This window comes from Paenibacillus sp. YN15, from assembly GCF_003285005.1.
GTDB lineage: Bacteria > Bacillota > Bacilli > Paenibacillales > NBRC-103111 > Paenibacillus_AR.
The window spans coordinates 57672-266138 of record NZ_QMFA01000005.1 but is presented as its reverse complement, the minus strand read 5'-3'; the positions used below and the strand labels follow the sequence as shown (position 1 = coordinate 266138).

Sequence of the window (208467 nt, the reverse complement as noted above, 5' to 3'; positions counted from 1 at the left end):
TTGTGCTCGACGAGTTTTAGGACCTTTTGGTCCTTTTCCATAGGGAACGAATTTGCAACATGTTGTAATACTATTCTTTCTCTGTGAATCGAATAGCAGACATTTGTTGTCCGCTATCATTTCAGTTGGCCGCGCTTCACGTTCTCGCTGAGCCTGCCGCACGGTTGGGTTTGCGCTGCTAGCTTGAGAGTTCCCACAACTGTGACCATGCTGCCGTTTTGGGTCTGCTCCCCCGCTGCCTGACCTGGTCGCTTTGTCCAATCCGTTAATTGTAAGCGTTTGCTCCGGTTTTCCGGAAATGAGCAGCGGTTATTGGTTTGACTTAACGAATACATCATCCGAAAGAGGGGATTGTTGGTGAAAAAGATGAAATGGAGAAAGACGGCAAGCCTGATCCTGTCGGCAGCCATATGCTTCAGCCTGTGGCAAGGCCCGGCAACGGGGAACGCCGCGCAAGCCGCCTCCACCACCGCCGGCTCAGCCGTGCAGTTGGCCTTGTATGTGGACCCGGCAGCGGGCAGCGACGCCAATCCGGGTACGGAGGCGGCGCCCTTCCGCACTCTGGAGCAGGCCCAAGCCGCCGTGCGCCAGGCCAAAGGCCAGCAAATGACGGGGGATATCCTCGTTTATCTGCGGGGCGGCGAATACTCGCTGGCCAGCCCGCTCCAGTTCACCCCTGCGGACTCGGGCAGCGGCGGCTACTCCGTAGTGTACAAGGCTTACCCCGGCGAACAGCCGGTGATCAGCGGCGGCAAGCAGATTGACGGCTGGGAGCTGCATGACGCAGCCAGGAATATTTACAAGGCTTCGGCAGGGGAGCATTTGAACACCCGGCAGCTGTATGTGAACGGCCAAAGAGCCATCCGCGCCCGCAGCGAGGAGGGGCTGCCCGATGCCGTCCACGTGGCGGAGGGGATTACCACTACCATGACGGAGCTTGCCAACTGGGGCAATCCGGGGGACCTGGAGCTGGTGTTCAAGCAAGCCTGGACCAATCCCCGGGGCGGAGTAGAGTCCATCACGGTAGACGATGGAGTGGCCACCCTGACCATGGAGCAGCCCGGCTGGTACTATTTGAACAATAAAGGCACCACCAATGTAACTGTTCCATGGTACTACGAGAACGCGTACGAATTGCTGGACCAGGAACGGGAATGGTATCTGGATCGCTCCACCGATACCTTCTATTACAAGCCGGGACCCGGCGAGGATATGCAGTCGGCGGAGTTCACCGTGCCCCTGACGGAGCAGCTGGCGGTATTTGAGGGGGAAAGTCAGGATAATCCGGTTTCCCATATCCGCTTTGAAGGAGTATCCTTCCAATACTCCACCTGGCTTGCCCCCAGCACCAGCCAGGGGCTGCCCGATGCCCAATCCAATATTCTGCGGATGAAGGACCCGGCAACCGGCATATCTGCGGAGCTGCTGACCCCTGCCGCTGTGGAAATCCGGACGGGCAGGAACATTACCTTCGAGCGCTGCTCCTTCTCCCGGCTGGGGAGTGCAGCGGTGAACATCACCGGGGCAAGCAGCGACAATCTGCTCCGTGGCAATGTGTTCACGGATATTTCCGGCAGCGGCGTTCAGGTGGGGGAGGTGAACACCTGGCAGTCCGACAACTACAATCCCGTTGATCCCGGGAAGGTCCTGCGGAACAATGATGTGGTGAACAATTATTTTAACGCAATGGGGGCGGATTACCGTTCTTCCGTGGCGGTGTTTGCCGCTTATCCCCAGGATATGGATGTATCCCATAATGAGATCGCCAACATGCCCTATTCGGGCATTACCATCGGCTGGGGATGGAGTACCATTCAAACGGCAAGCTGGAACAACCGCATCGAAAACAACTATATCCACCACGTGATGCTTGAGCTTGTTGACGGGGGAGCCATCTATACCCTGGGCGCTTCCAAAGATACGGTAATCAGCGGCAATTATATCCGGGAGCAGCTCCATAATTACGGCTCCATCTATCTGGATGAGGGCAGCACCAATATTACCGCCCGGGATAATGTGATGGCCAATGTTCAAATTCCAGTGCATGTGAACACCAATGCCAACTATCTGACAGTCAGCCGGACCTATGCGGATAATTTCAAAAAGGTGAATGCCGGCCTGGCACAGGCGGTGGTGGAGGATATTCTCTATTATCCCGACGAGGCATGGCCTGCGGAGGCTCTTGCCATCATTGAGCAAGCGGGCATTGAGGCGCCTTACCGGGATATTATCCCGCAGATTCCCGACCCGGTAATGCCGGAAGAGCCTCCGTATGTTCCCGAACCAACTCCCTTGCCGGTCAGCTTCACGGACAAAGCGGGGTTAATCCAAAAGATTTCCAAAGCGGGTACCCCCCGCAACAACTGGGGCGGCTGGGTTGGCATGCAGGTCACTGTGGGCAGCGAGCCGCTGACTGTTACCGCTTTGGGCCGGGTGCGGCTGGGTGAAAGCCAAGGGGTACACCGCATGAGAATTGTGGATGCCGCCACCAAAGCGGATATTCTTGACGATTACCCCCGGCTGGATATGCGCCAGGCGGCGGGCAACGGAGACTTCCGCTACGTGCAGCTTCCGGCGCCCGTTACCCTGGAAGCGGGGAAAGCCTATTACATTCTGAGCGAGGAGAAGAGCGGGGAGGATCTGTGGTATGACAGCAATCTGCGGGTAACTGCCTCTGCCGCCGCAACGGTGGACATCGGGATCTGGTTATCGGGCACCTTCAAAACCGGCGATGTGGCAGGCAACAGCTTTGCAGGCGTGGATTTTCTCTATGAAAAAGCGGGCTCAACCCCTGCGCCTGTGACTCTGCCGCAGCCGCAAATCCCTGAGCCCGAACCGGACCCGGAGCCGCTGCCTGTGGATCTGGACGACACGCTGCCTGCCATCACCGCTGTACAGCCGGGAACCCTGCGCCATGACTGGAGTGGTTGGGCAGGGATGAAAATGACAGCGGGGCCCAATCCCGTTTCTGTCACCGCCCTGGGCCGTCTTGCAGCGCCGGGAAACAGCGAAACCCACAAGCTCCGGCTGGTGGATGCGGCAAGCGGGGGGATTCTGGCCGAGGCCGAGGTCGATATGGCAGGGAGTATGCCGGGAGCATTCGTCTATGCTCAGCTGTATGAGCCGGTGAACCTGCTGCCGGGACGGATTTATTATCTTCTTAGCCTGGAGGAGAAGGGCGGAGACGCCTGGCATGACGGCGATACAACAGCTCAAGCGGCTCCGGCCCTGGCTATTAACGGCGGGGTCAGCTATTCCAATGACAGGGCACCGCGCGTCAGCACTTATCTGGACAACTATCTGGCCGGGAACATGTACGCCGGGGTTGACTTCCGCTACTCCTCCGGCGAAACACCCGTTGCCAATCTGCTGAACAATGGCGGCTTCGAATACAGTGCGGCCGGATGGACTCCCTTCAACTCCACGGTAAGCAGAGTGACGGCCAATACGTACAACCAAAGCGCCGGGTCGGCCAAGGTGTCGGTGACCGCCAATTACGGCTCCGCCACCCAGCTTGTCGCGTTGGAGAAAAACAAGGTCTACGACGTATCGGTTTGGGTGCGTCTGGAGTCGGGCCAGGATGTGGCCCAGATCATTCTCGACCATGGCGCAGGCACGCCCCGCTATACCTACATTGCCGCCGGTACTGCAGTGGATACCACCTGGCGGCAATTGAAGGGCTCCTTCAAATACAGCGGAACCAATGATGCCGGTAACGCCACCGTCCAGCTGCGCATCGGCGGCGGGACAGCCAAGCTGACCTACTACTTCGATGAGTTCACCATCCGGGAGAGCGCCCAGCAAATTCTAAACGGCGGCTTCGAGCAGAATACAAGCGGCTGGGCCGTCAATAATGCTGCGTTGACAAGGGTGACGGATGTTACCTATGGGCAAAGCGCAGGCGCCGCCAAGGTAGTTATGACCAATCCTTACGGCGCTGCTACCCAGGAGGTGGTTTTGAAGAAAGGAGTCTCCTATGACATCTCTGTCTGGGTAAAGCTGGCCTCCGGGACCGATGTGGCCCAGATCATTCTGGACCATGGTTCAGGCACGCCCCGCTACTCTTATCTGGCGGTGGGAACGGCGGTGACGGATGGGGAATGGCGGCAGCTGAAGACCTCCTTCACCTATACGGGCACCAATGATACGGGCAAGGGCAAGATTCAGCTCCGCATCGGCAACGGAACGGTGAAAACCACCTATTATTTTGACCAGTTCAGTATAGTGGCACCGGCGCTTGAGCAGCTGACGCTGGAGGCTGAGGAGAAATGGATAGCGGCAGGCGAAGCGCTGCCCTTTGCGCTGACAGGCGTGCTTGGAGGAGCGGCGGCGGATCTGTCGGGGCTTGAGGTTCATTTTCTGAACAGCCAGGAGGGGGTTGTGCAGGCGGTTTATGAAGGTACGGTGAACGGAGCGGTATACGGGAGATTTGTTGGCGCAGGGGACGGAAGCGCCCGGGTTTCCGCAAAAGTGGTATTTAACGGGCAGCCGGCATACTCCAACAAGGTTGTCCTGCAGGTGGACGGTACGCCTCCCGTATCCGGATTGTCTCTGGCCGGAGAGGAAACCGGCGGCATTTACGCCCCCGGAGTGACCATGGAGCTGGCGGCAGACGACGCAGGCTCCGGCGTCCGGGAGACCCTGTACAGCACAGACGGAGGGAGCAGTTGGACGGTGTACGGGCAGCCGGTGGTCTTGACGGAGGAAGGGGATTATGTCATCGGCTATTACAGCGTGGACCGGACAGGCAACCGGGAGGCGGTGCGGCAGGCCGCGTTCCACATCCGCTCCTCCGGTTCGGAGCCGGGGCCAAACCCGAATCCAGATCCAGATCCGAATCCTAATCCGAATCCGGGGCCGAATCCCAATCCGAACCCAGATCCAGATCCAGATCCGAACCCGGGGCCGAATCCCAACCCCAATCCGAATCCAGACCCAAACCCAGATCCGAACCCGAGGCCGAATCCCAACCCCAATCCGGACCCGGAGGGGAACAATCCCTCGGACGGTGACTACCCGGTTGTCTCTACGGGTGCGGGGAGCAATTTTTCCCTTCCCCAGGGAGTGGAGCGGCTGGCTGAGGGGGTGTACCGCCTTCCCGCCAGTCGCCAGTCGGCTCCCGACCCGAGCGGCGGGAGCGTGGAAGCCGTGAGGGTGGAGAAGGGGATTCTGGAGCAGCTTGCTGCCGGAGCCTCCGGCAAGGAGGCCCTGCGCCAATTGGTGATTCCGCTGGGAGTGCCTGCCGACAGACTGCAGGCTGAGGTTCCGGCAGCGGCTCTGGCAGCCCTTGACGGGAAGCTGACCCTCTCCTTCCAGGGGGAAGGCTACTCCTATGAATTGCCGCTGCAGGCGCTGTCTCTGAAGCGGGCTGCCGCAGCGGGTGGGGCTTCCGCCGGTGAAGCTGTCATCCGGCTGGAGCTGGCGCGGCTGGCGGATCTGCCGTTGTCCCCGGCTGCGGAGGAGCAGCTTCTCCGGGTGCAGGGCAAGCTGGTGAGCCCGTGGCTGGATTACCGGCTGCAGGTGGAAGCAGGAGATTACCGCCAGGAGGTGGCGGATTTCGGCGGAGTCTACACAACGAGGAGTCTGATCCTGAACGGAGCAGGCGGCGGACTGGAGCCGGAGCGGCTGGCCGCTGTGGCGCTGGACGATGACGGCGAGCTGCTTCGTTTCGTGCCGGCCCAATTCAGGCGGCAGGACGGAGCGGTGCTTGCCGAGCTGAGCCGGGCAGGCAACGGCAGGTATGCCGTGGTGGAAACCGGGCTGCCGGTATTTGCTGATTTGGCCGGCCATTGGGCGGAGCAGGACATCCGTATGCTGGCCGCCCGGCTGCTGGCCGCCCGGCTGCTGGTGGACGGGGTGTCGGCGGAGCGGTTCGAGCCGGACGGCACGCTGACCCGCGCCCAGTTTGCCGCCCTGCTGGCCCGGGGGCTGTCTCTCCTGCCTGCGGGTCAGGAGGAGGGGGCTTCCTTCCGCGATGTTCCCGCGGAAGCCTGGTTTGCCCAGCCGGTGGCGCAGGCAGTCCGCGCCGGTCTCATTGAGGGCGGCGCGGACGGGGCCTTCCGCCCGCTTGAGCCTGTCACCCGCCAGGAGATGGCGGTGATGCTGCAGCGGGCAGCCCGCTATGCGGGGCTGCCGGAAGGAGGGTCGCCGACGGGGACAGCGGCGGCGACCGATCTTGGCCAAGGGGCGGACTGGGCGCTTCCGGCGCTGCAGTATGCCCTTGGGCAGGGTTTCTTCGCCGGAGACGACGCCGGGCGAGTCCGACCCCAGGCCAATGCCGCCAGAGCGGAGGCGGCGGTGGCGCTGAAGCGCCTGCTGCAAGCGGCTAATTTCATAAGCCCGTAATGCGCTAATCCGGCTGTCCGGGCAATATCAGTAACGGGCAAGGCTGTGGAGTGAAGCATCTCCATGGCCTTGCCCGCTTACTTCCAGAGCAAATCAGGCTTTTTCACGATATTGTCTTAGATGGAGATGATGTCTGGCCGGAGAAAAAGATCCAGGATACATTGATTTCATAGTCGTGGCCAGCGTCTGCCAATGTTTATAATGCAAAAGCGCAGTTATTTATGGTCGCGAGCCTTCTTTTTTGCTCCTATAATGCAAAAGTGCACTTATTTTCGTTTAAAACCGCCAAAAAGCTAAAATTCGCGTGAAATAGATGCACTTTTTGCATGATGACCCTCCGTTCCAGCAGTTGACTCATGAATTAATTGCACTTTTGCATTATGGACACACCTATCCGCTAATCGGCTAATTTGCTGACATAATTCCTCAGAACGTTCTGAAGGAAAGCCAGGATCGTTGGCGGCATCAGCGAACCGGGGAGTGGTTGTCACCCAAAAGGATACTCGTTTTCCGCGATAGCTGAGTAGTTACTGGCCACACACGAAATGGACGTTAAACAGCTTGCCGCTCGGTTGGAACGGCGGTCGTAATAAGAAACGCACCCGTCTTGGGAATGCGTTTCTTATTATTTCAGATGGGGTGCTGCCTTAATCCGACTGTTTGCCGGTTAGCTGGCCGGCCCGCAGGCTGGAGGGGCTGACGCCGTACCGCTCCTTGAAAAACCGGGAGAAATGGCTAATGTCGCAAAAGCCCAGGGTCCGGGCAATTTCGGTAACGGGCAGGGCTGTGGAGTGAAGCATCTCCATGGCCTTGTCCGCTTTTGTATTCAGGATGTAGCGGTGGAGCGGGGTTGCCGTATGCCGGACAAACAGCCGGTTCAGGTAGTTGGGATGAAAGCTGAAGCGGGCGGCCACGGATTGGTTGGTCAGCGGCTTGTCCAGATTGGCGTGAATATAGTCCATAATCTCATCCGCCAGCTCCCGGTGTCTGGGTCCGGCTTCTCCCTGGTGGGCCAGGAGCCTGTATAGGGAAGCCAGCAGGGAGAGCAGCATCCCGTTCAGGGCAGGACCGCTGAATAGCTTCTGCAGCCTGTATTCCTCTGCCATCTGGAGGAAGGGGCGCTCCATTTGGAAGCAGGCGGGCAAATAAAAGGGCCGGTTAAACAGCGGCGCATCCGTCAGCTCCACCTTTTCGGTAATGCGGTCCGCCTGGAATTGGGGGAGAAAGGGCGCCGGGGGCATAAACCGCTTTGTCCGGTGGGACTGGGTAAAGTCAAAATGGATGTTCATCACGGTCAGCGGATTCTCCGCGTTCCTGTGGATGGCATACCGGATGTCGGGCCCCCAATAGAACAAATCCCCTTTTTGGCAGATATAGACTCTGTCCTCAATGTGAATTTCACCGGCGCCGCCGCAAATATAGGTTAAGCGGTGGTCATAGAGCTTTTTGGGTTGTCCCGAGATTGCAGGGTCCAGGGTAATATGCTGGACGTAGCGGACATGGGGCGCAATATCGCTGAAGGCTAAGGTGAGCGTTGGCGCAGCGGGCATGGCGGGTCCCCCTTTATTGGAATGATGCGGACAGGCCTTTTGATGCTGGCTATGAGAAAGTTTATTTTATACAAACTTAAGCTTACTATACCTAAATACAACCGGCGTTTCCAGTCCTATAATCGAGATTGTAAAGCATACATTCTACAAATGGGGTGGAAAAATGAACAACATTGCGCATACGGATTATTTGCGTTTGCTGGAGCCATGGGTAAAACCGTTTCGGGAATATTGCTATTCTCCTGCGGCCCGGCAAGATCTGCTTTGTTATGGGACGGGATATAACGGCTGGGGGATGCAGACCCATCAGAAGGCCTTTGCCGCCTTGGCGGTATTGGCCGCGGACTCCCGGACGGACAGCAGCCGGACGGGCATGACCCGGGAGGATATGCTGGACACGGCTTTGCGGATGCTCCGGTTTACGCTGGAAAGCCATTTGGAAGGAAGCTACCGGTGTGAGGACGGCACCTCCTGGGGGCATACCTGGATCAGCGTGCTGGGTGCGGAGCGGATGATGCACGGTGTGGAGGCCATTGAGGAGCATCTGACCGCGGCCGACCGGGAGCTGCTGCGCAAGGTGCTGGTGTCCGAAAGCAACTGGCTGATGGACCATTATGAAGTGGTGGGTCATCCCTTGAACGAATCCAGGCAGAACAAGCCGGAATCCAATCTGTGGAACGGCAGCATGCTGCACCGTACCGCGGCTCTGTATCCGGATACCCCCCGGGCGGAGGAATACAAGGAAAAGGGGACGCGTTTTCTGGTCAACTCCATTTCGGTGGCCTCCGATGCTTTGTCTTCCGCGGTGCTGGACGGCAGACCGGTGTCGGAATGGTTTGTGGGGGATAATTTTTTTGAGGAGTCATATGCTCTAAACCACCACGGGTATCTGAATGTGGGCTATATGGTGATCTGCCTGTCCAATGCGGCCATGCTGCACTTCAGCTTCAAGCGCTTGGGAGTTGCGCCGCCTGAGGCGTTGTACCACCATGTGAAGGAGCTGTGGGACACGGTGAAGCCCATGCTGTTCCCGGACGGGCGGCTGATCCGCATCGGTGGGGATACCCGGGTCAGGTATTGCTATTGCCAGGACTACCTGCTTCCCTCCCTTATGCTGGCGGCGGATTTGTTCGGGGATGAAGACTGTCCGGCGCTGGAGGCGGGCTGGCTTCGCCAGGTGGAAACTGAGATGGCCGCCAACGGAGACGGCACCTATTTGTCTGCGCGGTGCGCCGATCTGAAGCGGGCCTCTCCTCTGTATTACACCCGGCTGGAATCCGACCGGGCGGTGACGCTTTCTTACGGGGCCTACTGGCGGAGGCTGTTTGCCGGTCTGTCTGCGACCGGGCCGAAGGAGGGGTACAAACCTGCCGTCCCTTACGCCTGGGAGGATGCGTATCATGGCGCGTGTCTGGTGAAGGGGAAAAGGCGGATTGCCTCCTGGGCCTGGCGGGCCGCCGAGGGACCCCAGGGGCTGTGCCTGCCTGCGGACGGCAGCGATCTGGCGGAGTGGCGCTACAATCTGGCGGGGAGAATCCAGGGAACCGGCGCGTTCAATTCTTATCAGACGGAGTCCCATGGCCACCGCAGCTTCCACGGCGGGTTCGTAACCTGGGGAAAAGCGCTGGCCTGCTCCGAGGAGCTTCTGGCCGAGCAGCAAAGCCGGGATGTGCTGGCGGTGTCGCAGACGGCTTTTGCCGCGCTGCCGGATGACTGCACAGTGGTGGGGCTGCAATATGCCAAAACCGTTCACCGCAGCTATATTACCTCTGTCCGGGGGCTGCTGCTCCACGTGCCCAACGATGTGTTCAACGGCAGCCGCAGGACCTACCGGTACGGGGAGACGGAAGCGGTGCTGGAGGGAGCGGGCGGCGCAGAGCAGCAGATGGGCAGAAATCTGCAGGACGGTAGGGATCAGCAGATTGACACGGGATCACGCTGGCTGAATGTGGACGGGAAGCTGGGAGTGGTCCAGGCTTACGGCTCCGCTCCGCTGATCCTGCACCGTCCCGGCAGGAGACAGATCGGCATCAAGCACCGGCATCAATCCGATACCCTGGGCATGCTGTATGCCGATGAAATTTGCAGCTCGTTCCAGGATGAAATGCGGGATGTGCCGCCGGATACGGTGCTGGTGGACACAGGCTTCGCCGTGCTGGCCGGCTGCGGTCCCCAAGAGACCCGGGAGCTTGCCGAAGGCGGCGGCTGCAAGGCAGTTGCCATTACAGCGGGAGCGCCAGTAACAGCGGCAACGACATCAGTTGGGGGAGCGGCAGCCGCAACGGAGAACGCTCTCAGAGCGGTGACGGTGCAGGGGGCGGACGGGCAGCGCTATCTGCTGGCGGCCAATTTCGGCGGCGGGCAGGCGGCAGCGGCGGTGACCCTTGGGGGTGCAGCGGCGGGGCTGCGCGACTTGGCCACCCTGGAGGAGATTGGTCCTTTCGGCGGAGAATTTACTCTGCAGCTTGCCCCGGGGGAGGCGCGCCTGTATGTTGTGAAAGGACCGGGGTAAGAATCCCCCCAAGGAAATAAAAGGGGCGTTATCTGCACCTCATTGTATTGTAAATATTTTGTATTTTAGAAAAAAGATGATTATTCAAGAAAAATAAATTGTGCAGCCATCCGCTCTCTTTTGTGATATGATTTTCCTTGAAGCGCGTAGCTCTGTTGAGAAGCGTGCAGGTGTCTCATATAACTGGACGCAAAGCATGCGTCGACTGTTCTCCCTGAGGGGGAGGGTCGGCGTTTTTTTGCGTTCAAGCGCGCTGCTGCGCATGTTCAGGTTGAGGAATGACATGGTATACTATAAACAGGCAAGGGAGCGGATGGAGTGACCAGGCAGCGGGTAAGGCTGAACCCCAAGAATGACTTCTTGTTTCAGCGACTGTTCGGGGAAAAGGAGTCCAAGGAGAGCACGATCTCCTTGTTGAATGCGATTCTGGGGCTCAACGACGAGGAGTGGATTAAGGATCTGGTTTTGCTGGAGAACAAGCAGCTGACCAAAGAGCAGCTGCAGGACAAGGCCGGTCGGCTGGACGTAAGGGCAGGGCTGTGACGGGAGAAAGCCAGTATGATCTGGAGATTCAATTGCGCAATGAGTTCAACATGCCGCAGCGGACGTTGTTTTATGCGGGCAAGATGATTGTGGAGTCGGTGAAGCAGGGTGGAGACTACCTGGACATGCCGAAGATCATCACGATAAATATCGTGAACTATAACCAGTTTGAAGTGGAGAGGTTTCACACGACGTTTCATCTGTATGAGGATGGAGAGCGGGAGCTGCTGCTCACAGATGTGATGGAAATCCATTTTTTGGAGTGTCCTAAATTCCGGAAAGGCAAGAAGGATATGAGCAGCGCGCTGCATCGATGGATGCTGTTTCTGGATGACAAGATCACGGAAGATCAACTAAAGGAGCTGGTGGAGATGGACGAGGTGATTCGCCGGACGGAGGAGCGGTTGGAGTGGCTGAGCGCGGATGAAGAGACGCGGCGGCTGTACGAGGCGCGGGAGGATGCGCTGATCAATTACAACAGCGGAATGAAGGCGAGCTGGAGGCAGGGCAAAGAAGAAGGCAAAGAAGAGGGCAAGGAGGAAATTGCCCGCAATATGCTTCGCAAGGGTATGGAGCACGAGCTGATTGCCGAGGTCACAGGACTGCCGTTGCAGGAGGTGCGAAAGCTTCATAAGCTGCTGGACAAGCGGTAAGCGCTGAGCAAGGCTATTGAGCTAAGGCGGAATCGTCACACGCAGGGATGGCAGTGAGTATTCGACGCACACACGGCTCTGTGAGAGGCCCATTTATCTGCGTGAGCCTACCCGATTTGGCGGAGAAAATTGTTTATGGCGGGACGCCTGCCGGTTTTGCAATTGGCCGGAAGTCCGGGAATGACCGGCCTGCTGGCCGCGGTGGAGCCGCTTGTATGGGGCCGCAGTCTGCGGTGGCTGATAAACCGGGGGAGGCTCGACGGAGGTTGGAGGGCGGATTATTAATCTTGCCGGTGTAACAGTTTTTTTCACGGATCACCCTTGACACGTTGCGTAATGTTGCCTATAATAATCCTCAATATTAAGAAAATTGCTGCAACGGCTATGATGAGGACGAAGTGATAAGGGCTCTTATGAACCAGAGAGCAGCGGGTTAGCTGAGACCAATGCCTTAATCCCTTATTAACGAGCTCACCTCGGAGCTGTTTTCCTGAAAAGCATATGCGGACGCAACACCGGATATGGCTAGTAGGGGGAACCGGGAGGACACACGTTACTGTGTCGGAGTATCAGGACCGTTGCATGCGCGGTGCTCGTACTTGTCAAGGCAGTCATTCGTGAGGATGGCCGCAAACCATGGGTGGTACCACGGAAGCTAACCCCTTTCGTCCCTCGTACGCTTCTTTAGCGTCGGGACGGAAGGGGTTTTTTAGGTTTTCTGGTGAAGCAGCTTATATTATGCTTGCTCCATACATTGAGGGGAGGATCACTATGAGTATCGAAAATCCGGCAAAGGTGCTGAATGGGGAACTAAGAGAAAGGCTGCTGGCGCCCGATGTGATTTCCGGCTCGGAAATATTGCTTCGCTGCCTCTTGCTGGAGGGCGTGGAATGTGTCTTCGGCTATCCCGGTGGAGCGGTCCTATATATTTATGACGCCATGCACGGCAATCCCGACTTTAAGCATCTCTTAACCCGCCATGAGCAAGGCGCCATCCACGCGGCGGACGGCTACGCCCGCACCACCGGCCAGGTGGGCGTCTGCATCGCCACCTCCGGCCCGGGAGCCACCAACCTGGTGACCGGCATCGCCACCGCCTTTATGGATTCGGTGCCGCTGGTGGTGATCACCGGCAACGTGGCAACGCCCTTGATTGGCACCGACGCCTTCCAGGAGGCGGATATTACCGGCATTACCATGCCGATTACCAAGCATAACTATCTGGTGCGCAATGTAGAGGATTTGCCGCGGGTGATCCACGAGGCCTTCCATATCGCCAACACCGGACGCAAGGGTCCCGTGCTCATTGATATCCCGAAGGACATCTCGTCCCATACGACGGTATTCAAGCCTGCCATTGACGATAAAATCAGCATCCGCGGCTATAACCCTACCACGGACCCCAACAAGAAGCAGGTAGAAAAAATCCTGGCGGCCATCCAAAAGGCCGAACGCCCCGTCATTCTGGCCGGAGGCGGCGTCGTGTATGCGGGCGCCTCCCAGGAGCTGGTCGAATTTGTGGATAAAACCCGGATTCCTGTCACCACTACTCTGCTTGGCCTGGGCGGCTTCCCCAGCGCACATGAGCTGTGGATGGGCATGCCCGGCATGCACGGCACCTATACCGCCAACATGGCCATCCAGAACGCGGATCTGCTGATCTCCATCGGCGCCCGCTTCGACGACCGGGTAACCTCCAAGCTGGCGGGCTTCGCTCCCAAGGCCAAGATTGCCCACATTGATGTGGACCCGGCGGAAATCGGCAAAAACGTGCCTACGGACATCCCCTGTGTCGGCGATGTGAAATATGTGCTGGCCTACGCCAACACCAAGGCCAAACGGGCCAACTCGGAGGCCTGGATTGCGGAGATCGCCGAAAGCAAACGAAACTTCCCGCTTCGCTACAACGATTCGGACAAAGAGCTGAAGCCCCAATGGGTTATCGAAATGCTGCATGAAACCACCAACGGTGAGGCCATTGTCACCACCGACGTAGGCCAGCATCAAATGTGGGTGGCCCAATATTACAAGTTCAATCATCCCCGGGCATTGGTCACCTCCGGCGGCCTGGGCACCATGGGCTTCGGCTTCCCGTCGGCCATCGGCGCCCAGATGGGCAATCCGGACCGGCTGGTTATCTCGATCAACGGCGACGGCGGCATGCAGATGTGCTCCCAGGAGCTGGCCGTTTGCGCCCTGAATAAGATTCCGGTGAAGATTGTGGTCATCAACAACCAGGTGTTGGGCATGGTTCGGCAGTGGCAGGAGATCATCTACGAGAATCGTTACAGCCATATCGATTTGGAGGGCAGCCCCGATTTTGTGAAGCTGGCGGAAGCTTATGGGGTGAAGGGGCTGCGGGCCCGGAACAAGGAGGAAGCCCGGGCGGTCTGGCAGGAAGCGCTGGATACCGATGGTCCCGTTCTGGTGGAATTTGTGGTCCGCAAGCACGAAAATGTATATCCCATGGTTACGGTTGGAAGCACGATAGATGAGATGCTGATGGGGGATGAAGTGAATGAAGCCGACGAAGCACACTATATCAGTTCTTGTGAATGACCAGCCCGGGGTCCTGCAGCGGGTAGCCGGCCTCTTCGGCCGGCGGGGCTTTAATATTGAAAGCATCACGGTGGGGGAATCCGAGGAGAAGGGCCTCTCCCGGATGGTTATCGTAACCACTGGCGACGATAAGACTATGGAGCAGGTGGAAAAGCAGCTCTACAAGATCATTGACGTCATCAAGGTGGTGGATCTGAGCGCCAACCCCATGGTGGCCCGGGAGCTGGCCCTGATCAAGGTCCATGCCGAGCCGTCCGCGCGTCCCGAGATTGTCAGCATTGTGGAAACCTTCCGGGCCTCGGTGGTGGACATCGGCCCCAGCAGCATGATCGTTCAGGTGGTGGGCGATTCCGAAAAAATCGATGCCATGGTAGAGGTGCTGCGGCCGTACCGGATCAAGGAGCTGTCCCGGACGGGAGCCACCGCCATGGTGCGGGGCGCAGTCAAGTAAGGTGATGGTTGCCGGGGCTGATTGTACTCTACCTTTGCTGACGTCCTGCACCGGTCGATTCTAGCGGAACTCAGCGGCTCTTAATCGCCGAAATTCCGCTGGCATGGGTTGTAGCGGAACTGTGCGACTCTTACAGAGGGAATTTGGCGGGTAGGCAGCGAAAACCAGGGGATAAAGGCGCTTTAGTTCCGTAACGGTTGAAACTGAGTCGGATTTCCCGTTTAAGCGCTCCTCAGTTCCGCCCAACGTCTGATTTTAGCAGCATAAACGGTAAATTTTAATTTTCCCACTTTAATGCTTTACATGATTGGAGTTATAATAGGGGTTAATCAGCCTGGTCTCCTCCCCAAGGAGGCCGGAGGCGGGCCCCGCCAAGCAAGAACAAGCTTCCCATCCGGGAGCGGACGCCCGAGAAGACGGCAACCGGCAGACATCCGGCAACCTGCGCCGGCGAAACATCCGTCAAGCTGCAGGCGGCCCCCAGGGTCAGCCCGGAGACACCGCCTTCTGCGGCGTCCGCTTCGGAGGGACTTGAACTATTGACGCCCATCAGGCGTACATCCAAGGAGGAAATATTGCAATGGCCAAGATTTTCTATGAAAAAGACGCAGATCTGAGTGTGCTTCAAGGAAAAACAATCGCAATCATCGGCTATGGCAGCCAAGGCCACGCACAAGCCCAAAACCTGCGTGACAGCGGCCTGTCCGTGATCATCGGCCTCCGCCCCGGCAAGTCCTGGGAAACCGCCAAGAACGACGGCTTCGAAGTGCTGGAAGTAGCCGACGCAGCCGCCAGAGCGGATGTCATCCAAATCCTTCTGCCCGACGAAACCCAAGCCAAGGTGTACAAGGATGAAATCGAGCCCAACCTGAAGAAGGGCGCCACCATCATGTTCTCCCACGGCTTCAACGTTCACTTCGGCCAAATCGTGCCTTCCGCCGACAAGGACGTGCTGCTGGTTGCTCCTAAATCCCCGGGCCACATGGTTCGCCGCACGTATGTGGAAGGCTTCGGCGTTCCGGGTCTGGTTGCCGTCCATCAGGATGCTACCGGTCTGGCTACCCAAATCGGCCTGGCTTATGCCAAGGGCATCGGCTGCACCCGCGCCGGCGTGTTCGAAACCTCCTTCCGTGAAGAAACCGAAACCGACCTCTTCGGCGAACAAGCCGTACTGTGCGGCGGTACCTCCGCTCTGATCAAGGCCGGTTTTGAAACCCTGGTGGAAGCAGGCTATGCTCCGGAAATGGCCTACTTCGAGTGTCTCCACGAGTTGAAGCTCATCGTGGACCTGATCTACGAAGGCGGTCTGGCGGCTATGCGCCACTCCATCTCCAACACGGCGGAATACGGCGACTATGTTACCGGCCCCCGCATTGTAACCGACGAAACCAAGAAGGAAATGAAGCGTGTGCTGTCCGATATCCAGCAAGGCAAGTTTGCCCGGGATTTCATCCTGGAGAACCAGTCCAACCGCGCCTTCCTTACCGCTACCCGCCGCGCCGAGTCCGAGCATCTGCTGGAGGTTACCGGCCGCCAGCTGCGCGAAATGATGCACTGGATCAAGAAGTAAGCTCTTGCCGGCAGTCTGCCGGACATGCGGCCTGTGCGTGATGCGCAGGCCGTTTTTCCCCGATAGGGGGCATATTTCCTGGAGGTGATGATCATGCGGAAAATTTATATTTTTGACACCACACTCCGGGATGGCGAGCAGTCGCCGGGCGTGAACCTGAACAGGTCGGAGAAGGTGGAGATTGCCCTCCAACTGGAGCGGCTGAGGGTAGACCGGATCGAAGCGGGTTTCCCCGCCGCCTCTCCCGGCGACTCCGCGGCGGTGCGGGCGGTGGCCGGCGCTGTGAAGGGCTCCACCATCATCGGGCTGTCCCGTTCCCGGGTTCAGGATATCGATGCGGCTTGGGAGGCGCTGAAGGGTGCCCAGGACCCCTGCCTCCATCTGTTCCTGGCCTCCTCTCCCATTCACCGGAAATATAAGCTGAAGATGGAGAAGCATCAGGTGCTGGAAACCGCCGAGGCGGCCATCCGGTATGCGCGGAAATATTTCGGCAAGGTGGAGTTCTCCCCGGAGGACGCCGGACGGACGGAGCTGGACTTCCTCTGCGAGGTGACAGCCATGGCCATCCGGGCGGGAGCCACGGTGGTCAATATTCCCGATACGGTGGGCTACCTGTATCCGGCGGAGTTCGGCAACATTTTCAAAACCCTGAAGGAAAACGTGCCGGGCATTGAGAACATCCAGCTGTCCGCCCACTGCCATGACGATCTGGGGATGGCCACGGCCAATGCGCTGGCGGCCATTCTGAACGGGGCCGACCAGATTGAGGGCACCGTCAACGGCATCGGCGAGCGTGCAGGCAATACGGCGATTGAAGAAGTGGCTATGGCGCTCCACACCCGCCAGGACTTTTTCCAGGCCAAGACCGGCCTGCAGCTGGATGAAATCGCCCGCACCAGCCGCTTGGTGAGCAAGCTTACCGGCATGGTGGTTCCCGGCAACAAAGCCATTGTGGGAGCCAACGCTTTTGCCCATGAATCGGGCATCCATCAGGACGGCATGCTGAAGGAGAAAACCACCTACGAGATCATTTCACCGGAGACCATCGGCCTGAAGGAAAGCAAGCTGGTGCTGGGCAAACACTCCGGCCGCCATGCTTTCCGGGAGAAGCTCATCGATCTGGGCTATGATTTGGCGGAGGATGCGCTTAATGCCGCTTTTGCCAAGTTTAAGGATCTGGCGGACAAAAAGAAGGAAGTGGGCGACGAGGATATCCGCGCCCTTCTGGACGAGAAGCTGGTTTCCATCCCCGAGGCCTTCACTCTGGAAACCATGCAGGTTTCCTACGGCAACCAGTCGGTGCCTACGGCTACGGTGCGCATCCGCACTTTGGATGGAGAGCTGTTTGACGAGGTGGCCATCGGCAACGGCTCGGTAGATGCCATCTACAAGGCCATCGACAAGGTGACCAAGGAAGAGGTGGAACTGGGCGACTACTCCATCAAGTCCGTTTCCCACGGCAAGGACGCCCTGGGCGAGGTTCATGTGGTGCTGCGCCAGAACGGCATTGCCGTCTCCGGCCGCGGCATCAGCACCGATATTCTGGAGGCCAGCGCCAAGGCGTATGTTCATGCCGTGAACCGGCTTTTGGATAAACGCTCCAGCCAGACCGCAGCCCGGAACAATGTTACGCTGATTTAGGATTATAATGGAAGAAGCGCCTGGAGCCCTCTTTGGGAGCCCGGGCGTTTTTGGCTTTCAGGTAGGCAAGGCTAGGAAGATAGGGTAAGATAGGCATAGAGATGGAAGGGGTTCCGTCATACCCCCGGGAGGCGCCTTGCGATTGAAGAGAAAAAAATGGTTTTACCGATTGCTCTTATCGTATTTTCCGGTTTTTTTCACCCTTGTATCGGTGTTGATTGTGCTCACCTTTTTGCTGATCAGCCAGTTGTCCCACCGCGAGACTGTCAACGCTAACAGCGCGTATGTGAATCATGTGATTCAATTGATCGATCATACTATGAAGGAAATCGACAGCATGCTGGTTCAAGAGATCGAGTCCGCTACTTTATTGAAGCAATTTTTCGCCTCGACCCAGGATGAACAGCAGCCGTATACCATATATGAGATTTCCAAGAAGGTTAACCAACTGTCCAACTACAACAATTACATTGATTCCGTCTATCTCTACCGGACGGCGGATTCCACGGTGCTGAGCGGCAATATGCTGCTGCCGGTGAGCAACTTTGGCGACAGGGCCTTTATTGAGCAAATGAAGCAGGTCCCGGAGTTATACCAGCTTTCCAAGGTGCGCCGTTACCAGGAGCTGCCCGGCCAGGATACGGGAACGCCGGAGGTGGTGTCCATTACCCGGAAGTTCCCGCTGTTGACCGGGGGCGAGGGTCTGGTTGTGGTGAATATCAGCCTGCACAATCTGGAGCGGATGCTGGTGGAGCTGTCCAATTCCAGCATCAGCTATCTGGAGGTTCGGGACGGGGGCGGCTCGCTGATGCTGAGCTCCAACCCCAACGGCTCGCTTCCGGGCTCCATTCTGACGGAAATCACTTCCCCATATACCGGCTGGACTTACCGGAGCGGGGTTCACGATATTAAGATTTTTCAATTTTTCTCGGTGTTCTCCTATATCTGGGCAGCTATCGGCGTGGGCGTGGTGCTGGCCGGTTCGGCCTGGATCACCTTTATCACCAAGCGCAATTACCGCCCCATTGAATCGCTGATCAACCGGGTGGAGGAATATGCGGCCAAGAAGAACGAGGCGTCGGGCAAAAAGGGTGAGGATGAATTCCGCTTCATCGAACGGGCCATTGACAGGCTGATTGAGGAATCGGATACGTTCCGCAAAATGCATGAGGAGGACTCCCAATTCCGCCGGCGGCACTTTTTTCTGGAGCTGCTGGAGGGCTACCGGGCCATCGGGCGGGAGGAATGGGAGCAGGAGCTGCGCCGCTTCGGCATGAAGATACCTGGAGAAGGCGAATCCATGGCATTGGCCCTGTACGAAATCGATAGATACGCCGAGGTCACCGGGAAATATACCTACCGGGACTTTTCTCTGCTGAAATTTGTGCTTATCAGTGTCATCCGCGAGGTGGCAGAGAAGGAAGCGCTGCCCATGGAGGTCTGGACGGAATGGACCGACCAGCACCGCGTGGCGGCTTTATACCGGATTGAGGGTTCGCCGGAGGCCTGCGAGCTGCTGGTGGCCGGTTTAGCGGAGCAGGTCAGGGCGTGGGTGGAGCATAATCTAGAGTTTACGGTAACGGCCGGGATTGGGGCGGCTACGGGGGAGTTGGCTGGGCTGCCCCCCGGCTACCGGACGGCATCCAAGGCGCTGTCCTTCAAGCCTGCCCTGGGACTGAACCGGATTATCCGACAGCGGGACCAGTCGTCTGACGACAGCGGCGGCGGTTTGCCCTATGACAGCAAGGAGCTGCGCAGCTTTGCCCATGCTTTCCGTGCCGGAGAACCCGACTGGCGGCCGCTGTTTTCGGATATTTTTGAGGAGCAGCGTAGCAAAAGCTTTACCCGCGATGAGCATATCCGCCTCCTGGAGGCGATTATCGGGCAGCTGCGGCGGGAGCTCTCCGAATTTCCCGAGGAAATCCAGAATGACTGGCGGGAGGAGACGGAGCCGCAGCTTCACGGGATCAAGGAGCAGTTCGATCTGGCGGAAGATACGGAGGTACGCTTCCGGGGGATTCTGGAGGCATTCCAACTGCGGCTGAAGGCTTTCCGGGAGAGCCGGAGCCACCTTGCCCTGATGAAGGAAGTCAAAGCATACATTGAAATGGAATATGCCAACCCGGATCTGTCGCTGACACATCTGTGCGACCAGTTCGGGCTTAACGGCAAATATCTGAGCCGTCTCTTCAAGGAAGCCTTCGGCGAAAAACTGGTGGATTTTATGGTACGCGTCCGGATTGAGGAGAGCAAAAAGCTGCTGACGGGAACGTCGCTTTCGCTGCAGCAGATCGCCAATGCGGTAGGATACATCCACGATATTTCATACATCCGCGCTTTCAAAAAAATCGAAGGGGTCACCCCCGGCGATTTCCGCAAAAGCCATGCCGGATAGGGTGACAGGCCCTAATTTGGCTGGCTATGGCAGGGCCTATGCGCGGCAGGCCATCGTCAAGGGCCGCGTGCTCTTCCTTGAGTGGGAGGGCGGCGGTCTTTTTTTGGTTTTGCGGGAGTTAGGGGCTATGGACGCAGCAGCAAGGTGAAGGGACACGATGCTATTCCGCCAGCGTTGGGAAAGCTAACGGAAGCTGCAGCCCTTATTTCCTCCATAACCGTCCTCGAAAAATTCTAACGGCGGCCGGCGCCGCTATTTGGGGAGCAGGGGAGCGTTTGGAGTCATTAGGGCTCAAATAAGGGTACTGGCTTCCGTTAGAATCCCAAAATACCGCTTTTCGGCAAAATAGGGGCGCTCACTTCCGTTAAAATTCCCACGGCCATGCGGCCATCGCAGAAATGAAAAATGGCGGGCGCAGATGTGCTTGCTCTGGGTGTTTATGGAAGAAATCTGATGCCGATTGGCACATATCGGAAATAATGGCGGTATATCAGGCTTTTTCCCCCATTTAGCATCCGATTTTTTCTGTTTGGTTTATCGTGGCTTCCCGGTTAGCTTCGGCTTTTGGCCTATCGGCTAGCCTTTGGAAACATGTAAATTGCCCGGCGCCTTCCGGCTGTTGTATTCTGCATTCGAGGAGCTTTACGAAGCGGTGAGCCGCCCAAACGGATGACAGCATCCTGCGGGTAAGCGCTTTAGTGAAGCACACGCATCTATCCATGCGAAGGGGGATTTACAAGAATGGCAAAGCAAAATTGGATGAAGAAAGCACAAGGCGGCGCGGTAATGGTGACAGCGGCAGGATTGCTTCTGGCCGGCTGCGGCAGCAATGATTCAAACGCAACCAACAGCACAAGCCCCACTGCAGGCGCTTCTGCAACCGCCGCATCGACGGCGCCGTCCGCTGCGGTAAGAGGCAAAATTACGGCTACCGTCTACGACCGCAACAACATTCCTCCCCAAGAAGGCAATTGGGACAAAAACCGCTGGACGGAGTGGATCAACAAGAACGGCCCTGTGGATGTGCAATATGTTACGGTTCCCCGCTGGGAATCCCTGCAGAAGCTGAACACCCTGTTTGCCAGCAACAGCGCTCCCGACCTTATTCTGGAATATGATACCGGCTACCGTAATCTGTGGTACAGCCAAAAGCTGCTGGCGCCCATTGACGATATGGTGGAGAAATACAGCACCACCTATAAGGATCTGATGAAGCAGTTCCCCCAATTGAAGAAGCTCGGGACCAAGGATGACGGCAAGTTGTATGAAATCGGCAAGGTTTCGAGGCTGGTGTCCGGCCATGCTATCTTTATCCGTCAGGACTGGCTGGATAAGCTGAAGCTGTCCACTCCCAAAACTGCCGACGAGCTGTTCACTGTGGCCAAAGCCTTTACCGAGCAGGACCCGGACGGCAACGGCAAGAAGGATACCTTCGGTGTGAACCTGAGCGGCAATGCCTTCTCCATCATTGGCCACATGTTCGGGTACGGGGAAGTGGCCTGGCGGGTGGACGGAAATAACTTTATTCACGAGTGGGACCGACTGGCCGCCTCTGTAGACTTCCAAAAGAAGTTGTTTGACGCCGGTATCGTTGATAAGGACTTCCTAGCGGACAAGAATGGTGAAAAGGCCAAGCAGGATTTCCTGAGCGGCAAGCTGGGCATCTATCTGTACCAAGGCAGTCTTGACACCAGCATCGGAGAAAAGGATTATGACACCCTTAAGCAAAATGCTCCGGACATGAAGCTGGCGATTCTTCCCCTTCCGTCTACCCAATACGGACAATTCAGTCCTGTTATCTCCAGCCCAATCCAGATGGTGGGCATTGTGAATGCCAAGGCCAAGGATCAAAAAGCGGTTATGGAATATATCGATTTTATGATTAAGCCCGATGTTTCCCTTACTGTTTCCAAAGGGCTGGAGGGTGTTCACTGGAAGCGCAACAGCGATGGCGTGCCGGAAACCATCGATGCGGAGAAGAATAAAATTGAGGCCTCGTACACCGGCGACTTGGCCATGATGAGCTCCACCCTTCTGTGGGGAAATACAACATTTAAGCCGAAAAATGATACGCAAACGGCTTTGCTGAAGCTTTCTGATGACGCCAACGCCGCGTACGTGAGCAAGGACCGCCCGATTCCTACCCTGAAGCCGGAATATCTGCCTGTGCTGCCTGCCGATCTGACCATGGTGAGCAAAAATGTGGAGCAGCAAATCAAGGACAACTGGCTGAAGGCCATTGTCAGCGGCAAGTCCTTCACGGCCCAGCAGGCGCTGGACGCCTCGAAGAAAACCTGGGAGGCCGCCGGCGGCGTCAAGGTGGATGAGTTCTATGCCAAGTGGTACAGCGCCAACAAGGATACAGCCTTCATGCTGAAGGATCTTTATGAATTCGGTGCAGAGGCGGAGAAAATGCTGAAGAAATAAAAAAAGCTTGCCCGGGGCATTCCGCGGATGGGGCCAAGTCGGCAGGGGGAGGGGAGACCTTCCGCCTGCCGGCCGGTTCTTCCGGGTGCTTCAAGCGCAGGCAGAACGGCACAGGCGTAAAGAACGGAAACGGAGTGAGTATGATGAATACGCATGGGGAAAGGGCAATACTGTCGCTGGATGCAGCGCTGGAAGAGCAGTTCCGCAAGCGGGCGCGGCATCTTCTGGAGAAACTGCCCGGGCTTGCGGTGCCGGACTGGGACCGGTCCAGAAGGAATGTTTTTCTGGTTATCGGCAGACTCGGCTTGGGGATGGATGCAGACTGGGCGATGGATAGACTGGCAGAGGTTTGCAAGGATCCCGGAGGAGAATCGATGTTTGTCCGTCACGGGCTGGTGGATTGCCTGTACCGCTTCGGCGGACAAATGAGTGAGGAGCTGGCCGGCAGCATCAAGACTTATCTTATTGCCAAGGACCATTACCGGCTGGAGGGCGGCACGGAGAATCACCGGATCATGCATGCGGCGGCAGGGTATCTGGCTGCGCAGCGCTGGCCGGATTGGAGCCTCGCGGCGGAAATCAAGGATCGGTGCGTCTCGTATCTGGAGCGCTACTTCTCACGGGTTGTCCGCTACGGGCAGGGTGAATTCGATTCCACCACATATTGTGTGTTTTACCTCACGGCTGTGGCCAGCTTGTACGATTTTTCGGAAGACCCCAGGCTTGCCAAGCAGGCGGGAATGATGATGGACTGGTATTTGGCAAACACGGCGGGGGAATGGCTGAACGGGCGCTTCACCGGAGCCCATTCCCGGGATTATCATCCCACCAATGAGCATGGAGCGGCAGAGGGCGGGATTGCTTCCTCCTGGCTGTATTTTGGCGGACGGGAACCGGACTTTTCCCTGGGAGAGCCCCATTACAGCTCCATTCTGGCCTTATCGGGCTACCGTGCCCCCGATGTGCTGGTGGCGGCGGCCCGGGAACGGGAGGTATCCTTCCTCCACCGGGAAACCCATGATGCCGCTGCGGCGGAGGAAGAGCCCCATGACGGGCATTTGACCCATCAAGCGGGCAACGGCCGCTCCAAAGGCTACGGCTATATCAGCCGCCGGGGCGTGCGCAAGGTCAACTGGGCGGCGCCGGGCTACACCCTGGGAAGCATGTGGGACGGCAGCCAGGGAGATATTGTCTGGTCGGGCCAAATGAGGCGCTGGTCCCTGGTATGGGACGCGGACGCTCACCGGAGCACCTTCTTTTTCACTCATCCTTGCCCGGATTTCGGTTATGAAACCGAGGATTATGTGGGCAAATGGCTGGGCTCATCCCCTTACGAGCAGGTGCTTCAGCACAAAGGAGCGCTTGTGGCGCTGTACTGCATTCCTTCCGGCGAAAGCTATAAGTACGGTCCCCGACAGCCCTTTGCCTCGGACCGTGATCCTTATATAGACGGGTTTATTGATCCTGCAGCGGTCCAATTGCTGGAGGAAGGGGAAGGCTGGACATTTGTTCATGGAGGCACGGTTCTGTTTGCCTTCAAAACCTTGAGCCCGTGGACCTGGACAGAGGCAGCGGGGGAAGACAGAATGCGCAGCAAAGGGCTGCGGAATGCAGTGCTTGTGGTAACGGCCGAACCCGACAGGGCGGAGCGGGACAGGCAGCAAGCCGCAGAGAGCGTCCGGATTCACTTGGAGCTGGCAGGCTTCCGCAGACGGGTTCTGGAGGAAACGGATATCCAAGCGGAGCTGGAGGGCAGCCGGCCGGCAGTTTCCTTCATCGTGCCCGGAGGGGATAAGCTGTTTATCCAATATGACGGGGCAAGGCAGGTTAATGATGAGGACGTGGATTACGAAAGCTGGCCCTTGCTGGACAACCGGCATCTTCATTCGGACCTGGGCAGCGGAGTGATGTCATGCAAGCCGGGGTGCGGCGGGATACGGTGGGACTTTACTAGCTGGGAGATTTCCGCTCCTGCAGCGGTCCCGAAAGGAGCGGAATGATGAAATCAAGCGCGAATGAAATCATACAAACCAATGCCCGCGGGGCGGTAAGCAAGAAGATCGGCATTTCCGTAAAAAGACGGGGCGGCGGACGGCTGCGGCGGAATCTGCCCCTTCTCCTGATGTTTTTGCCGGTTGCTGTTTTTTTCATTACCTTCAAATATGTTCCTATGCTGGGCAATATTATAGCCTTCAAGAATTACAATCTGGTTCAGGGGGTGCTGGGCAGCCCCTGGGCCGGTCTGGACAATTTCCGCATGATCTTCAGCAACCCCCAGACCATCCTGATCATCCGGAACACCTTTATGATCAGCCTGCTTTCTATCATCATCGGCTTTCCGTTCCCGATTCTGATTGCGGTGATGCTCAATGAGGTCAGGAAAACGTGGCTGAAGAAAACGGTGCAGACGCTTTTGTACATGCCCCACTTTTTCTCCTGGGTTATTATCGGCGGCATCGTGGTTACGCTGTTCGGCACCCAGGCCGGGGCCATCAACGCCCTGATCGTCAAGCTGGGCGGCGAGCCGATCACCTTCCTGTACCAAACCGGCTCATGGCTGGCCATTTTCTTCGGCTCGGGCATCTGGAAGGAGGCCGGCTTCAGCGCCATCATCTATTTGGCGGCAGTGGGCGGCATCGATCCCCACCTGTATGAATCCGCAGCGCTGGACGGAGCCGGCAAGCTGAAGCAAATCTGGCATGTGACCTTGCCCGGCATTCTCCCCATTATTACGCTGATGTCCATTCTGTCCATGGGACGGATCATGGAGGTTGGCTTCGATCAGGTGTACAACCTTCAGAACGCTGTTGTCTCCGATGTGTCCAATGTGATCAGCACCTACATTTTCACCATCGGCATTCAAAGCGGCCTGTACAGCATAACCACCGCTATGGGACTGTTTGAGTCGGTGATCGGCTTCACTCTGGTGCTCACCGCGAACCAGCTGGCCCGCAAATTCAACCAATCCCTGTGGTGAAAGGAGCTTACCCGCTATGAAAATGACAAGAGGCGAACGAATTTTTTATATCGTCAACAATTGTCTGCTGATTTTGGCCGCCTTGAGCTGCCTGCTTCCCCTGATGAATATCGTGTCCCTTTCCTTCAGCAGCTACGGGGCCATTGCCAGCGGAAACGTGGGCATATTCCCGGTGGAGTTTACACTGGAGTCATACGAAACCCTGATCAAGGGCACACCCATTATCCGCAGCTTCCAGAACAGTGTGATCATTACTGCGGGCGGCGTCCTGTTCAGCATGGTCTTTACCATTCTGGCCGCCTATCCGCTGGCCCGGAAGTACTTCTACGCCAGACGGTTTCTGACGCTGGCCATCGTATTCACCATGCTGATGGGGGTTCCGTTGATTCCCGGGTTTCTGGTGAATCGCGCGCTTGGCATTCTGGATACGTATTGGGCCCTGTGGCTGCCGGGATTGGTCAGCGCCTACAACATGATGGTTCTGAAATCCTTCTTTGAAAATATCCCCGAGGAGCTTTATGAGGCTGCCGAGATGGACGGCTGCAGCGAATGGCGTCTTTTGGCCCGGATCGTGCTGCCCCTGTCCCTGCCGGTGCTGGCCACTCTGACTCTTTTCTACGGCGTGGGATACTGGAATGCCTTCCAGAGCCTGCTTATTAATATCAATTCGACGGCCAAATACAACCTGTCGGTGCTGGTGCAGAGCATGGTGGCCAACCAGTCCCTGCTGCAAAGCCTGAACAATATCAGCCCGGAGGAGGCCCAACAACTGATCACACCGGAATCCATCCGGTCGGCGGGGGTTGTGGTTATGCTGGTTCCTCTTCTGCTGGTGTACCCCTTCCTGCAAAAGTATTTTGTCAAAGGGGTCATGATCGGGGCGATCAAAGGATAGGCACATCCTTTCGGAACGGCACATCTATAAGGATGTGTCTTTTTTTGCCCTCATTGCCTGCATCGATCCATTCATTCATAGAGAGCATGAATTAGGGAACACTGGAAGTGATGTCCTAATTAATTGACCAATATGTGAATAATAAATAAATAGGCAGGAGATGTGATAAAAGTCACAGAATATTGACCTATGTTTAATAGAAGATAACAAAGGATGTCAGATTTGGTTTAACAGGGTAAAGCATTGAAACGTTGAATGGATGGAGAGTGCGGACAGCATGAATTTGTTTCGGAGGAAAAGTGTTGCGACTTTGCTCGGTGCAGATCACGGGGGGCATTCCGGCAGCGTGGGGCTGAGCAAGTCGTTGGGAGCCTTTGATCTGGCGATGCTGGGTGTGGGCTGCATTATCGGTACGGGTATTTTTGTAATCACCGGCGTGGCGGCGGCGGAGCATGCCGGGCCCGCTTTGGTCTTGTCCTTTATTATTGCGGGAATTGCCTGTGTGTTCGCAGCTTTGTGCTATTCGGAGTTTGCTTCCACCGTTCCTGCGGCAGGAAGCGCTTATACTTACAGCTACGCCGCTTTTGGCGAGCTTTTGGCATGGATTTTGGGCTGGGATTTGATTTTGGAATACGGGGTGGCCGCATCCGCCGTCGCCAGCGGCTGGTCGGGTTATTTCCAGAGTCTCTTAAGCGGCTTTGGGCTGCATGTTCCCCATGCCCTTTCAAACGCCTTCGATCCGGCCAACGGCACCTACTTCGATCTTCCGGCAGCGCTGATTATTCTCCTGATCGGCTTCCTGCTCACCCGGGGCGTCAAGGAAACCGCCCGGTTCAACACCTTTATGGTTGTCATCAAAATTGCTGTGGTGCTGCTGTTTATCGTCATTGGGGTTTGGTACGTGAAACCAAGCAACTGGACTCCCTTTATGCCCTTCGGCTTCCAGGGGGTCGCTTCCGGCGCCAGCGCCATCTTCTTCGCTTACATTGGTTTTGACAGTGTATCCACAGCCGCGGAGGAGGTCCGCAATCCTCAGCGGGACATGCCGATTGGGATTATTTCGTCCCTGGCCATCTGCACGCTGCTTTATGTGGTTGTATCCCTGGTTCTGACGGGAATTGTCCCTTATACGCAGCTTAATGTCAAGAACCCTGTAGCCTTTGCCCTGGAATACATCGGCCAGGATTGGGCGGCCGGCCTGTTGTCCCTTGGCGCCATTGCCGGGATTACCACCGTGCTGCTGGTGCTGCTGTTCGGCCAATCCCGGCTGTTCTATGCCATGTCCCGGGATGGTTTGCTGCCGGGCATTCTGTCCCGCATGAACCGCAAAACCCAAACGCCGGCGGTGAGCACGTGGATGATCTGTGCAGCCGTGACGGTGATTGCAGGCTTTATCCCGTTGGGCCGCCTGGCCAGTCTGACCAGCATCGGCACGCTGTTTGCCTTCTCCGTGGTATCCCTTGGCGTATGGGTTATGCGCCGTACCCAGCCGGAGCTCCGGCGCGGCTTCCGGGTTCCCTGTGTGCCGCTGATCTCCAGCCTGAGCGTGCTCTCCTGCGGTTACCTGATGCTCCAGTTGGAGCTGTTCACCTGGGTGGCCTTCTTGGTCTGGCTGGTCATCGGCCTGTGCATCTACTTCCTTTACGGGTACCGGCACAGCACATTGAACCGGTCCTAGCGTTAACAGGCGACAACGGTTACGCAGTAACGGAACAACAAAGAGAGAGGCTGCGATGCGCCTCTCTCTTTGTTGTTGAAGCTGCCGGTACTGGCGCAGGGAGAGGATTCCGGCTCATCCCTGCCCAGTCCAAGCTACCCCAGCCGGACCTCCTCCACCTGGGCGGTGTAACCCTCGGGGGCGGCTACCCGGAGGCTAATCCCGGCAGGCGCTTCCACCCGGATGCGGATGATGCGGTTCTGCCGGTCCGCCTGCCAGGACACATCCACCCGCCCGCCGGAGGGCAGGGGCACTGCGCCGCGGGCCCAGTCCAGGGAGCCGATCTGCGGCTCCACGGCAATCCGGCTCCAGCCGTCGTTTTCCCCGCGGACTCCCAAGACATATTTGCCCAGGAAATATCCGGGTCCGGCGGACCAGGCATGGCAATGGCTGCGGGTCAGCTCCAGAGGATGCGCCCGTTCCTGCAGCGGCTTGGGATAGGTTTCCCAGCAGGTGGTGGCTTCCTCATTCACCATCTCGCTGTACCGGCTGCGCAGATCGGCGAACAGCAGATCGAAGCGGTTCAGGGCGGCCAGCGCCTCGTGGTAGAAGAAGGACATAAAGGGGCTGCCGATCTGGACAAACTCCGGCGGCGGGGACTGGATCATGTCCTCCACCCGCCGCTGCTTCTCCCCATCCGGCACACCGGCCAGGAACGCCGCCACCTGGGTCTGCATGCTGAACACGGCGGAGAAAGCCCCGTCGGTGTGGATGCAATCCACATAAGCCTGCTTCTCCTCCGCCCAGAGCCGCCGGTTGATGGCGGCCTTCAGCTCGGCCGCTTGCCGGCGCAATTCCCCGCCCGCTGCCGGGTCCGTGTAATCCGCCAGGATAGCGGCGGTTTCCAGCGCCTTGACCAAAAACATATTCTGGTGAGCCACCGTTCCGTTACGGGGCTGGTCAAGCGGCGCCCAGTCCAGGAAGTTCCAGCCCTCCATATTCAGCAGTCCATGCTCATCCAGCCGCTGCCGGTAAGCATCCAGGGTAAAACGGACATGGGGGTATATTTCCGCAGCGAAATCCGCATCTCCCGTAAACTGCACATATTCCGCACAGGCGGTAATCCAGAAGAAGGTCCAGTTGGGAATTACGCTGTTCCAGCCGCTGGGCACCTGATCCACATACAGGTCGGATTGGAAGCGGGAGCCGGGCACCAGCTTGAGACAGCGCTTCACGATATCGCTTCCGCCAAATAAATAATAGTTCACCAGCGCTTCGTTGCGTGCGTCTCCCACCCAGAAGACCTGCTCATATGCCGGGCAATCCACGAAGGTGTCCTCCATACACAGGCGGGTGGTGTGGCGGCTGATTTCCCAAATGTCGTTCAGCATCGGGTCCGAGGAATGGAAACGCCCCACCTGGGCAATGGGGTAGTTGCTTTGCAGCAGGCTTACCCGGTGCAGCCGGACCGGTCCGGAAGCGTTGCGCACCGCCACCGCCAAGTAGCGGAAGCCGCGGCGGACGGGCGAGGAGTAGCGCTGCCTGCCCTCCCGGCACACATAGCGCATGGTGTTGTCTAACTGATAGGTATGATGGCGCCAGCCGTCCTTCATATATTCAAAGCCGTAAAAATCCAGAACAGCGCCTTCCGCAGCCTCCACATCAAATTCCACATAGCCCGAATATTCCCGGCCAAAGTCGATCACCAATTCCGTATCCTCACCCGGAAAAAGCGGAACCTCGGCAGAGGATGTATTGGCAATGACCGCATTCTGCAGAGCAAGAGGCACCGGCAGGCGGGTTCTTTCCGGTGTCCAGACAAACAGCCCGAACAGATCCTCTTCGTTTACATGCTCCTTACGGAAGGGGCTGATCCACCCCTTGAATGCCTCCAAATCCCCAAGTCCGGCAATGCTCCGGGCGCGGAGATATTCGGCCGGGGCCGGGTCCCAGGCTTGGCCCTCCACCGCCTCCTCGAAGCTGCTGAAGGGACCGATGCCAATAAACGGTGTGATCCCGGTTTCTCCGCCGGCCGCCTCCAGAGGGGAAAGCAGTCGGAAAGGCTTGTCGCAATCCACTCCAAAATGAAAGCCGTGTCCATGAATGGTTCCCTGGAGCTCCATCATCAGCAGGGTATCCCCGGCCGGCAGCTCCACATCCAGATAACATTCGCCCATCGTCCGGCGGTAAGCCGACTCCTCCAGCCAACGGCCGTTCAGGCTGATGGGACCGTAGGTCCGCCCGCCGTCGGGAATGCCGATGGTGGCCTTCGCAGGACCTTCCATACGGATGACAGTGGCCAGGTAACCGGTAAACTGCACATTATTGGCATGATTTTGACTATTGGGAACAAAATGATTCCGCAGATCCAGCACGGCCCCCCATGTCCGCGGCCGCACCCGGCTTATTTCCTCCACCCGCACAGGATAAACGGGCTCCTCCGTAAGCATGGGGATTTCCCTGGGAACAAGCCCTGTCCATGGCTCCATTCCCGCAGGCCCCAATTCGTCGGCCGGCTCCCAATGATCGTCATTGTACCCGCACCCGGTCCATTCCTCATCCTGAAGCCGTGCATCAAAGGCTTCCACAAACGGCAATTGGCAGGACATCCGCGAGGTCAGGGGGTTCATGCCTTGATATATAGCGGTTTTCCAGTTCCCGTCTGTGGCCAGAATAACCTGCGGATTGCCGCGGCCGGTTTCCAATTGTACCAGCAGTCCGCCTCTGCCCCGCAAATATTGGAAGGTGGGGATTCCGTAATGATTCACCAGCACGGCAATGGCATTACGGGCTCCCGGAAGGAGAAGGCCGGTGAGATCATATTCGTCATAAGCCAGCGCAGACTGCCATGAACGGACAGGGCCCCTTCCAAGTCGGACGCCGTTCACATACAGAATGTAGCGGGAATCGGCGGTTAGCTTCAGGCTTACACGGGCGTTTGCATGGTCATGGAAAAAGCTTTTGCGGAAGCACCGCCACTCGTTGCGGGGACTTGCCTCGCTGCCGCCCCAAATCCACCGGGCTTGCCAGGCGCTAAGATTATGTTGCATGGATAGAGCCACCCTCCATCAATTTTCAATTGCATTTGCACACCCATACTATAAACTAAGAGTAGGGAAAGAAATTCGCCGATCCGGACATTTTCCAGGGTTAATCCGGACATTTATAGTGCAGGAGGGAACAGCGCCATGCAAAAAGCCAAACGTTATATTTGGACAACGCCCAGGGAGCTGTTTTTGGGGGACGGAACGGATTTGTCCATGAACCGGGTGAAGGAATCCTTCCAGCTGGAGGAGCACACCCATGAATTTATCGAATTGAACTATGTCATGGAAGGCCGAGGCTACCAGCATATTGGCGATACGGTGATGGAGGTGGCGGGGGGAGATTTGTTCTACTTGCCCTTGGGTACGTCCCATGTCTTCCGCCCGGCGGGGGCGGATGCCTCCAAAAACCGCCTCATCGTCTGCAACTGCCTGTTTGGGCCGGAGCTGCTGGAGAGCCTGGCTTCCCGGGGAGAGGAATACCGGCGGCTGCTGGCGGTTTTGGACAAGCCGAAGGACACGGGGGAGCCGGAATGGAAACATTGGAAGGACCGGAACGGGGAGATCCGCAGACTGTTTGGGGCTATGCTGGGGGATTACGTCAGCCGCAGGCAGTTTGGCAAACTGATGCTGCACACCCGCTTCGTGGAGCTGCTGGTCCAGCTGCATTGGCTGGAGGAGCAGGAAAAGGAGGGGCTGCCGGCAGCAGGACGGGATGCGCTGATGGACAATGCGGTTCTGTGGGTCCGGGAGCATGCGGATAGCCGATTGACCGCCGCACAGGCTGCAGCCGCAGCGGGATTAAGCGAGCGTCAATTCCGCCGGCGCTTTGCCGCCAGGACAGGCATGGGCTTTTTGGATTACGTCCATATGCTGCGGATTGAGCGTTGCTGTGCCAGGTTGGCTGGCTCCGGCGACCGGGTTGCCGATATTGCCGCCGAGGCGGGATTTCAGGATGTGAAATTTTTTAACCGGCTGTTCAAACGAAAAACCGGCATGACCCCCCGGCAATACAGAGCCTTCGCCGCAGAGGAGTCATAGGAATTGCCTATAGGATTCATAGTTATTATATCTTGGCGTGAGGGACTGGAAGTATGGCACAATATAAGCTACAGTAGCAATGAGAACGCAAGAACAAGGGAGTGTTCATCCATGTCGGATGCAAAGAAGATCGCGGTGATTGCCGGTGACGGTATCGGCCCGGAGGTTATTGCGGAAGCGGAAAAGGTACTGAAGCGCACAGAAGAGCTGTTCGGATACAAATTCGAACTGGAATACGGATTGTTTGGCGGTATCGCCATTGACGAGCGGGGCACTCCGCTGCCGGAGGACACTCTGGCTATCTGCCAAAAGGCGGATGCGGTGCTGCTGGGAGCTGTAGGCGGCCCCAAATGGGACACCAACCCCAAGGAGCTTCGCCCGGAAACCGGACTTCTCGGCATCCGCAAGGCATTGGGCCTGTATGCCAACATCCGGCCCGCCGTTATTTTCGACTGTCTGAAGGAAGCCTCCACCCTGAAGCCGGAGGTTCTGGAAGGAACCGACCTGATTGTGGTGCGTGAGCTTACCGGCGGCATCTATTTTGGAGACAAGCTCCGCCGCGAAGGCCCCAATGGCCAGGAAGCGGTGGACACCTGCACATACAGCGTGAAGGAAGTGGAGCGGATTGCCCGCTCGGCTTTTGAAATCGCCAAAACCCGCAAGAAGAAGGTAGCTTCTGTGGATAAGGCCAACGTGCTGGAAACCTCCCGTCTGTGGCGGGAAACGGTGATCCGCGTGGCCGCCGATTATCCCGATGTGGAGCTGGAGCATGTGCTGGTGGACAACTGCGCCATGCAGCTTCTGCGCCGGCCTTCCAGCTTCGATGTGATTGTCACCGAGAACATGTTCGGCGACATCTTAAGCGATGAAGCCGCCATGCTTACCGGCTCCATCGGCATGTTGTCATCGGCATCCCTGGGCGAAGGCAGCTTTGGCCTGTATGAGCCCATTCACGGCTCCGCGCCGGATATTGCCGGCAAGGGTGTAGCCAACCCCATCGCCACCATTCTGTCGGTTGCCCTGATGTTCCGCCTGACCTTCGGCTATCATGAAGCCGCAGCGGCGGTGGAGAAGGCGGTTAAGGAAGTTCTCGACGCCGGCCACCGCACCTGGGACATCGCCACCGACAAGAGCACAGCCATCGGCACAGGCGCCATGGGCGACCTGATTGTCACCGCCATCAAGGCATAACGCAAGGAAACTTTTACTTAAACCAAGCCCCTTCCCCCGCACTGGAGCTAGCCTCCGGAGCGGGTCTTTTTTTTGTAGCGGGTCGATCTTCCGCAACGGAACTAAACGACTCTTATGGCGGCAAAAGCGGGAGTTTGGATTTTTTACGGAACTAAAAGGCCCTTATGCCACCCTATGGCGGCGAAACTGCGGATAAATGAGGCTGCGGAGGAGGATAAGAGCTTCTCAGTTCCGCTAGAACGGGGATAAGTCGTGAAAGCTACTTTAAGAGTCGCTCAGTTCCGTTACGCTCTTCCGAAGGCATCTGCCGCCTCCCTTGCCGCCGGACTCGAAGCCCTCTCATCCCGTTGCAGCCTCTGAGCATGTTCACAGAATATTTAAATTTACTACTAATAAATAATAGATACTTGAATTGACTTTCTATTTATTGAGTGTTAGGATTTTATTTGTAAAATGTTAAATACGGCATTTCCGATACGATTCATGCGGTTATCGCCCGAAGAGCCGCGCTTTTTGCAGCGGGGCTTTCACCATAATCATCCCATATTATCAGGAGGTTTTTTATAATGGCAGAACGTTTGGTAGGCAAGGCAGCACCGGATTTTACAATGGAGACCGCCAATGGCAACGGTGACGGCTTCGGCAAGGTATCCCTGTCCGACTATAAGGGCAAATGGCTGGTTCTGTTTTTCTATCCGCTGGATTTCACCTTTGTATGTCCCACGGAAATTACCGCCATCTCTGACGCGGCGTCCAAGTTTGAAGAGCTGGACACCGAAATTCTGGGCGTCAGCATCGACAGCGTACATACCCACAAAGCATGGATCAACACTCCGCAATCCGCCAATGGCCTGGGCAAGCTGAACTTCCCGCTGGCCTCCGACATCACCAAGTCGGTATCCAAGGATTACGGCGTTTATATTGAGGAGGAAGGCATTGCACTGCGCGGCCTGTTCATCATCAATCCGGAAGGCGAGCTTCAATACCAAGTGGTTCACCATAACAATGTGGGCCGCAGCGTGGAGGAAACCCTTCGTGTGCTGGAAGCTCTGCAATCCGGCGGACTTTGCCCGGTAGGCTGGAAGAAGGGCGACAAGCACCTGGTAACCAACTGATTCGGCGGTTTTTGCCAGAAAAGACACACAGCAGCTCCGTCGCGCGGGATTTCCCTTTGCGGCGGGGCTTTTTTTCGGAATAGGAGCAGGTATGGGTTTGGTGGCCAAATATTTGCCTATTCTTATATAATGGAAGAGATAGGAGGGATAACTGCAAGAAGAAGTATGCCGCTGTATGGCGGAAGTAAGCTCACAAAAAATTTGCCAGTAGGGAGGCTTTCCATGTTATTCATCGACAATAAGGGTATTACCGATCCTGCGGTCAATCTGGCCCTGGAGGAATATGCGTTAAAGCAAATCCGCACCGGAGAGGACTTCCTGCTTTTCTATATTAACGAACCCTCCATCATTATTGGCAAAAACCAAAATACGGTAGAAGAGATCAACGCGGCTTATGTAAAAGAGCATGGCATTCATGTGGTAAGGCGGCTGTCCGGCGGCGGAGCGGTGTATCATGACCTGGGGAATCTGAATTTCAGCTTCATCACCAATGATGACGGACAATCCTTCCACAATTTCCGCAAGTTTACGGAGCCGGTGGTGCAGGCGCTCCATTCCCTTGGAGTCGATGCCCAATTGACGGGCCGCAATGATATACAAGTGGGGGAACGGAAGATTTCCGGCAATGCCCAGTTTGTTACCAAGGGGCGGATGTTCAGCCACGGCACTCTGATGCTTGCCTCGGAAATCGAGAATGTGGTGGCGGCCCTGAATGTGAGTCTGGACAAGATCAAGTCCAAGGGCGTCAAGTCCATTCGCAGCCGGGTGGCCAATATCTCGGAGTTCCTGGCAGAGCCCATAACCATGGAGGAGTTCAAGCGGAAGCTGCTGGTGTCGATTTTCGGAGGAGAGGATATTCCCGAATATACACTCTCCGAAGCAGACTGGGCGGCTGTGCGGCAGCTGGCCGATGAGCGCTATAGAAGCTGGGATTGGAACTATGGCAAGTCTCCTGCCTTCAACATCCGCAAAACCGGCAGACTGGAGGGGGTTGGCACCTTCGATGTCAGGCTGGATGTAGCCGGAGGCGTCATTGCCGGCGCCGCTATTTACGGCGACTTCTTCGGAGCGGAGGATGCGGCCGAATTTGCGGACAGGCTGCGTGGCGTCCGGTATGAGGAGGGCGCAGTGGAGAAGCTGCTGGAGGATGTGGAGCTGTCCCGCTATTTCGGCCCTATTACCCGGGAGCAGTGGCTGGGATTGATGTTTTAGTTTCCTGTATAGGGGTAAAAAAGGCATCGGATTACCCTCCGGTGTCTTTTTTGTGTGCGGGGGGAAGCAGTCCGAAGCCTGAAAGTATTCCGGCCCCTGCATGAGCTTTCCCGGAAGAAAGTCAAATATATGTCAAAATGAAAGCGATATCATGCTTTTGAACGGCGAACTGGAGAGGTAAAATGAAGGAAGATGAAGCTTTGCGGCACTGCCCCGCTTGGGCGCGGGATGGAAGATCAGCAGGCTTTTGGGCCAACTATGCCGATCATGACTGAAAAAGAGCAAATTTGATCCGTAAAGGGGAAATCCCATGTTCAATGAGATTCGCATCGGCCCGTCTTCCTGGCTCTGGACCAAAAAGCTGGCAGGCGGTAAAACGGCCGTAGGTTTGACCGAGGACGCCGCAGATGAATGCGGCCTGATCGTCCATGTGGAGCTGCCGGTGGAGGGTGATCATATCCTGGAGGGGCATCCTTGCCTCTTGATTGAGACGCTGGCGGGAGAGATTGAGCTTCCCCCTCCCGTTTCCGGGAAGGTGGTGCTGGTAAATGGGCTGGTGGAGAAAAATCCCGGGCTTCTGCATTATCAGCCCGTGGACCGCTGCTGGCTGATGGAGGTAGAGGAGCAGGAGGGGGTCTGAAGGATCGTCTCTCTGGCCGCGGGAAACCACTTCCCCCGAATGGTGATAGCGGACAACAAATGTATGCTATTGGTGCAAATCGGCCACTTCGACTGGAATAAGGAACATAAAATGTATGCTAAGCCGTTCGGGAAGGCCGTTTTCAGGAGAATTGGAGCAAATAGCGTACATTTTATGTATGCTATTTTGGTTTTTTAGGGCTGCGCGGAAGAATAGCGAACAATGTTTGGCGCTTACATCAAGATGAGGAGAGGCAGATGGGGAAAAGGCGGGAAAACCCCGGAGGCAAAGGGGGGGAGTTGGGAAAAAGCAAAGCCAAGCGGAAGAAATCCTCCGCCTGGCTTTTTTGGCATGGAGCGGGCCGCATCCGGCCTTCCATATATACCCAGCCTACGCCCGCCTTACATAAAGCCGGGTACGCGGGAGGCAGCCGGGTCCTGGATGGCGCTGAGCTGCCTGTACTTCGTGGAATATTTGACGACAGTGAGAATGAAGGTGGCATGGGACCAGGTTAACGGAGCCACAGATACCGGGCTACCGTCGAAGGGGTCCAGCTGCTCCGGCAGAATGCCGCTTTCCATGGCATGGGACACCACCCATTCCAGGGTGCGCCGCGGTGTCTCCAGATCGCTTAAGCTTTTGGCCATCTCGATTTCCCATTCCGCTGTCCACAAGGTGCAGATGATCCACGGATTGCCCGGCACCAGCTCAATGTTGGAGCTGCGCTGGAAGTAGTAGTCATGGTAATACCGGGCGATGCCGCCTACGGAGGTTTTGGCGGATAACCCCTCCTTGATGGCGGTCATGGTCCGGACCACACAAGGGTCGTCTGCCGGCAGCACGCCGAATTCGAAGATACCGTAGATGCTGGATTCCAGGGTGGTATCCTTCACCCATTGCCCATCCTCCAGATACAGTCCCCGCACAAAACGGCCCAGGTCCTCATCCCACAGATGCTCCAGCATGGCGGAGCGGATATTCATGGCTGCCTGCAGGAACCGGCTGCTGCGGTCATCATCGCCGAACAGGCTGCAGAAATTGGAGGCCGCCACAAGGCCGCCGTATACGGCGGAGCAGGTGAAGGTAAAGATGCCGTACCGCTCCTCCCACAGATCATAGCTGGGTTGGGGAAGCCCCAGCTCCGGGTCGATGAAGGCGGCCAGAAACCGGGCCGCCCGGCGGATCAGCGTCCGGAACAGGGACTGGGACAGCTCGATATTGCCGTGTTTGGCGAAGTCCTGCCACAGGGCAAACAGCACCAGCGCCGTTTCATCCTCCTGGATGGGCAGGCGGGTGGCCCCTTCATAGATATACGGATGCCAGCTGGAGCCCACCGTGCCGTCCGGATTGTATTTGTGGTGCAGGAAGCCGTCCGGGGTCAGGGCGTCGGAGCAGAATTTGAAGAAGGGGGCCACCATGCCGGAATAGCCGGCCATGGACATGGCATAGGCCACCAGCGCGCCGTCCCGCGGCCACATGTAGCTGTAATGATCCCGGTTGTGCTGGAGAATATCCGTGTCATTGGCGGCGACAATGGCTCCATTGACGTCCGTTTGGGTCCGCACGATAAGCAGGCTGTGCTTGAACAGCTTGATAACATCCTGGGGCAAATCCCCGTAGTTGCGCTCCGACTTGTTGACCCAGCGCTGCCAGTAGATTTTTACCCGGTCCAACAGCTTGCCGGGTTGGCTGTCCTTGACGTATTTGTCCAGCTTTTTGACTTCCTCCAGATTCTTGCCGATGCTCATCCAGTAATAGAGGGTGGCTTCCCCCTTGGCCGGAACGGTGAGCCGGAAGCTGATGGTGCTGTCCACGGAGCCCTGGGAAATCCCGTTGCCGCTAAGCACGCCATCCTCCGCGTCCCGCCAGGTGCCTTCAGCCGAATGGAACCGTTTGACTCCGGTGGTGTATTGATAGATGCCCTCCGTTCCCGTGGAGCCGTTGAACATGAAGTAGCGGTCTTTTTTGTAATGGAACAGGGTATTGTTGGACGGGTAATAGGCGGCGGTGTCGCCAACCTCTGTTTCATTGATCATCATATCCTGCTGGAAAAAGAAGCGGACCTCCCGATCCGTCTCCAGCTCGTTCTTGATGACGATCCGTTTGATATATATGGCCTCCCGCTGGTGGACGCCGTCATTGATGGTTAGCGTTATGCCCAGACCGCTGTGTGCGGCTTGCAGGTTGGTAATCAGAGAATCCTCTTCATAGGCGTGCCGGAATGACCACCCCGCATCGGAAAGCCAGGCGAAGCTGCCGTCCACCCACATGCCGACCCGGCATTGGTAGCCCCCCACGTGATTGAGCTGGCCCACAAACGGATAGTAGATATCGCGGATAAAAGAATGGTTATCCAAATTGATCAGAAAATTACCGTTGCCAATCGAATAATGTCGAGGCATGTCATCACTTCCCTTCTATGAATCTACTATTACAATGATGGGCAAAAATTGCAAGAAAAAACCGGAAGCCGTTAGAAAATTTTTTGAGACTGGGCTGCAAGGTCCCTTTTTATCTTATGGGCAAGAGAGGTTGCAGGTTCCTGGTGGAAACAAATGGTTCAAGTGGAGACGGATAAGAGGAAATGTCGGTTTTTCAGGAAAAAGGAGGGATTTATGTTTTTTCGTCGAAAAGATCTTAAGAGCTATTATTCCAACTTTATACCCAAAGCACTTGCATTAAATAGAAAGGGAGAGAGATGTATTGCGCAGGCCTATATTAAACAATCAGACGAAAACCTCCACACACATAAAAGCGGATATCACGCCGCAGAGCACTGCCCAACTAAGCGAAGCGGCATTGGAGAAGAGGCTTAAACAGAAACGTTCGCCAGCCTACATGGATACCATGGTCAAACTGGATGCCGCAGGTGCGGTTTGTGATCCGTCTATGGTCAAAGAACTGGTTGCCGCAATGGAAAAGGAGTTTTCCGATCTGACACCCTCACAACGTTTATTGGGTTTGGTAGCCAGATGTTATTTGGGCGCACCTTATGAAGTCCACACTTTGGATATGCTGTTTGGAATTGTACAGCATTATAAGCGGGGCAACCCACTGCCCAATGGTATGGAAAAAGCCCGGATGGTGGCCATGATTCCCCAATATGCCCATATCGAGGTTTATACCAATTGTATTTGCGCTATCTCCAATGATGGTTCGGTAGCTTACACCAAGGGGGCGTACTATGTCCAATGAGCGGATTATCCACCATGCGGATTTAAGCAGAATTGAATCCAGTCTGAACGGACTGCAGGTTGAATTATTGGGGGTTTCCCACCAAGTCAGTGTGGTTGACAATAATGTGCAGGTGGTTCATCAGGAGGTAACGGGAACCCAACAGAAGCTGGATGCTTTGACGAAGGAGTTCCATGATTTTGTGCGCAAGGATATGCTGTTCAAAGAACTTCAGCTTGCCGAAACCAGAATCGTCAAAATCCGCCAGGAAATTAAATCCACTTATGGCCACTATGATGAAGTAAGGCGCAGAGTGACCGGTATTCTGCAAGCGGTGGATGTGCGGCTTGTGAAGAAGGAAACCATTGAGAATGCCACGGAAGAGTTAATGCTGGCGGCCCCGCGCTACTGGCTGGCTCCTTGCCTGATTGCTCTGGCTGCATGGCTGAATGACAATAAAGACTTGGCAGACCGGGCAATGATGGAAGCCCTGAAGCGGGATGATGAGAAAACCTCCCTGTTTTTTGCGCTTGTGACCCGGCGTGGCGCCCGTTATAAGGCCAGCCGCCAATGGCTGGACCGCTATTTCGGATTGCAGGACCCTTATGAGCTGGAACGGGAAGTGGTTATTCTTATTGACGGCTTCACCAATGGCATTTTTGGCCCGGAGTCCCGTATCCAGATTGATAAAAGAATTGACGCTTGGATTGAGGAGTTGTCCGAGCAGGCAGGCTTTGTGGAGGAGCAGAGCAAGCAGTGGCGGGTGGCCATGGAAGCCAAGATCAAGAAGCTGGATGAAGAGGCTTATCCCTATCTTCGCCAGTACAGCCAAACCTGGCCTCAATTGGAGGAATCCCTGAAGGGAGCCAAGCTGCATAATACGATTCACGATTATTTCTCGAACATCCTGAACCGGCAGATTACTCCCCATGCCAGTATTGCCATTGCCGTGGATGCTCTTCTTGACACCCTGGTAACCCAGTTTGATAGCGAAGAATTGCCGTTACGTAAGGAAGAGAGGCTGCAAACGCTTATTATTGAGGAGCAGGGAGACCGCAATACAGCGCAAATTCGTTTTAATGCCGAAAAAGCGCTGGAGGAGAAAATCAGCTTTACCCAACTGCTGACCAACTTTGCCATGAATCCGGAGGTATCTCATTCCACCTTGGCCTCGCAAAAATATGCCATTGCCCTTTCCAAGGATTGGATCAGGCAAGCTCACGATGACATGACGCTTGATAACCGGATGAAGGTGCCGCCGGATATTCATATAGAGATTGACAGCTGGTCCGGGATAACAAAAAATGGCGATAACGAGCAGGAACTGATGGAAGATCTCTCTGCCCATATGGAAAAACGCAAGAATGCGGAATTGTCCTCCATGAGGCTTTCGTTTTGGCATTGGTTAGGCCTGGCGCTAGGAATTCTCGCTATCCCGGCAGCTTTTGCTGTTCCCATATTATTCGCCGGAACAATTGCCGGAGTCGTATATTTTACTGTGAATTGGTTCCGTCTCCGCAAAGCGAAGGAACAGCTTGTGGAGGATTATGCAAAATTGCTTGCCCATTGTCAGGAAATTTTGAGAGCGGTTCTTTCCGATGCAGTGGATTGGCGCCGGGAGTATGCTTCGGAAGACGGCAAAGCAGCCAAAGTTACGGAGCTTCTGGGCGCTATTGAGCCGGATCAGTATGCTTTTGCAAATTTTGATACAGCCAGAAGAGTATTGTAGAAAAGGAGTTGCTGGCATGGATGAAAATAAGGGGAGTTCAATGTTTGTCCAAAGGAAACGGACAGCGGAATCAGGTTCGGAGCATTCCGCAGGAGCGCCGGCAGCGGAAGAAAGCGAAATGAAACGAATCAACACCAATGAGGCCTTGGCAGGCCAGTTTCCTCAATGGGATCTTGTGCCGCCTGTCCAATTGGTCCGGAGAAGGAGCGCCCGGTTCAAATGAAAATTCCCACTACATATGCCGATTGGGTTGAGTGCTTTGATCTTTTTGCCGCAGAGCAGGAGGATGAAGCTGTTCTCGCTGCAATGGAAAAAGGCAGCATCGAATGGAGCACCGGAATTGACAGGAAAATGACGGAGCATATGTACCGGCTGTTGGAGTTGCGGTTAAAAAAAGTCAGCACATTAATGAACAAGGAGTTTGAACGCCTGTCAGACCAAGCGGAAACCGTCCGGGCCATGCTGCATGCCCGTAAACGCTTTGCTGTTTTGTATCGGCTTGCAGCTCTGCAGGCATTTCCGGAAGATGTCAGAGAAGCGCTCAAGAGCACCCTCAGCTCCTATGTGGAAGACACTCAGGAATCCCTGGAGAAAAGCGCCGATGCTGACCGTTCAGGGCACTTGAAAATGATCATTCGAAATAATTCTCTCCTGCGTTATGAGGAAGAGGCTGCAGAACAAGGGCTGGCTTGCAAAGATGCTCAAGGTGCAGTTTCACAAAAAGCGGTTCCCAATGCTGGACAAAATCCTTCGGATAAAACAAACAACAAGAGGAGAAGGGTGCTATTGTAATATGAGCGATATGAGTGTGTGCAAAGAGACATTGGAGCGTTACCTAAAGGCGAGAATTCCGTTCATATCCATCCGTACCCCCGAGCGGGCCAGAGCGCTTCTTATTATGGAGCAGTTGGCCAATAAGCTGAATATTCCAGTTTTCTATCATACCATTTCCCAGGGAACAAGGGATATTGTGAACAACCGGACAGCCAATGATGATCGTTCCGTAATGGGCGGATTGGATTATGCGGGCCAAAAAATCGGACAGCAGCAGAACCTCACGTTTATATTCACGGAGGTTCAGGATATTGAAGATGACACGGCTACTGCGCGGCAATTTCAGGATATTGCCGCCATGTCCACAGATACAGGCGGCAGTGTGGTTGTCATCACCAACAAGGCAGTATGGGGACCCTTGCAGCGTCATGGCATGTCAGTTGTTCTAGATCCCCCCAACGAGGATGAAATGCTGGAAATTATTCGGGATCAAATTACCCCTTACCGGGGCGAAATGCTGATTGAATGGGGCCAGCAGGAAGAAAAGCAGGCTGCAGCCGTGCTTGCCGGCATCAGCCAGATTGAGGCGGAGAATGTAATTGCCACCCTCCTGGCCAATGGTTCCATCAAAAATGAGGACTTAAAGGAAATTACCTTTGCCAAAGACCGCATCTTTTCAGATATATCGGGAATTGAACGGGTTCAGGTACGCGAGGATTACCAGGTAGGCGGGTTGGACGGGCTGAAGAAGTGGCTGGATGCCAATGAACAGTTATTGACTGCGGATCTGAGGGAACGGGGAATTCGGCCTCCCCGCGGCATCTTGCTGGTAGGGGTTCCGGGCTGCGGCAAATCCTTGTCGGCCAAAGCGATTGCGTCCGCGTGGCAGCTTCCCTTATATCGTCTTGACTTGTCTACTATACAGGGACAATATTTAGGGCAGAGCGAGTCGAGGCTGAAGGAGGCTTTGTCTACAGCCGATCATGTAGCCCCTTGTGTGCTGTGGATTGATGAAATCGAGAAGGGGCTCGCGGGAGCGCTAGGGTCGGGAGACGGCGGAACCTCTACACGAATGGTAGGGCAGTTTCTTTTTTGGCTGCAGGAGAGCTTGGCCAGAGTTTTTGTGGTGGCGACGGCCAACGATGTCTCCAAGCTTCCTCCCGAGCTGTTGAGACGGGGGCGGTTTGATGAGCTGTTTTTTGTTGACTTGCCAACGGCAAAAGAACGGGAGGAAATCATCCGCATTTATGTGCGCAAAGGCTTGAAGAGAGAATTGGACACTTCGCTTATGGAGCGGCTGGTGCGTATTTCAGACGGCTTTGCCGGAGCTGACCTGGAAGCGGCGGTGAGGGATGTGGTGAAGCAGGCTGTGGTAAAAGGGGATGACAGCATTACGGATGAAACCTTCATCCGCTATTTTGAAAATGTTGTGCCTTTATCTCAGACAAGTCCCGAACAAATCCACCAAATCCGCACGTGGGGCAAGGAAAGAGCTGTTCCCGCGGGGAAAGCATTTGAAGAAGCAGGAATAGATTTGGACCAAGGTCAAAGAAAAAGAGGCTTCCGGAATGTTATTGTATAAACGGAGGCAGGTTTGGAAGGATTTGCGGATACGCAGATCCTTTTTTTGTTTTTGAAGCATATAAACCCCTTTCAGCAACCTTTAAGCTTGGCTTCAGTTTCTGTTCATGTTTGCGCCGTATGCTTGGTCCATGGAATACATTAGCAGGGATACATACAGGAGGCGGCGGAATATGAATTGGTTTGCCAACCGGAAGACATCGCAGAAAATGGGGGTGCTGGCGGGGCTGATGATTGTCATGCTGCTTTTGACAGGAGGAATCGGATTCCAAAAGCTGCATGTGGCGGCCCGGGATATGAATGCCATGTATGAAAATACGGTGGTGCCCATCGCCACGCTGATTCAGCTGCAAAACGCCAGCAGCGGGATGGAGAAGGGGCTGATGCAGTATTCGGGGGCATCGGCGGAGGACAGCCAGAAGCAAATTGCGGCTGCCATGGAAAATCAGCGGGAGGAGCTGACGGGACTTCTGGACACCATCAAGCAGACGGATTTGGACGCCAAATCCCGGGAGCTTCTGACAACGATTGAGGCAGCGCTTACTCAATATACCCAGGACATGGTGCCGGTTCTGCAGGAAATGGCCAGCAGGGGCGCGGGCGGCCAACCGGGAGCAGGCGGAGTGGGAGGAGCGGGCGGACAAACCCCGGCGGGGCAAGCGCAGGCAGGTGCAGCCGTCGGTGGGGCGGCCGGATTGGCAGGGCAGATGCAGGGTGGACCGGGCGGCGCTGAGGGTGAGGGGACGCCTCCTTTCCAGGCAGGGCAGGAGCAGCTGGCCAAGCTGGCTGAAGCCATTCAGGAGCTGACCGCATACAGCACGGAAATGGCCAAGGAGGCCACTCTCCAAGTGGAGGCAAGCGCCAAGAGTGCTTCCCGGAGTATTCTGCTGCTGGCCGGGGCGGCGGTAGTGCTGTCGGCGGCATTGGGCTGGGGAATCTCCCGGCAGCTGTCCATTCCCATCCGGCGGATTGCCCGGGTTGCGGAGCAGGTGGCGGCAGGGGATCTGCGGGTGGAGCCGCTGGGATTTACCCGTAAGGATGAGCTGGGCGAACTGGGCGGCTCCGTGGACCGGATGCTGGAATCTCTGAAGGGGCTGATCCACCGGCTGGCGGATTCCTCCATGGTGGTAGAGCAATCCTCCCGGGTGCTGCTGGACCAGGCGGTGCGCACGGAGTCGGCAGGTTTGGCCATTTCCCAGGCGGTGCACGAAACCGATGAGGGGGCCCGAACCCAAAGCATCCAGGTAGCCCAAATGACCGGCATCCTGCAGGAAATGGCGGCAGCCATCCGGATGACGGCCGCATCCGGCGAATCGGCTGCTTCCGCCTCCACCCGGTCGGCGGAGCAGGCGGGGCTGGGGCTTCAGGTCATCGAACGGGCCATGGCGGAGATGGAGACGGTATGCCGCGATGTGCAAGAGGCAGCGGAGCAGATGTCGCAGCTGGATAAGGAGGCGGCCCGAATTTCGGAGATTGCCGGGCTGATCAAGGAAATCTCCAGCCAGACCAATCTGCTGGCGCTGAACGCTTCCATTGAAGCGGCGCGGGCCGGAGAGCACGGAAGAGGCTTCGCAGTGGTGGCGGAGGAGGTGCGCAAGCTGGCGGAGGAGGCCAAGGAGTCCTCGGAGCGGGCGGCGGATGCCGTGAAGCTGCTGCGTCGAGGGACCCAGCAGGCGGCAGACCAGATGCGCCGCAATGCCCAGGGCGCCGAAGCGGGCATGAAGTCGGCACTGGAGGCCGGGGCCATGTTCAAGGAGATTGCCGCCGAGGTGGATTCCGTATCGGCGCTGATGACGGATCTGTCGGCGGCGGTGGAGGAGGCCTTTGCCGGTTCGGAGGAGATTGTCAGCCAGGCCGAGGGGCTGAAGGGTATCGCCGATCTCAGCTTCGACCGCTCGAAGAAGGCTGCGGAGCAAGCCGGGGAAACCGTCTCCGCCATGAAGGAAATCCGCCGTTATTCCGAACGGCTGGAAGAGGAGTCCAAGACTTTAAGCCAGGCTATGGGCGAATTTACGTTGTAGAATCGTCTCTCCCAGAAAGAAGCCCGCCGGGCGCGTCCAGGTCAAATTGCCGGAACGCGCCCAGGCGGGCTTTCGCTTGCGCATATCTGGACCAGCTGTAAGGGGGGCTTCAACCCTTTTTCAGCCGCAGGGAGTTCAGCAGCACGGACACCGAGCTTAGGCCCATGGCTGCGGCAGCTACCACCGGATTGAGATAACCCGCTGCGGCGAAGGGAATGGCGGCCAGATTGTAGATGAAGGCCCAGAACAGATTCTCCTTGATGATCAGCATGGTTTTGGCGGAGAGGCGGATGGCTTCGGGAATGGCTGCCAGATCGTCCTGCAGCAGCACAATATCTCCCGTCTCCACCGCCACATCTGTACCGGAGCCAATGGCAATGCCTATGTCAGCCGAGGCCAGGGCCGGGGCATCGTTAATGCCGTCTCCCACCATGGCCACCAGCCGCCCCTTGCTCCGCAGGCTGCGGACCACTTCCGCTTTCCGCTCCGGCAGCACCTCTGCCAGCACATTGGCAATGCCGGTTTGCCGTGCGGCTTCCTCGGCCGCCGCCCGGTTGTCGCCGGTAAGCAGATGGACCGTAATACCCATGGCGGAAAGCTGGGCTACCGTAGGGGCGGCGCTGTCCCGCAGCCGGTCGCCCAGGCTGAAGGCGGCAATGGCCCGGCCCGCTTCCGCCAGCAGGACCACCGTTCTTCCGGCCTCCGGACGGAGCTGCTGCTCCAGAGCTTCGATGGCGGACAAATCGGCATGCCATTCCTGCAAAAAGGCTTTGGACCCAATCAGAACGGGGGCTCCGGCAATCCGCGCCGACACGCCCTTACCCGGCACCGCCTGGAATTCCTCCGGATCGGGAAGGGGAGACTCCCACTTCCTCTCTGCCGCATCTACAATCGCCTTACCCAAGGGATGCTCCGAGCGCTTTTCGGCAACGGCGGCCAGCAGCAGCAGCCGGTCGGCCGTCCGTGTTTCGCCGGAAACGGGAAGAATGCCGGTCAGCTCCGGCTTGCCCGAGGTCAGGGTGCCGGTTTTGTCCATGACCACATCGGTGATTTTGCCGGCCCGCTCCAATTGCTCGCCGTTGCGGATGAGAATGCCCTTCTGGGCGCCCTTGCCCATACCCGCCATAATGGCGGTGGGGGTGGCCAGTCCCAGCGCGCAGGGACAGGAAACCACAAGGACGGCCACGGCATGGATCAGGGCGTCGCTCAGAAAAAAGACCTGCCATTCATAAATATATCCATACCATATCAAAAAGGTGGCTGCGGCTATCAGCAGCACGATGGGAACAAAATAGCCGGATACACTGTCGGCGATTTTTTGGATCGGGGCTTTGCTGTTTTGCGCCTCCTCCGTAATCCGCACAATCCGGGCCAAAAAGGAGTCCTCTCCCACCTTGGTGGCCCTGTAGGTGAAGCTGCCGTTTCCGTTAATGGATGCGCCGATTACGGTGTCCTGCGGCTCCTTGGAGACGGGGACGCTTTCTCCGGTGAGCATGGATTCGTCCACGGTGGAGCGGCCTTCCGTAATGACGCCGTCCACGGGGATTTTTTCCCCCGGCCGGACCACCACCAGATCTCCCTGGCGGACCTCCCGGACAGGAACCTCGCTCTCCTGGCCGTCGCGGATAATCCGCGCCTTCTTGGCCTCCAGATCCATTAGGCTGCGGATAGCCCGGGAGGTTCTCCCCTTGGCTACACTCTCCAGATATTTGCCCAGCAGAACAAGGGTGATAATTACCGCCGAAGCCTCAAAATAGATGTTGCGCATCCCGGCAATGATCAGCTGCTCCTCCGCCAGAGAGGTGCGGACGCTGTAAGCGTATGCCGCCGTGGTGCCTACCACCACCAGAAGATCCATGCCCGCTTTGCCGGCCCTCAGACTGTTGAAGGCCTGCTTGTAGAAGCGGAAGCCGACGAGAAATTGGACGGGTGTTGCCAGAGCCATTTGGAATTTCCAGTCATGCAAAAACTGGGTTTTGATCCGTATCTGGTTCAAAAAGGCGGAAAAGGCCGTGACCGTGTCGGCCCCGTATATGGCATCATGGCAAAAGCCCAGCCCGCCCAGCAGCATGGAGACAAACAGCGGCAGGCTCAGCAGCGCGGAGAGCAGCAGACGGTTCCTAAGCTTGCGCAGTTCCTTGCGTCCTCCCGCCTCCGGGTCGCTGCCCTCTCCCTGTACCGTTGCGCCGAACCCGGCGGCCTCAATGGTTTTCAGAATGTCGGCCACGCTGGAATGGGCCTCATCGTAGTGGACGATGGCTTTTTCCGAGGCGTAGCTCACAGAGGTGCCGCTTATGCCCTTTTGCTTCCGGAGGGCCGCCTCAATGGTAATGGAACAGAGGGAGCAGGTCATGCCGTGAATATGCACTTTGGCTACTGCCATACTGTGTTCAGCCTCCTTGTTCCACCACAGTAATGGTGCTTTTGATCATCTCCATCCAGCAGGAAAAGGTGAACTCCCCTGCTTCGGAAGGAGTAAATTCCAGAATGGTGTCCCCGGCCTCAAGCTTGGCCTCCAGCCCGAAAGCTGGCGCAGTCAGGGCATTGTTGCACTCGTTCAAATCCTCCGCCTTGGCCCGGATGATCCACTTGACCGGGATGCCCTTCTGGACCGTGACGGGGGTATAGCCGTTGGGGCTGACGGTTGTTACCACAGTCTGGACCGGGGGGCCCGGATCGCCGGAAGGCGGCAGGAAAGGGACCGCCGCAGGTGAAGCAGGCGGTGCGGCGGCGGGAGCTTCGGCTGCCGGGGCCGGTGTGACGGCGGAAGCCTTGGGGCCAGCCGGGGAAGGAGGCAGCGGCTCCGCTGCGCTTTGGCCGTTTCCGGGGGAAGCAAGCGGAAGCAGCGAAGCCTCCGGGCTTGGGCTCTGCGTGCCGGCCGGAACCGCTGCGCTTATTGCGTCCGGTGGAGCTGACGGGCTTGCTGCGGCTGCCGCCGGGGGGCGGGGAGAAACGGCAGAACCGGCCCGATAAGCGGCCAGATCGTCCACCACCTGGATGCGGCTTTTGATCATACCCATCCAGCAGGTATAAACAAACTCCCCTGCTTCGCCGGGGGTAAACCGGATTATATTGTCTCCGGGAACCAGCCTCTGCTCCACGTGAAAGGCCGGAAGCACCAGCGACTCGTTGCAGGTATCCAGGGCTTCCTTTTCCGCTGAAAAAATCCACTGCACGGGTATCCCCTTTTGCACCACGATGGGCGGGTAGCTGTCCCGGCTGTCCGGGTCCAGGACAGTCCGCACGGTTTGCACTTTGCTGTCCTGCGCAATTACGGCAATGCCTGCCGTGTTCCATGCCGCCGCAGACGGAGCCGCGGCAATGCCCGACAATGCCAAACCCCGGGCCAGCATCGCGGCCCCCAAGACGATGACAATGACTGCGCTGAAACGGGTTACGGCGTTGGTGAAGCTTTTTCCCGTTACGGCGTGGATGGAGCTGAACAGCAGCAGCATGGGAGCCGTCCCCAGGGAAAACACCAGCAGGGACGCGAAGCCATGCCACGCGCTGCCCGAGGCCAGTGCATAGAGCTGCATAATTTGCAGCGGTCCGCAGGGCATCAGTCCGCTGAGCAGGCCTACGGCCAGGGGCCCCGGCCTGGAGATGCCGGACAGCAGCCTCCGGGCGGCAAAGCCGGGCATCCGCAGGTTTAATTTGCGCAAGAACCTCCAAACGCCCAGCAGATTGATGCCCATGATAATCATGAACAATCCGCCCAACACCGGAATCGCGCCCTTGAAAACGCCGGGGAGGCGGATGACCTGGCCCAACCCGCCGGCTAAAGCGCCGATGGCGGAGTAGGACAGGATTCTTCCGGCGTGGTAGGGAAACGAAGGCTTCAGCCGGGCCAGCAGTCCCTGCCGGGTTCCGGGGGCGGCGGTTTGGGCCAGGGCAATGCCCCCGCACATGGCTGCGCAGTGAAAGGAGGTGAGCAGCCCAGCGGTGAAAATGAGGCCCAAGCCTGCTCCCGGGGGCAGTTGGGAAATATCCGGCAGTCCAACCCGTTGGGCAAAGGCCAAAAGCAGTGTATGCAGCAGCATCGGTTGATCTCTCCTTGTTCTAAAGCAACAAAACCTTATGAATTATGTCCCCCTGCGGCGTCATGGCTGTGCTCTGGTGCAGAGTGATCATGTCCTTGAGCAGGGTGCCCGTGCGCTTCCGCGGCCTGCTCATGAGTCTCCGTTGAGGAGCTGCCGGAGGCTTCCCCCACCGCTTCGAGGACTCCGCTTGCCTGGCTCAACCGGGACACATGGATCACATCACCGGCAATATGCCCCTCCACGCGGATGCCCACATGATCGGCGGCTGCAATGCTGTCCAGCAGGATTACCGCCAGCCTGTGGCCGGTTTCATCGAACTTGTAATAGATGTAGGAGCCGTCCTCCTGAAGCACGCTGACGCCAAAGCCGGAGGCGGCGCAATCCGGCATCAGAAGGCAGAGCTTCTTATGGTCCGGCGGAGAGGAGGCGGTGCTGTGATGGCCTTCCAGAAGAAAGCCCTCCAGCTTGTCCGGGCTTGCCGATGCCGCCTGAAGGCTGATGCTGTCCACGACCAGACGGTCCGGGGGCGGAACCACTCCGTTGACGCCTGTGATTTTCACTGCCAGCCCGTCTGTTCCGGCGGCGGCTTTGGTTCCCGCAAGGGATTTGCCGGAGCTCAAGGCATACACCGATTCCGTGACAGTTCCCTGGAATGCCTGCGCTGCTGTGAGCGTAAAGCCGGACCCTGTATCGCGGACAACTCCTTCCAGCGTTTGCACGGCGGCGAAGGCTGCGGGGCGCACTCCCTCCGCCGCTGTTCCTCTGGCTTTCAGCAACGCGTACAGCGCCTCCGAACGGGTCCACGGCCGGTAAGGCAGAATGTAGCCCTCCGATGAAGCGGCGATGTACCCTCCGGCTGCGGCCTGAGCCAGCCATCGTCCGCCCGCCTGATCCGGTGCCGCTTCACGGTCAACAATCGCTTCCGGCCATGCACCGTCTCCTTCACTCCAGCCCAAAAGCCGGCCCAATACCATAGCTGCGTCCAGACGGGTGACCGGAGCGCCGGGACGGAAGCGCCCCTCTTCATCGGTTGTCAGCAAACCTGCCGCTGTTATCTGCCGGACGGCTTCGGCATACCAGCTTCCGTCCGCTGCATCCTTGGGCAGCGCTGCCGCCGCCGTCCCCGAAGGCAGGACCCGAGCCAGCAGCACAGCCAGTTCAGCGCGGGTGATCGCCCGGTCAGGGCCGTACAGCCCGTTTTCGTATCCCTGGAGGAGCCCCTCCCGAATGGCCGGAACCGCAAGCTGCTCGGCCCAATGTCCGCTGTAATCCGCGGGGGTGGCATAAATCCCGTCGGCGTATGAATCACCCGCTCCCGCCGCCAGCAACGACGCAGCTACGGCTGCGGCAATAACCGCTGTTTTTCTGTTGATATGCTTCATCACAAACACCGCCTTTATCTCCATGTGTACGCGGACCAGGCCGCAGAAAGCAAAAAAACAAAGCCTCCCGCAGGATGCTTTGTTTCTGGTTGACCAGTCAACAAATGTCTCATTTATCATACCTGTTTAATGGGATATTGGTTATGGAAGACACTTTAGCATACTTGTTTGGTCTTTAACAGTCCCTCCGCTTCAGAAATAAGTGAAAATAGTGTGAATTTGTGTAAAATAGGCAGCCGGATCAGCATGGGAAACAGAAGCGGGAAGGGCGAATAAAGGTATAGATCCTATACTTTTTATAATGGAGGAAGAGGCGGGTACTCCTTATGGGAAGATATGGAGATATAGTGAACAAGGGAGATAATGGCCGCAAATCGGCGGAAGATTCATTGACAGCCCAGATGGCGGGCAGTAAAATCATACTAACTTTATGGGTATTATATGTATTTGGCTATTAAACTTATTTTGGGAGGAATGAAGCATGAGTGTATTGAAGGAAGCAGAGGCTTACATTGCAGAAACCAAAAGGGTAATTCTGGCCACGGTTACGCCGGAGGGGGGGCCGGCGCTGCGCACCCTGGGAGGCTTCGCCAGCGACGGGCTGACCGTTTACCTGTCCACCTCCAAGATCAGCGGCAAGGTGGAGCAGCTGGAGCATAATCCCCAAGCCACCCTATTGTTCCAGCATGAGGGGCAAGAGCTTCCCCGTTTCCGCAACGTAACCTTGACCGGGACTGTATCCAAAGTATGCAGCAAATGCGGAGCCGAGTATGAAAAAGCCGTCGCGCTGCTCAGCGCCAAAAGCCCCCGGTTCAAGGAAAGGGCGGAGAAGGGGGAGCTGGAGGGCAACGTCATCTTGAAGCTGGAGCCCCGCAAGGTAAAGCTTCTGGATTTGTCCAAGGGGCTGACGGGGGAGGAAGTGGTTTTGCGGCCTGCCGAAACATTCAAGTAAAAGGATGGAATGGGCACTTGTGACAGTACCGTGACACTATGGGTCAGCTTATTGACGAACCTGACAGGAAGAAAGTAAGATATAAACATAATTCCGATATAAAAAGTATGAATTGTATATCCGCTGACTGGACCTCCAGAGGCCGAACCTCCACAACCCTGACAAAGGGCGTCGAGTTCGGTCTTTTTTTGGCTATAAGGGAGGAATAGGCTCGGTGCGGAATTTGTGGAGGGAGGACATCTTATGGGAAGCTGCGGCAGCGCATTGCCGGAGGAAAGATTCGGCCATTTGGTGCGCAAGCATCCCTGCTTCAGCGGGGAAGGCCATTTCAAGTTCGGGCGGATTCATCTGCCTGTCAGCCCGGCCTGCAATATCCGGTGCAAGTTTTGCAAGCGCAGCTTCAATAAATCGGAGAACCGCCCGGGAGTTGCCTCGGAGCTGGTCAAGCCGGGTGAGGTCAACGCGCTTATTGAGAAGGCATTGCGCCTGTGCCCCGAACTGACAGTGGCGGGCATCGCCGGTCCGGGGGATACATTGGCTACACCCCATGCGCTGGAGGCGTTTGAACAGGTGCATGAGCGTTTTCCGGAGCTGATCAATTGCTTAAGCACCAACGGGCTTCTTTTGGAAAAAAATGCGGAGCGCATTGCCAATGCAGGGGTGCAAACCGTTACCGTTACCGTCAACGGCGTGGACCCGGCCATTCAGGAGCAGATTTGCTCCTCCATTGCCCTGGACGGCAAGCTTATCATGGGAAGAGCGGCAGCGGAGACATTGATCCGCGCCCAACTGGCCGGTATCCGCAAGGCCAGCGCCCTGGGCATCACCATCAAGATCAATACGGTGCTGATTCCCGGCATCAATGACGGCCATATTGGGGAAATTGCCAGGCAGACTCAGGAGGCGGGAGCGTCCTTGATCAATATTATTCCGCTGATTCCCCAGCATGAGCTTAGCCACATCAGGGCCCCGGATTGCTTTCAGCTTAGTGATGCAAGGGAAGCAGCGGAGCGGTATTTGCCCGTTTTCCGGCACTGCCAGCAATGCCGCGCAGACGCCTGCGGCATCCCCGGCTCGGGATTGGATTTGGCCTCCCAGCTGTATGACAGGCCGGTGGCGGAAACCTTTTCCCACGGATAAGCGGCCGTTATGGACAGGAGGCGGAAAGCATGGAGTTTCAGGTGGCGGTAGCCAGTCTGGATGGAGTATTGATCAACCAGCACTTTGGCAAAAACAGAGAATTCCTGATTTATCGCATACAGGATAATGGTGAGTACGAGCTGGCGGAACGCCGGGAGCTTGCGGCCCCCTGCCAGTCGGGGCAGCATCACGAGGATGCTCTGGTCCAGGCCGCAAAGCAGCTTCAGGACTGCAGCTTTGTCCTGGTGGCGCGGATCGGTCCGGGGGCAGAGAAGATTCTGGCCGCCCACGGCATTAAGGCCTTCGAGATCTATGACCGGATTGACCGGGCCATTGACAGGCTGATTCAGTATTTGAACGGTATTAAAAAGAAGCAGGAATCATCCACATCATAACCAACAGGGAGTGGCGGCAATGGCAAAAAAATTAAAGCAGATTGCAATTTACGGGAAGGGCGGAATCGGCAAATCCACTACAACCTCCAATATCAGCGCGGCTTTGTCGGTGGCAGGCTACAAAGTGATGCAATTCGGCTGCGACCCCAAGAGCGATTCCACCAATACCCTGCGGGGTGGCGATTATATCCCCACTGTGCTGGATACCCTTCGGGAGAAAACGAAAATCAGGGCTCATGACGTTATTTTCCAAGGTTTTAACGGCATCTATTGCGTGGAGGCAGGCGGTCCCGCCCCCGGTGTCGGCTGCGCGGGCAGAGGGATCATTACGGCAGTGGAGCTGTTCAAGCAGCAGAAGATTTTTGAGGAGCTGGATCTGGATTATGTGATCTATGATGTGCTGGGCGACGTAGTCTGCGGCGGCTTCGCCGTTCCCGTCCGGGAGGGGATTGCCGAGCATGTGTTCACCGTCTCCTCTGCGGACTTCATGGCGGTGTATGCCGCCAACAATCTGTTCAAGGGCATCCACAAATACTCCAAGGCGGGAGGCGCACTATTGGGCGGCGTGATCGCCAATTCCATCAACGCCCCGTACCACAAGGATATTATCGATGATTTTGTCGCCAAAACCCAAACCCAGGTGGTGGAATATGTGCCCCGCTCGGTGACGGTGACCCAAAGCGAGCTGCAGGGCAAAACCACCATCGAGGCCGCTCCGAATTCCCAACAGGCCAAGGTCTATAAGGAGCTGGCCCGAAAAATCGATGAGCATGAGGTATCCAAGGTTCCCGCTCCCCTGGAGGTTGGCGAGCTGCGGGAATGGGCCGCCAAGTGGGGCAAGCAATTGGTAGAGCTGGAAAACGGCGTTCTTCCTCCCCAAGCGGTAGGAAATTTATAAGAAACGAGAGGAGCAAATCCCATGAGCAAAATTGCCAGAAGCCTGACCGATCTGATCGGCAATACTCCTCTGCTTGAGCTGGGCCGGTTCAGCAGCGAGAAACGGCTGTCCGCCTCCATTGTCGCCAAGCTGGAGTATTTCAACCCGGCGGGCAGCGTCAAGGACCGGATCGGCTACGCCATGATCAAGGATGCGGAGGAAAAAGGCTTGATCGGCAAGGATACGGTGATCATCGAGCCTACCAGCGGCAATACGGGCATCGGCCTGGCCTTTGTGGCGGCTTCACGGGGCTACCGGCTGATCCTGACCATGCCGGAGACCATGAGCGTGGAACGGCGGAATCTGCTGAAGGCGCTGGGCGCGGAGCTGGTGCTGACTCCGGGAGCCGAGGGCATGAAGGGCGCTGTGCGGCGGGCGGAGGAGCTGGCGGCGCAAACACCCCATTCCTATGTGCCGCAGCAGTTTAACAATCCGGCCAATCCGGCGATTCACCGCAAAACTACCGCAGAGGAAATCTGGCGGGATACGGACGGCAAGGTGGATATCTTCGTCGGCGGTGTGGGAACCGGCGGCACTGTAACCGGCGTGGGGGAAGTGCTGAAATCCCGCCGCTCCGATATCCAGATCGTGGCTGTGGAGCCTTATGATTCCCCCGTATTGTCGGGAGGAGCCTCCGGCCCCCATAAGATTCAGGGCATCGGCGCAGGCTTTGTGCCGAGCATTCTGAACCGTGATGTGTTGGATGAAATCTATAAGGTGAAGAATGAGGAAGCGTTGGAAACGGCCCGGGAGCTGGCCAAATACGAGGGGCTTCTGGTAGGCATCTCCTCCGGGGCGGCTGTCTTTGCCGCCGCCCAGTTGGCGAAACGCCCGGAGAACAGAGGCAAAACCATTGTGGCTCTGCTGCCGGATACGGGAGAGCGCTATCTGTCCACTGTATTGTTCCAGGAGGAGGTCATCCAGAAATGAGCAAAGTCATTGAACGGCCCCGGTTTACCTGCGCATTGGGAGGGGCCATCGGAACGGTGCAGGCTCTTCCCCGGGCGATTCCCATTCTTCACACCTCCCCGGGCTGCGGAGGCAATCTGGCCGGCGCCTTGTCCGGGGCATCGGGCTATCACGGCGGCAGCTATTGCGGCGGCCAGACCCTGCCCAGCTCCAATGTGGCGGAGCGGGATATTGTATTCGGCGGCGAGGAGCGTCTGGCCGAGCAGATTGAGAACACCATCAAAATCATGGACGGCGATTTATATTTTGTGGTGACCGGCTGCATGGTGGAAATGATCGGCGACGATGTGAACCAGGTGGTAAAGCAGTTCCGGGGCGGCGAGCATCCGGTAATCGGCACGGAAACCACCAGCTTCAAGGGCAATTCCTACCGGGGCTATGATTATGTGCTGTCGGCCCTGTTCCGGAATTTCACGGAGCCCTCTTCTGAGAAAAAGGCGGGAACCGTAAATCTCTTCGGCATTGTACCCCTGCAGGATGTATTCTGGAAAGGCAATATTGACGCCCTGAAGGAGCTGCTGGAGAAGCTGGGGCTGACGGTGAACACCTTCTTCGGCACCGGCGAAACCATTGACAATCTTCGCAATGCCGCTTCCGCTTCGCTCAATATTGTGCTGTCCAGAGTGTACGGCCAAGAGGCTGCCCAAACCTTCCAGGAGGTGCATGATGTGCCTTGGCTGACAGTGGATTTCCCCATTGGGGATCATGCCACCTCCGCCTTCCTGCGCAAGGTAGGGGATGCCGCCGGAGTGACCGCGGAGCAGGTAGAGCAGGTGATTGCCGGGGAGCGCAAATATTATTATGAATTTTTGCAGCGGCTGTCCGATTCCTACAACGATCTGGACTTTCAGCGTTATGTCACAGTGGTGGGCGACGCCAACTACGCCCAGGCCTTGACCCGCTTCCTGGCGGATGATCTGGGCTGGCTGCCGGAGCTTGCCATCGTAACGGACCCGCTCCTGCCGGAGGAGGAGGACAGCATCAGGGACGGCTTCCGGGATTTTCATTCCGGCCTGGAGCCTACCGTGGTGTTTGATACGGATGCCTCCAACGTAGCCAAGCATATTAACCGCCAGTGGCCCCAATCCAAGGGGCAGCGGTATTACGACGGCTTCCTGCCCGGCTTTATTGCCGGGAGCGTCATGGAGCGGGACACGGCGGAGCAATTCAAGGTGCCGCTGTTGACCGTGAGCTATCCCATTACCAACCGGGTGGTGCTAAACCGGGCGTATGCGGGCTTCAAGGGCGGCCTGACCCTGGCCGAGGATGCCGTTACCCTGCTGGTCAGCCACCGGTAGAGGCTGTCCGGCAATCATAAACTGGAGGGATACACATGGATTACTTGAAGAATAAAGCGGCCCCCATCCGGGAAGACCGGCTGGCCGCCTGCGGCGCCTACGGCGGCTCCTGCTGCGATCTGTCCGGCCAGTCCAAGAAGGGCGGCTGCCTGTTCAACACCAAACGCACCTTTTCCCAAACCCAGGGCTGCCAGCTTAGCCTGAGCCTGGGCATGGTGGCTTCCATGCGGGATTCGGTGGTGGTGGTGCACAGCCCCGTAGGCTGCGGCGCCAACATGCTGCAGATGGCGGGCATCAACAAGGTGTTCCAGCAGCTGCGCAGCGCCTCCGCCCGGGGCTTGCGCTGGATCAATACCAACCTGGACCAGGTGGACGTGATTCAGGGCGGCGAGAAAAAACTGCGCCAGGCGGTGCTGAAGGCGGAGCAGGAGTTCCGTCCGGAGGCCATCATCGTGATGAATGCCTGCGTGCCCGCTTTGATCGGCGACGATATCGACAGCATCCTGGACGATCTCCAGACCCAGGTGAATGCCCGGATTGTGCCCATCCATTGCGAAGGCTTCAAAACCCGCATCCAAGCCACGGCCTATGACGCGGTGTATCACGGGATTCTGCGGAATCTGGTGGGGGAGGACAAAGCCAAGACACCGCGTCTCTTGCCTGAGGACCCGCTGGAGGAGGCCAAGCGCCAGGCGCGCATCAGCAGAACCGTCAATTTGCTGAACGTGGGCTCCATGAGCCGGATCGATGAGGTGGAGCTGATCCGCATTCTGAATGCCCTGGATCTGGAGGTGCGGGTGCTGCCCTGCTTCTCCCATCCCGACGACTTTACGTATTCCTATGAGGCGGCTCTTAATGTCAGCATTTGCGCCACCCACGACGACTATTTCGTGGAGCATTTCCAGAGCAAATACGGCATTCCTTATGTGCTGCGCACCATTCCCATCGGCATTACCAATACCAACAAGTGGATTCGCGACATTGCCGCCTTCTTCGGCATTGAGGAGCAGGCGGAGCGGTTCATTGATTCGGAGAACAGGGAGCTCAATCAGGCGCTGGAGCCGTACCGCAAGCAGCTTCGGGGCAAAAAGGTGTTTGTCACCGGCGGCGAAATCCGCATCATGACCACGGCGGAGCTTCTGTACAATCTGGGCATGGAAGTGGTGGGCCTGCGGGGGTACCATTTTGACAAGTACGGCGAGGTGCTGTTGGATGAGTTCCTGCAGGATGTGCCGGGTGTGGATGACAAGGTGTTCAACGTAGGCGCCGGGCAGCTGTTCGAGCAGGCCAATCTCCTGCGCCGCTTGCAGCCGGATTTGTATGTAGGGCACGTGGGAGGCAACGGCGCAGCCGCCAAGCAGGGTTTCTCCATCTTCCCGCTGTTCGGCCAAAGCAATGATTATTTGGGGTATCAAGGGGTGTTTGAGGTGGCCACCCGGGTAACCCGGCTGATGCGCAATTCCTCCTTCAACCGCAATCTGGGGGCTAACGCGAAGCTTCCTTACCGGGAATCCTGGTACAGCGAGGACCCCTTCAGCTACATTGATCATTCTGCCCTTGAAGAAAATGAAGCGGAGGTTGTGGCCAATGGCTGAAGCACCGGCAAAAATTGAAATCCGGAATGTGAACCGGGATTATCAGATCAAGCGCAACGCCGGCGGGGAAGAGCAGATTTTCTCCGCCCTCCAGGATGTGAATCTCTCCGTGAATAAAGGGGAGTTCCTGACGATTGTAGGGCCCAGCGGCTGCGGTAAATCCACCCTGCTGGACCTGATTGCCGGGTTGGCCCTGCCTACCTCGGGGGAGCTTTTTATCGACGGCAAAAAAATTACCAAACCAGCGCTGGACCGGGGGATTGTGATGCAGGGCTATGCCCTGTTCCCCTGGCGGACAGTGCGCCACAATGTGGAGTTTGGGCTGGAAGTGAAGGGTGTGCCCAAAAAAGACCGCCAGGAGATCAGCGACCGTTTCCTGAAGCTGGTGAATCTGTCCGGTTTTGCGGACCGGTATCCCTATGAGCTGTCCGGCGGCATGAAGCAGCGGGTGGCCATCGCCCGGGCGTTGGCTTACGACCCCGAGGTGCTGCTGATGGATGAGCCCTTCGCCGCAGTGGACGCCCAAACCAGGGAAACCCTGCAGGATGAGCTGCTGCGGATTTGGGAGGAAACCCGCAAGACTGTTATCTTCGTCACTCACAGCATTGATGAGGCGGTGGCGCTGGCCGACCGGGTAGCGGTGATGTCCGCCAATCCCGGAAAGGTGAAGGAGATTGTAAAGGTAGGACTGCCCCGTCCCAGACGGGTTGGCGATGTGCTGTCCACCACGGATTTCAGCCTGGTTCGCTACCGGGTTTGGGAGCTTCTGCAAAACCAAGGAGAGCCGTTGCCGCCTGTGGGGGAAACTCCGCGCGTGGCCCAGGACATCCATCTGGAGGAGCAGATTTCCGCTTCAGCCGTATTGTAAACCTGCGGATTAAAACCGATTAAACAAATGTGTTTAATAAAAATATGACCTGGAGGCTCTGGCATGAGGCGAACTCTGAACCTGGTTCACAACAGGCTGTTAAGCTGGTACCTGTTTCTTCTGCTGCTCCTGGTCTGGGAGCTTGCTCCCCGGTTGGGATGGGTCAGCCCGGTGTTTGTTCCGCCTTTCTCCGAGGTGATCCGGGTGGGGCTGGATATGACGCTGATCAAGATCATCGTATACATTTCCATTAGTCTCAAAAGAGTGTTCATCGGTTTCCTGCTGGCCGCTGTGCTGGCCTTGCCCATAGGCTTCATTCTGGCCGGGGCGCTGCCGGCGGTGGCCCGGTTTCTCAAGCCTTTGACCGTTTTTCTGTCGCAAATTCCGCCGTTTATTCTATTCCCCATCTTCGTTGTGATTGCCGGTGTGGGGGAAGGAGGAATCTATACCGTCATCTTCTGGTCCTCCTTTTGGCCGATTCTCTTTACCACTATGGCAGGCATCCAGAGTGTGGACCCGCTGTTGGTGCGCTGCGCCAGGGCCATGAGCGCCGGACCGGTCACGATCTTCTTCAAGGTTGTGCTGCCTGCCGCCTTCCCGGCCATTATGACGGGCATCCGCAGCGGCCTGACCATGAGCTTCCTGATGCTGATCGGCGCGGAAAGCATGGGAGCCGACTCCGGCTTGGGCTGGCTCATCCATAATGCCCAGAGCATGGGCTTTGTGCCCCGGATTTATTTGGGAGCCATTCTGGTGGCGGGAGTGGGACTCCTCCTGAATGTGCTTTTGGAGGCGCTGGAAAAAAGCATTGTGGACTGGAAGGAGGTCCCGGAGGGCAAACATGCCTGACGGAAGTCAACCACGTAAGCTTATGCTTGCGATGCAGGCTTTCCTTCGGAAAGCCCTTGAGAGGTTGGATGCGAATATGCGCACTTTTTTGAATGGATTGCGAAAGGCGGGATATGGCAGCATCCCGATTCTGCTCTTTTTTATCCTCTGGGAGGTAGGGGCGGCGATTATTCCTGAGGGAGTGATTTCCTCGCCTTCCCAGGCCATCCGCTCCCTTTACCATTCTGCCGTGTCTGATACGCTTTTTAAGCAGATGGGAGTGAGCTTGGGCAGGGTTGGATTGGGCTTTGGCCTGTCGTTTGTCATCGCCGTTCCGCTGGGGTTTTTGCTGGGAACATTTTTCCGGGGCTTTGAACGGTTTCTTCTGCCCTTTCTGCGGATGTGCGAAAAGCTGAATCCTTTTGCCATCATTCCGATTTTCATGATTTTCTTCGGGATCGGAACGGCGGAAAAGGTAGCGGTTATCTTTTGGGCAGCCAACTGGCCTCTGCTGTTTCAGACCATTGCCGGAGCAAGAGGCGTGGACCCGCAGCTGGTCCGGGCGGCCAGGTCCATGGGAGCCTCCCGGAAGGAGCTGTTTTTCAAGGTAATTCTGCCGTACACCCTGCCCAATATTTTTACGGGAATTGAAATAGCCGCGCAAATCTCCTTTTTTATGATTATCGCCTCGGAGGTTATCGGCGCCAGCACAGGCCTGGGCTGGTACTATGTCAATGCTACGGTGCGGTATGACTTGCCGCTTATGTATGGAGTGGTTCTGTTTATTACACTCCTGGCGATTATTATCAATGTAGTTTTTGGCCGGTTGAAGAAGCATTTTCTGGTATGGAAGGAAGCAGTGGAGATCGGGTAACGATCCGCTTACAACAAAGGGAGGAACAGACAATGGCATTGGAGAAGAAGCAGCGTTTTATTATTATCGGGGGTATCGCTCTTGTGATTGCGGGCGGTATCGGGGTTGGCGCGTATTACGGAAGAACGCAGGATACCATCGCCGGAGCGGCGGGGCTGAAGGATCTGAAGAGCGGTGCGCCTGCGGCTTCCGATTCGGGTAAAAACATCATCACCCTGAAGGTGGATACCCAGAAGAATTGCTCCTCCACCCCTTGGGTGGTAGCCGAGAAGAAGGGATTTTTCGCCGCCGAGGGTTTAAATATCCAGTACACCGGCGAACTGACCACCGCCCAGAAGCTGCCTTCGGTATTGAACGGCACCAATGATATCGGGACGGCTCTTCCCAACGCATTGGCTACCTTCGTGGCCGGAGGAGCCAAGATTAAAGCAGTTACTCTGAAGGAAGTGGACCCGCCCGATAATGTGGACCCGAAATTCCGGCATATGCGTTTTGTGGCCAGCACCAAATTTGAGGGCAAAACCCTGAAGGAGTTTGTGGAGTCCAAAAAAGGCGGAAAAATTACCGTCAGCGGTACCGCTCCCAGCTGCAATACCTTTATTCTGAACCAAATTTTCCGTCATGCCGGGCTTGATCCCAGCCAGATCACATATGTGACCTTTGACACGGATACGGCGGCGATTCAGGCGGTGCAGCAAGGGAATCTGGACATTGCGGGCATCCATCCCCCCTTCTACAAGCTGGCAGCGGACAGCAAGCTGACCTTGTTGGCAGATTCCAATGATACCGGGCTGGGGTCCGCCTCTGGAGTATCCACCTATTATTTCACCGAAAAATTCATTCAGGAAAATCCGGAAGCCGTACAACGCTTTGTGACCGCTATTGAAAAAGCCCAGGAATGGGCCAACGCCAATACGGAGGAATCCGTGAAGCTGACCGCGGAATATATTGGGCAGCCTGTAAATGCAACCCACTATTTCTACACGGATGCGAAGCTCTCCACCGATTTGCTGCAGCCTTGGGTAGACGATCTGGTTCAGGCGGGAGCCCTGAAGAAGGATCAGGTGAAGGTGGCGGATCTGGTGACTACACAGTTCAAACATTAATTTTTGGGAAAAAGCAGGAAGCCTGCCGGTATATAAGCCGGCAGGCTTTTGTGCGCTTGGCTGGGCAGTCTCCGGGAGGGCGTCCATGGTGTGTGCGGTGCGGGCGGGACCCTCCGCGGCAGAGTCATGCCCGTTTAGCGGAATACGGGGCCGGGAAATTCGCAGCCCTGCTGCTGTCCCTGCACCATCGGAGCACAGGAAGGAGGCGGACCCAGCAGCAGCGCGTCCTGGATGGGGGCCACAGCCTTGGCATAGTCCTGCGGATTGATGCAGAAGGCGCGGTTCATCACCTCGGGAGGGATGCAGCTGAGAAAATCGGCGCCGAACACCACATCGGGCGTGGGCACATCGAAGATGGTCAGCACATGCGTGTTGTCGGTAGTGGCTATGAACCAGTGGAACCAGCCCTTGGGCAGCTGGACCACCTGGCCCGGCTTCAGGGTGCAGGTGATGAGTTTCCGGGTAAACGGATTGAACACGGAGGCCACAATTCCTCCGCAAATGACGAATACCAGCTCATCGGCATTGGTATGCCAATGAGGCGGGACGATCATGCCCTGGCTCATATGAATATTAAAAAAGCCGGTTTCAACAGCGGGGAAATCCGGACCGAACAGCTGGGTCACATAATTGCGGCTGTCTCTCCGGTAAGCCAAGGTCTGGGTAGAGTCGGCGCACAGACATAAACGGGGGTCCTGCAAAACGGGATTCATGCACACCCTTCCTTTCTTCGGGGCCATCGTGATATTGGTCTATTCACTGTATGCGCAATAGGCAAAAGGGTGAGTGCAGCGCCCAATTTTTGTGGCGGAGCATCCGCGGCTGACGAGGCTTTGCCCTTGTTTTTGCCGCTTATGGAACCCGTATTGTATGTCCGTGGGAAAATATGGTTATATTACAGCGTGCAACATTTTCCATGGCCGGACCGTTAAGAAGCATGAATGCATCATGATGATGACGAAAGGAAGTGGACAAATATGCATTTCACAACGAGAAAAACAGCCACCGCACTGGCGCTGGCACTGGCATTCACAGGAGGAGGCGCAGCCTGGGCGCAAGCCGGAGCAGCCGCCCCGTCCGCGGAACAGCCGGTTCCCATCATAGTTCCCATTATGGCTCCCATCCAGCCTGCGGATCAGACAACAGCTGCCATCCCGGTCCGGGTAAACGGACAGACCCTGGAGGATACCGGTTATCTGGGAGCGGGCGGAGAGACGATGCTGCCTCTGCGCGCGGTTGCGGAAGCTATGGGCTTTGAGCTGCAATGGAATCCGGAGACGTATTCCGTCGATCTGGCCAAGGCAGAGCTTTTCACTACCGTCAAAACCGGAGAGAACCAATATGGAGTGGACAAAATGCTGAAGGAGCTGGAAGCGGCGCCTGCTCTTGTGGACAGCAAGCTGTATGTTCCTTCCTCTTTCTTCGGCGATATTCTAAGAGGTACAGTAGCTCCCGGCAATGACGGCATTTCCATTACGGTTCAGGAGGAGATAAAATCGGCCCATACAACCGGCGTGGTCACTTTGGTGCGGGATAACGACGGGCGCCGTTCCCTTCAGATCAGGGGCTACGGAGCAGACGGAATTGTGCTGAAAATCGACGATCAAACAGAGATCCTGGATGCGGAAGGCAACAAGCTGGAATTCTCCGCTTTGTCCATCGGCATGGAGGTTGAGGTGGAGCATTACATGGTCATGACCATGAGCCTGCCTCCCCAAACAGGAGCCTTAAAGATCAAGGTGATTTCCGCATTGGCGGAGAAGGATGTGATGGGCACTTCGGGAGTGATTGAGGAAGTGAATCAGAAGGATGATGGCGGAGTGTCCGTGCGGATCACCGGCCTGGGCCTTACCGATTCTTCCCCGGAGGATGTTGTGCTCCAGATTGCCGAGGATACAGTCCTGTTGGATGTAGACGGCAAGGCAATCGATGTGAAGGAGCTGACCAAGGGTGCGCGGGTGGTAGGCTTCTACACCCCCAAGCTGGCCAAAAGCCTGCCTCCCATCGGCACGGCTCTGAAGGTGACCCTGGTAGCGGAAGCTGACGAAGAGTAAGTCCAATTTTAATGAAAGCAGGAGCCCTTATTTTGGCTAGATTGCCGGCTTATGGCCAGCATCAGCCAAAATAAGGGCTCTGGTTGTTATTAGCCCCAGAGCCCTTATCCTAATGCCCCGTTTCACGGGTGTCAGCCTTGTTCCTATCAGCTGCGGTTTTTCTTCAGGTATTGGTACACAATGCGGCAGAACTCGCCCACCCGCACAATTTCGCCGTCTGCTGCATCAACGGAGACAGTGGAGCTGCGGCCCGCGTCCGCGCTCAGACTGATGCCCGCCGCCAGGCGGCTGTTCAGCGTTTCTACCCAGCGGGCCAGCATTGGCCGGGGCAGCAGCGGATGCGCCTGCCAATATTCCGCCGGAGACGGCTCTGTTTTGGGCAGCCTTGGCCCCATATCCACCCCGGCAGGCAGCACGTTGGCCGATGCAGGCAGGGCGGGCAGGCTCCGGCCGCCGGGCAGAAGCCGGGCCAGAGCCAGCAGCCTGGAGGCGAAGGCCACACTAACCGGCCGGTCAGGCTCTGCCTCGTAGCTGTCGAATACACCTTTTGCGCCCCAATATTGCAAGGCCGTTCCCTCCTCCGTCAGCGGGTTTGCATCCCGGAAGAAGGTGATCATCTGCCCCTCCTCCAGGAGCCGGTCCTGAAGCAGATCAATGGGCAGCTTCCGCTCCGGTGTGCCCAGCGTTAGGCTCATATCCGCCGCCACTCCCGCTGCGAAGCCCAACTGCATCCAGCACGGCTCCATGCGGATGGTGCCCAGGCCCATATGCGTAGCCGACACGGCCACCGGAACCAGCAGGCCGTCTACCTGCTGCGGCACCATTACCCCGTAAGGCACCTGATAGATTTCAGTGATCCAGCCCAAACCGAGAAAACCCTCCAAGGCCACATTTTCCCCTGCCGGCTCCCGCTTGCGGGTAGCATGGGAATCAATGGCGTAGGAGCCCACCACTACGCTGTCTCCATGGACCGGCGTTCTGCCCAGTCCCGGAGCAAGCCGGGCGTCATTCTCCGTAAACATGTACTCGCCGCAGATCCGTCTGCCTTCCCGGACATATAGCTGGGGCGGAAAATGCCCGCTTTCGGCAAACTCGTCGGCGGCATAGCCGAACCGGAGGGCGTCCTGACGGAAGGTCTCAGGCAATGCCTCATCATGCTGCAGAAACCAGAGCAGCCCCTCCAGATAATGGCGCTGCCGGGTGCGGATGCGCCGGCGTACTGCTTCGTCCCCATCCAGATACTCCTGATTTTCCTCGGGAAGATCACTGGAGCACATGCAATAATGGTGGTTGTTGGCGTCGGTTTTGCCGTTGGGAACAGGAAGAATATTCAGCACATCCCGGATGGACTTCACCCGTCCGGCCTCCACATCCCCGATCAGACTGGTATAATCCTCCCGTCGGTACACCTCCGGCTTATAGCAGGCAATCCGGTTCTCGGGAACATCCGTCAGGCACAGGCGGTAATTGTAGGCCTGAATCCGGTGGTCCCCCTCGCCTGTGCTTCCCGGAAACACCCTCTTGGTCCCGTCAAAATTCATATAAAGCTTCCCGGCGTATTCCTCGTTCCAGTCATCCCTGGATTCCCGGCCTGTCAAATAAGGAACCCCGGCTGCTGCGGCCAGATCCCCCTCGTAGGTGGCATCGATAAAAGCGCCCGCCGACCAGCGGCTAATTTCTCCGTTGGACGCGGCCAGTTCCACGGCCACAAGCCGGTTCTGCTCCGTGACCGCCTGCTTCAGCAGATGGCCGGTGAGCACGGTAAGGTTCTGCTTTTCCGCCTCCACCATCCCTGCGAACAGCTTTTCCGCCACGGATGGCTCGAAGAACATCCCGCCACGGCAGTCCTTCACCTGCTGCGAGTCCGGGCCGTAACGGGCCGTATAATCCGCCAGCACCTTTTGCAGAAACTCCCGGTAAATCGCTCCGGAGGCCTCTGGCCAATCGATGTCCGTTCTGCCCAGGCCGCTGGTCATCAGTCCCCCGATATGCCCGGTGGGTTCAGCCAGCACTACGCGCCTGCCCTTCCTGGCGGCGGCAATAGCCGCTCCGATTCCTCCCGGTGTAGCTCCGTATACAAAGACCTCACACTGATAAGACATGCGGCAATCTCCTTTTTCTCTGTTTTGAGCCCATTATAGCGCTGTCCCAGGTAGGATTGCCATGCAGAAAAACAGAGAAAGATGCACTTTTTTTCACTATACATCGGGAAGTTTTGGTACAATGGAAAAAAAGGAGGGGCTCTCCATGCATTATCCCGTCAGCATCCGTTCATACGGCTACTCCATCAACAAACGCCGGTTTGTACAGCCCCAGGCCGTTCTGGAGGAGGATTGGACCCTGTTGATTCTGGAGGAGGGAAGCTTCCGGTACAGCCTGGGCGGACAGGAGGGGGAGGCAGGGCCGGGGGAAGTGCTTTTGGGCCCGCCTGGCGTGGCTTTGGCGCGGGAGGCCTTGACTGCCATGAATATTCACTATCTGGTGTTCCGCCCCTCCCGGCCGGAAGGGCAAACGCTGCTGGAGCGGATTACCCGGGGAGGCACGTACAGATTTCCGGTAGCGGACCGGTCTCGGCTGCTTTCCTCCCTGCGTCTGATCAAACCCTGCTCCGACCGGCGGGAGGAGGCGGCGCTGGCGGCGGCCACCCACTATCTGTATGACCTGCTGCTCTTGATCATGCACGAAATTTCAGAGGAATCGGATCCGTCTCCGGCCATTCCCGATCCCCGTATGCTGACTGCCCGCAGGTGGCTGGAGGCCAATGCCTTCGGTGAAGCCCGGCTGGTGGAGCTGGCACATGATCTTGGCATCAGCCAGGTGACGCTGACCCGGCAGTTCAAGGCGGCATTCGGAACCGGACCCAAGGAGTATCTGACGGCCCTCAGGCTGGAGAAGGCCAAAGCGCTGCTGACGGATACAGATTTTACTCTGGAGCATGTAGCGTCATTATGCGGGTATGACAACGGTTATTATTTCAGCAGAATTTTCGAGAAAACCGTCAAGCTGAGGCCCTCCGTATACAGGCGGATATACAGGTTTTAACCATTCAGCAGATTCCCGCTTCATCTCCTTGGCTGGTCGACAGGGGCGGAGTGGTATTGATATGAAGTTCCAACCGGAAGCGAAGCGCGCGCCGCTGTTCCCTTTCTCAGGGAGCGGCTGGCGTTTTTGCGTTTCGGCGCTTTTTCCGGGGCATTCGGGCCATAGATTACCCTATACTGGAGGTATAGAAAAGGGTCATGGCAGACAAACGAAAAAAGCCGCGGGAGCAGGTCCAACTGAACCGGATTATGTTGATTCAGCAATGGCGGTGCGTATGTTCCAATACGGCTTTAGCCGGGCATTGGAAGCAGAGAGGCTGGTGTTCCGCTGGCGCAAAAGGCTGCAGGCCTTGGAACGGAGCCAAGTGCCGGAGGAAGAAAAGCGCGGCGGCGGATGGCTGAAGCATTCGAGAGCCCGAAGGACAATGTGAACCAAACCTTGGACAGACTGCGGCTGCTCCATAATGAGCAGGAAATGAGCGGAGCGATTTGGAACGGCTGCCGGAAGCGATGCTGGCGTTAATGAATTATTTGTATAAGGAAAAACAGCGGTTTTGGAGGTTGAGCGCTAATTTGGTGAATAACGGATGTATGATCCGGATGGCGCTCCCTGCTTTAGCCGAAGGCAGGTTTTTTGGGGCACCATCCTGCCGTGGCTACCGTATCTTCTAATGCTATCATGCAAAAGTGCAGTTATTTTTGACCATGATCCCTCTTTTACGCTCCCATCCTGCAAAAGTGCAGTTATTTTCGTTCAAAACCGCCAAAAAGCTAAAATCCGCGTGAAATAGATGCACTTTTTGCATGATGACCCTCCGCTCCAGCAGCTGACTCATGAAATAAATGTACTTTTGCATTATGGGTATTCCATATACTTCCATATGCCCAACAGCCCATCCGCCAGCTACCATACATAGGAGATATTGTAACTAAACTGAGTAGTGGCTAACCGGTATGGCCAATATGAAAAGCTGGATAAGGTGGTCAGGCAAATGCTTGAACCCTGGATTGATCCGAAGATGAAGCGCAAGGCTAGGCTGGAGGGACGGCAGGAAAGGGTCCATGCAATGCATGGGCCTTTTTGAATGGGAAATTTAGGAGCATCCTGCAAATATCCAAACAGAGTATAAAAAATCGCAAAAATATATGCACGGATTGCCGAAATGGGTGTGGTACGCTTTTGGTGAAAAAGAAACAGGAAGCGCTTTAATAAATCGGATTGGGGAGGAATCGTATGAGTCTGGCGGAAGAAATCAGCCGTCATTTTCTGGTGGCCATTATCCGGGGGGCAGAGGACGAGAAAGAGGCGCTTGCAGCCATCAAAGCCATGTATGACGGAGGCATCCGGGTATTGGAGCTGACCGCCTCCACTCCCGGCGTTATGTCCCTGCTTGAACGGGCGCGGGCGGCCATGCCCTCGGATCTGATCATCGGCATCGGCACGGTGCTTGATCCGGAAACCGCCCGGAGCGCGCTATTGGCAGGAGCCCAATTTATTCTGTGCCCGATCATGCGGGCGGAAACCATCACATTGGCCAAGCGGTACGGGGCGGTTGTCATTCCCGGAGCTATGACGCCCACGGAAATTCTCAAGGCATACGAGCTGGGGGCGGATATGGTCAAGGTATTCCCTGCAGGCCCCCTGGGACCGCAGTACATTCGGGACATTCACGGGCCGCTGCCGCAGATTCCGCTGATGCCTACCGGCGGCGTGAATCTGGAGAATATCGCCGACTACGTGCGGGCCGGGGCAGCTGCGGCCGGCCTGGGCAATGCCCTGTATCAGCCGGGGGCCGGGAAAAGTGCAGACAAGCTTCAGGAGCTGCTCCGCCGCTCTCAGCAATTCACAGCGGCAGTAGCGCAAGCGCGCAACCAACCAACATGCAGGAGGGGATAAGCAATGAAAATAACCGGATACAAAACCTATGTGGTGCCGCCCCGGTGGCTTTTTTTGAAAATCGAGACGGATGAAGGAATAGCGGGCTGGGGAGAGCCCGTGGTGGAGGGAAAAGCCCACACGGTAGAGACTGCCGTGGGGGAAATGATGGATGCTCTGATGGGCAAGAATCCGCTGAATATCGAGGATCACTGGCAGGTGATGTACCGTGGGGGCTTTTACCGGGGAGGTCCCATTCTGATGAGCGCCATTGCCGGCATTGACCAGGCGCTGTGGGATATTAAGGGCAAATACCATCAGGCGCCCGTGCATCAATTGCTGGGCGGAGCTTGCCGGGAATCCATGCGGGTGTATTCCTGGGTTGGCGGAGACCGGCCGGTGGATGTGGGACTGGCGGCGCTGGAGAAGAAGCAGGCGGGTTTTACCGCGGTGAAGATGAATGCCACGGAGGAGCTGCAGTTCATCGATTCCTATGCCAAGATTGACCAGCTGCTGGAGCGGGTGTCCGCCATCCGCGAGGCGGCGGGGCCGGACTTCGGCATCGGTGTGGACTTCCACGGCCGGGTGCATAAGCCCATGGCCAAGGTGCTGGCCAAGGAACTGGAGCCGTATAACCTGATGTTTATTGAGGAGCCGGTACTTCCCGAGAATAATGAGGCGCTGCGGGACATCGCCCTGCACAGCAGCACCCCCATTGCCACGGGAGAGCGGATGTTTTCCCGCTGGGACTTCAAAACCCTTTTGTCCCAGGGTTATGTGGACATCATCCAGCCTGATCTTTCCCATGCGGGGGGAATTACGGAATGCAGGAAGATTTTTGCCATGGCGGAGGCGTACGATGTGGCGGTTGCCCCCCATTGCCCCTTGGGGCCGATTGCACTGGCAGCCTGCCTTCAGGTGGATGCAGGAGCCTACAATGCGTTTATCCAGGAGCAAAGCCTGGGCATCCACTACAATCAGGGCAATGATCTGCTGGATTATCTCCGTGACCCCTCTGTATTCCGCTACCGGGACGGCTATGTGGGCATCCCCCAAGGCCCCGGCCTGGGTCTCGACATTCACGAGGAGTACGTGCTGGAAATGGCGCAGCAGGGACACCGCTGGCGCAATCCGGTGTGGCGGCACCGGGACGGATCGGTAGCTGAATGGTAAAGGAAGGAGGGATGGGCATGGGCAGGCCGGTGGTATTCATTCCGGACAAGGTTCCGGAGGAGGCGGTCCGTTATCTGGAGACGGTGGCGGAGGTGGATTACCGGGCTTGGGAGGAGCTGCCGGGGGAAGCGAAATTCCTGCAGGGGCTGGAGCGGGCCGACGGCCTGCTGGTTTATTCCCGGCACAAGCTCAAGGGTCCGGTATTGGACCGGGCCCCCCGGTTGAAGGGCGTATGCAACATTGCCGTCGGCTACGATAACCTGGATTTGGAGGAGCTGACCCGGCGGGGCATTGCCGCAACCAACACGCCGGATGTGCTCACGGAAACCACCGCCGATCTGGCCTTCGGCCTGCTTCTGGCGGCGGCAAGGCGGATTCCCGAGGCGGACCATTATGTCAAAAGCGGGCAGTGGAAGGGCTGGCTTCCCAGCCTGATGCTGGGCAAGGATGTTCATGGAGCGGTGCTGGGCATCATCGGGTATGGCAGAATCGGCAGCGCCATTGCCCGCAGGGCCAACGGCTTCGGCATGAAGGTGCTGTACAGCAACCTGGAGCGTGTGCCCCGGGATGAGGCGGCTTTGGGGATTGAATATGCAGCTATGGAGGAGCTCCTTGGCCGCTCGGATTATGTCCTGGTCCAGGTTCCCCTGACTCCCTCTACGGCGGGGTTCATTGGCGAGAGGGAGTTTTCCATGATGAAGCCGGATGCCTATTTCATCAATGCCTCCCGGGGAGCTGTTGTGCAGGAGGAGGCGCTTGTCAAGGCGTTGGCCGAGGGGCGCATCGGCGGGGCCGGACTGGATGTGTTTGAACGGGAGCCGCTGCCGCCGGACCATCCCTTTCTCTCCATGCCCCGGGTGGTGACCTTGCCCCACATGGGCAGCGCCACACGCCAGACCCGGGCCGCCATGGCCATGAAGGCGGCGGTGAATATGGCGGCGATTCTTCAGGGGAAGCGCCCGGAGAATCTGTTGAACGGGCAGGTATGGAAGCAGTAGTCTGCGGGCGTTTGTCCGGCCGTTTATTCCCGGCCGGACAAACGCCTTTGATGGTTCTTCCGGTAAGCCAAGGGGGAGATTTGCTCCTGCTTCTTAAACATCCGGTTGAAATAGGTATGATGGTTAAAGCCCGATTGAAAGGCAATATCGGTGACGGACAGGCTGGTCTCCCGGAGGAGCTTTTTGGCGTAATGGAGCCGTTTGACGGCGATAAATTTGGAAAGCGTAAGCCCCATGTGCTTGTGAAACAGGCTGCTCAGATAGGACGGGTTCAGATGGACCCGTTCTCCCAGGGCATCCAGGGTCAGCTCGTTCTGGAAATGCTCTCCGATGTATTGCACCAGAAAGGAGATTTCCCCGGGCAAATCGGGCAGCGCCGGCTCCGGCAGGTTCGGGTCCTCCTCCTTGTAGCTGCGGTAGGCCAGCAGCAGAAGCTCCTTGATCAGGCAGCCCATCACCGGAATAAACCCCGACTTGCGCCCGCTCCACTCCTCCTGCAGGCTCCGGTAGATGCCGCTGACCCGTGCGGCTTCAGCGGGGCTGAACTGGATGCGGCAGCAATCCTCAGGCATGTGGAGAAGCGGATACGGCTCCCCCTGCGGCCAATGCTCCTTCAGCAGGGATTCCTTCCACATGAGCACGCTCCGGCAAATGTTGAACACACCGTCGGTTTGCAGCACCTTGTGCAGGGTGAAGGGACGGATAATCATCATTGTTCCCGGGGATAAGGGATGGGCCCGGTTTCCCGCCAGATAGACGCCGCTGCCATTTTCGATGAAATACATTTCGATTCCGTTATGGCTCTGGAAGCCGGAATAAGGCGCAACGGAATCAAGCTTATGGTAGAGCAGCACCGGCAGCTCCCGGAATACCCGCTCCACCGCCTGGCTTAAATCCTCTGCCGTTTGAAAAGCCACCTGCATCTTCGTTACCCCTCTTTCGCTATAGCCGCTTACCGGGCCACATCCTCGCCGCCCTCGTTCATAAATTCCGCAAGGGCCTGGCGATCAGGCAAACCTTCCACATCCCCGTTGACTGTGACCACGGCCGCTCCGATGGCGCAGCCCCGCCGGACCGCCTCCGGCAGCGCCAGCCCGTCCAGCAGCCCGGACAGCACCCCTGCGGCAAAGCCGTCCCCTGCGCCTACAGGATCAACCACATGCGCCACGGGAAAGCCCGCCGCTATTCCTTCGCCGGAGGCCGTGCGGTAATAAGCTCCCTGCTCGCCCAGCTTAATGACGGCGGCCTGGCAGCCAAAGTCCAGAATGCGGCGGGCCATCTCGCCGCTATCCTCCGTGCCGAACAGAAAGCTGCCCTCGCCTGTCCCCGCCAACACCAAATCCGATACGGACAGCAAAGCGGTCAGGGTTTCCCGCGCCTCCTGCTCGCTCCACAGCTTGCGCCTTAAATTGGGGTCGAAAACTACCTTCACTCCATGCTTGCGCGCCAAGGCGGCGGCATAAAAAACCATTTCCCGGCAGGTTGGACCGAGGGCGGGGGTAATCCCCGTCAGGTACAGATATTGCGCACCTGCCAGGTACTCTTCGTCCACATCCTCCGGCCCCATGCGGCTGGCGGCGGAGCCTTGGCGGTAATAATACACCCTCACATTCCGCTCATGAAGCTTTTCCTTGAAGAATACCCCCGTGGGCGCGTCGGCGTCTTCCTTTACCCGGCTTACATCCACTCCCTCCCCTCGGACGGCGAAGCGGACCATGGCGCCGAATTCATCCCGGCCCACCCGGCTGATCCAGCCGGTCCGGTGGCCCAATTTGGCCAGTCCGATGAGGGTGTTTGTCTCCGCTCCCGCTACCCGGGCGCTGAAGCCTCTGTTGTACCGCATTTGACCCGTGGCCTCCGGTGTGAACAAGACCATGGTTTCCCCAATGCTCACCACATCCATAAAGAATCGTCCTCCTCCAATTGGACTGCACTTATCCCCAATATCCCAAGCTCCGGGAAATGGCGTCAACCGCCTTTAACAGCTCCGTTGCAATCTGCCCCTGCCGGCTTGCCATCCGCTCCTTGGGACCGGCCACGCTGACGGCGGCCTGAAGCTGCCCGCCTGCTCCCCGGACGGGAGCGGCCAGGCAATAAAGCCCCTCTTCACTCTCTTCATTGTCTACGGCGTAGCCCAGCTCCCGGAAACCCCGGAGCTCCTCCTCCAGCCGCTCCCGGCTGGTAATGGTATGGCCAGTGAGGGGGATCAGGCTCATCTCCGCCAAAAGCGCTTGCCGCTCCTCCTCCGGCATAAAGGCGAGGAAGGCTTTGCCCAACCCCGTGCAGTACAGCGGTCTCCGGGCCCCGGGCTGGGCGGCGGTGCGGATGGAGCGGTTGCTGTCCATTTTGGCCACATAGACCAGCTGCCCCTGGGACAGCACGGACATAAATACGGTCTCCTGGGTAACCTCCATCAGCGCCGCCAGATGCGGCTTGCCCAAGGCTGCCACATCCAGCGCCTCCATGGCCATAAAGCCCAGCTGGATCAGCCGCGGGCCGAGCTTATATTGCTTGCTGCCGAATTGATGCAGATACCCTTCTTCATGCAGCGTGCGGACAAGGCCCAGGGTGCTGCTTTGGGGATAGGAGAGCAGCCGGGCGATTTCCTGAACGGTCAGCCCTTCGGGATGGCCAGCCAGCAACTCGAAGATGCGCAAGGACCGTTCAGCGGACTTAACGGACATAAAAACCTCCCAATAAAATCACATATATGATTTCATATTCCATATATAATTTATAGTTTGATTTTATCATACCCTTCCGCTTCCCACAATCCAGTATTTTCCTCAATCATACGTGGAGTGCCAAGTGGAAAATATGATATAATGAGTCGATTGTGCGCATTCTGTGCACATTCACGGAAAGCCAATCCGGGGAGCAGCTTTTTCGCCAAAAGGTCTTAAGGAGGCGTTTACATGTACTATGTGTTGAAGCATAAAGAGACGGGAGAAATTTTCTCCTGCAGCCAAAAAAACGTCTATGATTTTATGTACCACGGTGTAAAGTCCTGGGAGGATGAGGATGCCGCGGAAGCGGAGCTGGGTTTGGTGCTGGCGGAGCACGGATACGACGAGCCGTCGAACTGGGAGGTGTTTCTCATTCCGGAGGAGCACACCCTCAAGATGTGCAATGTGAAGCTGGCCAACAACCCGGCCAAACGGATATTTATGCTGCCCGACGGACGGCTGGAGGCGCGCTCCGATACATAAGGCGCAAGCCGCCAAACTTTAAAGAAGCTAAAGGAGAATGAAGGGATATGACGTACGAGGAATTTGTGGTGGAATATCTGGAGCTCTTGCGGGAGCTTCCGGACGACTCCGAGGAGTCCCTGATGGTGACGGGATTTCTGAATGAGCAGATGGCCGTGAATGATTTCAAGGTGCCGCTGGAGGAATTGATGGTCATTCTGAAGTCCTACCGCCCCGGCATTGCCGGTTACCTGGATCTTGTAGGCTCCCGGGACTTCAAGAAGCTGCTCCGTTCGGAAATGACTCCTGCCGAGGCTTTCGCCCGGGTGGGGCAGCCGGCAAATTATTTTGATTTACCCCCGCAAGGTGATGCGGATGAACGAAACCTGTAGTGTGAGGTGGGACTTTTGATACTTGTTTTGATGAAGCGCTTCTTGGGCAAAAGCCAATCTCACGCCTCCGGGGGCAGCCAGCCTCCGGAGGAACTGGTCCGGATGATCCAGGCAGGGGATACGCGTCTGCGCAACCAGTTTATCACTGATTACCAGCCTTATGTGGCCAAGGTCACCAGCCGCTTCTGCAAACGGTACATCGATCCCTCCCGGGACGATGAATTTGCGGTGGCCTTGTCTGCCTTTAATGAAGCCATAAGCCAATATTCCTATGAATCGGGCCGCCCGTTTCTCAGCTTCTCCGAGATGGTCATCCGCCGCAGGCTCATCGACTATATCCGCAAGGAGCAGCGGTTTCTGCAGCAGGTGCCCTACAGCTCCTTCGATATGGAGGACGAGGAAGAGAATCTGATGAATCCGGTGGACATCCATCAGGCAATCCGGGAATATGAGCTGCAGAAGGATATGGAGGACCGCAAAAGCGAAATTATGGAACTGAATCATGTACTGATGGATTTCGGCGTCACCTTCTCCGATCTGGTGGAGGCGTCGCCCAAACATGCCGACTCCCGCGAAAGCTTGGCCAGAGTGGGGATGATGCTGGCCCAGGACAGCGGGCTGATGCGTCTTCTTCTGGGCAAGCGGATGCTTCCCATCAAGGAGCTGCTGGAGCGAACCGGATTCTCCCGCAAAACGCTGGAGCGCAACCGCAAATATATTATTGCGGTAGCGATTATATATAACGGGCCTTTTCCCTATTTGCGCGATTATCTGCGATTTGCCAGGCCGGAGGAAGACGGGAGGATGGAGCCATGAGCAAGGGCATTGTAATGGAAGTCAGCGGAAAATATCTCATTGTCATGACCCCGTCGGGCTTGTTTGAACGTATCCCCCGTATGGAGCGCAGCTGCGAGGTGGGCGAGGAGATTGCCTATACTCCCGGGGTAACCCGCAGCCGCCGTCCCGCTTTTGCCTTGCTGTCCGGCTTTGTGGCCGCCGTGATGCTGGCCATGATATTGTTTACCGGACTCACCTCCGTGTTTTCCGATAAATCCGTGGTGGCTTATGTTTCCATCGACATTAACCCCAGCATTGAGCTGGGCATCGATAAAAACAAGCGCGTCCGGGAAATGAAGGGCCTCAATGACAAAGGGCTGGAAATCGTCCGCAGCGTTTCCTACAAAGGCAGATCCATGGATGATGTCACCGACAAAATCCTGCAAAAGGCCGAGGAAATGATGGTGTTTGCCGAAGGGGAAGCGGATATTGTGATCGCCGGCACCGTCGTGAAGGAGGATGCTGCTCTGGACGATGTCCAGGTGACGGAAGCCCTAAAGCAGCAGGTTCTGGCTCACGTGGTTACCAAACATCCCGAGGAAGCGGATAAAATCCAGGTCACCGCCTTCGCCGCGCCCCCGGAAATTGTGGAAACCGCCAAGGAAAACGGACTTTCCCTGGGCAAATACTCCGTCTACTTGAACGCCAAAAATGCAGGCCATGACATTAAGGTGGAGGATCTGCAACAGGACTCCGTCCACGACATCGCCAATGCGGAGGGCGGCATCGCCAAGCTGGTGGACCCCAAAACCCTGGGAAAGGAAAGCATCCGGGAGCTGCTGAAGGAGGAGAAGGACGGCACGCTGGACAAAAGGATTCAGGAAAAAAAGGCGACGCCTACGCCTTCGCCTACCAAAACGCCGCAAAAATCCACATCGCCTACCAATAAACCAACGGCTACGCCGGGCAAAAATGCAACACCGACTCCCACTGCTACGCCTAAAGCTTCGGTGAAGCCTTCCACGTCTCCCTCCGGCGTCCGCAATGGCTCGACTCCGGTGAAGAATCCGGTTCCGACCAACAACAAAAAGGATGACGATAAAAAGGACAACGGCCAGAGCGGCAAGAAGGACGACGACAAGAGGGAACCGGATAGGAAAGAGCCGGACAGAAAAGAACCCGACAAGAAAGACGACGGCCGCAACGACTGGGACAAAAAGGAAGATGCAAACAAGAAGGATGACGACAAAAAAAGCAACGACAAGAAGGAAGAAAACCGCAACAGCAACAACGAGAACGGCAGAAACAACGGCAGGAATGACGACAAGGATGACGGCAAGTACACCCCCTGGCGGTAAACGCTTGGGCGCATAATTAACTGCAGCAGCAAACCGGAGGCGCCGAACCTCCGGTTTTTTGCTGCGCCAATGCCGGGTTGTCCATTTTCCCCGCGGCATTCCTCTTTCCTCTGCTGTTAAATGCAGTATACTTGACATATCCATTCCATTACACGAGGAGTGAAACGGATGTACAAGCTTGTCATTGTGGATGATGAACCTTCCGTAGTAAACGGGCTGAGCACCTATTTCGATTGGAATTCTTATGGAATCCGGCTGGCAGGGACGGCGGACGACGGAGACAAGGGGCTGGCGCTGATCAAGGAGGTGGAGCCGGATATTGTGCTGACCGATGTGAAGATGCCGTCTATGGACGGGATTCAAATGTCAACGGAAATCCGCGGCATCCTTCCCGGGGCGAAAATCATCTTCATCAGCGGCTTCGACAATGCGGAGTATCTGAAATCGGCGTTGAAGGTCCACGCGGTGGATTATATTTTTAAGCCGGTCAGCCGCAAGGAGCTCCACACGGTGATTACCCGCGTTCTCACCTCGCTCGAGGAAGAAGCAAGGGCGAAGGAACTGGTGAATGAGATGCAGGTGAAGCTGGTCCAAAGCCTGCCCCTTCTGCGGGAAAAGTTCCTGCTTTCCCTTATTGCCGACAGCTTCAAGGAAGAGCGTGTCAAGGAAAAAATCCAGTTTTTGGACCTGCCTTTGTTGGGCGCCCAGGCATACATTGTGATCGTGATCGTCATTGACGATCTGTCTCTGGTGATGGAATCCCGCAGCGAGCGGGACAAGCAGCTTTTGTCCTATGCGGCACTGAACATTATCCAGGAGCTGATGGATAAAACCAAACGCGGCGTCGTATTCGAGAAGGCGATGGGGGAATATGCCGGCATATTGGTCCAGGAAACCGGGGACCTCTTGGAGGACGGGGAGAACGGCTTATTGGACCTGGCCGCGGCAGTCCGGGATAATCTGAGCCGCTGGCTTAAAATAAGCGTCACCATCGGCGTCGGCGAGTATGTCGACAAGCTGTCCGAGCTGCCGCTGTCCTATAAGCAGGCCCGGGAAGCGGCTGCCCAGAAGTGGTATTTGGGCAAAAACCAGATTCTGACCGTGGATCATCTGCAATCCAGCGAGAATGAGCATTACCGGTTGGCGGAATCCGAGGATCAGGTGCTGTCGGCCATGAAGGCCGGCGATACTGCGGGACTCCTAAGCGCGCTGGACGAAATCTTCGAATCCATGGCCCGCAGCCGCAAGAATGGCTTCCGTTATGGCAAAAATATAAGCCAACAGCTGATTCTGCTGTCCAGCCGGGTTCTGCTTGAGCTGAACGCCCTTACCGCGGACTGGGAGGCCAAGGAGGCGGAGGCCTGGGAGCTGGTGCTGCGGCAGGAAACGCTACAGGACTTGAAGAAGCATGTCAGCGGCTATCTGGAGGAGATCTGCTCCTGCGTCAAGGAGAAACGCGGCGGCAAAACAGGAAGCGTCATTGAACGGATTCACCGGCTCATTCAGGAGCGTTATGCCGAGAACCTGACCGTGGTTGACATTGCCGAGGGGGTTTATTTGAGCCCCACCTATGTCAGTCTTCTGTACAAACAGGAAACGGGCAAAACCCTGTTCGAATATTTGACCAAGGTGCGGATCGACAAGGCCAAGGAGCTTCTGCAGGACCCCCGCAACAAGTTTTATGAGGTCTGCCATGCCGTGGGTTACGCCGATCCAAGCCATTTCAGCAAGCTGTTTAAAAAAATGACCGGCTACACCCCCAGCGCTTACAGAGACCAGCTTTAGGCAAAGAAGGCCCGGTGCTTCAGCTTCAGGAACGTTAAGGTGCAAAAGGGGGAGAACAGTGGGAAAACTGCTGAAATGGGATTGGGACTATCTGAAGGGCTTATGGCAGGGGATTATTGCCGCCAAAAAGTGGATTATCGCCTATGTTGTGCTTATCCTTCTGCCGATTACGATTATGCTGGCTTCTTACTACCAACGGTCCTCGGTTATTCTGGAGCGGGAGGTCACCCGCTCTATGCAGCAGACGCTGCGGCAGGCGGGAATGAATCTGACCTACAAGCTGAATCATGTTCTGGACATAAACAATTCGGTATTTATGAATAAGGAGTTGTACAATAGCCTGCTGCCCCAGAGCTCCATTACCGGACAGCTGGAGCAAATGATGAGTCTGCGCAATCTGGCGGATACGGTCCAGACCAACATGGATATCATGCGGTTCCGGATATTTGTGGATGAGTCCCGTTTATATGCCGGGGACCGGATTAACCTGTTTCCCATGTCCATGCTGGAGAAACGTCCCTGGTATAAGGAAATTGCGGGCGCCGGCGGGGGAATGGTCTGGACGGGCGTGTACCGGGAGGATTACCTCGATACCGAGGCGAAGGATGTTTTTTCCGTAGGGCGGGTGCTGCGCAATCCGCAGCAATACGAGGAGATACTTGGCGTGCTTATGCTGGACATCCCGGATCAGGTATTGAAAGAGGTGATGTCGGGCATCAATTTTTCCACGGTATACACCCCTTATATTATGGATAAGGACGGAAGCCTGATCTATACATGGAGCGATGCGGATGATGCAACCGGCAGAGTGCATGCAGACGGCTTTTTGCAGGAGGATGCCAAACAGACGGTGCTTCAGACTGACGAAGGGATTATAAAACGAACGGAAGGCAGGGAAAATGTGTATGTGATGTTTACGACGATTAAATCAAACGGCTGGAAGCTGCTGGCGGAGGTGTCCCAGGCGGAAATCGCCCATCGGGCGGTTGCCCAGAACCAGTTCACCAGTATTGCAACGGTTATTGCGATTACCGTCCTGTTTTTGGTTCTGGTCTTTGTATTGCTGACTTTTACCATACAGGGTTTGACAAAGCGGATTCAGGTGGTGTTGAAAATGATGCGCAAGGAGGGTGTCGGCTGGCTGGAGGAACACCGCCATGCTCCGGAAGGGGATTTCCGTTTGCTGGAGCGGAGTGTGGATCAACTGATCCGCAAGGTCAATAACCTGATGGAGGAAACCTATCAGGCCAAGGTATTGGAGCGGGAGGCCCAGCTCAAGGCGCTGCAGGCGCAAATCAATCCCCATTTTTTGTATAACACACTGGATATGATTAATTGGTCGGCCATTGCCCATGATGCCGAGGATACCAGCCAAATGATTGAGGCTCTGGCCCAATATTTCCGGCTTAGTCTGAACAAGGGCAAGGATAATGTCAGCGTGGCGGATGAGCTGGATTTGGCTCGGGTATATCTGGAAATTCAGCAAAATCGTTTCCCCTCTACCTTTACCTTCCATATCGAAGTGCAGCCTGATCTGGAATGTTATCTGATTCCCAAGCTTACCCTGCAGCCGCTGGTGGAAAACGCTCTGCTTCATGGAATCCGTAAAGCCAAGGATAAAAAAGGAACTATCCGTATTACGGCAAAATTGGAAAACGAAACCTTGCTGCTTTCGGTGGCTGACGACGGAATCGGCATGGAGGAGGAGACTGCCAAGAAGCTGCTGCTATTGCCCCGTCCGGACATGCGGGCAGACGGCTCGGGCAGCTCTTACGGCTTATATAATGTGAACGAAAGGCTCCGTATTTTTGCCGGCGAGCAGTATGGCTTGTCCATTGAGACGACGCCGGGGCAAGGCACAACCATTCATATTCGGGTGAAGGCCATCCAAGCCGCCCCCGCCGGAACGGACGGAAAGGATTTAGCCTCCGGTCCGGAAGGATAATAAGCTGAGACCAGAAATAGTAGCTTTACCTCCTGTGAAGCGCTTCCACACACTGTGTATAATAATAACATACAAGAAAGCAGCAGACATGGAGGTGACCGGAATGAGCGTCAGTGCAACAGAGTTGGACAAAAAGGCAGCAGCTTTACCGGAGCGCACAAAATCAAGCAAATGGAAATTAGCCTTGCGGAATTTGGACTACTACATCCTATTGATTCCGGGGCTTGCCTTTTTGTTCTTGTTCAAGTACACGCCCATGTACGGAGTCGTTATCGCTTTTCAGGATTTTAACATTTTTGAAGGGATCAGAGGCAGCGAGTGGGTAGGTCTTGAGCAGTTCCAGAAGCTGATTCACTCCGAGGAATTCGCCCAGGTTTTTTCCAACACGCTGTTGATCAGTGTGTACAAGATCGTATTGCTGTTTCCCATCCCGATTTTCATCGCCTTAGTCTTGAATGAGGTCCGGGTGATGATTTTCAAACGAACCATCCAAACCATTATTTATTTGCCCCACTTCTTATCATGGGTTATTATTTCCGGATTATTCATTACCATCCTGTCACCGTCGGGCGGATTGGTAAACAATGTGATTCAGTGGTTTGGCGGGGAGCCCATCAGCTTCTTTATGAATAACTCATATTTCCGCAGCGTGGTGGTGTTTACGGCAGGCTGGAAGGAAATAGGGTGGAACGCGATTGTGTTCATTGCCGCCATCTCCGGAATCGAGCAGGAGCAATACGAAGCCGCGTCCATCGACGGCGCGGGCAGAATCCGCAAGATGCTGTATATTTCCTTGCCGGGCATCCTTCCCACCATCGTATTAATGTTTATTCTGCGCTTGGGCAATGTGCTGGAAGCGGGAACAGAGCAGATTCTGACCATGTACAATCCGGTGGTTTACAAAACGGGAGATGTCATCGGCACCTTTGTCTACCGCATCGGTCTTGGGAAGATGGATTACAGCTTCAGTACGGCTGTGGGCCTGTTCAATTCGGTGGTCGGTTTTATCCTTGTCGTCTCCGGCAACTATCTCAGCAAAAAACTGCTAAACCGGGGAATCTGGTAGCCTAAGGGAGGGATGGCGCAATGAAAAAAAGAACAGCCGGAGATTGGCTTCTGGACAGCTTTGTTTACCTGTTCCTGATCATCATGGGCCTGGCCATGCTTCTGCCACTGGCGAATGTATTCTCCAAGTCGGTCAGTGAGGAATGGGCGATTGTTTCGGGCAAGGTGGGGATTTTTCCTGTAGGCTTCCAGCTTGATACCCTCAGGCAGGTGGTATCCTCGGACATTTTCATCAGAGCGTTTATGGTGTCCGTCGGGGTTACGCTTGTGGGAACGCTGTTATCCATTTTGATGACGGCGGTTACGGCTTATCCGTTGTCCAAGCGTCATTTGCCCGGCATTTCCTTCGTCATGGTTCTGTTCGTATTCACCATGCTGTTTAACGGCGGCATGATTCCCAACTATCTGCTGATGCGGAATTTGAATCTGATCAACAATTTGTGGGCGTTGATTCTTCCCGGAATGATCAGTGTGTTCAACATGCTGATTATTAAAAGCTATTACGAAAATCTTCCGGAGGCTTTGGAGGAATCTGCGCGGATAGACGGAGCCAAAACCTACACCATTCTGTTCCGGATTATTCTGCCCCTGTCCATGCCGGTGATCGCCACCATCTCCCTGTTTTATGCGGTGGGCTTCTGGAATGATTTCTTCAATCCCATGCTGTACATCAATGACACGTCCCTAAAAACCCTGCAATTGTATCTCCGTGATGTGGTTATGGATGCCGACACCTCCAACGCCGCCAACAAAAGCATCGATGATCTGATGAATATGTCTCCGGAGGGTATCCGGGCGGCAACGGTTGTCGCATCCACTGTTCCGATTCTGTGCGTCTATCCCTTCCTGCAGAAGTATTTTATCAAAGGGGTGCTGATCGGTTCAGTCAAAGGTTAAGCTTACAGGAAAAGCGTTGGGGCGTAGGCCAGGCCTCTCACGATTTCAATTCGGCGGAGGCTTTCCTAATACAAGCTAAACTCATAAAAAATCTGGAGGGGTACACACATGAACAAAAACAAATTGCTTCTACTGTCTCTGACCGCAGGGCTTGCGCTCAGTGCGGCAGGCTGCGGCAGTTCGTCCGACGGGAAGGATAATGCGGGTTCTTCTGCCGGCGCGTCTGCTGCCGCAAGCGGAACGGTTGCTCCGAGCACCGGCCCGAAGCCGGAATTGAGATCGCTGTCAATCTGGATGAAGGATGACTATAACACGTATCCTGTGGCCAAGGTAATTGAAGAGAAAACCGGGTATAAAGTAAAGTACGACATGCTCCCTGCGGACAAAAGCGAGGATAAGCTGAACCTGCTGATTTCCTCGGCGGAGCCGTATGATGCCATCACCATCGGAGGCAATAAGGCCCTGTACGCCGATTATGCCAAGAAGGGGGCGCTGGTGGATCTTGGACCGCTGATTGATAAGTACGGCCCCAACATTAAAGCGTCCATTTCGGAGGAAAGCTTCAACGCAGTGAAAGTGGACGGCAAGATATATGCCATTCCCTTCAGAGGCGTTGAATTCTCCAGCACCAGTCTCATGGTCCGCAAGGATTGGCTCGACAAGCTTGGACTGCAAATGCCTACTACGGTGGATGAGTTCACCGCCATGCTGAAGGCGTTCAAGGATAAGGACCCGGGCGGCAACGGCGACAAAAACGCACCCCTTACTATTAATGGAGGAGCACCCATTATTGAGAATCTGATCGGCGCCTTTGGCATGCCGAACAGCTGGAGCGCCCTGGACGGCAAGCTGGTGCCACGGCCGCTGCATCCGGGCTTTAAAGACTATCTTGGTTATGTGGCCGATCTCTACAAACAAGGATTGCTTGACAAGGAGTTTGCCGTCAATAAGGACGCGACCATGAAGGAGAAATTCACCAGCGGCAAGGCCGGGGTGATTGTCCTCAACTGGGCGGACATTCCCACCATTGGCGATGCTCTCAACAAGAACTTTCCCGACGCCAAATTCGCCTATATTCCCATCCTGAAGGGCAAGGACGGCAAGGGCGGGCTGAACGCCAACTCCGGCTTCGACCGCATTACCTTTATTCCCAAGGCCTCCAAACATCCGGAGGATGCCATCAAGTGGATGAATGCCAAGCTGGAGCCGGAAACCTTCAAGGAAATTGCTATTGGTGTGGAAGGCAAGCACTACACCTTCAAGGATGGAGTGTATACACCGATCCTGCCGATTTTCACGGATGAACGGAATCAGGCCAACAACTATTTGACCGGCGTGGATGAAAAGAATTATCCCATCTACTGGCAAGCCCGGGTACAGAAGGATGCCCGTTTGTATGAGGGGTGGTCCTATCTGAATAAGGTGATGCCGAAGGAAATGAGAATTGCCGATCCTCTGGGAGTTGCGCCTGTCCTGCCTACCTTCTCCAAGGAAAATGCCCAGTTGAACCAACTGGTTAATGATTTCGCGGTGAAGGTGGTTGTCGGAGAAGAGCCCTTGAGCAGTGTGGAGTCCTTCGCCACTAAATACAAGCAGGCCGGCGGGGAAGCCAGCTATAAGGAAATCAATGATTGGTACACCTCCAAAAAATAATATGGAATAAGCCGGATGGAGAGGCTATCCCGGAAGTCATGAAAATGACTTAGGGATAGCCTCTTTTGCGTGTTTCCAATGGATCATCAGCATTTGCCGGAGCCTTCATTTTCTGATGTAGTGGGAATTTGAAGGCTCCGGTCATAACCTGTGCGTTGCCGTATGGCGGCAGTCCGTTTTACACTGGCAGTGTGACACAAACCGATGAGCTTGACGGGAAAACCTAACAAGGGGGAATCGAGCATGACATTAAAATGGGTAAAGCTTCTGGCTGGCGCATCCTTATTGGCCGGAATAGGAGCGGGCTGCGGCTCCAATGCGGAGAAGCCCGCCGGCGAGGCACCGGCAGACAGCACGGCACCGGCCGCAGGGCCTGTGCAGCTGACCTATTGGGTGGGACTGCCCGCGGATGCGGCGCGCTCCCTTAAGAATTATGGGGAATCGCTGATGTACCAGGAATTGGAGAAACGGACCGGGGTGAAGATCAGCTTCCAGCATCCGGCAGCGGGCAGCGAAAAGGAACAATTCAATCTGATGATTGCCTCCGGCAAGCTGCCTGATGTCATCGAATCCAACTTCGTCAACTATCCCGGAGGGCCGGAAAAAGCCATTGCCGACAAGGTGCTCATTCCGCTGAATGACATCATCGACAAATATGCGCCCAACCTCAAGGCATATTTGGACAAAAACCCCGCCATCCGCAAGGACATCTCTACCGACTCCGGCCTGATCTATGCCTTCCCCGGCATTGGCGTAGGCAATACCAACGTCAGCAGCGGCCTTGTTCTGCGGAAGGACTGGCTCACGGAGCTGAATCTGGCTGTTCCCGAAACCATCGAGGAATGGACCCAGGTGCTCCGCCAGTTCAAGGAGAAAAAGGGCGTGAAAACGCCCCTGACCATGGTCATGTCCGACTTCAACGCGGACCGCTTCACAGGTGCATACGGCATCGCCGACGCCTTCTTCCAGGACGGCGGCAAAGCCAAATTCGGTCCTTACGAGCCTGCCTACAAGGATTATTTGGCCCAAATGAATGCCTGGTATAAAGAAGGCCTGCTGGACCCCGACTTTGGCACCCAGGATGCCAAGTCCAAGGATGCCAAAATTACCAACGGCACCGCGGGAGCCTATGCCGGCTATATCGGAGGGGGCATCGGCAAATACCTGCCGGCAGCCCAAGGAGCCAATCCCGCATACGATCTGGTGGGCACCCAACACCCCGTTCTGAAGAAGGGGGATCAGCCCAAAATCTTCCTTGCCGCATACAGCTACCGTGGAGACGGCAGCGCCGGCATTACACCGGCCAACAAGAACCCGGAAGCCACTGCCAAATGGCTGGATTACTTCTATTCCGAAGAAGGCAATATGCTGAAGTCCTTCGGAGTGGAAGGGGTCACCTATACCATGGTCAACGGACAGCCCAAATATACCGATCTCATCATGAAAAATCCCGACAAGCTTTCCGTAGGCGAAGCCATGTCCAAGTACCTCCGGGTATCCCAGCCTGCTCCCGGCTTTGTGGGCGACGACCGGTACTACGACCAGTATTACAGCTATGAGCAGCAGAAGCAGGCCTCGGCCGTTTACAACAAGTACTACGAGAATGTCACCAAAACCCGGATGCCGCAGGTTTCCCAAACTCCCGATGAAGCCCAGGAGCTGGCGTCCATCATGGCGGAAATCGATACGTACAAAAGCGAAATGTTCCTGAAGTTTATTATGGGGGCCGAACCCTTAACCAACTTCGATAAGTACCGGGACCAGTTGAAAAAATTGGGGGTTGAGCGTGCCGTTGCGCTGAAGCAGGCGGCTCTCGACCGGTACAACAGCAGAAAGTAGGCATTATTGTCCGGGCAAAGGGCGCTCCCCGGCGCCCTTTTTAGACAAACAGGAGGGAGAGAACCGCCATGTCCAGCTTGATCAAGGATTACCGGAAGCATAAATATTTGTACCTGATGATCATCCCGGTGGTGCTGTACTATGTGCTGTTCCATTATGTGCCCATGTACGGCGCTGTTATTGCTTTCAAAAATTATCAGGTGGCGCAAGGCTTTGCGGACAGCGCATGGGTGGGCTTCAAGCATTTCCAAAGCTTTTTTGACAGCTATTATTTTCGCAGGCTGATCACCAATACCTTGCTGATTAATCTGTACCAGCTGATCTTTTCATTTCCCGCGCCAATTATTTTCGCTCTCCTGATTAATGAAATTGCAGGGAAATTTTTCAAAAGAGTGGTGCAAACCGTCACCTACCTGCCGCACTTTATCTCCATGGTCGTGATCTGCGGTATGATTACCCAATTTTTGGCCCGTGACGGCGTCATAACGGATGTGCTGGTGTTTTTTGGAATGGAGCGCACCGCATTATTGGGTGTTCCGGAATATTTCCGCACCATCTATGTGGCGTCCGATATTTGGCAGGGAGTAGGCTGGGGGTCCATTATCTATCTGGCCGCATTGTCCGGCATCAATCCGGAGCTGTATGAAGCCTCCCGGATCGACGGGGCCAACAAGTGGAAGCAAACCGTTCATGTGACCATACCGGGAATTATCCCCATTATTATCATCATGTTTATTCTGAAGATCGGCCATATGCTGGATGTGGGATTTGAGAAGATCATTCTGCTGTACAATCCCAACACGTACATTACCGCGGATGTCATCAGCACCTTTGTGTACCGCAAGGGCTTGGGCGGGGCTTTCGAATTCAGCTATGCCACAGCAGTGGGACTGTTTCAGTCGGCGGTGAATTTCCTGCTCCTGATTACGGCCAACAAGATCAGCGGCAAGGTCAGCGAAACCAGTCTGTGGTAGCGGAAAGTTTGGGAGGAGGAGAAGAGCATGCTGGCCAATAGGCGGGAGAGAAGCGTCGGCGAGTCTGTATTTCAAATAGGCAACATCCTGTTTATGATTGTGATGGTGGTCATTACCCTGTATCCATTTTTTTATGTCGTGGTGAGCTCCTTAAGCGATTCCCATCAACTGGTTTCCCATACCGGTTTGCTGCTTTTGCCCAAGGGCTTTACCTTCGGCGCGTATGAGCGGGTTTTTCAAAATCCCAATGTGCTGACCGGCTACCGGAATACCCTGCTTATCGTCGTGGGGGGCACGGTGCTCAATCTGTTTATGACCAGTCTGGGGGCTTATGTTCTGTCGCGGAAAGGAGTCAAATGGGCCAAATACATTACGCTCCTGATTGTATTCACCATGTTTTTCTCAGGCGGCCTGATCCCCATGTATCTGCTGGTCAATAACTGGCTTCACTTGGGAAACAGCCTGTTTGCCCTGATTGTTCCGGGACTCATTTCCACATGGAACCTGATTATCCTGCGGACCTCCTTCGAAGCCATTCCGGAGAACCTGATTGAATCCGCCCGGATTGACGGAGCCAATGATTTCACCATTCTGTTCCGGGTGGTGATCCCCCTGTCCATGTCGGTAATGGCCGTGATGATTCTCTACTATGGGGTAGCCCACTGGAACGCCTGGTTCGGCGCCATGATCTACCTGCGGGACCGCAATCTGTTTCCTCTTCAGCTGGTTCTGCGGGAAATTCTGATTCAGAACAGCACCATGGGCATGGCAGCGGATGCCTCCGCCATGGATGCGGAAGCAGTGGGCGAAAGCATCAAATACGCCACAATTGTGGTGGCTACCTTGCCCATTCTGGTAGTATACCCCTTCCTGCAGAAATATTTTGTAAAGGGTGTTATGATAGGATCTATCAAAGGCTAACAAGAGAAAGAGGAACGGAGCGAATGAGGCATGCCGAAATGGAGGAGCAAGGGCGTCCGGCTGCAATGGCTGTACTCCTATCTGCTTGTGCTGCTGATTCCGGTTGTGGCGGTTATGGGCATTTATTCGAAAACCAGACAATTGATCGAGAGCGAAATCTCCCGGGCCAATTCGGCTTTGCTTGCTCAGCTCCAGCAGGAATTTGATGCCAATATCGATTATTGCTTCAGCCTGACGGAAATGATTACCCTAAACTCCAAGCTGTCGTCTCTTATCCGCAACCAGGAGACCATCGGCGTTCAGGAACGCCTTGGCATCTCCCAACTGCTGACGGATCTGCGGGCGTACAGTCTGCCCCGGAGCACGGGAGCGAGCTTATATATTTATTTTCCCAAAGGCGAATTTGTGCTGAATGAAAAAGCGTATTATACCGCCGATATTTTCCACCAGAGTTATCTGGAGCCTGCGGGCGTTGGTATTGACCGGTGGAAAGGCTTTCTCCAATCGGGCCTGCGCGGATTTTTCACCAGTCAGGAAAGCTATGGCGGCGGACCCGACAAGGGCATCATGTATGTCCATTATTTAACAGATCAATTTAGAGGCGGCTCCACGGCGGTTTTGGTGATCCAGCTGGATCAGGAGCGTTTGCTTTCTTCCTTGCAGCATATCCAATCGTATAATCAGGGCGAGGTTCTTATTCTTGACGAGCAGGACCGGATTCTGGCGTCTTCCGGCAATCCGGGGCGGAATTACAGCGGAATTCCGTTTGAGAGCGCCTTCCGCCAGGAAAGCGGCGTGGCCAAGCTGAAGCTGGACGGGGAGGATATTGTGCTGTCCTATACCCAATCCGCCAAAACCAACTGGAAATATATTTATGTGCTTCCAGCCAATATCTACAGCGAAAAGGCGGAATACGCGGGGAAAATTACCTATTTTGCCATTATCGCGGCGTTGATCGTGGGACTGCTGCTGGCGCTTATGATGACAAGACGCCATTATCATCCCCTTGCCAGGCTGATCAAAAGCGCCAACTCCCACCATAAGCGGGAGCTGGCCGAAGTATCTCTGAGCAATGAATTCGATTACCTGGAGGAAGTGCTGGATCAGGTTTGGGAAAGCAACACGGCCATGAATGAGGCTTTGGAAAAGCAAAAAACCACCCTTCGCTCCCACCTGCTGGTGCGCATCCTGAAGGGCAGGCTGGAGCAGGGTTTTCCGGCAGACGCCGTCCTGCCTGAGCATGGGATCAAACCCTTGTCGGACCAGTATGCGGTGCTGCTCATATATTTGGAGGACTACAGCGGTTTTTTCTTGAGCCATGAGCAGGATGAGGAAAAAAACCGCAGGCTGGTGCAACTGATCATTGCCAATATTGTGGAGGAGCTGACGGAAAAAGAGCATCAGGGCTGGGTGACGGAAATTGACAATATGATGGCTTGTCTGCTTAACTTTAGCGGCTCGTCCTCACCGGAAGCCGCCATGGAGGACATGCGCACCATCGCCGAGGAAGCCCTGCGCTTTATCGGGGACCGGTTTCACATCCACTTCACCGTCTCCGCCAGCGATATTCACCGCTCCCTGGCCAATGTGCCGCAAGCCTATCATGAGGCGCTTCATGCCATGCAGTACAGGATGATAATGGGCACCCGGATTTTCATTGGCTACGGGCAAACCCAGCATGAGCATTCCTCCTACAGCTATCCGCTGGATCAGGAGCAGCAGCTGAGCAATCTGATCCAGGCGGGAGAGGCCGGCAGCGCCCGGGAGATGCTGGAGCGGATTATTGCCGAGAATCTGTCCAGGCCCGGCATATCGGCGGATATGATCCGCTGCCTCCTGTTCGATATCTCCAGTACGATGATGAAGGCTGCCATGGAAAGCGGCCTTGAAAACGACGGATTGTTCGCCGATAATCTGCATATTCTGAAGGCGCTGGTAAACGGAGCTACGGTTATGGAAACCCGGCAGCGGCTTTCCGAATTTCTGGACCAGCTTTGCAAGCTGGCGGAGGAGCGGAAGAAAAAGGGGAAGCACCGGCTGAAGGAAAATGTCATTGCCTATATTGCGGACAATTATCAGGAGCAACACTTAAGCGTCAACTCCATCTCCGAGCATTTTGGCGTACATCCCTCCTATCTGTCCCGTTACTTCAAGGAGCAGACCGGGGATATGCTGTCCGAATACATCAGCCGCTGCCGGATTGAGCAATCCAAGCTGCTGCTGCTTCAGGACGATATGCTGATCAAGGAGATCAGCGACCGGGTAGGCATATTCAGCGTCACCACCTTTGTTCGCCTGTTCAAAAAGTATGAGGGCGTGACGCCCAGCACGTACAAGGAAAACAGGCGCTCCCTGCGTTAATGCCAAAGAAGAACACCGCGCAACAGCTCCGCGGTGTTCTTCTTTCATTTGAAAAAGGGATATGATACTATTTTCACAGCAAACGGCTGGCATTATGCGGGAAAGCTCTTGCGGACGGGAGCCGTCCGGTGCTCCGCCACGGCCGGGTCCGCGGGATGCAGATCCTCCAGCCGGATCACAAGCCGGGTTACCTCGTCGGCGGTGTAAGACAGGGTGCGGAACCGGGCGGCCACATTGGCCAGCTCAATGCCGTACAGGTCCTTCCTGCGGCGGTGGGGCACCAGATCGTATTGCAGAACGGGAATCCCTGCGGTTTCTGCCGAGTAGGCGGATGGCGCGGCAGCCGGCAGTCCGTCAACAGGGAAATAAAGGCGTTTTTTGTTCCAGGGAATTCCCCCATGGAGAGCTTCCAAAATAATAAAGCCCTCCCCGTCCTCGCTATCTGTCCGGTATACCCGCATGCGGGGAGCAGACTGGCCGGGTTTGACCGTCTGGCTGGTTTTCAAATCGGGAATAAAGGGAACCAGCAAAATGGGGATGCCGGTTGCGGCATACAGCAAATAAGCCGATTCAAGCAAGATAGCCGAAGCAATCAGGCCAACAAAGAGAATCAGGCCGGCGGCAAGAGCCAGGCTGTTTTTGGATGTGGTCATTAGGTTAGAAGGCCTCCTAAGCGGATCATGAAGACATATGGATAACATGACTATCTTACCATAAGCGGGGCCGGGTTAAAAGCTGTTGAAAGATGACAATTGGCGGGAGGAACAACGGATGGCGGCAAAAGTGGGGATTGTTGGATTGGGAGATATTGCGCAAAAGGCTTATTTGCCGGTGCTGGCTGCCCATGACGGGGTGGAGATTGCCGGAGTGATGAGCCGCTCGGCCGAAACGGTGGAGAGAATCGGCCGCAGTCTGCGGGTGGCCGGGCGGTATACCAGCCTGGACCGGCTGCTGGGGGAGGCGGAGCTGGACGCTGTTTTTGTCCATAGCCCGACGGAGACTCATTACAGTATTGTGATGCAATGTTTGCAGGCCGGCGTGCATGTATATGTGGACAAACCCCTGTCTTACGACATCGGCGAATCGGAGGAGCTGGCCCGGTGCGCCCGGGAGACGGGAAAGCTGTTGGCTGTGGGCTTTAACCGGCGATTTGCGCCCCTGTATGTGGAAGCCAAAGCCTGGATGGAGGCGGTTGGCGGCTTCCGGCTGTGCACCGCGGAGAAGCACCGCACCCGGCAGCAGAAGCACGGGGCCAAACAGACCTTGTATGATGACCTGATCCATATGATGGATCTGGTTTTGTGGCTGTCCGGCGAAACAGAGCCGGAGGTTTCGTACCGCCAGCAGGCCGATGCGGATGGGCGGCTCCTGTGGGCGTCGGGGAGATTTGTGGTGGCCCCGGGGCAAGGGGAGGCCGCCTTCAGCATGGTCCGCAGCGCCGGATTGGACCTGGAGCGGCTTGAGCTGCATGGGGGAGGCCGCAGCGCCCGGGTGGTCAACCTGGAGCAGGGGCTGTTTGCGGAAGCGGGGGGAGCCGCCCGGGAGGCAGGCTTCGGCAGCTGGGAGCCCGTTCCGCAGCGCCGCGGCTTTACCGGAGCGGTGGAGCATTTCCTGGCCAGCCTGTCCGATCCGGCGGCCTGCTCCATCAGCGCCGACAAGGTGCTGCCGGTCCATCGGCTGATCGAGAGGTTGTAATCCGCGGTCATGCTCCTTGTCGCCGCCAATGAGCATTCGGTATAATGGAAGAATCGACCTTTTTTACGACAGATGACGGCGGAGGAGTAGAGAATGGAGATTTTTCTGGCGGTGCTGGTCATGCTTGGCCTAATCGGCGTATCCAATGTGGTGAACCGGTTTTTGCCGATGATTCCGGTGCCCCTGATTCAAATTGCTCTTGGCGCTCTGGTGGCGATGATCCCCTCCGGGGTGCATCTGGAGCTGGAGCCGGAGCTGTTCTTTGTATTGTTTATTGCTCCGCTTTTGTACAATGACGGCAAACATACCCCCAGGGACGAGCTGTGGCGGCTCCGGGCGCCAATTTTGCTGATGGCGGTAGGGCTGGTATTTGTCACCGTGTTCGCAGTGGGCTATGCCATCCATTGGATGATTCCCTCCATCCCTCTTGCAGCGGCCTTCGGCCTGGCGGCTATTCTGTCGCCTACGGATGCAGTGGCGGTGAGCTCGCTTGCGGGCCGGCTCCATTTGCCGAAAAGCCTGATGCGCCTGCTGGAGGGAGAGGCCTTGATGAATGACGCCTCCGGTCTGGTGGCATTCAAATTTGCCATTGCCGCGGCGATTACAGGCGTTTTCTCTTTGCCAAAGGCCTCCTTCAGCTTTCTGGAGATTTCAGTAGGCGGCCTGCTCTTCGGCGCAGTTCTGGCCTTTCTCATCATCGGGCTGCGGAAGCTGCTGCGCCGCTTCGGCATGGAGGATGTGACGATTCATATGCTGATCCAGCTGCTGACGCCCTTTATGCTGTATTTGACTGCCGAGCATCTGGGAGTATCGGGGATTCTGGCGGCGGTTGCCGGCGGCATTGTCCATGCGGTGGAGGATGACCGCTCCCGTACCCACTCCTCCTATAACCAGCTCAGCGTTTCCCAGCTCAGCACGGTTTCCACCAATACCTGGTCGGTTATCCTGTTCATTTTAAACGGTCTGGTGTTCGTTATTCTGGGGCTGCAAATTCCCGATGTGAGCATCACCGTCATCCGCAATCCCTTGCTCAACAATCTGCAGATGTTTGGTTATGCCGCGGCCATATTTGCGATCCTACTGGTTTTGCGGTTTTTGTGGACCCTTGTTTTCACCAGAACGGGGAAAGGAAGCAGCAAATCGGAGCTGCCTTCTCTGAAAATCCTGCTGATGACCTCCGTGTCCGGTGTGCGGGGAGCCGTGACCCTGGCCGGTGCGTTTTCTATTCCGCTGGTGCTTAACGACGGAACGCCGTTTCCGGAACGGGATCTGATCATTTTCCTCGCCGCGGTGGTCATTCTGCTGTCGCTGTTGTCGGCCAGCCTGTTTCTGCCATTGCTTGCCCGTAGAAAGGATGCCGCACAGGGGCAGTCGCTGCTGGAGGAGGCGCAGGTCAAGGTGTTGACCGCCGCCATCCAGGCTGTCCGTTATGAGGCCACTGAAGAGAACGAAGCGGCTGTCTCCTCTGTCATCGCCGATTACCGGCAATGGATCGGACAGGCCGAAAGCAAAAAATCCCCCGGCAAAGGAACACGGCTGGACAAGGGAACGGAAATCCAACTGCGTCTGTCCGCTTTAAACACGGAGCGGGAATTCGCCCGGAGCCAGTTGGACGAAGGCCGGATTACGCCGGAGCAGGCGGACATGTTCTTCCGGATGCTGGACCAGATGGAGGTCCTGATGGCCAATCCGGCGCGGATGTGGAAGGCGATGCTGAAGCTGTTCTTTAGGAGGCTGAAGCATCCTTTCGCCCGCAATGCAGGCTTGGACCGGTTCGCCGGGAAGCGGAAGGACCTCGAAGCGGTAAGAACGTTGAAGCTGAAAAGCAGCGAAGCGGCCCTCCAGTCTCTTCTGGAGCAAAACGGCTCCTCTGCCCATAGGGAAGAACGGAGCGCGGTGATCAGCCATTACCGGGAGGTGCTGGAGCGGTTCAACCGGGTATCTGCCGTGACCCACCGCCACGACTCGACCTTCCATGAGCAGCGCAAGGAGCTGCATGGCTTCGCTATTCAGGCGGAGCGGAACGCCGTGCAGGCCATGTACGAGCTGGGCGAGCTGAGCCGCGAAGCGGCCGGTGAGCTGCGCCGCCGGATCAAGGCCCGGGAAGCAGTGGTGCTGGAGCAGGATGAGATGGCGTAGGCCCGGCGGTTTTCGCCGGCATAAAAACCCCAGCTGCGCATGAAGCGGCTGAGGTTTGCTGTTTGCTGTTTGGCATAAGGGGTGGAGCGCAGGTTGCTGGTTAGGCGATAAAGGTTGGGCCCGGGTGAAGGTCCGGAGGTTGGCTCGGACAGATTAACGGAAGTGATTTTCCGCTATATGCTGCTGCAGAAGCAGGATAGGTGCCATAGTGGAAGCCAATTTCCGCTATCGGGCTGGAGATGCAGCGATTCTGCCTAAGCGGGGGCCAATAGCGGAAAACTCCTGCCCTTATTCGGCAGATTTGCCGTTCGGTACCCCCAATAACGGAAAAAGGCTTCCGTTATGGGAACAAAACCGGGTGTACTAGAGGCATTTTTCCTTCAGCTTGTCCACGGCCAGTTCCACATCGGCTATCCGGTGATTGAGGAACCGGATTTCGCCCCGCATGTCCAGGATTTCTTCCCCCAGCTTCTGCTCGATCCGCACAACATTGCCCTCCGTCCGCCGCACATCGAGGGTCAAACCCTCCAGCTTGGCATTGGTAAGCTCCTGGGCATTCCGAATCGCCGAGGACAGCTGAAACAGTTCCCCTTGCCCAATCTTAAGGCTGCTGACATCGCCTTTGAGGGTGTGGGCATCGTCCTTAAGGCTGCTGACATCGCCCTTGAGGGTGTTGACATCGCCCTTGAGGGTGTTGACATCGCCCTTGAGGGTGTTGACATCGCCCTTGAGGGTGTTGACATCGCCTTTGAGGGTGCTGACATCGCCCTTGAGGGTGTTGACATCGCCCTTGAGGGTGTTGACGTCGTCCTTAAGGTTGCTGACGTCGCTTTTGAGGGTCTGGACGTCGTCCTTAAGGCTGCTGACGTCGCCCTTGAGCGTGTGGACATCGTCCTTAAGGCTGCTGACGTCGCTCTTGAGAGTGTGGACGTCGCCCTTAAGGTCTTTGATATCCGACTTGACTGTCTGCATATCGTCGCCCAGGGTCTGGACGGCTTGCAGAATTTGAAGCAGAATGGGATCACTGACGGACATAATAAAAGAACCTCCCCGCGTGGATGGATAGAACAGAGCGCGTGTCGGTATACGTGATCCATGAACCGATTGGTACCATTATATCAGGACTGGGGGACAAGTGCCATTTCTATTTTTGCTCCTGCCGGGTTTACGGAAGGTTACATACTGCCAAATTTCTTCCGGTAGCCGCATTTCCGGCATAGCTCTTCTACCGCCCGTCTGCCGGAAAAACCGTCCCGCAGTCTGCGGGCCCGCTCTCCCTGCAGAATCTCCGCAAAGGGCCGCTTCCGGAGATTGCCCAAGGCAATCACACCCTCGCCGTCCAGACAGCAGGGCACCACTGTACCGTCGCAGAGAATCGCCGCATGGGTGCGCAGCGCGTGGCAAAAGCCTCTGCCCTCATCCTCCGGGGCGTCCAGACTGGGCCACTCAAACCGGTAGTCCCGGTTCAGATAGATCCGGTCTGCCACCCGGAGGCCTTTGCCCGGCAGCGCCGCTTCCAGAGCAAGGGGAGGCAGCGCGAACGTATCCTCCATAATCGCTGTCAACCGCCGGTTAAGCTCCAGACCCCCTGCCTCTTCCGTCCGGGGAGCATCCCACAGTCGCAGGCTGACATAGGTACCGTGCCCTGCCGCCTCTTGGGCAAACCGGAGGCATTGGCGCAGGTAGTCCAACTGGTACGCCTCCCCCTTTTCCCGATGCTCCCCCATGCTGTGCAGCGAAATATTCACCTGCCGCAAAGCCTCTTTGCCGAGAAGCTCGGCTCCTTTTTTGGGAAGCAAGGTGCCGTTGGTGGTGAGATTAACCTTCATCCCTTCTTCGGCGCAGATGTCCAATAGCCTCCCGATCGACGGGTGGAGCAGGGGTTCCCCTTTTACATGCAGACAAATCTGGTTTGTAAACGGGCGGACTTGCCTTAGAATATCCCGGAAGGCGTCCGGCTCCATGAACATGGCCTTCCTGGCTGTAGGAGGGCAGAAGCTGCAGGATAAATTGCAGACACTGGTAATTTCGATGTAGACTTTTTGAAAAGGTTTCATAGCGTTCTCCTGTCCACAGGCTTCCGCCAAAAGCCCCCGGATTCCGCTTCAGAGCTTCCCGTCACTTTTGGGGGGGATGGTTTATTATAACAGCTTTGTTCGCTTTGCACCCACGGATTGATTATAATGAAAAAAAATCATGTTTGATCACCGAACAAAATGAGGAGAGACAAGCACCATGACAGCTGCCCGATTTGCCGCCGACGGCGTATTTCCTTCCGTCTGTTCCCTGGACTGCCCCGACCAATGCGGGCTCCTGATCCATAAAAAAGACGGCCGGATCATCAAGGTGGAGGGAGACCCTTCCCATCCTATCACCAGAGGGGCGATTTGCAACAAAGTCCGCCATCTTTCCGAACGTATCCATGATCCCGCCAGACTCCGGACGCCGGTCAAACGCACAGGTCCCAAAGGCTCCGGCGAATTCACCCCCATCACCTGGGAGGAAGCCGTCAACGAGATTTCCTCCCGCTGGAAAACGCTGATTGCCGAAGAAGGGGCGGAGGCCATCCTCCCCTACAGCTTTTATGGCAACATGGGCTATTTGGGCACCGAGGGTATGGACCGCCGTTTTTTCCACCGGATGGGGGCAAGCCGTCTGCAGCGTTCCATCTGCTCTGCCGCGGGCGGCGTCGGCTACCGGTATACCATGGGAGGCGACATGGGAACCAGTCCCGAGGATACGGTAAACGCCAAGCTGATCATCTTCTGGGGCGTCAACGCAGTTAGCACCAACATGCACCAGGTTATGCTGGCGGAGGAGGCCCGCAAGGCGGGAGCGGTGATCGTGGCCATTGATGTCCACAAGAACCGGACGGGGAAATGGGCGGACTGGTTTATCCCCCTTCGTCCGGGGACCGATGCCGCGCTGGCCTTGGGGATCATGCATGTTCTGTTTGCCGAGGGAATGGCGGATGAGGAGTTTCTGTGGGAATATACAGTGGGAGCGGAGGAACTGCGGGAGCATGTCCGCTCATATGATCCTGCCAGGGTCTCCGCCATTACCGGAGTCTCCGAAGAGGATCTGTACAAGCTGGCCCGGATGTATGGCACCGCCAAACCCAGCTTTATCCGCATCGGCAACGGCTTGCAGCATCACGACAACGGCGGCATGAACGTGCGGACCATCTCCTGCCTGCCAGCCATAACCGGCGCTTGGCTGCATAAAGGCGGGGGAGCCATCAAAAGCAACAGCGGCTATCTGACCCTGAATGAACGGGCCTTGCAGCGCCATGATCTGCTCAAAAAAGCCACCCGCCGGATCAATATGAACCATATCGGCCAGGCGCTGCTGGAGCTGACGCCGCCCATCCGTTCTTTGTATGTGTACAACTCCAATCCGGCTATTGTGGCCCCTGATGCCAATAAGGTGCGGGAGGGGCTGGCGCGTGAAGATTTGTTCACCGTTGTTCATGAGCTGTTCCTGACGGAAACCGCCCGTTATGCGGACATCGTGCTGCCGGCAACCTCCGCGCTGGAGAACACGGACCTCTACGAATCGTACTGGCATCACTATATCCACCTGCAGGAGCCTGTGCTGGAGCCTTGCGGCGAAAGCAAGTCGAATGTGGAGGTATTCCGTCTTTTGGCGGAAGCTATGGGTTATGATGACCAAGCGCTGCAGGACAGCGAGGAGGACATCATCCGGCAAGCCTTGGATGCGCCGAATAATCCGGTCCTGGAGGGCATTACCTATGAGCTGCTGAAGGAGCAAGGTTTTGTGAAAGGGCGGGTGCGTCCCTTATTCCCCGGCAAGCTGCCGACGCCAAGCGGCAAGATTGAGCTGTACTCCAAAGCCATGCAGCAGGACGGCTATCCGCCCTTGCCGGAATATGTGCCCCTGCCGGATGAGGACGGGCTGCCCTTCCTGTTTGTGCCGGCGCCCAACCACAATTTCCTGAACTCCACCTTTTCCAATAATGCCAAGCATGTCCGGCTGGAAAAGGAGCCCTTGCTTCATATGAATACTGCCGACGCCGCGGCAAAAGGGATTGCCGCAGGGGATATGGTCAGGGTCTGGAACCGGCGGGGAGAGTGCATCATGCGGGCTGCTGTAGGTGAGGATGTGCTGTCCGGCACCCTGGTGAGCCAGGGGCTGTGGGCCGATGCCTCAGGGAGGAAGCGGGTGGTGAATGCCCTGACCCCTGCCCGGACGGCAGATATGGGCGGCGGGGCCGTGTTTTTTTCCGGAAGAGCGGAGGTAGAGCGGGTTAGTGGCGATATGGTAAAATAGAGGCAAGAATGGACTGATGGCAAAAGGGGCAATGCAAATGAGTATGCCGCCGGAAAACAAACGGTACACATACGCCGATTATTTGACCTGGCCCGAGGGAGAGCGGGTAGAGCTGGTGGATGGACAGGTTTATGCTATGACGCCGGCGCCCAACCGGATTCATCAGGAGATATTGGGCAGGACGTTCAACATGTTTTTAAACTTTTTGAAAGGCCGGAAAGGCCAGGCTTATGTTGCCCCCTTTGATGTCCGGCTGCCCAAGGGAGATGAACGGGACGACAAGACGGATACAGTGGTTCAGCCGGATTTGTCCGTCATCTGTGATCCGTCCAAGCTGGACGATCAGGGCTGCCGCGGCGCTCCCGATTTGGTAGCGGAGATTATTTCCCCCAGTACCCTGAAATACGATCTTACGGTGAAAAAGCGGCTTTATGAGCGCTCGGGAGTAAAGGAGTATTGGATGGTGTACCCTTTGGAACGAATTGTGATGGTCTACAAGCTCCAGGACAACGGCCATTATGATGACGGCGAAGCTTATGATAAAAAGGGAGTTATCCCGGTGGGGATTTTCCCAGGGTGGGAGCTTGCGCTGACCGATATTTTTGAAGCATGAAACCATTCCCCAAAAGTTAAAAGAGCTCCGGACACCTGCTGTCCTGGAGCTTCTTGCTGGAATCGGGGCTTTCGCCGGCTCGACCGTTCGGACGGAAGCCGAAAATTAAATCGAAGGCCGGTTGGGCACGTGGAATTTGGCCTCATTCTGCGTCAGCTTGGCATCCTTGGTGTCTTGAGCGTTGGCGGATTCGTCAGCCATGGCCTGCATTTTTTGCTTTAGGGTCTTTTTTGCCATCGGTCATCCTCCTCTTGGGGTGAATGGTGGAATCGGATTTAGCTTGCGGCGTCCACGGGACAAATAATCAAGGAAAGTGCTGCCGGAGGCCATGATGGCCGCCAAGCTTCTTTTGTCCGCATTTGGTTTTATCTCCGCGGCGGATATGTGTCCGGTTGTAATTGCTTCATCGGTTGTGAGACAATACGGAATAATCGAAATCATAGGAGTCCGAGCATATGAAACCTGGCATGATTGTTTCGGCTGTGCTGTCGTTGGCTGTGTTTGCAGGACTGAATCTGTATTTGGGCTGGAACGGGGCGGTATTCTGGCGCGAGGCGGTTCCCGGTATTCCTGTCCTCTGGTTCTGGTTGGGGTACGGCGTACTCGCCCTGTCGTATATAGCCGCCATGCTGCTCCGGAAGACGCTGCCCTATCCTCTGGCCAAAGGGCTGAAAATCATCGGCTCCTACGGGCTGGCCATTCTGTTCTACATGATCATCCTTGTGCCTCTGGCTGATCTGGCTTACGGTCTTCTGCGGCTTGCCGGGGTGGAGCGGAGCGCCGCGGTGTTGGGTACCGGATGGACTGCTGCTGCAATTCTGATGGCGGTGATGCTGGTTGGTACGCGCAATGCGTGGAGAACGGTCATCCGCCGCTATGAGCTGGAGGTGCCCAAAGCCTGCGGCGACGGCCGCAAGGAGCTCCGCATTGCCGCTGCGTCGGATATCCATCTGGGGGCTGTGGTGGGCAATTCCCATCTGGTCAAGCTGGCCAAAACCATGGACAAGCTGAAGCCCGATGTGATTCTTTTGGCGGGGGATGTGCTGGATGACAGCCTGGAGCCTTTTATCCGGGAAAATATGGCCCAGTCCCTGAAGCTGCTGAATGCGCCGTTGGGAGTGTACGCTTCTCTGGGCAACCACGAATATTACGGCGGCCATATCGGCGAGTATATCCGCAGAATGAAGGACATCGGCATCCGGGTGCTTACCGACCAAGTGGTGGATGTGGAGGGCAGCTTCTATATTGCCGGCCGCAAGGACAGAGCGGCGGAGCAGATTGAAGCGGGCGGCCGCCAAAGCGTCGGCCAGCTTCTGTCGGAGACGGACCCGGACCGTCCCGTGATTCTGCTGGACCATCAGCCTTATGCGCTGCAAACTGCCGCAGAGGCGGGGGTGGATCTGATGCTTTCCGGCCATACCCACAGGGGGCAGATGGCGCCGGCCCACTTGGTCACAAGGAGATTGTTTGAGCTGGATTGGGGCTACCTGAAAAAAGGAGCCATGCATGTCATTGTCTCCTCCGGCTTTGGCCTGTGGGGGCCCCCCATCCGGCTGGGAAGCCGTTCGGAGATTCTGGATATCCGTCTGAAATTTATATAAATGAGGGGAGCCGTTTTTATGGGAAATCAAATACAAATGCACGTGGAGCTGCTGGCGCATACGCCGGAGGCCCGGAAAATCGCCTTTACGGCAATCAGAACCTGCTACAGCCCCAATGAGCCCAGCGATTTGTTCGAGGGAGCGGAATACGGAAGATATCAGCAGCAAACTGCTTCGGACGGGCAAGGAGGCAGCGATGCGGACCGGCTGTTCCGCCATATTGTCGGCTCCGGCCACACCTCCACCATGGAGCATATCAATTTCACCTTTGCTCTGGAGGGCGTTTCCCGGGTGCTGCTGGCCCAATTGACCCGGCACCGGGTGGGCTTCGGATTCTCCGTCCAATCCCAGCGCTATGTCTCTGACGCATCCGATAAAAAGAAGGGCGGCTTCAACTATGTCATGCCGCCGAAGATTGCCGAGCTTCCGGAAGCCGCGGCATATTTCGCCGAGCTGATGGAAAACCTGCAGACCGCTTATGACAAGCTGGCGGAGCTGGGCGTACCCAAGGAGGATGCCCGGTTTGTTCTCCCCAACGCGGCGTCCACCAACATTACCATGACCGCCAATTTGCGGGCGCTCTTAACCTTCTACAGCAAACGCCGTCCGGGCAGAGGGGCCCAGTGGGAAATCGCCCTTCTGGCGGAGCGGCTCCGGGAAGAGGTTGTGAAGGCGGAGCCCTGGCTGGATGCCTTCTTCGAACAGGCATGATCACGCTGATTGCCGCTATGGACCAAAACCGCGGCATCGGCCGGGAAGGGCGGCTGCCCTGGCGGCTGCCTGGCGATCTGGCCCGCTTCCGCCGGATCACCACCGGCCACGCGGTGCTGATGGGCCGCAAAACCTGGGAATCCATCGGCCGTCCCCTGCCGGACAGAACCAATATTGTGCTGAGCCGCCGGCCCGCTCCTGCAGATGCCCAAGGGGTGTTGTGGGCCTCTACGCCGGAGGAGGGGCTGAAGCTGGCGGGAGAAGGCGAGGTATTCATTATCGGCGGCGCCGAGGTGTTCAAGCTGTTTTTGCCCCGGGCGGACAGGCTGTTATTGACGCTGATCCATCAGGCTTTTCCGGCGGATACCTTTTTTCCGAAGGTGGAGGAGGGGCAATGGGAGCTGGCTTCCGTCGTTCCCGGAATGACGGATGAGGACAATCCCTACTCCTATGATTTCCGGGAATACCTTCCGATTGGGCGGTAGGGATAACGCTATAAGAACTGCAACAAGGCCGTCTTCCCGGATGAAGACGGCCTTTGCCATGTCTGCCGGCGTCGGCGGCAGGTTAATGCGCGCACCCGCCGCCGCATACGTGGGCATTGGGGCAGGAGGGCATTTCCGGAGATCTTCGCGAGCTAAGAATTCCTACGCTTTTGAACACGGCTTCCAGCTCATTGCTGCCGCATTCCGGGCAAAGGATGCGCTTGCCGGTGCGCTCGCTTATGGAGGCGGAGACGTTGAACTGGTTTCCGCAGCGGCATTTCAGATCATAAGAGGGCATGGTCGATAAACCTCCTGTGGGTGGTAAGATAAGGGCTTGCGAACAGGCTTATTGTACGTCAATAGGGCAGTAAAGGAAATGGCGAAATCGGGAATTTCTTCCGGGGCTTTGATGGATTTGCCGGGGGTTATTTTCATAACATTTCGTCTATTTCAAATTTCTTTCGGGAGCTGTCGACAAGATAAAAAAGCTCATTCATAACCTGACATCAAGTGTGAGAGAAATCATAGTCGCCCAACCCGATAAAAAATATAATCGCCATGATAAAATAATTTTTTGCCGAGGCCTGTACACGAAGCGGGTTCGTCCTTAGAGGAAAATTATTATGCCCTCCAAGAATTTGCTTTCGGCATGGCCGAAATTAGCCTTGCCCATCATGAGGAAAAGAAAAAAGGGGATTCTATCATGTACATTCGCAATCTTGCCATCCCAGTTTCCATGGAGGGAATTATGAAGCAGGCTCGTGATGTGGTTATGATCGTTGTATCCGCACTGCTGGTTTCCATCGGGCTGAAGCTGTTCCTGATACCGCATCAGCTATTGTCCGGCGGTGTTGCAGGGCTTGCTTCCGTTATCGGGTATTTGAGCAATCCCAAATATATTTCGCTGTTCTATTTTGGCATGAACCTGCCCATTCTCATCTGGGGCTTGATTGCCGTCGGCAAACGTTACATTTTCCTGAGCATTCTGTCCGTAGCCTCCACTACCTGGTTCTTGAGTGTGCTGCCCAGCATCAAAGTAGTCAGCGATCCCATCTTGGCGGCGATTGCCGGAGGCGTAATTATTGCCGGAGGGATCGGCTTTTCCCTGCGGGCAGGCGGCTCCACGGGGGGCTTCGATATTCTGGGCTCCATTATTACCCGGAAGCGCGACGTTCCCATAGGAACTGTGCTGTTTATTATGGACGGCATGGTGATTCTCACGTTGGGTTATTTCAAAAGCTGGGACCTGGCTCTGTGCACCATGCTGTGTACCTTCGTCAAGAGCAAGGTGGTGGACATGATCCATATCCGCCATGTTAAAGTAACCTGCTTCATCGTCACCAAAAGGCGGGATGAAATGCTGGCCCGGCTGAAGCTTTTGCCCCATGGGGTAACAGTGGTCAATGCCGAGGGCGGCTACAGCCACGAAGGAAACTGCATGCTGATGACGGTTACCACCCGCTATGAGCTGGCGGAGCTGCGGAAGGCCATTCTCGAGACGGACCCCAAGTCCTTCGTCAATGTGCTGGAAACAGTGGAGGTTATGGGCCGGTTCAGGCGGTTGGGATGATGACAAGGGAGGATCATAGCTGTGCCACAATGTCTCCGGCCAGAAGAGAAGCGGAACCGCCGGGGCGCAGTTGTGCCGCTCGGTCACCGGCGGCGCCGTGGAGGTAGACGCCTAGGGCGGCGGCTTCTCCTGCGGCATAGCCTTGGGCCAGCAGGGAGGCAATCAGCCCGGCCAGCACATCCCCGGCTCCGCCGGTGGCCATGCCCGGGTTGCCGGTGCCGTTGATATAGGCGCGGCCGTCGGGGAGGGCGGTGACGGTGCGGGCCCCCTTCAGGACCAGAACAACATTGTGCTCCCGGGCAAAACGGATAGCTGAGCCGATGCGGTCACGCTGCACTTCCGCGGTGGGGATGCCCAGCAGGCGGGACATTTCTCCCGGGTGCGGGGTGAGGATGGCGGGCCGGTTGGCCGGGGCAATCCAAGTGCGGAAATCCTGGGCGTCTGCCAGCATGTTCAGGGCATCGGCATCTACCACCAGTGGGCAGGCGGTTTCTTCCCAGATCCGCCGCAGCCAGGCGCTGTCTCCTGCCCACCGGCCCAAACCCGGGCCGATAAGCATGGCGCTGCGGGAGTTGGCCAACTCCCGCAGCGCCTGCGGGGCAACGGCGGACCAGCCGACAGCGTCGGCGGAAGCAGGCGCGGGCGTCTCGGTAAGCGGGGCCAGCATCAGCTCCGGAGGGCGGTTCACCGCCAAGGGCGTCAGGGAGGCGGGCAGGGCCCAGCTCACCAGGCCGCTGCCGCCCCGCAGCGCGGCGGAGGCGGACAGCAGGCCCGCGCCCATCATGGCGGCGGAGCCTGCGGCCACCAGCACATGGCCGTAGGTGCCCTTGTGGGTGTCCGCCGCCCGGGGGCGCAGGGGATCGAGGGAGAGCGCCTCCGCGGCGGTTTGGGCGGTGACGTAGCGCACCGCCACTCCTTCTTCGCGGGCCAGCCGGGAGGGAATGCCGATGGGGGCTACGGTGATTTGCCCGGCGTATTCCGCGCCGGGGTACTGCAGCAGCCCCCGCTTCAGGAAGGCCAGGGCCACGGTGGAGGCGGCCCTGATGCAGGGGGCATGGACGGCGCCGGTATCGGCGTCCATGCCGCTGGGGATATCGGCTGCCACAATGGGCAGCCCGCTTGCGTTGGCGGCGCGGATCAGCGCCGCATAGGGCTCCCGCGGCGCACCGGCGGCGCCTGTGCCCAGCAGCGCGTCGACGACGCCGGAGTACCGCTCCCACTGGAGCGGTGCTCCGGACGCCGACGCGTCCAGGCACGGCACGCCGAAGCGGGCGGCAATGGCCGCCTGGGCCGCGGCTTCGCCTGAAAGCTCCGCGGCGGGCACCGCCAGCGCCACGTCAACGGCGACGCCCGCCTCCATCAGGTGGCGGGCAGCCGCAAACCCGTCGCCGCCGTTGTTGCCCTTGCCGGCCAGCACCAGCCACCGCTCCCGGCGCCGAGCCGGGAGCGCACTATCGGCGCCTGCGGCTGCGCGCTCCCCGCCAGGCGCCGCTCCTGCACCGGCGGCAGCTGCTCCGCCTGCCGCCCCCGAACCTGCGGCGGCGCCTTGCACCCCGCCGCCTTCGCGCACCGCCGCGCTTCCCCCGCGGCCGGCCAGCCGCAGCACCTCCTCGGCGATGGCCCGCCCGGCATTTTCCATCAGCACCATGGCGGGAATGCCGATCTCCTCAATGGTCCGGCGGTCCAGCCTGCGCATTTCCTCCGACGTTACCGCAAACATAATCCAACCTCCCTCAACTAATCTGCCATATCAAATTTTCCATCACGGCCCAGACTCCCACTAGTTCCTCCGAAACTGGAGAGTATGCGCCAATAGCGGAAGCCCAGCTTCCGCTATTCCTGCTCCGGAGCTTGTTAAGGATAACGGAAGCCAACTTCTGCTATTTCGCCAAACTCGCCCTGCTGGAGGGGCTTTTGAAGCCAATAACGGAAAACCATTTCCGCTATCCGTTCTCCAATCGCCTTCATCCATCGCCTTCATCCATCGTCCTCATCCCATGTCCTCATCCCATCACCTTCATCGCTCCAACGCTCCAATCGCTCCAACGCTCCAATCACCTTCATCCCCTCGCCCCCATCGGGCCTGCAGCAGAGCCTCCACGCCCTTTACCCCGCCAGCAAGTCCCATATTTGCTTGCCGATCAAGATAGTGGTGACGCCGAGGAACAGCGGCTTTACATAGGCGCTGCCGTTCCGGATGGCCAGACGGGAGCCGGTCAGGGCCCCGGCGATCATGGCGATGCCCATGGGCAAGCCGTAAGGGACGTTAACCACCCCCAGCGCGAAGAAGGTAGCCAGGCTCCCCAGATTGCTGGCCAGATTCAGCGCCTTGGAATTGGCGGAGGCCCCGACAAAATCAAAACCCAGCAGGAGAAACAGAAAAATAAGGAAGGAGCCGGTGCCCGGTCCGAAAAAGCCGTCGTAGAACCCCAGCGCTACGGCGCCGCCAATCAGCACAATCCGGTTCCTGCCCGTAGGACCGGCAAAATGACTTTGATTTCCCCAGCTTTTTTTGCATAATGTATAGAGAGTTACCGCGATGAGCATTACCACCACCATAGGCTTCAGGAAGGTGGCCGGAATCTGCTGGACCGTAAGCGAACCCAGCACCGCTCCTGCGAGCGATAACGGAAACAGCCAAGCCACAAGCCGAAAGTTCATTTTTCCGGAAAACAGGAAGGAGGCCGAACTGGTCAGCGAGGACATGGTGCCCGCCAGTTTGTTGGTCCCCAAAGCCAGGCCGGGAGGAAGCCCCGCAAATAACAGCGCCGGCATGGAAATAAGCCCTCCGCCGCCTACCACGGAATCAATGAAGGCCGCCACGAACCCGGCGCCCACCAAAAACAGCAGCATGATGAAGTCTGGATGCTCCACGTTTACATTCTCTCCTTATTTCTATAATCTGTCTTGGGGCGCAGCCCCTAACAAAGCGGTCTACCCCAGTATAACGAAAAAAAGGAGTCTGCCAAGATGATTATTCTGAAGACAAAAGAAGAAATCGCGAACATGCATGCAGCGGGACGGATTTTGGCCGCCTGCCACCGCGAGATAGAAAAGATGATCCGCCCGGGGCTTACCACCTGGGAGATTGACCAGTTTGCCGAACGCTTCATGAAGGAGCATGGCGCCACCCCGGAGCAAAAGGGCTACCACGGCTACAAATACGCCACCTGCGCCTCGGTAAACGATGTGATCTGCCACGGCTTCCCCAAGCAGGAGCCGCTTGCCGACGGGGATATCGTCACCATCGATATGGTGGTGAATCTCAACGGCTGGCTGGCGGATTCCGCCTGGTCCTATGCCGTGGGCAACGTCAGCGAACAGGCGCGGAGGCTCCTGGAAACCGCCAAGGAGGCGCTGTACCGGGGCATTGCCCAGGCGGTTGCCGGCAACCGGATCGGCGATATTTCCAATACCATCCAAACCTTTGCGGAGACCGAGGGGTACTCCGTTGTGCGGGATTTTATCGGCCACGGCATCGGTAAAGAGATGCATGAGGACCCGGAGGTTCCCCATCACGGACCCAAGGGCAAAGGCCCGCGGATCAAGGAGGGGATGGTATTTACCATTGAGCCCATGCTGAATACCGGGTCCTATTATGCCAGAGTGGACGCGGACGGCTGGACAGCGCGGACAGTGGACGGGGGTTTGTCCGCCCAATATGAGCACACTATTGCCATCACCGCCCAGGGGCCTGTGATCCTGACAGAGCACTAGGGTGCCTGAACACCCGCTTGAGGGCGGCTTTCCCCGCCTTTTCGCCCCCAGCTATCGTTACTTTCCCTTGAGGCACCCCCGGTACGCCTGCGCCAAAGTGCCTTGCCCGGAACGAAATTTGGGCATTATCTGCTCCCCTCGGAGTCTTCAGACATCTCCTAAGCGCGGGGAAAAAGGCGGCCGGCGGAGCGGGCCCCGCCGCCGTCGATTGCCCGGGGCAGAGGCCAACCGTATAATAGGCATAAGCATATGCCGAGGATACGGGTACCTTGGGGGGGCCCCTTATGGGACATGCAGACCATGCATTTTGGCAGAAAAGTAGGTGAGCTATTGCTGGATCGATTATCTTGCCGTTTAGGGCTGCTCACCCTGAGGCAAAGGCTCCGGTTTTGGGTCGGCTTGATTATTGTTGTGCTGGGAGCCCTCATTCTTATCAGCACAACCTTAACGGAGGCGCGGTTCAAAACAAGGCAGACCGAACAACAGCTGAAGGATGCCATCAGCCTGCAAAGCTCTTTTATCGACCGCTGGCTTGAGGATCACAGCACCCAGATCGGCGTATTGTCCCGTCTCGTGAAGGGGAGGACCGGAGACAAGGATGAAATCCGCCGGATATTCAAAGCCTTTATGTCGGAGGAAGGGGAATATACAGCTGTTCTGTATGTGGACGCCCAAGGCCAAATTGCCGTAGACTCCCAGAGCCAGAGTCCCGACAGCAGCGGGGATGTCTCCGACCGGGACTACTTCAAGGAAGCGCGGGCGGGGAGAAGATTTATTACCGATGTGCTGATCAGCAAAAATTCCAGCAGACCTTTTGTGTTTGTCTCCTCTCCCGTAATGGACGGGAACAACGAATTCAACGGACTTGTCTGCGGCGTCATCCACATCGGCGTCCTGAAGAAGGTGATGAGCCAGTTTGATTTCGGCAACGCCGGGGGAACCTACCTGCTGAACCGGGACGGGCAGTTCATTACGGTCCCTTTGGGGGTGGAAGGGGAGCCTCTTAACCTGGCGGACACCTCTCCCATTGCCGGGTTGGCCAAAGCGGGGACCCCCGCCAACAAAGTCTATGTCAACTATGCCGGGGACCGGGTGATGGGCCAATACGGTTGGGTCAAGGACAGGGAGTGGCTGGTTGTCGCCGAGATGAAGCACAGCAATGTTTTTCAGGCCCTCTATACCGATATGCTGCTTATGGCCGTTATTGTTTTGATTATGCTGCTGCTAAGCTTTGCCCTCACCTTCAAGTTTACGGAAGGAATTGTCCGGCCCATCCGCCTGCTGCTGCAAGGGACAAGCACAATCCGGGCGGGCGATTATGACTTCCGCATTCCCCATGACCAGATTTCCTCGGCCCCGGAGGAGCTCCAGCAGCTGTGCGAAAATTTTAATCTCGCCGGAAAAAAACTGAAGTCCACCATTCAAATGCTGGAATTGACGGCAGTAGTGGACGAGCTGACGGAGGTGTACAACCGCAGGTATATTCTGACCGAAGGGCCGCGTCTTGTGGAAACCTGCAGCCGGGCGGGGCAGCCCTGCTCCATTCTGATGATGGATATCGACTATTTCAAAAAGGTGAATGACACCTACGGCCATCTGGTGGGGGACCGGGTGATCATCCATGCCGCTTCCCTTCTCATGTCCTGCGTCCGCTCCTGCGACATGGTGTCCCGCTACGGCGGCGAGGAGTTTCTGGTGCTGGCGCCCAATGCGCCGGCGGCCGGCGGCGGAGTGGAGCTGGGGAACCGGATCTGCCGGATGTTCCGGGACCAGCCGTACCGGGAGGAAGGGCTGGAAATCCCCCTTACCGTCAGCATCGGCGTCGCCGATTACCGGGCGGACTACAGCTTCGGCAGATCCACGCTGGAGGATATGATCTCCAGAGCGGACCAGGCCTTGTACAAGGCCAAACGCAACGGAAGAAACCGGGTGGAGCTGTTAAAGGACTCCCAAAAACAAATATAAAATGGAGGATGCAAAATGATTAAAAAATTGGAGCATATCGGCGTATACGTCAACGACATGGATGAATCCATCAAGTTCTACACAGAGGTGCTGGGCCTCCGCCTGGCTGCCCGCAAACGGCTGGATAACGGTGTGGAGCTGTCGTTTCTTTCCTTTGCGGATCATCCCGAAACAGAGATTGAGCTGATCGGCAGAGGCACGGAGGGGATGCCGGACAACGGCATTGTCCATCATATCGCCTTTACGGTGTCGGATATTGAGGCGGAGCTGGAGAGGCTTTCCGGCTTGGGCATCCGGCTGTTGGATGAGACACCCCGGACGATTCTCGGCGGAACCCGGATCGCCTTCTTTTTCGGTCCCAACGGGGAGCGTCTGGAGCTGTTCCAGCCTGCACAATAAGGGGAGGGAATGGAGAGAGTGGGCCAAAAGTTTTCCATCCCGTGAAGATGTGAAGGAATCCGGAAAAAAAGGAAGAAATATTTAATAAGAATGTCCTCCACAATCCCTGATCGGGGGAAAGACCCATGACCCATTTATTTCGCCGCCGGAAGTCGCCATTGTATCTTTCCGGACTCGTCTCCTGCCTTTTGATCCTTGTCAACGGCCTTGCGGCCTCCATATTGGGACTGCTCCTTCATTCCGGCTATTCAAGCTGGGACAGGGAGCTGCAATGGTATTTGGCGTTATCCGATTTTCTCTCCATAGCGGCCCTGATTCTGGGAGCGCTGCTGACTGTCCGTTTGCCGGGGGAAGGGGCCGGTTCTTTCGCGGAGGTCCGGCAGCAGAAAGGCTCCGCCGGGCGTGTGCTCCCGGCTTTGTGCGCCGAAGAGAGCGCCGCCGCGGCGGCGCCGGAGACTCTTTCCGTACCGGAAGCCCCCTCCCATTATCTGGCCATGGCGCTGGAGCGGGATACGGACGCTGCCGGGAGGCTGCGGATGGTGGAAAGCCTGAGAAGGGCCAATATTTTCTGGAGCTCCCTGATTGAGCACAGCACGGACGCCATTTATCTGACGGACCTGGAAGGCAATATCCAGCGCGCCAATCCGGCCTTTGAGGCGCTGTACGGCTACAGGGAGGAGGAAGTGACAGGCTCCCTTCAGCCCTTTATGCAGGATAAGGAAGCGGCGGAGTTTATGGAGCTGATCCGCAAGGTCAAAAACGGGGAAGAGGTGAGCGGATACGAAACCATCCGCAAAACCAAGGATGGCCAGGAGATTCACATTAGTCTGACCCTGTCCCCCGTCCGCCTGGATGACGGGGAGCCGGTGGCGCTGGCGGCGATCTGCCGCAATATTACCGAGCGCAAGGAAACGGAGGAGCTGCTCCGGCGCTCCGAGAAGCTGTCGGTAATCGGCCAGCTTGCCGCCGGTGTGGCCCACGAAATCCGCAATCCGCTGACCACGCTGCGCGGCTTCGTCCAGCTGTTCAAGCAGCGCCAAACGGGAAACCAGGAGTATCTGGATCTGATGCTGGAGGAAGTGGAGCGGATCAATCTGATTGTCAGCGAATTCATCATTCTCTCCAAGCCTCATCTAAACCAGTTTATGTTTAAGGACCCGTGGGAGCTGATCGAGGATACGCTGCGTGTTCTCCAGCCCCAATCCCACATGAGCGGCGTCCGGCTCGAGGCCGGGGTGGAGCGGAACCTGCCCCGGATACTCTGTGAGGAAAATCTTGTCAAGCAGGTGTTTCTGAACATTATCAAAAACGGAATGGAATCCATGCCCGAAGGGGGAGTAATGAGGATTGAAGCGGCGGCCGAGGGTCAGGAGCGGATCAGGTTCAGGTTTACAGACCATGGAGCCGGCATTTCTCCGGATATGCTGCGGCGGTTGGGGGAGCCGTTCCTGACCAGCAAGAAAAACGGCACCGGCTTGGGAATTATGGTCAGCCAGCAGATTATTGCCAATCATAAGGGAAGGCTGCATATTGACAGCGAGCTGGGGAGAGGCACCTGCGTGGACATTATTCTGCCGGTGAATTTCCGCCAGCATTCCGAGGACCTGGCTGAAGAGAGTGAAGCCGCGGAGCCGGAGGATGAGATCACGGTTCAGACCTGTCCCCCTCATACTACCCTTACCGGCGGAGGGCAGCGGACATGAATGAAGCGGGCAGCGCCACGGCGGCATGCCCGCTTTCCTTGTGCTCCGGGCTTATCCGCCGAAGGAATCGCGGAACGCCCGGTTCAGCTCCGCCTCGTCCACCTGCCATAATGGGGCGATGGAGGGGCTGACCTCCTTTTCCCACCAGTCCGCCAGGAGCTTGCGGTTGCTCCCGTTCTCCACAATCCACAGCAGATTCAGCGCTACCTTCCTGAAATACAGCTCCTCCGCTTGCTTCAGGGGTTCGGGGGCAATATAGGCTTTCAGCCTCTTGATGGTCCGGTACAGCTCCTTTTGGCAGGAGCGGCGTATTTGACGGGCAGTGGGAAGAGGCTTTTCGTGCTTGGCGTTGCGCATGGGATTGGTTTGCATGGATACCACCAGCCTACTCATAACTTGGAAGTCATGAGTATTGTATGCGGCTGACCGTCAATGGGCGACTGGCGCTTAATCCACGACAATGTATCCGATCATCGGCCCGTTGTGGTTTTTGTCGGGATGTGTCAGGCAAATAAGCCGGTAGACGCCCTCCTTGGCGGCCTGGAAGGTTACGGTAGTTTCTTTGCCCTTTTTGACCTCTCCCTTAATGCGGGTGCCCTCGATATAGAAGGGATGGCTGTCTCCGTTGACGCCGTACAGCACCAGGTTGACTTCCTCTCCTTTTTCCACAAAGACAGTGCCCGGGTCCCACCGGTATGCTTCGATGGCAGTGCCGTCCTCCAGGACGGACTTGGCTTCTGTCGTCACCATATGAATGGTTCTGGGGCCTTCTGGCTGCCCGTCAACCATCCGGTCGCCGGAGCGGTGGAGCAGCGGGAACAGCAGCCCTCCCGCTAGAATGATCAAGGCCAGCCCGCCCAACCACAGATGCCGCCGCTTCAAAATAAATACCTTCGACATATCGCTCACGCTCCCGTACATGTGTGTCCGGGTTTGCCCGCCCGCCCTGTTCTGCGGCCGGGGCAAGTCCCATGCTGATGCATATGCGCGCCGGAAGCGGGATAGTACGGGCTGCCGAAGAAGCAACGGAGCAGTTTCACCTATCCGGTTGGTATCGTTCCCGGGAGCGATGACGGCGGGCAGCAAATGTCTTCTACTGCTGTCATCGGCTGCTTTTTGAGTGAAATAGCAGACATTTTATACCCGTTAAAGGGGAAAATGTTTAAAAAAGAGCCGGTGCGGCCAAGCCCGCCAATACCTGCTTGGTCAGGATTTGCTCCTGGCCAGCAGGTACATGAAGTACGGCGCTCCGATAATGGCCACCATGATGCCCGTTGGCACCTCCAGAGACTGGAGGATGCCGCGGGCTATTGTGTCTGCCAGCAGCACCAGCACACCGCCTGCAAGAGCACAGGCGGGAAGCAAGATCCGGTGGACCGGGCCAACCAGCCTCCGGGCCAGATGCGGCGCGATCAGGCCAACGAAGCTGATGCTGCCGCTAATGGCCACACAGGTGGCCGCCAGCGCCACAGCCGCCGCCAGCAAGCTCCGCCGCTGCCGCTCCACCCGGGCGCCAAGCCCTCCGGCTGTGGCGTCTCCCAGGCTCAGCACATCCAGCCCGCGGGCTTGGGACAGCACATACGGGAACAGAACGGCAAGCCATGGCAGCAATGCCAATACAAACCGCCAATTGGCCCCCCACATATTGCCCGCCTGCCAATTGGCCACAAACGTGAACTGAGTATCATCCAGCTTGATCACAAGAAGGAGCATAACAGCAGTGATACCCGCCTGCACGGCCAAGCCGATAAGGATCAGGCGGATCGGGGCAATGCCCTCCTGTCGTTTGTAGGAGAGCACATAAATGAGCACAGCCGCCGCCCCGGCCCCAAGCATGGCATACAGAGGCAGGGTAAATGCGGCAAAAACGGACTGCCCGCCAAAAAACAGAATAAACACCACCACGCCCAAGCCCGCTCCCGCGTTGATTCCCAACAAGCCGGGGTCTGCCAGCGGATTCCGGGCCACTCCCTGAATGATGCAGCCGGACAGCGCCAGTCCCGCTCCCACGAGGATGGCAATGATGATCCGGGGCAGGCGGAGCTGGAACAAAATCAGCGCTTCCTTATCGCTGCCGCCGCCAAACAAGGTACGCAGCGTATCCAGCGGCGAGAGCTTGGAATAACCCGTATTCATGCTGATCATAAAACAAAGCAAAAGCAGCGCCGTGATGATGAGCAGGATGCAGGCATTCCGGGCGGCGGCTTTTTTCCGGAACCGGTCATGTTCATGGCGGTTGAGCTTCAGCTCCATTACAGCGCCCTCCTTTCCTTGCGGGCCAAGTGCAGGAAGAAGGGGACGCCAACCAGGGCAATGATGACTCCGATGGGAGTTTCAAACGGGGGATTGAAGGTCCTTGCCCCCAGATCGGCCAGCACCACCAGCAGGCTTCCCAGCACTGCCGAAGAGGGAATGATCCAGCGGTAATCCACGCCTGCAAGAAATCTGGCGATGTGGGGAACCATCAAGCCCACAAAGCCTACCGCGCCAACCACAGCCACCGCAGCTCCGGCCAGCATCAGCACGATGGCCATACACAGCGTCTTCACCAGAAACGTGTTCATCCCCAGCCCTTGCGCCACCTCCTGGCCCAGGCTCAGGAGAGAAACGGAGCGGGACAGCAGCTGGGCCCCCAGCAAGGCGGCAATCACCCAAGGCGACACAATGAGCAGCTGCTCCCAGGTGGTTCCGGCCACGCCGCCCACGGTCCAGAACATAATATTTTGCGCCACATCATAATACAGGGCAATGCCCTGGCTCAGGGCGGCCAGCAAGGCGCTTACAGAGGCTCCCGCCAGCACCAGGCGCATGGGTGTGGCCCCGCTGCGGCGCATGGAGGCGATGCCGAATACAAGCACCGAGCCCAGCAGCGCCCCGGCAAAGGACAGCCCGATAATGCCCAGATACGGCAGCCCCGGGAAAAATGAAAAACACAGGGACAAGGCAAACCCTGCCCCTGCATTCAGACCCATCAAGCCGGAATCGGCCATGGGATTGCGGGTAATGCCCTGCATAATGGCTCCCGCCACCGCAAAGGCTGCGCCCACCAAGGCGCTGGCCAATGCGCGGGGCAGACGCAAATCCACTACAATCAGATGAAGCCTCTCCGCCGGGTTGAACTGAAAGAATGCCTTCCATACTGTAGCAAGCGGGATGTTGACCGATCCCTTGGCGACAGATACGGATATGGCCAGCGCCAAAAGTCCGCTGCCGCCGATGATAATAAGCCAGGCTGCCCACGGACGGCTATGGATTGCCGCATGGGCCTGCTGCTCCGGCTCTTTGTACTGTACCACCTGGGTGTCCATGCTTATTTCTCCAGACTTTTGACAATCTCTTCGGCAGCAAGCTGAATCGCCAGCGGACTGGCTGTGTTCAAGGAGAGATCGAGATAGTGAATATTGCCGTCGCGGACTGCGGCAATGGATTTCCATACGGAGTTGGCGGACATGGTGTCAACCAAAGCCTTGCAGTTGTTCACATCATCCTGGAAAAAGATGTAGTCGGGGTTCATTTCGGAGACGGTTTCCAGGGAAATGTCGGCCCAGTTCTCCGGATAGTTGGCCGGGGTTTTCAAGCCAAAGCCGTTTTCCTTGTCGTGGTAATGGATATAAACCTTAGAGCCCACTACGCCGAACGCTCCTTTGGAGGAGGGGCGAAGGAACACAAAGGTCTTGTCCTGATACTTGGCCAGCTTTTCTCTCGTTTCCTTGATCACTTGCTCCGTTTTTTGGACGAGGGACTCCGCCTCGGCTTCTTTGCCCAGAAGCTGCGCATAATCATTCAGGGTTTCCTTCCAGCTGCCGTAGTTTTTCTTGTAAACCACGGTGGATATTTTGCTCAGGCTGTCATAAGCCTTGTCATGGATTCCGGTCCCGGCAATGATGAGGTCGGGCTGAAGCTCAACCAGCTTTTCCAGGTTGGGCGACATGACCTGGCCCACATCGGTAATCGAGGCCATCTGCGGGTAGGGCTTCAGCGTTTCGAACTTTTCAACAGTGGACAATTGGGCTGCCGCATACGGGTCCACTCCCAGAGCCAGCAGATATTCCACATAGCCAAAATGGAGCACCGCGATCTTCTGCGGCTGCTTCTCAATCACCACTTCTTTGTTCAGGCCATCCTTATAGGTGCGCGGCCAGGCTGCTTTTTGTCCTGTTCCGCTGTCTGCCGCCTGCGCTGCGCTTGACGCAACCGGCGCAGGGCTGCCCGAGCCGGTCACCGCAGATTGATTGTCTTCTTTGCCGCCGCATCCCGCCAATAGCCCGGCGAATAGCAGGCCTGCCGCAATAAATCCCCGCCATGATTTCATTTGTCCATTCCTCCACGATAATGACTGTAACAATGATTATCATTCTCATTGATAACAGACAGTATAGCAGAAGGAAATCCCTGTTGGGAATGGACGTAATTCCATAAAGATGGACTTTTGCGGCTGTTATCCCGGCGGCAGCATACTGTTGCGCTTGACATGGTTCCGGTACTCCGTCGGAGACAGACCGGTCTGCTTTTTGAAAAAACGGCTGAAATAATAATTGTCTGTATACCCTACCGACTCGGCAATATTGGAGACGGAATAGCTGCAGGTCCGCAGCAGTTCCTTGGACCGGTGGATGCGGCAAGCGGCAGATAGCTGATGGGGCTCATGCCGGTATGCTTTTCGAACATGTAGGCAAAGCGGCGGCGCTCCAAACCGGACTGCAATGCCATCTTGGCAATGGAGATGGGTTCGGCATAATGGTTGCGGATATACTCGGCGGCGCGGATGATGGCGTCGCTGTTTTCATCCTGAAGCTGCCTTTTGGCGGAAAACAGAATCTCCTCCAGAATATTCATAAACAGCGTTTTGGATTTGACGGCGGCCATTCCTCCGGGTACGGCTTGCGTTTGCAGGAGCTGGACCACCAGATCGCCTATTCTGGAATTCACTCCCGTATACATGGAAAAATGCCGGTTATACAGCGGCCAGCGGCGGGTTTCCTCCCGGGGAAGCTTGTAATGGATCAGCGCATATATCCAGTCCTCCTCCCCGACCACTTCCTTTTCCAGCGGCATGCCGGGGCCTCCGTGAACAATGATGCCCGGCTTCAATATATAAGGCGTTCCGTCTATGGTAAAGCGGGCGCTGCCCGACAAAGGAATCACGAAACCGCCGCCGGTGGCGCTGGTCCATTGCCCTGTTGCCTTGCAGCCAGGGGGCACCCTTGCGGTAAAGGCATCGGAAAAGGATACGCTTGCCCCGGCGTAATAATCCACAATCTGGTTGATCTCAATTTCCAATGGAGGTTCCACCTCGTTCCATCGTTATTGACTGGAATTATAACGTGGCGCTGCCGGTTTTCCAATAGCCTAACACGGTCCTGTCGTGACGAAATGTCAAATCTTTCGGATAAGCTTAAAAGGCCGGTCCTCCGATTCGTTGAATTGGGTACTAGCCGGTTTTGTGATAGAATAGGATAAATAATCCCCCCCAAAAGTGAAGAGAAGTAAATTAAAATGTCCGTCAGGACCGGAAAAGGTAGGATGAAGATGGGAGAGCTTGTGCATCGCATTCTGGAAGTCATTACAGGAATGGGCTATTGGGGCATTTTGATCGGCTTGGCCATCGAAGTGATCCCCAGCGAAATTGTGCTGGCTTATGCCGGATATCTGGCTTATCAGGGCCAGATCAACATGGTGGAGGCAGTCATCTTCGGCACCATCGGCTGTCTGCTCCAGCAGATTGTGCTTTATGCCATCGGTATTTACGGAGGAAGGCCCTTCGTGGACAAATACGGCAAATACCTTCACATCAAACCCAAGCATATTGATTTGACCGAAGGCTGGTTCAAGAAATACGGCGCAGGCGTCGTCTTCACCTCCCGGTTTATTCCGGTGGTGCGCCAGGCCATCTCCATTCCTGCCGGCATCGCCAGAATGAATCTGGCCAAGTTCCTGATCTACACCGGGCTGGCCTCCGTCCCGTGGGCCGTTCTGTTCATTACCTTGGGCAAGAAGCTGGGGGAAAATTGGGAGAGCATCGACGAGAAGGCGGGCCCGTATACCCAGCCCATTCTCTGGACAGCTCTGGGACTGACGGTCTTATATATTCTATACAAGCTGCTGTTCCGCAAAAAAAGCCCCGCGGACAAAGCGGCCGTGGAAGCCGAAGGAACCGTCGCCGGCCAATTGAAGTCTATCGGCAGCGGCTACCGGGTGCTGCACGGCAGAGCCGTCCGCTCCAAAAGCGCTTCCCGGGAGTTTGATCATCTGGTAATCGGCCCCAACGGCGTGTTCCATATTGAAGAGAAGGACTGGGAAGGCAAAGTTACCTTTACAAGCAATGGAGCGGAGCGGGGCAAGGAAGGCCTTAAGGAGGACCCCACCGCACAATTATACCGCCATGAATTTGTGCTGAAGGAGCTTTTGCGCGACAATAAGCTTGAGGCGGATGTGACGGGGCTGCTTTGCTTCACTCATCCGGACTGCACCTTGGCGGGCAGAAGTCCGGCATTTGCAGCCGTAAAGCCGGACGGTCTGGTCCATGCCATTCAAAGCCATAAGGCCAAACGAACCTTGTCCCCCGGAGAGGTGGACCGGGTGGCCGGGCTGCTGGAGGAATCCGGCTCGCAAGGCCGGTAGAACTCCAATTCAATATGACTAGGAGGAGCGCATATGAGCAAAAATCTGTATTCTCTGCTGGGAGCGGGCCTTGCGCCGCAGCAATTTATCGACGGTATGGCGAAGAACCGGGAGAAGTTCCTGGAGTGGATGGACAGCTTCAACTGGGAGGCGGAGGAACGTGCTTACTTCGAATCCCTGCGCAACCGGGATGATCTGCGCTGTCTGATTCTGGCAGCCGAATGGTGCGGGGATGTAGTGCGCAATGTTCCGGTTGTGCTGAAGGCGCTGGAGCCCACAGGGATTCCGGTGCGGATGCTCATCATGGAGGAGCATCCCGAGGTGATGGACCAGTTCCTGACCATGGGGGGCAAGGCCATTCCTATTGTGATTTTTACCGATGCAGGCGGTTATGTCCTGGGACACTGGGGCCCGCGGCCCAAGCATGTGCAGGAGGCGATGACGGCCTTCAAGCTGGCCAATCCCGACCGGGAAGCGGCGGATTATCAGGAGAAGCTTGCGGAGGCGCGCAAGGAAATGGGACGCCGTTACGGAGAAGGCACCGCCTATCACAGGGTGATTGTGTCGGAGCTGCGTGAGCTCATCTCTTCATTTTAGGATTGGAGGACGCCGCATTGCTTAAGATCGAAACCATCCCCTTGGGACCCTTGGGGACCAACGCCTATTTACTGACCAATGCTGAAACGGGACAAGCGGTGGTCATTGACCCGGGCATGAATCCCCAGCCTTTGCTCCGCCGTGTGCAGAATCTGGAGGTAACGGCAATTCTTCTGACTCATGCCCATTTTGACCATATCGGCGGGGTGGACGAGCTGCGGAAGCTGAAGGGCTGCCCGGTTTATCTTCATGACCTGGAGGCGGACTGGCTCACCACTCCCAAAAAGAACGGCTCCCTGATGTGGCCGGAGGTGGGGCCGCCGATTTCCACCGATCCTGCGGAATACGCCTTGGACGACGGGCAAGTGCTGAAGCTTTTGGGTGAAACCTTCAAGGTGCTGCATACGCCAGGCCATTCTCCGGGAAGCGTGAGCTTTTTGTGGGGGGATATCCTGTTTGCCGGAGACGCGCTTTTCAAGCTCTCTGTAGGCCGGACGGATCTGCCGGGGGGACATCACGAAACGCTGATGGATACCCTCAAGAACAAGCTGCTTAAGCTGGATGACCGGATTCAGGTTTATCCGGGCCATGGCCCGCGGACCTCCATCGGTTTTGAACGGGCCAACAACCCGTATATCGAGTAATTATCATCATTCCCCCAAAAGTGACGGGATGCTCTGAAGCCGATTCCGGTTACTTTTGGGGGAATAAAATTGGACGGACGCGCAGGGAAGTTAGTCCACACGGGGGAGCGCCTATTTTGGCGGGAATGGGTGAATACCGTGTTTTCCAGTGATCTCCACCCATAGACTGTTGGTGTATCCCAACAAACTAAGGAGGTTCACCCAATATGAGTTATGGCAATGTCAACAATATGCCCCCCGTGGTTTCCCCTGCTTCCGTGAATGCAATGCCCAATGTCATGCCGAGCGTAGTGTCCAACGCAATGCCCAATGCAATGCCCAATGTGACGGTTACGGAGAACATCTACATGTTCCCCTATGCCAAACCGAAGCCTGTGTACAATGATGTCGGCCTGGTTCTGGTTCTGTTCATTCTGCTGGTGATCATCAGCCGCGGAGTCGGCTTCATCGGCAAGTGCTGAAGCCGGCACGGCCAAGAGCCGCTCTTCCCAAACAGGGGAGGGCGGCTCTTTCTTTTGCTGATTTGTGGATGGAGGGCTGACGTTTGCGCAGACGCTCAGGTATTGTTCAGTTTGCGCAAGAGCTGGCTGACATACCCCTGAGAGATCCCCAGCATCTCCGCCAGCTCCTGCTGCCGCAGATTGGGCTTCTCCCGGAGGATATCCTCCACCTGCTTGAGCTTGTCCGATTTGGAGCGGCGTTTGTCATCCTGGACCGGAGGAGCCTGCACCGGAGGACCTTGCTCCAGATTCCGCGTCAGCGCCTCCTTGATGCAGGATTTGCAGATCAGCTGGTTGCGGAAATGCACCAGGTCGTGGGAATCCATGCAAAACAGACAGCAATTGGACTTATATCTCCGGACAATAATGGTATTCTCATCCACAAAAAATTCAATGGGGTCCTCCAGGCGTATTCCCAGCAAATCCCTGGTCTCCTTGGGAATGACGATTCTGCCCAAGCTGTCCAGCTCACGCACGATTCCGAATGTTTTATAATTGTCGTCCATGTAAAAAACCTCCAATTTTATCCTGTATCAACAAAACCGCATTGCATCCGCAGCATGCCGTGGGCGGCGGGCGTTTCTTTTCAGCGCAATTCCAGCTTGCAATTCCTTGTAAAGAAGCCTGCAAAGCATGCGTCCGGTTGTATGTCAATGAAGCAGCTGCGCATGGTCAAAAAAGCCTCTGTCCCCATTCCCGCGTAGCCTGGCACCGCCTAGGGCGGAAGGATACGATATCTTGACTAGATTTTACCAAACTTAAGAGAGAATGTATATGGATAAGTGCTTTTTTCTTACCTTTATTCTCGTTTTTTTTGCGTGGGGTTGCAAGCACTTTTGCATGGATACGAATGTAAAATGTGCTGAACATTTAGCCGGGGTCATGTACAATGTGAGTATATATTTGGAAATAAAGGACGTGTCTGGGTTGGAAGAACTAACTTTTGATGAGCTTTTTTCCCAATTGTTTATCGACGCTGTGAAAGAAGAAATGGAACAGGTAGAACTTCCGGAGGCTTTTGTCATCCAATCTTCCTGGGAAACAGTGGCGCGTCACCTGGAGCATGTTCATCAGAGGGGGGAAAAGAATAATGGAATTGCTGAGCAATGAGGTGCTGGTTCATTGTTACCGCGATGCCGTTCGGCTCGGCCTGGAGCAAGCATTCATCGACTTGCTGGAGATGGAAATGAAACGGCGAAATTTGGAATGCAGCACGGCATACATAAACAACAACTGCAAAATGGGTGCCTGATATAGGGCGCTGGCCGGAATGTTTCGGTCAGCGCTTTTGTTTTTGCCATTTTCGTTGTACAATCTTCGATATGTGTCCTCTCATGACTTCTTGGGAGGTATTCTAACATCGGAGGGGGAATAGTAGTGTGAAGATTCGGAGTCTTTACTTGAAGTTGCTTGTTTTTCTGTTGCCATGTTTAATTCTTTCCTTCGCCTTGGTCTCGGGCATCAGCTATTACGTTGCCCACCGCTCCCTTTCAAAAAGTGTGGAAAACACCGCCTTGGCCATCGGCCAGGATTATAGTCACCGAATCCAGGGTTTCATCAATGAGGCCGTGATCCAGTCGGCGGACTTTGCCTCCGTGCCCGGCTTGCAGGATGTCGGCAACCTGTGGAATGTGGTTCATGTATTGTCCGACAACAAAAAGCGCTCCGGCTATTTGGAGAGCATGCTTTTCGTTTTTCCGGACGGAACCGGGGTCCGGTCTGACGGCACCTCCATGAGCATGGCGGATATGGATTTTTTCAAAACGGTGATGGAGACCAAACAGCCTGCCGTTTCCAGCCTGCAGATTTCCACAACCACGGGAAAGCCCGTGTTTTATGTGGCGGTGCCGGTTATGAACGGGGACAAGCTCAATGGTGTGCTGACCGGCTCCTTTGCGTTGGATAAGCTTGCGGAGCTGATGAAGGGCCTCACGTTTATGGAAAATGGCTACGGCATACTGGCCAATGCCAACGGTGATATTATTGTCCATCCGGCCATGCCGGAGCTGGCCGGCAAGCTGAAGCTGACGGAGAAGGAGATTGCTCCCGAGCTTGGCATCAAGCAAAAGGAGCTGGACAGCCGGCTTCTGACGCTGTTCAAATCCGCTGCGGATACAGGCGGCCAGGTGCGGGGCACATACAAGTTTGTGGACGGGGCTACCCATATTTCGGTGTTTACCCCATTTGATCTTCCGGGCGGCGGCCGTTGGCTGATGATGGTTACCGCGACGGAGGATGAGGTTAACCGGGAGTTGTCCAGCCTGGCAGTCAGCATCCTGGTGATCTCCCTGTTATGTCTGGTTCTGGCCTCCGCAGCCATTGCCTTCATCAGCCGCCGGATCGCCAAGCCCATCGCCGTAATCCGCGACGACTGCAAAATGCTGGCCTCCGGGAATCTGCAGGAGCAGGCGCTGAAAATCCATTCCGAGGATGAAATCGGCCAGCTGGCGGACGGATTCCGGGAAATGCGCACAAGCCTCCGCCACCTGATTACCCGGGTATACTCCCAGTCCGAGCAGGTGGCGGCCTCCAGCCAGGAAGTGACAGCCAGCGCCCACCAGTCCTCGGAAGCCGTCAATCAGGTGGTGGATTCCTTCAGCTCCATTGTGCAGGGTTCGGAGCGCCAGGCGGTTTCCGTCAACCGGTTAAATGAGGTAGCCGAGGATCTGTTCGCCCATACCAGCCAGATTGCGGAAGCCGCCGACAGCGCGGCGGAGGTGGCCCGCAAAACCTCCGAATCGGCCCACACCGGCTCCATTACAGTCGCGGAAGCGCTGGCGCAAATTCATGCAGTGGGCAGCGGCTCCGACAAGATCGGATCGGCCATGGATGAGCTGAACCGGAATTTTGCGGAAATCGGGAAAATTGTCGATATCATCTCCTCCATTTCCAACCAGACCAATCTGCTGGCCCTGAATGCGTCCATTGAAGCTGCGCGGGCAGGGGAGCATGGGCGGGGCTTTGCTGTGGTGGCCACGGAGGTCAGATCCCTGGCGGAGGAATCCAGCGGTGCCGCCGCCCAGATTGCGGCGCTGATCACCCGCAATCGGGCCAGTCTGAACCAGGCCTTGGCGGTGACCAAGGATGGCAGAGAGTCCATCCTCTCTGCCATCCGGCTGGCCGACGAAACCAACAATTCCTTCGGCCTGATCAAGGAGTCGGTGCTTGGACTGACAGAGCAGGTGGCCAGCATCTCCCAGGCCATCGGCAAGATTGTCCGCGGCGCCGAAATTCTGGCCGAGGCGGCCAACGAGACGGAAGAGACCAGCCATACGGCCCTGATGGAGTCCGCCGCCGTATCCGCCACAACCCAGGAGCTGTCGGCGGCGATGGAGGAAATTGCCGCGTCCAGCCAAAGCCTGGCGGTTTTGGCAGGCGAGCTGCAAGCGGAGCTGTCCAGATTCTCCCTCTAAACAGGCAATACCGGAAGCCGCCGGGGCGCTGTCCTTGGCGGCTTTTTTACCACATCAGCATGTTTAAGTTCTTACAGCGCTAAAGTGCGTAAGGTAAACATTGGGATTCGCGGTCACAGTTGGGCGGACAGAGAATCCGTTATTTTTCGGATTTGATCCGTTTTCAGATTTACACGGACAGACATTCCGCTATTTTGCTCCAGAAGGCATGGAAGCCCCCGCTTTTTCAGATTTAACGGATCGTGAGTCCGCGGGGAAGAAAAAAGGGCGGATTTTAGCGAAATAGCGGAACCACAGTCCGCCAACCCCAACCCCAACCCCAACCGTCTTGACCAACGCGCAGCTTCAAAGGATGCCGCAGGCGTTTTTCTGATCTGCATTTGCGGACAGAGGGGCCGTAAAGATGAGACAAAATGGTGAATATTGTCGAAATTTATGTGGGAGTACCTTACGATGTTTGCCGGAGGTATGGTAGAGTAAGAGAGTCGATATTCAGCGAGAATGCAATGACGAAAGGACTCCGCGCTTATGAGAAAAAGTCTTCGTTTGCAAATTTTACTCCCTTTTCTGGCTCTGATTATTGCCGCCAGTGGAATTGTTACCTATTTGGGTTATTATTTTGCCACCCGGATGACGGTGGAGAACCAATCGGCGGGGAATGAAACCGCTATGAATTTGCTGAACGGAAATTTGAATCTGTACCTGAAGGAGCACGAGCGTCTGGCGGAGATGCTGGCCGGCAACGATGAGCTTGTCCGGACCGTGCAGAACGGGGTGGCGGGCAAGGACAAGGCGGTGCTTCCTGCCGCCGTTCAGGATGCTTTCCGGGAGGCGCTAAAGTCCGACGATCAGCTTACCAGCGTATTCGTTGGGCTGGCCAACAAGGATATGCTGGTGGAGCCTGCGGTTGAGCTTCCCAGTGGCTATGACCCTACATCCCGGGACTGGTACAAGAAGGCGGCAGCCCAGAACGGGAAGACAGTGTGGGTGGAGCCTTATATCGATACGGCTACAAAAACGCTGGTGCTCACGGTTTCGCGGGCGGTGGCGGTGGACGGCAAGGTTGCAGGTGTGGTGGGAGCCGATTTGAGAATCGATTCCATAATAGGGCTGATCAACAGTGTCAAGCTGGGGGACACGGGACATGTATTCCTGCTGGACGAACAGAACAGGATTATTTCCCATCGGGACAGTGCGCAGATCGGCTCGGATCAGAGCGGCACGGAATTTGTGAAGAAAATGCAGGCGGCAGGAGCGGCCGGGACTGTGCAGTATGAGGGCGACGACGGCCGGAAGCTTATAAGCTATGCAACCAACGAAAGAACCGGCTGGAGGATTTCCGGCGTGGTCAGTCTGCGTGAATTTGAGGAAAAGGCGGCAGGTCTGCTCACTCCAAGCCTGATCAGCCTGCTGGCTGTGCTTGTTATGGCGGCGCTGCTGTCCTGGCCGTTGGCCCAGGCGATTATCCGGCCGATCCGGAGGCTTCAATCCGCCATGCTGGAATTCCGCCAGGGAAATCTGGCCGTGCGTTCGGGCATCAATAAACGGAACGAAATCGGCCAACTGGCTGACGGCTTCGACGATATGGCCGGGCAGATGGGCACGCTGATGGGCCATATCCGGCAAACCAGCGACCAATTGTCCGAATCCTCCCAGATTCTGAAGATCAGCGCGGCGGAGAACACCGCTTCTTCCTCGGAGGTGGCGGTAACCATGCAGGAAATCGCCTCAGGCGCGGGTGACCAGGCGGGAATTGTGGAGCATAATGCCGCCGCTGTCCAGGAGATGGCACACCATATTGAAGCGGTGGAGCGGGAAGCAGGCACGATGAACGGATTGACCCAATCCATGATGGAGGTAGCCGCAGTTAACGGCGAGCGCCTGGACAAGCTGTCTGTGCAAACCCGGGACAGTGTAGGAGCCGCGGCTTCGGTGACCGAAGCCATGCATTCCCTGGGGGAATCCTCGCGGCAGATCGGCGAATTTGTATCGGTGATTGCCGGCATTACCGCCCAAACCAACATTTTGTCCCTGAATGCGGCCATTGAAGCGGCCAGAGCAGGGGAGCAAGGCCGGGGCTTCGGGGTGGTAGCGGCGGAAATCCGCAAGCTGGCCGCCCATTCGGAGGAAGCGCTGGCGTCCATTTCGGAGCTGGTGGAGCGTATGGGGCGGAATACCCGCGAAGCTGTGCTTCTGACGGAGCAATCCGGGGAGGCGATGTCCAGGCAAGCCGTTGTGGTGCAGGAAACCCGATCCGGCTTTGTGTCCATCCAGGAGACGGTTCAGGCCAATCTGGAAGGAATTTCGCGGGTGCTGGCAGCGGTGGAAGCCCTGGCGGCGGAGAAGAACAAGATCAGCGCCAATACGGTGGAGCTCCAGGCGATTTGCCAGACCACCGCAGCCGGAACGGAGGAAGTGTCCGCATCCGTTCAGGAGCAAACCGCCTCCATGGAGCAGTTGAACCATCTGGCCCGCCAACTGGAGGAGGCCGCCCAAACCTTGTCCCGCGAGGTCAGCAAGTTCAAATAATGGCTTGGGGCAGCCCCCGGATGAAGAGGTGCAACGACGCCGTTTCACAGAAAAGGCAACGCATACGCGTTGTCTTTTTTTTATGCGCAAAAAAGCCTCTGATTTTCGTGACAATCCCCCCGCAACAGGCCCATCAAACAATGACAAACCCGAGGTTTCAAAATGAATGTCCTTGCGCCGCAAGGCTTTGCCGCTCCTGCGGATGGGAAAGGGCAGGAATGTCGTGCAGGAATGACTATGGACGGCAATAGAGACCGGAGGATAAGATGCAGGTGTAGCGAGGAGAGACGCTCAACAGAATCCCCCAAAAGTGACGCATTGCTCCGAAGCCGATTCCGGATACTTTTGGGGGAGCCCCCATTAACAACCTCCCAAAAGTGACGTGATGCTTTGAAGTGTATTGCGGAACTTTTGGGGGAGCCCCCGAATGAAATTGGCAATCCGACACAGAAAGGGAGAGACTGATATGAGCAATGAAGCTGCTGTGCCTCATGCGCCTGCCTCCTTGGGCAAGGTACACCGCCGGCAAAGATTAAGAAGGATCGTCCGCAACCGTTGGCTCTATTTTATGATGCTGCCGGGAATCCTGTATTTTCTGATTTTCAAATATGCCCCCATGTACGGCGTGCTGCTGGCCTTCAAGAACTACCAGCCGTTCCTGGGCTTTATAGACAGCCAATGGGTGGGAATGAAGCATTTCAGCCGGTTCTTCGGCGATCCGCTGTTCTGGCAGCTGCTGAAGAATACGATGATCCTGGCGCTGTACAACATTGCTTTTTTCTTCCCGCTGCCCATTGTTATTTCATTGCTGTTAAACGAGCTGCGGATGGAAGGGTACAAGCGGATTGTGCAAACCATGATTTATGTGCCCCACTTTATGTCCTGGGTGGTTATCGTATCCATTGCCTACCTGTTCTTTACTACGGAAGGCGGTCTGGTCAACGAAGCCATTGCTTCCATGGGCGGGGAAAAGATTCAGTTTCTGATGGCGCCCGGATGGTTCCGCGGCTTTATAACAGGCGAGGTTATCTGGAAGGAAACCGGCTGGGGCACGATTATTTTCCTTGCGGCGCTTGCCGGCGTGGATACCCAATTGTACGAAGCCGCCAGAATGGACGGCGCCAACCGGTTCCGCCAGCTGTGGCATATCACCCTCCCGGCCATTAAGCCGACCATCATCATTCTTCTGATTCTGCGGCTGGGCAACTTCCTGGATACCGGCTTCGAGCAAATCTTCCTGATGCTCAACTCCATCAACCGCGGCGTTGGCGAGGTGTTCGACACCTATGTGTACAGCATCGGGATTTCCCAAGGACAATACAGCTACAGTACGGCTGTAGGATTGTTCAAATCCGTGGTGGGCCTTATCCTGGTCTTCGCATCCAATGCCTTGGCCAAACGCTTCGGCGAAGAAGGGATTATCTAGTCCCCCAAAAGTGAAGCGAAGCTATGAAGAGAATTCCGATTACTTTTGGGGGAGCCCCCGGGGAATAACATAACCCTCAAAAGTAGACGACAAGAAGGAGAGAGCCTTATGGTTCAGGATAAATCAATCGGCAACAAAATATTCGATATCACCAATGTCGTGGTGCTGGGGGTCTTAGCACTGATCACCGTGATCCCCTTCATCTATGTTATAGCGGGCTCCTTCGCCACTCAGGAGGAACTGCTGGAGAGAGGGTTTATCCTCTTCCCCACAGAGTTTTCCCTTAGCGCTTATGAGTTTATCTTCTCGACCAGCACCCTGGTGAGAAGCCTGCTTGTGACCATATTCATTACCGTGGTCGGCACCCTGATCAACCTGATCTTCACCTGCCTGATGGCTTATCCCATGGCCAGAAGGGACCTGGACTTCCGCAAGCCGATCCAGCTGATGGTAATCTTCACCATGCTGTTCAGCGGCGGCATGATTCCCACCTTCCTGGTGGTCAAGAATCTGCACATGATCGACACCTACTGGGCCTTGCTTCTTCCCGGCGCCATCAGCGCCTTCAACCTGATTATTATCCGCAGCTTCTTCCAGCAGCTCCCCGAGGGGCTGGAGGAATCGGCCAAGATCGACGGAGCCAGCGATCCCGGCATTCTGGTCAAGATTGTGCTTCCCTTGTCCATGCCCGTACTGGCTACCTTCTCCCTATTTTATGCGGTGGGACACTGGAATACCTTCTTCAGCGCCGTTCTGTATATCAATGATTCCACCAAGTGGCCGATTCAGGTGCTGCTGCGCCAGATCGTCATCCTGTCCCAAGGCGGCAGCCTGGGAGACACCACCGCCTTCGAGCAGGATTTTGTTCCGCCGGATCAGGCTGTCAAAATGGCCGTCATCGTCATTTCCACCATCCCGATTCTCATTGTTTATCCGTTCCTGCAAAAGCATTTTGCCAAAGGGGTATTGTTGGGGTCCGTGAAGGGTTAAATTACCGGTAGCGGCGCCAATTATATACTATTCACCAATCTGCACACAATAAAAGGGAGGATCAGATTTTTATGACGACAACAAGCAAAAAGGCATGGATGAAATCCGCCGCCTTGGCAAGCGCAATGGCCATTGCGGCCGGCACTCTGGCAGGCTGCGGCGGCGGCAGCAAGGACAACGCCGCTTCCCCGGCTGCAAGCCAGCCGGCAGGTACTGCCAAAGCCAGCACCGCACCTGCAGCCCCGTTCAAAATGTCCCTGATGCTGACCAGCTACAACCCGGAATTCCTGGACACCAACGGCGAAATCTTCAAGAAGCTGGAGGAGCGCACCAACACGAAGCTGACGCTGACCTGGATTCCTTCCTCCACCTATTCGGACAAGCTGAGCGCCACTGTAGCTTCCGGTGAGCTGCCCAGCGCCGTGCTGGTGCTGAACCAAAAGCTCCCGTACATCGTGAACGCCGTCCGCTCCGGCATGTTCTGGGAAGTGGGCCCGTACCTGAAGGACTACCCGAATCTGAGCAAGATGAACAAAATTGCCCTGGACGGCATCTCCATCGACGGCAAGGTATACGGCTTGTACCGCGAGCGGGATCTGGCCCGGGACGGGGTGATGCTGCGCAAGGATTGGCTGGATAACGTAGGCATGCAGGTGCCGAAAACCCTCGACGATTACTACAATGTTCTGAAAGCGTTTGTGAACAATGATCCGGACAAAAACGGCAAAGCCGACACCATCGGCATGGCCGAATCCCAAGTATCCGGCAGCTGGCGCTCCATGCTGGTATGGCACGGCGGCCCGGCGGACTGGGAGATCAAGGATGGCAAGGCCAGCCCGGCCCATATGTCCCCTGCCTACAAGGAAACCATGAAATTCTACAAGAAGCTGTATACCGAGAAGCTGATCAATCTGGACTTCGCCGTGGTGAAGGACGGCAAGCAGCTGATCAACGGCAACAAGGCCGGCGCGTGGGTGGGCAACATGAATGACGGTCAAGGCATTGAGGAATCCGTGAAAAAGGTGGTTCCCACCGGCTCCCTCACCATGACCAACACCCTGGAAGGCCCCCAAGGCGCGCGGGCGGCAGGCGGCTCCGGCTCCTACGGTCTGTTCATGATTCCCAAAACCACTGTCAAAACCGAAGCGGACCTGAAGTCTGTGCTGAACTTCTTCGATAAGCTGTGTGACGAGGATATGCAGAACATGCTGGTGAACGGTCTGGAAGGACGCCAATACAAGATCGAAAACGGCCAATATGTGAAGACCACCGACTCCAAGATGCTGGTAGAATACGGTATGGGCGACTCCTCCCAGCTGGCTGTGCTCCGGGATAAGGTGAAGAGCTACGGCGGCCCGCTGTTCCAGCTGCGCGACGAGCTGTACAAGAAGAATGCCTCCATCGCCATTGCCAACCCGCTGCAATCTTTCGTATCTGATACCTACAGCGAAAAAGGCTCCGAGCTTGACAAGATTATCGAAGACGCACGCATCAAGTTTATTATGGGTGAAATCGATGAAGCCGGCTTTGACGCGGCTGTAGCCAAGTGGAAGAAGGACGGCGGCGACAAGATCATTGAAGAGTACACCGCCGCGTACAACAAGTCCAAATAAGAAACATGATATAATGAAAGGCACCAAATAACGTGCCGGGGGTAGTGATAGAATGCGCAGATCCAGCTATTTGTTAAAACTTGTATTGCTTACAATCATGGTCGGAACATTCCCTGTTCTGACGCTGGGCTGGTATTCCTATCACTACTCCTCCCAATCTGTGCTTGAGCAGGTGAAGGAGAGCAACACGCAAATTGTGAGGCAAAGCCAGCTCCGGGTGGAGCAATCCCTCAAAATGGTTGACTATTCCACCTCCCAGGTGCTCAGCGTCCCCAGTGTGGCCAACGCCTTTCCCCTTTCCTTGGGAACCGGGAACCATGCGCTTATCAAAGACATCTACGACATCCTGACCTCCATTCAAACCTTTGAATTAGGCGTCAAGGATGTTTATCTGTACAGCCTGCAGCAGGATTGGCTGATTACCAATGCAGGTTTGAACGAGTACAACAACCCTAACCTAAAAACCATGATCCGCGGCTTTGCCGGATATCCCCAGGGCTCCATCTGGCTCAGCGGCCTGCCTGCTCCCACCAAGGGGGAAGGGGGAGTTGTAGATCTGAAGAATGCCATCATCAGTGTGAAAAAATGGCCGATCAACTCCGCCAATCCCAGGGGTCTGATCTGCGTTGTGCTGTCCGCCCAGCAGCTGAACCAGCAAATCGACAGCGAACGCCAGGCCGGAAATATTTTTATTATGGATCGGGACGGCCGGATCATTGCCGACACCCATAACGCCAGAATCGGTTCTGTAGTGAGTGATGTTCCTTATATTTCCGAGATCAGGGAGAAGCCTGAGGATTTCGGAACGGTCAGCGGCGTGGAAGAGGGAGAGAAGGTTACGGTCTCCTACCGGAAATCCGCCTATAACGGATGGACCTATGTATCGGTGGTGCCCACCTCCGCTTTTACCCGCCAGGCCACTGCCATCGGGCTAACCTCCATTCTGGTCAGTGTCGGCGTGCTGGCTGCTACGGTTTTGGTTGCGCTGGTAGGGTCCAGAAGGGTATACAGTCCGGTTGGCAAGATGTACCGGACTCTGTTGGAGGGCAGAGAAGGCCAGGACAAAAAGAAGGATGAATTCAGCGCCATCTCGGAACGGATCGAAGGCATTCTCTCCGACCAGTCCCGGCTGCGCTTTGAAATCCAGGGGCAGAAGCAGCAGCTGACCGAGCTTTTGGTGCGGAAGCTGATGCTGGGTGAGGTAAAGGGACAGGAAATTCACCAACGGCTCCCGTATTACGGCCAATCCCATGCGGAAAAATGGACGGTCATGCGGGTTCTGATGTTCCAGATCGACCGCCTGGACCCCAGCCGCTTTACAGAAAAGGACATGGATTTGCTGCTGTTTGCCATCAGCAATATCGCGGCTGAAATTGTGCCGGCGGAGGAACGGCTGTCGCCGGTTGTCATTCAGGAATCCGTAGTGATTCTTGTGGGCAGCGCCGCCCAATCGGAGGAGCTGTTTAAGGAATCCGTCTTTAATGTGGCCAGCCGTGTCCAGGCCTCCGTGAAGCAATATCTGCAGATGGAGACAAGCGCCGGAATCAGCCGCTCCTTCAAGGAATGGACAGATGCCTCCCGCGGATACGAGGAAAGCAAGAATGCGTTGAAATACCGGGCCCGGTTGGGGGAGGAGGCCATTCTGTTCATTGAGGATGTCCAGCCCGACAAGGGGAAGGAGCCGGTTTATCCCAAGGAATTGGGAGACAATCTGCTGGAATGCATCAAGTCCCTTGACTCCGAAGGCGCCAGGGCGGCCTTGTCCGCACTGATGGCCGAGCTGTGGCGGCAGGACTACGACCATAACGATTACCAGTTGGCCCTGATCCGGATGATGATGGATCTGACCAAGCTGCTGCAGGATTCGGGGATCTCCCTTCATCTGCTCCAGCCGGACAGCGGCTCCTTCTTCGAGGATTTGCTGAAGCTCCATACCGGAAGGGAAATTGAGGATTGGTTCTTATCCCATTTGATCATTCCCGGCATTGATCTTCTGGAGGAGCGGCGGCAAGCGCAGTTTACCTCCATCTCCCAGGAGGTCAAGCGGCTGATTGAAGAGGCCTTCGATACGGATCTGACGCTGGAAAAATGCTCGGCCCGGATCAACTACCACCCGCAATATATCAGCCGCGTCTTCCGTCAGGAGACCGGAGTGAACTTCACGGACTATTTGGCCCAATACAGGCTGGAAGTGGCCAAACGGTGGCTGAAGGAAACAGAGCTCACCATCACCGACATCGCAGAAAAGCTGAAGTACAATAACCCGGCTAATTTCATCCGTTATTTCCGCAAAATGGAGGGAGTGACCCCAGGGCAATACCGGGACAAGAACAGGGGAGTGTAGCAGCTCCCTGTTCTTTTGTCCGGGGAAGGGGAGTTAGGTTGGCCGAACACGAAAAATCGCATACAATTTCCCTCAATTGGGTGAAAAGATGAATTGTATGCGAAAAATCATATATAATCCTGTGCTGCAGGGACAGAAGGCCAGATTGTACACGAAAAACCGAGTACAACGGGGTTTTTTGGGCCAAAAGCCCAAATTATATGCGAAAAACCGAGTACGCGCCTCCGTGGAAGGGGGACCACTATAACCTATCCGGCCTGCGGCAGGGACCAGGTTATTCAAGAGGAGAGGAGTTTTTCAGTTTGGAACAGGTGAAGCAGTATGGACATTTTGAAGAAAATGGCAGGAGGTTTGTAATAACAACACCCCGCACGCCTGCGCGTTGGTTTAACTATCTGTTTAATGATACCTATTACATGGAAGTGAGCGAAACCGGCCAAGGCAACAGCGTTGCCTTCCAGCCCAGAAACCGGACTTTTAACCGGGGCTACCGGTATTTTTACCTGAGGGACCGGGATACCGCCGAGGTGTGGTGCCCTGCATACCAGCCCCTGCGGACCGAGGTGGAGCAGTTCACCTGCGCCCACTCTCTCGCCTACAGCGAAATCGGCTCCATTCATAAGGGCATAGAAGCATCGGTGCATGTGTTTGTTCCGGCGGAGGGCCAACAGGAGATTTGGACAGCCACCCTGCGCAACAGCGGACAAACAGTCCGCAGCCTGTCCCTCTTTTCCGTATTTTCCCTGGAAAATGGCGGCGTAATGGGAAGCAAATGCAGCTTCGACGAACAAAAGCAGATTCTTGCCAGCTTTTCATTCCCGTACCATGTCACCTATGACGACAAGGAAAAAGTCCACGACCATACCAACTGGGTGTATGTGTACGCAGACCGGAAGGCGGATTATTGGGACTGCAGCCAACGGCGTTTTTTTGGCGGGGACGATGTGCATGATATGCCGGCTGCTCTGCAGCACGGGCGCTGTTCCAACAAAATCGCCGAAGCGGAAAATCCCATCGGCGCTCTCCAGCATGAGGTGGAGCTGAAGCCGGGGGAAGAGGTGCAAATCCGCTTTGTGGTCGGCTGCGCCAATTCCATCGGGGAAATTGAGGAAAGCCGCAAGCTGCTGCTGGCCAAAGGCTGGAGGACGCTGCTTGCTGAAGTGGAGGATATCTGGAAATCCAGAACCGATGCCTTTGTGGTGAGCACACCGGATTCCAATGTGGATGCCTTCATGAATGTTTGGCTGAAAAAGCAAATTGTGCTGCAAACCCGGACCAACCGGATGTCCAACTACTGCCCCATTCGCAACCAGCTGCAGGATGCGCTGGGCTATGCTTTGGTGGATGCGCCGGGAGCGGCGGAATATATGATTTCCGTTTTGAAGGGTCAGGAAAAAAGCGGATTTATCAAGCAATGGATCATGACCGACGGTTCGCCGCCCAAGAACCTTTGTCTCTTGAATCATACGGACGGACCGATTTGGCTATTGGTTTGTTTCGCTGCATTGGTCAACCAGAACGGCAGCCTGGAGCTGCTTGACCGGCAGGTCGGCTTTAAGAATTCGGACGACACGGCATCCATCTATGAGCATTTGCTGCTGGCAGTGGATTACATGACCCAGGCAGTAGGCGCCCACGGGCTATGTCTGATGGGAGACGGAGACTGGAATGATCCCATTAACGGGCCGGGCCGTTTGGGCAAGGGGGAATCCGCCTGGAGCACCATGGCGCTGGTGTATGCTATCCGCACCATTGTTCCCTTCTGCCTGCAGCGCGGGGACGAGGAAACCGCCGACCGTCTGGAGGCCGCAGCCAAGAAGCTGGAAACGGCCGTCAATAACACCTGCTGGGACGGCGCCTGGTATATAGCCGGTTTTGATGATTTCGGCGCTCCTTTCGGAACGGCCAAGGATGAGGAGGGCAAGCTGTTCCTCAATACGCAAACCTGGGCAATTATGAGCGGCATCGCTCAAGGTGAGCGCCTTGCCGCATGTCTTGCCGCTATTGACAGCCTGGATACGGCTTTTGGTCCCAAGCTGCTGGAGCCTTCCTTCAGCGAATGGAATCCCAAATGGGGACGGATCAGCATTAAGCTGGAGGGCACCACGGAGAATGGCTCTGTCTATTGCCATGCTTCCATGTTTAAGGCCTTCGCCGATTGTGTTGCCGGCCGGGGCAAGGAAGCGCTGGACACTATCAGCAAAACCCTGCCCACCAACCCGGACAACCCTCCGGCGGTAAACCTGCAGGTGCCGATTTTTGTGCCGAATTTCTATTTTGGTCTGGAGGATTCTCCCAATTTCGGCCAATCCAGCCATCATCATTCCACCGGAACAGTGGGATGGATGCTGTGGACTACGCTGGAATATGTGCTTGGAACCCGGGCCACCGCGGAAGGGCTGGTCATCGACCCTTGCATTCCGGAGGATTGGCGGGAGTATAAGGTGGACAGAGTGTTCCGCAATGCCCGTTACCAGGTGACGGTGCTAAATCCCGAGGGTGTGGCCCGCGGTGTCCGCAGAACAGAGGTGAATGGCCGGACTTGGGAAGGAAAGGCTCTTCCATATGAGGACGGGCAAGACTATCAGGTTACCGTATGGTTGGGGTAATTCGTGGCGCAGCGTCCCCGGGGGTTTGCGGACCCCTGGGGGGGCTTCCTGTGTATAAAATGTGGAAGAGGTGAAACATCCGATGAAGAAAATGCAATTCATGTTCAGGGCGATTTCTGCCCTGCTTGTGATGCTGATGCTTTTGCCGGGATTCGTTCTTGCAGAAGGAGCATCCACACGGCTGGATTCCATTCCTGCCACTGCCCCGGGTGAAACCGTTGTCATTCGTGGCGATACGGAGTTAAACGAGGTGCTTGTCCGGATTTTGCGCCCCAATGGAACCCTGCTGGAGCTGGATTTGCTCAGCAAGGAGGCGTTGGCTGCCGGCAAGACGGTTGTTATCCCGGCCGCCGCACCGGAAGGTACATACCAAGTAAGCGCGGGTATGGGACAAGATGTGGCAACCATCACCTTCAAGGTGGAGGCTGCCGGCAACGAACCTGGCCCGAGCACAGACCCAAGCCCGAGCACAGACCCAAGCCCGAGCACAGACCCAAGCCCGAGCACAGACCCAAGTCCGAGCACAAACCCAAGTCCGAGTACGGACCCAAGTCCGAGTACGGACCCAAGTACATCGCCGGGAGAGGACAGCCCGTCCAGTGACACACCTGCACCTTCGCCGTCTGTTTCCCCGTCCCCTGCTTCATCGGCTAAGCCGGCCGAACAAGCCGACGTTACAGTCAGAGGCGCCATGAATGCGTCGGGAACTGTAATCGCCTCCGTGCCGGAGCAAACGCTGAAGGAGGCGCTCCAAAAAGCCGGCAGCAAACAAGTTGCCGTTCAAATGGACGCCATCAGCGGAGCAAAGGAATACCAAGTGAATCTTCCCTCCGCTGTGCTGGAGGCTCTGACGGCCGCACAATCGCTGCTGATTAAGACCGAGCTGGCAAACGTGGCCGTCAATTCCGGCATGCTGGCCGGACTGGAAAGCGCTCCAACCGGCACTATCGCATTGGTGATCGGCAAGGCGGACCCGGCTTCGCTTCCTGCGGAGGCGCTTCATGCAGCGGCGGGCAAACCGGCCATTGAGTTGTCCTTCCGCATGAACGGACAACCCGTCAAGTGGTCCGGCAGCCGGGTTCCCTCCACTATCGCCATTCCGTACCAGGCCCCGGCGTCCGAGCTTGCCAAACCCGAGAAGATTGTAGTTTGGCATATCGACGACAACGGCCAGGTTGCGGCAGTTCCCAGCAGCCGTTACGCCAATGGAACCATAACCCTTGAAACCGGGCATTCCGGCAAATATGCCGTAGTGTACAGCCCTGTTTCCTTCAGCGACACCGGGGATTATCCATGGGCCGAAAAGCAGATCGACGCTTTGGCGGCCAGAGGCATTATTGAAGGCACCTCGCAGAATACCTATACGCCTGACGCCAATATCAAACGGGCCGACTATCTCCATCTGCTGGTGAAAACACTGGGGCTCACAGCCGAATTCAGCGGCAATTTCGCAGATGTAACCGCCAGTGACTACTATTATGCATCCGTGGGCATCGCCAAAGAGCTTGGCATTACAGAGGGCGCCGAGGGCGGCCGGTTTATTCCGGAAGCCGAAATCACCCGCCAGGATATGTTCACTCTCACCTACAGAGCCTTATCCCTCGCGGGCGCAATAAAGGAAAAGGGAGCGGCGGCTGATTTGCAGAGCTTTGCCGATGCCGAAACCGTAGCCGCTTATGCGGCGGACAGCATTGCCTCCCTGTATAAGGCGAAGCTGCTGGAAGGCGACGGCAGCCGGATTTTGCCTCTAAGCCCCGCCACCCGTGCAGAGACCGCAGTGCTGATGTACCGGATTTACCAGACCAAATAGAGCCTTCAAGGAGTGAATAAACCATGCTGTACCCCAAAGATACCCATTCCCGGGAAGTAAAAGAGCTGTCCGGCGTTTGGCGCTTCAAGGCCGATCTCGACAATGTGGGCCGCCAGGAAAAATGGTTTGCCCAGCCTTTGACGGACACCATCTCCATGCCGGTGCCGGCCAGCTACAACGACATCACCCAAGATATGGCCATCCGTGATCATATCGGCGACGTATGGTATGAGGAAATCTTCCTCATTCCCCGCTCATGGAACGGGCAGCGCATCATGCTCCGTGTAGGCAGCGCCTGCCACCATGCCGTCGTATGGGTGAACGGCGCGGAAGCCGTTTCCCACAAGGGAGGCTTCCTGCCTTTCGAAGCGGATATTTCCCATCTGGTGCAGCCTGGCGCGGAGAACCGGGTGACCATCGTCGTCAACAACATTCTTACCTGGCAGACTCTGCCTCCCGGCCGCATCAAGACCTTCGACGATCCCCGCCATCCGGAGGGATATCGGATTCAGGAATATTTCCATGATTTCTACAACTATGCCGGTTTGCACCGTCCGGTTAAGCTGTACTGCACTCCGAAGGAGTACATTCAGGACACCACAGTGACTACTCAAGTGGATGGTACCGCCGGACTGGTCCAATATGCAGTGCAATGCTCCAACCCTGAAGCCGCCGTGCGGGTCAGGCTGACCGACGAAGCCGGTGCGGTTGTGGCGGAGGCAAGCGGTGCAGCAGGAACCCTGACCGTGGAGAACGCCAAGCTGTGGAAGCCCCTTGCCGCTTACCTGTATACGCTCCAGGTGGAGATGCTGGACAGCGAAGGAGCCCTTCTGGATCATTATCCGCTCTCCGTCGGCATCCGGACGGTGAAGGTGGAGGGGAACCGCTTCCTGATTAACGGCGAACCTTTCTATTTCAAGGGCTTCGGCAAGCATGAGGACAGCGACATCAAGGGCAAGGGTCTGGACCAGGCCGTCAATGTCAAGGATTTTAACCTGCTGAAATGGATCAACGCCAACTCCTTCCGCACCTCCCACTACCCGTATGCCGAGGAAATCCTCGATATGGCCGACCGGGAGGGGATTGTGGTCATCGGCGAGGTTCCCGCCGTAGGCTTTACCTTTTTCAACTACAATGACAAGGTCTATACGCCGGAGATGGCCAACGACGAAACACTGGCCCATCACAAGGATGTGCTGGCGGATATGATCGCCCGGGACAAAAACCATCCGTCCATTGTCATGTGGAGCCTTGCCAATGAAGCGGCTACCTTCCAGGAGGAGGCGGTGCCGTATTACAAGGAAGTCTCCGATCTGGCCCGGAAGCTGGATGCCTCCCGCCCCATCACAATCGTGGAGTGGGCCTTGCCGGACAAATGCCAGGTGGCGCAAATGTTCGATGTCATCTGCGTCAACCGCTATTACTCCTGGTACAACGATCCCGGCGCCTTGGACCTGATCGAGCATCAGATCGAGTGGGAGCTTACCGGCTGGCACCGGAACTTCAACAAGCCGGTGATCATGAGCGAATACGGCGCGGACGCCATTGCCGGCTTCCATCAGGACCCGCCGGTGATGTTTACGGAGGAGTACCAATGTGAGCTTCTGACCCGCTACCACAATGTGTTTGACCGGCTGGATTTCGTCATCGGCGAGCATGTTTGGGCCTTTGCCGACTTTGCCACCAAGCAGGGCACCACCCGGATCAACGGCAACAAGAAGGGAGTCTTCACCCGCCAGCGCCAGCCCAAAATGGCAGCCAAGCTGCTGAAGGACAGATGGGCGGAGATGGGGACATACCCTGTGAAGGAATAACCGGCAGCCGCAAGCTGCGCGCCCATACCGGCAAAACCGGCGCGCAGCTGCGGCAGATCATGAAGGAGGAAAGAAACGATGCTACCGGAACGGACAAACAAGAGATTTAAGCTGCGGCCAGTGTATGCGGCTGTGACAGCGGCTTGCCTGTTCTCGTCTATCTTAACGGGGGCCGGAGGCGCGAAAGCCGAAGTCGCTCCGCCCGCCGTTGAAGATGCTGGGGGCGCCGCCGTGCAGAGCAGGCTTGTGGAATTTCAGGTGGACGCTGCAACCGACACCGTTGCGCGGGCAAAGGCGGAGCAGTACAACAACGCCAACAATATCAACAAGAATATCAACAACGTGGAGCAAGTGGTGGACGCTCTGGGGCCTGACGGAGTGAAAACTCAGGCGCTGCGCAATTTTATTATGATTAACTGGTTCTACAATGAAAACGTTTCCTCCATCGATGATCCGGCCAATCAAAGCAACGCGTATCTCCAGGGAATGCGGCAGGCGGACAATGACTTTTTTACCCGATATTCGGAGAATATGCTCCTGGTATTCAAATTCAGCAGCGCGGATTTGTCCAAGCGGGTATTAGGACCATCCGGAACCAACTTCACCGAGCTGGAAAAAGGCATGAAGGCGATTCTCGAAGGCATCAAGCGGGCCAATTCCAAGGTGAAGTACATCGAATGCGGCAATGAATTTGATCTGGATATCGCCTTTCAGGGCGCCGCAACAGGGAATCTTGCCGACTATATGAAGATGTACAAGGCGTTCTCCAATGCGGTGAAATATGTCAACAGCCTGGGCTTGCCGGGGGAGCCGCTGCAATTGGGGGGACCCACCCTGGCCCAGTTCAGCGAGATGCTCCTGGCGGGTTTCCTGGATGAAGCCGCGGCCAATGACTATCAGTTGGATTTCATCTCCTGGCATCACTACCGTCCCGATTCCGTTGCCTTCCAGGAGCAGACGGCTACCGTGAAGAAGTTGCTGGATGACCGCAATCTGGATATTCCCATGGTGATGAGCGAATACGGCTTTGTCGGCGGCGGGACCAACTATAATCCGTCCAAGGAGCTGCTGGCGAAGAACGCCGCTTTCATGACGGACGCGGCCTACCAGATGAGCCTGGGCAGCGGCAGCCATCCCATTATGCCCATGTCCTGGGTAACCAGCCATGATACCGCTTATTTCAAAAACGAGTTTTTGACAGGCTATCAGTTGAGCAGAGGGACAACGGACTTTGAGGATTATATTATCGAGGAGCCTGCGGCAAGGCAGTATTTCTATATTCGCGGGGTAGGGGAAACAGCCCTGGGTGAATCCAAACCGGAGAACCGGGGCAAGCCCATTATCGGCATCAAAGAAATCAAGCTTTACGATGAAGCCGGGGCCGAGATTGCCATTCCCGCCGGGGCGGTAAGCGCCAGCAATGCCTCGGGCACCTACACGTCCACTGAAGCTGTGACAGACGGAGACGACGGCACCTATTGGAACGGCAGCGACAGCACGGTTGCCGTGGAATCCAAGGTTGCCCTGCGGCTTGATCTGGGAGACAATGCCCCCACTGTCAAAAAGGTCTCCATCAAGTGGCACAATGTAACCGGTTCGCAGAATATGCCCATGTACCGTTTCCGGTCCTACGGGTCTGACGACCAGATTGTCATCTACGATTATCTGGGGCATGTCAACTTCACGCCCTTCTTCCACACGCTGCGGATGCAATCCTGGCTGGGAGATACCCTTCTTTCTACCCAGGGAGGCAGCAAGGACGCAACCGGCGTGCGTTTGATGGCTACGCGAAACAGCGCCGACAAAGTAACCATGATGGTCTGGAATACGCAGTTGGACGGCACGGAGAGCTTCGATGTGAAGATTAATGTGGATAACCTGCCGGCGGGTTTTGACGGGAAAAACGTCCGTATGAAGCGTTATCTGACGGATGAGGTGCACGGCAACTTCCAGTATGACAACGACGACAGCCTGGACCTGATGGAAGACCGGATTTTGCAGCATTCGGGCAGCGCCGCCTTTGATTTCGCCCTGGGCCGCAATGCGGTAGCCTTTGTCGAGCTGACGGCAACCGACGAGCCTGCGGACGCTATCGTTTCCGTAGACGCGGCTGTGACGGTTTCCTCCAATACGGCTGCTGCGGCGGCTGTGACGGACGCCGATCCGTCAACCGTATGGACGGCTGCGGATGCTTCCTATCCGCAGGTGCTGACCCTGAATTTGGGGGCAAGCACAGCGGTCAAGGGGCTTCAGATCGATTGGGCCAATGATCTGCTCTACAATTTCCGCTACAAGGTGGAGACCAGTGGGGACGGTTCGGCCTACACCACAGCCGTGGACAAAACCATGGCTGCCGGAGCGGGCGCAGGCGGAACGGAATACAAGCCCACATGGGGCGATGCCCATGACCGCTTCGCAGCAAACGCCCAGTATATCCGGGTTACGGTAACGGGCATTGCGGATCAGGCCACTCCCGTTGCGCCGGTATCCATCCGTGATATCAAGGTGCTGGGCGACGGAACGCTGCTGCAGCATGGCTTCGCCGGCGGAACCAATCCCTCAGGCTGGGCGTTGGGCGGCAATGGCACCTGGTCGTCTGTTGCCGGCTACACCAGAGTCACATTGGCCAGCAGCCAGGCGGCCCAGGCTACCTTCGGCAATGTCGCGTGGACAGATTACACGGTGGAAGTAAAGACCAGGCTGCCCGGAGAAATGCCTTCGGATCGGGCTGCCTTCAATCCCGGCATTCTGCTGCGCGCTCACGGCGGCGCCCCACATAACAATGCTTACCGGTTCCGCATAACGGGAGCCAATGACGCCAGAGTATACAAGGTTGTGAACGGCGGTGTAGGCAATATCTTGAAGCAGGCCTCCCTGCCCTTCCAGATTGAGCCGCAGACCTGGTATAGCCTGAAGGTTGAGGCTATTGGCAACACCTTCAAGTTTTATGTAAACGGACAGTTTGTTCTGGATTATACGGATACGGCCATGGGCGATTACGGCAGCGGAAAGCCCGGGCTGATCGCCGGCAATGTGACCACCGACTTTACAGATATTAAGGTGACGACCCCGGCCCTGCCCAAGCTGAAGGAGCTGAAGGTCAATGGTGTGGCGGTTTCCTCGTTGGCCAATGGGCAAAGCGTTGGCCAGGCGGTGCTTCCGCAAGGAACCGATCTGTCCAATGTCAATGTCACAGCCAGTGTTTATCAATCCGGCCATACAGTTTGGATGACCAACAATGGGCAAGTGGATTTGAGCGCAGCCGGCAATGCGTACCGGAAGGCAACGGTGCTGGCCAAGTCGGCCGACGGCAAGCTTGCCGTTCCCTACACCTTGTACCTCCGGGCCATTTCCACCAATGCCGAATTGGCGGCGCTGAGCCTCTCGGCAGGCAACAACCCGGTGTTGACAGCCGGACAGTATGAATACAATGTGCTGCTGCCTTCTTTAACCCGGGTGGTGACCATCCAGAATGCGGTTCCTGCCGCCTTATGGTATGGCGCAAGGGCAGAAATTCTGGAGCAGCCGACGCTTGTTGGCGGACAGGGCACCGGAATTGTCCGGGTAACAGCTGAAAGCGGCGCAGTCCGGGATTATACCTTCCGCTTTATCGTGCAGCCGGACGCTCCCCGTGGCGCTATTGTATACCAGGAGAACTTCAACGGCGGAACGATGGATGCAGGCTGGACCCCGTCGGCAGTCACCCAATTCCGGGTGGTGGATGAGGTATTGGGCGAGAAGTATGCCATGAGGGATGTCAACGCCAATAATATCGTCATGTCCAACAGCAACAGCGTCTCCGGGGATGCGGATATCTCCGTCCGCGTGAAAGCGGTTGATCCCTTGTCCTATCCCGGTCTGGTGGCCAGAGTATCCGCGGACAACAGGAATTTTTATATGATCCGCATTAAGCCCAATGAAAGCAAGGTTTCGCTGGGCAAGGTCATCGATAACACGCTGAAGGAGCCCGGCAACCTTACTGTATCCATGCCCATCGATGTCAACAAGTGGTATCAGCTGAGACTGGTGCTGAAGGGCAATACCATCAAGGCATATATAGACGACCAGCTGCTCTTTAACGTAACGGACGGCTCGGGAGTTTTCGACTCCTCCTTCACTCCGTGGACCTCTGGAAAGGCAGGCATTCGGGTGGCCAACGCCAGAGCGGCCTTTGATGATCTTTGGGTTACGGAAATTTCCGACGTGAATGCTGTGCCGGTGATCACCCTGCTGGGTCCGGCCGAAATGATTGTGCCTGCAGGCAGCAGCTTTGCCGATCCGGGCGCCACCGCCCTGGATGCGGAGGATGGAAATCTGACCGCCGGCATTGTCAGAACCGGGGAAGTGGATACGGACACGGAAGGCACATATATCCTCCGCTACAACGTCGCAGACAGCAGCGGCGGCGCAGCCGAGGAAGTGACAAGAACTGTGCATGTGGTGATGGCTGCCAAAAGCTACAGCGTCACACCGGTGGGTGTTCTGGACAGAAACGGCGGAATTTCAGCCAGTGTAACCGTCGACCTATTGAATGGCGCGGAAGAGCATACCGGCAAGGAGGCGGTGTTCTTCCAACTACTGAAGGGAACGACTCCGGTAAGCTACACAGCCATTGAAGCGGATATTGCCGGCCCCGCCGCTTTTACGGCGATTTTTGACGCCGCCGATCCCGAGGATGAGACATACACGGTCCGGGTATTCGTTCTGGATACCCTGGAGCTGGACCCCCAACGGCTGCCGTTTGCACTGTCCGCTATTGTTGAATTGAATTAGGGCGTGTCTGAAAACCCGCTTGAGGGCATCTTTTACCGCCTTTTCGCCCCATGCTTCGTTACTTCCGCTTGACGTACCCCCGGTACGCCTTCACGAAAGTGCCTTGCCTGGAACGAAAATTCTGCAAAATCTGCTCCCCTCGGAGTTATCAGACACGCCCCAGGGCGATGAACGAAGGAGTCTGTCCGCCGGGCAGACTCCAGGATATCCTGAAGATGGAGGTATCAAGCATCTATGAATAATATGATCAGCAGGAAAGGGTGGAAACAGGCCAAACGTCCTTTCAGCGCTCTGACCGCAGGGATGTTGGCTGTTTCAATGGCACTGGGCCTGGCTCCGGCATTCCCGGAAACGGCCCAGGCGGAGGTTTCCCCAACAGCCCAGGTCCTGACGGCGGATTACGGCACAAGCGCCGGTCCATTGATCCGGACTGAACAATTCAACAATACGAACTACGCGCCTCTGCCTGTCCATGTGGTGGACGAATTGAAGGGGATTAAAACCAAGATCGTCCGGGATTTCGTCAAAATCAACTGGTACTACAACAAGGACCCGAACAATTCGGACTTGCTTGCCTACAGCATCGAAACTCCGGAGAATCTGGAGACCAATCCCGATCTTCAGCACGGCCGCAAGGAAACCTATGACTTTATGGGCCAATTTGCGGACTCCATTTTGATCTCTCTGGCCTATTCCTACGGCGGAGACACCAATCCCGGCAAGAACCGCCTTCTGTCGGGGGAAACCACGATGAACTGGGATGAATATGACAAGGCCATGCGGGTCATTATCAAGACGCTGAAGGAGAAAAATCCCAAGCTGGAATACATCGAGGTAGGCAACGAGCCCAACCTGGAGCCTGCATACTTTGGGCATGTCAAGGATGATATCCCGGGATACATGCGAATGTATGAAGGCATGTCCAAGGCAGTGGTGTGGGTCAACCAGCAATTGGGGCTCAATGATACCTTCGGTTCCAACGGTGTGCGCCTGAAGGTAGGCGGTCCGGTCCTCTCCGGCTACAATTTTGCCAAGCAGAAGGAATTTGTGGACATCGCCTATCAGAACCATTATCAGGTTGACTTTGTCTCCTGGCACCGGTACCGGCAGGAAATTACCGAGAATGAAACGCAAGCCATTCAAATGCGCAATTACCTCAGCGACAAATATCCCGACGCCACTCTGATCGTCAGCGAATACGGCTGGAAAGGCGGAGGGGGATTAACCGACAGCACCAATAATGTCGCTCTGGCCAAGCAGGCGGCATTCATGACGGATTCAGCCTATTTCTACGAGAGAGGCGGTGTGGATATCCCCATGAACTGGGTGGCCGTTCACACGCTGAACGCCTACTTCAAGAACCAGTTTGATGTGGACTATGCGCTCAGCAACGGCACTGTGGGCTGGCAGGAATTTAACTCCAATTATACCGACCCTGTTCGGTATATGAATTTGCGCGGCTGGAGAGAATCGGCTACCACCTCGGGACGCCAGGTGAAAATCCAGGAAATCGAATTTTATGACCCTGCCGGCAATAAAATAGCCGTTCCGAACACAGCCGGCGACCCGTTGATCGCTGTAGCGACTGACGGGGATGAGAGCACTCAGTTTTTGCAAAGCGATTATTGGACGTGGCTCCGGTTTGACTTGGGGGCTGAATACCAAATATCCAAAATAAGGATTAAATGGGGCGATTCACAAGTATACAAATTCCAGGTGGTGGGGACCAGCGACAAGCTCAAGTATCATGAGCTCCTGGGCAAAACTTTCTTTACCCCTTATTTTAACACCATGCGGATGCTTTCCAGATTGGGGGATGAGAAAGTAGCAGTCACCGGCAGCGACACAGGAAATACCGGCGTCAGACTGCTTGCTACCAAGAACAGCGACTCCAAGGCCACCATGATGGTCTGGAATCATCAACTGGACGGCAAGGCCAGCAAGGAAGTCAGCGTTCAGGTGAAGAATCTGCCCGCCAGCTTCCAGGGCAAGTCCATCCGCTACAAGAAATATCTGGTGGATGCCACCCACAGCAATTATGCATACAACAAAAATGACAGCCTGGAAGTCGTCGGCCAAGGAACCATGAATATTACCGGCACGGAAATATTCAATGAGACCCTGACCCCCAACGCTGTGATGCTCATTGAACTGGAGGCGGTGGACTCCAGCATCAACAACATTGTATCCGCAGGCAAAACGGCAACAGGCGACCTGCAGAACCTGGCGGCGCTGGTGGACGGCGATGAGCGGACAAGTGCCGCCGCAGCCAACAACAGCTATCCCCAGTCAGTGGTTATTGATCTGGAAAGAAACTTTACAGTCAGCGGCGCAGAAATCAAGTGGAGCAATGCAGAGCTGCAAAGCTATCATTATTCCATCTCCACAAGTACGGACGGCGGTTCATATTCGACAGTTGTGGATTCCACGTACGGCGCTTGGTCCAAAGGCAGCTCCCTGCACTGGTTCCCAGCCACCGCCCGCTATGTGAAGCTGACCGTCACCGGCTCTTACACCGGACAGCCTCTGTCCATTGACGATATCAGCATCTTCGCCGACGGGCTGTACAAGAATAGCTTCGAGACACCGGAAGAGCGCGACTTGTCGGCCTGGAAGCTGAGAGGATACGGCAACAAGTATACCGCATGGGACTTCGGTACGGATACAGTCACAGGAAACACGTACGCAGTGCCTCACGAGACATTCGGCGACACTTCGGACAACTTCGGCTTTTTCGGAGATAATTCCTGGGCGGATTACGGCATCGAAGCAAGGGTGAAGATCGACAATCCCGCCCATACCGGCGATGTCAAGATGGGGGTAACCGCAAGAGCGGGCAAAGGCCGTGCCGATGAACACCGCAATCTGCATTATTCCCTGCTTCTTGTACGCGGCGCAGGCACCTCCAAATTGGTTCTGCAGCGGGACAATACCGATATGCCGTCAGGCAAAAAGAATATCGAGCTGGACAGTGTTGTGCTTGATTCCATTGATCCCACCCGGTGGTACACCTTGAGGCTGGAAGCGGTAGGGGACAACCTGAAGGGCTATCTGGACGGCACGCTGATGGTGGAATACACCGATAACAACGTCTATGACGGCAATCCCGCGCGGCTTTCGGCCGGATGGGCCGGCGTACGCGGCAGCAAAACCAAGGTGCAGTTTGATGATATTCATGTTTATCCCATCATGCCTTTGCTCGGGGATATTCAGGTGAACGGAGCTTCCATCAGCGGCTTCAATCCTCTGAAGAATGAATATGAGGTGAAGCTGGCCGGTCCCGGCTCGGATAAAGCAACCGTCACCGGAACCGTCTACGGCGGAGCCAATGCCGTGGTTTATCCCGCCTCCTCCGGAGAGCTTGCGCTGGGAGGAACAGGCGAGAATGTAGTGCATATGATCTCCTCCCTGTCCACAGCGGGCAACGGGGCAACCTATTACAAAGTCAGTCTGCGCAAGGCCAGCGAGGATGCAACGCTAAGCTCGCTGAAGCTGTCGGTGATCCCGGACAGCGGAGCTTATAATCCCAATGAGCTGGCACCCGGGGATATTCTCCTGATTCCCGGCGTGTATGAATACGATGTGAAGATTCCTTCCCGCACTGCTTATGTATCCGTTAAGGAGGCTCTGCCTACGGTAAGCAATCTGGCCACAGCCGTAGCCGCCAATACGGCCATTGTAAACGGACAAGGCACAATTACCGTCGACGTTACGGCAGAGTCCGGAAAAATCCAGAGATACACCCTGCATCTGACGGCCAATGAGGAAGCGCCTCTCGGAACCATCCTGTATGAGGAAAACTTTGAAAACGGGAGCTACAATCAGGATGCGTCCACCGGTTGGAGGAATATGGACAATACTCAGGGGCAGCATCTGAGAGTAGCGGATGACGTATCCGGCAAGGTCTTGGAGAAACATACCAATGACAACATGCCCTTCGTGGTCGGCAACAGCTCTTGGACCAACTACGAGGTGAGGGCAAGAGTAAGAGCGACTGCGGACACCGGCTTGCCGGGCATTATCGCCCGCGCTTCGGATGATGCCAGGAACTTCTACATGCTCCGCATTCATAACGGCGAGAACAATCTTGCCGGCGGCAGCACAGGCTATATTGCACTGGGAAGAGTCGTGAACAACAGCCTGAAGGAATCCGCCATCAAGAAGCCGTTTCCGTATGAAGAAGGAAAATGGTACCAGCTGCGGCTTATTGTGAACGGCAACCGTCTCATCGGATACGTGGACGATAAGCTGGTGTTCGATGTCACCGATACCGGCAGCGGACTGTTCCCGGATAATCCTCCGCCGCTGACACAGGGCAAAGCCGGCATCCGGGTAGCCAACAGACCTGCGCAGATCGACGATTACGTGGTTGCCCTGCTGCCGGGGGATAACACCCCTGTGCCGGATGTTGTCAAACCGGTCATTACCCTGAACGGCGATGGGGCAATATCGATTCCGGTGGGAAGCGAATATACCGATGCGGGAGCAACCGCCACAGATAATGTGGATGGGGATCTGACTGCGGCGATTGCCGTGACAGGCCAGGTCAATACCGCTGTTCCTGGCGTGTACACCCTCCGTTACAACGTTAGCGATGCAGCGGGCAATGCGGCCAATGAGGTGATACGGACAGTAACGGTTTTCGCCGTTATTGGCGAAGGCAAATCCTTTGTTGTGACAGGCGGTCTGGTGGATCAGGCCCAGGGACTGACCGCAAGGGTCAATGTGATTCCGGTAGCCGGTGCTCAGGTCCATGACGGCGACGAAGTGGTATACTTCCAATTGCTTAAGGGCAATACTCCGGTTTCCTATGTGGCCCTGAAGAGCGATATTACCGATTTAACCACGTTTGTGGCCCATTTTGATGTACCGGACCCGGAGAATACGGCGTATTCCATCCGCGTGCTGGTGGTGGACCAGTTGTTCCCGGCAAACGGGGAGCTGCCTGCCGCCTTGTCTGACAAAGTGGTTCTCGACTAACAATAGGAGTTGCAGCGGGATTGCCGACAGCTGGGATTTTAGGCAATCCTGCTTTTTCTCAATAGCTTGACAACGCTTACAAATTTATCGATGAAAGGATGGCGACATGATGAACGCAAGGTTGGCAAGACAAATAGGGAGGGGGCTTTTGGCATTGGCCCTCTTGGTTCCGCTGGTCCAGGCTGCACCGGAGAAGGCGGAGGCGGCAAATGCGGCGACGGTTACTGTCAATGCGGGAAGTATTGTGGACAGCAGCATGAACAATCCCTCCTGGTACCTGAACCAGTCGGGGCTGAAGTCCGCTTCCACGGCGGGCCCGTCCTACTGGGAGAATCTGAAGAACAGCGACACCCGCTATGTGCGGGCCTGGTTCAAACCCACCAAGTATTATAACCGGACAACCGGCGTATACAATTACGATTACCAGAATTCCTATATGGAGCAGTTGGGCAAATATGCCCAGCGGATTATCCTGAATGTGGACCAGTGCGACCAGGCGGATATGGGCTTTAACCCCTCCACCATGACCATTACCAATTCCACCGCCTGCCGGAATGTGCTGAAGAACGGCATCAAGGAGTACAAGAAGCGCTATCCGCAAATCGAGTATATCGAGGCCTTCAACGAGCCGGACAAGGACTGGGATATCGAAACCTACGAGATGCCTGCGGTTCCGCCCAAAAGCTCCGGCTACGCCCCCAGTCCCAAGCTGTATTACGAATGGTACAAGGTCTTCTACAGCGTTATTAATGAGATCAACGCGGAGCTGAACCCTCCGATTCCGCTGAAGCTTGGCGGGCCGGCTCTGGGCTTTTACAACACAACCTATATTGATGCTTTTCTGAATGCATACAGAGACGATACCAATCCCAACAAACGGCTGGACTTTATCTCTTACCACCAGTACCGCCAGCGGGGAACGGGAGTGGCGGAAAATCCGGGACCGGCCGCCGTAAAGAACGAAAGATCAATTCTCGAAACCAAGCTGACCAACCGGGGGCTGGACCCGCAAACCAAGGTGTTCGTAACCGAATACGGCGTATTCCCGGGACCGGCCACCGGCCCCAAGGGGCATTCGGACAATACCCAGGCCCAGGACCAATTGACCCAGGCCGCAGCCATGGCCACAACGGGCATGTATTATGTGGAGGGCGGCATGACCATGCCCATGCATTGGACCATCGATCATGGCGACAATCCCCGCAAGGACATGTTCGTGGACGGGCTGGACGGCGTTCCCCTGCCTTATTACAATGTGCTGAAGATGCAATCCATGCTGAAGACCTCCCGCATCGCCTCCTCCACCTCTGCCGGAGCCCTGAACGCCACCACCGGCCTGGGCGTCCACAGTTTGGCCACCCGGGATGATTCCGGCATTGCCGTCATGTTCGTCAATTATCAGTGGGATCAGATCGCCGCGGGGCAGGGGATGGATTACAATGTAACGACCACCATCAACAATATCCCTGCCTCCCTGTTCTCGGGAAGCCGCAAGATGCGCCTGGAGCGCTACCAGATCGACAATACCAACAGCAATTACAACAGCGGCGCGGCCAATGCCCCCTTGAAGAAGATTGAGGACGTGGTCCTGGATTACAGCAGCACGCTGACCCGGCCTTCCTTCTATATGGGCAAAAATACCATTACCCTGATGGTGCTGACTCCGGTGCACCGTTATGAGCTGGAGTCCTCCGCCATCGCCAAAACGGTATCCAGCGGCGACTCCCAAACCAATGTCAGTGATGCCGCGGCATCGGGAGGGGCCTTCAACAAATTTGACAGCAATGCAGTGGGGGACTATGTGGAATATACGCTGAATGTGCCGCAGACGGGAACCTACGCCGTTATGGCCCGGGTGAAAAAGGGAGCTGACCGGGGCAAGTTCGAGCTGACGGTGGACGGAGCCATTGTGGGGAGCTGGAAGGACTTGTACGCCGCCGACCAGGGGTTTGAGGAAATCTACATCGGCAACAAATATTTTGGAGCTGCGGGCAGCAAGAAGTTCCGCCTGACGGTAAAAGACAGGAACGCCGCCAGCAGCGGGTACAGCGCGGGATTTGATTTTATCGAGCTGGTGCCCCGGTCCGCCGTTACCTATGAGCTGGAGCAGCTTTCGCCCCAGGTGGGCATTCCCACCCAGCAGGACCCGTACTACTTCATTAGCGATACCACCGCATCGGGAGGCAAATTCGTGAAATACGCGGCCACCGGAGCAGGCGCCAACAACAATATCCGCTTTCTGATCCATGTGAAGGAGGCGGGGGAATACAAGCTGTATGTCAGCGGGAAAACCTATACCACCAGAGGCAAGTACCAGGTGTATGTGGATGGCGCGGCTCTTGGCGGAGTGCAGGACCAGTATGCTACAACGGAAGCCTATGCGGATACCCTTATTGGCAAGGTGGTGTTCGACAAGCCGGGGGTCAAGGAGATCAAGCTTCAGATCACCGGCAAAAACAGCGCCAGCACCGGCTACGACCTGTCCCTGGACACCCTCCGGCTGGAGCCGTAGCTATCTAAGGAGGGAGGAGACAGAAGGGATGGCGGCGGCAAAAGAATAATAGCGTACAACAAATGTATGCTATTTAAATAAAACCGTTGATTTTACGCAAATAGGGTACACAAAATGTATGCTAAAGCCGGTCGAAGCCTGCTTCAGGGACAAAATAGAGCAAATAGCAAACACTTTATGATTGCTATTTAGGATTTTTCGGGGGAAATGGCCGATTAGCATACAATTGTTGGCGCTTACATTCCCCTATGTGGATTCCTCCGCCTCGCCATCACTCGGGAGGCCCCCGTTCTGCCGTCACCCGTGAGGATTCTATTTTGCCCTCGCCTGGCGAGATTCTGTTTTCCATCCTCCGGCAGATTTGATTCGCATCACCTGGTTGATCCTGCTTTGCTGTCATCCGGCAGATTCCGCTGCCTCTGCTTGGGCCTGCAACGTTACTGCCCATCGAATCATAACCCGCCTCACCCACGCTAAAACGGGCATCCCTTCGGGATGCCCATTTTCCGTTGGCCCGCGCACAACGCGCTTAGCCGTTCATGCCCACGCTGACCTGGCGCTCCGCGAAGAAGCCGGAAACGGCCAGGGAGGCGGCCCCGGCTACGCAGGAGCGCAGTCCCAGGCCGGCGAACTCCAGCCGAAGCCGCTCCCGGTGATACGGCAGGGCCCGCTCCTGGATCACTTCGCGGACGGAGGGGGCCAGCCACCGCTCCGCCAGAGTAAACCGGTTGCCGATAATGATCAGCTCCGGGTTGAAGGTGTTGATAATGTTCACGATGCCCACGCCCAGATAGCGGCCCGTCCGCCGGAACAGCTCCTGCGCCGCCTCATTGCCGGAATCGGCCAACGCGGCCAGAGCCTCCAGCTCCGCCTGCCGCGGCGCCTCGGAGGCGCTGTCGTCCGCTTCCGGGCGGGCCTCCGCCTCGGCATTGCCCGCATCATCCGGGCTGAGCAGCGCCTCCGCCTCAGCCAGAATGGCCTGCTCCGAGGCGTACAGCTCCCAGCAGCCCACATTGCCGCAGCGGCAGGGCCGCCCGTCCGCGTGGACGGTGATGTGGCCCATTTCGCCGGAATAGCCTGACGCGCCGCGGTACAGCTCGTCCTTCAGGATAATGCCGGAGCCGATGCCGATCCCCACGCTGATATAGATCAGATTGGAGACATTCCGGCCGATGCCGAATTCCTTCTCGCCTACCGCCCCGGCATTGGCCTCGTTGTCGATGATCACGGGCACCTTAAATTCCGCCTCCAGCATGGATTGGAGGGGGACATTCCGCCAGCCCAGATTGGGGGCGAACAGCACGGTCCCCTGATCGTCCGTGATGCCGGGCACACCCACGCCGATGCCGACAACCCCGTAGGGGCTGGCCGGAGCCTTGTTCATCAGGCGGCGCAGACATTCCTTGAGCCTCCCCAGCACCTGCTCCGGGCTGTTCATGCCCCGCAGGCTGGAGCGGGTTTCATGGATGATGGTTCCCTTCAAATCCGTCAGCACCGCATGGATATCCCTCACGCCCAAATCCACCCCTACGGCATAACCCGCCTCCTGGCGGAAAACCAGCATCACCGGCTTGCGCCCGCCGCTGGATTCGCCGGTGCCGATTTCGTACAGCAGATTCTCCTCCATCAGCTCGGCCACCAGAGTGGACACGGTCGCCTTGGTCAGGCCCGTGGTTTTGGCCACCTCCGCCCGGGACAGGGGGGAGGCCTTGCGCAGAAGCTCCAGGACGATGGATTTATTGATTTTTTTCATCAGGTTCAAATCGCCGGTTATTTTCAAAAGTTGCTCACCTCAAGCCGCAGTTGGTCCGAGCCGTTTGCCGAATAATAACTCATTATAAAGGGTAAGATTCGATGTGAATACCATTATTTTAGCGTATCGGATGAAATCCTGTCAAAGTTAGTTTAATCAATAGACAAACTAAGTATCCGGTGCTATGATAAGAGTGAAGGAAAATGAGATTGATTTTACAGGAGGATTCATTTAATGGGCGCTTACTTTGGAAATGTTCCGGCAATTCCTTTTGAAGGCAAGAATTCCGCCAACCCGCTGTCCTACAAATTCTACAATCCGGAGGCTGTTGTCGCCGGCAAAACCATGAAGGAATGGCTGCGTTTCTCCGTCGCTTATTGGCATTCTTTCACTTATAACGGCTCCGACCCCTTCGGCGCCGGCACCATGGTGCGCGACTGGGACCGCTTCACCGGTCTGGATCTGGCCAAGGCCCGCGTGGAAGCCGCTTTCGAGCTGATGGAAATTCTCGATGCCCCCTACTTCGCATTCCATGACCGCGACATTGCTCCCGAAGGCGATACTCTGCAGGAGACCAACAAGAACCTGGACATTATCGTGGCTCAAATTAAGGAAAATATGAAGTCCAGCGGCCGCAAGCTGCTGTGGAATACCGCCAATATGTTCTCCAATCCGCGTTTTGTGCATGGCGCTGCTACCACCAGCAATGCCGAGGTGTACGCTTACGCCGCCGCGCAAGTGAAGAAGCAGCTGGAGGTGGGCAAGGAGCTGGGGGCGGAAAACTACGTATTCTGGGGCGGCCGCGAAGGCTACGAAACCCTGCTGAACACCGATATGAAGCTGGAGCTGGACAATCTGGCGCGTTTCTTCCATATGGCCAAGGACTACGCCAAGGAAATCGGCTTTGACGCCCAGTTCCTCATCGAGCCGAAGCCGAAGGAGCCTACCAAGCATCAATATGATTTTGATGCCGCCACTACCCTTTCTTTCCTGAGAGGTTATGATCTGGATAAAACCTTCAAGCTGAACCTGGAAGCCAACCACGCTACCCTGGCCGGCCACACCTTCGAGCATGAGCTGACTGTAGCCCGGATCAACGGCATGCTGGGCTCCATCGACGCCAACCAAGGCGACGAGCTGCTGGGCTGGGATACCGATGAATTCCCGACGAACCTGTACAGCTCCACCCTGGCCATGTACGAAATTCTGAAGAACGGCGGCCTGGGCAAAGGCGGTGTAAACTTCGACTCCAAAACCCGCCGCGCCTCCTTTGAGCCGATTGACGTGGTATACTCCCACATCGCCGGTATGGACAGCTTTGCCAGAGGCCTGCAAGTGGCTGCCAAGCTTCTTGAAGACAAGGTGCTGGAAAACGTGGTGGCAGACCGTTACGCCTCCTTCAAAACCGGCATTGGCGCAGAGATCGCAGCCGGCAAAGCCGACTTCAAGTCTCTGGAAGCCTACGCTCTGCAAAACAATCCTATCGTCAACGTGTCCGGCCGCCAAGAGCTGATCAAGTCTGTCCTGAACCAATATCTGTTGAACGCTTAATCATCTGTGCCCCAGGGACATAACCCTCCCAATCTCCAAGCCGAAAGCCCTGTTAAAGGGTTTTCGGCTTTTTTGAAGTTAAGGGTAGTTTGAAGCTGCGAAGGGGAGGGACGGAACGGAGCGGCTCTTATTGCGGAAAAAGCGAGGGTTTGGATTTTTTGCGGAACTGAGGGGCTCTTACGCGGCGAAAATGGGGCGGAGTGAGGCGGCGGTGAACTGCTACGGGCCTATAAGCGCTTCACAGTTCCGTTTAGGATGCGAATCAGCCCCGAAAGCTGCTTTAAGGGCCGCTCAGTTCCGTCCCTCTTCCGAGGGGAGGGAGAGGGGGAAGCTGCTGCGCCGTGGCCGTGCTGCCGGAAGGAGCCGCGTCAGGAGCGCGAGCGAGAACCCGCGCTATGAAGGGGAGCCCTCTAATGGCTCAACTCTCTCTGTCTGCACGTTTTTGTTCCCAGCCGCCCAAAAAGGCATTTTGGAACCATTCATCTCTTAATATTTCCCTTGACGGGAGATTTTTTTCATTTTTAGCTGGGAAACTGGTAAGGTTTCACGTAAAATTGGTTGTATAAGGAATGGTATTTCTTGCTGCCGCTGGCAAGGCAAACCATGGGAGTTGGAAGGGGACATCTTACGGATGAGACGGAGAGGAAGAGCAGTTGCGGTTTTGATTTCGGTGGCATTAGCCAGTCTGCTGTATGTGATAGTCTGGCTCTGTAACGGCAGATTCCCCGTGGTCCGCCCTGTTGGGCTGCTGTGGTTTCTGGGGTCCGCAGGCGCAGCGTATGCAGCGGGCCATTATTATGACAAATCGGGGGCGCTTGGCCGGGCAAACGACGGCTACGGCCTGCTGGACATCCAGCCTGATCCGGTGTTCCTGTTTCATGGGGACGAGCCGGTCTACATGAATGCCGCTGCCGCAAAATGGTTGGCTTCCTCCAGCTTGGTCAGTTACCGACACCTGCTTCAACTCGTTCATCCCGAGGACCGTCAGCGGCTGGAGGAGCTTGGCGCTCCGGAGCCGGACCAGTCCCGGCGGCTGGAGCTGCGCAGCTTGAGCCCGGAGGGAGCGGAGCTGGAGAGCGAATGGATTTTCACCGGCTTTCTCGCCTCAGGCAGGGTCCTGCAGCAGGTAATGATCCGCGGTTTGTTCGGCCAGCGGCGGATTCGCCAGGAGATGGAGCGGGTGGAGCGCTCATTTAATGAAATTTTGCGCCATCAGCAGGGCATTATTTTCAAATACATAGGGGATGCCGAAGGAGCTTTCACGTGTACGCTCTGGACGGGAGAGCTGGCCCTGAAGCTGGGGCTGCCGGATGAACGGGTCAGCGGGCATTCTCTTCAGGAGGTTTTCCAGCCGGACACCGCCAAGTCCATCGGCGACTATTTCCGCATTGCGTGGGAGGAAGAGCGGCAGGTGGTCTTTGAGATCACCATAGCCTCCACCCCTTGCCTCATTACCCTCCAACCCTTCGGGGGAGAAGCGGAGGGACGGGAGATTCTGGGCTACTGCATGGATATCAGCGAGCGGAAGGAAACGGAGGCGGAGCTGACCTGGACCAAGGAGATGCTGGAATCCTTTTTCAACAATACCTCGGATGCCATTTGCGTGACGGATCTGAACGGGGACAACCTGCATGTGAATGAGGCGTTTATGGGGTTGTTCGGATGGTGCTATGAGGAGTGTATCGGCAAAAGTGTCTTTCTCACCGTCCCGCCCGATTTGCAGGAGGAGGTGCAGAACCTTCATGAGGCGGTGGAGTTCGGCGGCCATATCAGCGGGTACGAAACCCGCAGACTCAAGCGCAATGGCGATGAGTTTGATGTGAGCGTTACCATTTCCCCCATCCGCAACGGCGCCGGGAATACCATTGCCATCGCCTCCATTTCCCGGGACATTACGGAGAACAAGCGGGTGGAGGCGGCGCTGCGCCGCAGTGAAATGAAATACCGGCTGATCGCGGAAAATATGACGGACATCATCGGCGTTCTGAACCCGCTGGGAGAGATTGAATACTGGTCGCCCTCCAGCCGGGTTTTGCTGGGAGCGGAGCCGGAGGAATTAATAGGCAGGAGCATATACCGCTGGCTGCATCCCGACGATAAAAGCCGCATGGCCCATTTTTTGCAGAAGCCCCAGGACGCCCAAACCGCTGATGTGGCCGAGATGAAGCTTCGCCACGCCGAAGGCCATTGGGTGGTGCTGGAGATTTCCTGCCGCTGGATTCCCGACCTGGAGCAAGGGGAGGTGCCGAGCCTTCTGATGGTGGGGCGGGATGTCACCGAGCGCAAGCAGGCCGAGGAGATGCTTCTCAAGTCGGAAAAGCTGTCGGTGGTGGGCCAGCTTGCCGCCGGGGTCGCCCACGAAATCCGCAACCCGCTTACCTCGCTGAAGGGCTTTTTGCAGCTGCTGCAGCAAAGAACCAACGAGAATGAGTTTTTCTTCGAGCTGATGCTTTCGGAGCTGGACCGCATCAATAATATCGTCAGTGAGTTTTTGGTGCTTTCGAAGCCCCAAATTACCAGAATGGAGCCGCGGAATCTGGTGCAGATCGTCCAGGTGGTCATTGCTTTTCTAAGCAGCCAGGCCCTATTGAACAATGTTCAAATTATCCCCAATGTGCTGACGGCGGATGAGGTCATTGTGGAATGCGACGAGAACCAGCTGAAGCAGGTTTTTATCAATTTGCTGAAAAATGCAGTGGAATCCATGATGCGGGGAGGAATCATTACGGTCACGCTGTCCCATCCCGCTCCCGGCCGGGTGAATGTGCGTTTTGAGGACCAGGGGCAGGGCATTCCGAAGGAGAGGCTGCAGAAGCTGGGAGAGCCTTTTTATACCACGAAGGAAAAAGGGACCGGGCTGGGGCTTATGGTCAGCTTCCGGATCATCCAGGAGCACGGCGGCACAGTAGATGTCCAAAGCGAGGTGGGGATCGGCACAATATTCGACGTGAATTTGCCGGTGAGGAGCCAGTGAGGGGAAGTAGTCGTTTTTCCAACGGGAATATGGTATTCTGTTGGCATGTGCAAGTATTTTTTCGACAAATCAAGGACAGGACCAGGTGAAATGATGGCAACAGGAGCAATTGTCAGTGATATTGAAATCGCCCGGCAGGCCCGTATGGAACGGATTGGCGCCATTGCGGAGGAACTGGGGCTCAAGGAGGAAGAGTGGGAGGGGTACGGACGCTACAAGGCCAAAATTGACCTGAGCGTCCTGCGCCGGCTGGAGAACAAGCCGGAAGGCAAGCTGATTCTGGTCACCTCCATTAATCCTACTGCGGCAGGCGAAGGCAAAACAACGGTCAGCGTGGGACTGGCCCAGGCGCTGAACCGGATCGGACGCAAAACAGTGCTGGCGGTGCGGGAGCCTTCCTTGGGTCCCTGCTTCGGGCTGAAGGGCGGAGCGGCAGGCGGCGGCTATTCCCAGGTTGTGCCGATGGAGGATATCAATCTGCATTTTACCGGGGATATGCATGCGGTTACCTCGGCTCATAATCTGTTGGCGGCGTTGATTGACAACCACCTCCAGCAGGGCAATGCCCTTGGGCTGGACCCGCGCCGGATTGTGTGGAAGCGTGTGGTGGATATGAATGACCGGGCTCTCCGTCATATCATGATCGGCATGGGCGGCAAAACGGAGGGTGTGCCCCGGGAGGACGGGTTCGAAATTACGGTGGCCTCCGAAATTATGGCCATTCTCTGCCTGACTGAGGGACTGGGTGAGCTGAAGGAGGCGCTCTCCCGGATGCTCATCGGCTATACCTATGCGGGACAAGCGGTATATGTGCGGGATCTGCAGGCCCAGGGGGCCATGACGGTGCTGCTGAAGGAAGCGGTAAAGCCCAATCTGGTGCAGACGTTGGAAAATACTCCGGCGCTGGTCCATGGAGGACCGTTCGCCAATATCGCCCATGGCTGCAACAGCCTTACCGCCACCCGGATGGCGTTGAAGCTGGGGGAATTTGCCGTGACCGAAGCAGGCTTCGGTGCGGATCTGGGCGCGGAGAAATTCCTGCATATCAAATGCGGCAAAGGCGGCTTGAGCCCTGCAGCTGTGGTCATTGTCGCCACTGTACGGGCACTGAAGCTTCATGGCGGCGCAGCCAAGGATGCGCTGGCCCAAGAGGATTTGGCCGCATTGGCCCGGGGCTTTGCCAACCTGCAAAAGCACGCGGAATCCATAGCGGCTGTGCGCCTGCCTTTTGTGGTGGCGGTGAATGAATTCCCCACGGATACGGAAGGGGAAGTGGAGCTGCTGAAGCGGCTGTGCCGGGAGCGCGGCTTTGCCGTGGAGCTGTGCCGGGTGTGGGAGCAGGGCGGCGCCGGCGGCGTGGAGCTGGCCCGCGCGGTTGTTGCCGCTGCCGAAGGGGCGGGAGCGGGATTTGTGCCTGCGTACCGGCCGGAGGACGAGATTCCGGTTAAGGCGGAGGCCATTGCCCGGACCTTTTATGGCGCGGAGGGCGTGAGCTTTACGGACAAGGCCCGCAAGCAGATCGAGGAGTTCAAGAAGAATGGCTGGGACAAGCTGCCCTTGTGTATGGCCAAAACCCAGTATTCCCTATCCGATCAGGCGGCGCTTGTGGGCAGGCCGGAGGGCTTCACCATCACCATCCGCGAGCTGAAGCCTTCCCTGGGAGCAGGCTTTATTGTCGCCATGACGGGAGACATTCTGCGGATGCCGGGTCTGCCCAAGGTGCCGGCTGCCCTGCGTATGGACATTGACGAGAACGGCACGGTTCACGGGCTGTTCTAGGATAAGAGAACAGATTGACAGACGGAGGTTTGGGATACATGCTCCAACAGTGGTCCGGCGGACAAGCTGCTTCGGGAGCAGCGGGCGGCGGCTGGCGCAAAACGGCAGGCGGGGCCAAGCTGCCGGAGCTTTTCCGGCGCATCCGCGAATCGGGCGTGAGGCGGGAGCAGCTGGTGTTCCTGTGCATCGGCACAGACCGCTCCAGCGGCGACGCTTTTGGGCCATTGACTGGAACGTTCCTTCGGGAAGCGGGGTTTAGCCTGGTGGTCGGCACCCTGGACAAACCCTGCGACGGGGACACCTGGGCCGGGTGCTTGAAGGAGCTGGAGGCCATGCTGTTTGCCGCGGCGGCGGGGCGCGCGGTTGTGGCCGTGGACGCCTGTCTGGGAAGCGCCGCAAGCCTTGGGCTGTTCCTGATGCGGGACGGGCCGCTCACTCCCGGCGCCTCCCTCCGCCGCGGGCTGCCGCCGGTAGGGGATTACTCCATCGGCGGCATTGTCTGCGAGAACCGGGCGCATCCCTACACAGCCCTGCAAACCGCGCCCTTGGGCCGGGTGCTGCCCATGGCCCGCCAGGTGGTTCAGGCGGCGCTGGAGGTTTTCCCGGCGGAGGCATGAGCCATCGGCGGGGCCGCAAGCTTATATGCAACCTGAAGAAACCCGGCCTAATTTGACCGGGTTTTTTCAGGTTACGCGCATACCCAGCAACCGCGAGGCGCGAAAATGACCCTCAAAGCGCCAAGGTGGTAACACGCGGAAGTTAGCGCAAGCTTTTGGCGGCTACGGTTGCAGCCCCTGCGGGACCAGCTTGGCCAAGCCGTTCAGGTACGGCTGCAAAGCGGCCGGGATGCGGATGGCCCCGTCCTCCTCCTGATGGTTCTCCAGAAGAGGAATCAGAATCCGCGGCGTCGCCACCATGGTGTTGTTCAGCGTGTGGCAATAGCGGAGCCTGCCGTCGCTGTCCCGGTAGCGGATGTTGGCGCGCCTGGCCTGGAAATCATGCAGGTTGGACGAGGAATGGGTTTCCCCGTAAGCCTCCCGGCTGGGCATCCAGGTTTCGATGTCGTACTGCTTGTAGGTTTTCTGGGACATGTCGCCGGCGCAGACTGCCATCACCCGGTAAGGCAGCTCCAAACGCCGGAGCAGCTCCTCCGCATTGGCGGTAATCTCCTGCAGCAGCCCCTCCGACTCTTGCGCCTCGTCCCGGCACAGAACCACCTGCTCCACCTTGGAAAACTGGTGCACCCGGTACAGCCCCCGGACATCCCGCCCTGCGGCTCCCACCTCGCTGCGGAAGCAAACCGACGAAGCCGCCAGCCGTATAGGCCGACTCACATCAACAATCTCTCCGGCGTAATAGGAGACCAGAGGCGCCTCCGAGGTGCCCACCAGGTAGCTGTCCGCTCCCTCCACTTGGTACACCTGATCCCGGCCCAGCGGAAAAAAACCGGTATTCACCAACGCCTCTCCCCGCACCAGCAGGGGCACCTCCATCCACTGAAAGCCCCGCTCCTCCAGCATATCCATGGCCAATTGCTGGACCGCCCGGTGCAGCGCCACTCCCGCCCCCGTCAGATAATAGCTGCGGGCGCCGCCTGTTTTGACGCCGCGGGGAACATTCGCCAGGCGGTGAAGCTCCGCCAGAGCCATATGGTCCCGAGGCGGAAACGCCCACTCGGGCAGGCTGCCCACATGGCGGACCGCCACATTGTCCGCATCCGAAGCCCCCGCCGGCGTATCCGGCGCCGTAATATTGGGGGCCCGCAGCAGCAGCTCCCGGGTTGCAGCCTCTGCCTGCTGCAGCTGCTCCTCCAACAGAGACAGCCGCAAATTCCACTCCTTGACCTGCGCCTTGGCCGCGTTGGCCTCCCCTTGCCGGCCCTCTTGCAGGAGCCGCCCGATGTCCTGGGAAAGCCGGTTGCGGGCCTGCCGCCCCTCCTCTGTCCGGGTCAACAGCCGACGCCTGTTTTCATCCGCCTGAAGCAGCTCCTCCACCGAAAAGGCGATCCCCTTGCGGTCCGCCGCCTCCTGCACAGCCTTGCTGTGCTGCCGAATCCATTTCATGTCCAACATTTTCGCATCCGCTCCATCCCTAAAAAATGCAAAAAGCGCCCTCATCCGTATGGGACGAGGAGCGCTTGGACTCGCGGTGCCACCCAACTTGACCGGAATCTCCTGGCGGAGCATTCCGATCCTCTTTGGTTCCGCGGTAACGGGCGGGCCGGTAAACTTGGAAGAGGCGGAATCCTGCTTCCGCTCTTCTTAGCGAATACGCCTCGGAGTTGGAAGCTCGTCATCGGCCAATGCTGCTTTTGAATTAGTTGCAAGTATACACGATTCACAGCGCTGATGCAAGGGAGGCTGCCGCCCGTGTCGCCCGGTGAGAGGGTTGCAGGCGCGTGCGGTGTGCCAGATACATAGCAAGTGGTTGCGCCTGACCCTTAAGCGTGGGAAAATGGAAGACATGAGAGCGTTTACCACAGAACAACGGAGGAAGCGGCATGCGGATGGGCGGAATGTACGGCGGGGGAATGCCGCCGGGAGGAATGTATAAGGGGCCGGATGCGCCCAAAGCCAAGTGGAGCGAAATGGATTTTGCCAGAGCCTTCAAGCTGTTCCGGCCGTATACCCGGCTTTTGGGGCTGATCCTGCTGCTGGCCTTGGCTTCGGCTTTAATCGGGCTGGTGCCGCCTTTGCTGGTCAAGGAGGTGGTGGACCATGCCATTCCGGGAGGGGACAAAAGCCTGCTGCTGAGGCTGGTTCTGCTGATGGTGCTTTTGCCGGTGGCAGCGGGACTTTTGGGGGTGTGGCAAAATCATCTGAACAACAAGGTCGGCCAGAGTGTAATGCGGGATCTGCGGCATAAGCTGTTCGGGAATTTGCAGCGCCAATCCATGGCCTTCTACACCCATTCCCGGTCGGGGGAAATCATCCAGCGGCTGACGGGGGATGTCCAGGCGGTTCAGGGAGTTGTGACGGGCACAGTGGTCAATGCCATCACCCAGGCGGCGATCACCGTCACCACTGCGGTGATTTTGTTCCGGCTCAATTGGCAGCTTGCCTTGATTGCCCTTGTAATCCTGCCCGTGTTCATCTGGCCGGTGCGCCGGGTGTCGGCCACCCGGAAGCGGCTGCGGGCGGAAACCCAGCGGGCCCGGGGAGAAATGTCCGCCATGCTGGGGGACCTGTTCGGCATCTCCGGGGCTATGCTCACCCGGTTATTCGGGAGAGAGGGTTATCAGGAGGAGCGTTTCGGCGCCTTTAACGAAAAGGTGATGGGGCTGGAGCTGAAGGTCAATCTGGTGGGACGATGGTACGCCATGGCAGTGGGACTGCTGGCGCCTTTGGGGACTGCCGTTATTTTCTGGTACGGCGGGCTCTCCGTCATGAGCAACGGATTGACCGTGGGCGGGATTGTCGCCTTTGTATTCTATGCCGGGCGGCTGTACGGGCCGGTGACCACTCTCTTGAATCTGCATGTGGAGGCGGCCACGGCTATGGGGATTTTCGTCAGGCTGTTCGAATATATGGACATGGAGCCGGAGATCAAAGACGCGCCGGAAGCGAAGGAGCTTCGCGACATCGCGGGCAAGGTGGCTTACCGCAGTGTGTCCTTTCGTTATGCAGGCTCCGGGCAAGGGCGGAACGCCCTTAGCGGCATCAGCTTCCAGGCGGAGCCGGGGGAGCTGGTAGCCATTGTTGGCCCCAGCGGCGCAGGCAAAACCACCCTCATCGGTTTGTTGGCCCGGCTGCATGATCCTGATGAAGGGGCGGTGGAGGTGGACGGCAGGGACCTGCGGGCCATTACCCAGGAGTCCCTGCGGAACGGGCTGGCCTTCGTCACCCAGGACTCTTTCCTGTTCCATGCCACGATCCGGGAAAATCTGCGCTTTGCCCGGCTGGATGCTGCGGACGCGGATTTGGAGCAGGCCTGCAGGGATGCGTACATTCACGAGATGATTGCTGCTCTTCCAGAGGGCTACGACACTATGGTGGGGGAAAGGGGGCACCGCCTGTCCGGCGGGGAACGGCAGCGGCTGGCCATCGCCCGGGCGATTCTCCGCGATCCGCGGATTCTGGTGCTGGACGAAGCTACCTCACATCTGGATTCGGAGTCGGAGGCTTATGTCCAGGCGGCGCTGGAGCGGCTGATGCGGGGCCGGACCACTCTGGTTATCGCCCACCGCCTGTCCACCATTCTGGCGGCTGACCGGATTCTGGTGCTGGAGGAAGGACGGCTGGCGGAGCAGGGCACCCATGAGGAGCTTTTGGCCCAAAACGGGCTTTACGCCAGGCTGTACAGAACCCAATTTCTTAAAGCATCCCCCAAAAGTGAAGTGAAGCTCTGATTACCCGGCTTTACATCGCCATAGAATCGCCGAAGGGGGCGCCCATCATGGAGGGGGGCGTTTTTTCCGGCTGAAGGGGAGCGGCGGCTTCCTTGCCTTCACCGGCCTTGCTCTCCATGCGGCTGCCGCCGTTAAATACGGCTCCTTCGTTGACCACCAGACGGGAGGCGCTGGAATTGCCGTTCAGCTGCCCGCTGGCCAGAATGGTCAGGCTTTCCTTGACCGTGACATTGCCGTGGACAGCTCCGGCAATCACCACATTCCGCGCGTGGATATTGGATTTGACCATGCCCTTTTCCCCGATGACCACATCGCCTGCACTCTCCACATCCCCGTGGATGGTGCCCTCAATCCGCACACCCGCCCGGGAGCGGATTTTTCCTTCAAAGACGCTGCCCTCCCCGATGACCGTATCCATGGCGTCAGGGTTGGTGCTGGCCGCCTTCTTTTTGCTGAACATGGCTATTCATCCTTTCGCGCACCCTTCAGATAGGTGTTGGGATCAACGCTTTTATTATCCTTCAGCACCTCGTAGTGGAGGTGGGGCCCTGTGCTTCTTCCGGTGGAGCCTACAAGGCCGATTTCCTGCCCCTTGGCAATGCCCTCGCCCTTGGACACCCCGATTTTGCTCAAATGCATGTACCAGGTTTTGAGGCCGTTGCCATGATCGATGACAATATTGTTGCCATGGTAAGAATCATAGCCTGTGCTGCTGACCGTCCCGTCCGCTGTAGCGTAGACCGCGGCCCCCGACTTGGCTCCGATATCCAGACCGCTGTGATAAACCATGGAGAGGGTAAACGGGTCCCGGCGCATGCCGAAGGGAGAGGTGATGGTCCGGGAGTCCACCGGCCAAATGCTGGGGGTATGGGCCAGACGGCTCTGCTGCTCCACAACCCGTGATTTGGTTTCATTCAGCTGGGTGTACAGGGATTCCATGGAATTGAGAATGGTATTGTAATGATCGGTGGTTTTGGCGATCAGCTCATCGGTATCCTGCTGGGTGATGGCACGGCTGGTGCCGCCTATCCCCGTAGCAGCGTCACCGTCTCCCGGTTGGACAGCAGCCGGCTCCGAAGACCCGGGGCCCATTCCTACCAAACGCTGCATTTCCTCCTCGAGCCTGCGGATTTCATTCATCCGCTCATCCAACTCGCCGGCTTGCTGGGACAGCCGTAGCAATTCCTCCTGCAGATGATCAATGGTCATATCCCGGCCGGACACGTTGCTCTCGTATATTCTGGTTTGTTCGTTCAGGGCCGTCTGCAGCTCCTGGCTGGTCCGTTTGGCCGAGACGGCATGGTAAGTGGAATAATAGGCCCAGGCGCATGCCGCCGCAAACAGCAGGGGTGTGGCGAGCATGACCAACACCGGGATGCGCAGCCGCAGAACGGACTGGCGGGGATCGCGGATCAGCATGACGGTATAGTGCTTCAACTGCAGTTTTGCTTTCATGAACCTTCTCCCGATGTAGATTTTCAAGAGTTGAAATTCGTCAAATATTGCTGAAAACCTGCATATTTTGAACATTAAATAGAAAATGATTCCATAGTCCCGGAGGATTTTGGCATAAAAAGTAGAAATTCTAACCAATGGACTACAAGCTTTGTCCGGCAATTTTAATGAACTGTCAGGGGGAATAATGATGAAAGTGGCTGGCCTGGATCTGGGGAATGACAGCATCAAACTTGTGCTGGATGGGGGCGGAGAGCCCCTCCTGGTTCCCAATGTGGTGGCGCCCGGTTTTGAGCGCCATATTCTGCAGGAGGAGGACCAGCCTTTGAAGGCCCTGGATGTGGTGGTGCACAGCCCCAAGCTGGCGAAAAACGGGGAACGTTGCTTCGTAGGCCTTTTGGCTATGGAGAATGAGGACAATACGGAGCTGGAGGATATGGATAACAAGGCTCTGTCCGACCAGTCCCTGATTGTGGCCTTAACCGCCCTGGCCTACGCCGGCATTGCTTCGGGATCGGCCAGCCAGAACGGGTACCAGGGTTATGACGAGGTGGAATATGTCATTGGCACCGGTTTGCCGGTGAGGGCTTTTTCCCGTTATCACAGAAGCTTCGAGGAGCGGCTTGTGGGAGAGCATGAGGTTACCTTCCTCACCACCCCCCGGCTGCGCAACCGGAAGGTCAAGGTCTCCGTCAAACGCGCCATCGTATCCATTGAGGGAGCGGCGGCAATGTTTCATATGGCGACCCACGATTCTCTGCAAATCCGGGACGAGGAGCTGTATTTCGGCACCATCGGAGTTTGTGAAATCGGCGCGCTGACCACGGATTTTCCCCTGATCAAACGGATGAATATCGACAACCAGTTCAGCACGGGAGAGCAGATCGGCCTGGCCCACTATATGGATATGATCATCCGCGAGGTGGAGGACCAGTACGGCTACCGCTTCCCCAGCCGCTCCAAGCTGGCCCAGCGGGTGAAAAACGGCGAATTCGCCATCCGGCGCATGGGAGAGGGGCAAACGGATATCAAGCCCATCGTGGACATGTATTTTACCCGGGCGGCCAACCGGATGGTGGAGCTGATCAAGAAGCGCTGGAAGAAGTATCCCGATATCCAGTGCTTCTACGTCATCGGCGGCGGGGCGGCGGCGTTGAAGCCCTATATTCTGGCTGCGGCGGGAAGCCTGAAGCTGCGGTTTGCCGAGGAAAGCGAGCTGCTTAATGTGTACGGCTACTACAAGCTGGCCAAAAGCAAAACCGCGGTGCCAACCCCGTAGTCTGCAGAACCGAGAAAATGATAGAAACGCCAAAAGACGGCTTGCGCGGGCAGGCCGTTTTTTGTCTGGTGCGCCCGGATTCCTCCATCACACCCTTTCGCGGAAGTCCAACAGACCTGATTCGCCAGATTATTCTGGCTTTTATCGAAATAGGTCTGTTTTTGTTGTACAGTTATTGTTTTTGATGCTATAACATAGATAGATAAGTCTTGTTTCCTAAGACTTTCGGTCTAATAAGGGAGAGATGCGGATGAACAGAATCTACGTCAAAAGAGCGGCGATGGGTCTGGCAGGTTTGCTGGTGGTACTGGCCATGCTGGGGATCTGGACCACTCAAGCTTATGCTGTCGCCTTGGATACCGTGAACGTAACGGCGGATACGGCCGCCAAGAAGCAGATCAAGTCCACCAAAATTACGGTGACCATGGATGAGACCGGCAAATATGCCGTTATGCTGAATGCCGGAAGCGGAACAAAAAATGCCTTTTACGGCGGGGAAACCAGCGATACCTCCAATATTGATGTTCAAGACGACAAGGGAAAGCGGAGCTGGTACAGCCTTCAGAAAGAGGACTTCTCCATCGACAATAATGTCATCCGAATGTCCCGAATTGATCCGGGGGTTGCCCGGTATACCCTTATGCTCTCCATTGTGAATGCTACGCTGGAGGGCGGGTACATGAAGGTCGAAATGAAGATGGAAAACCTGAAAAGCACTCCCCAGAACATGGGCGCTTTTATCTATTGGGATACCATGATCGACACGAATGACGGATCACCCTTTGAGTTGATTGCCAACGGCTGGCGGAATTACCACGAAGGCTTTCAGGTTTCCGCCTTTTTCAAGGATACCATACATGTGACGAAAGCGGATGCGCTATGGGTGGGCACATGGGGATACGATACCCAGAGCTGGGACAGCAGCAATCCGCGTATGACTTGGGCACAGCATGAAGGGCGGATTGGCCAGATTGTCACATCGCAGGACACTGCAGCAGCGGCATGGTATGATCCGGTTTCCGTTGAAGCGGGAAAGACTCGGCTGATTTCCACCATAATTGGCGTGGGACCCAAGAACGAAGCGCCTATTCTGTCTGACCCCAGCTTCTCGCCCGAGGTGGATGGCGGAACCTTTAGACCCGGAGACGAAGTGGTGATAAGCGGCAAGGCCGGGAACAACGATGATGTCGGTGCGGAAATGGACATTATCGCCATTGTGGATGACAGTGATGATTTCCGGCAGGTTCTGGGTACGGTAACGGTGTATAAGGGAGAAGAGCAGCAATTTCAATATACCTATACAATCCCCCAGGGCTTAAGTCCGGGAATACATACCCTGAAGGTTTACCTGATGGATGATACGGGTGTAACCTCCACCTTGGAGGAAATGACCTTTTATATTGCTGCCACCACAATTAGCGGAGCCGGCGATATTACGATAGAGGCCGGCAGCAGCTTCGATGCGCTGTCCGGAGTGACGGCCGTTGACGCCCTGGGGGCTGACTTGACGGCAAGCATTCAGGTTGCGGGAACCGTGAACCCTGCAGTGCCGGGAACGTACACTCTCACCTACAGTGTAACGGACGGAGAGGGGGACACAATTACAGCCACCCGTACAGTGACCGTGGCGGACCGGACTGGACCGTCCATCAGCGGAGCGGATGCTGCAACCATCGAAGCGGGCAGCAGCTTCGAGCCGCTGGCGGGTGTGACTGCTGCGGATCTTGTAGACGGGAATGTGACGGCAAACATCCAGGTAACAGGAGCCGTAAACACCGCAGTGCCGGGAACGTACACGCTGACCTACAGCGTAACGGATGCGGCGGGAAATACAACCACCGCCACCCGCACAGTGACTGTGGAGGATACCGTGGCGCCTTCAGGCTACACGGCCCTGATGGATCAGGCTGTCATCAACAGCACATATGCGCCGTCTGTTTCTTTCCATTTCTCAGATGCCGAGGTGGGAGCAACCTTCCACTATACTCTGACAAGCAATAACGGCGGAACACCGGTGAAGGGAACAGGAACGGTCACCGCAGCGGATCAAAGCGTAACGGGCATTGACGTCACAGGCCTGGCGGACGGCATGATTACCTTAAGCGCATTTCTGGTTGACGCCTCCGACAATCAAGGCAATCCGGCTACCGATATTGTGGAGAAGGACACTGTGCCTCCCCAAGCACCAACCTTGGACAAACCCGTCGGCAATGACGGAATGATTAACAACCGGGAGAAAACAGCCGTTTCCCTGTCCGGGAACGCTGAGAAGAATTCTGCCGTGAATATTGTCCTGGAGGATTTTGCGGGAACCGTTGCCGCAAAGCAGGTTATGGCGGATGCGGACGGGAGATGGACGCTCGATCAAGGCGGGCTGGATCTGAGCGGCTTTAAGGATGGCATCGTAACGATTCGCCTTACCTCTACCGACGGAGCCGGAAACCAATCCTCCAACGGCGAGGAAACCCTGCTGCTGGATACGACGTTTCCCGAAATTGCCGCATTGACCAAAAGCTCCGATGCCTGGACCAATCAGGATGTAACCGTAACGGCGTCCATCAACGACGGGAAGGGAAGCGGGATATCCGTCACCAAATATGTGTACGGAGAAGCGTCTGAGGCGGCTTTTCAACTACAGGGCATTATATTTAACGGCTCCTTCACCGTCCAGGAGAATGGAGTATACACCGTCTATGCCCGGGACGAAGCCGGCAATGGAAGCATCAAAACCGTTGAAATAACCAATATCGATAAGCAGGCTCCGGCAGAACCCGTGATTACCCGGATGCCGGACAGGGATTTTTACAATCAGGATTTCATCTTGACTGTTGCACCCGGTATGGATCAGGGATCGGGGGTTGCCTATACAGTAACCCGGCAGGTTTACGAAGGCGAGGCAACGGATTGGCTGACTTATACGGGACCTGTTACCGTATCCAGGACGGGAGCGGTAACCCTTGAGGCCAAAAGCTTCGACTTCGCCGGAAATGAAAGTCTTGTTGCCAAGAAAACAGTGGCCATTAACAGAGAGCTTCATGTTTTCCCCACGTTGCTCATTTATCCGGACAAGGAGTATAGCAACGAGGATTATACGGTCTCCATTCTGAAGGAGACTGACAACGGATCGGTTACCGAAGCAACCTATGCCCAGGTTTATTACACCATGACAGGCATGGACGGATTCATACCGTATACGGAGCCCTTTGTGATCAGTGATGAGGGCATTTATGAAATCAGTGTCAAAGTCATTGACCGTTCGGGCAATGAAACAACGGTTACCAAGACGGTCCATTTGGATAAAACAGCCCCCGGCAGCCAAAACGCCATCCTGGCGGCGGATAAAGTGATTGCCAAGATGGACGGAAATACACTTGATATCAACGGCACCGGCGATCATACGGATACGATTTGGCTGGCTCCCTTGGGTACAGAGGTCTTCACCGAAGGAGATACCATGCGGAAAACAGCCGGAGATTCCAATACGACTCAGGCTCCGCCTCAGGATGGGGAGTACAGAGTTTATGTGGTAGACCGGGCCGGCAATGTCTCCCCGGCAAGCGAGAAGAAGGTGATTGTGGACAGGACGCCGCCCCTTATCCAGGGTGTGGAGGAAGGCGGAGTCTACAAGGATTACAGAAGCATTACCATCAGTGACGGGAATGCCCTGCTCAATGGATTGCCTTTTGCCAGCGGAAACAGGATTGAAAAGAACGGAACATATACCCTGATTGCTGAGGATGCCTACGGCAACACCGCGGCGGTAACCTTCATCATTGACAATGACGCGGAAACGGTGAAAAAGAGCCAGGCGGCTTTGGAAATCATCTATCAAAAAGGAAACCACAAGGATCGGGTTACAAAGGATGTTTACCTTCCGCTTGAAATGGAGGAAGGCGTGCATGTTGTCTGGGAGAGCAGCAACAAGGACATTATGGACAAGGACGGAAAACTGGTCCATCCTCCTCTGGAGAATACGCCGGTCACCTTGACCGCCACTATCCAAAAAGGCTCTGCGGTTGAAACCAAAGTATTCGTTATCCAGGTTTTTGCCGATATTACGGCCCCCGTTATCACGCTGAAGGGAGACGCTGCTGTCGTTATTGAGAAGGGCACTCTCTATGTGGAAAAAGGGTTCACGGCTCTGGACGATACGGACGGGGATCTGACCGATCAGGTTGCTGTCCAGGGATATTTCAATACTAAGTCAGCAGGCATTTATACCCTAATATATAAGGTTGCGGACCATTCAGGCAACGAGGGCACAGCGGAAAGAATAATCCGCGTGGTTGAGAAGCAAACGGCCAAGGAAGCCACCATTATTGCCAAGGACGATGAAAAAGTCGGAGATTCAGTATGGGAAGATGCTGTGGAGGGCGCCAAAGAAACAGGTGAAGCCTCCGTCCGGATTGTGGTCGAGGATGAGGTTACCACAGAAAACCCGATCAAGGTGAGCGTCAGCAAGAAGCAGGTGGAGCAAGCGAAAAAATCCGGGGTCAATATTCTGTTTGAAACGGAGAACACCTCCATTCTTATCCCCGTTGATGCGGTGGATACCGGCAGCTTGGGTGCCAACGCCAGACTGCAGCTGGTTGCCGAGCAGGTGGATACCGGTGATCCGGCCAACCAGGAGCTGGTTGAGGCTGTCGGCAACATTCATGAATCCATGAAGATTTATGAAAACAAGGTGTTCGACTTCAAGATGAGAATCATTGAAGAGGATGACCAAGGGAATCTGATCCGCGATGAGGAAATAACAAACTTTACTTCCCAAGAGGATATTGCCCTGAGAATTGCGGTAGGGGAACTGAATGGGGAGAAGGCGCTTATGGCCTTTTATTTCAACCCGGGCACCGGAAAGTGGGAATATGTGCGGAGCAAATACCTGGGCAGCCTGAAAACGGTAGAAATCCTCACCAACCACCTGAGCGTCTACTCGGTAATGGAATTGACGGTTGAACAAAAGCGGGAGGAACTTGTCAAGCTGATCAATGAATCGGGCATCACCCTCCGGGAGGTCCTGACCATTATCGAAGACGAGGACCTGGATTTGGGGGAATACGGCAAATACGCTTCGTTTAACGGCCAATATAAGAATGAAACCGCCCAGGATATACTGGATGGAAGGAGTACCAGACCCGATGACCGGTATATCAATTACCGCGACATGGAACAGGAATTCAACGCCATTGTCAATCGGATATACGGTGAGCTGAACGGGGACAAAACAGCGCCGGAGCTGGCATTAACCGGCAAGCCAACCATCTATATTCCCGTTAACGGCCAATATACGGAGTACGGGGCAACAGCCTCGGACAATCTGGAAGGGGATATCACCGGAAAGATTGTCATTACGGGTGAGGTGGATACCTCGAAGGCGGGCATCTATACAGTGACCTATACCGTCTCTGACCTGGCCGGCAATATCGCCGTTAAGAAAAGGATGGTTCAGGTTTATGCTCCCGACGAGAATTCCAGCGAGGAAGCTGCACCCAAAGAAGGCGCGCAATCGCAGCAACCGCTTAAGGGGATTGTCGTCGTAGAGGGACAGGAGCATATTCAAGTCAAGGCTGCCGCTCAGCCATTGCCCGAAATTCCGGACAATGACATGAAGAGGATAAGCGAGATTTACGAGCTTGTGTTCACAGGGGATGCAGTTGGCGCCGTTGGTCAAATCCGTATAACCTACGATAAAACCAAAGTAGCCAATGAGGACCATCTTGGGGTATTTGTATATGACGAACACACCCGGAAGTGGACATATGTCGGCGGTACTGTAAACAAAGCCGGCAGCTATGTATCGGCGAATATAGAACGGTCCGGCAAAGTGGCGGTAATGGAGCTTAACAAAAGCTTTAAGGATCTGGAGGGACACTGGGCCCAGCAGGTCGTCGAACTGCTGGCGGCGCGGCAAATCCTGGATGGGGATGCAGCGGGCAACTTCAATCCGAATATGGGAATTACCAGAGCGGAATTTGCCACCATTATCACCAAGGTGATGAATCTTCCGTCGACAGAGCTGACAGCTGACTTTGTGGATGTTAAGGCTGGGGACTGGTATGCCCCCTACATTGCGGCAGCCAGACAAGCCGGGATCGTAAAAGGGGTCAGCGAAACGGAGTTTGAGCCGGGAAGAGTGGTGACCCGGGAGGAAATGACCGCTATGGTTATGAGGGCATACCGGCTTACGGAGCACTCGGAGCCAACAGCAGAGCAAATCCGTCTTGTGGAGCAATTTAAGGATTCGGCGCAAATCGGCGGATGGGCATATCATGATGTGTATGCCGCCAAGCTTCTTAATTTGGTCGAGGGCAGAAGCGCGGACTATTTTGTTCCGGAAAGTGAAACGCTTCGGGGAGAAGCGGCTATGCTGATCTACCGGTTTATGCAGGCTCTGAACAAATTGCAGCCATAAAAGAAGCGGACATAAAAAAGGCCAGTTCCCGTAATCAGGGGACTGGTCTTCTTCAAATCTGCCTTTCTTGCGCGAAGGGCGTTTAAGCGAACAACCCCTTCAGAAAGCGAAGAGCATCCGCCATCTCATGGGGAGCTACGCTCTCCAGAGTCATATGGACATGGGGCTTGTGCTGCTTCAGCAGCTCCACAAACAGGGGATAATTCAGCGTACCCTTGCCGGCGCAGGCTTCCTTCACCTTGCCGTCCGCATCCACATACAGGTCCTTGCAGTGGGCCAGCACAATGTGGTCGCCCATGAGCCGGAAGGCCTCGCGGATGCCTTCATCCTGATCGTGGGGGAATTCCTTGTCCCGCAGGATGTTGCAGGGGTCGATAACCCCAGCCAGATGGGAGGACTTCACTTCGTCGTAGAGCCTTCTCCAATCCCGGGCCGTGCCGATAATATGGCTGTTGGCCGGTTCTACGGCTACGATCACGCCCCATTTTTCCGCTTCCTCCAAAAGCTCCTCCACCGTGCGGCGGGTCAGCTCCCAGGCGGCTTCCGCCGGGTACTTCTCGGAGACGTGCCCGGTCTCTGTATCCACGAAGGCGGCGCCGAAGTGGCGGGCCATGCGGATATGCTCCTTGAACCGGTCAATGCCGTAGCGGCGGGCCTCTTCGTTGGGATTCACCATATCGATGTAACAGCCGAGAACCGGAATCTTCACGCCGTATTTGTCGAATTCCTCGGCCACTGCGTTGGCCAGCCCCGGGCTCAGCTTGCCCAGGCCGGTATCCACGCCGGACAAGGCCTTGGCCAGCGCCAGCTGGACATATTTAAAACCATGCTCCGCCACCAGCCGCGGCAGGGTATCCAGGGGCTGCTGCCCCACACAGTGCGCTAATAAACCAAATTCCATAAACCTGCAACCTCCCGAAAATATGCTCAAAGCCGAACATTTCCATTTTACCACATCAGAAAGGGTAAGTCCCTCACAGCACTAAAGCGCTTGAAGAAAACTTTCTGACGGCATAGGTGCAGGAGGCTATTCCCGGACATAGTCCCGTTCGCCGGTATAGGGGTTGTAATACACCCGGTAACGAAGCCCGTCCTTGGGATCAATGAAGACCTCGGGAGTGGGAAGAAAGCCGTTTTGGGGTTGGTTTTCCCTGCCGGGCGGTTTGGCCTTGTAGCGTTTGTCGTACACCAGCCAGCCCAGCAGAAGAATAATCAGCGGAACGATAATCCACATGAGAAAATACAGGATGCCTACTGCGGCGGCAATCCCAGAGCCGCTCATCGCCGCACAACCCGCACGGCGGTGCCGTAGGCAACAATTTCGCTCATGTTGTTGCCGATATCCCCGCTGTCAAACCGCATCATCACAATAGCGTTGGCCCCCATAGCCGCGGCATTTTGCACCATCCGGTCCATCGCCTGCCGTCTGGCATCCTCGATCATCTGAGTATATTGCTTGACCTCCCCGCCCACAAGCCCCTTCAGCGAAGCCATAATATCCCCGCCCAAACCTCTCGCCCGGACAACCACGCCGAAGGAGGTGCCCAGCACCTCTGTTACCTCATGTCCCGCAATATTCTCCGTTGTTGCAATCAACATATATAATTCCTCCTCAGGGCTTTCGTCAGAAAGCCAGCATCGTAAGCATAAGCTCTTCGCTTATGTCGCTTCTCATAACGTATTACCCTTTATACGGAGGGAAGAACGCAAGGTTTCTTTCACTTTATGAATAAGGCCTCATGCGTATTGTTTATAAGAACCATTTTTAGGTGAAAAATGTTTTATTTTGGTCAAAATGCTGTGAACTCTTTTTGACAAGAAGCATTCGCTTATCGACCGCCGCAGGGGGATTGCTATATTGTAGGGGGAGAAATCACCCGAGGGTGGTTCGATTCGGAGGAGCTCCGAATGAGAAAAAAGTGCAGCCGTTTCGCGGCGGATGGAGTGACAGACAGAAATGGGAGAACAAAAGACCGGCTTATCCGGAGACACGTTTTTGATCAATACCCGTTTTTTATTGATTGTCAGTGTATTTGTGGGCAATATCATCGAACCTCTGATTGGCCGGAATGAGGAAATGAGGGCGTTGTTCCTTTGGATTTTTTCCTTCCATATGCCTTTGTTCGTGTTTGTCACCGGATATTTTGCCCGTTACTCCCTTACCGGACAGCCGGGAAAAAAAGTGCTTCAAACCATTGCCCTCCAATATTTCATTTTCCAAACGCTGTATTCGGTACTGGACACCCTGGCCTTCCAGGTTCCCGGCATCAAGCATTCCTTCTTCATGCCTTATCTGCTCTGCTGGTTCCTTATGGGCCATATTATCTGGCGGCTGGCCATGCTGCTGTTCACCTTCCTCAAGCTGAAGCACCCGGTGCTGGCGGCGGGCGGCATTGCCATTCTGGTGGGCTACGGCGGGTTTGACGGCGGATTCTTAAGCATCACCCGGGCCTTGGTGTTCCTGCCCTTTTTCGTGATCGGCTATTATTTCGACTACGCCCGCTTCCGTGCGTTCCTCTCCGGGTACCGCCGCGTCCTTGCCGGAGCCGTGTCGGTTGCTCTGCTGGCCTACTTCGCTGTGAACGCCATGGAGATTCAACCCCGGTGGCTGGTGGGCGCTCTGAATTACACGCAGATGGGCCATAACGAATGGTACGCAGGCGTGTACCGGCTGGTATTGTACGGGCTTCAACTGGCGGCGTCTGTGGGGCTGCTGGCTTTTGTCCCCCATGGCAAATCCATCATGACCGACTGGGGCACCCGGACCTTGTATGTGTTCCTTCTGCACGGCTTTGTGGTGCGCCTGACGGCGTTCTCGGGAATTTATGACCATATCGATCATCCCCTGGAAATCGCGGCTCTCCTGATCTGCTCCGTGGGGGCAACCATCCTCCTGGCCCAGCCCTTCGTCAAAAAATGGACCCATCTGGTCATCGAGCCGGATACCTCCTGGCTGAACCGGGTAGAGGAGAAAGCCAAGGGTGTGCTCGGCGCCCGGTAATTCCAACGGTATGAAAGGGCAGATGCCCTTCCGCAAGCAGGAAGGCAGCTGCTCTTTTTTGCTTGCTATCCGGCTGGCGTAAAGGCTGAAGAGCTGCGGGGATGCCCAGGATGACGGCGGAGCCGGTTAGGAGGCCCTTCTTTTTGGCCCATGCTTTCAACTGTTCCATAGCCAACATGTTGGCCGGGCCGTATGGACCTGTTTGGCGGACATATGCGATGCGCTCCGGGGGGATGGTTTCAATGTGCAGCTCCATGGTTGAACGACTTCCTTTCCGATTGGGGATAGGTTCCGATTCGATGCTAACATGATATAAAATGAAATTCATGCCTTTTTTTGAAGTTTGTGAAAGGGCAGGCGGGGCGGGAGCGGATGAGTGTGGAGGAGCGGCAGCGGCGCGTGCATTTTGGCGGAGGAGGACCGGGGGTGGGGGCCTCTGCTACGGAACTCAGCGACTCTTATGGCGGCAAAAACGGGGATTTGGATTTTTTGCGGAACTGAGAGACACTTATGCCGGCCTGATGCGGCAAAAATGGGGGAAATGGGGCTGCGGTAAGGGGATAAGGGCTTTTGAGTTCCGCTAGGACACGAATAAGCCGCAAAAGCTGCTCTAAGAGCCGCTGAGTTCCGTAGCGGGAGGCTCCAGAGTTTAGGGTCGCTGAAAGTTCCGTTGAGGCAGAATTCTGGGGCTTAGGGACGCGAGTTCCGTTGAGGCAGGGTTCCGGAAGCTTAGGGTGCTGAGTTCCGTAGCGGCAGCGGCCCCGGATTGCCGAGGCTGCGTCGGGACGGGGCAACCGGGCGGACTTTTGCCAAAAACGATATATTCCAAGCCTTCCATTGGCGTTATAATGAAAGTTGCATGTGCGCAAAATGGATAGCCAACATGTTGGACAACCTTTGATTGGGGGATATTTCAATGGAACGAATCGAGTTATGGCCAGAAGGGGCGCCATACAGCCAAGGCAATGATCCGGAGGACCGCCCGGCGCTTACACCGTATCTGCTGGAGCAAGCGGGACCCCAAACGCCCGCAGTGGTGGTGCTGCCGGGAGGTGGCTACGGCATGAGAGCCCAGCATGAAGGGGAGCCCATTGCCCAATGGCTCAACTCGCTGGGGCTGCACGCTTTTGTGCTGAGCTACCGCGTGGCGCCGTACAAACACCCCGCTCCGCTGACTGATGCGCAGCGGGCCTTGCGCTATGTCCGCTCCCGGGCGGAGGAGTGGGGAATTGATGCCGGCCGTCTGGGCATCCTGGGTTTTTCCGCAGGCGGGCACCTGGCTTCCACTGCCGGAACCCATTATGACCGGGGGGATGAAGCCGCCCAAGACCCTGTGGAGCGCTTCAGCTGCCGTCCCGATTTTATGGTGCTTTGTTATCCGGTTATTTCCATGGGAGAGTTCCGGCATGACGGCTCCCGCATCAACCTGCTGGGCCCGGAGCCGTCGGAAGCCGACATCCAGCTTTTCTCCAATGAGCTGCAGGTGACATCCGATACACCGCCCACCTTCCTGTGGCATACCTCGGATGACGCGGCGGTCCCCGTGGAGAATGCCCTGCTGTTTGCCGGGGCTTTAAGCCGCTGCAAGGTTCCCTTCGAACTGCACTCCTTCCAAACCGGAGTCCACGGGTTGGGTTTGGCGGAGCAGCATCCGGAGGCCAGAGTATGGCCGGAATTATGCGCCAACTGGTTCAAGCGCCAGGGGCTGATCTAGGGGCTGTCCGATAGCCGTCCAGGAGAGATTGGATATACTCATTTCTTCCCTTGAGGACGGGGCTTCATATGAGGTTTAATAAAGGAGCCGGCGAATCCTTAGCGAAAGGAGTGTGATCGACATGATTACTTTCCACGAGGTGGTTTCCGCCTAACACGCGGGAATCAGCTGTAGAAAGGGGAGGGACCGCAAGGTCCCTCTTTTGGTCTGATGCGGCGTTTGGGAAGCTGCGCAGGCGAGAAATCTTTTGCTTGATGTACATAAGGGAAGTGTTATATAATGGTAACGTCATCGGCGCTTCTGCCGTTGAACACTATACGAAGGGAGATGGCAACAATGCAAAAGCTGGTAACCGGATTTACAATGGTCAATGAGGTGCTTGCCAACTGAATAGCAGCAGGACTATAACCATCCCCCTGATCAGGAATACGTATGCACATGTTCAGGCACGATGTGGTTATCGTGTTTTTTTTATTCCCTTTTTACGTAAAAATATTGAAAAAATACCAAATTAAGGAGGTGTGTCAAATGATGAAGCAAGTTGCAGGAGTGCCGAATCGGCCGATCCCAACCCATGTCCGCTCTATCATCGTCATGACAAATAACCAGGAGGTACTGTATGAGCTACAAAAACGGAAAGGACGTTCTTCCCCCTAGCTTGCTTAAGCAGCTTCAGGATTATATCCAGGGGGAGATCATTTATATTCCCAAAAAAGAGCAGAAGCGTGCCGGTTGGGGTGAAAACAACGGCACCCGGCTGATCATTGAAAAACGCAACCGCGAAATTTACGGCCGCTACAAAAGCGGCTCCACCATCTTCGAGCTGATCCAGATGTACCATCTGTCGGAGGACAGCATCCGCAAGATTATCGTCAAAACCCGGGAACTGGTTACGAATGCAGCGCCCTAGGGAAGCCGCGCCTCGCCGCGGCTCCGCAAACGGCCTCGCATCCCGTACATCCCTTAAATGCCGAAAACGCCCCCATCCTGCCCGTCCGGCAAGATGAGGGCGTTTTTTTCCCGGAAACAATTCCATCACTCTGTCGATTCCGGATTGCTTTCTGATTTCTCTTTTTTTCTGCCGCAGGATGCCGTACAATGGATACGGTTTCTTACAATGTTGAGAGGGGTATATTCGCTTGCCGCAACGTCGGGTTAGGCTGCTTACGGCGCTTGTCCGCCGGTTGTTTCTTGTTCTGCTGTTTGCCATGCTGTCTCTTGCAGTAGCCGATAACAACCATTCCCGCCCCTACTACAAGGATAAGGTGGCGGTGCTGGTTTACCATCATGTGGCTTCCGGGGATCTGGGTTCGGTGACGATTACACCAGGGCTTCTGGACAGCCAGCTGAAGGATATGAAGCGCCGGGGCTACCATTTTATTACCATGGAGGATTTCCGCGGCTTTATGGAGGGCGGAGCTGTCCCGCGCAATGCGGTGCTGGTTACCTTCGACGACGGCTATAAGAGCTTTTATACAGATGCGGTGCCGGTTCTGTCCAAGCATCAGGTGCAGGCGGTCAATTTTATTGTCACCGAGTTTATCGAGCGTCCGGAGAGAAGCACGATCCCTTCCCTGAGCGCCGCGGAAATGACGGAGCTGGCCGACCGCAGCAGCGCCGAGCTGCAATGCCATTCCCATGCGCTGCACAAGCTGGCGAATCCCAAGGAATCCTATCTCTCGGGACGGCTGGAGCATGAGGGGAAGCGAGAAACGGATGAGGAATATACCGCCCGCATCCGCCAGGATGTCCGGGCCTGCTCCAATGAGCTGCGCCGCTTCCGGTCCAAGGCCGACACCTACGCATACCCCTACGGGATGTTCAACGGGAAGGTTCAGGAAATTCTCCAGGAAGAGGGAATCCGCTACGCCTTTACCGTCCATCCGGGGATTGCCGGCCGCCGAACCAATTGGATGGAGATCCCGCGGATCAATGCCGGTTCACCCTTCATGACCCCCAAGCGGGTCCACAAAAATATAATGAGAAAGCTGCATTGAGCATGCGGCTTGGCTTGCTGCGCCTGCCCCGGGTTGGGACGGGCTTTTTTTTGTTGCCGTCCGTTACCCCACCGGCTCCGTCCGGCGGTTCCCCGGCTTCCGGTGCCGCTCCTCCCGGTAATGCTCCTGGGCTCCCGCCACAAAGGCGTGCACGGCGGTTTGGCCGCTTCCATCCGGGTTCAGGATCAGAGAGGTGGTGCGGATGGCCGCCATCAGCTCGGGAAGCTGCACCGCCTTCATTTCCGCGCTGCCTGGTCCAAGGGTCCGCTCCAGATAGGAGGCGGGCAGCAGGGTGGCGCAGCCCAGCACAGACCCCAGGCGGAGAATGGCTTCAAAGGAGTCAATCTCCATTTTTACATTGGGATAGGCGTCATGCTGCTCAAACAGCTCATCCATCAGCACTCTGTACCAGGTTCCTTTGGAGAAGAGGATCATGGGCAGCTGGTTCAGATCCTTCATGGTCAGATCCCCCCGGGACAGGTACGGATGCCCTGCAGGCAGCACCAGGGAGAGATGATCGTCAAACAGGGGGTAACATTCCAGCCGCGGATGGTCGATAACCGAAGCCACCAGTCCGAAATCCACTTTGTTTTCCCGCACCAGCTCGACGATTTCATGGGTTTTGCCGGTAATCGCCTGAATATCCGTTTGCGGGTAATCCCGGTTGAACAGGGAAATGATCTCCGGCAGACTGGATTGCAGGGTGGTGAGGCTGGCCCCGATGGTGATGCTTGACGGCATTTCCGGGGAGATAAAGGGACGCAGGCGGGTTTGAAACTCACTCTGCATTTCCCGCATCCGCAGCGCATAATCATAGCAAATGCGGCCTGCCCGGGTAAGCTCCAGACGTTTGCCCCTGCGTTCGAAGAGGGCGACGCCCATTTCCTCCTCCAGGTGCATGATTTTCCGGGATAAGGCGGGCTGGGAGAGATTCAGCACCCGGGATGCCTTGTTCAGACTTTCCTGCTCCACGACAACGGCGAATATATCCAGATTATTTTGCACAGGGTTATCCTCTTTTCTCTCTGGCCAGTTCTGCTCTATCGCAATCGGCTGGCGCCATATAGCGAACATACATAACCTATTATAATAAAAATGCACTTCCCTATTAAGCCATAAAGGGGTAACATAAGAGGAGACACAGAATGTTCACATTTATAAAGGCAGCGTTTACATGAGAAATAATAGGGAAAATGGTAAAATGAGTTTTGTGAACGGTTTGTGACAACGCTGCTGAGAGGGGTTTTTGCGAATGAAGGGAAATTCGTATTTCTACCGCAAGCTGCATTCCCTGCTGGGCGTCATTCCGGTAGGCGCGTTTCTCGTGGAGCATCTTTATACCAATTACAGCGCGTACCACGAGGGGCATGAAGGTTTTATCTCCAAGGTGGAGTGGCTGAACAGCCTTCCGCTGGTATTCTTTATGGAGCTGTTCGGCATCTGGCTGCCGATCCTGTATCATGGCGTATACGGCTTGTACGTCGCCTATACGGCCCGCAATAATCCTAAGCAATACGGTTATTTCCGCAACTGGATGTTTACCCTGCAGCGGGTGACGGGGGTGATTACCCTTCTGTTCATCGTGTGGCATGTGTTCGAGACCCGGGTCCAGGTGGCGTTGGGCAATGTGGCCCATGACGAATTGGGCGTGCGGATGCACGAGATCATCAGCCAGCCCTGGGCGTTTGCGATTTATATCATTGCGGTGGTATCCGTTTCCTTCCACTTTGCCAACGGCATGTGGTCATTCCTGGTCAGCTGGGGCATTACCATCGGACCCCGCTCCCAGCGGATTTCCGGCTATGTGTGGATGGGTGTATTCGTAGTGATGTCGGTGATGTTTATTCTGGCGCTGACGGCTTTTGCGGGTATGGACTTTAGCCAGCGGCCGATGACGGCACTTTTGTAGTTTATTATTTAGCTGACTTAGGAGGGGACGGATATGGCTGCTTCTAAAATTATTGTGGTCGGCGGCGGTTTGGCGGGCCTGATGGCTACCATCAAGGCTGCGGAGGCCGGCGTTCATGTAGATCTGTTTTCTCTGGTGCCTGTCAAACGCTCCCACTCGGTCTGCGCCCAAGGCGGCATCAACGGGGCTGTCAATACCAAGGGCGAGGGGGATTCGCCTTGGGAGCATTTCGACGATACGGTATACGGCGGAGACTTCCTGGCCAACCAGCCGCCGGTAAAAGCCATGTGCGAGGCGGCGCCGGGCATTATCCACCTGATGGACCGGATGGGCGTAATGTTCAACCGGACGCCGGAGGGGTTTCTGGACTTCCGCCGTTTCGGCGGCACCAAGTATCACCGCACCGCTTTTGCCGGAGCCACCACGGGCCAGCAACTGTTGTATGCCCTGGATGAGCAGGCCCGGCGCCAGGAGGAGGCGGGGCTCGTCACCAAATACGAGCATTGGGAATTCCTCTCCGCCGTCATCGATGACGATGGAGTGTGCCGGGGCATCACCGCCCAGAATCTGCGCAGCATGGAGATTGAGGTGTTCCGGGCGGATGCGGTGATTCTCGCCACAGGCGGCCCTGGAATTGTGTTCGGCAAAACCACCAACTCGGTGATCAACACCGGTACTGCCGCATCGGCCGTATACCAGCAAGGGGTCCGCTACGCCAACGGTGAGTTTATCCAGATTCACCCCACGGCCATTCCCGGGGATGACAAGCTGCGGCTGATGAGTGAATCCGCCCGGGGCGAGGGGGGCCGGATTTGGACCTACAAGGACGGCAAACCCTGGTACTTTTTGGAGGAAAAATATCCTGCCTACGGCAATTTGGTGCCCCGGGATATTGCCACCCGCGAAATTTTCCATGTCTGCGTGGACCTGAAGCTGGGCATCAACGGGGAGAACATGGTTTATCTGGACCTCTCCCACAAGAATCCCCGGGAGCTGGACATCAAGCTGGGCGGCATTATTGAGATTTATGAAAAATTCATGGGCGAGGACCCGCGGAAGATTCCCATGAAAATTTTCCCTGCCGTTCACTATTCCATGGGCGGCTTGTGGTGCGATTACAACCAGATGACCAATATTCCCGGGCTGTTCGCCGCAGGGGAGTGCGAATACCAGTACCATGGCGCCAACCGGCTGGGGGCGAACTCCCTCTTGTCCTCCATTTTCGGGGGGATGGTGGCAGGGCCCAAGGCGATTGAATATGTTCAGGGGCTCGACAAACATGCGGAGGATATTTCCTCCACCGTGTTCGAACGTGAGGCGCAGAAGCGGGTGAAGCAATATGAGGGCCTGCTGGCTATGGACGGCAATGAAAATCCATACGTCCTCCACAAAGAGCTGGGGGAATGGATGACCAACAATATGACCGTGGTGCGGGTGAACAAGCGTCTGGAGGAGACCATCGCCAAGATCAAGGAACTGAAGGAGCGCTATGCCCGGGTAAACATGAACGATACCTCCCGCTGGAGCAACCAGGGGGCAACCTTTACCCGGCAGCTGTGGAACATGCTGGAGCTGGCGGAGGCTATGACTCTGGGGGCGCTGCTCCGGGATGAAAGTCGCGGAGCCCATTACAAGCCGGACTTCCCGGACCGCAACGACGAAAAATTCCTGAAAACCACCATCGCCGCTCATCATCCCGATGGTCCCCGCATCACCTATGAGGATGTGGACACCTCGCTGATTACCCCGCGGAAGCGGGATTATACCACCGACAAGAAGAAGAAGGGGGCGCAGTGATTATGGCTGAAGCAACGGCAAAACGCTCCATCGCACTTATCGTCACCCGACAGGATACTGTGGACAGCAAGCCTTATACGGAGGAGTTCCAGATTCCGTACCGTCCCAATATGAATGTGATCACGGCGCTGATGGAAATCCAGCGGAACCCGGTCAATGCCGGCGGAGGCCAAACCTCGGCGGTCTGCTGGGAGTCCAACTGTCTGGAGGAGGTATGCGGCGCCTGCTCCATGGTGATCAACGGCAAACCCCGCCAGGCCTGCACTGCCTTGGTGGACCACCTGGAGGAGCCCATCCGGATCGCCCCTATGTCCACCTTCCCGGTGGTGCGGGATCTGGTCATTGACCGGGGCCGGATGTTTAAGGCGCTGAAGAAGGTGAAGGCGTGGATTCCCATTGACGGCACGTATGATCTGGGGCCCGGCCCGCGGATGGCGGAGTCCAAACGCCAGTGGGCCTATGAGCTGTCCAAGTGCATGACCTGCGGCGTCTGTCTGGAGGCTTGTCCCAATGTCAACGACAAGACGGATTTTATCGGGCCTGCGGCCATTTCCCAGGTGCGCCTGTTCAACGCCCATCCCACCGGCGAGATGAACAAGGACGAGCGGCTGGACGCTTTGATGACCGACGGCGGCATTGAGGGCTGCGGTAACTCCCAAAACTGCGTGCGCTCCTGTCCCAAGGGGATTCCGCTGACCACCTCCATCGGCGCCATGAACGCAGACACCACCAAGCGCCTGTTTAAAAAATGGCTGGGCATGTAAAGCAGCCCCCGAATGAAAATGCGCAGTGTACAGCATTTTCGTAAAAAAAGCCGCGTTTTCCACGGGTTGATCCCGGTTGGAAGGCGCGGCTTTTTGGCGTGTTCATTTGAGGCAGCGGGCCTATGCTTCTTCTGCGGGCAGCAGCGGCGAAGGCCTGCCCGTGTACTGGAGACGCAGATCATGCAGCGCCCGGGTACAGGCCACATACAAGAGCTTGGCGTCCCGCGGCGAATCCTTGTAGCGGATTTCATCCACATCCGCCACCAGCACGGCGTCGAACTCGAAGCCTTTGGACAGATAGACGGGAAGCACGGAAAGTCCGCCGCCGTAGGACTGCTGGGAGGCAGTCAGCAAAGCGGGGGAGAAGCCCGCCGCAACCAGCTCTTTGTGGATGGCGGCGCATTCCTTCTCTGTCCGACCGATAACGGCGATGGTCCCGTGGGCCTCTTCCGACAGCTGGCGGACAGCCTGCACAAGGGCGGGCAGCCGCTTGGCAGCTTGCTCCACCCGGACCTGCTCGCCACTGCGGAAAACAGGGACGGCCAGGCTGACTGCTACCCCGCTGTGGGCGATAATCCCGTTGGCGAACTGGATAATTTCCATGGTGGAGCGGTAGCTGCGGTTCAACTGGAAGGTTTCCGTTTCCTCCGGGCCGAAGAGTCCGGCGAATTCCTCCCAGCTGCGGACACCCTTGTAATCATGGATGCCCTGGGCCAGATCGCCCAATATGGTGAAGGAATGGTTTTTACTGTGCGCCTTCAGAACCAGAACCTGGAGCGGGGAAAAGTCCTGGGCTTCATCAATGACAATGTGGTCGAAGCGGTCATTGCCGTGAATGCCGTAGAAGCGGTTATGGATATGAAGAAGTGCGGCCAAATCCTCCTGGAGCACCTCGCGTTTGGCCAGCCGTTTCCTTGTCTCCTCCGCCAACTGCTCCGGGACCCATGCGGGCCGGGTTTCCGGTTCAAACAGCCTGCGGTAAAACTCCAGGGCTGAAGGAGGGCTCCATTTTTTCAGATAAGCCTTCAGTCTGGTTCCGGCCAGCTTCTTGCGGTCCTTGCGGATTTTGGGGTCCCGGGTGGCTTCCAGCTCCATCTCCAGCCAACGTCTGATCCGGGCCTCCACCCGCTGGCGTCGTTTGCCGATAGGCTCGTGGGCGATCTCCACATCAAACCAGTGACGGATGGTTTTCCCCGGCAGCTGGCGTGTTCCCTCCCAGGGGATGAAGTCCTGTGTGAGGCAGTATTCCTTTTCGTATACATCCAGTTCCCGGTTGAGATAGTCCGCCAGCTCGGCGGAGCCTTTCCATCTTCCGGAGGGCACCGGCTCTTGGGCGTCCGGTTTCCCGGCGTTTTCGGGTCCCGCCGCAACGGCAAACCGCTTCTCCAGATCCTGGGCCTCCCCGCCCAGCTTCAGGTTGTCGTCCAGCCGCTCCAGCGCCCAGTCGGCGAAGGTGGTCTGGGCGATATCCCCCACTCCCAGCTCCGGCAGCACACCGGAGATGTAATCCAGGAACATCCGGTTGGGGGCGAAAATAATCATCCGCTCCGCCTTCACCTGGTCCCTGTATTGGTAAAGCAGGAAGGCCAGCCGGTGCAGGGCGACGGTGGTTTTGCCGCTGCCTGCCACGCCTTGGATAATCAGCGCTTTGTTTTTGGCCGCCCGGATAATTTTGTCCTGCTCCGCCTGGATGGTGGAGACGATATCCCGGAGTTTGTTGTCCTTGTTTTCGCCCAGGCGGTAAAGGAGAAATTCATCCGTCACCGCCCCTTGACCGCTTCCCCGCATATAGCTGTCCGTGACCCGCTGGAGAATCTGCTTGCGGATCACCAGGTTGCGCTTCAGATATACAAGCCCCTCTACGAGGCCGTCCGGCGAATCGTATTCCGCAGGCCCGTCGCCGCCGGTAAACGAATAGAAAAGACTGGCTGCAGGAGCCCGCCAGTCAATGACCAGCGGATTGCCGCCGATCCGGTCCTCCACCCCCGCTTTGCCGATGTAGAGGGGAGTCGGTCCGCTGTGTCCGGCTTCCTGAAAGTCCAGTCTTCCAAAGTACGGCTCCGGCAGGGCTGTGGCCAGCTTGCGCCGGGTTTCTTCGCGGAGTCCCTCCAGCACCTGCTCGGTAAAGTCATTCCCGCTGTAGCGGGGCATGGCATTTAATTCTTCCAGTTGCCGGTTGATGATGCGGCCGGCTTCCTCCAGGCGGAGGAGCTCTTCTTGATAGGCACTTTGAATGTCGGATTCCATATTCAGTTACCTCCTAAGGTTTTTACGCCAGTAAAAACCGGCGTCATAAGCCGATAAAGCGGAACTGTAAGAGTATCACAAATGGCGGAGCGGCGCAACCGTTATTTGGAAACAGCCTAAGACAATTGCATTGGATTTTGTACGAAACCTGCCTCTATACGTTTTTAACGCGGTTGCGCTGTGGGTTTGTTCCTTCACAGTAGACATTTTACGAATTTTGTCTTTCATACAGTGGACATGAGCAGAGTATCTCTTCCCTCCCTTACTTTGCGCAGAAAGCACAATATACGGGCGAAAAATGTTGTTCAACTACCATATATAGATATGTATCCCCGAGCGACCACTGTAGCCGCGATGTCCACTTTCCAACGGACATTCGGGAAGGTTTTGTCCTTCTCACACATACAAAACCTGGATGCGAAACCCCGGTTTCTGCGCTCCCTCTACCTTGGCCTGATGCGATTACCCTGCGTGAAGCGGCACGATTTCTTGACAAACGCAGGTTGTCAAAGGATGCCGGTAGGCGTTTATCCTCATCACAGTTGGGCGGACAGAGAATCCGTTATTTTCCGGGTTTGATCCGTTTTCAGATTTACACGGACAGAGGTTCCGCTATTTTGCTCCAGAAGGCATGGAATCCCCCGCTTTTTCAGATTTAACGGATCGTAAGTCCGCGTGGGAGAAAAAAAGGCGGATTTTAGCGAAATAGCGGAGCCAGAGTCCGTCAAACTCAAACGTCTTGATAAACGCGCAGCGCCCAACCACAGCGGCCGTCTCCGTCTCCATTAGCGGAAAAGTTTTTCCGCTATCCTCGGCTCCGACTGACTTCGCTGCAATCCCTTGTTAGGCCGCACTCTCTGCACAGTTCCTCCCCAAGCCCATGTCTTCTGCGCGTCAGCCCCACGTTATGCGCCCCCTATGTCCCTATGCCATGCCATACTCGCCGTGCTGCAGTTTGCCCCGATCCCACACCTCTGCGCCGCACCTCACTCTATACCATTCCCCGTCCTCTTGGCCGTAACTTGCCTTATGCCACCCCGCATCTATTTCGCACATTCCCCTCTTTAGCCCCAGGAAATCGCTTTATTCCATGATTGACGGCAGCTCGCAATTAGGCTACAATAAATTTGATCATTTATTTAAACGTTTCAATAACCCTGTAAGGGTGCCCAGCACAACTTTAACAGACCGTAGACAGAAGTGAACGGAGGTGCACGGCCCTGAAAAACAAACAAATAACCATCGTTGATGTGGCTAGGGCCGCAGGTGTCTCCATTGCCACCGTTTCCAATGTATTGAATCGCCGCAATGTGCCCCTGGCGGAGGAAACCATCCGCAAGGTGGAGGAGGCGGTGCAGTCTCTCGGCTACCGCCGCAATGAGATGGCGGCTAGCCTGAGCCGCAAAAAAACCTATGAGCTGGGCCTGGTGCTGCCTCATTTTGGCGGCTACTTTGCGGATTTTGCCCATGTTATGCAGAATCTGGTCCATCAGTGCGGCTACCATCTGTCGGTCTATTCCTCCTCAGGCCAGCCGGAGCTGGAGAAGCGCCATATGGAGATGCTCCTGCAGCGCAGGGTTGACGGACTGTTTTGCCACGGTTTGGCCATGAACCCGGAAAGCACCCGCAAATTCGTGGGCGAGGGCACTCCCATGGTGCTGTTTAATGCCTGGAATTGGCCGGAAAATGTGGCGCTGGGCGCAGTCAATCTGGATTTCGCCGGGGGTGCGGAGAAGGCGGTGCGGCATCTGGTGGACAGAGGCTGCAAGCATCTGTTCTATATCAGCCGGGAGGGAGCGCGGACCACCAACGAGCAGCGGCTCATTGGGTTCCAGCGGGGCGTGAAGGCCCTTGGCTCCGGCCAGGGGTATGTCCACCGGATTATTCCCACCCGAAGCATGTCTGAGGACGAAATCTTCGATTCCATCGAGGACGTAGTGAAGCAAGGAGAAATGCTGGGCATTTTGGCTTTTGATGACGGCAACGCTTTCCAGCTGATTTCCCTTCTGCAGGCCAGGGGCTATCATATCCCCGGACAAATTAAGGTCGTGGGTATTAATAACCAGTCCGTAGCCATGCATAATTGGCCCTCCATCACCAGTCTGGACATTGATCTGGACAACCAGGTTTCCCATGCGGTATTTATGCTGCTTCAGCATTTGGAGGAGGGGGCGGCGCTTAGGAACATTTCTCTGGATCGCTTTGAAACGGTGAAGCCGGCCGGCAGCCCGGCCCATGAAATCCATATTCCCATGAGGCTGATCCCCCGGATGTCCACCGAATAGCCTATGTCTTCCGGTTGAAGACGTGCTTTTCCCCGCTTGTGTTGATCCTTAGCTTCAAAGCAACCCTTCATTTTAGGGGATTGTTGTCCAATATGAACAAATCAGGAGATGAGCAGATTGAGTCTTTGGAAACAGGCAATTGAAGATGCAGTTCAAAAAACAAAAGCAAACATCGCACGGTTTGGCGAGCAGTTCCCCCATGTCAGCGAAAACGGCAAGTACCTGCTGAACGACAATACCGACTGGACCGACGGCTTCTGGTCCGGCATTCTCTGGCTGGCCTACGAATACAGCAAGGATGAGGCGCTGCGGGATGCCGCCGCGAAAACCGTGGAGAACTTCCGCGGCCGTCTGAATACCATGAAAAGTCTGGATCACCATGATATCGGCTTCCTGTATTCCCTCTCCTCCAAGGCTCAATGGATGATCGAGAAGGATGAGGCCGCCCGCGAGCTGACTATTGCCGCTGCCGACGTGCTGCTTCGCCGCTGGCGCCCCAAAGCCGGGCTGATCCAGGCCTGGGGCAGGGAAGGGGATGCCACCAACGGCGGACGGATTATCATCGATTGCCTGATGAACCTGCCGCTTCTGTATTGGGCCTATGAGCAAACCGGCAATGAAGACTATAAGAACAAGGCTATCCTGCATACGGAAAAATCCCGCCGGTTCCTGGTGCGCGGCGACGATTCCTCCTACCACACCTTCTGGTTTGATCCGGAAAACGGTGAGCCGGTCCGCGGCGGCACCCACCAAGGCAATACCGACGGCTCCACCTGGACCCGCGGCCAATCCTGGGGCGTCTACGGCTTTGCTCTGGCCTACCATTACACCAAAGACGCCAAGTACCTGGACACCTCCAAGAGAATGGCCAAATACTTCCTGGAGCGCCTGCCTGAGGACAATGTGGTATACTGGGATTTCGATGTGGAGATTACACCGGAGACCAAACGGGACAGCTCCGCATCTGCCATCACTGCTTGCGGCATCCTGGAGCTCTTGAAGCATCTGCCGGAAAATGACCCGGACCGCGCTTATCTGGAGGAAGGCGTCCAGAAGACCATGGAAAGCCTGGTGAAGCATTACTCCACCATGAACCAGCCGGATGCGGAAGGCTTCATCGAGCATGGCTCCTACGCCGTGCGCCTGGGCCACAGCCCCGACGACTTCATGATCTGGGGCGACTACTACTACCTGGAAGCCCTCATGCGCCTGGAAAAAGGCCATAAAGGCTACTGGTACGAATAAGCCTGCTTTGAAGTATGTTCACGCCTCGCCTCTGCGGCAGCTGCTGCAGGGGCTTTTTATCATTTGCCGCGCCAAGCTCAATCTTGTTGCCTTTCATCCCCCCATGATATAATAAATCCAAAAGGGGAACGGGTTATGGAGAAGCCGGAGCGGATGCAGTGGCATCCCGTATTTGCCAGTGCGTTGCGCCTGGAGCTGAGAGATTATGAGGATGCCCTGGACATTCAGGAAGAGGTCCAGCTTACCCGCAAGCCGCTGGAAATCGATCTTTTGATTATCCGAAAAAAGCGGGATGTGCCCATTCTTAAAAATATTGCCGAAATCTTTCGTGAGCATAATATTGTGGAGTATAAGTCGCCTGAGGACTACTTCAGCATTGATGATTATTATAAGGTGAAGGCGTATGCCTACCTGTATAAGACGCTGGGCAGGGAAGTGAACGCTCTGCCCGTGGAGGAACTCACTATCAGCTGCGTGTGCAGCGTATTTCCCGCGAAGCTTGCGGAGTATTTGGAGCGGGTGCATGATGTTCTGCTGGAAGCGCGACATCCCGGCATTTATACGGCCCACAACAGGGACATTGCTATGCAGTTTGTTGTGGTGGACGAACTGAGTGCGGAGGAAAACCGGTTTATCCGGCTTTTGACCCGCCGCTCTGATGTAAAAAAGGAAATTGCCTCCTTGTTGAAGGAATACGGTGAGCACCGGAAGGACAGCCGTTACGAAATGCTGCTGGACCTGGTGGCGGAGACGAACATCAAACAATTATTGGAGGTGATGGGCATGTCCAGAATGCTGAAGCCCGATGAGGAGCAGGCTGTTATGGAGTTTCTGGCCAAATTTGAGATTGACAAGCGGCTTCGCCGGGAAGGTGAGGCGAGGGGCAAACTGGAAGGGAAGCTGGAAGGCAAACTTGAAACAGCCCGGAGCCTGTTTGCCATGGGGATGAGTATGGAGATGATCCGCAAAGCAACCGGATTGCCGGAAGAGGTATTGGCTGAACTGGAGTCTGATCCTGACCGCGGGGAACATTAAGCAAGCATATTTGAAGCAATCATTAAAACGCCGGCTGCTCCTTTAACGGGAACAACCGGCGTCTTTGCGTTGGCAGCGTTCACTTATTTCATACCGGGCAGGAAAATCCGGGGTCCTCATCCTCCATCCCGTGCTCCTCGAGAAAACGCCGTCCGTATTCGCCGTGGGGGTGGATCTGGGCATGCTCCGTTTGAATGGTGGCATGGACAATGCTGTATTTCTCCTTAAGCATTTCATTGATGGCCAGGATGACGCACAAAGGCTGCATATCCCTGTTGACGAAGACATGGGCGGTGAGGGAATAATGCCCGCTGGATATGGCCCACAGATGCATTTCATGCACATCCTCCACACCGGGGATGGAGCGGATATCTCCCTTGATCTGCTCCAGATCGTACGCTTCGGGAACCGACTCCATCAGAACCAGGCAGGATTCCCGGAGAATGCGGGCGCCCCCGACCAGAATGATGCCGCCGATGGCGATGCTGATGAAGGCGTCGAGCCAGTGCCAGCCGGTGGCGAGAATCAGAAGGGCGGAGACAATGACGCCGATGGAGCTGAGCAGGTCCCCGATAAAATGCCACAGGGCGCTTTTTACATTGAGATTCTCCTCTTCCTTCATGCCTCGGCTCAGGACGATGGTAAGCACGATATTTACGACCAGGCCGATGGAGGAGATGGCAAGCATCACCGGATAATTCACCTCCGGCGGGTTAATCAGGCGCCGGATGCCTTCAATCATGATGCCGATGGAAATGGCGGCCAAAGCCAGCCCGTTGAGAAAGGCCGCGATAATTTCAAAACGCAGAAAACCGAAGGTAAAGCGCGGGGTAGGCGGTCGTGAAGCAAGATAGATAGCCACCATGCTCAGGGAAAGGGCGATCACATCGGAGATCATATGGGCCGAATCCGACAGCAGGGCCAGGGAATTGGAAACAAACCCGCCGATAATTTCCACAAGCGTGAAAAACACGGTAATCCATAAGGTGATCCACAATGTGCGTTTGGATGCCGTTTGCTGCTTGGTGTGCAGCTGATGGTGGAAGTCCTGAAACAAGGCTCCGCCCCCTTTTTAAAGGTGATACCTGTAGTATACGAAATAGTGGAAATCCATGGCAAATGAGCATTTTATGGATCCTGATAATGAAAATTGCTCCAGATGGGGGACAAGCACTCCTGTGCCCAACTTGTAACACAAATGAAATACCGGTGTTACCCTTCTCTAACACGTACAGGCTATGATAACAGCAAGACCCCCTTTTTTCATATATGATGGATTCGGCCCCGCTGTTACCGGCGAGGGTCACTTTTTTTTCTATGGTTGTGGATAGCCGCTGTGTTTATCCTCATACGCAGCAAAAAAACCGGAGCATGGACTCCGGTTTTTGCGGGAGGCAATGGCAGGACCTCTCCCCAACGCCATCCGGCGTTTAGCCTCAAAGCGGGACTGCCATGCGCTTTTTGGCGCTGTAATACACCCAGTGGTCAAAGCCGATTTCCTTCAGGCGGCGGGCCACCAGCTCCCACTCATCCCCTACCCGTTCAGGATCATGGGCGTCCGACCCGAAAGTTATGGACACCCCATGGTGGAGGGCCATCTCCAGAATTTCGTCGGAGGGGTACCAGCCCCCTGCATCCTTGGTTTTGCCGGAGGTATTCACCTCAATGGCCATACCCGCCTCTCCGATGATCCTTAGCGTCTTCTCTACCGCTTCGGTGCGGATATCCGAAAAAGCCGGATAAAAGCCCTTCATGGCGTCGATATGTCCGAGAATCTGGAACATGCCGCTTTTGGCCGATTGAAAGATCAGATCGTAATACAGTTCCTTCTCCCGGATTTTATCCGCCTCCGACAGGTTCCTGAAGCGTTTCTTGTTGAAAATGCTGACGCCGCCGGATTGGTGGACGGAGCCGATAATGTAATCGAAAGGGTAGTTATCATAGATGGACCGATACAACTGGGCATGCTGGGGAAAAAAATCCGATTCTACACCCAGCAGCACCTCGATCCGGCCGCGGTACTCTTCTTTTAAAGCCAGCACCTCTTCCACATAGCGGGGAAATTCGCTTTTGGCCATGGCAATCAGGGGCTGGGCCTGATCCTGCTTCTCCCCGAAATAGGGAGAATGGTCGGAGATGCCGATCACCTGCAGTCCGCCGCGGAGGGCGGCCTCAATATAATCGCGGATATGTCCCCGGGCATGGCCGCAGCGGCTGTGATGGGTATGCATATCGAATTTCATAGGCGTCTCCTTTGACTCTCCGAGGTAAATGGGCGCCCGCCTTATTCCGAACCAAGGAACTGGTCCTGCGGCATTCCCTTCAGATCGCTCAGGAATTGCTGCATGGCAGAGCTGAGATAGCGCCCTGATTTATATACTACCCCAACCGGGTGGCTAATCTCCAATTCATTCACCTTAATCATCTTGAGCGTACCCAGGCGAACCTCCTTGGCAATGGACAGTCTGGAAATAATGGCGGCGCCCATGTTCATCTCCACCATCCGCTTGACCTCCTCGCTGCTGGCCAGCTCCATCACCGTCTGCGGCACAATGTCCAGCTTCTTGAACAGCTGGTCTACAAAACGCCGCCCCGCCGTGTCTTGGGAAAGCATAACCAGCGGAATATGGCGCAGCTCCTCAATAGTCGCATGCTCATGCGAAGCCAGCGGGTGGTCCGGAGACACCACCAGCTCGAAGGTATCGTAATAGAGGATGGAGGACTCCAGATACGGATTCTTTTCAAACAGGTAGGCAATTCCAATATCCACGTTTCCATTCTCCACACTGGTCATAATCTGGGAGGAGGGCATGGATTGAATGGTAATTTTGATCAGCGGAAATTGGTTCTGAAAATAGGAAAGGACCCTCGGCAGCGTCTGCATGGCGATGGAGGTGGTGGTCCCCAGGTGAATATGGCCCTGAGGCGTATTCTCCAGGTCGGCCAGGCGCTGCTTCAGCTCTTCCACGGTACGGACAATTTTCATGGCATGCTCCAAAAAAACACGTCCGCTGTCCGTAAGGGTAACGGGCTGATTGCGGTCAATCAGCACGCTTTGATACTCATCCTCCAGACTTTTGATCTGGGCGGATACGGCGGGTTGGGTCAGATTAAGGATCTCTCCCGCCTTGCGGAAGCTCATGGTTTTGGAGATGGTAATAAAGGTTTCCAATTGATTCATATTCATGAACGGGCCCTCCTGGACATACGCTGCGACGTTCCGGCGGCTGACCGGAAATAAAAATTAATTTATGGAAATAATCACGTATATAAAATAATTTTCTCAATGTTCCTATTATATGCGATTCAAACTCTGGAAGCAATTATAACTTTCGGAAAAATAAATAACCCTCCTGAGGAGGGTTTAGAGGCGGCTGGAATGTCTATTCAACGGAATCAGGACGCAAAAGCGGATTTCATCGCCCTCGCATTCCGCCCAGATTTCCCCGGAGTGGGCTTCCACAATGCTTTTGGCAATGGCCAGCCCCAAGCCTGATCCGCCTCCTGCGGAGGTGCGGGAGGTATCCACCCGGTAGAAGCGGTCGAATACCCGGTGAAGCTCCTCCTCCGGAATGGGAGTGCCGCGGTTGATAATGCAAACCCGGGCTTGGTCGTTGGCCCGGTCCATCTTCACGGTTACCACGCCGGGTTTGGAGCTGTACTTGATGGCGTTGACCAGAAGATTCTCCGCCACCCGGATCATTTGGGCCGCATCAATCTCCGCATAAAGCCTCTCCGGCAGTATGTCCTTCACCAGAACCAGCGAGTTTTCCTCCGCGTAGGTAACCAGCTCCTCCGTCAGCTGCTCCAGGAGCTCATTCAGGCAGACCCGTTCCAGGTTCATATTGACAATCTGGTTGGAAAGCTTGGTGTATTCGAATAAATCGTCGATCAGCACCTTCAGTTTTTCCGATTTGCTGTAGGCAATTTGGGCGTAATTATGGGCCTGGGCTTCATCTTCAAAGTGGCGATCCTTCAGAAGCCGCAAATATCCCATAATCAGCGTCAGCGGCGTCCGCAGATCGTGGGAGATGTTGGTGATCAGCTCGTTCTTGGTCCGTTCCGCCCGGCGTTCCTCCTCCATGGTGGCCTGCAGGGCCCCGGTCATCCGGTTGATGCTGGAGGCAAGGGATGCCAGCTCATCCTTGGAGCGCAGGGGGACGCGGAACTGGAGATTGCCCTTGGAAATTTCCTGCAGGCCCCGGGCCAGCTCCTCGATATAGTCCATTTTCCGTTTGGTCAGCCAATAGAAAAGGAAGATAAAGGCGGCAATGGCTGTCATCAGGGTAAAGGGACTCGACCCTCTTTTGTAGGAGATGCTGGGCTGGGGAACGCCGCTTACAATCAGATAAGCCGGCTGGTCCTTAAGATCGACGGGGTAAAAGCTGGTGAACTCCTGAATGGGGGTGCTGGTATAGCGCCGCTCCATCGCTTTGGATATGATGCTGTGAATATCCACTTGGGTTTCAGTGGCATCAGGCGTTTTGAAGAAGACCTTTCCCTCCAGGTCTGTTAAAAGCACCTTGTTGCCGGAAAAGCCCGCATTGCGGGTAATGTAGTCGGTAATCCCCTGGTAGCTGACATCCGGGGTTTTGAGGTAGGAGGCGATGGCACGGGCCTGATCGTCGATTTTTTCGATGCCGTATTGGTAATCCAGCACGGGAGAACGGTTCAGCTCCCCGAAGAAAACATTCACCGCCGCATAAACAAGGGCGGCGGCGGACAGGCAAAGCACGAAGGTGAACATCAGCTGCAGCCGGATGCTGCGGATAATGCTGAGGCGGGCGGTTTCGGCAACTCTGCGGCAGACGCCGGCCAGCTGCTCCAGACGGTTCCAGAAAAGAAGCTTGCGTATCCCCGGTTTAAGCTTCAATTTTGTAGCCGACCCCCCAAACGGTTTTGATATATTTGGGCTGACGCGGGTTTTCTTCCGTTTTTTCGCGGATTTTGCGGATATGGACCATCACCGTGTTGTCCGATTCGAAGAAGGCCTCGCCCCATACGGATTCATAGATCCGCTCAATGCTGAACACCATTCCCCGGTTGCGGGCCAGCAGGTCCAGAATGGCAAATTCCCGCGGGGTCAGCTTCACGTCCCGGCCATCCACCTTCACCTCGTGGGTAGTGGTGTTGATGATCAGATCGTCAATTTCGATTTCATTTTCCTTCCGGGCATTGGGCACATTGAGCCGGGTGTAGCGCCTGAGCTGGGACTTGACCCGGGCCATGAGCTCAAGTGGGTTGAAGGGCTTGGACATATAATCGTCGGCGCCGGTGGAGAGGCCCATAATCTTGTCCATGTCCTGGCTTTTGGCGGACAGCATGATGATGGGCATATTGCGCTGCTCGCGGATTTTCAGGCAGGTCTGGATGCCGTCCAGCTTGGGCATCATCACATCGAGGATGACCAGATCCACCACCTGCTTGGACACAACCTCCAGGGCCTCCAGGCCGTCGGAGGCTTTCAGAATGTTATAGCCGTCGTTGGTCAGATAAATCTCCAAGAGATCAAGGATGTCCTTTTCGTCATCCACCACAAGGATCGTTTCGGAGGGCATGGGGTTCACTCCTTAAGCATAAGCTGAGACTTTTCGCAGAAGAGTCGGGATAGCAGGCAAAACATATCATTTTCATTGTAGCTGCAAAATCTTAACAGGGCCTACGGGCAAATCTTAAGAATATCTTATGCCGGTTCTATTCTATCCCGGGCTCTGCTCCCGGTCCTTCAGCCACCGGTAAAAATCCATCAGATGATGGAGGCTCACATCCGGTCTGATGCCGCTCGATTCAATCAGGGCCTCATAATTATGAGGCTTGGACAGGCCGGTCAGCACCAGCGCGGTGCGGGTGCCAGCCGCGGCGCCTGCGGCGATATCGGTGCGCAGATTGTCGCCTACCATCCAGATTTCCTCCGGCGGCAGCCCCAATAGCTCAATCCCGTACCGGCTGATGATGGGGGAGGGTTTGCCAATCACCACCGGGTCTGTCTCCGAGGCGGTGCGGATGGCTGCGCCGATGGCTCCGGAGCCGGGGATGGGGCCATTTTCCTTGGGGAGAAGATGGTCCGGATTGGTCTGGATGTAGACTGCCCCGTCCCGGATGGCGCTTACCGCCTGGGCCAGCTTGGCGTATGTGAACTCCCGGTCAATGCCCTGCACCACATAATCCGGCGCTTCCGCCGTAAGCAGAAAACCCGCTTCCGCCAACGTTTCCTGCAACGCCTGCTCCCCGATGCACAGCACCCTGTTCCCTTGTCCGTGCAAGCCGATATACCGGGCAGCCGCCATGGCGGAGGTGAATACCTCCTCCTTGGCCACGGGAACGCCGGTAAGCTCCTCCAGGAGCGCCGCCACTTCCCCGGGGTACACGGTAGAGTTATTGGTCAGAAACAGATAAGGCCAGCCTTCATCGCGGATGGCGCGGATGAATTCACCCGCATAGAGAATGGGATTTCGTCCCGCGTACATGGTTCCGTCCAGGTCGATGATAAATCCGGGCATGCCTGTCACCCTCCTGTCGGCGAGACTGCATCGGCAGGTTGTCCCCACAAAAGGTCGGCCGGCAGCTCTTCATACAGCGAGCGATCCGCCAGCTCCAAAAAGCGGCTTTTTTCTCCCGAATAGCCTACATACAGAACGTTCATCGCCCGGGTGCAGGCGGTGTAGAACAGCTTGCGTTCCTCCTCCCGGCTGTAAACCGAGGCGCCTCCATCCCAGATAATCACGGAATCGAATTCCAGCCCCTTGGCCAGGTAAACCGGAATCACCACCAGCGTATTGCGGAAGCTGGTTTCCTCCCGGGTGACCAGATGAAGGTGGCGGGGAGCGCCTGCCCTTTGCAGCGCTTCGTAGGCGGCTTGGGCTTCCGCCGCTGTCCGGCAGATGACGGCCACGGAAGGGGAGCCGCCGTCCCGCAGCCTTTGGATCATCGAGGCCACCTGCCGGGCCTTGGCCTCCGGCTCCGCCTCAAGCTTAACCAACTGAGGCTTCTCCCCGCTGCGGCTAAAGGCCTCAATGGCCTCGCCGTCAGGCAGCAGCGCCTTGGTGAACTCCACAATCTCCGCAGTGGAGCGGTAGCTTTTGGAGAGGCGGAGAATACCGGTCTGCTCCTTGCCGTAGAGTTCCTCCACAAAGCCGTAGGACTCAATCCGCATGTTGGGGGTAATAGCCTGGTTCAGGTCCCCCAAGAGCGTCAGCTTGCTCCGCGGGAACAGGCGGCGGATGATCTCATATTGAAACGGCGAATAATCCTGGGCTTCGTCCAGAATCACATGGCGGATACTGTTGAAGCTGTTCCAGCCGGTGACGCTCTCCAGCAAAAACAGAAGGGGAGGCACGTCCTCATGCGGGGCGATTCCCCGGTCCAGCTGCTCCAGCGTGTAGGCGCAGATATCCTGCCATACCTCCGGCGCAGGTATTTCCGGTGTGCCGGCGGCAACGCGGCGGAACAGCCCCTGGTCGGCAAACAGCTGCCGGTACGTGCGCAGCGGGTTGACGAACTGGAGCCGCCTGATGAAGGATTTCATGGCAGTGGTTTTGCTGCGGACATGCTTGCGGCTTTGCTGCTTCAGCTCATCTTCCGTACCGAGATATTTGGGGTGGCGCAGCATGGTTTTATACAGCTTGCGGGACTGCCGCTCCTCCAGCTCGGGAATCTCCCCCAGCAGCAGCTCGCCCATCCGTTCCAGCCGGACATCCATCCGGTGGCGTCGGAACTCGCCGTAGAACAGCGCAGACAATGCCTCCTCGTTCTTCCAGACCTGCTCGCCGTAAGGAACGGCATCGAAGGCCAACCCCTCCTCCTCCAGCAGGGCCAGATAATTGCGGATCACCTGGAGGAAGGCCTGGGAGGACTTGTAGGCAGTTCCCGCCGCCTTGGCGTCATAACCCGGCTCTCCGGGAGTTCCCGTAAGCATGGCCTCCATCTGGGTGTAGCGGTCCTCCGGCTGGATGAATCCGGACAAGCGGTGAAGGGCGAAATCCTGGAAGGTGGTTTGCCGCATATTGTCCTCGCCCAGCTCCGGCAGCACATTGGAGATATAGTCGCTGAACATGGGATTGGGGGAAAAGAGGATCATCTGATCCGCCTGGATGCTTTTGCGGTATTTGTAGAGCAGGTATGCCACACGCTGCAGGGCAATGGAGGTTTTGCCGCTGCCTGCCGACCCCTGGACGATCAGAACAGGGTGCTCCTCGTAGCGGATGGCTTGGTTTTGCTCGCTTTGAATTGTGGTGACAATGCTCTTCATCTTGTCGTCGGAGGATTTGCCCAGCATAAACTGCAGCATGTCATCCCCGATCCGGATGCCGGAGTCGAACATCAGCTGGAGCTTGCCGTTTAGGATTTTGAACTGGCGCTTCAGCAGAATTTCCCCGTTCACATAACCTTCGTCAGTAGGGTAACGGGCGGAGCCCAGAGTATAATCGTAATACATGCTGGCAATCGGCGACCGCCAGTCGTACACAATGGGCTCCAGAGTACGGTCGTCGAGCAGGGAGGAGAGGCCGATGTAGATTTGCTCAGGCTCTTGCCCTGCCGGGGCTCCCTCCTCCTGAAAATCGATCCGGGCAAAATAAGGAGTGCTCCGCAAAAGCCGCAGCTTGCGGGCGGCGGCCTGGGCGCTCAGATAGCCCCGTTCGATCCGGGCCAGCTCCAGGGAGTTCATCACCACGTCCCCGGCCGCCTCAAATTTAAACGCCCAGTTGGCGTTGTCCTGGCGCATTTCCTCCCAGATCATCTTGCGGACCTCTATCACATCGTCCCTGCGGTCGTCGGATACGCTCTGATTTTTGAGCAGTTGGGCATCGATTTCCCGCAGCGTGAGAGCAAGGCGGATTTCCTCAGCTTTTTGAGCTTCAGGGTTTGTGCTCATGGGTGTACCTCCGTGTCAATTGGATAATGAAACAGTCTCCCAAAAGTGACGAGATGCTTTGAAGCGGAATCCGGGTACTTTTGGGGGAGCTCCCGAATTAAAAAGTGCAGTACACAGCATTTTCCTGAAAAAAGGCGGCTCTTCATTGTATGAGAGGAGGCCGAAAATTCAGTTTGACGGACTGTTTTTTTTCTGCTACAATGTGATTAGGAAAATCAAAATTTGGTTTTTCTTATTTTTATTTATATGTATATGGTGCAACTATCATTGTACCATGTCTTCCCATGAACAGCAACACCTGGGCGCCTTGAGGGGCGGCGGGTGTTTTTTTGCGTTTGCGCCCGGTCCTGCCTTACTTTTTGCGGGAACGTCTTGTGTTATGCGAAAAAACGCAGAGTGTAGGGAATGCCGGAAGAGGCTAGCCGGACACAGGTTCCCTTAAGGAGCCGGAAAGGGCTTCTTTTTCATTTGTGCGGACAGAGGGGACGTTATGAGGGCAGAAAAAGTGGGAAATGAGCTCCAATAAACAAAATAAAGGATGGTGTGTCCGTCAAAAGTCCAAATGGGGGTAAATAGGCAAAATAGAGGATCGTCGGTCCGGATAGCTGGACAGCAAAAAAAAACTCCCCGTCCAGATGCCGGGGAAAAAAGTACAGTATATAAAGAAAGGGAGTATGAACAGGATACCCCCCGAACCTGAAAACAAGCTTAAAGCAGGATAAAAATCAGCTTAAAATGTGATGATCCGTTTTTTACGAAAATGCAGTGTGCTGCGCTTTTTAATTGGGGGGGATTATTTTTTGACCATTGGCTGGAAATGGCGCAGCAGTGGAAGTATACTGGAGACGGTTATAAAACGGTTTAATCGGAGGATGGATTCTTTTGGCTGCAACGACAAGCATAATTATACGGATTGAAATGGAAAAACACGGAGTGGGCTTCAGCAGTGTGGTATCCACCGTAAGCTCCCTGGGCGGGGATTTGGTGGCCATCGACGTCATCCGCTCCAGCAAGGAAAAATCCACCCGGGACATTACAGTGAATATCCCGGTGGCGGCCTACCAGGAGGTATTGGATGCCCTGGAGGACCTGAACGGCGTCTCCGTACTGCATGTGTCCGACCGCACCTTCCTGGTCCATCTCGGGGGCAAAATCCGCGTCGAACCCACCATGCCCATCAAAAACCGCGAGGACCTGTCCCGGGTGTACACCCCCGGCGTGGCCCGGGTTTGTATGGCCATCCATAACAAGCCGCGGGAGGCGTTTGCGCTGACCATCAAGCGTAATACGGTGGCGGTGGTTTCAGACGGAACCGCCGTCCTGGGCCTGGGGGATATCGGCCCCCATGCGGCCATGCCGGTGATGGAGGGCAAGGCCATGCTGTTCAAGCAGCTGGCGGATGTGGACGCCTTCCCCATTTGCCTCGATACCAAGGACACGGAGGAAATCATCCGCACCATCAAGGCCATGTCTCCCGGCTTCGGCGGCATTAATCTGGAGGATATCAGCGCTCCCCGCTGCTTTGAAATCGAGCGCAGGCTGACGGAGGAGCTGGACATTCCCGTATTCCACGATGACCAGCACGGCACCGCCGTGGTCATGATGGCCGGGCTGCTTAATGCCCTGAAGGTGACGAGCAAGGAGATCGGCTCCATCCGCGTAGTGGTGGTAGGCGCCGGGGCGGCAGGAGTATCCTGCTGCAAAATGCTGCTGGCGGCTGGTGTCAAGAATCTGGTGGCCGTAGACCGGGAGGGAGCCATTACGGCGGACCGGACCTATGCCAACGAGATGTGGAACTGGCTGGCCGAACGGACCAATCCCGAACGGCAGTCCGGCGGGCTGTCCGAGGTAATTGACGGCGCCGATGTATTCATCGGGGTATCGGGCCCCGGGGTGCTGAAGATAGAGGATCTGCTCCGTATGGCCGAGGACCGGATTGTCTTCGCCATGGCCAATCCCGAGCCGGAGATTGATCCCGAGCTGGCCGAGCCCCATGTGCGGGTGCTGGCCACAGGCCGCAGCGACTATCCCAACCAGATCAACAATGTGCTTTGTTTCCCCGGCATCTTCCGGGGAGCGCTGGATTGCCGGGCGCGCCTCATCAACGAAGAGATGAAGCTGGCCGCCTCCCGCGCCATTGCCTCTGTGATTTCCGATGATGAAGTGAACGAAAACTATATCATCCCCAGCATTTTTAATGACAAGGTGGTGGATTCCGTCCGCACCGCCGTCATTACCGCAGCCATTGATACAGGCGTGGCCCGCCGGATTCCGCCGGAGTTCCGCAGCCTCTGCGATTATACCGGCTACGGCTTGTCCGACAGCTACAAACGCTAAGTTATGACTACGATGCCGGCTTTGCCGACGGAAAGCCCAGTAAATGCTTACGATGCCGGCTTTCCTTGCGGAAAGCCCTGAGGAGACGCCTTATGGAAACTCGTACAGAAAAGGATTTTCTTGGGAGTAAGCAGGTTCCCGCCCATGCCTATTACGGTATCCAGACCATCCGGGCGGTGGAGAACTTTCCCATCACCGGCGTTCCCGTCCACCGGACCCTGGTCAAGGCTTTGGCACAGGTGAAAAAAGCGGCGGCCCGGGCCAATATGGAAGCCCATCTGCTGAACCGCCGGGTGGGCGAGGCCATTGTCCAGGCGGCTGAAGAAGCGGCGGAGGGAAAATTTGACCGGGAGTTTATCGTGGACTCCATCCAGGGAGGCGCAGGCACCTCCATCAATATGAACATGAATGAGGTTCTGGCCAACCGGGCCCTGGAGCTCCTGGGCAAGCAGAAGGGAGAATATTTTCACTGCAGCCCCAATAACCATGTGAACATGTCCCAATCCACCAATGACGTCATTCCCACCGCTCTGCGGATCGCCTCCTACTGGCTGTCCCAGGAGCTGCTGGCGGCCATGGACCGGACCACCGCCGAGATTCGGGAGAAGGCCAAAGCCTTTGACGATGTGATCAAAATGGGACGGACCCACCTCCAGGACGCGGTGCCCATCCGCATGGGCCAGGAGTTTGCGGCGTATGCCGCCGTTCTGGAGCGGGACCGGGAGCGCATCCGCCGGGCGGGAGCGGAGCTCCTGACGGTGAACATGGGCGCTACCGCCGTGGGCACAGGACTGAATGCCAAGCCGGAATATATCGCCCGGGTATCGGAATGCCTGTCCGAGCAATTGGGACTCCCGGTGCATCCCGCCGCCGATCTGGTGGACGCCACCCAGAACACGGACGCCTACACGGAGCTGTCGGCAGCCCTCAAGGTATGCGCCGTCAACCTGTCCAAAATCTGCAACGACATCCGGCTGATGGCCTCCGGCCCCCGGGTCGGCCTGTATGAGCTTTTGCTGCCGCCGCGGCAGCCCGGCTCCTCCATTATGCCCGGCAAGGTAAACCCGGTGATGGCCGAGGTGCTGAACCAGGTGGCCTTCCAGGTGATGGGCAATGACCATACCATCTGCGTGGCCTGCGAGGCGGGCCAGTTTGAACTGAATGTCATGGGCCCGGTTATCGCCTTCAATCTCCTCCAATCCCTGCAGATCATGACCCGGGGACTGGATGCCTTCCGGGAATTTGCCCTGGAAGGACTGGAGGCCAACCGGGAGAGCTGCCGGCGGTATGTGGAGCAGAGCTTCGGCGTAATTACCGCCCTGAATCCCCATCTGGGCTATGAGGTGGCCGCCCAATTGGTCAAGGAAGCCATGAAATCCGGCCGTACAGTGAAAGAAATCATCATCGAAAAGCATCTGCTGTCGCAGGAGGAGCTGGAGGAAATTCTCGACCCGTACCAGATGACCTCTCCGGGAATTGCCGGCGCGCGTTTTTTGGAGGAGCAAGGATAACGGCGGGAGAACCCGTTTCTTCACCCGAACTTCATGTTATCTTCATCCCAACTTCATGATTCCGGAGAAAAACAGTGATATCCTTATCCACATAACACAGGTTTCTTGAAACTATAATAAAAGAGTCAATTAAACCTTAGGAGGGAATTACACTATGTCTCTGATTGGAAAAGAAGTGCTCCCGTTCAACGCGTCCGCCTACCGCAACGGCAATTTTGTTGAAGTCTCCGAAGCGGACTTCAAAGGCAAGTGGAGCGTCGTTTGTTTTTATCCCGCCGACTTTACCTTTGTTTGCCCCACGGAGCTGGAGGACCTGCAGAATCAATATGAAACCCTGAAAGGGCTTGGGGTTGAGGTGTATTCCGTTTCCACGGATACCCATTTCACCCACAAGGCCTGGCATGATACCTCCGACACCATCGGCAAAATCACCTACACCATGATCGGCGATCCGTCCCACATCATCTCCCGCAACTTCGACGTGCTGGGCGAAGCCACCGGCTTGGCCGACCGCGGCACCTTCGTCATCGATCCCGACGGCGTGATTCAATCGGTTGAAGTCAATGCCGGCGGCATCGGTCGTGACGCCAGTGTTGTCGTAAGCAAAATCAAGGCGGCCCAGTATGTGCGCAACCACCCCGGCGAGGTTTGCCCCGCCAAGTGGCAGGAGGGCGGCACAACCCTGAAGCCCAGCCTGGATCTTGTGGGAAAGATTTAAGGGGCTGAAGCATATGGCCTTAGATGCAGATATTAAAGCGCAGCTTGCCCAATACCTGCAGCTTCTGGAGGGGGATATCCTCCTTCAGGTAAGCGCGGGAACAGATGCCGCCTCCGCCGAGATGCTGGCCCTGGCCCAAGAGATCGCCGGCATGTCGCCGCGGATCACGGTGGAGAAAGCCTCCTTGCCCAGAACGCCCAGCTTCAGCGTCAATCGCGCCGGCGGAGGAGAGAGCGGGATTGTATTCGCCGGCATTCCGCTGGGCCATGAATTCACCTCCCTGGTGCTTGCACTCCTGCAGGTGAGCGGCAGGGCGCCCAAGGTGGAAGAGAGCGTGATCCAACAAATCAAAGCTCTCCGCGGCGAGTATCATTTTGAAACCTATGTCAGCCTGAGCTGCCACAACTGCCCCGATGTGGTGCAAGCCCTGAACGTGATGAGTGTGCTTAATCCGGGCATTACCCACACCATGATTGACGGCGCCGTGTTCAAGCATGAAGTGGAGAGCAAGGAGATCATGGGTGTCCCTGCCGTGTTCCTGAACGGCGAATTCTTCCACAGCGGCCGCACCTCCCTGGAGGAGATCCTCGCCAAACTGGGCAGCGGGCAGGATGCCGGCCGGCTGGCGGCCAAGGAGCCCTTCGACGTTCTGGTGGTGGGCGGCGGCCCTGCAGGAGCCAGCGCAGCCATCTATGCGGCCCGCAAGGGCATCCGCACCGGCATAGTCGCCGAACGCTTCGGCGGCCAGGTGCTGGACACCATGGGCATCGAAAACTTCATCAGCGTCGCTTACACCGAAGGCCCGAAGCTGGCAGCCGGTCTGGAAGCGCATGTGAGTGAATACCCGATTGATGTGATGAAGGCCCAGCGGGCCAAACGCCTGGAGAAGAAGGATTACATTGAGGTGGAGCTGGAGAGCGGCGCGGTGCTGAAAAGCAAAACCGTCATTCTCTCCACAGGCGCCCGCTGGCGCAATATCGGCGTTCCCGGCGAAGCGGAGTTCAAGAACAAGGGTGTGGCCTATTGCCCCCATTGCGACGGACCGCTGTTTGCCGGCAAGCATGTGGCGGTTATCGGCGGCGGCAATTCCGGCATAGAGGCGGCCATCGATCTGGCCGGGGTTGTGAAGCATGTGACGGTGCTGGAGTTTATGCCTGAGCTGAAGGCGGACCTGGTGCTCCAGGAACGGCTCTACAGCCTGCCCAATGCGACGGTGCTGGTAAACGTGCAAACCAAGGAGATCACCGGCGACAGCAAAGTGAACGGAATCACATACGTCACGCGGGATACGGCCGAGGAGCGGCACATTGAGCTGGAGGGCGTATTCGTTCAGATCGGCCTGGTGCCCAACACCGATTGGCTGGAAGGCACGGTGGAGCGCACCCGTTTTGGCGAGATCGTGGTGGACCGCCACGGGGCAACCAATGTTCCCGGGGTTTTCGCCGCCGGGGACTGCACCAACAGCGCCTACAAGCAGATCATCATCTCCATGGGCTCCGGCGCTACTGCGGCTTTGGGCGCTTTTGATTACCTGATCCGCAACTGAACCGCGGCGATCTAACAAGGCGTGTAAATTGTTCTTGTCAGCCAACTTGGCCTTGTGCTATGATGGGGAACAATAATTGGAAGGGCTTCTAGGGAGCCGGGGCTAAATGATAGCAGCTGCCGAACCGAGCGAGGCCGGCGCGTGCAATAGCAAATGCGCAACACCGTAGGGATAAAAGACCTTCGGCAAGTTCCGTTTCGACGGGATTGCCAGGGTCTTTTTTGCGTATTTGGAGGAGGCTGCGGCTCGGTTGGGCGGGGCGGGAGGGCAAACGGAAGCTGGAGCCCTTATTTGCCCTAAAAACACCCTTGTCCAAATCTAACGGCGGCCAGCGCCGTTATTTAGTAAATGGGGAGCCGTTTGGAGCCGTTTTGGCTCCAATAAGGGCTGTGGCCGCCGTTAAAATCTCCAGGCAGCGGTTTTCGGCAAAATAAGAACGCTCACCGCCGTTAGATCATCTGCGGTTTGCAGGCGGGCGGAACCACGGCCAATGCCGGGGAGAAGAATGACGGAATCCGAAGCACCCGCACTGGACGGTTGAACTGAAGACAGTTTGATATCAAAAGGAGGTTTGGGCTGATGGCGGCGGCGATAAGGGTAGAGAGGCTGCAGAAGACGTTTCGGGTCAAGGAGAAGCGGGCGGGGCTAAAGGGCAGCGCGGAGGCGCTGTTCCGGCCCGTCTACAAGGAGAAGCTGGCGGTGAAGCCCATCGATTTCCAGGTGGAGGCGGGAGAGATTCTGGCCTTTATGGGACCCAACGGCGCAGGCAAGTCCACCACCATCAAGATGCTTACCGGCATCCTGCATCCCACCGCGGGTACGGCGGAGGTGCTGGGACTGTGCCCCTGGGAGGAACGGCGCAGGCTGGGTTTTCTGGTGGGCTCCGTCTTCGGGCAGAAATCCCAGCTGTGGTACCATCTGCCGCCGGTGGATTCCTTCGAGCTTCTGGGCAGCATCTACGAGCTGCCCAAAGCCGACTTTATCCGCCGCCGGGACGATCTGGCAGAGCGCTTCGAAATTACGCCTTACCTGAACACACCCGTGCGCCGCCTCTCCCTGGGGGAGCGGATGCGCTGCGAAATTGTGGCGGCGCTGCTGCACCGGCCACGCGTTGTATTTTTGGATGAGCCGACCATTGGGCTGGATGTGATCGTCAAGCAGAAAATCCGCGAGCTGATTCTGGAGATGAACCGGGAGGAGGGGACCACCCTGTTTCTGACCTCCCATGATGCAGGGGACATCGAGCAGCTGTGCAAACGGGCCATTGTCATCAACCACGGCGAGATTATTCTGGATGAGCGGGTAGCCCGGATGAAGCGGGACTATCTGACCTATAAAACTATCCAGCTGCGCTTGCGGGAGGCGTCCGTCCTGCCCCAACTGCCGGGTGTGCGCATCCTGAAGCAGACGGATCACGGACTGAAGCTGAATGTGGATACCTCCCTCATCGGCATCGAGGAGGTGCTGGGCCAGCTGGTGGCCTGCTGCAAAATCGGGGACGTGACCATTGAAGACCCGCCCATGGAGGAGATCATCGCCAAGATATACGAGCGGACAGAGAAGCTGGCAGGCCGGCCTGCCGAACCGGCGCCGCTTTTAGGAGGGAGCTAGCTATGCAATCGGTGTTCAAGTGGGGCAAATATGGGGCCATCGGCAAAATAACGGTGAAGAACCAGCTCATGTATGCCGCCGATCTGTTTATCCGCACCCTCTTCCTGCTTCTGATCCTCTATGTGTTCACCCAGCTGTGGAGCGTTACCTATGAAGGATCGGGGGAAACCGTCATCGGCGGCTACCGCTACCATGAGCTGATCTGGTATCTGATTTTCTCCGAATCCCTGACCATGGCCATGCCCAAGCTGCATGTGACCGTGGAGGAGGAGGTCAAAACCGGAGGCATCGGCTATCTGCTCTGCCGCCCGGTCAGCTATGTGGGCTACCGGTATGCGGAATTTGCCGGGGAGTTTGCGGTGCGGCTTGTCTCCAACCTGCTGGTGGGCGGGGCGTTGGGCATTTTCCTGTTCGGCTTGCCGGACTTTGGCTGGGGCTGGGTTGGTTTTCTGCCGGTTCTAATCGGAGGGGCGACGCTGAACTTCATGATCCGGATGCTGCTGGCGCTCTGCGCTTTTTGGGTGGAGGAGATTCAGGGGCTGGTATTTGTCTACGACAAGCTGCTGTTCACCATAGGAGGCATGCTGCTGCCGCTGGAGCTGTTTGCGGAGCCGTTTCGGACCATTTGCCGGTTTCTGCCCTTTCAGACCATGATTTATTTTCCCGTCAAAATGGCCATCCAGTTCGATGCTCTGCGAATGGTGCAGATGGTGGGCATTCAGGCGCTTTGGATAGGACTATTCGGCGCGTTGCTGTATGCGGTGTACCGGAAGGGAGTGAAGCGGCTCAATGTTAACGGCGGCTAAAGGCTTTCTGCGGAGATACGGCTTTGTCCTGACAGCCTGGAAGCTGAATCTGGCAGGCGCCATGGAATTCCGGATGAGCTTCTTCCTGACAGCCGGGATGATGATGCTGAACAATGCCGTTTTTCTCTTTTTCTGGGCCATGTACTTTCAGCGCTTTCCCCTGGTGAACGGCTGGTCCCTAAGCGATGTAATGATGGTGTGGGCCGTAAGCACTACCGGCTACGGAATTTCCAATGTGCTGTTCGGGAACGCCCTGCGCATTGCCAATCTGGTGGCGGGGGGAGATCTGGATGCTTATCTGATCCAGCCCAAGCCGGTACTGCTGAATTTGCTGGTAAACCGGATGTCCCTGCTGGCGGCGGGGGATCTGCTGTTCGGACTTATTACCTACGGGCTGTTCGGCGACCATTCCCTTCCGGGAATCGGAAAATTCATGCTGGCTGCCGTGTTTTCCACCCTGCTCTTCACCTTTTTTCATATCCTCACCCAATCCCTTGCCTTCTACATCGGCAATGCCGAAAATCTCGGCTACCAGTTTTTCATCGGCTTTGTCACCTTCAGCACCTATCCGACGGATATCTTCAAGGGGATGGGCAGAATCCTGCTGTTTACGGTGATTCCCGCCGGTTTTATCAGCTACATGCCTGTGGGACTTTTGCGGATGCCGGACGGCGGGTTTGTGGCCGGGCTGCTGCTGGTGACGGCAATCTTGGGTATAAGCGCCATTGCTGTCTTTTATAAGGGGCTGGCCAGATACAGCTCCGGCAACCGGATCGGCATGAAGAGCTGAGCAGGAAATTAGCGCCAAATCTTAATTTTTACCCCCCGGAACCTCCTGAACCGGGGCTTTTTTCTTGTATGGGGGAGGGAAATTTGAAAAAATTAGCGTTTTTTGTAGTATACGAGTCCCAGCCATATCGTATATAATGAAAAAATAAGTTTACGGAAGATCCCTGGAAGCGGTTAGGAGGCCTATAATGAAGGCGGAATACATAAATCCATTTCTGGAATCTGCCAGTATTGTGCTGGAGCAGATGGTGTGCGTGCGCCCGACCACGGGAGAGCTGGCCATTAAAGATG

General features: G+C 56.3%; 155 protein-coding genes and 1 pseudogene (1 of these 156 cut by a window edge). 112 read left to right on the top strand and 44 right to left on the bottom strand.

Translation table 11 applies throughout. From position 1 onward, the window contains the following. Nucleotides 1-366 precede the first annotated feature (366 nt). Nucleotides 367-6345: a carbohydrate binding domain-containing protein gene (locus DQG13_RS06895; protein ID WP_258525500.1), complete on the top strand. Its 5979-nt coding sequence runs from the start codon at nt 367-369 to the stop codon at nt 6343-6345. Nucleotides 6346-6992: 647 nt separating this feature from the next. On the opposite strand, the gene DQG13_RS06890 is transcribed toward DQG13_RS06895, so the two are convergent. Then, nucleotides 6993-7895 carry a helix-turn-helix transcriptional regulator gene (locus DQG13_RS06890; RefSeq protein WP_113019009.1) on the bottom strand — a complete coding sequence of 301 codons (903 nt, stop codon included), beginning with the start codon at nt 7893-7895 and terminating at the stop codon, nt 6993-6995. Nucleotides 7896-8058: 163 nt separating this feature from the next. Between DQG13_RS06890 and DQG13_RS06885 the strand changes: the two genes are divergently transcribed. From DQG13_RS06885 to ilvN, 6 genes are all read left to right on the top strand, one after another. Continuing rightward, entirely contained in the window at nt 8059-10407 is a 2349-nt protein-coding gene (locus DQG13_RS06885; RefSeq protein ID WP_113019008.1) for a hypothetical protein, read from the top strand. A gap of 318 nt (nt 10408-10725) precedes the next feature. Further along, nucleotides 10726-10950, top strand: coding sequence for a PD-(D/E)XK nuclease family transposase (locus DQG13_RS06880; protein WP_113019007.1), 225 nt, complete (start codon nt 10726-10728; stop codon nt 10948-10950). Then, nucleotides 10947-11603, top strand: coding sequence for an Rpn family recombination-promoting nuclease/putative transposase (locus DQG13_RS06875; RefSeq protein WP_113019006.1), 657 nt, complete (start codon nt 10947-10949; stop codon nt 11601-11603). The genes DQG13_RS06880 and DQG13_RS06875 overlap by 4 nt, the downstream gene beginning before the upstream one ends. Nucleotides 11604-11738: 135 nt before the next feature. After that, nucleotides 11739-11888 (top strand): hypothetical protein, encoded by a 150-nt coding sequence (locus tag DQG13_RS30685; RefSeq protein WP_181592626.1) that lies wholly within the window; start codon nt 11739-11741, stop codon nt 11886-11888. A 486-nt stretch (nt 11889-12374) separates the two neighbouring features. Next, on the top strand, nt 12375-14162 hold the full coding sequence (ilvB, locus tag DQG13_RS06870) for a biosynthetic-type acetolactate synthase large subunit (protein ID WP_113019005.1): 1788 nt from the start codon (nt 12375-12377) through the stop codon (nt 14160-14162). After that, nucleotides 14122-14613 (top strand): acetolactate synthase small subunit, encoded by a 492-nt coding sequence (gene ilvN, locus DQG13_RS06865; RefSeq protein WP_113019004.1) that lies wholly within the window; start codon nt 14122-14124, stop codon nt 14611-14613. The genes ilvB and ilvN overlap by 41 nt, the downstream gene beginning before the upstream one ends. A 325-nt stretch (nt 14614-14938) precedes the next feature. Here ilvN and DQG13_RS06860 read toward each other — a convergent pair whose 3' ends face one another. Then, on the bottom strand, nt 14939-15163 hold the full coding sequence (locus tag DQG13_RS06860) for a hypothetical protein (RefSeq protein ID WP_113019003.1): 225 nt from the start codon (nt 15161-15163) through the stop codon (nt 14939-14941). A 30-nt stretch (nt 15164-15193) separates the two neighbouring features. Between DQG13_RS06860 and ilvC the strand changes: the two genes are divergently transcribed. The 8 genes from ilvC (at nt 15194) to bcaP (ending at nt 28196) form a co-directional block, all read left to right on the top strand. Further along, nucleotides 15194-16183, top strand: coding sequence for a ketol-acid reductoisomerase (ilvC, locus tag DQG13_RS06855; protein ID WP_113019002.1), 990 nt, complete (start codon nt 15194-15196; stop codon nt 16181-16183). 93 nt (nt 16184-16276) lie between these two features. Then, nucleotides 16277-17824 (top strand): 2-isopropylmalate synthase, encoded by a 1548-nt coding sequence (locus tag DQG13_RS06850; RefSeq protein WP_113019001.1) that lies wholly within the window; start codon nt 16277-16279, stop codon nt 17822-17824. A gap of 142 nt (nt 17825-17966) precedes the next feature. Next, nucleotides 17967-20219 (top strand): helix-turn-helix domain-containing protein, encoded by a 2253-nt coding sequence (locus DQG13_RS06845; protein WP_113019000.1) that lies wholly within the window; start codon nt 17967-17969, stop codon nt 20217-20219. A 741-nt stretch (nt 20220-20960) separates the two neighbouring features. Next, a complete protein-coding gene (locus tag DQG13_RS06840) occupies nt 20961-22646 on the top strand; it encodes an extracellular solute-binding protein (RefSeq protein WP_258525495.1) in 1686 nt (561 codons plus the stop codon). Between the two features lie 140 nt (nt 22647-22786). Continuing rightward, nucleotides 22787-24646: a hypothetical protein gene (locus DQG13_RS06835; protein WP_146767114.1), complete on the top strand. Its 1860-nt coding sequence runs from the start codon at nt 22787-22789 to the stop codon at nt 24644-24646. Further along, complete coding sequence (locus DQG13_RS06830) at nt 24646-25623, top strand: ABC transporter permease (RefSeq protein WP_113018998.1); 978 nt, start codon at nt 24646-24648, stop codon at nt 25621-25623. The genes DQG13_RS06835 and DQG13_RS06830 overlap by 1 nt, the downstream gene beginning before the upstream one ends. A gap of 16 nt (nt 25624-25639) precedes the next feature. Beyond that, the gene (locus DQG13_RS06825) at nt 25640-26518 is read left to right on the top strand and encodes a carbohydrate ABC transporter permease (RefSeq protein WP_113018997.1); all 879 of its coding nucleotides are present in this window, start codon (nt 25640-25642) and stop codon (nt 26516-26518) included. A gap of 277 nt (nt 26519-26795) precedes the next feature. Next, complete coding sequence (gene bcaP / locus DQG13_RS06820; RefSeq protein WP_113018996.1) at nt 26796-28196, top strand: branched-chain amino acid transporter BcaP; 1401 nt, start codon at nt 26796-26798, stop codon at nt 28194-28196. A 134-nt stretch (nt 28197-28330) separates the two neighbouring features. Here bcaP and DQG13_RS06815 read toward each other — a convergent pair whose 3' ends face one another. Then, the gene (locus DQG13_RS06815; protein ID WP_113018995.1) at nt 28331-31225 is read right to left on the bottom strand and encodes a family 78 glycoside hydrolase catalytic domain; all 2895 of its coding nucleotides are present in this window, start codon (nt 31223-31225) and stop codon (nt 28331-28333) included. A 138-nt stretch (nt 31226-31363) separates the two neighbouring features. On the opposite strand from DQG13_RS06815, the gene DQG13_RS06810 reads away from it, so the two are divergent. From DQG13_RS06810 to DQG13_RS06790, 5 genes are all read left to right on the top strand, one after another. Beyond that, the gene (locus DQG13_RS06810) at nt 31364-32260 is read left to right on the top strand and encodes a helix-turn-helix domain-containing protein (protein WP_113018994.1); all 897 of its coding nucleotides are present in this window, start codon (nt 31364-31366) and stop codon (nt 32258-32260) included. Between the two features lie 111 nt (nt 32261-32371). Beyond that, on the top strand, nt 32372-33451 hold the full coding sequence (gene leuB, locus DQG13_RS06805; RefSeq protein ID WP_113018993.1) for a 3-isopropylmalate dehydrogenase: 1080 nt from the start codon (nt 32372-32374) through the stop codon (nt 33449-33451). Nucleotides 33452-34017: 566 nt separating this feature from the next. Next, nucleotides 34018-34566, top strand: a complete 549-nt coding sequence (locus tag DQG13_RS06800; protein ID WP_113018992.1) for a peroxiredoxin — start codon at nt 34018-34020, stop codon at nt 34564-34566. A gap of 222 nt (nt 34567-34788) precedes the next feature. Next, on the top strand, nt 34789-35778 hold the full coding sequence (gene lplA, locus DQG13_RS06795) for a lipoate--protein ligase (protein WP_113018991.1): 990 nt from the start codon (nt 34789-34791) through the stop codon (nt 35776-35778). Between the two features lie 310 nt (nt 35779-36088). Then, complete coding sequence (locus DQG13_RS06790; protein WP_113018990.1) at nt 36089-36418, top strand: glycine cleavage system H family protein; 330 nt, start codon at nt 36089-36091, stop codon at nt 36416-36418. A gap of 401 nt (nt 36419-36819) precedes the next feature. Here the strand turns inward: DQG13_RS06790 and DQG13_RS06785 are convergent, their stop codons facing one another. Next, complete coding sequence (locus DQG13_RS06785; protein ID WP_113018989.1) at nt 36820-38820, bottom strand: glycoside hydrolase family 15 protein; 2001 nt, start codon at nt 38818-38820, stop codon at nt 36820-36822. A 301-nt stretch (nt 38821-39121) separates the two neighbouring features. Here DQG13_RS06785 and DQG13_RS06780 point away from each other — a divergent pair, with 301 nt between their 5' ends. The 5 genes from DQG13_RS06780 (at nt 39122) to DQG13_RS06755 (ending at nt 45697) form a co-directional block, all read left to right on the top strand. Then, a complete protein-coding gene (locus tag DQG13_RS06780; protein ID WP_113018988.1) occupies nt 39122-39613 on the top strand; it encodes a hypothetical protein in 492 nt (163 codons plus the stop codon). Next, nucleotides 39603-41321, top strand: a complete 1719-nt coding sequence (locus DQG13_RS06775) for a hypothetical protein (protein WP_113018987.1) — start codon at nt 39603-39605, stop codon at nt 41319-41321. The genes DQG13_RS06780 and DQG13_RS06775 overlap by 11 nt, the downstream gene beginning before the upstream one ends. A gap of 219 nt (nt 41322-41540) precedes the next feature. Then, nucleotides 41541-42113, top strand: a complete 573-nt coding sequence (locus DQG13_RS06765) for a hypothetical protein (RefSeq protein ID WP_113018985.1) — start codon at nt 41541-41543, stop codon at nt 42111-42113. Between the two features lies 1 nt (nt 42114). Further along, nucleotides 42115-43677 (top strand): AAA family ATPase, encoded by a 1563-nt coding sequence (locus DQG13_RS06760; protein ID WP_113018984.1) that lies wholly within the window; start codon nt 42115-42117, stop codon nt 43675-43677. Between the two features lie 172 nt (nt 43678-43849). Next, on the top strand, nt 43850-45697 hold the full coding sequence (locus DQG13_RS06755) for a methyl-accepting chemotaxis protein (RefSeq protein ID WP_181592625.1): 1848 nt from the start codon (nt 43850-43852) through the stop codon (nt 45695-45697). A gap of 109 nt (nt 45698-45806) precedes the next feature. On the opposite strand, the gene DQG13_RS06750 is transcribed toward DQG13_RS06755, so the two are convergent. From DQG13_RS06750 to DQG13_RS06740, 3 genes are read right to left on the bottom strand one after another with little or no spacing between them, the layout of a single operon-like run. After that, complete coding sequence (locus DQG13_RS06750) at nt 45807-48080, bottom strand: heavy metal translocating P-type ATPase (protein ID WP_113018982.1); 2274 nt, start codon at nt 48078-48080, stop codon at nt 45807-45809. Between the two features lie 7 nt (nt 48081-48087). Further along, nucleotides 48088-49737: an urease accessory protein UreH domain-containing protein gene (locus DQG13_RS06745; RefSeq protein WP_113018981.1), complete on the bottom strand. Its 1650-nt coding sequence runs from the start codon at nt 49735-49737 to the stop codon at nt 48088-48090. 35 nt (nt 49738-49772) lie between these two features. Continuing rightward, nucleotides 49773-51119 (bottom strand): S-layer homology domain-containing protein, encoded by a 1347-nt coding sequence (locus DQG13_RS06740; protein ID WP_181592624.1) that lies wholly within the window; start codon nt 51117-51119, stop codon nt 49773-49775. A gap of 481 nt (nt 51120-51600) precedes the next feature. Here DQG13_RS06740 and DQG13_RS06735 point away from each other — a divergent pair, with 481 nt between their 5' ends. The 11 genes from DQG13_RS06735 to DQG13_RS06685 all read left to right on the top strand — a co-directional run bounded on the left by DQG13_RS06735 (nt 51601) and on the right by DQG13_RS06685 (nt 62081). Continuing rightward, nucleotides 51601-52071, top strand: a complete 471-nt coding sequence (locus DQG13_RS06735) for a pyridoxamine 5'-phosphate oxidase family protein (protein WP_113018979.1) — start codon at nt 51601-51603, stop codon at nt 52069-52071. A 243-nt stretch (nt 52072-52314) separates the two neighbouring features. Then, nucleotides 52315-53211, top strand: a complete 897-nt coding sequence (locus DQG13_RS06730) for a radical SAM protein (protein ID WP_113018978.1) — start codon at nt 52315-52317, stop codon at nt 53209-53211. A 29-nt stretch (nt 53212-53240) separates the two neighbouring features. Then, the gene (locus DQG13_RS06725) at nt 53241-53606 is read left to right on the top strand and encodes a NifB/NifX family molybdenum-iron cluster-binding protein (protein WP_113018977.1); all 366 of its coding nucleotides are present in this window, start codon (nt 53241-53243) and stop codon (nt 53604-53606) included. Nucleotides 53607-53625: 19 nt separating this feature from the next. After that, nucleotides 53626-54504, top strand: coding sequence for a nitrogenase iron protein (nifH, locus tag DQG13_RS06720; protein WP_113018976.1), 879 nt, complete (start codon nt 53626-53628; stop codon nt 54502-54504). 21 nt (nt 54505-54525) lie between these two features. After that, nucleotides 54526-55473: a cysteine synthase A gene (cysK, locus tag DQG13_RS06715; RefSeq protein WP_113018975.1), complete on the top strand. Its 948-nt coding sequence runs from the start codon at nt 54526-54528 to the stop codon at nt 55471-55473. Then, complete coding sequence (locus DQG13_RS06710) at nt 55470-56810, top strand: nitrogenase component 1 (RefSeq protein WP_113018974.1); 1341 nt, start codon at nt 55470-55472, stop codon at nt 56808-56810. Before cysK ends, DQG13_RS06710 begins: the two co-directional genes overlap by 4 nt. A gap of 35 nt (nt 56811-56845) precedes the next feature. Beyond that, on the top strand, nt 56846-58405 hold the full coding sequence (locus DQG13_RS06705) for a nitrogenase component 1 (protein WP_113018973.1): 1560 nt from the start codon (nt 56846-56848) through the stop codon (nt 58403-58405). After that, on the top strand, nt 58398-59273 hold the full coding sequence (locus DQG13_RS06700; RefSeq protein ID WP_220094335.1) for an ABC transporter ATP-binding protein: 876 nt from the start codon (nt 58398-58400) through the stop codon (nt 59271-59273). Before DQG13_RS06705 ends, DQG13_RS06700 begins: the two co-directional genes overlap by 8 nt. Before the next feature lie 63 nt (nt 59274-59336). After that, on the top strand, nt 59337-60122 hold the full coding sequence (locus DQG13_RS06695; protein ID WP_113018971.1) for an ABC transporter permease: 786 nt from the start codon (nt 59337-59339) through the stop codon (nt 60120-60122). 76 nt (nt 60123-60198) lie between these two features. Continuing rightward, on the top strand, nt 60199-60975 hold the full coding sequence (locus DQG13_RS06690) for an ABC transporter permease (RefSeq protein WP_113018970.1): 777 nt from the start codon (nt 60199-60201) through the stop codon (nt 60973-60975). Between the two features lie 32 nt (nt 60976-61007). Then, complete coding sequence (locus DQG13_RS06685) at nt 61008-62081, top strand: ABC transporter substrate-binding protein (protein WP_113018969.1); 1074 nt, start codon at nt 61008-61010, stop codon at nt 62079-62081. 134 nt (nt 62082-62215) lie between these two features. Here the strand turns inward: DQG13_RS06685 and DQG13_RS06680 are convergent, their stop codons facing one another. Then, nucleotides 62216-62794, bottom strand: a complete 579-nt coding sequence (locus DQG13_RS06680) for a cupin domain-containing protein (RefSeq protein ID WP_113018968.1) — start codon at nt 62792-62794, stop codon at nt 62216-62218. A 264-nt stretch (nt 62795-63058) separates the two neighbouring features. Between DQG13_RS06680 and DQG13_RS06675 the strand changes: the two genes are divergently transcribed. Then, entirely contained in the window at nt 63059-64135 is a 1077-nt protein-coding gene (locus DQG13_RS06675) for a copper amine oxidase N-terminal domain-containing protein (protein WP_181592623.1), read from the top strand. Nucleotides 64136-64281: 146 nt separating this feature from the next. Here DQG13_RS06675 and DQG13_RS06670 read toward each other — a convergent pair whose 3' ends face one another. Further along, nucleotides 64282-66237 carry an FAD-dependent oxidoreductase gene (locus DQG13_RS06670; RefSeq protein WP_113018966.1) on the bottom strand — a complete coding sequence of 652 codons (1956 nt, stop codon included), beginning with the start codon at nt 66235-66237 and terminating at the stop codon, nt 64282-64284. 121 nt (nt 66238-66358) lie between these two features. Here DQG13_RS06670 and DQG13_RS06665 point away from each other — a divergent pair, with 121 nt between their 5' ends. From DQG13_RS06665 to DQG13_RS06645, 5 genes are all read left to right on the top strand, one after another. Further along, nucleotides 66359-67177, top strand: a complete 819-nt coding sequence (locus DQG13_RS06665; RefSeq protein ID WP_181592622.1) for a helix-turn-helix domain-containing protein — start codon at nt 66359-66361, stop codon at nt 67175-67177. Between the two features lie 61 nt (nt 67178-67238). Next, entirely contained in the window at nt 67239-67607 is a 369-nt protein-coding gene (locus DQG13_RS30515) for a hypothetical protein (RefSeq protein ID WP_146767113.1), read from the top strand. Between the two features lie 803 nt (nt 67608-68410). Beyond that, the gene (locus tag DQG13_RS06655; protein WP_113018963.1) at nt 68411-69073 is read left to right on the top strand and encodes a bifunctional 4-hydroxy-2-oxoglutarate aldolase/2-dehydro-3-deoxy-phosphogluconate aldolase; all 663 of its coding nucleotides are present in this window, start codon (nt 68411-68413) and stop codon (nt 69071-69073) included. A 3-nt stretch (nt 69074-69076) separates the two neighbouring features. Then, entirely contained in the window at nt 69077-70225 is a 1149-nt protein-coding gene (dgoD, locus tag DQG13_RS06650; protein ID WP_113018962.1) for a galactonate dehydratase, read from the top strand. Between the two features lie 17 nt (nt 70226-70242). Further along, the gene (locus DQG13_RS06645; RefSeq protein ID WP_113018961.1) at nt 70243-71223 is read left to right on the top strand and encodes a 2-hydroxyacid dehydrogenase; all 981 of its coding nucleotides are present in this window, start codon (nt 70243-70245) and stop codon (nt 71221-71223) included. Between the two features lie 23 nt (nt 71224-71246). Here DQG13_RS06645 and DQG13_RS06640 read toward each other — a convergent pair whose 3' ends face one another. The 3 genes from DQG13_RS06640 to DQG13_RS06630 are packed head-to-tail and all read right to left on the bottom strand — an operon-like array spanning nt 71247 to nt 73907. Further along, entirely contained in the window at nt 71247-72146 is a 900-nt protein-coding gene (locus tag DQG13_RS06640; protein ID WP_113018960.1) for an AraC family transcriptional regulator, read from the bottom strand. 29 nt (nt 72147-72175) lie between these two features. Then, nucleotides 72176-73126 carry a sugar kinase gene (locus DQG13_RS06635; RefSeq protein WP_113018959.1) on the bottom strand — a complete coding sequence of 317 codons (951 nt, stop codon included), beginning with the start codon at nt 73124-73126 and terminating at the stop codon, nt 72176-72178. 31 nt (nt 73127-73157) lie between these two features. After that, on the bottom strand, nt 73158-73907 hold the full coding sequence (locus DQG13_RS06630; RefSeq protein WP_113018958.1) for an IclR family transcriptional regulator: 750 nt from the start codon (nt 73905-73907) through the stop codon (nt 73158-73160). A gap of 231 nt (nt 73908-74138) precedes the next feature. On the opposite strand from DQG13_RS06630, the gene DQG13_RS06625 reads away from it, so the two are divergent. From DQG13_RS06625 to DQG13_RS06565, 13 genes are all read left to right on the top strand, one after another. After that, nucleotides 74139-74432, top strand: a complete 294-nt coding sequence (locus DQG13_RS06625; protein ID WP_113018957.1) for a hypothetical protein — start codon at nt 74139-74141, stop codon at nt 74430-74432. Nucleotides 74433-74479: 47 nt separating this feature from the next. Further along, on the top strand, nt 74480-74803 hold the full coding sequence (locus tag DQG13_RS06620; protein WP_113018956.1) for a hypothetical protein: 324 nt from the start codon (nt 74480-74482) through the stop codon (nt 74801-74803). A 15-nt stretch (nt 74804-74818) separates the two neighbouring features. Then, complete coding sequence (gene sigI / locus DQG13_RS06615; RefSeq protein ID WP_113018955.1) at nt 74819-75619, top strand: RNA polymerase sigma factor SigI; 801 nt, start codon at nt 74819-74821, stop codon at nt 75617-75619. Further along, nucleotides 75616-76938, top strand: a complete 1323-nt coding sequence (locus DQG13_RS06610; protein WP_113018954.1) for an anti-sigma factor domain-containing protein — start codon at nt 75616-75618, stop codon at nt 76936-76938. The genes sigI and DQG13_RS06610 overlap by 4 nt, the downstream gene beginning before the upstream one ends. 168 nt (nt 76939-77106) lie before the next feature. Beyond that, complete coding sequence (locus DQG13_RS06605) at nt 77107-78723, top strand: response regulator (RefSeq protein ID WP_113018953.1); 1617 nt, start codon at nt 77107-77109, stop codon at nt 78721-78723. Between the two features lie 58 nt (nt 78724-78781). After that, nucleotides 78782-80668, top strand: a complete 1887-nt coding sequence (locus DQG13_RS06600) for a cache domain-containing sensor histidine kinase (RefSeq protein ID WP_113018952.1) — start codon at nt 78782-78784, stop codon at nt 80666-80668. Between the two features lie 103 nt (nt 80669-80771). Further along, nucleotides 80772-81734 (top strand): ABC transporter permease, encoded by a 963-nt coding sequence (locus DQG13_RS06595; RefSeq protein ID WP_113018951.1) that lies wholly within the window; start codon nt 80772-80774, stop codon nt 81732-81734. Nucleotides 81735-81754: 20 nt separating this feature from the next. Continuing rightward, on the top strand, nt 81755-82630 hold the full coding sequence (locus tag DQG13_RS06590) for a carbohydrate ABC transporter permease (protein ID WP_113018950.1): 876 nt from the start codon (nt 81755-81757) through the stop codon (nt 82628-82630). A 108-nt stretch (nt 82631-82738) separates the two neighbouring features. Next, nucleotides 82739-84283 (top strand): extracellular solute-binding protein, encoded by a 1545-nt coding sequence (locus tag DQG13_RS06585; protein ID WP_113018949.1) that lies wholly within the window; start codon nt 82739-82741, stop codon nt 84281-84283. 243 nt (nt 84284-84526) lie between these two features. Continuing rightward, on the top strand, nt 84527-86122 hold the full coding sequence (locus tag DQG13_RS06580; protein WP_181592621.1) for an extracellular solute-binding protein: 1596 nt from the start codon (nt 84527-84529) through the stop codon (nt 86120-86122). Nucleotides 86123-86190: 68 nt separating this feature from the next. Next, nucleotides 86191-87096, top strand: a complete 906-nt coding sequence (locus tag DQG13_RS06575) for an ABC transporter permease (protein ID WP_113018947.1) — start codon at nt 86191-86193, stop codon at nt 87094-87096. A 27-nt stretch (nt 87097-87123) separates the two neighbouring features. After that, nucleotides 87124-88017, top strand: a complete 894-nt coding sequence (locus DQG13_RS06570) for a carbohydrate ABC transporter permease (RefSeq protein ID WP_113018946.1) — start codon at nt 87124-87126, stop codon at nt 88015-88017. A 30-nt stretch (nt 88018-88047) separates the two neighbouring features. Beyond that, nucleotides 88048-90378, top strand: coding sequence for a helix-turn-helix domain-containing protein (locus tag DQG13_RS06565; protein WP_113018945.1), 2331 nt, complete (start codon nt 88048-88050; stop codon nt 90376-90378). A 92-nt stretch (nt 90379-90470) separates the two neighbouring features. Here DQG13_RS06565 and DQG13_RS06560 read toward each other — a convergent pair whose 3' ends face one another. Beyond that, on the bottom strand, nt 90471-91031 hold the full coding sequence (locus DQG13_RS06560) for a hypothetical protein (RefSeq protein WP_113018944.1): 561 nt from the start codon (nt 91029-91031) through the stop codon (nt 90471-90473). Nucleotides 91032-91149: 118 nt separating this feature from the next. Between DQG13_RS06560 and DQG13_RS06555 the strand changes: the two genes are divergently transcribed. Both DQG13_RS06555 and DQG13_RS06550 read left to right on the top strand, forming a co-directional pair. After that, a complete protein-coding gene (locus DQG13_RS06555; protein ID WP_113018943.1) occupies nt 91150-92073 on the top strand; it encodes a Gfo/Idh/MocA family protein in 924 nt (307 codons plus the stop codon). Between the two features lie 93 nt (nt 92074-92166). Beyond that, entirely contained in the window at nt 92167-94212 is a 2046-nt protein-coding gene (locus DQG13_RS06550; protein ID WP_113018942.1) for a Na+/H+ antiporter, read from the top strand. A 363-nt stretch (nt 94213-94575) separates the two neighbouring features. Here DQG13_RS06550 and DQG13_RS06545 read toward each other — a convergent pair whose 3' ends face one another. Beyond that, nucleotides 94576-95247, bottom strand: coding sequence for a hypothetical protein (locus tag DQG13_RS06545; RefSeq protein ID WP_113018941.1), 672 nt, complete (start codon nt 95245-95247; stop codon nt 94576-94578). Between the two features lie 140 nt (nt 95248-95387). Further along, on the bottom strand, nt 95388-96269 hold the full coding sequence (locus tag DQG13_RS06540) for a radical SAM/SPASM domain-containing protein (protein WP_113018940.1): 882 nt from the start codon (nt 96267-96269) through the stop codon (nt 95388-95390). Nucleotides 96270-96447: 178 nt separating this feature from the next. On the opposite strand from DQG13_RS06540, the gene DQG13_RS06535 reads away from it, so the two are divergent. Together DQG13_RS06535 and DQG13_RS06530 are read left to right on the top strand one after the other, a co-directional pair. Next, nucleotides 96448-98502, top strand: a complete 2055-nt coding sequence (locus tag DQG13_RS06535; RefSeq protein ID WP_113018939.1) for a molybdopterin-dependent oxidoreductase — start codon at nt 96448-96450, stop codon at nt 98500-98502. 37 nt (nt 98503-98539) lie between these two features. After that, complete coding sequence (locus DQG13_RS06530) at nt 98540-99115, top strand: Uma2 family endonuclease (RefSeq protein ID WP_220094334.1); 576 nt, start codon at nt 98540-98542, stop codon at nt 99113-99115. Nucleotides 99116-99220: 105 nt separating this feature from the next. Here the strand turns inward: DQG13_RS06530 and DQG13_RS31430 are convergent, their stop codons facing one another. Next, nucleotides 99221-99352, bottom strand: coding sequence for a hypothetical protein (locus DQG13_RS31430; RefSeq protein ID WP_258525493.1), 132 nt, complete (start codon nt 99350-99352; stop codon nt 99221-99223). A 218-nt stretch (nt 99353-99570) separates the two neighbouring features. On the opposite strand from DQG13_RS31430, the gene DQG13_RS06525 reads away from it, so the two are divergent. Genes DQG13_RS06525 through DQG13_RS06515 form a run of 3 tightly spaced genes read left to right on the top strand, consistent with a single transcriptional unit; the run spans nt 99571 to nt 101912 of the window. After that, nucleotides 99571-100716 carry a metallophosphoesterase gene (locus tag DQG13_RS06525; protein WP_113018938.1) on the top strand — a complete coding sequence of 382 codons (1146 nt, stop codon included), beginning with the start codon at nt 99571-99573 and terminating at the stop codon, nt 100714-100716. A gap of 18 nt (nt 100717-100734) precedes the next feature. Next, complete coding sequence (gene thyX, locus DQG13_RS06520; protein ID WP_258525492.1) at nt 100735-101427, top strand: FAD-dependent thymidylate synthase; 693 nt, start codon at nt 100735-100737, stop codon at nt 101425-101427. Beyond that, nucleotides 101424-101912 carry a dihydrofolate reductase gene (locus DQG13_RS06515; RefSeq protein WP_113018936.1) on the top strand — a complete coding sequence of 163 codons (489 nt, stop codon included), beginning with the start codon at nt 101424-101426 and terminating at the stop codon, nt 101910-101912. The genes thyX and DQG13_RS06515 overlap by 4 nt, the downstream gene beginning before the upstream one ends. An 82-nt stretch (nt 101913-101994) precedes the next feature. Here the strand turns inward: DQG13_RS06515 and DQG13_RS06510 are convergent, their stop codons facing one another. Further along, entirely contained in the window at nt 101995-102210 is a 216-nt protein-coding gene (locus DQG13_RS06510; protein WP_113018935.1) for an FmdB family zinc ribbon protein, read from the bottom strand. A gap of 438 nt (nt 102211-102648) precedes the next feature. Between DQG13_RS06510 and DQG13_RS06505 the strand changes: the two genes are divergently transcribed. Then, complete coding sequence (locus DQG13_RS06505; RefSeq protein WP_397333944.1) at nt 102649-103482, top strand: YitT family protein; 834 nt, start codon at nt 102649-102651, stop codon at nt 103480-103482. Nucleotides 103483-103495: 13 nt separating this feature from the next. Here the strand turns inward: DQG13_RS06505 and DQG13_RS06500 are convergent, their stop codons facing one another. Both DQG13_RS06500 and DQG13_RS06495 read right to left on the bottom strand, forming a co-directional pair. After that, complete coding sequence (locus DQG13_RS06500; protein ID WP_113018934.1) at nt 103496-105202, bottom strand: NAD(P)H-hydrate dehydratase; 1707 nt, start codon at nt 105200-105202, stop codon at nt 103496-103498. A 386-nt stretch (nt 105203-105588) separates the two neighbouring features. Beyond that, nucleotides 105589-106356, bottom strand: a complete 768-nt coding sequence (locus DQG13_RS06495; protein WP_397333943.1) for a sulfite exporter TauE/SafE family protein — start codon at nt 106354-106356, stop codon at nt 105589-105591. A 96-nt stretch (nt 106357-106452) separates the two neighbouring features. Here DQG13_RS06495 and map point away from each other — a divergent pair, with 96 nt between their 5' ends. The 4 genes from map to DQG13_RS06475 all read left to right on the top strand — a co-directional run bounded on the left by map (nt 106453) and on the right by DQG13_RS06475 (nt 111266). After that, nucleotides 106453-107199 (top strand): type I methionyl aminopeptidase, encoded by a 747-nt coding sequence (gene map, locus DQG13_RS06490; protein ID WP_113018933.1) that lies wholly within the window; start codon nt 106453-106455, stop codon nt 107197-107199. A gap of 399 nt (nt 107200-107598) precedes the next feature. Continuing rightward, complete coding sequence (locus DQG13_RS06485; protein ID WP_181592619.1) at nt 107599-109164, top strand: sensor domain-containing diguanylate cyclase; 1566 nt, start codon at nt 107599-107601, stop codon at nt 109162-109164. A gap of 15 nt (nt 109165-109179) precedes the next feature. Continuing rightward, nucleotides 109180-109563 (top strand): VOC family protein, encoded by a 384-nt coding sequence (locus DQG13_RS06480; RefSeq protein WP_113018931.1) that lies wholly within the window; start codon nt 109180-109182, stop codon nt 109561-109563. Nucleotides 109564-109688: 125 nt separating this feature from the next. Beyond that, on the top strand, nt 109689-111266 hold the full coding sequence (locus DQG13_RS06475; RefSeq protein ID WP_113018930.1) for a PAS domain S-box protein: 1578 nt from the start codon (nt 109689-109691) through the stop codon (nt 111264-111266). A 51-nt stretch (nt 111267-111317) separates the two neighbouring features. Here the strand turns inward: DQG13_RS06475 and DQG13_RS06470 are convergent, their stop codons facing one another. From DQG13_RS06470 to DQG13_RS31425, 7 genes are all read right to left on the bottom strand, one after another. Next, complete coding sequence (locus DQG13_RS06470; protein ID WP_258525491.1) at nt 111318-111659, bottom strand: dehydrogenase; 342 nt, start codon at nt 111657-111659, stop codon at nt 111318-111320. Between the two features lie 54 nt (nt 111660-111713). Next, complete coding sequence (locus DQG13_RS06465) at nt 111714-112166, bottom strand: cupredoxin domain-containing protein (RefSeq protein ID WP_113018929.1); 453 nt, start codon at nt 112164-112166, stop codon at nt 111714-111716. 306 nt (nt 112167-112472) lie between these two features. Continuing rightward, complete coding sequence (locus DQG13_RS06460) at nt 112473-113519, bottom strand: FecCD family ABC transporter permease (protein ID WP_113018928.1); 1047 nt, start codon at nt 113517-113519, stop codon at nt 112473-112475. After that, nucleotides 113519-114574, bottom strand: coding sequence for a FecCD family ABC transporter permease (locus DQG13_RS06455; RefSeq protein ID WP_113018927.1), 1056 nt, complete (start codon nt 114572-114574; stop codon nt 113519-113521). Before DQG13_RS06455 ends, DQG13_RS06460 begins: the two co-directional genes overlap by 1 nt. Before the next feature lie 2 nt (nt 114575-114576). Further along, the gene (locus DQG13_RS06450; RefSeq protein WP_113018926.1) at nt 114577-115578 is read right to left on the bottom strand and encodes an iron-siderophore ABC transporter substrate-binding protein; all 1002 of its coding nucleotides are present in this window, start codon (nt 115576-115578) and stop codon (nt 114577-114579) included. A gap of 126 nt (nt 115579-115704) precedes the next feature. Then, on the bottom strand, nt 115705-115881 hold the full coding sequence (locus tag DQG13_RS31830) for a helix-turn-helix domain-containing protein (protein ID WP_258525499.1): 177 nt from the start codon (nt 115879-115881) through the stop codon (nt 115705-115707). Further along, complete coding sequence (locus DQG13_RS31425) at nt 115815-116546, bottom strand: AraC family transcriptional regulator (protein WP_258525490.1); 732 nt, start codon at nt 116544-116546, stop codon at nt 115815-115817. Before DQG13_RS31425 ends, DQG13_RS31830 begins: the two co-directional genes overlap by 67 nt. A 249-nt stretch (nt 116547-116795) precedes the next feature. On the opposite strand from DQG13_RS31425, the pseudogene uptA reads away from it, so the two are divergent. The 5 genes and pseudogenes from uptA to DQG13_RS06425 all read left to right on the top strand — a co-directional run. Next, nucleotides 116796-117383 (top strand): annotated as a pseudogene (uptA, locus tag DQG13_RS31420) (undecaprenyl phosphate transporter UptA); the annotation flags it as partial. A gap of 21 nt (nt 117384-117404) precedes the next feature. After that, nucleotides 117405-117887, top strand: a complete 483-nt coding sequence (locus tag DQG13_RS31415; protein WP_258525498.1) for a nuclease-related domain-containing protein — start codon at nt 117405-117407, stop codon at nt 117885-117887. Nucleotides 117888-117920: 33 nt separating this feature from the next. Continuing rightward, entirely contained in the window at nt 117921-118484 is a 564-nt protein-coding gene (locus DQG13_RS06435) for a thioredoxin family protein (protein WP_113018924.1), read from the top strand. A gap of 17 nt (nt 118485-118501) precedes the next feature. Then, nucleotides 118502-119128, top strand: a complete 627-nt coding sequence (locus DQG13_RS06430) for an MBL fold metallo-hydrolase (protein WP_113018923.1) — start codon at nt 118502-118504, stop codon at nt 119126-119128. Nucleotides 119129-119334: 206 nt separating this feature from the next. Beyond that, nucleotides 119335-119589 (top strand): hypothetical protein, encoded by a 255-nt coding sequence (locus tag DQG13_RS06425; protein ID WP_113018922.1) that lies wholly within the window; start codon nt 119335-119337, stop codon nt 119587-119589. 95 nt (nt 119590-119684) lie between these two features. Here DQG13_RS06425 and DQG13_RS06420 read toward each other — a convergent pair whose 3' ends face one another. Then, nucleotides 119685-120134: an AbrB/MazE/SpoVT family DNA-binding domain-containing protein gene (locus tag DQG13_RS06420; protein ID WP_113018921.1), complete on the bottom strand. Its 450-nt coding sequence runs from the start codon at nt 120132-120134 to the stop codon at nt 119685-119687. Nucleotides 120135-120402: 268 nt separating this feature from the next. Here DQG13_RS06420 and DQG13_RS06415 point away from each other — a divergent pair, with 268 nt between their 5' ends. The 14 genes from DQG13_RS06415 (at nt 120403) to DQG13_RS06350 (ending at nt 150441) form a co-directional block, all read left to right on the top strand. Further along, on the top strand, nt 120403-120738 hold the full coding sequence (locus DQG13_RS06415; protein WP_113018920.1) for a hypothetical protein: 336 nt from the start codon (nt 120403-120405) through the stop codon (nt 120736-120738). Beyond that, the gene (locus DQG13_RS06410; protein WP_113018919.1) at nt 120719-120880 is read left to right on the top strand and encodes a sporulation histidine kinase inhibitor Sda; all 162 of its coding nucleotides are present in this window, start codon (nt 120719-120721) and stop codon (nt 120878-120880) included. Before DQG13_RS06415 ends, DQG13_RS06410 begins: the two co-directional genes overlap by 20 nt. Before the next feature lie 148 nt (nt 120881-121028). Then, nucleotides 121029-123041, top strand: coding sequence for a methyl-accepting chemotaxis protein (locus tag DQG13_RS06405; protein ID WP_181592618.1), 2013 nt, complete (start codon nt 121029-121031; stop codon nt 123039-123041). Nucleotides 123042-123569: 528 nt separating this feature from the next. Next, nucleotides 123570-125570, top strand: a complete 2001-nt coding sequence (locus DQG13_RS06400; RefSeq protein WP_113018917.1) for a methyl-accepting chemotaxis protein — start codon at nt 123570-123572, stop codon at nt 125568-125570. A gap of 466 nt (nt 125571-126036) precedes the next feature. Beyond that, nucleotides 126037-126996 carry an ABC transporter permease gene (locus DQG13_RS06395; RefSeq protein ID WP_113018916.1) on the top strand — a complete coding sequence of 320 codons (960 nt, stop codon included), beginning with the start codon at nt 126037-126039 and terminating at the stop codon, nt 126994-126996. Nucleotides 126997-127104: 108 nt separating this feature from the next. After that, a complete protein-coding gene (locus DQG13_RS06390) occupies nt 127105-127986 on the top strand; it encodes a carbohydrate ABC transporter permease (RefSeq protein ID WP_113018915.1) in 882 nt (293 codons plus the stop codon). A 71-nt stretch (nt 127987-128057) separates the two neighbouring features. Then, nucleotides 128058-129599 (top strand): extracellular solute-binding protein, encoded by a 1542-nt coding sequence (locus DQG13_RS06385; protein WP_113018914.1) that lies wholly within the window; start codon nt 128058-128060, stop codon nt 129597-129599. 52 nt (nt 129600-129651) lie between these two features. Then, nucleotides 129652-131943: an AraC family transcriptional regulator gene (locus DQG13_RS06380; RefSeq protein WP_113018913.1), complete on the top strand. Its 2292-nt coding sequence runs from the start codon at nt 129652-129654 to the stop codon at nt 131941-131943. Nucleotides 131944-132254: 311 nt separating this feature from the next. Then, nucleotides 132255-134552, top strand: coding sequence for a GH36-type glycosyl hydrolase domain-containing protein (locus DQG13_RS06375; protein ID WP_258525497.1), 2298 nt, complete (start codon nt 132255-132257; stop codon nt 134550-134552). A gap of 82 nt (nt 134553-134634) precedes the next feature. Next, nucleotides 134635-136362, top strand: a complete 1728-nt coding sequence (locus DQG13_RS30680; protein WP_181592616.1) for an S-layer homology domain-containing protein — start codon at nt 134635-134637, stop codon at nt 136360-136362. Between the two features lie 23 nt (nt 136363-136385). Continuing rightward, a complete protein-coding gene (uidA, locus tag DQG13_RS06365) occupies nt 136386-138176 on the top strand; it encodes a beta-glucuronidase (protein WP_113018910.1) in 1791 nt (596 codons plus the stop codon). A 78-nt stretch (nt 138177-138254) separates the two neighbouring features. Continuing rightward, nucleotides 138255-142949 carry a 3-keto-alpha-glucoside-1,2-lyase-like domain-containing protein gene (locus tag DQG13_RS06360; protein WP_113018909.1) on the top strand — a complete coding sequence of 1565 codons (4695 nt, stop codon included), beginning with the start codon at nt 138255-138257 and terminating at the stop codon, nt 142947-142949. A gap of 234 nt (nt 142950-143183) precedes the next feature. Continuing rightward, the gene (locus DQG13_RS06355) at nt 143184-147929 is read left to right on the top strand and encodes an immunoglobulin-like domain-containing protein (RefSeq protein ID WP_113018908.1); all 4746 of its coding nucleotides are present in this window, start codon (nt 143184-143186) and stop codon (nt 147927-147929) included. Between the two features lie 148 nt (nt 147930-148077). Beyond that, nucleotides 148078-150441 (top strand): carbohydrate-binding protein, encoded by a 2364-nt coding sequence (locus DQG13_RS06350; protein ID WP_181592615.1) that lies wholly within the window; start codon nt 148078-148080, stop codon nt 150439-150441. A 529-nt stretch (nt 150442-150970) separates the two neighbouring features. On the opposite strand, the gene DQG13_RS06345 is transcribed toward DQG13_RS06350, so the two are convergent. Further along, entirely contained in the window at nt 150971-152221 is a 1251-nt protein-coding gene (locus DQG13_RS06345) for an ROK family transcriptional regulator (protein WP_220094333.1), read from the bottom strand. A 207-nt stretch (nt 152222-152428) separates the two neighbouring features. On the opposite strand from DQG13_RS06345, the gene xylA reads away from it, so the two are divergent. From xylA to yyaC, 4 genes are all read left to right on the top strand, one after another. Then, nucleotides 152429-153745 carry a xylose isomerase gene (gene xylA, locus DQG13_RS06340; RefSeq protein ID WP_113018906.1) on the top strand — a complete coding sequence of 439 codons (1317 nt, stop codon included), beginning with the start codon at nt 152429-152431 and terminating at the stop codon, nt 153743-153745. 631 nt (nt 153746-154376) lie between these two features. Continuing rightward, the gene (locus DQG13_RS06335; RefSeq protein ID WP_113018905.1) at nt 154377-156719 is read left to right on the top strand and encodes a PAS domain-containing sensor histidine kinase; all 2343 of its coding nucleotides are present in this window, start codon (nt 154377-154379) and stop codon (nt 156717-156719) included. Between the two features lie 90 nt (nt 156720-156809). Beyond that, entirely contained in the window at nt 156810-158498 is a 1689-nt protein-coding gene (locus DQG13_RS06330; RefSeq protein ID WP_113018904.1) for a formate--tetrahydrofolate ligase, read from the top strand. A gap of 38 nt (nt 158499-158536) precedes the next feature. Further along, nucleotides 158537-159115 (top strand): spore protease YyaC, encoded by a 579-nt coding sequence (yyaC, locus tag DQG13_RS06325; RefSeq protein WP_113018903.1) that lies wholly within the window; start codon nt 158537-158539, stop codon nt 159113-159115. A gap of 162 nt (nt 159116-159277) precedes the next feature. Here the strand turns inward: yyaC and serS are convergent, their stop codons facing one another. Further along, nucleotides 159278-160570, bottom strand: coding sequence for a serine--tRNA ligase (gene serS, locus DQG13_RS06320; RefSeq protein ID WP_113018902.1), 1293 nt, complete (start codon nt 160568-160570; stop codon nt 159278-159280). Nucleotides 160571-160998: 428 nt separating this feature from the next. On the opposite strand from serS, the gene DQG13_RS06315 reads away from it, so the two are divergent. Further along, nucleotides 160999-162846 (top strand): ABC transporter ATP-binding protein, encoded by a 1848-nt coding sequence (locus DQG13_RS06315; RefSeq protein WP_113018901.1) that lies wholly within the window; start codon nt 160999-161001, stop codon nt 162844-162846. Between the two features lie 10 nt (nt 162847-162856). Here DQG13_RS06315 and DQG13_RS06310 read toward each other — a convergent pair whose 3' ends face one another. Beyond that, nucleotides 162857-163306 carry a bactofilin family protein gene (locus DQG13_RS06310; protein ID WP_113018900.1) on the bottom strand — a complete coding sequence of 150 codons (450 nt, stop codon included), beginning with the start codon at nt 163304-163306 and terminating at the stop codon, nt 162857-162859. A 2-nt stretch (nt 163307-163308) separates the two neighbouring features. Next, a complete protein-coding gene (locus DQG13_RS06305) occupies nt 163309-164301 on the bottom strand; it encodes a M23 family metallopeptidase (protein WP_181592614.1) in 993 nt (330 codons plus the stop codon). A gap of 187 nt (nt 164302-164488) precedes the next feature. Here DQG13_RS06305 and DQG13_RS06300 point away from each other — a divergent pair, with 187 nt between their 5' ends. After that, nucleotides 164489-165580: a ParM/StbA family protein gene (locus DQG13_RS06300; RefSeq protein WP_113018898.1), complete on the top strand. Its 1092-nt coding sequence runs from the start codon at nt 164489-164491 to the stop codon at nt 165578-165580. 250 nt (nt 165581-165830) lie between these two features. Further along, nucleotides 165831-171992, top strand: a complete 6162-nt coding sequence (locus DQG13_RS06295; protein ID WP_181592613.1) for an immunoglobulin-like domain-containing protein — start codon at nt 165831-165833, stop codon at nt 171990-171992. 82 nt (nt 171993-172074) lie between these two features. Here the strand turns inward: DQG13_RS06295 and DQG13_RS06290 are convergent, their stop codons facing one another. From DQG13_RS06290 to DQG13_RS06280, 3 genes are all read right to left on the bottom strand, one after another. Continuing rightward, complete coding sequence (locus DQG13_RS06290) at nt 172075-172893, bottom strand: sugar phosphate isomerase/epimerase family protein (protein ID WP_113018896.1); 819 nt, start codon at nt 172891-172893, stop codon at nt 172075-172077. A gap of 126 nt (nt 172894-173019) precedes the next feature. Next, entirely contained in the window at nt 173020-173274 is a 255-nt protein-coding gene (locus tag DQG13_RS06285; protein ID WP_113018895.1) for an HD family phosphohydrolase, read from the bottom strand. After that, on the bottom strand, nt 173271-173591 hold the full coding sequence (locus DQG13_RS06280; RefSeq protein ID WP_113018894.1) for a YbjQ family protein: 321 nt from the start codon (nt 173589-173591) through the stop codon (nt 173271-173273). Before DQG13_RS06280 ends, DQG13_RS06285 begins: the two co-directional genes overlap by 4 nt. A gap of 358 nt (nt 173592-173949) precedes the next feature. Between DQG13_RS06280 and DQG13_RS06275 the strand changes: the two genes are divergently transcribed. After that, nucleotides 173950-174993, top strand: a complete 1044-nt coding sequence (locus tag DQG13_RS06275; RefSeq protein ID WP_113018893.1) for an acyltransferase family protein — start codon at nt 173950-173952, stop codon at nt 174991-174993. Here the strand turns inward: DQG13_RS06275 and DQG13_RS31825 are convergent. Beyond that, complete coding sequence (locus DQG13_RS31825; RefSeq protein WP_397333941.1) at nt 174923-175249, bottom strand: GyrI-like domain-containing protein; 327 nt, start codon at nt 175247-175249, stop codon at nt 174923-174925. The two genes, DQG13_RS06275 and DQG13_RS31825, sit on opposite strands and share 71 nt — an antisense overlap. 80 nt (nt 175250-175329) lie before the next feature. On the opposite strand from DQG13_RS31825, the gene DQG13_RS30675 reads away from it, so the two are divergent. The 4 genes from DQG13_RS30675 (at nt 175330) to DQG13_RS06260 (ending at nt 178704) form a co-directional block, all read left to right on the top strand. Further along, nucleotides 175330-175494 (top strand): hypothetical protein, encoded by a 165-nt coding sequence (locus tag DQG13_RS30675; RefSeq protein WP_181592612.1) that lies wholly within the window; start codon nt 175330-175332, stop codon nt 175492-175494. 415 nt (nt 175495-175909) lie between these two features. Next, the gene (locus tag DQG13_RS06270) at nt 175910-176707 is read left to right on the top strand and encodes an alpha/beta hydrolase (RefSeq protein ID WP_113018892.1); all 798 of its coding nucleotides are present in this window, start codon (nt 175910-175912) and stop codon (nt 176705-176707) included. A 619-nt stretch (nt 176708-177326) separates the two neighbouring features. Continuing rightward, complete coding sequence (locus tag DQG13_RS06265) at nt 177327-177617, top strand: CD3324 family protein (protein ID WP_113018891.1); 291 nt, start codon at nt 177327-177329, stop codon at nt 177615-177617. Nucleotides 177618-177846: 229 nt separating this feature from the next. Next, nucleotides 177847-178704: a polysaccharide deacetylase family protein gene (locus tag DQG13_RS06260; protein ID WP_113018890.1), complete on the top strand. Its 858-nt coding sequence runs from the start codon at nt 177847-177849 to the stop codon at nt 178702-178704. A 63-nt stretch (nt 178705-178767) separates the two neighbouring features. Here the strand turns inward: DQG13_RS06260 and DQG13_RS06255 are convergent, their stop codons facing one another. After that, nucleotides 178768-179709, bottom strand: a complete 942-nt coding sequence (locus tag DQG13_RS06255; RefSeq protein ID WP_258525489.1) for a LysR family transcriptional regulator — start codon at nt 179707-179709, stop codon at nt 178768-178770. 247 nt (nt 179710-179956) lie between these two features. Between DQG13_RS06255 and DQG13_RS06250 the strand changes: the two genes are divergently transcribed. The 3 genes from DQG13_RS06250 to sdhB are packed head-to-tail and all read left to right on the top strand — an operon-like array spanning nt 179957 to nt 183174. After that, nucleotides 179957-180613: a succinate dehydrogenase cytochrome b558 subunit gene (locus DQG13_RS06250; RefSeq protein WP_113018888.1), complete on the top strand. Its 657-nt coding sequence runs from the start codon at nt 179957-179959 to the stop codon at nt 180611-180613. Nucleotides 180614-180646: 33 nt separating this feature from the next. Beyond that, a complete protein-coding gene (gene sdhA, locus DQG13_RS06245; protein WP_113018887.1) occupies nt 180647-182410 on the top strand; it encodes a succinate dehydrogenase flavoprotein subunit in 1764 nt (587 codons plus the stop codon). A 2-nt stretch (nt 182411-182412) separates the two neighbouring features. Further along, nucleotides 182413-183174: a succinate dehydrogenase iron-sulfur subunit gene (gene sdhB, locus DQG13_RS06240; protein WP_113018886.1), complete on the top strand. Its 762-nt coding sequence runs from the start codon at nt 182413-182415 to the stop codon at nt 183172-183174. Between the two features lie 120 nt (nt 183175-183294). Here sdhB and DQG13_RS06235 read toward each other — a convergent pair whose 3' ends face one another. After that, nucleotides 183295-185421 (bottom strand): HelD family protein, encoded by a 2127-nt coding sequence (locus tag DQG13_RS06235; RefSeq protein ID WP_113018885.1) that lies wholly within the window; start codon nt 185419-185421, stop codon nt 183295-183297. 1250 nt (nt 185422-186671) lie between these two features. Here DQG13_RS06235 and DQG13_RS06230 point away from each other — a divergent pair. The 3 genes from DQG13_RS06230 to DQG13_RS06220 all read left to right on the top strand — a co-directional run bounded on the left by DQG13_RS06230 (nt 186672) and on the right by DQG13_RS06220 (nt 189986). Beyond that, nucleotides 186672-187706 carry a LacI family DNA-binding transcriptional regulator gene (locus DQG13_RS06230; protein WP_258525488.1) on the top strand — a complete coding sequence of 345 codons (1035 nt, stop codon included), beginning with the start codon at nt 186672-186674 and terminating at the stop codon, nt 187704-187706. A gap of 108 nt (nt 187707-187814) precedes the next feature. Further along, entirely contained in the window at nt 187815-188951 is a 1137-nt protein-coding gene (locus DQG13_RS06225) for a glycoside hydrolase family 88 protein (RefSeq protein ID WP_181592611.1), read from the top strand. Between the two features lie 135 nt (nt 188952-189086). Then, nucleotides 189087-189986: an RpnC/YadD family protein gene (locus DQG13_RS06220; RefSeq protein ID WP_113018882.1), complete on the top strand. Its 900-nt coding sequence runs from the start codon at nt 189087-189089 to the stop codon at nt 189984-189986. 88 nt (nt 189987-190074) lie between these two features. On the opposite strand, the gene DQG13_RS06215 is transcribed toward DQG13_RS06220, so the two are convergent. From DQG13_RS06215 to helD, 7 genes are all read right to left on the bottom strand, one after another. Continuing rightward, nucleotides 190075-191043 carry a cation diffusion facilitator family transporter gene (locus tag DQG13_RS06215; RefSeq protein ID WP_113018881.1) on the bottom strand — a complete coding sequence of 323 codons (969 nt, stop codon included), beginning with the start codon at nt 191041-191043 and terminating at the stop codon, nt 190075-190077. 379 nt (nt 191044-191422) lie between these two features. Continuing rightward, entirely contained in the window at nt 191423-192229 is an 807-nt protein-coding gene (locus DQG13_RS06210) for a histidinol-phosphatase (protein WP_113018880.1), read from the bottom strand. Between the two features lie 41 nt (nt 192230-192270). Further along, nucleotides 192271-193173: a LysR family transcriptional regulator gene (locus tag DQG13_RS06205; RefSeq protein ID WP_113018879.1), complete on the bottom strand. Its 903-nt coding sequence runs from the start codon at nt 193171-193173 to the stop codon at nt 192271-192273. A gap of 177 nt (nt 193174-193350) precedes the next feature. Beyond that, a complete protein-coding gene (locus DQG13_RS06200; protein ID WP_258525487.1) occupies nt 193351-194859 on the bottom strand; it encodes a HAMP domain-containing sensor histidine kinase in 1509 nt (502 codons plus the stop codon). Next, entirely contained in the window at nt 194849-195544 is a 696-nt protein-coding gene (locus DQG13_RS06195; protein WP_113018877.1) for a response regulator transcription factor, read from the bottom strand. Before DQG13_RS06195 ends, DQG13_RS06200 begins: the two co-directional genes overlap by 11 nt. Nucleotides 195545-195685: 141 nt before the next feature. Then, a complete protein-coding gene (locus DQG13_RS06190; RefSeq protein WP_113018876.1) occupies nt 195686-196486 on the bottom strand; it encodes an HAD-IIA family hydrolase in 801 nt (266 codons plus the stop codon). A gap of 5 nt (nt 196487-196491) precedes the next feature. Beyond that, complete coding sequence (gene helD, locus DQG13_RS06185) at nt 196492-198858, bottom strand: RNA polymerase recycling motor HelD (protein WP_113018875.1); 2367 nt, start codon at nt 198856-198858, stop codon at nt 196492-196494. Between the two features lie 918 nt (nt 198859-199776). Between helD and DQG13_RS06180 the strand changes: the two genes are divergently transcribed. From DQG13_RS06180 to DQG13_RS06145, 8 genes are all read left to right on the top strand, one after another. Further along, nucleotides 199777-201195 carry an NAD-dependent malic enzyme gene (locus DQG13_RS06180; protein ID WP_113019015.1) on the top strand — a complete coding sequence of 473 codons (1419 nt, stop codon included), beginning with the start codon at nt 199777-199779 and terminating at the stop codon, nt 201193-201195. Nucleotides 201196-201287: 92 nt separating this feature from the next. After that, a complete protein-coding gene (locus DQG13_RS06175) occupies nt 201288-202706 on the top strand; it encodes an aspartate ammonia-lyase (RefSeq protein ID WP_113018874.1) in 1419 nt (472 codons plus the stop codon). A 154-nt stretch (nt 202707-202860) separates the two neighbouring features. Continuing rightward, nucleotides 202861-203424, top strand: coding sequence for an alkyl hydroperoxide reductase subunit C (ahpC, locus tag DQG13_RS06170; RefSeq protein WP_113018873.1), 564 nt, complete (start codon nt 202861-202863; stop codon nt 203422-203424). 13 nt (nt 203425-203437) lie between these two features. Next, complete coding sequence (gene ahpF, locus DQG13_RS06165) at nt 203438-204970, top strand: alkyl hydroperoxide reductase subunit F (RefSeq protein ID WP_113019014.1); 1533 nt, start codon at nt 203438-203440, stop codon at nt 204968-204970. A 579-nt stretch (nt 204971-205549) separates the two neighbouring features. Further along, on the top strand, nt 205550-206581 hold the full coding sequence (locus tag DQG13_RS06160) for an ABC transporter ATP-binding protein (RefSeq protein WP_113018872.1): 1032 nt from the start codon (nt 205550-205552) through the stop codon (nt 206579-206581). 2 nt (nt 206582-206583) lie between these two features. Beyond that, the gene (locus DQG13_RS06155; protein ID WP_113018871.1) at nt 206584-207387 is read left to right on the top strand and encodes an ABC transporter permease; all 804 of its coding nucleotides are present in this window, start codon (nt 206584-206586) and stop codon (nt 207385-207387) included. Further along, on the top strand, nt 207371-208177 hold the full coding sequence (locus DQG13_RS06150; RefSeq protein WP_113018870.1) for an ABC transporter permease: 807 nt from the start codon (nt 207371-207373) through the stop codon (nt 208175-208177). Before DQG13_RS06155 ends, DQG13_RS06150 begins: the two co-directional genes overlap by 17 nt. 187 nt (nt 208178-208364) lie before the next feature. After that, nucleotides 208365-208467 carry the start of a chemotaxis protein CheX gene (locus tag DQG13_RS06145; RefSeq protein WP_113018869.1) on the top strand. 356 nt of this gene lie beyond the right edge of the window, so only the first 103 of its 459 coding nucleotides appear in the window; it begins with the start codon at nt 208365-208367; its stop codon lies beyond the right edge, outside the window.

What these genes read in the sequence shown, in the direction of transcription:
- DQG13_RS06895 (WP_258525500.1), top strand. Translation starts at nt 367, where the DNA reads ATGAAATGGAGAAAGACGGCAAGCCTGATCCTGTCGGCAGCCATATGC.
- DQG13_RS06890 (WP_113019009.1), bottom strand. Translation starts at nt 7,895, where the DNA reads ATGCCCGCTGCGCCAACGCTCACCTTAGCCTTCAGCGATATTGCGCCC.
- DQG13_RS06885 (WP_113019008.1), top strand. Translation starts at nt 8,059, where the DNA reads ATGAACAACATTGCGCATACGGATTATTTGCGTTTGCTGGAGCCATGG.
- DQG13_RS30685 (WP_181592626.1), top strand. Translation starts at nt 11,739, where the DNA reads ATGGCGGGACGCCTGCCGGTTTTGCAATTGGCCGGAAGTCCGGGAATG.
- ilvB (WP_113019005.1), top strand. Translation starts at nt 12,375, where the DNA reads ATGAGTATCGAAAATCCGGCAAAGGTGCTGAATGGGGAACTAAGAGAA.
- ilvN (WP_113019004.1), top strand. Translation starts at nt 14,122, where the DNA reads ATGAAGCCGACGAAGCACACTATATCAGTTCTTGTGAATGACCAGCCC.
- DQG13_RS06860 (WP_113019003.1), bottom strand. Translation starts at nt 15,163, where the DNA reads ATGGGCGTCAATAGTTCAAGTCCCTCCGAAGCGGACGCCGCAGAAGGC.
- ilvC (WP_113019002.1), top strand. Translation starts at nt 15,194, where the DNA reads ATGGCCAAGATTTTCTATGAAAAAGACGCAGATCTGAGTGTGCTTCAA.
- DQG13_RS06850 (WP_113019001.1), top strand. Translation starts at nt 16,277, where the DNA reads ATGCGGAAAATTTATATTTTTGACACCACACTCCGGGATGGCGAGCAG.
- DQG13_RS06840 (WP_258525495.1), top strand. Translation starts at nt 20,961, where the DNA reads ATGGCAAAGCAAAATTGGATGAAGAAAGCACAAGGCGGCGCGGTAATG.
- DQG13_RS06835 (WP_146767114.1), top strand. Translation starts at nt 22,787, where the DNA reads ATGATGAATACGCATGGGGAAAGGGCAATACTGTCGCTGGATGCAGCG.
- DQG13_RS06830 (WP_113018998.1), top strand. Translation starts at nt 24,646, where the DNA reads ATGAAATCAAGCGCGAATGAAATCATACAAACCAATGCCCGCGGGGCG.
- DQG13_RS06825 (WP_113018997.1), top strand. Translation starts at nt 25,640, where the DNA reads ATGAAAATGACAAGAGGCGAACGAATTTTTTATATCGTCAACAATTGT.
- bcaP (WP_113018996.1), top strand. Translation starts at nt 26,796, where the DNA reads ATGAATTTGTTTCGGAGGAAAAGTGTTGCGACTTTGCTCGGTGCAGAT.
- DQG13_RS06815 (WP_113018995.1), bottom strand. Translation starts at nt 31,225, where the DNA reads ATGCAACATAATCTTAGCGCCTGGCAAGCCCGGTGGATTTGGGGCGGC.
- DQG13_RS06810 (WP_113018994.1), top strand. Translation starts at nt 31,364, where the DNA reads ATGCAAAAAGCCAAACGTTATATTTGGACAACGCCCAGGGAGCTGTTT.
- leuB (WP_113018993.1), top strand. Translation starts at nt 32,372, where the DNA reads ATGTCGGATGCAAAGAAGATCGCGGTGATTGCCGGTGACGGTATCGGC.
- DQG13_RS06800 (WP_113018992.1), top strand. Translation starts at nt 34,018, where the DNA reads ATGGCAGAACGTTTGGTAGGCAAGGCAGCACCGGATTTTACAATGGAG.
- lplA (WP_113018991.1), top strand. Translation starts at nt 34,789, where the DNA reads ATGTTATTCATCGACAATAAGGGTATTACCGATCCTGCGGTCAATCTG.
- DQG13_RS06790 (WP_113018990.1), top strand. Translation starts at nt 36,089, where the DNA reads ATGTTCAATGAGATTCGCATCGGCCCGTCTTCCTGGCTCTGGACCAAA.
- DQG13_RS06785 (WP_113018989.1), bottom strand. Translation starts at nt 38,820, where the DNA reads ATGCCTCGACATTATTCGATTGGCAACGGTAATTTTCTGATCAATTTG.
- DQG13_RS06775 (WP_113018987.1), top strand. Translation starts at nt 39,603, where the DNA reads ATGTCCAATGAGCGGATTATCCACCATGCGGATTTAAGCAGAATTGAA.
- DQG13_RS06765 (WP_113018985.1), top strand. Translation starts at nt 41,541, where the DNA reads ATGAAAATTCCCACTACATATGCCGATTGGGTTGAGTGCTTTGATCTT.
- DQG13_RS06760 (WP_113018984.1), top strand. Translation starts at nt 42,115, where the DNA reads ATGAGCGATATGAGTGTGTGCAAAGAGACATTGGAGCGTTACCTAAAG.
- DQG13_RS06755 (WP_181592625.1), top strand. Translation starts at nt 43,850, where the DNA reads ATGAATTGGTTTGCCAACCGGAAGACATCGCAGAAAATGGGGGTGCTG.
- DQG13_RS06750 (WP_113018982.1), bottom strand. Translation starts at nt 48,080, where the DNA reads ATGGCAGTAGCCAAAGTGCATATTCACGGCATGACCTGCTCCCTCTGT.
- DQG13_RS06745 (WP_113018981.1), bottom strand. Translation starts at nt 49,737, where the DNA reads ATGCTGCTGCATACACTGCTTTTGGCCTTTGCCCAACGGGTTGGACTG.
- DQG13_RS06740 (WP_181592624.1), bottom strand. Translation starts at nt 51,119, where the DNA reads ATGAAGCATATCAACAGAAAAACAGCGGTTATTGCCGCAGCCGTAGCT.
- DQG13_RS06735 (WP_113018979.1), top strand. Translation starts at nt 51,601, where the DNA reads ATGAGTGTATTGAAGGAAGCAGAGGCTTACATTGCAGAAACCAAAAGG.
- DQG13_RS06730 (WP_113018978.1), top strand. Translation starts at nt 52,315, where the DNA reads ATGGGAAGCTGCGGCAGCGCATTGCCGGAGGAAAGATTCGGCCATTTG.
- DQG13_RS06725 (WP_113018977.1), top strand. Translation starts at nt 53,241, where the DNA reads ATGGAGTTTCAGGTGGCGGTAGCCAGTCTGGATGGAGTATTGATCAAC.
- nifH (WP_113018976.1), top strand. Translation starts at nt 53,626, where the DNA reads ATGGCAAAAAAATTAAAGCAGATTGCAATTTACGGGAAGGGCGGAATC.
- cysK (WP_113018975.1), top strand. Translation starts at nt 54,526, where the DNA reads ATGAGCAAAATTGCCAGAAGCCTGACCGATCTGATCGGCAATACTCCT.
- DQG13_RS06710 (WP_113018974.1), top strand. Translation starts at nt 55,470, where the DNA reads ATGAGCAAAGTCATTGAACGGCCCCGGTTTACCTGCGCATTGGGAGGG.
- DQG13_RS06705 (WP_113018973.1), top strand. Translation starts at nt 56,846, where the DNA reads ATGGATTACTTGAAGAATAAAGCGGCCCCCATCCGGGAAGACCGGCTG.
- DQG13_RS06700 (WP_220094335.1), top strand. Translation starts at nt 58,398, where the DNA reads ATGGCTGAAGCACCGGCAAAAATTGAAATCCGGAATGTGAACCGGGAT.
- DQG13_RS06695 (WP_113018971.1), top strand. Translation starts at nt 59,337, where the DNA reads ATGAGGCGAACTCTGAACCTGGTTCACAACAGGCTGTTAAGCTGGTAC.
- DQG13_RS06690 (WP_113018970.1), top strand. Translation starts at nt 60,199, where the DNA reads ATGCGCACTTTTTTGAATGGATTGCGAAAGGCGGGATATGGCAGCATC.
- DQG13_RS06685 (WP_113018969.1), top strand. Translation starts at nt 61,008, where the DNA reads ATGGCATTGGAGAAGAAGCAGCGTTTTATTATTATCGGGGGTATCGCT.
- DQG13_RS06680 (WP_113018968.1), bottom strand. Translation starts at nt 62,794, where the DNA reads ATGAATCCCGTTTTGCAGGACCCCCGTTTATGTCTGTGCGCCGACTCT.
- DQG13_RS06675 (WP_181592623.1), top strand. Translation starts at nt 63,059, where the DNA reads ATGCATTTCACAACGAGAAAAACAGCCACCGCACTGGCGCTGGCACTG.
- DQG13_RS06670 (WP_113018966.1), bottom strand. Translation starts at nt 66,237, where the DNA reads ATGTCTTATCAGTGTGAGGTCTTTGTATACGGAGCTACACCGGGAGGA.
- DQG13_RS06665 (WP_181592622.1), top strand. Translation starts at nt 66,359, where the DNA reads ATGGAAAAAAAGGAGGGGCTCTCCATGCATTATCCCGTCAGCATCCGT.
- DQG13_RS30515 (WP_146767113.1), top strand. Translation starts at nt 67,239, where the DNA reads ATGAAGTTCCAACCGGAAGCGAAGCGCGCGCCGCTGTTCCCTTTCTCA.
- DQG13_RS06655 (WP_113018963.1), top strand. Translation starts at nt 68,411, where the DNA reads ATGAGTCTGGCGGAAGAAATCAGCCGTCATTTTCTGGTGGCCATTATC.
- dgoD (WP_113018962.1), top strand. Translation starts at nt 69,077, where the DNA reads ATGAAAATAACCGGATACAAAACCTATGTGGTGCCGCCCCGGTGGCTT.
- DQG13_RS06645 (WP_113018961.1), top strand. Translation starts at nt 70,243, where the DNA reads ATGGGCAGGCCGGTGGTATTCATTCCGGACAAGGTTCCGGAGGAGGCG.
- DQG13_RS06640 (WP_113018960.1), bottom strand. Translation starts at nt 72,146, where the DNA reads ATGCAGGTGGCTTTTCAAACGGCAGAGGATTTAAGCCAGGCGGTGGAG.
- DQG13_RS06635 (WP_113018959.1), bottom strand. Translation starts at nt 73,126, where the DNA reads ATGGATGTGGTGAGCATTGGGGAAACCATGGTCTTGTTCACACCGGAG.
- DQG13_RS06630 (WP_113018958.1), bottom strand. Translation starts at nt 73,907, where the DNA reads ATGTCCGTTAAGTCCGCTGAACGGTCCTTGCGCATCTTCGAGTTGCTG.
- DQG13_RS06625 (WP_113018957.1), top strand. Translation starts at nt 74,139, where the DNA reads ATGTACTATGTGTTGAAGCATAAAGAGACGGGAGAAATTTTCTCCTGC.
- DQG13_RS06620 (WP_113018956.1), top strand. Translation starts at nt 74,480, where the DNA reads ATGACGTACGAGGAATTTGTGGTGGAATATCTGGAGCTCTTGCGGGAG.
- DQG13_RS06610 (WP_113018954.1), top strand. Translation starts at nt 75,616, where the DNA reads ATGAGCAAGGGCATTGTAATGGAAGTCAGCGGAAAATATCTCATTGTC.
- DQG13_RS06605 (WP_113018953.1), top strand. Translation starts at nt 77,107, where the DNA reads ATGTACAAGCTTGTCATTGTGGATGATGAACCTTCCGTAGTAAACGGG.
- DQG13_RS06595 (WP_113018951.1), top strand. Translation starts at nt 80,772, where the DNA reads ATGAGCGTCAGTGCAACAGAGTTGGACAAAAAGGCAGCAGCTTTACCG.
- DQG13_RS06590 (WP_113018950.1), top strand. Translation starts at nt 81,755, where the DNA reads ATGAAAAAAAGAACAGCCGGAGATTGGCTTCTGGACAGCTTTGTTTAC.
- DQG13_RS06585 (WP_113018949.1), top strand. Translation starts at nt 82,739, where the DNA reads ATGAACAAAAACAAATTGCTTCTACTGTCTCTGACCGCAGGGCTTGCG.
- DQG13_RS06580 (WP_181592621.1), top strand. Translation starts at nt 84,527, where the DNA reads ATGACATTAAAATGGGTAAAGCTTCTGGCTGGCGCATCCTTATTGGCC.
- DQG13_RS06575 (WP_113018947.1), top strand. Translation starts at nt 86,191, where the DNA reads ATGTCCAGCTTGATCAAGGATTACCGGAAGCATAAATATTTGTACCTG.
- DQG13_RS06570 (WP_113018946.1), top strand. Translation starts at nt 87,124, where the DNA reads ATGCTGGCCAATAGGCGGGAGAGAAGCGTCGGCGAGTCTGTATTTCAA.
- DQG13_RS06565 (WP_113018945.1), top strand. Translation starts at nt 88,048, where the DNA reads ATGCCGAAATGGAGGAGCAAGGGCGTCCGGCTGCAATGGCTGTACTCC.
- DQG13_RS06560 (WP_113018944.1), bottom strand. Translation starts at nt 91,031, where the DNA reads ATGACCACATCCAAAAACAGCCTGGCTCTTGCCGCCGGCCTGATTCTC.
- DQG13_RS06555 (WP_113018943.1), top strand. Translation starts at nt 91,150, where the DNA reads ATGGCGGCAAAAGTGGGGATTGTTGGATTGGGAGATATTGCGCAAAAG.
- DQG13_RS06550 (WP_113018942.1), top strand. Translation starts at nt 92,167, where the DNA reads ATGGAGATTTTTCTGGCGGTGCTGGTCATGCTTGGCCTAATCGGCGTA.
- DQG13_RS06545 (WP_113018941.1), bottom strand. Translation starts at nt 95,247, where the DNA reads ATGTCCGTCAGTGATCCCATTCTGCTTCAAATTCTGCAAGCCGTCCAG.
- DQG13_RS06540 (WP_113018940.1), bottom strand. Translation starts at nt 96,269, where the DNA reads ATGAAACCTTTTCAAAAAGTCTACATCGAAATTACCAGTGTCTGCAAT.
- DQG13_RS06535 (WP_113018939.1), top strand. Translation starts at nt 96,448, where the DNA reads ATGACAGCTGCCCGATTTGCCGCCGACGGCGTATTTCCTTCCGTCTGT.
- DQG13_RS06530 (WP_220094334.1), top strand. Translation starts at nt 98,540, where the DNA reads ATGAGTATGCCGCCGGAAAACAAACGGTACACATACGCCGATTATTTG.
- DQG13_RS31430 (WP_258525493.1), bottom strand. Translation starts at nt 99,352, where the DNA reads ATGGCAAAAAAGACCCTAAAGCAAAAAATGCAGGCCATGGCTGACGAA.
- DQG13_RS06525 (WP_113018938.1), top strand. Translation starts at nt 99,571, where the DNA reads ATGAAACCTGGCATGATTGTTTCGGCTGTGCTGTCGTTGGCTGTGTTT.
- thyX (WP_258525492.1), top strand. Translation starts at nt 100,735, where the DNA reads ATGGGAAATCAAATACAAATGCACGTGGAGCTGCTGGCGCATACGCCG.
- DQG13_RS06515 (WP_113018936.1), top strand. Translation starts at nt 101,424, where the DNA reads ATGATCACGCTGATTGCCGCTATGGACCAAAACCGCGGCATCGGCCGG.
- DQG13_RS06510 (WP_113018935.1), bottom strand. Translation starts at nt 102,210, where the DNA reads ATGCCCTCTTATGATCTGAAATGCCGCTGCGGAAACCAGTTCAACGTC.
- DQG13_RS06505 (WP_397333944.1), top strand. Translation starts at nt 102,649, where the DNA reads ATGGAGGGAATTATGAAGCAGGCTCGTGATGTGGTTATGATCGTTGTA.
- DQG13_RS06500 (WP_113018934.1), bottom strand. Translation starts at nt 105,202, where the DNA reads ATGTTTGCGGTAACGTCGGAGGAAATGCGCAGGCTGGACCGCCGGACC.
- map (WP_113018933.1), top strand. Translation starts at nt 106,453, where the DNA reads ATGATTATTCTGAAGACAAAAGAAGAAATCGCGAACATGCATGCAGCG.
- DQG13_RS06480 (WP_113018931.1), top strand. Translation starts at nt 109,180, where the DNA reads ATGATTAAAAAATTGGAGCATATCGGCGTATACGTCAACGACATGGAT.
- DQG13_RS06475 (WP_113018930.1), top strand. Translation starts at nt 109,689, where the DNA reads ATGACCCATTTATTTCGCCGCCGGAAGTCGCCATTGTATCTTTCCGGA.
- DQG13_RS06470 (WP_258525491.1), bottom strand. Translation starts at nt 111,659, where the DNA reads ATGAGTAGGCTGGTGGTATCCATGCAAACCAATCCCATGCGCAACGCC.
- DQG13_RS06465 (WP_113018929.1), bottom strand. Translation starts at nt 112,166, where the DNA reads ATGTCGAAGGTATTTATTTTGAAGCGGCGGCATCTGTGGTTGGGCGGG.
- DQG13_RS06460 (WP_113018928.1), bottom strand. Translation starts at nt 113,519, where the DNA reads ATGGAGCTGAAGCTCAACCGCCATGAACATGACCGGTTCCGGAAAAAA.
- DQG13_RS06455 (WP_113018927.1), bottom strand. Translation starts at nt 114,574, where the DNA reads ATGGACACCCAGGTGGTACAGTACAAAGAGCCGGAGCAGCAGGCCCAT.
- DQG13_RS06450 (WP_113018926.1), bottom strand. Translation starts at nt 115,578, where the DNA reads ATGAAATCATGGCGGGGATTTATTGCGGCAGGCCTGCTATTCGCCGGG.
- DQG13_RS06435 (WP_113018924.1), top strand. Translation starts at nt 117,921, where the DNA reads ATGAGCAAAAATCTGTATTCTCTGCTGGGAGCGGGCCTTGCGCCGCAG.
- DQG13_RS06425 (WP_113018922.1), top strand. Translation starts at nt 119,335, where the DNA reads ATGAGTTATGGCAATGTCAACAATATGCCCCCCGTGGTTTCCCCTGCT.
- DQG13_RS06420 (WP_113018921.1), bottom strand. Translation starts at nt 120,134, where the DNA reads ATGGACGACAATTATAAAACATTCGGAATCGTGCGTGAGCTGGACAGC.
- DQG13_RS06415 (WP_113018920.1), top strand. Translation starts at nt 120,403, where the DNA reads ATGGATAAGTGCTTTTTTCTTACCTTTATTCTCGTTTTTTTTGCGTGG.
- DQG13_RS06410 (WP_113018919.1), top strand. Translation starts at nt 120,719, where the DNA reads ATGGAATTGCTGAGCAATGAGGTGCTGGTTCATTGTTACCGCGATGCC.
- DQG13_RS06400 (WP_113018917.1), top strand. Translation starts at nt 123,570, where the DNA reads ATGAGAAAAAGTCTTCGTTTGCAAATTTTACTCCCTTTTCTGGCTCTG.
- DQG13_RS06395 (WP_113018916.1), top strand. Translation starts at nt 126,037, where the DNA reads ATGAGCAATGAAGCTGCTGTGCCTCATGCGCCTGCCTCCTTGGGCAAG.
- DQG13_RS06390 (WP_113018915.1), top strand. Translation starts at nt 127,105, where the DNA reads ATGGTTCAGGATAAATCAATCGGCAACAAAATATTCGATATCACCAAT.
- DQG13_RS06385 (WP_113018914.1), top strand. Translation starts at nt 128,058, where the DNA reads ATGACGACAACAAGCAAAAAGGCATGGATGAAATCCGCCGCCTTGGCA.
- DQG13_RS06380 (WP_113018913.1), top strand. Translation starts at nt 129,652, where the DNA reads ATGCGCAGATCCAGCTATTTGTTAAAACTTGTATTGCTTACAATCATG.
- DQG13_RS30680 (WP_181592616.1), top strand. Translation starts at nt 134,635, where the DNA reads ATGAAGAAAATGCAATTCATGTTCAGGGCGATTTCTGCCCTGCTTGTG.
- uidA (WP_113018910.1), top strand. Translation starts at nt 136,386, where the DNA reads ATGCTGTACCCCAAAGATACCCATTCCCGGGAAGTAAAAGAGCTGTCC.
- DQG13_RS06360 (WP_113018909.1), top strand. Translation starts at nt 138,255, where the DNA reads ATGCTACCGGAACGGACAAACAAGAGATTTAAGCTGCGGCCAGTGTAT.
- DQG13_RS06355 (WP_113018908.1), top strand. Translation starts at nt 143,184, where the DNA reads ATGAATAATATGATCAGCAGGAAAGGGTGGAAACAGGCCAAACGTCCT.
- xylA (WP_113018906.1), top strand. Translation starts at nt 152,429, where the DNA reads ATGGGCGCTTACTTTGGAAATGTTCCGGCAATTCCTTTTGAAGGCAAG.
- DQG13_RS06335 (WP_113018905.1), top strand. Translation starts at nt 154,377, where the DNA reads ATGAGACGGAGAGGAAGAGCAGTTGCGGTTTTGATTTCGGTGGCATTA.
- DQG13_RS06330 (WP_113018904.1), top strand. Translation starts at nt 156,810, where the DNA reads ATGATGGCAACAGGAGCAATTGTCAGTGATATTGAAATCGCCCGGCAG.
- yyaC (WP_113018903.1), top strand. Translation starts at nt 158,537, where the DNA reads ATGCTCCAACAGTGGTCCGGCGGACAAGCTGCTTCGGGAGCAGCGGGC.
- serS (WP_113018902.1), bottom strand. Translation starts at nt 160,570, where the DNA reads ATGTTGGACATGAAATGGATTCGGCAGCACAGCAAGGCTGTGCAGGAG.
- DQG13_RS06315 (WP_113018901.1), top strand. Translation starts at nt 160,999, where the DNA reads ATGCGGATGGGCGGAATGTACGGCGGGGGAATGCCGCCGGGAGGAATG.
- DQG13_RS06310 (WP_113018900.1), bottom strand. Translation starts at nt 163,306, where the DNA reads ATGTTCAGCAAAAAGAAGGCGGCCAGCACCAACCCTGACGCCATGGAT.
- DQG13_RS06305 (WP_181592614.1), bottom strand. Translation starts at nt 164,301, where the DNA reads ATGAAAGCAAAACTGCAGTTGAAGCACTATACCGTCATGCTGATCCGC.
- DQG13_RS06300 (WP_113018898.1), top strand. Translation starts at nt 164,489, where the DNA reads ATGATGAAAGTGGCTGGCCTGGATCTGGGGAATGACAGCATCAAACTT.
- DQG13_RS06295 (WP_181592613.1), top strand. Translation starts at nt 165,831, where the DNA reads ATGAACAGAATCTACGTCAAAAGAGCGGCGATGGGTCTGGCAGGTTTG.
- DQG13_RS06290 (WP_113018896.1), bottom strand. Translation starts at nt 172,893, where the DNA reads ATGGAATTTGGTTTATTAGCGCACTGTGTGGGGCAGCAGCCCCTGGAT.
- DQG13_RS06285 (WP_113018895.1), bottom strand. Translation starts at nt 173,274, where the DNA reads ATGAGCGGCTCTGGGATTGCCGCCGCAGTAGGCATCCTGTATTTTCTC.
- DQG13_RS06280 (WP_113018894.1), bottom strand. Translation starts at nt 173,591, where the DNA reads ATGTTGATTGCAACAACGGAGAATATTGCGGGACATGAGGTAACAGAG.
- DQG13_RS06275 (WP_113018893.1), top strand. Translation starts at nt 173,950, where the DNA reads ATGGGAGAACAAAAGACCGGCTTATCCGGAGACACGTTTTTGATCAAT.
- DQG13_RS31825 (WP_397333941.1), bottom strand. Translation starts at nt 175,249, where the DNA reads ATGGAGCTGCACATTGAAACCATCCCCCCGGAGCGCATCGCATATGTC.
- DQG13_RS06270 (WP_113018892.1), top strand. Translation starts at nt 175,910, where the DNA reads ATGGAACGAATCGAGTTATGGCCAGAAGGGGCGCCATACAGCCAAGGC.
- DQG13_RS06265 (WP_113018891.1), top strand. Translation starts at nt 177,327, where the DNA reads ATGAGCTACAAAAACGGAAAGGACGTTCTTCCCCCTAGCTTGCTTAAG.
- DQG13_RS06250 (WP_113018888.1), top strand. Translation starts at nt 179,957, where the DNA reads ATGAAGGGAAATTCGTATTTCTACCGCAAGCTGCATTCCCTGCTGGGC.
- sdhA (WP_113018887.1), top strand. Translation starts at nt 180,647, where the DNA reads ATGGCTGCTTCTAAAATTATTGTGGTCGGCGGCGGTTTGGCGGGCCTG.
- sdhB (WP_113018886.1), top strand. Translation starts at nt 182,413, where the DNA reads ATGGCTGAAGCAACGGCAAAACGCTCCATCGCACTTATCGTCACCCGA.
- DQG13_RS06235 (WP_113018885.1), bottom strand. Translation starts at nt 185,421, where the DNA reads ATGGAATCCGACATTCAAAGTGCCTATCAAGAAGAGCTCCTCCGCCTG.
- DQG13_RS06225 (WP_181592611.1), top strand. Translation starts at nt 187,815, where the DNA reads ATGAGCAGATTGAGTCTTTGGAAACAGGCAATTGAAGATGCAGTTCAA.
- DQG13_RS06220 (WP_113018882.1), top strand. Translation starts at nt 189,087, where the DNA reads ATGGAGAAGCCGGAGCGGATGCAGTGGCATCCCGTATTTGCCAGTGCG.
- DQG13_RS06210 (WP_113018880.1), bottom strand. Translation starts at nt 192,229, where the DNA reads ATGAAATTCGATATGCATACCCATCACAGCCGCTGCGGCCATGCCCGG.
- DQG13_RS06205 (WP_113018879.1), bottom strand. Translation starts at nt 193,173, where the DNA reads ATGAATATGAATCAATTGGAAACCTTTATTACCATCTCCAAAACCATG.
- DQG13_RS06195 (WP_113018877.1), bottom strand. Translation starts at nt 195,544, where the DNA reads ATGCCCTCCGAAACGATCCTTGTGGTGGATGACGAAAAGGACATCCTT.
- DQG13_RS06190 (WP_113018876.1), bottom strand. Translation starts at nt 196,486, where the DNA reads ATGCCCGGATTTATCATCGACCTGGACGGAACCATGTACGCGGGACGA.
- helD (WP_113018875.1), bottom strand. Translation starts at nt 198,858, where the DNA reads ATGAGCACAAACCCTGAAGCTCAAAAAGCTGAGGAAATCCGCCTTGCT.
- DQG13_RS06180 (WP_113019015.1), top strand. Translation starts at nt 199,777, where the DNA reads ATGGAAAAACACGGAGTGGGCTTCAGCAGTGTGGTATCCACCGTAAGC.
- DQG13_RS06175 (WP_113018874.1), top strand. Translation starts at nt 201,288, where the DNA reads ATGGAAACTCGTACAGAAAAGGATTTTCTTGGGAGTAAGCAGGTTCCC.
- ahpC (WP_113018873.1), top strand. Translation starts at nt 202,861, where the DNA reads ATGTCTCTGATTGGAAAAGAAGTGCTCCCGTTCAACGCGTCCGCCTAC.
- ahpF (WP_113019014.1), top strand. Translation starts at nt 203,438, where the DNA reads ATGGCCTTAGATGCAGATATTAAAGCGCAGCTTGCCCAATACCTGCAG.
- DQG13_RS06160 (WP_113018872.1), top strand. Translation starts at nt 205,550, where the DNA reads ATGGCGGCGGCGATAAGGGTAGAGAGGCTGCAGAAGACGTTTCGGGTC.
- DQG13_RS06155 (WP_113018871.1), top strand. Translation starts at nt 206,584, where the DNA reads ATGCAATCGGTGTTCAAGTGGGGCAAATATGGGGCCATCGGCAAAATA.
- DQG13_RS06150 (WP_113018870.1), top strand. Translation starts at nt 207,371, where the DNA reads ATGTTAACGGCGGCTAAAGGCTTTCTGCGGAGATACGGCTTTGTCCTG.